This window comes from Streptomyces sp. NPDC050508 (genome assembly GCF_040655155.1).
GTDB lineage: Bacteria > Actinomycetota > Actinomycetes > Streptomycetales > Streptomycetaceae > Streptomyces.
Genome location: NZ_JBFAJJ010000013.1, coordinates 111,610 through 332,283, shown reverse-complemented (window position 1 = coordinate 332,283; position 220,674 = coordinate 111,610). Strand labels below are relative to the sequence as shown.

General features: G+C 69.8%; 166 protein-coding genes and 14 pseudogenes (1 of these 180 only partly in view). 104 read left to right on the top strand and 76 right to left on the bottom strand.

Features of this window, described 5'->3' with window-relative positions; genetic code table 11:
* Both AB0I69_RS33425 and AB0I69_RS33420 read right to left on the bottom strand, forming a co-directional pair.
* Positions 1-98, bottom strand: a pseudogene (locus tag AB0I69_RS33425) (flavodoxin family protein); the annotation flags it as partial.
* Between the two features lie 153 nt (positions 99-251).
* The gene (locus AB0I69_RS33420) at positions 252-1,217 is read right to left on the bottom strand and encodes a helix-turn-helix domain-containing protein (RefSeq protein ID WP_363099481.1); all 966 of its coding nucleotides are present in this window, start codon (positions 1,215-1,217) and stop codon (positions 252-254) included.
* A 79-nt stretch (positions 1,218-1,296) separates the two neighbouring features.
* On the opposite strand from AB0I69_RS33420, the gene AB0I69_RS33415 reads away from it, so the two are divergent.
* From AB0I69_RS33415 to AB0I69_RS33405, 3 genes are all read left to right on the top strand, one after another.
* Complete coding sequence (locus AB0I69_RS33415; protein WP_363099480.1) at positions 1,297-1,644, top strand: DUF6616 family protein; 348 nt, start codon at positions 1,297-1,299, stop codon at positions 1,642-1,644.
* A complete protein-coding gene (locus tag AB0I69_RS33410; protein ID WP_363099479.1) occupies positions 1,641-2,303 on the top strand; it encodes an HD domain-containing protein in 663 nt (220 codons plus the stop codon). Before AB0I69_RS33415 ends, AB0I69_RS33410 begins: the two co-directional genes overlap by 4 nt.
* A gap of 118 nt (positions 2,304-2,421) precedes the next feature.
* The gene (locus AB0I69_RS33405) at positions 2,422-2,721 is read left to right on the top strand and encodes a hypothetical protein (RefSeq protein ID WP_363099478.1); all 300 of its coding nucleotides are present in this window, start codon (positions 2,422-2,424) and stop codon (positions 2,719-2,721) included.
* Between the two features lie 275 nt (positions 2,722-2,996).
* On the opposite strand, the gene AB0I69_RS33400 is transcribed toward AB0I69_RS33405, so the two are convergent.
* The 3 genes from AB0I69_RS33400 to AB0I69_RS33390 form a co-directional block, all read right to left on the bottom strand.
* Complete coding sequence (locus AB0I69_RS33400) at positions 2,997-3,149, bottom strand: hypothetical protein (protein ID WP_363099477.1); 153 nt, start codon at positions 3,147-3,149, stop codon at positions 2,997-2,999.
* A gap of 71 nt (positions 3,150-3,220) precedes the next feature.
* Positions 3,221-3,391 (bottom strand): DJ-1/PfpI family protein, encoded by a 171-nt coding sequence (locus tag AB0I69_RS33395; protein WP_363099476.1) that lies wholly within the window; start codon positions 3,389-3,391, stop codon positions 3,221-3,223.
* Positions 3,391-3,630 carry a hypothetical protein gene (locus tag AB0I69_RS33390; RefSeq protein ID WP_363099475.1) on the bottom strand — a complete coding sequence of 80 codons (240 nt, stop codon included), beginning with the start codon at positions 3,628-3,630 and terminating at the stop codon, positions 3,391-3,393. Before AB0I69_RS33390 ends, AB0I69_RS33395 begins: the two co-directional genes overlap by 1 nt.
* 71 nt (positions 3,631-3,701) lie before the next feature.
* On the opposite strand from AB0I69_RS33390, the gene AB0I69_RS33385 reads away from it, so the two are divergent.
* The 6 genes from AB0I69_RS33385 to AB0I69_RS33360 all read left to right on the top strand — a co-directional run bounded on the left by AB0I69_RS33385 (position 3,702) and on the right by AB0I69_RS33360 (position 10,794).
* The gene (locus AB0I69_RS33385; RefSeq protein WP_363099474.1) at positions 3,702-4,283 is read left to right on the top strand and encodes an HD domain-containing protein; all 582 of its coding nucleotides are present in this window, start codon (positions 3,702-3,704) and stop codon (positions 4,281-4,283) included.
* A gap of 158 nt (positions 4,284-4,441) precedes the next feature.
* Positions 4,442-5,011: a hypothetical protein gene (locus tag AB0I69_RS33380; protein WP_363099473.1), complete on the top strand. Its 570-nt coding sequence runs from the start codon at positions 4,442-4,444 to the stop codon at positions 5,009-5,011.
* Between the two features lie 215 nt (positions 5,012-5,226).
* Entirely contained in the window at positions 5,227-5,994 is a 768-nt protein-coding gene (locus AB0I69_RS33375; RefSeq protein ID WP_363099472.1) for an SDR family oxidoreductase, read from the top strand.
* Between the two features lie 14 nt (positions 5,995-6,008).
* On the top strand, positions 6,009-6,857 hold the full coding sequence (locus tag AB0I69_RS33370) for an enoyl-CoA hydratase/isomerase family protein (RefSeq protein ID WP_363099471.1): 849 nt from the start codon (positions 6,009-6,011) through the stop codon (positions 6,855-6,857).
* Positions 6,858-7,049: 192 nt separating this feature from the next.
* Positions 7,050-7,691, top strand: a complete 642-nt coding sequence (locus tag AB0I69_RS33365) for an SDR family oxidoreductase (RefSeq protein WP_363099470.1) — start codon at positions 7,050-7,052, stop codon at positions 7,689-7,691.
* Between the two features lie 307 nt (positions 7,692-7,998).
* The gene (locus AB0I69_RS33360; RefSeq protein ID WP_363099469.1) at positions 7,999-10,794 is read left to right on the top strand and encodes an AAA family ATPase; all 2,796 of its coding nucleotides are present in this window, start codon (positions 7,999-8,001) and stop codon (positions 10,792-10,794) included.
* A gap of 875 nt (positions 10,795-11,669) precedes the next feature.
* Here AB0I69_RS33360 and AB0I69_RS33355 read toward each other — a convergent pair.
* Together AB0I69_RS33355 and AB0I69_RS33350 are read right to left on the bottom strand one after the other, a co-directional pair.
* A complete protein-coding gene (locus AB0I69_RS33355) occupies positions 11,670-11,894 on the bottom strand; it encodes a hypothetical protein (protein ID WP_363099468.1) in 225 nt (74 codons plus the stop codon).
* A gap of 63 nt (positions 11,895-11,957) precedes the next feature.
* Complete coding sequence (locus tag AB0I69_RS33350) at positions 11,958-12,092, bottom strand: hypothetical protein (protein ID WP_363099467.1); 135 nt, start codon at positions 12,090-12,092, stop codon at positions 11,958-11,960.
* Between the two features lie 555 nt (positions 12,093-12,647).
* On the opposite strand from AB0I69_RS33350, the gene AB0I69_RS33345 reads away from it, so the two are divergent.
* On the top strand, positions 12,648-12,986 hold the full coding sequence (locus AB0I69_RS33345; protein WP_363099466.1) for a phosphopantetheine-binding protein: 339 nt from the start codon (positions 12,648-12,650) through the stop codon (positions 12,984-12,986).
* A gap of 18 nt (positions 12,987-13,004) precedes the next feature.
* On the opposite strand, the gene AB0I69_RS33340 is transcribed toward AB0I69_RS33345, so the two are convergent.
* Together AB0I69_RS33340 and AB0I69_RS33335 are read right to left on the bottom strand one after the other, a co-directional pair.
* On the bottom strand, positions 13,005-13,343 hold the full coding sequence (locus AB0I69_RS33340; protein ID WP_363099465.1) for a thioredoxin domain-containing protein: 339 nt from the start codon (positions 13,341-13,343) through the stop codon (positions 13,005-13,007).
* 559 nt (positions 13,344-13,902) lie between these two features.
* Positions 13,903-15,042 (bottom strand): helix-turn-helix domain-containing protein, encoded by a 1,140-nt coding sequence (locus AB0I69_RS33335; protein WP_363099464.1) that lies wholly within the window; start codon positions 15,040-15,042, stop codon positions 13,903-13,905.
* A gap of 87 nt (positions 15,043-15,129) precedes the next feature.
* On the opposite strand from AB0I69_RS33335, the gene AB0I69_RS33330 reads away from it, so the two are divergent.
* The 5 genes from AB0I69_RS33330 to AB0I69_RS33310 all read left to right on the top strand — a co-directional run bounded on the left by AB0I69_RS33330 (position 15,130) and on the right by AB0I69_RS33310 (position 21,208).
* Entirely contained in the window at positions 15,130-16,185 is a 1,056-nt protein-coding gene (locus AB0I69_RS33330) for a ferredoxin reductase (protein ID WP_363099463.1), read from the top strand.
* 7 nt (positions 16,186-16,192) lie between these two features.
* A complete protein-coding gene (locus AB0I69_RS33325) occupies positions 16,193-17,311 on the top strand; it encodes an acyl-CoA desaturase (protein ID WP_363099462.1) in 1,119 nt (372 codons plus the stop codon).
* Positions 17,312-17,368: 57 nt separating this feature from the next.
* A complete protein-coding gene (locus tag AB0I69_RS33320) occupies positions 17,369-17,515 on the top strand; it encodes a DUF6207 family protein (RefSeq protein WP_363099493.1) in 147 nt (48 codons plus the stop codon).
* Positions 17,516-18,160: 645 nt separating this feature from the next.
* A complete protein-coding gene (locus AB0I69_RS33315; protein ID WP_363099461.1) occupies positions 18,161-19,966 on the top strand; it encodes a RecQ family ATP-dependent DNA helicase in 1,806 nt (601 codons plus the stop codon).
* A 387-nt stretch (positions 19,967-20,353) separates the two neighbouring features.
* Positions 20,354-21,208, top strand: a complete 855-nt coding sequence (locus tag AB0I69_RS33310; RefSeq protein WP_363099460.1) for an IS5 family transposase — start codon at positions 20,354-20,356, stop codon at positions 21,206-21,208.
* A 111-nt stretch (positions 21,209-21,319) separates the two neighbouring features.
* Here AB0I69_RS33310 and AB0I69_RS33305 read toward each other — a convergent pair whose 3' ends face one another.
* The 3 genes and pseudogenes from AB0I69_RS33305 to AB0I69_RS33295 all read right to left on the bottom strand — a co-directional run bounded on the left by AB0I69_RS33305 (position 21,320) and on the right by AB0I69_RS33295 (position 25,794).
* A complete protein-coding gene (locus tag AB0I69_RS33305) occupies positions 21,320-24,175 on the bottom strand; it encodes a BTAD domain-containing putative transcriptional regulator (protein ID WP_363099459.1) in 2,856 nt (951 codons plus the stop codon).
* 158 nt (positions 24,176-24,333) lie between these two features.
* Positions 24,334-24,588: pseudogene (locus AB0I69_RS33300) on the bottom strand (transposase family protein); the annotation flags it as partial.
* Between the two features lie 174 nt (positions 24,589-24,762).
* Positions 24,763-25,794, bottom strand: coding sequence for a serine hydrolase domain-containing protein (locus tag AB0I69_RS33295; RefSeq protein WP_363099458.1), 1,032 nt, complete (start codon positions 25,792-25,794; stop codon positions 24,763-24,765).
* Between the two features lie 436 nt (positions 25,795-26,230).
* Here AB0I69_RS33295 and AB0I69_RS33290 point away from each other — a divergent pair.
* Together AB0I69_RS33290 and AB0I69_RS33285 are read left to right on the top strand one after the other, a co-directional pair.
* Positions 26,231-26,524: pseudogene (locus tag AB0I69_RS33290) on the top strand (transposase family protein); the annotation flags it as partial.
* A 487-nt stretch (positions 26,525-27,011) separates the two neighbouring features.
* Positions 27,012-30,677, top strand: a complete 3,666-nt coding sequence (locus tag AB0I69_RS33285; protein WP_363099457.1) for an ABC transporter ATP-binding protein/permease — start codon at positions 27,012-27,014, stop codon at positions 30,675-30,677.
* Between the two features lie 287 nt (positions 30,678-30,964).
* Here AB0I69_RS33285 and AB0I69_RS33280 read toward each other — a convergent pair whose 3' ends face one another.
* Entirely contained in the window at positions 30,965-31,573 is a 609-nt protein-coding gene (locus tag AB0I69_RS33280) for a hypothetical protein (RefSeq protein WP_363099456.1), read from the bottom strand.
* Positions 31,574-31,586: 13 nt separating this feature from the next.
* The gene (locus tag AB0I69_RS33275) at positions 31,587-32,222 is read right to left on the bottom strand and encodes a hypothetical protein (protein WP_363099455.1); all 636 of its coding nucleotides are present in this window, start codon (positions 32,220-32,222) and stop codon (positions 31,587-31,589) included.
* Between the two features lie 526 nt (positions 32,223-32,748).
* Between AB0I69_RS33275 and AB0I69_RS33270 the strand changes: the two genes are divergently transcribed.
* From AB0I69_RS33270 to AB0I69_RS33260, 3 genes are all read left to right on the top strand, one after another.
* Positions 32,749-34,110, top strand: coding sequence for an NB-ARC domain-containing protein (locus AB0I69_RS33270; RefSeq protein WP_363099454.1), 1,362 nt, complete (start codon positions 32,749-32,751; stop codon positions 34,108-34,110).
* A gap of 278 nt (positions 34,111-34,388) precedes the next feature.
* The gene (locus AB0I69_RS33265; RefSeq protein ID WP_363099453.1) at positions 34,389-35,321 is read left to right on the top strand and encodes a zinc-binding dehydrogenase; all 933 of its coding nucleotides are present in this window, start codon (positions 34,389-34,391) and stop codon (positions 35,319-35,321) included.
* A 313-nt stretch (positions 35,322-35,634) separates the two neighbouring features.
* Positions 35,635-35,817, top strand: a complete 183-nt coding sequence (locus AB0I69_RS33260) for a glutamate-cysteine ligase family protein (protein WP_363099452.1) — start codon at positions 35,635-35,637, stop codon at positions 35,815-35,817.
* Positions 35,818-36,574: 757 nt separating this feature from the next.
* On the opposite strand, the gene AB0I69_RS33255 is transcribed toward AB0I69_RS33260, so the two are convergent.
* Complete coding sequence (locus AB0I69_RS33255) at positions 36,575-37,219, bottom strand: helix-turn-helix domain-containing protein (protein WP_363099451.1); 645 nt, start codon at positions 37,217-37,219, stop codon at positions 36,575-36,577.
* Between the two features lie 100 nt (positions 37,220-37,319).
* Here AB0I69_RS33255 and AB0I69_RS33250 point away from each other — a divergent pair.
* The 3 genes and pseudogenes from AB0I69_RS33250 to AB0I69_RS33240 form a co-directional block, all read left to right on the top strand.
* Positions 37,320-38,003, top strand: a pseudogene (locus tag AB0I69_RS33250) (zinc-binding dehydrogenase); the annotation flags it as partial.
* A 631-nt stretch (positions 38,004-38,634) separates the two neighbouring features.
* On the top strand, positions 38,635-40,065 hold the full coding sequence (ltrA, locus tag AB0I69_RS33245) for a group II intron reverse transcriptase/maturase (protein ID WP_363099450.1): 1,431 nt from the start codon (positions 38,635-38,637) through the stop codon (positions 40,063-40,065).
* Between the two features lie 133 nt (positions 40,066-40,198).
* A pseudogene (locus AB0I69_RS33240) lies at positions 40,199-40,477 on the top strand (zinc-binding dehydrogenase); the annotation flags it as partial.
* A gap of 27 nt (positions 40,478-40,504) precedes the next feature.
* Here the strand turns inward: AB0I69_RS33240 and AB0I69_RS33235 are convergent.
* Both AB0I69_RS33235 and AB0I69_RS33230 read right to left on the bottom strand, forming a co-directional pair.
* Complete coding sequence (locus tag AB0I69_RS33235) at positions 40,505-41,740, bottom strand: MFS transporter (RefSeq protein WP_363099449.1); 1,236 nt, start codon at positions 41,738-41,740, stop codon at positions 40,505-40,507.
* 243 nt (positions 41,741-41,983) lie between these two features.
* On the bottom strand, positions 41,984-42,865 hold the full coding sequence (locus AB0I69_RS33230) for an AraC family transcriptional regulator (protein WP_363099448.1): 882 nt from the start codon (positions 42,863-42,865) through the stop codon (positions 41,984-41,986).
* Positions 42,866-43,059: 194 nt separating this feature from the next.
* Between AB0I69_RS33230 and AB0I69_RS33225 the strand changes: the two genes are divergently transcribed.
* The 3 genes from AB0I69_RS33225 (at position 43,060) to AB0I69_RS33215 (ending at position 48,247) form a co-directional block, all read left to right on the top strand.
* Positions 43,060-44,175: a serine hydrolase domain-containing protein gene (locus AB0I69_RS33225; RefSeq protein WP_363099447.1), complete on the top strand. Its 1,116-nt coding sequence runs from the start codon at positions 43,060-43,062 to the stop codon at positions 44,173-44,175.
* A gap of 424 nt (positions 44,176-44,599) precedes the next feature.
* A complete protein-coding gene (locus AB0I69_RS33220) occupies positions 44,600-46,222 on the top strand; it encodes a cellulose binding domain-containing protein (RefSeq protein ID WP_363099446.1) in 1,623 nt (540 codons plus the stop codon).
* A 705-nt stretch (positions 46,223-46,927) separates the two neighbouring features.
* Positions 46,928-48,247 (top strand): glycoside hydrolase family 16 protein, encoded by a 1,320-nt coding sequence (locus AB0I69_RS33215; RefSeq protein WP_363099445.1) that lies wholly within the window; start codon positions 46,928-46,930, stop codon positions 48,245-48,247.
* A gap of 219 nt (positions 48,248-48,466) precedes the next feature.
* On the opposite strand, the gene AB0I69_RS33210 is transcribed toward AB0I69_RS33215, so the two are convergent.
* Positions 48,467-49,480: a LacI family DNA-binding transcriptional regulator gene (locus AB0I69_RS33210; protein WP_363099444.1), complete on the bottom strand. Its 1,014-nt coding sequence runs from the start codon at positions 49,478-49,480 to the stop codon at positions 48,467-48,469.
* A gap of 149 nt (positions 49,481-49,629) precedes the next feature.
* On the opposite strand from AB0I69_RS33210, the gene AB0I69_RS33205 reads away from it, so the two are divergent.
* The 10 genes from AB0I69_RS33205 to AB0I69_RS33160 all read left to right on the top strand — a co-directional run bounded on the left by AB0I69_RS33205 (position 49,630) and on the right by AB0I69_RS33160 (position 58,637).
* Positions 49,630-50,874 carry an amino acid ABC transporter substrate-binding protein gene (locus AB0I69_RS33205; RefSeq protein WP_363099443.1) on the top strand — a complete coding sequence of 415 codons (1,245 nt, stop codon included), beginning with the start codon at positions 49,630-49,632 and terminating at the stop codon, positions 50,872-50,874.
* A 3-nt stretch (positions 50,875-50,877) separates the two neighbouring features.
* Positions 50,878-51,756, top strand: a complete 879-nt coding sequence (locus tag AB0I69_RS33200) for a branched-chain amino acid ABC transporter permease (RefSeq protein WP_363099442.1) — start codon at positions 50,878-50,880, stop codon at positions 51,754-51,756.
* The gene (locus AB0I69_RS33195) at positions 51,753-52,736 is read left to right on the top strand and encodes a branched-chain amino acid ABC transporter permease (RefSeq protein ID WP_363099441.1); all 984 of its coding nucleotides are present in this window, start codon (positions 51,753-51,755) and stop codon (positions 52,734-52,736) included. The genes AB0I69_RS33200 and AB0I69_RS33195 overlap by 4 nt, the downstream gene beginning before the upstream one ends.
* A complete protein-coding gene (locus AB0I69_RS33190; protein WP_363099439.1) occupies positions 52,733-53,470 on the top strand; it encodes an ABC transporter ATP-binding protein in 738 nt (245 codons plus the stop codon). The genes AB0I69_RS33195 and AB0I69_RS33190 overlap by 4 nt, the downstream gene beginning before the upstream one ends.
* A gap of 5 nt (positions 53,471-53,475) precedes the next feature.
* On the top strand, positions 53,476-54,213 hold the full coding sequence (locus AB0I69_RS33185) for an ABC transporter ATP-binding protein (RefSeq protein ID WP_363099438.1): 738 nt from the start codon (positions 53,476-53,478) through the stop codon (positions 54,211-54,213).
* Positions 54,213-54,353, top strand: a complete 141-nt coding sequence (locus tag AB0I69_RS33180; protein ID WP_363099437.1) for a hypothetical protein — start codon at positions 54,213-54,215, stop codon at positions 54,351-54,353. Before AB0I69_RS33185 ends, AB0I69_RS33180 begins: the two co-directional genes overlap by 1 nt.
* 133 nt (positions 54,354-54,486) lie before the next feature.
* Positions 54,487-55,437, top strand: coding sequence for an NAD(P)-dependent oxidoreductase (locus AB0I69_RS33175; protein ID WP_363099436.1), 951 nt, complete (start codon positions 54,487-54,489; stop codon positions 55,435-55,437).
* Complete coding sequence (locus tag AB0I69_RS33170) at positions 55,434-56,681, top strand: Xaa-Pro peptidase family protein (RefSeq protein WP_363099435.1); 1,248 nt, start codon at positions 55,434-55,436, stop codon at positions 56,679-56,681. Before AB0I69_RS33175 ends, AB0I69_RS33170 begins: the two co-directional genes overlap by 4 nt.
* A 10-nt stretch (positions 56,682-56,691) precedes the next feature.
* Positions 56,692-57,672 (top strand): thiamine pyrophosphate-dependent dehydrogenase E1 component subunit alpha, encoded by a 981-nt coding sequence (locus tag AB0I69_RS33165; RefSeq protein ID WP_363099434.1) that lies wholly within the window; start codon positions 56,692-56,694, stop codon positions 57,670-57,672.
* Positions 57,660-58,637 (top strand): alpha-ketoacid dehydrogenase subunit beta, encoded by a 978-nt coding sequence (locus tag AB0I69_RS33160; RefSeq protein WP_363099433.1) that lies wholly within the window; start codon positions 57,660-57,662, stop codon positions 58,635-58,637. Before AB0I69_RS33165 ends, AB0I69_RS33160 begins: the two co-directional genes overlap by 13 nt.
* A gap of 7 nt (positions 58,638-58,644) precedes the next feature.
* On the opposite strand, the gene AB0I69_RS33155 is transcribed toward AB0I69_RS33160, so the two are convergent.
* The 6 genes from AB0I69_RS33155 to AB0I69_RS33130 form a co-directional block, all read right to left on the bottom strand.
* Entirely contained in the window at positions 58,645-62,814 is a 4,170-nt protein-coding gene (locus AB0I69_RS33155; protein WP_363099432.1) for a beta-galactosidase, read from the bottom strand.
* A gap of 176 nt (positions 62,815-62,990) precedes the next feature.
* Positions 62,991-66,323: a lectin gene (locus tag AB0I69_RS33150; RefSeq protein WP_363099492.1), complete on the bottom strand. Its 3,333-nt coding sequence runs from the start codon at positions 66,321-66,323 to the stop codon at positions 62,991-62,993.
* A gap of 506 nt (positions 66,324-66,829) precedes the next feature.
* Positions 66,830-67,159, bottom strand: coding sequence for a hypothetical protein (locus AB0I69_RS33145; protein ID WP_363099431.1), 330 nt, complete (start codon positions 67,157-67,159; stop codon positions 66,830-66,832).
* A gap of 175 nt (positions 67,160-67,334) precedes the next feature.
* Positions 67,335-68,798 carry a hypothetical protein gene (locus tag AB0I69_RS33140; RefSeq protein WP_363099430.1) on the bottom strand — a complete coding sequence of 488 codons (1,464 nt, stop codon included), beginning with the start codon at positions 68,796-68,798 and terminating at the stop codon, positions 67,335-67,337.
* Between the two features lie 213 nt (positions 68,799-69,011).
* Positions 69,012-69,644 carry an HAD family phosphatase gene (locus AB0I69_RS33135; protein WP_363099429.1) on the bottom strand — a complete coding sequence of 211 codons (633 nt, stop codon included), beginning with the start codon at positions 69,642-69,644 and terminating at the stop codon, positions 69,012-69,014.
* A gap of 82 nt (positions 69,645-69,726) precedes the next feature.
* Positions 69,727-70,929 carry an MFS transporter gene (locus tag AB0I69_RS33130; protein WP_363099428.1) on the bottom strand — a complete coding sequence of 401 codons (1,203 nt, stop codon included), beginning with the start codon at positions 70,927-70,929 and terminating at the stop codon, positions 69,727-69,729.
* A gap of 89 nt (positions 70,930-71,018) precedes the next feature.
* On the opposite strand from AB0I69_RS33130, the gene AB0I69_RS33125 reads away from it, so the two are divergent.
* From AB0I69_RS33125 to AB0I69_RS33115, 3 genes and pseudogenes are all read left to right on the top strand, one after another.
* Complete coding sequence (locus AB0I69_RS33125; protein WP_363099427.1) at positions 71,019-71,780, top strand: DeoR/GlpR family DNA-binding transcription regulator; 762 nt, start codon at positions 71,019-71,021, stop codon at positions 71,778-71,780.
* A gap of 339 nt (positions 71,781-72,119) precedes the next feature.
* Positions 72,120-72,632 (top strand): ATP-binding protein, encoded by a 513-nt coding sequence (locus AB0I69_RS33120; protein WP_363099426.1) that lies wholly within the window; start codon positions 72,120-72,122, stop codon positions 72,630-72,632.
* Positions 72,607-73,347 (top strand): annotated as a pseudogene (locus AB0I69_RS33115) (response regulator transcription factor). The gene AB0I69_RS33120 and the pseudogene AB0I69_RS33115 overlap by 26 nt, the downstream one beginning before the upstream one ends.
* A 339-nt stretch (positions 73,348-73,686) precedes the next feature.
* On the opposite strand, the gene AB0I69_RS33110 reads toward AB0I69_RS33115, so the two are convergent.
* On the bottom strand, positions 73,687-74,559 hold the full coding sequence (locus tag AB0I69_RS33110; protein ID WP_363099425.1) for a serine hydrolase: 873 nt from the start codon (positions 74,557-74,559) through the stop codon (positions 73,687-73,689).
* Positions 74,560-75,072: 513 nt separating this feature from the next.
* Here AB0I69_RS33110 and AB0I69_RS33105 point away from each other — a divergent pair.
* The gene (locus tag AB0I69_RS33105; protein WP_363099424.1) at positions 75,073-75,546 is read left to right on the top strand and encodes a transposase; all 474 of its coding nucleotides are present in this window, start codon (positions 75,073-75,075) and stop codon (positions 75,544-75,546) included.
* On the opposite strand, the gene AB0I69_RS33100 is transcribed toward AB0I69_RS33105, so the two are convergent.
* The 11 genes from AB0I69_RS33100 to AB0I69_RS33050 all read right to left on the bottom strand — a co-directional run bounded on the left by AB0I69_RS33100 (position 75,485) and on the right by AB0I69_RS33050 (position 88,210).
* Positions 75,485-75,982 (bottom strand): GNAT family N-acetyltransferase, encoded by a 498-nt coding sequence (locus AB0I69_RS33100; protein WP_363099423.1) that lies wholly within the window; start codon positions 75,980-75,982, stop codon positions 75,485-75,487. The two genes, AB0I69_RS33105 and AB0I69_RS33100, sit on opposite strands and share 62 nt — an antisense overlap.
* A gap of 67 nt (positions 75,983-76,049) precedes the next feature.
* Entirely contained in the window at positions 76,050-77,384 is a 1,335-nt protein-coding gene (locus tag AB0I69_RS33095; protein WP_363099422.1) for a patatin-like phospholipase family protein, read from the bottom strand.
* Positions 77,381-77,815, bottom strand: a complete 435-nt coding sequence (locus AB0I69_RS33090) for a hypothetical protein (RefSeq protein ID WP_363099421.1) — start codon at positions 77,813-77,815, stop codon at positions 77,381-77,383. The genes AB0I69_RS33095 and AB0I69_RS33090 overlap by 4 nt, the downstream gene beginning before the upstream one ends.
* Positions 77,812-78,297, bottom strand: a complete 486-nt coding sequence (locus AB0I69_RS33085) for a hypothetical protein (protein ID WP_363099420.1) — start codon at positions 78,295-78,297, stop codon at positions 77,812-77,814. The genes AB0I69_RS33090 and AB0I69_RS33085 overlap by 4 nt, the downstream gene beginning before the upstream one ends.
* Positions 78,294-79,223: an acetoacetate decarboxylase family protein gene (locus AB0I69_RS33080; RefSeq protein WP_363099419.1), complete on the bottom strand. Its 930-nt coding sequence runs from the start codon at positions 79,221-79,223 to the stop codon at positions 78,294-78,296. The genes AB0I69_RS33085 and AB0I69_RS33080 overlap by 4 nt, the downstream gene beginning before the upstream one ends.
* A complete protein-coding gene (locus AB0I69_RS33075; RefSeq protein WP_363099418.1) occupies positions 79,220-80,290 on the bottom strand; it encodes an alpha/beta fold hydrolase in 1,071 nt (356 codons plus the stop codon). Before AB0I69_RS33075 ends, AB0I69_RS33080 begins: the two co-directional genes overlap by 4 nt.
* The gene (locus AB0I69_RS33070) at positions 80,287-82,125 is read right to left on the bottom strand and encodes a metallophosphoesterase (protein ID WP_363099417.1); all 1,839 of its coding nucleotides are present in this window, start codon (positions 82,123-82,125) and stop codon (positions 80,287-80,289) included. The genes AB0I69_RS33075 and AB0I69_RS33070 overlap by 4 nt, the downstream gene beginning before the upstream one ends.
* The gene (locus AB0I69_RS33065) at positions 82,122-84,584 is read right to left on the bottom strand and encodes a GMC family oxidoreductase (protein WP_363099416.1); all 2,463 of its coding nucleotides are present in this window, start codon (positions 84,582-84,584) and stop codon (positions 82,122-82,124) included. Before AB0I69_RS33065 ends, AB0I69_RS33070 begins: the two co-directional genes overlap by 4 nt.
* Before the next feature lie 138 nt (positions 84,585-84,722).
* Complete coding sequence (locus AB0I69_RS33060; protein WP_363099415.1) at positions 84,723-86,006, bottom strand: GDSL-type esterase/lipase family protein; 1,284 nt, start codon at positions 86,004-86,006, stop codon at positions 84,723-84,725.
* 45 nt (positions 86,007-86,051) lie between these two features.
* Positions 86,052-87,368: an MFS transporter gene (locus AB0I69_RS33055; RefSeq protein WP_363099414.1), complete on the bottom strand. Its 1,317-nt coding sequence runs from the start codon at positions 87,366-87,368 to the stop codon at positions 86,052-86,054.
* 332 nt (positions 87,369-87,700) lie between these two features.
* Positions 87,701-88,210: an enoyl-CoA hydratase/isomerase family protein gene (locus AB0I69_RS33050; RefSeq protein ID WP_363099413.1), complete on the bottom strand. Its 510-nt coding sequence runs from the start codon at positions 88,208-88,210 to the stop codon at positions 87,701-87,703.
* A 322-nt stretch (positions 88,211-88,532) separates the two neighbouring features.
* On the opposite strand from AB0I69_RS33050, the gene AB0I69_RS33045 reads away from it, so the two are divergent.
* The 11 genes and pseudogenes from AB0I69_RS33045 to AB0I69_RS32995 all read left to right on the top strand — a co-directional run.
* Complete coding sequence (locus tag AB0I69_RS33045; RefSeq protein ID WP_363099412.1) at positions 88,533-89,240, top strand: FadR/GntR family transcriptional regulator; 708 nt, start codon at positions 88,533-88,535, stop codon at positions 89,238-89,240.
* Between the two features lie 1,108 nt (positions 89,241-90,348).
* On the top strand, positions 90,349-92,970 hold the full coding sequence (locus AB0I69_RS33040; protein ID WP_363099411.1) for a DUF5127 domain-containing protein: 2,622 nt from the start codon (positions 90,349-90,351) through the stop codon (positions 92,968-92,970).
* A 104-nt stretch (positions 92,971-93,074) separates the two neighbouring features.
* Complete coding sequence (locus AB0I69_RS33035; protein WP_363099410.1) at positions 93,075-94,247, top strand: S1 family peptidase; 1,173 nt, start codon at positions 93,075-93,077, stop codon at positions 94,245-94,247.
* A gap of 211 nt (positions 94,248-94,458) precedes the next feature.
* Complete coding sequence (locus tag AB0I69_RS33030) at positions 94,459-95,484, top strand: LacI family DNA-binding transcriptional regulator (RefSeq protein ID WP_363099409.1); 1,026 nt, start codon at positions 94,459-94,461, stop codon at positions 95,482-95,484.
* A 107-nt stretch (positions 95,485-95,591) separates the two neighbouring features.
* The gene (locus AB0I69_RS33025; protein ID WP_363099408.1) at positions 95,592-96,821 is read left to right on the top strand and encodes a sugar ABC transporter substrate-binding protein; all 1,230 of its coding nucleotides are present in this window, start codon (positions 95,592-95,594) and stop codon (positions 96,819-96,821) included.
* The gene (locus tag AB0I69_RS33020) at positions 96,814-97,794 is read left to right on the top strand and encodes a sugar ABC transporter permease (RefSeq protein WP_363099407.1); all 981 of its coding nucleotides are present in this window, start codon (positions 96,814-96,816) and stop codon (positions 97,792-97,794) included. The genes AB0I69_RS33025 and AB0I69_RS33020 overlap by 8 nt, the downstream gene beginning before the upstream one ends.
* A gap of 7 nt (positions 97,795-97,801) precedes the next feature.
* Complete coding sequence (locus AB0I69_RS33015) at positions 97,802-98,671, top strand: carbohydrate ABC transporter permease (protein ID WP_363099406.1); 870 nt, start codon at positions 97,802-97,804, stop codon at positions 98,669-98,671.
* A complete protein-coding gene (locus AB0I69_RS33010; protein ID WP_363099405.1) occupies positions 98,668-99,507 on the top strand; it encodes a ThuA domain-containing protein in 840 nt (279 codons plus the stop codon). The genes AB0I69_RS33015 and AB0I69_RS33010 overlap by 4 nt, the downstream gene beginning before the upstream one ends.
* The gene (locus tag AB0I69_RS33005) at positions 99,504-100,658 is read left to right on the top strand and encodes a Gfo/Idh/MocA family oxidoreductase (protein WP_363099404.1); all 1,155 of its coding nucleotides are present in this window, start codon (positions 99,504-99,506) and stop codon (positions 100,656-100,658) included. Before AB0I69_RS33010 ends, AB0I69_RS33005 begins: the two co-directional genes overlap by 4 nt.
* Positions 100,659-100,735: 77 nt before the next feature.
* Positions 100,736-101,881 (top strand): Gfo/Idh/MocA family oxidoreductase, encoded by a 1,146-nt coding sequence (locus AB0I69_RS33000; protein WP_363099491.1) that lies wholly within the window; start codon positions 100,736-100,738, stop codon positions 101,879-101,881.
* A 358-nt stretch (positions 101,882-102,239) separates the two neighbouring features.
* Positions 102,240-102,530, top strand: a pseudogene (locus AB0I69_RS32995) (DUF4158 domain-containing protein); the annotation flags it as partial.
* 316 nt (positions 102,531-102,846) lie between these two features.
* Here AB0I69_RS32995 and AB0I69_RS32990 read toward each other — a convergent pair.
* Both AB0I69_RS32990 and AB0I69_RS32985 read right to left on the bottom strand, forming a co-directional pair.
* Entirely contained in the window at positions 102,847-103,710 is an 864-nt protein-coding gene (locus AB0I69_RS32990; RefSeq protein ID WP_363099403.1) for an SDR family NAD(P)-dependent oxidoreductase, read from the bottom strand.
* A gap of 464 nt (positions 103,711-104,174) precedes the next feature.
* Positions 104,175-105,572 (bottom strand): FAD-dependent monooxygenase, encoded by a 1,398-nt coding sequence (locus AB0I69_RS32985; protein WP_363099402.1) that lies wholly within the window; start codon positions 105,570-105,572, stop codon positions 104,175-104,177.
* Positions 105,573-105,783: 211 nt separating this feature from the next.
* Here AB0I69_RS32985 and AB0I69_RS32980 point away from each other — a divergent pair, with 211 nt between their 5' ends.
* Complete coding sequence (locus tag AB0I69_RS32980) at positions 105,784-106,746, top strand: AraC family transcriptional regulator (protein WP_363099401.1); 963 nt, start codon at positions 105,784-105,786, stop codon at positions 106,744-106,746.
* A gap of 209 nt (positions 106,747-106,955) precedes the next feature.
* On the opposite strand, the pseudogene AB0I69_RS32975 reads toward AB0I69_RS32980, so the two are convergent.
* Positions 106,956-107,336, bottom strand: a pseudogene (locus tag AB0I69_RS32975) (transposase family protein); the annotation flags it as partial.
* Positions 107,337-107,356: 20 nt separating this feature from the next.
* Between AB0I69_RS32975 and AB0I69_RS32970 the strand changes: the two are divergent.
* Positions 107,357-107,569 (top strand): annotated as a pseudogene (locus AB0I69_RS32970) (IS5/IS1182 family transposase); the annotation flags it as partial.
* Positions 107,570-107,608: 39 nt separating this feature from the next.
* On the opposite strand, the gene AB0I69_RS32965 reads toward AB0I69_RS32970, so the two are convergent.
* Positions 107,609-108,064 carry a hypothetical protein gene (locus AB0I69_RS32965; protein ID WP_363099490.1) on the bottom strand — a complete coding sequence of 152 codons (456 nt, stop codon included), beginning with the start codon at positions 108,062-108,064 and terminating at the stop codon, positions 107,609-107,611.
* A gap of 942 nt (positions 108,065-109,006) precedes the next feature.
* On the opposite strand from AB0I69_RS32965, the gene AB0I69_RS32960 reads away from it, so the two are divergent.
* Positions 109,007-109,501 (top strand): peptidylprolyl isomerase, encoded by a 495-nt coding sequence (locus tag AB0I69_RS32960; protein WP_201050892.1) that lies wholly within the window; start codon positions 109,007-109,009, stop codon positions 109,499-109,501.
* 596 nt (positions 109,502-110,097) lie between these two features.
* On the opposite strand, the gene AB0I69_RS32955 is transcribed toward AB0I69_RS32960, so the two are convergent.
* Positions 110,098-110,787, bottom strand: coding sequence for an HAD-IA family hydrolase (locus tag AB0I69_RS32955; RefSeq protein WP_363099400.1), 690 nt, complete (start codon positions 110,785-110,787; stop codon positions 110,098-110,100).
* A 1,693-nt stretch (positions 110,788-112,480) separates the two neighbouring features.
* Here AB0I69_RS32955 and AB0I69_RS32950 point away from each other — a divergent pair.
* Positions 112,481-114,499 carry an NB-ARC domain-containing protein gene (locus AB0I69_RS32950; RefSeq protein ID WP_363099399.1) on the top strand — a complete coding sequence of 673 codons (2,019 nt, stop codon included), beginning with the start codon at positions 112,481-112,483 and terminating at the stop codon, positions 114,497-114,499.
* 58 nt (positions 114,500-114,557) lie between these two features.
* Here the strand turns inward: AB0I69_RS32950 and AB0I69_RS32945 are convergent.
* From AB0I69_RS32945 to AB0I69_RS32925, 5 genes and pseudogenes are all read right to left on the bottom strand, one after another.
* Positions 114,558-115,014: pseudogene (locus AB0I69_RS32945) on the bottom strand (LysE family translocator).
* A gap of 64 nt (positions 115,015-115,078) precedes the next feature.
* On the bottom strand, positions 115,079-116,008 hold the full coding sequence (locus AB0I69_RS32940) for a hypothetical protein (protein WP_363099489.1): 930 nt from the start codon (positions 116,006-116,008) through the stop codon (positions 115,079-115,081).
* 187 nt (positions 116,009-116,195) lie between these two features.
* Entirely contained in the window at positions 116,196-116,636 is a 441-nt protein-coding gene (locus tag AB0I69_RS32935) for a VOC family protein (RefSeq protein ID WP_363099398.1), read from the bottom strand.
* Positions 116,637-116,791: 155 nt separating this feature from the next.
* Positions 116,792-118,123 carry an amidohydrolase family protein gene (locus AB0I69_RS32930; RefSeq protein ID WP_363099397.1) on the bottom strand — a complete coding sequence of 444 codons (1,332 nt, stop codon included), beginning with the start codon at positions 118,121-118,123 and terminating at the stop codon, positions 116,792-116,794.
* Positions 118,124-118,194: 71 nt separating this feature from the next.
* Positions 118,195-118,974 carry an SDR family NAD(P)-dependent oxidoreductase gene (locus AB0I69_RS32925; protein WP_363099396.1) on the bottom strand — a complete coding sequence of 260 codons (780 nt, stop codon included), beginning with the start codon at positions 118,972-118,974 and terminating at the stop codon, positions 118,195-118,197.
* A 325-nt stretch (positions 118,975-119,299) separates the two neighbouring features.
* Here AB0I69_RS32925 and AB0I69_RS32920 point away from each other — a divergent pair, with 325 nt between their 5' ends.
* From AB0I69_RS32920 to AB0I69_RS32910, 3 genes are all read left to right on the top strand, one after another.
* Positions 119,300-120,157 carry an NAD-dependent epimerase/dehydratase family protein gene (locus AB0I69_RS32920; RefSeq protein WP_363099395.1) on the top strand — a complete coding sequence of 286 codons (858 nt, stop codon included), beginning with the start codon at positions 119,300-119,302 and terminating at the stop codon, positions 120,155-120,157.
* A 17-nt stretch (positions 120,158-120,174) separates the two neighbouring features.
* A complete protein-coding gene (locus AB0I69_RS32915) occupies positions 120,175-121,068 on the top strand; it encodes a LysR substrate-binding domain-containing protein (RefSeq protein WP_363099394.1) in 894 nt (297 codons plus the stop codon).
* 236 nt (positions 121,069-121,304) lie between these two features.
* On the top strand, positions 121,305-121,679 hold the full coding sequence (locus tag AB0I69_RS32910) for a hypothetical protein (RefSeq protein ID WP_363099393.1): 375 nt from the start codon (positions 121,305-121,307) through the stop codon (positions 121,677-121,679).
* Between the two features lie 322 nt (positions 121,680-122,001).
* Here the strand turns inward: AB0I69_RS32910 and AB0I69_RS32905 are convergent, their stop codons facing one another.
* From AB0I69_RS32905 to rutA, 4 genes are all read right to left on the bottom strand, one after another.
* Positions 122,002-122,472: a hypothetical protein gene (locus AB0I69_RS32905; protein ID WP_363099488.1), complete on the bottom strand. Its 471-nt coding sequence runs from the start codon at positions 122,470-122,472 to the stop codon at positions 122,002-122,004.
* A 586-nt stretch (positions 122,473-123,058) separates the two neighbouring features.
* Positions 123,059-123,688, bottom strand: a complete 630-nt coding sequence (locus AB0I69_RS32900; protein WP_363099392.1) for an isochorismatase family protein — start codon at positions 123,686-123,688, stop codon at positions 123,059-123,061.
* Positions 123,685-125,205 (bottom strand): MFS transporter, encoded by a 1,521-nt coding sequence (locus tag AB0I69_RS32895; protein WP_363099391.1) that lies wholly within the window; start codon positions 125,203-125,205, stop codon positions 123,685-123,687. Before AB0I69_RS32895 ends, AB0I69_RS32900 begins: the two co-directional genes overlap by 4 nt.
* A 31-nt stretch (positions 125,206-125,236) precedes the next feature.
* The gene (gene rutA, locus AB0I69_RS32890) at positions 125,237-126,310 is read right to left on the bottom strand and encodes a pyrimidine utilization protein A (protein WP_363099390.1); all 1,074 of its coding nucleotides are present in this window, start codon (positions 126,308-126,310) and stop codon (positions 125,237-125,239) included.
* Positions 126,311-126,665: 355 nt separating this feature from the next.
* On the opposite strand from rutA, the gene AB0I69_RS32885 reads away from it, so the two are divergent.
* From AB0I69_RS32885 to AB0I69_RS32855, 7 genes are all read left to right on the top strand, one after another.
* Positions 126,666-129,611: a SpoIIE family protein phosphatase gene (locus AB0I69_RS32885; protein WP_363099389.1), complete on the top strand. Its 2,946-nt coding sequence runs from the start codon at positions 126,666-126,668 to the stop codon at positions 129,609-129,611.
* Positions 129,612-129,958: 347 nt separating this feature from the next.
* Positions 129,959-131,101 (top strand): LacI family DNA-binding transcriptional regulator, encoded by a 1,143-nt coding sequence (locus AB0I69_RS32880; RefSeq protein ID WP_363099388.1) that lies wholly within the window; start codon positions 129,959-129,961, stop codon positions 131,099-131,101.
* A 361-nt stretch (positions 131,102-131,462) separates the two neighbouring features.
* Positions 131,463-132,842 carry a sugar ABC transporter substrate-binding protein gene (locus tag AB0I69_RS32875; RefSeq protein ID WP_363099387.1) on the top strand — a complete coding sequence of 460 codons (1,380 nt, stop codon included), beginning with the start codon at positions 131,463-131,465 and terminating at the stop codon, positions 132,840-132,842.
* 2 nt (positions 132,843-132,844) lie between these two features.
* Positions 132,845-133,741, top strand: coding sequence for a sugar ABC transporter permease (locus AB0I69_RS32870; RefSeq protein WP_363099386.1), 897 nt, complete (start codon positions 132,845-132,847; stop codon positions 133,739-133,741).
* A complete protein-coding gene (locus AB0I69_RS32865; protein WP_363099385.1) occupies positions 133,738-134,673 on the top strand; it encodes a carbohydrate ABC transporter permease in 936 nt (311 codons plus the stop codon). Before AB0I69_RS32870 ends, AB0I69_RS32865 begins: the two co-directional genes overlap by 4 nt.
* 48 nt (positions 134,674-134,721) lie before the next feature.
* Positions 134,722-136,875 carry a beta-galactosidase gene (locus tag AB0I69_RS32860; RefSeq protein WP_363099384.1) on the top strand — a complete coding sequence of 718 codons (2,154 nt, stop codon included), beginning with the start codon at positions 134,722-134,724 and terminating at the stop codon, positions 136,873-136,875.
* A gap of 23 nt (positions 136,876-136,898) precedes the next feature.
* Positions 136,899-138,704, top strand: coding sequence for an RICIN domain-containing protein (locus tag AB0I69_RS32855; protein WP_363099383.1), 1,806 nt, complete (start codon positions 136,899-136,901; stop codon positions 138,702-138,704).
* 179 nt (positions 138,705-138,883) lie between these two features.
* Here AB0I69_RS32855 and AB0I69_RS32850 read toward each other — a convergent pair whose 3' ends face one another.
* The 3 genes from AB0I69_RS32850 to AB0I69_RS32840 all read right to left on the bottom strand — a co-directional run bounded on the left by AB0I69_RS32850 (position 138,884) and on the right by AB0I69_RS32840 (position 140,789).
* Complete coding sequence (locus AB0I69_RS32850; RefSeq protein WP_363099382.1) at positions 138,884-139,870, bottom strand: zinc-dependent alcohol dehydrogenase family protein; 987 nt, start codon at positions 139,868-139,870, stop codon at positions 138,884-138,886.
* 162 nt (positions 139,871-140,032) lie between these two features.
* Positions 140,033-140,323 carry a YciI family protein gene (locus AB0I69_RS32845; protein ID WP_363099381.1) on the bottom strand — a complete coding sequence of 97 codons (291 nt, stop codon included), beginning with the start codon at positions 140,321-140,323 and terminating at the stop codon, positions 140,033-140,035.
* Positions 140,324-140,381: 58 nt separating this feature from the next.
* A complete protein-coding gene (locus tag AB0I69_RS32840; protein WP_363099380.1) occupies positions 140,382-140,789 on the bottom strand; it encodes a nuclear transport factor 2 family protein in 408 nt (135 codons plus the stop codon).
* A gap of 354 nt (positions 140,790-141,143) precedes the next feature.
* On the opposite strand from AB0I69_RS32840, the gene AB0I69_RS32835 reads away from it, so the two are divergent.
* The 6 genes from AB0I69_RS32835 to AB0I69_RS32810 all read left to right on the top strand — a co-directional run bounded on the left by AB0I69_RS32835 (position 141,144) and on the right by AB0I69_RS32810 (position 147,757).
* Positions 141,144-141,446, top strand: coding sequence for a tautomerase family protein (locus AB0I69_RS32835; protein WP_363099379.1), 303 nt, complete (start codon positions 141,144-141,146; stop codon positions 141,444-141,446).
* Positions 141,447-141,490: 44 nt separating this feature from the next.
* Positions 141,491-141,925, top strand: coding sequence for a heme-binding protein (locus AB0I69_RS32830; protein WP_363099378.1), 435 nt, complete (start codon positions 141,491-141,493; stop codon positions 141,923-141,925).
* A 44-nt stretch (positions 141,926-141,969) separates the two neighbouring features.
* Positions 141,970-142,803: an alpha/beta hydrolase gene (locus tag AB0I69_RS32825; protein ID WP_363099377.1), complete on the top strand. Its 834-nt coding sequence runs from the start codon at positions 141,970-141,972 to the stop codon at positions 142,801-142,803.
* Between the two features lie 135 nt (positions 142,804-142,938).
* On the top strand, positions 142,939-143,808 hold the full coding sequence (locus tag AB0I69_RS32820; protein ID WP_363099376.1) for an aldo/keto reductase: 870 nt from the start codon (positions 142,939-142,941) through the stop codon (positions 143,806-143,808).
* Positions 143,809-144,019: 211 nt separating this feature from the next.
* A complete protein-coding gene (locus AB0I69_RS32815) occupies positions 144,020-144,847 on the top strand; it encodes an alpha/beta hydrolase (RefSeq protein WP_363099375.1) in 828 nt (275 codons plus the stop codon).
* An 87-nt stretch (positions 144,848-144,934) separates the two neighbouring features.
* Positions 144,935-147,757 carry an AAA family ATPase gene (locus AB0I69_RS32810; RefSeq protein WP_363099374.1) on the top strand — a complete coding sequence of 941 codons (2,823 nt, stop codon included), beginning with the start codon at positions 144,935-144,937 and terminating at the stop codon, positions 147,755-147,757.
* Between the two features lie 326 nt (positions 147,758-148,083).
* On the opposite strand, the gene AB0I69_RS32805 is transcribed toward AB0I69_RS32810, so the two are convergent.
* Genes AB0I69_RS32805 through AB0I69_RS32790 form a run of 4 tightly spaced genes read right to left on the bottom strand, consistent with a single transcriptional unit; the run spans position 148,084 to position 154,754 of the window.
* Positions 148,084-149,121 (bottom strand): D-2-hydroxyacid dehydrogenase, encoded by a 1,038-nt coding sequence (locus AB0I69_RS32805; protein WP_363099373.1) that lies wholly within the window; start codon positions 149,119-149,121, stop codon positions 148,084-148,086.
* Complete coding sequence (locus AB0I69_RS32800) at positions 149,114-150,622, bottom strand: NAD-dependent succinate-semialdehyde dehydrogenase (RefSeq protein WP_363099372.1); 1,509 nt, start codon at positions 150,620-150,622, stop codon at positions 149,114-149,116. Before AB0I69_RS32800 ends, AB0I69_RS32805 begins: the two co-directional genes overlap by 8 nt.
* On the bottom strand, positions 150,622-153,501 hold the full coding sequence (locus AB0I69_RS32795; protein ID WP_363099371.1) for an FAD-binding and (Fe-S)-binding domain-containing protein: 2,880 nt from the start codon (positions 153,499-153,501) through the stop codon (positions 150,622-150,624). Before AB0I69_RS32795 ends, AB0I69_RS32800 begins: the two co-directional genes overlap by 1 nt.
* Complete coding sequence (locus AB0I69_RS32790; RefSeq protein WP_363099370.1) at positions 153,498-154,754, bottom strand: aminotransferase class III-fold pyridoxal phosphate-dependent enzyme; 1,257 nt, start codon at positions 154,752-154,754, stop codon at positions 153,498-153,500. The genes AB0I69_RS32795 and AB0I69_RS32790 overlap by 4 nt, the downstream gene beginning before the upstream one ends.
* A gap of 351 nt (positions 154,755-155,105) precedes the next feature.
* On the opposite strand from AB0I69_RS32790, the gene AB0I69_RS32785 reads away from it, so the two are divergent.
* The 4 genes from AB0I69_RS32785 to AB0I69_RS32770 all read left to right on the top strand — a co-directional run bounded on the left by AB0I69_RS32785 (position 155,106) and on the right by AB0I69_RS32770 (position 160,453).
* Positions 155,106-156,479, top strand: coding sequence for an MFS transporter (locus AB0I69_RS32785; RefSeq protein WP_363099369.1), 1,374 nt, complete (start codon positions 155,106-155,108; stop codon positions 156,477-156,479).
* Positions 156,480-156,536: 57 nt separating this feature from the next.
* A complete protein-coding gene (locus AB0I69_RS32780; RefSeq protein WP_363099368.1) occupies positions 156,537-157,202 on the top strand; it encodes an HAD-IA family hydrolase in 666 nt (221 codons plus the stop codon).
* A 44-nt stretch (positions 157,203-157,246) separates the two neighbouring features.
* Positions 157,247-158,641: an FAD-dependent oxidoreductase gene (locus tag AB0I69_RS32775; RefSeq protein ID WP_363099367.1), complete on the top strand. Its 1,395-nt coding sequence runs from the start codon at positions 157,247-157,249 to the stop codon at positions 158,639-158,641.
* 216 nt (positions 158,642-158,857) lie between these two features.
* On the top strand, positions 158,858-160,453 hold the full coding sequence (locus tag AB0I69_RS32770; protein WP_363099366.1) for a PucR family transcriptional regulator ligand-binding domain-containing protein: 1,596 nt from the start codon (positions 158,858-158,860) through the stop codon (positions 160,451-160,453).
* Between the two features lie 109 nt (positions 160,454-160,562).
* On the opposite strand, the gene AB0I69_RS32765 is transcribed toward AB0I69_RS32770, so the two are convergent.
* Positions 160,563-161,105, bottom strand: a complete 543-nt coding sequence (locus AB0I69_RS32765) for a LysR family substrate-binding domain-containing protein (RefSeq protein WP_363099365.1) — start codon at positions 161,103-161,105, stop codon at positions 160,563-160,565.
* A 290-nt stretch (positions 161,106-161,395) separates the two neighbouring features.
* Between AB0I69_RS32765 and AB0I69_RS32760 the strand changes: the two genes are divergently transcribed.
* Positions 161,396-162,430 (top strand): alpha/beta hydrolase, encoded by a 1,035-nt coding sequence (locus tag AB0I69_RS32760; protein WP_363099364.1) that lies wholly within the window; start codon positions 161,396-161,398, stop codon positions 162,428-162,430.
* 59 nt (positions 162,431-162,489) lie between these two features.
* On the opposite strand, the gene AB0I69_RS32755 is transcribed toward AB0I69_RS32760, so the two are convergent.
* The 9 genes and pseudogenes from AB0I69_RS32755 to AB0I69_RS32715 form a co-directional block, all read right to left on the bottom strand.
* Positions 162,490-163,233 carry a hypothetical protein gene (locus AB0I69_RS32755; RefSeq protein ID WP_363099363.1) on the bottom strand — a complete coding sequence of 248 codons (744 nt, stop codon included), beginning with the start codon at positions 163,231-163,233 and terminating at the stop codon, positions 162,490-162,492.
* A 31-nt stretch (positions 163,234-163,264) separates the two neighbouring features.
* Entirely contained in the window at positions 163,265-164,143 is an 879-nt protein-coding gene (locus AB0I69_RS32750) for a TauD/TfdA family dioxygenase (protein WP_363099362.1), read from the bottom strand.
* Positions 164,144-164,211: 68 nt separating this feature from the next.
* Positions 164,212-164,907 (bottom strand): hypothetical protein, encoded by a 696-nt coding sequence (locus AB0I69_RS32745; RefSeq protein WP_363099361.1) that lies wholly within the window; start codon positions 164,905-164,907, stop codon positions 164,212-164,214.
* On the bottom strand, positions 164,852-165,907 hold the full coding sequence (locus AB0I69_RS32740; RefSeq protein ID WP_363099360.1) for a GSCFA domain-containing protein: 1,056 nt from the start codon (positions 165,905-165,907) through the stop codon (positions 164,852-164,854). Before AB0I69_RS32740 ends, AB0I69_RS32745 begins: the two co-directional genes overlap by 56 nt.
* A 10-nt stretch (positions 165,908-165,917) precedes the next feature.
* Positions 165,918-175,052 carry an amino acid adenylation domain-containing protein gene (locus tag AB0I69_RS32735; protein ID WP_363099359.1) on the bottom strand — a complete coding sequence of 3,045 codons (9,135 nt, stop codon included), beginning with the start codon at positions 175,050-175,052 and terminating at the stop codon, positions 165,918-165,920.
* The gene (locus AB0I69_RS32730) at positions 175,052-179,011 is read right to left on the bottom strand and encodes an amino acid adenylation domain-containing protein (protein WP_363099487.1); all 3,960 of its coding nucleotides are present in this window, start codon (positions 179,009-179,011) and stop codon (positions 175,052-175,054) included. The genes AB0I69_RS32735 and AB0I69_RS32730 overlap by 1 nt, the downstream gene beginning before the upstream one ends.
* 1,222 nt (positions 179,012-180,233) lie before the next feature.
* The gene (locus tag AB0I69_RS32725; RefSeq protein WP_363099486.1) at positions 180,234-181,520 is read right to left on the bottom strand and encodes an MFS transporter; all 1,287 of its coding nucleotides are present in this window, start codon (positions 181,518-181,520) and stop codon (positions 180,234-180,236) included.
* Between the two features lie 269 nt (positions 181,521-181,789).
* Positions 181,790-181,951 (bottom strand): annotated as a pseudogene (locus AB0I69_RS32720) (IS630 family transposase); the annotation flags it as partial.
* A 481-nt stretch (positions 181,952-182,432) separates the two neighbouring features.
* Positions 182,433-182,870, bottom strand: a complete 438-nt coding sequence (locus AB0I69_RS32715; RefSeq protein WP_363099358.1) for a RidA family protein — start codon at positions 182,868-182,870, stop codon at positions 182,433-182,435.
* A 155-nt stretch (positions 182,871-183,025) separates the two neighbouring features.
* Between AB0I69_RS32715 and AB0I69_RS32710 the strand changes: the two genes are divergently transcribed.
* The 7 genes from AB0I69_RS32710 (at position 183,026) to AB0I69_RS32680 (ending at position 190,693) form a co-directional block, all read left to right on the top strand.
* Positions 183,026-183,850 (top strand): fumarylacetoacetate hydrolase family protein, encoded by an 825-nt coding sequence (locus AB0I69_RS32710; protein ID WP_363099357.1) that lies wholly within the window; start codon positions 183,026-183,028, stop codon positions 183,848-183,850.
* A 2-nt stretch (positions 183,851-183,852) separates the two neighbouring features.
* Positions 183,853-184,338 (top strand): cupin domain-containing protein, encoded by a 486-nt coding sequence (locus AB0I69_RS32705; protein WP_363099356.1) that lies wholly within the window; start codon positions 183,853-183,855, stop codon positions 184,336-184,338.
* Entirely contained in the window at positions 184,335-185,300 is a 966-nt protein-coding gene (locus tag AB0I69_RS32700; protein ID WP_363099355.1) for an acyl-CoA thioesterase domain-containing protein, read from the top strand. The genes AB0I69_RS32705 and AB0I69_RS32700 overlap by 4 nt, the downstream gene beginning before the upstream one ends.
* 61 nt (positions 185,301-185,361) lie before the next feature.
* Positions 185,362-187,020, top strand: a complete 1,659-nt coding sequence (locus AB0I69_RS32695) for an AMP-binding protein (RefSeq protein ID WP_363099354.1) — start codon at positions 185,362-185,364, stop codon at positions 187,018-187,020.
* The gene (locus tag AB0I69_RS32690; RefSeq protein WP_363099353.1) at positions 187,017-189,386 is read left to right on the top strand and encodes a bifunctional salicylyl-CoA 5-hydroxylase/oxidoreductase; all 2,370 of its coding nucleotides are present in this window, start codon (positions 187,017-187,019) and stop codon (positions 189,384-189,386) included. The genes AB0I69_RS32695 and AB0I69_RS32690 overlap by 4 nt, the downstream gene beginning before the upstream one ends.
* Positions 189,387-189,415: 29 nt before the next feature.
* Positions 189,416-189,820 (top strand): hotdog domain-containing protein, encoded by a 405-nt coding sequence (locus AB0I69_RS32685; RefSeq protein WP_363099352.1) that lies wholly within the window; start codon positions 189,416-189,418, stop codon positions 189,818-189,820.
* A 12-nt stretch (positions 189,821-189,832) separates the two neighbouring features.
* Positions 189,833-190,693, top strand: a complete 861-nt coding sequence (locus AB0I69_RS32680; protein ID WP_363099351.1) for a PaaX family transcriptional regulator C-terminal domain-containing protein — start codon at positions 189,833-189,835, stop codon at positions 190,691-190,693.
* Between the two features lie 10 nt (positions 190,694-190,703).
* On the opposite strand, the gene AB0I69_RS32675 is transcribed toward AB0I69_RS32680, so the two are convergent.
* Complete coding sequence (locus tag AB0I69_RS32675; protein ID WP_363099350.1) at positions 190,704-191,237, bottom strand: hypothetical protein; 534 nt, start codon at positions 191,235-191,237, stop codon at positions 190,704-190,706.
* 87 nt (positions 191,238-191,324) lie between these two features.
* Between AB0I69_RS32675 and AB0I69_RS32670 the strand changes: the two are divergent.
* The 13 genes and pseudogenes from AB0I69_RS32670 to AB0I69_RS32610 form a co-directional block, all read left to right on the top strand.
* A pseudogene (locus AB0I69_RS32670) lies at positions 191,325-191,591 on the top strand (MFS transporter); the annotation flags it as partial.
* A 470-nt stretch (positions 191,592-192,061) separates the two neighbouring features.
* Entirely contained in the window at positions 192,062-193,093 is a 1,032-nt protein-coding gene (locus tag AB0I69_RS32665; protein ID WP_363099349.1) for a hypothetical protein, read from the top strand.
* 55 nt (positions 193,094-193,148) lie between these two features.
* Positions 193,149-194,417, top strand: coding sequence for an FAD-dependent oxidoreductase (locus tag AB0I69_RS32660; protein ID WP_363099348.1), 1,269 nt, complete (start codon positions 193,149-193,151; stop codon positions 194,415-194,417).
* Between the two features lie 124 nt (positions 194,418-194,541).
* Positions 194,542-195,939, top strand: coding sequence for an MFS transporter (locus AB0I69_RS32655; protein ID WP_363099347.1), 1,398 nt, complete (start codon positions 194,542-194,544; stop codon positions 195,937-195,939).
* A 41-nt stretch (positions 195,940-195,980) separates the two neighbouring features.
* Complete coding sequence (locus tag AB0I69_RS32650) at positions 195,981-196,829, top strand: xanthine dehydrogenase family protein subunit M (RefSeq protein WP_363099346.1); 849 nt, start codon at positions 195,981-195,983, stop codon at positions 196,827-196,829.
* Positions 196,826-199,204, top strand: coding sequence for a xanthine dehydrogenase family protein molybdopterin-binding subunit (locus tag AB0I69_RS32645; RefSeq protein WP_363099345.1), 2,379 nt, complete (start codon positions 196,826-196,828; stop codon positions 199,202-199,204). Before AB0I69_RS32650 ends, AB0I69_RS32645 begins: the two co-directional genes overlap by 4 nt.
* Positions 199,201-199,746, top strand: coding sequence for a (2Fe-2S)-binding protein (locus AB0I69_RS32640; protein ID WP_363099344.1), 546 nt, complete (start codon positions 199,201-199,203; stop codon positions 199,744-199,746). Before AB0I69_RS32645 ends, AB0I69_RS32640 begins: the two co-directional genes overlap by 4 nt.
* A gap of 3 nt (positions 199,747-199,749) precedes the next feature.
* On the top strand, positions 199,750-200,427 hold the full coding sequence (locus AB0I69_RS32635; protein ID WP_363099343.1) for an SRPBCC family protein: 678 nt from the start codon (positions 199,750-199,752) through the stop codon (positions 200,425-200,427).
* Complete coding sequence (locus tag AB0I69_RS32630; RefSeq protein WP_363099342.1) at positions 200,424-201,086, top strand: isochorismatase family protein; 663 nt, start codon at positions 200,424-200,426, stop codon at positions 201,084-201,086. Before AB0I69_RS32635 ends, AB0I69_RS32630 begins: the two co-directional genes overlap by 4 nt.
* Positions 201,087-201,116: 30 nt before the next feature.
* On the top strand, positions 201,117-201,965 hold the full coding sequence (locus tag AB0I69_RS32625) for an alpha/beta hydrolase (RefSeq protein WP_363099341.1): 849 nt from the start codon (positions 201,117-201,119) through the stop codon (positions 201,963-201,965).
* A gap of 74 nt (positions 201,966-202,039) precedes the next feature.
* Positions 202,040-202,522, top strand: a complete 483-nt coding sequence (locus tag AB0I69_RS32620) for a MarR family winged helix-turn-helix transcriptional regulator (protein ID WP_363099340.1) — start codon at positions 202,040-202,042, stop codon at positions 202,520-202,522.
* A 78-nt stretch (positions 202,523-202,600) separates the two neighbouring features.
* Positions 202,601-203,371, top strand: coding sequence for an Asp/Glu racemase (locus tag AB0I69_RS32615; RefSeq protein ID WP_363099339.1), 771 nt, complete (start codon positions 202,601-202,603; stop codon positions 203,369-203,371).
* A gap of 211 nt (positions 203,372-203,582) precedes the next feature.
* A complete protein-coding gene (locus AB0I69_RS32610; protein ID WP_363099338.1) occupies positions 203,583-204,251 on the top strand; it encodes a ScbR family autoregulator-binding transcription factor in 669 nt (222 codons plus the stop codon).
* A gap of 64 nt (positions 204,252-204,315) precedes the next feature.
* Here the strand turns inward: AB0I69_RS32610 and AB0I69_RS32605 are convergent.
* Positions 204,316-204,543 (bottom strand): annotated as a pseudogene (locus AB0I69_RS32605) (IS5/IS1182 family transposase); the annotation flags it as partial.
* 326 nt (positions 204,544-204,869) lie between these two features.
* Here AB0I69_RS32605 and AB0I69_RS32600 point away from each other — a divergent pair.
* Complete coding sequence (locus AB0I69_RS32600; RefSeq protein WP_363099337.1) at positions 204,870-205,373, top strand: hypothetical protein; 504 nt, start codon at positions 204,870-204,872, stop codon at positions 205,371-205,373.
* Between the two features lie 246 nt (positions 205,374-205,619).
* Positions 205,620-205,748 (top strand): annotated as a pseudogene (locus AB0I69_RS32595) (IS5/IS1182 family transposase); the annotation flags it as partial.
* A gap of 604 nt (positions 205,749-206,352) precedes the next feature.
* Here the strand turns inward: AB0I69_RS32595 and AB0I69_RS32590 are convergent.
* The gene (locus AB0I69_RS32590) at positions 206,353-207,615 is read right to left on the bottom strand and encodes an MFS transporter (protein ID WP_363099336.1); all 1,263 of its coding nucleotides are present in this window, start codon (positions 207,613-207,615) and stop codon (positions 206,353-206,355) included.
* A 204-nt stretch (positions 207,616-207,819) separates the two neighbouring features.
* The gene (locus tag AB0I69_RS32585) at positions 207,820-210,456 is read right to left on the bottom strand and encodes an alpha-L-rhamnosidase C-terminal domain-containing protein (protein ID WP_363099334.1); all 2,637 of its coding nucleotides are present in this window, start codon (positions 210,454-210,456) and stop codon (positions 207,820-207,822) included.
* Positions 210,457-210,777: 321 nt separating this feature from the next.
* Here AB0I69_RS32585 and AB0I69_RS32580 point away from each other — a divergent pair, with 321 nt between their 5' ends.
* From AB0I69_RS32580 to AB0I69_RS32555, 6 genes are all read left to right on the top strand, one after another.
* On the top strand, positions 210,778-211,323 hold the full coding sequence (locus tag AB0I69_RS32580) for a hypothetical protein (RefSeq protein WP_363099333.1): 546 nt from the start codon (positions 210,778-210,780) through the stop codon (positions 211,321-211,323).
* A 157-nt stretch (positions 211,324-211,480) separates the two neighbouring features.
* Positions 211,481-213,238 (top strand): histidine kinase, encoded by a 1,758-nt coding sequence (locus AB0I69_RS32575; RefSeq protein WP_363099332.1) that lies wholly within the window; start codon positions 211,481-211,483, stop codon positions 213,236-213,238.
* Positions 213,239-213,269: 31 nt separating this feature from the next.
* Positions 213,270-213,926 carry a response regulator transcription factor gene (locus tag AB0I69_RS32570; RefSeq protein ID WP_363099331.1) on the top strand — a complete coding sequence of 219 codons (657 nt, stop codon included), beginning with the start codon at positions 213,270-213,272 and terminating at the stop codon, positions 213,924-213,926.
* A gap of 170 nt (positions 213,927-214,096) precedes the next feature.
* Positions 214,097-214,705, top strand: a complete 609-nt coding sequence (locus AB0I69_RS32565) for a TetR/AcrR family transcriptional regulator (RefSeq protein WP_363099330.1) — start codon at positions 214,097-214,099, stop codon at positions 214,703-214,705.
* Positions 214,702-216,324 (top strand): CocE/NonD family hydrolase, encoded by a 1,623-nt coding sequence (locus AB0I69_RS32560; RefSeq protein ID WP_363099329.1) that lies wholly within the window; start codon positions 214,702-214,704, stop codon positions 216,322-216,324. The genes AB0I69_RS32565 and AB0I69_RS32560 overlap by 4 nt, the downstream gene beginning before the upstream one ends.
* 68 nt (positions 216,325-216,392) lie before the next feature.
* Positions 216,393-216,953, top strand: coding sequence for a GNAT family N-acetyltransferase (locus AB0I69_RS32555; RefSeq protein WP_363099328.1), 561 nt, complete (start codon positions 216,393-216,395; stop codon positions 216,951-216,953).
* On the opposite strand, the gene AB0I69_RS32550 is transcribed toward AB0I69_RS32555, so the two are convergent.
* From AB0I69_RS32550 to AB0I69_RS32530, 5 genes are all read right to left on the bottom strand, one after another.
* Positions 216,886-217,953, bottom strand: coding sequence for a P1 family peptidase (locus AB0I69_RS32550; RefSeq protein ID WP_363099327.1), 1,068 nt, complete (start codon positions 217,951-217,953; stop codon positions 216,886-216,888). The two genes, AB0I69_RS32555 and AB0I69_RS32550, sit on opposite strands and share 68 nt — an antisense overlap.
* A gap of 71 nt (positions 217,954-218,024) precedes the next feature.
* The gene (gene gap / locus AB0I69_RS32545) at positions 218,025-219,023 is read right to left on the bottom strand and encodes a type I glyceraldehyde-3-phosphate dehydrogenase (RefSeq protein ID WP_363099326.1); all 999 of its coding nucleotides are present in this window, start codon (positions 219,021-219,023) and stop codon (positions 218,025-218,027) included.
* Between the two features lie 117 nt (positions 219,024-219,140).
* Positions 219,141-220,097: a helix-turn-helix domain-containing protein gene (locus AB0I69_RS32540; RefSeq protein WP_363099325.1), complete on the bottom strand. Its 957-nt coding sequence runs from the start codon at positions 220,095-220,097 to the stop codon at positions 219,141-219,143.
* Between the two features lie 56 nt (positions 220,098-220,153).
* Positions 220,154-220,531, bottom strand: a complete 378-nt coding sequence (locus AB0I69_RS32535) for a toxin Doc (protein ID WP_363099324.1) — start codon at positions 220,529-220,531, stop codon at positions 220,154-220,156.
* Positions 220,531-220,674 carry the 3' portion of a hypothetical protein gene (locus AB0I69_RS32530; protein WP_363099323.1) on the bottom strand. The gene runs 93 nt beyond the window's last position, so 144 of the gene's 237 nt are visible here — the last part of the coding sequence; its start codon lies beyond the right edge, outside the window; the stop codon is at positions 220,531-220,533. Before AB0I69_RS32530 ends, AB0I69_RS32535 begins: the two co-directional genes overlap by 1 nt.

The following is a 220,674-nucleotide window of genomic DNA, read 5'->3' as shown; positions in this document are numbered from 1 at the left end:
AGGCTGTAGAGGATGTTCATCGCGCAGTGCTTCACGCCGTCCTCGTTGCCGGTGATCAGACAGCCGCCGACCCGCCCGTAATAGGCGTACTGGCCGGCCGGAGTTGCGGCGACCAGCTCATGATCAGGTATACAGCCCGGGGGCGGCCCAATGCCGCCGCAGCTAACCTCTCGGGCGCCAGCCGTATGCCTCCCCGCCGGCGGGCAGTGAGCGGCTGTGTCGGGTCTCTGGTTGGAGACGGAAGCCAGCAGTCAGGCGGCGAAGGTGCGGCGATATCTCGACGGGCTGGTCCTGGTCATCGCGGTGAAGTGGATGCGCAATGACTCCGCGGAGCCGAAGCCGCATCGGTGGGCGATGTCGTCGATGCCGAGGCGGGTGGTCTCGAGGAGTTCGCGCGCGCAGGCTACGCGTTGCATGGCCACCCAGTTCATGACGCTCGTTCCGGTCACGGCCCGGAATCTGCGCCGCAGGGTTCGTGTGCTCATGTGGCTGTACTGGCTGACCGACTCCAGAGTGAGCGGCTCGTCGAGGTGTTCCAGGATCCAGGTGATCACCTCGGTGATCTCGGAGTCGCCGCCGGGCGGGATGGGCTCGATGAACTGGGCCTGTCCCCCTTCGCGGTGGGGCGGGCTGACCAGGAAGCGGGCCATCGTGTTCGCGGCGGCCTGACCGTGGTCGAGCCGCAGGAGATGCAGGCACAGGTCGGTTCCGGCGAGGACACCCGCGGAGGTGAAGACGCCCTTGTCCTCGACGTAGAGCTCCGCTTCGCGGACCGTGACCGACGGGTGGCGGTCTCGCAGCAACCTGGCCCAGTGCCAGTGGGTGGTGGCGCTGCGGCCGTCCAGGATCCCGGCCGCCGCCAGGGCGAAGGCGCCCGTGCAGATCGACACCATACGGCTACCCCGGTTGTACGCGTCACGCAGCCGTTCGACCAGCTCGGCGTCCGGAGGCTCGGTGGGGTCCTGCACTCCGGCGACGATCACGGTGTCCGCCGTTTCCAGCCGGTCGAGCGGCTGGACCTCGCGGGGCACCAGCGGGTTTTCCGCGGGAACCGCACTCACCAAGGTCAGCGCGTAGGGGGCGTCGCCGGGCCAGCAGGCGGTCACGTAGTCCGGCCAGTGGCCGAACACCTGCTGGGGAACGGCCACGTCCAACAGGACATAGCCCGGCTGCACCACCACCACGACCTTGGCCGGATCCTTGGGATTCTTGTCCATCTGGCCATCGTACGACGGCCAGCGGCCTTCCTAGGCTGGTCATGCCACACCGATCATGACTAGTGAGGAGATGCGCAATATGCATGTAGTCGTCGAGACCTGGACACCGAAGCCCGCGTTCTTCGCCGCCACCGAGGAGGCGCGGAACGACCTGTTCACAGGGATCCAGGAAGCCATGAAGCAGCTCGCGGAGATCGGATTCGTGACGCTCGGCTGGGGCAGGGTGGAACCGGCCTCGCATTCCGCGTCCTACGAGTGGTTCGCGGTCTGGCAGGCCCCTTCGAGGGAAGTGGCCGACGTGTTCCTGAGCGGTGTCGAGAGCTCCGGCTGGTACACCTACTTCGAGCAGACCAACCTTGTGGGCGAGCTGCGGCCGGCCGAGACGGTCATCGCCGAGCACCTGACGCTGGGGGCTGAGGCCAAGTGAGCGCGCTCGACAATCTGCCGGAAAAGATCGGAGGATGGCCGCGCACGGCCGCTACGGAGGCCACTGTCGCCTTCACTGCCGAGCACTCCCCGGAATGGCTGCTCAACCACACTTTCCGCAGCTACTTCTATGCCCGGAGTATCTCCGCCGCCAGGAACCTCGTTGCTGGCGCGGACTACGACGACGAGACGCTCTTCCTCGCCACGGTGCTGCACGACATCGGTCTGACCGACGAGGGGCAGGGGCCGAACCGGTTCGAGGTGGACGGTGCGTTCCGGGCCGCTCGATTCGCGCGGGAACACGGCCTGTCCGATGCCGCCGCCGACCAGATCTGGGACGCGGTGGCGCTGCACACCTCCCCGGGCATCGCGCACCACAAGCACACGGTCGGCGCTCTCGCGCATTTCGGTATCGGCGCCGACATGTTCGCCTTCGGTATCGAGGAGGTGGACCGGGCGGTAGTGGACGCGGCGCACGAGGCGTTTCCCTATCTCGACCTGCGGAACAACATCCACGCGCAGTTGGTCCATCAGATCGACGAACAGCCCTCGAAGTGGGCGCCGCTGTCGTTCGTCGACATCGTGTACCGCAAGCACCGGCCGGACAATCCGTTCCCCGGACTGGACGAACTGGTCGCCGCCCTGGTGCGTCCGGAGTAGCGACGTCTCGCGGTGGCTGCGGTCCGGTGCCGTGACCGTTTGCGGCGGGCAGCTGCGACGAAGAAGACGCGGAGCCGCGCGTGCCTGGCTCCACGGTGCGACCTCGGCCGCTGCCGCGATGTCGGCCACCGTGGGCGGCGTGGCGGCCACGCTCGCCTCGCCCGCAACCCTTGCCGAGGCCGAGGCCGACCTCCTCGAAGCGCGCAGTCTGGGCATCCACGCCCACCCGGCACTGCTGCCACACACCGCCCACGGCACCGACCGCCTGGGCGGCCCGATCACCTCGGCCGACGACCTCACCCACGCCCTGGACCAGCACGCGGCCACCACCGCCGCCGCCTGGAGCCACCCCTCAGCACTCGCTGAACGAAAGCGCACCCGTGTCCGCCCTGATCCAGAACGTCCGCGCCGCCGGTGACACCGGTCTGGACAATGCGTCCGTCCTGATCACGAGCGAGCGCGAAGCACTCCTGATCGACGGCCAGTTCACGCTCGCCGGGCAGCACCGGGTCCTGGGGGACATCATCGACCCCGACACGTCTGTGGAAAGCGGCGCGCACGGACGCCGGGTTCCTGAGTCCGGTCAGTCGCGCGATCCGCTCGATCCGCCCGATGGGCTCCGCGGTGGCTTCCAGCAGTTCGCGCGCGGTCGATGCATGCGTCGGTCAGCCACGCCATGGGTGAGGTCCCGGTCTAATTGCGAAAGCGGCGGGCCAAGGTGCGCCGAGCCATGTGGGCACGTGCGACGAGATCGTCGACGGTGATCATCGCTGCCACGCCGTCGAGCATCCAGGCCCGGACGGTGGCGAGCTCCTGGCTGCTCGGCCGGCTGCGGAGCTGGCCCATGTATTGCGCCTGGCCGCTGGGGCGTTGGGGCGGCGCCACCAGGAGCCGCGCCCTTGCGTTCCGGCGGCCCCTCATGCCGACGTGAGGATGTCGCCGTCGTCGACGAACATGCGGTTCGGTTGGACCTCGAAGCTTGGACAGCGCCTTTGCAGCTGGTCGGACACCTGCCAATGGGTCGTGGCGGGCCTTCCGTCGAGGAGACCTGCCTCCGCCAGGGCGAATGCTCCGGAGCGGATGGACACTATCCGTGCGCCGCGCGGCCAGGGGCCACGCTCGGGACCTCGGCGTATTCCGGGACGATGACAGTGTCTGCTTTTTCGAGCGCGTCAAGGCCGGCTGCACCGGTGGCGGAGAACCCTGAGCGGGCCACGGGTACGACCTGCCCATACGTCGCAACCGTCAGCTCGTAGTCCGGGTCCATCGAGAAGATCTGCGCCGCGATGCCCAGCTCAAGCGGTAGCACGCCATCACTGGAGATCATGGCCCAATGGTAGCGGAGATAGGCCCTCGGGCCACTTTTTGCGGACGGCGACGGCAGCTTAGGTTCGGGCCATGAACGATCCTCTGGTTGTACCGACTGGCGACATCCCCGACGCAGCCCTCGCGATCCTGCACGAGACGGTGGATAGGCAGATTGCCGAACACAGCCTGCGCAGTTTCTACTTCGCACGACTGACTGCTCAGCAAGAAGACCTGCTGGACGATGCGGCATACGACGAGGGTCTGCTGTTCGCAGCCACGGTCATGCACGACCTCGGGCTGGGGATGCTTGCCGAGGGCAATGCCCGATTCGAGGTCGAAGGCGCGGACCTCGCCGCAAAGCTGCTGGCTGAGCACGGGGTCCCTGACGGCGACATCAGCCGGGTCTGGGAAGCCATCGCCCTACACAGCTCGCTCGGCCTCGCCGACCGCATGGGCCTGCTGACCTACCTGACCCACAAGGGCGTCTTCACCGACGGCGGTCGCTTCACCGAGCTTTCCCCCGAACTGCAGGAGCCCGTGCGTATCGCCTACCCCCGGTCGCCTGATGACCGCTCGCTCCAGGTGGCCATCGTCAAGCACGCCCGAAAGTCTCCGAATGCGGCGCCGCCCTTCTCGATCGCAGCTGAACTGCTCAGGCAAGCCGGAGGCTGACGAGAGCCGGAGGCAGGCCGCCGGTACACACGACGGGAGGAGGGCATCAGCCTGCAAGCCAACGCATCACCGGCGCCCGGCTGGCCCCGCACGGGGCGCATGAGGGGGGGCTATCACGTGTTTGGGTGAGTGAGCGGGAATGGCAGTGGACCCACACTATGGACAGCGCACTGAATGGACGGCTGTCCGGCTGGAAGATCGTGCTCTCCTGGCTCTGTGGCCAGCGGACCGACCGGAACCGGGTGGAGCAAGCCCTGTCCCGAGGATGTCTCTTCATCACGAATCCCCACTCACGAGAGGACATCGCCATGCCGATGATCGACGTGTACGCCCCGACCGGGACGTTCGACGACAAGCATGCGCTCGCCCAGGAACTCGCTCAGGCGATCATGCGATGGGAGAAGGTGCCGGCGATCCCCTTCTTCCTCGACAACACCGCCGCGTTCATCCACGAGCTGGACCCGGACTCCCTTTCGACCGCCGGCGGCAGCGCCGGTGTGCGCGTGAACGTGACCACCAATGCCGGCGCGCTGGACCGCGAGCAGCAGCTCGGGCTGGTCAAGGAATTCACCGCTCTGGTCGCCAAGGCCGCGGGTGACCCGACGTTGGAGGAGCGCACCTGGGTCGCCCTCACCGAGGCGGTCCCCGGAGGCTGGGGCATCGCCGGCCACTCCTACACCAACGAGGAGATCGTCCAGCACGTGCGCGAACTGCTCGGCAAGGCGTAGGCGTCTGCCGCCCGGTCGCTCGCTTGCACCCTGCAGGGCCCAAGGCAGCACCGTCCGTGCCTGCAGGGAACGCGATTCAACGGGCCTGGTGAGTCTGCGGGATCGTGCCGCGCCTCAGCCAGCCCCACATGTACTCCCCGGATCCGGCCGCCGTCTCGCGTTCTGCGGCCGGGTCCGGAGTCAATTTTCCACCCGCATTCCCTGAAAGGTGCGTCATGTCCTCTTCGGCACAACTGAGCGGCCGTGTCGCTGTGGTGACCGGAGCATCCAGCGGCATCGGCGAGCAGATCGCGCGGACGTTCGCTGCACGCGGTGCATCGGTCGCCCTGCTTGCCCGCCGTGAGGGCAGGCTTGAGGCGATCGTCAAGGACATCACGGCGTCGGGAGGCAGGGCGGCGTCCTATCCGGTCGACCTCACCGACGCGGCGGCCACGACGGCGGTGGCAGGCGAGATTGCCCGTGAGCTCGGCGATGCCGGGATCGTAGTGAGCAATGCGGGCATCATGCTGCCGACGCCGCTCGGTGACCTCAATCCACCGGACTGGAGCCGCCAGGTCGAGCTGAACATCAGTGCGGTGAACAACACGCTGATCGCGTTCACCGAGCAGCTCCTGCGCTCCGCGGCGGCCACCGGTGTAGCGGATCTTGTGAACACAGCTTCGTTTGCCGGCCGGGGTGTGTTTCCGACGTTCTCGGTCTACGCGGCGTCGAAGGCTTACGTGATCCACCTGGGCAACAACCTGCGTGCGGAACTGGGACCGAAGAACGTGCGGGTCACCACGATCCAACCGGGCATCGTCGGCACGGAGTTGCAGAGCCATATCGCTGACGAGAACGTACGCACACGGCTGGCCGCCACCCGGGACACGATCGAGTGGCTCACTCCTCAGGACGTCGCCGACGTGGTCGCCTATGCGGTGGGGCTGCCCGCCCGTGTGAACCTGCCCGAGATCACGGTCCTGCCCACCCGGCAGACGGTCTGACCTGGAAGGCCGCTATGACTGCCACGACGCCCCACCTGACGCAGTTCACGATCACGGTCCCCTTCCCGGGATACTGGAGGGTCACCTTCGACAACCCGCCAATCAACCTGATGAACGCTACGACGGCCGCGGAGTTGCAGGACATCGTCACTGCGATGGAGGACGCGGACGACTTGCGGGTAGTCGTGTTCGACAGCGCCAACCCGGACTTCTTCTTCGCCCGCTACGACTTCTCCGGCGGCGGCCTGCCGACCACACCGGGCCCGACGGGGCTGCCGCCGTTCCTGGACATGACGGTCCGGCTCTCCCGGGTACCGGTGATCTCCATCGCGGAGATCCGCGGCAGGGCCCGGGGCGGCGGAAACGAGTTCGCGCTCGCCTGCGACATGCGCTTCGCCGCCGTAGAGACAGCTCTGTTCGGGCAGCCTGAGATCGGCAGCAGTCTGATCCCCGGCGGCGGGGGTATCGAACGGCTCGCGGCCTTCGTGGGTCGGGGACGGGCATTGGAGATCGTTCTCAGCGCGGACGACTTCGACGCGGTGACTGCTGAGCAATACGGGTGGATCAACAGGGCTCTCCCGGGCGCGGACCTAACTGGCTACGTGGACGCACTGGCACGACGGATCGCCACCTTCGACTCCATGGCGCTCGGCACGGCAAAGAACATGATCAACCGTCATACTCTGCCGGCTTCCGAAGATCTGCTGGAATCCCAGAGGACCACGGTGGCACTGGTCCAGAACCCCGCGTTCCTGGACCGGTTCCAGCGGGTCCGCGCCTACGCCCGGGCCACCGGAGCAGACTTCGACATCCGGATGGGCCATCACATGGGCGCGGTCCCGGACGCGGAAGCAGCGCAGTAGACGTGCCGGTGACCGCACGCCGCGGACAAGCCCGAGGAGTGCTTGCCGAAGTGTGCGTCGCTGAACATCGGCGGCCGGTCGGCTCCCTGTACAGGCAGTCCAGCCGGTCGCCTCGGCCCGCCAGAGCCCTCGATCAGGAGCGGACATGGCCGTTCCTGATCCATCGCCACAGGTAATGAATGGGTTGAAGACATGAAGGTCGTCATCGTCGGTGGGCACAGCCGGATTGCACTGCTGCTGACAGCGCTTCTGAGCCGGCAGGGCCACACAGTGGTGGGCACGGTGCGCTCCGAACGGCAGGGGCACAATGTGATTGCGGCCGGGGGCACGCCACTGGTGCTCGATATCGAGACCATCAGTGTGCAGGCGCTTGCCGAGTCCTTGTCCGGTGCCGACGCGGTGGTGTTCGCGGCGGGTGCCGGCTGTGGCAGCACCACCCGGCAGAAGGAGGCCATCGACCGCGACGGTCCGATCCTGCTGGCCGACGCAGCCGAAAAGGCTGCGGTCAACCGCTACGTGCTCATCTCCTCGATGGGTGCCGACTACTTCGACAGGGGCTCGGCCGATCCGTTCCAGATCTATCTGCGTCTCAAGAGCGACGCGGATGCGAACCTTCGTGCGCGCTCGCTGGACTGGACCATTGTGCGTCCCTCCGGACTCGATGATCGACCGGGGTCCGGGCGGGTCCGGCTGGGAGAGGGGATCGGCGGCGGAAGCATTCCTCGTGCCGACGTAGCGGTACTGATCGCCCGGTTGCTGATCGAAGGCGTCGGTATTCGGCACCAGTTCGAGGTCACTTCCGGGTCCGAGCGCATCGAGGACCTCGTCTTCTGACCGCCCAACGCGCAGACGGCCGAAGCCGAAGGGGAGCTCTCAACAGGTCAGCAGGACAAGAGCCTTGCCGACCCGCGAGGTGCGGTCCCCCACGTGTTCAGGTGAGGGACCCCGCACGTCGGGCTGTGCCGGTCGGTGGAGCTTCAGGGCGGGGATGCGGAACGGGGCATGCACGCCTGGGAGGTGTGCACTGACTATGGTGGAGGCATGTACAAGGCGTGCCGTTGGTCCGACCCGGCCCCCGCCCCGATCATGAGCTACGGCCACTGCCGCCGGTATCGGCGCGCAGGCGCTGGAGGGGCCTGAAGTGGCCAGGACCGTATTGCGGGGACGTGCGACGGCGATGTCGTCGGCCCTCTCGGTGGTCCGGCGCACGGAGCAGGACGGACGCAGTGGCATTGTCGTCCTCACCGGCGAAGCCGGCATCGGCAAAACCGCGGTGCTTGAGGAGCTGATCGCTCAGGCCCGGACGCGAGGATTCGCCTCGGGGGCCGGCAAGGCCGATGAGTCCGGGCAGATCTCCCCCGGCGCACCGCTTCTGGTGGCGCTGCGCTCCGGTGCGTCTCCTCTGATCGCCTCCGACGCACTGGCCGAGCTCCAGCGCAGCGTCGACCAGCCTCTTCAGCTGCTTGAGCAGGTCAGCACTCACCTTGAGAAGCTCGCCTGCGTCTCCCCTGTGATCTTCGCCATCGACGACGCCCAGTGGGCGGACCGGTTGACCAGGTTCGTGGTGCGGGCCCTGCCCGCGCGTCTGGCCGGGTCACCCATCGTGTGGGTCGTCGCCGGGCGCGACGCCGCTGGTGGCCTGGTCTCGGATCTCTCGCGAACCGAGATCCCCTCGGTCCCCCTGGAGTTCATCCACCTGGGTCCGCTGGACGCCCACGATGTCGGCGCCCTCGCGCAGGACCTTCTCGGCAGCGCCCCCTCCGAGAAGGTCCGCGGCATGCTCAACGGAGTTGGCGGCAACCCCTTTCTGGTCACGCAGATCCTGGACGGCCTGGCGCAGGCCCGCACGCGGGGCGAGCCGGAGGACCAGGTCCCGGCCGAGTTCGTCTTCGCGACACGCCGAAAACTGCTGGGCCTGGGCGCGGGCGAACGCCAACTGGTGCAGACCGCGGCGGTGTTCGGCCAGCCGTTCGCGGTCGATGACGCCACTGCACTGCTGGCCGAGCATCCGGCCGCTCACGTGTGGGCATGGGCGGAGCTGGCCGTCGAGTCCGGTCTGCTCGCCGCCCGCGACCACCGCCTCAGCTTCCGGCACGACCTGGTTCGCGAGACGGTCTACGCCGACCTCACCGACAACGCCCGACGCGCCCTGCACAAGCGCTGCGCCGAACACCTGATGGCGACCGGGCACGGCCCGCTGAGCACCGCCCCGCACGCGCGGGCGAGCGCGACACCCGGGGACCTGGCCAGCGCGAGGATCCTCACCCAGGCCGCCGACGCCGCCGTAACGGCCATGCCCCACACCGCAGGCGATCTCGCCCTCCAGGCCTTCCAGCTCCTGCGTCCCGCCCAGCCCGCCTGGCTGACCGTCGGGGAACACTGCGTCGACATCCTCTCCCGGGTCCAGCGCTGCGCCGAGGCGGTCACGGTTGCCGACACACTGCTGGCCTGGTCCGACGATCCCGCAGCCACCGCACGCATTCAGGTCCTGGCCGTCCGCGCCCTGTGGCTGATGGGCCGGCTCGCGGACTCCCTGACCCGGATCGACGCGGCACTGTCCCAGCCCGGTCTGCCGCCCGCGCTGCGGTCCTGGCTCGCCTCCTCGCGCGCCTTGGCCCTCACCCGGACGGAACCCGCCGACATCGCCAGGCAGGCGGCGGAACCAGCCCTGGCCGAAGCCCGGCTCACAGGCGACCGTGAGGCGATCACCGTGGCGCTCCAGGCTCTCGGCGAGGCAGCCAAGAACTCCGGGCACCACGCCGAGGCCCTGGCCCACTTCCGCGCACTGCGCGCGACCGCAGGCCACACGCATTTGGCTCAGGAAATACTGGCCCTGCAACTGCTCGACCGCTTCGCCGAGGCCGAGACGATACTCAGCGCCGCCCACGCCGATGCGCGCAACCAGGTCGAGGCGATCCTGCCCTCCGTGCTGTACGCACAGCTGTGGCAGGAGTTCAGCCTCGGCCGCCTCGATGACGCCGACTCCACCGCCCGAACCCTGATCGCGCTGAGCGAGGAGCTCGGCAACCACACGCACGGTCTGCAGGCCGTCATGATCACAAGTTCCGTCGCGCTGCTGCGCGGCGACATCGCCGGAGCCCGCAACCGTCTGGCCCCGGCCCTGACGCATGCGGACGCCGACGACGAGGTCCGTCTGCCGGGCCTGCACCTTCTGCAGGGGTGGATCAGCGCGGCGGAAGGCCACCTGGACCAGGCCATGTCGGTCCTGTCCCCCGCGTTGTACCGGGCCAAGGAGACGCCGACGTACTGGCCCTGGTGGCCCGGCTGGTTGAGGGGATTCACCCGGTTCGGCCTGGCCGCCGGCGATCTGGGCTTCGCCGAGCACGCGGTGGCCCTTGCCGAGGAGGGAGCTGCCCGCAACCCCGGTGTGGCCAGTTTCGAGGGAATAGCGCTGCAACTGCGCGGCACTCTTCGCCAGGACCTCACTCTCCTGCGGCGGGCCACGGAGGTACTCGCACGCAGCCCGCGGCCCGCGCTGAGGGCCGGCGGCTACGAGGATTACGGCCGGGCGCTGCTGACCGCTGGGCAGCGAAAGGAAGGCGTGGCCAACCTCGACCTCGCCTGGGACATCAACCACCAAATGGGCGCGCGCGGATCCGTACTCGCCCTGCAGCACGTAATGCGCCGCGCCGGGATCCGCCGCTCCAAATGGATCAACGATCTAGAGCGGCCTCGTACCGGGTGGGCCGCGCTGAGCGAAGCAGAAAGGAAAGTCGCGCAACTGATCAGCGCAGGGCAGACCAATCAGGCCGCCGCCCGCACGCTGGGACTGTCGCCCAACACCGTGGGAACACACCTGCGTTCGATCTTCGCGAAGCTCGACGTGCACTCGCGCGTGCAACTGGCCAACGTCTGGAACGACCGCACCGCGACCGAGCGCGTGTCTGAACTCAGCGCAGCCCGCCGCCGCCCGTAGATCCGCTCTCGCGGCCCCGTTGCCAACCTTTGTCGGCATCGCGCAGGGCTTCCAGAGGCGTTGAGCCGAGATCATGGGCCAGGAGCCGCGTGAACACCGGCAGTTGATCTCAGCGTTCCGCGCGGCAGCTCGGCGTGCTCCTCAGCCAAGGAGGAGGGGGTACTGCTGGAGCTGTTGACTGTCACGCCCAGGCGCTCGGCCAACGGCTGCATCGATCTGTGCTTGCCGTCTCGACGATGCGGGACCGGGGAGAGGTTTGGCAGTCGCGGGGAAGGCCAGGCCGTCAGGCCGCTTGGTGCTGGAGGCGCGGCGATATGCCGTGGGGTGTCCGACAGTGTCACGGAAGCGGGCGCGCATGTTGGTGCCGCAGCTGAGGCTGCACCGGACGGCGATCTGCTCCACCTGGAGGTCGGTGGTCTCCAGGAGTTCTCGCGCACGGAATACCCTCGAGCTCGGTACAAGAAGCCGAGCCCAGACAGGCCGACTATGGCTTCTTTACGACACCCCACGATGCGAGCTTCGTCGGTCGTGTGGCTTCCGTGCAAAGTGGGTGGCTTCGATCGCCGAAGTAGGCGACGCCAGAGACGACGATCGCTGCGAGGTCGTACTCAACGGGGGCACTCCGTGTTCGACTGAACGAGCGCGCCGCAACCATCTTTGCTGAGATCCACGGAGACGCCCGGCGCCCAGTGATATTGGGGGCACGTCTTTTGCAGCGCGCCCAGCCCGGCCGTGGTAGGCGTGGCCGCGCGGCTGTTGAACGTGAAGCGGACGTTCGAGGCCCCCGCGACCGTAGCCGAAGGACCGACGAATGCGACGATCCCATGGGTCGTGATCGTGAAGAGCTTTGCGTTCTCGTCGCAGCCGGCACCACCCTAGAGGTCGTAGGTGATGGCGGCGACGTCATGCCTGCCGAACACGTAGGTGCGCCGCCGCGTCAGATCTTGACTCGCGGTTTCGCAGTCCTTGCTCCGCCAGGTGCCGATAATCGCATGCGCGATGTCTTTGCAGTTGGGGTTGTCGACGGTCTCCTCGCCCCCGGCGCCGACCGGCTTCCGCGGAACCGGCTTCACCTCAACCGGATTGAACGGCTTAACCATGATCGTGCCCGGAGCACAACCGACCTCTCCGAGAGTGACGCCCCCGCCGGTGGTGCGGGCCGCCTACTGGGGTGCCGGAGCAGACGCGGCGTTCGCCGCGGCTGCGCCGCCGAAGATCGCCAGGCTGACCGCGGCGGCACCGAGCCCGCGCGAGACCTTCCCCTTACGGCTCGCTGAGAGGGTGGCGAGTCTGTTCATGGTGTGACCCGCTTCGACTAGAAGTCGTCGTCCCCGGAACGCCGCCAACGGAGCGCGTCTGCGTATGAGTGGTCCTCCCCCAGCAGAGACGGGGGCGGCCGTGTCCAGGAGAGGGCATCACGGCTGCGCGGCCGGCACCACCACATGAACAGGTGACCTTCCGGACGCTCCCTCAAGGAGAAACGCTCCCGTATGCCCGGCACTGCGGGCAGACGACCCGCGCCGAACACAGCCGACCCCGGCGCAAGCTCACCCACGCCATCCCCGGGGTACTCATGGCGCGGCAGGCGCCACGCCGGGGATCGACAGCGAGTCCGTCCCGGCCACCGACGGGCGCGCCTTCGACGTCTCAGATCCCATCTCCAACACGCCCTGCGCACAAGCCGGTTACTCCACCGGCGGCCAGGACCACGAGACGTACTGCTGGAACGTCCACGACGGCCGCCGCGACTTCTGGGGCAACGCCGTCATCGAGTCCTGGTACAAGGAGGCCACTGCACTCCTCGACCGCGGCAGCCGCGGCCGGAGGCTGCCGAGCGTCTGCCTCGCTACATCATGCCCTCGGCGCTCGTCGCAATCGACGCCCTGCCACTGAGCGCAGCCGGGAAGGCCGGCCGCCATGCGGTCGAGGCGCTGCTGCGCGACCACATCGGCAGCGGCGCGGAGGACGACCCCTTGACGTACCTGCTCGCCACCGTCGCGCGCTGGCTCGGGAGGCCGGCCGACCCCGACAACGGTGGGCTGCTGGATCTGGGCGTCGGATCGCTCACCACCGCCCGCATCACTGCGGAGATCGCCTGCCGCTACGGGGTCCGTCTCGGCCTGTCCGAGGTGATTCGGGCATCGTCGCTGCGGAACCTGGCCGCCCTGATCGCGCACAGTCGCGGGTCATGAACGTGGCCCTGCTTCCGCTCAGAGGTGGCCGTCCAGGAACTTCCGTACCTCGGTGATGGTCATGGGCCCCGTGCCGTGCGCCACCGCCTCTCCCTCCTTCAGCAGGACGAAGGACGGGGCTCCGTTGATCCCGTATCGCTCGGTTGCGGCCGGACAACGGGTGATGTCGGCGCGGACGGCCGTCAGGCGGCCCGTGTAGTCGTCGGCGATGCCACCCACAACGAGGTCCATCACGCGGCAGGGTTCGATGGCCTTGGGCCATGTCCCGGTGAAGTATGCGAGGACCGGGACTCCGCTCATCCCGAGGATGAAATTGAACTCTGCGTCCTCACGGGGTCGGTGAACCCGCTTCGCCATGCAAGCTCCTGACCTCGCAGTCCGTCATTCCATCCCCATCATCCCTCGCGCGGTGTGCCAGGCCGGCCCAGTCGGTCGTCCGGCTGACCTGTCGGAAGGGAGACATGGGGCCGTCGCAGAACCACGGTGGTCCCCGGCGCGAGCGGCCCGGCCCTCCGTTCCTGGTGACCCGGCCTGGCCGCCCCGCCGGCCACTCGGCTGCAGCCCGCCGCGCGCCCGTGGGTCAGCTCGCGCCAGGACAGCGCCCTCCACGACGACATGAAAGCTGTTTTCCAGGGCAAAGCGGCCCAGATCGCTGACCAGATGCTCGACGGGCGCGTCGACGAGCGGGCCGGTACGCATCGTCCACCGGATCCAGCCGAACCGTATCTGCCACCGCGCTTCTCAGAGACAGCACCCCGACGGACTTCCCGAGGCCTTGGCCGGTCTTCACATCAACTCCCGGTCCAGCCAGCCAATACCGCTCTTCCCTGGGCCGCAAGAGCCAGCTGACGGCACAAGAACGAGGCACGATTCCCGGACCGCTCGCAGACGCGGTCGTGGACGGTCGAAGTACGCGTCACCTGACCCGAAGACCGACCGCCAGCGTCAGTTCAAGGACCCGGTCTGGCGATGCGAGATCCGGAAACAACTCCCGTAGCTGCGACATCCGGTACCGGACCGTCTGGGGATGGACGAACAACGCCGCCGCCACCTCGTCCCGCCTGCCCTGGTGCAGCAGCCACTCCCGCAGCGTCTCCTCCAGCCGCCGTGCGGTCGCGACAGGCAAGGTCCGCAACGGTGCGAGGGCTCGGGCACGCAGGTCTGCGAACGCGTCCGCGTCGGCGCTCAGCACCAGCTCGGGCAGGTGGTCCTCGGTGTCGCGGATGGCAGAGGAGAGGGAGCGCGCACGTGCGGCTCGTGCGTACGAGGCGGACGCACGAGTCCATGGGCGGGCCGGGCCGACCACGGCGGTGCGGTCGGTCAGCTGCCGCAGGAGATGTGATCGGTCGGCATCGGGGACGAGCAGCACACCGGTGGCGTCCGGCAGATCGTCGAGGACGAGGGTGCTCGGGTCGAGCACGCGGTACGCAGGCCTGGCCTGGGCGCCGGGCAGCAGGACCGCGGTCAGCGAAACCGGAGGCTGCCACCCGGCCCGTTGAGCAGAGGCCAGCAGCACGTCCGGGCTCGCGCCGGCGAGGAGGTCGCGGGCCAGGTGTTCCAGGTGGCGCTCGCGGTCCCTGCCCCGGGCGGCCAGTTCGTCGGCGTGGCCCGCGGCGCTCGCGGCGGAGAGCTCGTCGATGTAGGCGAAGGTCAGCTCGGCGAACTTGGCGACCTCGGCGGCGGGCAGACCTGCGGGTACGGCACCCGCTGCCAGGCATCGCCAGGCCACACGGGCGCCGACGCGGTAGGCGCTGAGCAGGGCGTCCATCGAACGGCCGTCGCGCACTTCGCCGCGGCCCAGCTCGTAGGCCGCGTCACCGGCGTCGCCGCCTGTGGCGTTCCCGCTCGCGAGGTCCAGGTAGTGCCCCAGGGCGGTGCGGACGGCTCGGCGGATGGTGGCACCCATGTGGCCCGAAAGGGCGTTGGCGTAGGGAGGGACCTCGTCGATGATCGCCTGGACGACCTCGTCGGCGGTGGTCTTCAGCGCGGCCCGAAGTGCGGTGACCGTCGTCTCATCCAGGGCCAGTTCGCTGACCCTCCGGACTGCTTGGCTCATGTTTCTATTCCCTGCGAACAATTCAGCCGACCAGATTCACGTCCTGCGGTCAGGACTTTACGCCTTGAGGCGCAGCAAGCTGGAGTCATGACGAGTACAGCCCTCCGCAGCAGGGCGTGGAAACTGCTGGAGATGGTCACGACGCCGCTGCTGCCGTCGGACTACCTCGACCTGGTCAGCCCGCTGCGTGCGGGAGCTGACCTGCGGGGGCGCATCGAGGCCGTGCACCCTGAGACGGGTGACGCCGCGACCATCGTGATCAGGCCGGGACGGGGCTGGCGCGGCCACACAGCCGGTCAGTACGTGCGGATCGGGGTCGACGTCGACGGGGTGCGCCTGTGGCGTGCCTACTCCCTCACCTCGCCGACAAACCGCCAGGACGGCCGCGTCACGATCACTGTGAAGGCGCTCCAGGACGGCAAGGTCAGCAACCACCTGGTCCGCAGAGCGAAACCGGGCACGCTGATCCAACTCGACCAGGCGACCGGTGACTTCGTGCTGCCGCAGGCCAAGGCCGCGAAGGTGCTCTACCTGACGGCCGGCAGCGGCATCACGCCCGTGATGGGCATGCTGCGCGACACCGAGTTCGACGACGTCGTCATGGTCCACTGCGCGCCACGGCCGCAGGACGTGATCTTCCGCAACGAACTGCACGACCTGGTCGCGGACAAGAAGCTGCGGCTCACCGAGGTGCACACCGACACAGACGGCCAGCTCGACATCGCCCGTCTCGACGAGCTCGTGCCCGACTGGGCCGAGCGCGAGACCTGGGCCTGCGGGCCCGCGGGCCTGCTCGACGCCGCCGAGGAGCACTGGACCGAGCACGGCGTACAGGAGCGCCTGCACACCGAACGCTTCCGCCCCAGCATCGTCGTCGCCGGCGACGGCGGCGAGGTCACGTTCAGCGCCACCGGCAAGACCGTCGACGCGGACGGCGCCACGCCGTTGCTGGACATCGGCGAAGAGGCCGGCGTGCTCATGCCCTCCGGGTGCCGCATGGGCATCTGCTTCGGCTGCGTCACGCCGCTCAAGGCAGGCGCCGTCCGCGACCTGCGTACCGGTGAGATCACCGAGGCCGAACCGGGCGTCCTCATCCAGACCTGCGTGTCCGCCGCGGCGGGCCCCTGCGACATCGAACGGTAGGAGCACCTTGACCGCCACCGACCCCACCGCCCACCTGACCGCGGAGCAGATCGATGAGCTCGGCCGCGAGCTGGACGCGATCCGCGACGAGGTGATCGCCGGCCGCGGCGAGAAAGACGCCGCCTACATCCGCAAGGTCATCTCAGCGCAGCGCAAGCTCGAACTGGCCAGCAGGGGCGTGCTGTTGTTCTCCCTCTTCCCGCCCGCGTGGCTGATCGGCACCGCCGGTCTGTCCGTAGCGAAGATCATGGACAACATGGAGATCGGCCACAACATCCTGCACGGACAGTGGGACTGGATGCGGGACCCGAAGATCCACTCCACCACCTGGGAGTGGGATCACGTCTCGCCGTCCGAGCAGTGGAAGCACTCGCACAACGAGCTGCACCACACGTACACCAACGTGATCGGCAAGGACAACGACCTCGGCTACGGCATCATGCGCGTCGACGAGGACCAGAGGTGGCACCCGTTCCACCTCGGCCAGCCGCTGTGGAACTTCATCAACGCCTGCTTCTTCGAGTACGGCATCGCGGCGTACGACCTGGAGCTCGGCAAGAACCTCAACAAGCGCCGCCGCAAGAACCCGGAGTTCCGCGCACGGGCCAGGGCCGTGGGCCGCAAGATCCGCAAGCAGGTGCTCAAGGACTACGTGATCCACCCGCTGCTGTCGGGCCCGTCGTTCCTCCCCACGCTCGCCGCCACGTTCACCGCGAACCTGGTCCGCAACATCTGGACCCACTCGGTGATCATGTGCGGGCACTTCCCCGAGGGCGTGCAGGTCTTCGAGCGCCGGTCGATCAAGGGCGAGACGCGCGGCCAGTGGTACCTGCGCCAGATGATGGGCTCGGCGAACATCAGCGGCAGCAAGGCCATGCACTTCATGACCGGCAACCTCTCCCACCAGATCGAACACCACCTGTTCCCGGACCTGCCGAGCAACCGGTACGCCGAGGTCGCGGTGAAGGTGCGCGCACTGTTCGAGAAGTACGAGCTGGAGTACGTCACCGGCCCGCTGCCCCAGCAGGTGTTCTCCGCGTGGCACAAGGTCTTCCGGCTCTCGCTGCCGAACAAGAAGCCCAAGGTCAACACACCGGATCGCGAACAGGAGCTCGTCGCGGCCTGATCCCGGTATCGGTTCAGATCTTTCGGCCGTACCGGCGGCACCGCAGGTTTCGGTGAGATCCGTTGCGGACGGTGGGCGACCGCGACGGCAGACCATACGACACGGGATCCGGGGCATCCCTGTGTACGACTGCGCTGCTACTACCCGCGGACGTGCGCCAGGAGCTCAGCACACAGCCCCCGGCGAGATGTTGCAGTGCGCTGACCTGCCGTGGTCGGGCCGGTGGTCGGGGGCGTACGCGCACTCGGTTTGCCGACGGGCGGGCTGGGTGGAAGGCATGGGCTGTGGCATGGACACTGCCGCAACCAATGCTCGCCGCCCCTGTGTCCGCCCCTGCGCTGCTGCGGGCGGGCACGGTGCCAGCGTGCGGGGTGGCGCCACCGGCCTGAGGTGTCGCGGGCGACGTCGACGCCGATTTCCACCACCAGTTCGGGTTCCACCAGCGTGACGACACGCCTTTCCTGGCTGCCCCACCCTGCGGAGAACGACCAGCCTGTCCACGGATGATCGCGTCGCCCGGCAGCGAGCAGACCGGCACTCATGCTCGTACGGGCGCGGATCTGCATGTTTTCTGAGGCGGCCGGCGGCCGGCTACATAGTCGTCACCCCGAATCGCTGGTCGACGAATGGGTACCACTGGGTGATCACAAAGCCGCGGCCTGTCCGGATTCTGCTCCGCGGGTCGCTCCTCCACCCAGGCGTCGGCCGCATCTCCCGCTCGCGCGTACGAGGGTTCACGGAAGCGCGTTCACAACCCTCGAAATGGCGGATCGGAGCGCTCTTGCGGGCGGCGAACCGGGGTAACCGCCAGACACACGGCGGCTGGACGCCCACCATTCAAGGAGAAGCATGTTCGCACTCACGTCCCGACGTCTGCGCGGCACCGCCCGTCGGGTCTTCGGCTGGCAGCACTTGCGTCCGGCCCAACTGAGCGCGATGAAGGCCGTGATGAAGGGGCGTGACGTACTCGCCGTCATGCCGACCGGCGCTGGCAAGTCCGCCGTGTACCAGGTGCCCGCGGTCCTGCTCGGCGGTCCGGTCGTGGTCGTCTCGCCGCTGATCGCGCTTCAGCGGGACCAGATGCAGAGCCTGCTCGGATCCGGCGCGCTTCGCACCGCCGCCATCAACTCCGCGCAGCGCCGAAGCGACAACGAGACGGCATGGGCCCACATCATCGCCTCCTCGGTCGACGTGGTCTTCCTCGCTCCTGAGCAGCTCGCCAAGCCGGACGTCACGGACCGGCTCGCTGCCGTCCGCCCCCGGCTGCTGGTGGTGGACGAGGCACACTGCGTGTCGTCCTGGGGGCACGACTTCCGGCCGGACTACCTGCGGCTGCGCCACGCCCGCGAGCGACTCGGCAACCCGCCGGTGCTCGCCCTGACCGCGAACGCGGCGGCCCCGGTACGGCGGGACATCGCCGAACGTCTCGGCATGAACGACCCGGTGGAGATAGTGGCCGGCTTCGACCGTCCCAACATCCACCTGGACGTGTCGACCTTTCAGGACGCAGCCGCCAAGGAGCGGTTCGTCGTGGAGCGGACGGCCGTCGAGGAGAAGCCGGGAATCCTGTACGCGGGAACGCGGAAGGCGGCGGACAGCTACGCCGAGCAGTTGAGCGACCTCGGACTGTCCGCCGCGAGCTACCACGCGGGCCTCTCCGCCGCCGAACGCCGCCAGACCCAGGACCGGTTCAGGTCCGGTCAACTCGACGTGGTCGTGGCCACTTCGGCGTTCGGGATGGGCATCGACAAGGCGAACGTACGGTTCGTACTGCACGCGTCCGTCCCCGGCTCGCTCGACGCCTACTACCAGGAGATCGGCCGGGCCGGCCGCGACGGCGCACCGGCCAGGGCTGTCCTCGCCTACCGCCCGCAGGATCTGGGCCTGCAACGCTTCTTCGCCACCGGCGCTCCCGACGCCGACGCACTGCGCCGCGTCGCCGAACTCCTGCGCGGCGAGGCGGCCGCCGTGAGCGCGACCCGGCTCCGGGCCGAGTGCGAACTCGGCGCGACGGCGCTGTCCGCCGTGCTGAACCTGCTGGAGGAGACCGGGGCCGTCCGTACCGGACGGGACGGCAGCCGCTTCATCGGCGCGCTCGGCGCGGTCGGCGCCTCCGCGGACGACGATGTCGACGCCGTGGTGCAGAGCGCCCTCGCCGTCCACGCCACGCACCTCAAGCTCGAACAGTCCCGGGTCGACATGATGCGCGGGTACTCCGAGACAACCGACTGCCGGCGGCGGTTCCTCCTTGGATACTTCGGCGACTCCGTCCCCGTCCCGTGCGGAGCGTGCGACAACTGCACGGGTCCGGTGACCGAGCCTGCGAGCGCGCTGAGGCGCAAGCGGTCCGGGGACGCCGGACGGCACAACAAGACGGCCGCACGTCAACGCCGGTGGCCCCAGGCCGGTGCGCGCGCGGACGCCACTGCGGGTGCCGTCCGCGCGGCCGAGACCGTCGCACGCCCAGCGACGGACGACCACGCCTACCTGCCGGGCGTCCGCGTCAGCCACGGCCAGTGGGGCCAGGGCGAGGTCATGAGCGAGGGCAACGGCAAGATCACCATCCTGTTCGAGTCGGTCGGCTATCGCACCCTGTCGCTAGCCGTGGTGACGGACAAGCAGTTGCTCGTCGCGCTCCCCGACTCATCGCGCTGATGCTGGACCCGCGAGTCCCGGGCGTCGGGAGGCGTCCCTGCCATTGAGACGACGTAGCGCTTCGACGGGCGGATGAACGGTCGAGTTGGCGGGCCTGAGGGCGCATGCGGCGCGCACACAAGCGGTGCAGTGGTTCCCGCCGACATGTGGGCGTTCTTCGAGACCGTCCACCACCGGGTGGAGAACCTCATTGCCGGGATACTCCTCCCGCACCAGAAGAAGATCCCCGACGACCCCTAGGTCCGCACTGTCATGGCGTAGATGGGTGCGATCGAATCCACCCTTCAGCTCCTGGCCAGCCTGGAGTGACCCCGAGCAGGACGAGAGGCAACGGGCCGCGACCGCCCCGTAGTTGGACCCGTCCACCGGTCGCGGCCCGGCGCCGTCATGCTGACCCGCTACCGCTATCCCTCCGACACCAGTGACCTCGAATGGGCCCTCCTGGAACGGTTGCTGCCCGACTCCCGCCTGCCAGACCCCGGAGGGCGGGGCCCGGAGAAGTGGCCCCGGCGCCGCGTTGTCGATGCCATCAGGTACATCACCGACAACGCGGCGAAGTGGAGCGCGCTGCCCGCCGACTTCGGCATCCCGTGGCGCACCGTGTTCGGATACTTCACCCGCTGGGCGAAGGCCGGCGTCCTCAAGCGGATCCTTGACCAGCTCCGCCGACGGCTGCGGTTGCGCCGCCGGCGCTGTGCCCGGCCGGTCCGGGTGATCGTGGACTCCCAGTCCGTCAAAGGTGCGGAGACGGTGTCGAGCGCGACGCGTGGATATGACGCAAACAAGCATATAAATGGGCGGAAGCGACATCTCCTCGTTGACCAGGACGGCCTGCTCGTCGACCTGTTAGTCACGCCTGCCGACGTCCAGGACCGCGATGCGGCCCGCGGCCTGCTGACCCGCCTCCACGCCGGACACCCCGAAGTCGTCCTGGTCTGGGCGGACAACGGCCATGGAGGCGAGGAGTTCAGCACCTGGGCCCAGGACACCCTGGGCATCACGAGCAAGGTCGTCCCCCGGCCCAAGGACGCCAAGGGCTTCGTTCTGCTGCCGAAGAGGTGGGTGGTGGAGCGGAGTAACTCGTGGACGATGCGGGCCCGGCGAAACGCGAGGGACTATGAGCGGCTGATGTCCCATGCCGAAGCCCATATCCAGTGGGCCTTCATCACCCTCATGTCCCGCCGTCCGGCTCGGCCTCGCCGCCAGGCCGAGGCGCTGCCGGCCGCCCTCGCAGCCGCCTGAAGACCAGCACGCTGCCGCTGCCGTTCGGAACAGCGACCATCGACGCCCAACCGGATCACTACCGACTTCCATATCCCCGTGACCTGCGAAAAGAGGATGTGATACAGATTCTCAACCACGTGGGGGCAACGCCGTGCCGGGCGGGTCCTGGCCGAGGTGGTGTTGGAGTCTGGCTCGCAGTGCCGCGGCGTCCGGGTGGTCGAGTTCCTCGAAGAGCGCCAGGGACAGGGTCCAGGCTTCGCGGGCGGCAACGGGATTTCGCGCCGCGTGGTGGGTGTCGCCGAGGTGGGCGAAAATGTCCGCCTCGTAGTAGCGGTCTCCTATGTCATGGAAGAGCGCCGCGGCTCTTTCGTAGCAGTCGGCGGCCTCACTGTGCTCGCCGAGGTGGTGATGGGCGTAACCGAGGGTGTCCCAGGTGTGGGCCTCACCGGAGACGTGGCCGGTGTCCCCTATCAGGGTCAGCGCCTGCTCGCAGCAGGCGATGGCATGTCGGTATTCACCCAGCTCCGCATGGTCCCAGCCGACGTTGTTGAGTGCCAGTGCCTGCCAGGCCCGGTCTCCGGCTGCGCGGAAGCCGTTCACGGCCTGCCGCGAGTGTTCCAGTCCCTCGGTGAGGCGGCTCTGCTGGGTCGAGACAATTCCGAGTGCGAGGTGGGTGTGCGCCGCGCCTGATTGGTCACCGAGTTGCTCATACAGGTCCGCGGCGCGTTCGAGGTGGACGCGGGCTTCTGCGGGACGGCCCAGGGTCGACTCCGCGTTGCCGATGTTGCGGTGAGCGCAGGCTTCCGCCGCGGGGGAGGCCAGTCGACGGGCAGCGGCCAGTCCGGTCGTGTGGGCCGCGATCCAGTCGGACCACAGGACTTGCCGCTGGTGGTAGGGCGTCAGGGCCGCCGCGAGCTGCCAGACGTGGGTGTCGAAGCCGTCCTGGGCTGCCTGGTGGAGGGCTGCGAGCAGCACCGGATGCTCCGCGGTGAACCAGGCCATGGCTTCTCCGCGGTCCGTTGGCTCCTCAGGGGTCACCTGAGGCAGGGCCGGAGAAGGGAGAATCCGGTCTGCGGGCGGCCCGAGGAGGCATTGCGCATGGAGCGCGGTGTGCAGGTAGTGGTCGAGCATGCGGTGCGTCGCCCGGTGGCGGTGGGTGTCGCTGTCCTCGGTGCGGGCGAGTTCGCCGGCGTAGGCGCGGACCAGGTCGTGCAAGGAGTATCGGCCCGGCAGGTGTTCGGTGAGCAGATGCGTACGTGTCAGTTCGGCGAGCAGGGCGCGAATCCGCGCGGGCGCCACACCGGCCAGACTCGCGGCGGCCCGGGCGGAGATGTCGGGTCCGGGATGCAGCCCGAGCAGTCGGTAGAGCTGTGCGGCACCGGGGTTGAGGGCGTCGTAGGACCAGGAGAACACTGCTCGCACCTGTGTGGTGGGATCACCTCCGTCGAGTGCGTCGAGGCGGCTGCCGGTTTCACGCAGTTCGTCGGCGAGTGTGGCGAGCGGGATGTGAGGATCCGCGGCGGCGCGGGCGGCGAGGACGGCAAGGGCCAGCGGCAGGCCCGCGCAACGGGAGACGATCTCCGCGACGGCAGCCGGTTCGGCGGCGACCCGGTCGGAGTCGAGACGGTCGGCCAGCAGGGACTCGGACTCTTCCGGGGACAGCACGTCGACCGCGAGCAGATGAGCGCCCTCGGCGGCGGCCAGGCTGGTGAGCCGGTTGCGGCTGGTGACCAGGACCAGGCAGCCGGGCGAACCGGGCAGCAGCGGCCGGACCTGATCGGCATCCCGTGCGTTGTCGAGCACGATCAGCATCTGCCGGTCGGCCAGCAGACTCCGGTAGAGGGCTGCCTGCGCCTCCAGCCCCGGAGGGATCCGGGCGGGGGGCACGGCGAAGGCGTCCAGGAATCCGCGCACCGCCTCCGCCGGGTCCCCGACCGATCCGCCGGGATCGAAGCCCCGGAGGTTGACATACAGCTGCCCGTCGGGAAAGTACCCTCGCACCCGGTGCGCCCAGTGCACTGCCAGCGTCGTCTTGCCCACTCCCCCGGTGCCGGACACGGCGGAGATCACCACGGGTGCCGGAGGCCGTGCGGGCGCGAGGAGCGCGTCCAACCGCGCGAGTTCCTCATGTCGGCCGGTGAACCCGCGTACTGCGACGGGCAGTTGTGCGGGCATGGCTCCCCGCTGCGGCCCGGTACGCGGAGGCGGCACCGGTCGCGGCGGCATGGTGGGGCCGGGCAGGTTCCCTCGGAGGATCGCCTGGTGGACCTCGCGCAGCGCCACACCGGGATCCGTACCCAGTTCCTCCGTCAGCCGCCGCTGCATGGAGGCGTAGCACAGCAGGGCCTCGGCATCTCGGCCCGTGGCGTGCAGCGCCCGCATCAGCGCCTCCGCCAGTGGCTCGACCAGCGGAAAATCGTCGAGGAGTGCGGACAGTGGGCCGATCGTCGCAGCGGGAGCACCGAGCCGTGCCTGGACACGGGCCCACTCGACGGTCGCGTCCACCCGCTCACGCCGCCATGCCTGGCGCATCTGCTCGGCCCACGAGCCGTCCAGCCCGCTCAGCGGCTCGCCGCGCCACAGACCGAGCGCCTCACCGAGGAGAGATGCCCGCTCGGTGTCCGGTACCCGGGCGTCCCGGGCGCTGCCGATCAGGTGTTGGAAGCGATACACATCGACCTGTTGCCGGTCGACCTCCAGAACGTAGCCGTCCGACCGGCGCGTCAGTCGCAGCCCTTCCCCGGAAGCATCACCGAACCGGTCACACACATGACGGATCCGGGTGATGTGCGCGTGAACCGAGCGCCGGGCTCCTTCCGGCGGGTTGGCTCCCCAGACGCGGCTGATCAGCACATCGGTCCCTACCGGCCGACCGGCGTCCACGGCCAACGCGGCGAGCACAGTACGTCGTTGCGGTGGACCGGCGTCCGCCGTTCCACCCGTCGTGGCCAGCTCGACGGGGCCAAGTAATCGAAGTTGAACCATGACACCCCCTCAAAACACACACCACTCCTCCAGATTTTTCTCACATTCGATCCTCCGGTACAGCCTCATAGGCAAAACATGACCGCCCGTCAGCGCCCGCCGGAACGCTGGTCACGATCCCTCCCGGCCCGCCGCCCACCTTCGCCGGCCCGAGCGACGGCGACCCGGTCGATGGGAGGAAGGGTGCCGTCGAGGATGACGAAGGCCTTGCGTGCGGTGGCGAGGGTGGCCGCGGCGAGGTCCGGGGCGACGGCTGCCAGGGCGTCGACCGCCTCGGCGATGTAGTGGTAGACGGTGGCGATTCCGACGCCGAACCCGGCTGCGAGCTGGGCATAGTTGTGGCCGCACCGCAGGTGGGCCAGGGCCGGCAGGGCCGAGCTGGACAGATCGATCCCCGATGGGGGGACGAGCACGTGAAGCTCCAGGCGGACAGGTCGACCTTGGTCGGCAACCCATCCACTAGGAGCTTCACCTACTTCCCGGACACCATCCCCACGCCAACTCGCCGCCCAATCACCCGAGTTGAAACCGCTAAGTCAAGCGTTTCCCATCGTGAGCCGGAGGCGGCTCCCACGGAAACGCGCTGGTCAGTCGAAGATGGCGCAGTTGACCGCGTCCATCAGGGCCGCGCCGGTCTGGTGTGCCTGCTTGGTGAGAGTGGACGTGGCAAAGAAGAAGGCGGCCGTGCGATGGCCGGTGGAATCGGTGACGTTGTAGGTCGCATAGCCGGGGACGATGCCGACGTGGTCCCAGACCGTGCCGCAGTCGGTCTTCGCCGTCTCGATGCCCAACCCGTAGCCGAGCTCCTCCGGGTCCCCCGGCCCGTCCTCCGGCACGGTGGTGCGCATCTCGGCCAGTTGGGCGGCGGGCAGCAGGCGGCCCGACATCAGCGCGCCGTAGAAACGGGACCAGTCACCGGCGGTGGACACGATCGCGGCATCCGCTCCGTCGGCCGTGACGTAGTCGCCGGTGACGTCCACGTGGTCGTCGTGCTGCGGTCCGGCGTAGTTCCTGAACTCGTCGGGGACGTCCGGCGGCATGTGGGCGGCGTCAGGTTCGTAGCCGTGCGCGTGCCGGTCGTGCCAGGCGGAGCCGGTGGCGTAGAAGGTGTGCCGGAGCCCCAGGGGTCCGGCGATCCGGTCCCGCACCAGCGTCGCGAGGTTCTTACCGGTGGCCTTCTCCAGGACGGCGCCGATCGCGATGTAGTTGGTGTTGCTGTACGACCACTCGGTGCCGGGCTCGAACAGTGCCGGGTGTCTGCTCACCAGGCTCAGGATTTCCGTCGACGTCCATACGTGGGTGTCCCGGCCGGTGAGGGCCGGTGCGAGGGCGGGGTCATCGGTGTAGTCGAACAACCCACTGGTGTGATTGAGCAGCATGCGCAGGGTGATCGCTCTGCCGTTGCGCACCTGGCCGGGCAGCCACTTGTCGACCGGGTCGGTGAGGGCGAGTCTGTGCTCAGCGACCAGTTGCAGGACGAGGGTGGCCATCACCGTCTTGGTGTTGGACGCTTCTCGTACCTCGTCGTCCGCCGTGAGCCGATGGTCCTTCTTCGTCCAGGCGGCCTGCTCGGAGATCTCGATGGGCCTGCCGTGACCGTCGTCCACCCGCACGATCACCCCAGGCACTCCTTCTTCCACCAACTTCCGCGCTAACTCCCGCAGGTGAGCGCGTGTCTCCGCAGTGCCGTCCGGTCGGACCGCCGAGAGCGTCCGAGGGCCGACGGCCGCACTCTCGCGGACCGTGTTCGCACTCGACGGGGTCGCAGCGAGGGGCACGACGAGGGCCGCGGACACCGCAACTGTTGCTACTGCGCGAAACCCCGTCAGTTGCGGGCGTCGTCGAACACGCACATTCACTCGCACTTCATGCTCCTTCGAGAACCCGGGAAGGCCGTCAAGCACGAACGGGGAACGGGGAGGAGAACACGGGACTCCGCCCGGCGAGTTGTCGCCCGGCCCTGGGGCGAAGGCAGCTCCGGCGGGCCCTGCACAGCCCTGGAGAATCCTTCGGAGGATAGCCGAAGGCGGGGTGAAAAAGATGAATATCGGTTACCGCACCCACGGCATCATCGACGCCCTGGCCGAGGCCGACGTGCGCTGCTGGGCCGATAAGTGATAGCAGGGTGCCGGCGGCATCGTGCGCGTCCCCTGCCGCGCCCGCTGGGAGAACATCTCCACAGGCCGGCAAGCCGTCAACGTCTCCCACGCCAGGACCCGCGCGGTCGGCGAGCAGACGATGGCCCCCCTGAAGTCCTGGCGCCCGCTGCGCACGCTCCGCTGCAGCACCACCCGCATCACCGACCTGGTCAAGGCCGTCCTCGCCCTGCATCTGGCGACGTCAACCTGAGGTGGGTGCGGTTCGTTTCGAATGAAGCCGCTGATCAAGCTGTGAGGGTGTAGTTCTGCTGGTCGGGGGCGGGGGCGCGCGTTTTCGCGGGCGGCGTGGAAACGCCAGTTGGTGTCAAGGTCGCCGTTGGAGACGAGGGCGCGGAGTCGCAAAACGGCTTCGGCTCCGGGAAGGCCCCAGCGGCCGGGCGACCCTGAACAAAGCGTCGCGCCGGGCGGTCAGGCATGCGTAGAAGGCACCACGGAAGCGTGACGCTTTACGAACGCTTCCAGGCGGAGTCGGGGCGCGGGCGGGGTGTCGGCCGGTACCGGGACGGCTGTCCGGTCCTGCCCGGCGACGGCCGGGAAACGGGGCGGGCCGGACGCGATTTCTGTGAGCATCGGCTCTGCCCGGCTACCAGCACCCGGCTCCGGAGGTCCGCGGTATGAGGAGGGGACAGGGGGGGCGGGGAACGGGCCCTGCGGGCGCGTGGTCCGCGCTCCGGCTCATGTGGACGGCGTCGCGGCGCCTCACACTCGCGCTCGCCGCTGTCGTCCTCGGCGGAGCCCTGGCCGCGTCGCTGCTTGTCGTGGCCACTGGCCTGCTTGTCGGCTCCCTGCCGGCAGCGGTGGACTCGGGTCCCGGCTCCGGCGCTGGGCGGCACATGCTGCTGGCGCTTTCCGTCTTCGGCGCCGCGGCGCTGTCCCAGACAGCACTGGGCTCGCTCGAATCCGGGCTTACAGCCGCGCTGCGGATGCGCGCCGTCCAGTTGGTTGATGACCGCGTGATGGCCGCCGGGCTGGCGCCCACCGGAATCGCGCATCTGGAGGATCCCGGCTACGCCGACACGCTGCGGCTGGTCACCGACCCCGAGACGCGCCCCGACGCGCTCGCATCGCTACTGCCGGCCGTGGTCCGTCCCCGGCTCCAAGCCGTCGGACTGATCTGCCTGCTGGTGCCGTTCGCATGGTGGGCACCCCTGGTGCTCTGCGTGGCCGCCGTCCTCACCCATCGCGCGTACCTCGGCGTCGCCAGCAGCGTGCACGGAAGCATGGTCGCGGCGAGCGGGGTGATCAGGCAGGCGGCGTACTTCCGAAGCCTCGCGGTCGACCCGGAACCCGCCAAGGAAGTACGGCTCTTCGGGCTCGGCGACTGGGTGACCGGGCGGATGACCGACACCTGGCGTACGGGCATGGCGGGAGTGTGGGCCACCCGGCGGTCGGCGACGGTACGCGCGTACGGCACGGTGCTCTTCGTAGTACTGGCCGAAGCGATGGTGCTCGGCTGGGCCGCGCTGGCCGCGTCGCGCGGGGATCTCGGGCTGACGCGGCTGGTGATCGTCGTCCAGGCATCGATCGGCCTCCCTGCGATGGGCTGGGTCGGGGACTCCGACTATCTGCTGCGCAATGGGCTGCTGGGGCTGCGGTCGCTCGTCGCGCTGGAGGGTCGCAGTCATCAGGGCGGTGTCGGCGGGGTGGACGGGGGTAGCGCCGGTCCGGTGTGCCGGGAGATCGCGGTCGAGTCGGTGTCCTTCGCCTATCCGGGCTCCGGGCACGAGGTCCTGAACGGGCTCAGTCTGCGCATCCCGGCCGGGTCCTCCGTCGCCGTTGTCGGCTCCAACGGTGCGGGCAAGACCACGCTCATCAAGCTGCTCACCCGGCTCCACGAGCCCGACCTCGGCCGGATCACCGTCGACGGCACCGACGTGCGATCGTACGAACCGTCCTCCTGGCGCGGCCAACTCGCGGTCGTCTTCCAGGACTTCGTGAAGTATCCGCTGACGTTGCGAGACAACGTCGGCTTCGGTGACCTGCGTATGGCGGGAGATCAGTCGGCGCTGGAACAGGCGCTGGCGCTGGCGGGCGGGGCCGCGTTGCCGGGGGAACTCGCAGCGGGATGGGACACGGTGCTGAGCCGGCAGTTCGAGGGCGGCGCCGACCTGTCCGGCGGGCAGTGGCAGAAGATCGCGCTGGCCCGGGCGCTGCTGGCGGCCCGGGACGGCGCGGTGCTGATCCTGGACGAGCCCACCGCGCACCTGGACGCCGGCGCGGAAGCCGAGTTCTTCGAGCGGTTCCTCGGCGCGACGCGGGGCAGCACGACCGTGCTGGTCTCGCACCGGTTCTCCGGCGTCCGCAAAGCGGATCTCATCTACGTCCTCGACAAGGGGCGCGTCGTCGAGGCGGGTTCGCACGACCGGCTGATGGCTGACGACGGACTGTACGCGCGGATGTACCGGTTGCAGGCCGCGCGCTTCCTCCATCAGGACGAGGACGAGGAGACAGAGCCGGACGAGAGCGGAGAAGGGCTCCCGGGCCCCGAGGAAGGCGGCGCTCCCGTTGAACGGGCTTCGGCGGCCGAGGAGTTGCCGCAGACCGAGCGTCGCAGGGCCGGCGACTCGCTTGCCGCGCTCGGCATCGTGCTTGCGGGATCCTTCCGCGAATCCAAGGGCCTGGCCGTCCTGGGGCTGCTGCTGGTTCCGGCCACGGCCGGTCTCGGCGCAGTGCAGGCGCTCTGGATACGGTCCATGGCTGACGGGGCCGCCCGGCACGCTCTCGGCACAACGCTCACTGCCGCGCTGCTGCTGGTGGCGACCCTCGGTGTGGGGCAGGCGGTCGAACTGGCCGGGGTCACCGCGCGGATCGGGCTCAGCGAACGGGTCGGCTTTGCCTTCGACCGAAGGCTGGCCCGCCTCACCGCCGGGATTCCGGGCCTCCAGCACCATGAGTCGCCCGCCTACCAGGACCGGCTGCATCTGTTCCGGGAGCGTGTGCTGGCCATGGGCGGCTTGCTGAACTGGCTGCTCAACCTGTTTGAAGACCTGGGCGGGTTCCTGGTGACGGCCGTTCTGCTTGCGCTGGTGCACCCCGCGCTGCTCGCGCTGCCCCTGGTCGGCCTGCTGGCGCTACGGCTCCAGGTGGCGTCCCGGAAGATCTCCGCCCGCGCACAGGACAAGACGGCGGCGGACTACCGGCTCGCGGCGCAGCTGACCCTGCTGGCGGCCGCCCCCGCCGCAGGCAAGGAATTGCGCGTCAGCGGCGTCGGGCCCGAGATCCGCCGCCGTCAGCGGGAAGCCCGAGGCCGGGCCGACGCCCTCATGGGCCGGGCGCAGTGGCAGGTGGCTGCCATGGGGGCCGCCGCCGGGCTGCTGAACACGCTGTGCCTGCTCGGCGCCGTCGGCTTTGTCACCTCGCTCGCCGCCCGGGGAGCGGCCAGTCTTGGTGCCGTGCTGCTCGCGGTGCTGCTGGCGGGCCGGTTCGTCGGGCATGTGGCGGGGCTTGTGGCGACGACCGGCATCGTCGTCGACCTGCTCCAAAGTGCCGAGCGCTTCCGCTGGCTGCGCTCGTACGCCCACCGCATGCGCCCGGCTGCCCCGACGGCCGAGGTCCCGGCCGCGCTGTGGCAAGGCATCAGCGTCGATGCGCTGACCTTCCGCTATCCCGGCACGCATACCCGCGTGCTGCGGGATGTCAGCCTGCGGCTGCCCGCGGGGGGCGTGGTAGCGCTGGTCGGTGAGAACGGCTCGGGCAAGTCCACACTGGTCAAGCTGCTGTGCCGAATGTACGAGCCGACGCAGGGGCGGATCCGGGCCGATGGAGTGGAACTGGCCGCGCTCGATCCGGAGCGCTGGCGGAACCGCCTCAGCGCGGGCTTCCAGGATTTCGTACGGTTCGAACTCCTGGCACGCCAGGCGGTCGGGGTGGGCGACGTGCCCCGAATCGAGGACCGGGAAGCAGTCGTGGACGCACTGGGCCGCGCGGGAGCGGCCGGGATTCCCGCCGAACTGCCGAACGGCCTGGATACCCGGTTGGGCCGGCAGTGGCCGGAGGGCGTCGATCTGTCCGGCGGCCAGTGGCAGAAGCTGGCCCTGGGGCGGGCCCTGATGCGGACCCGGCCGCTGCTGCTCGTGCTGGACGAGCCGACGGCTTCCCTCGACGCCGAGACGGAGCATGCCCTCTTCGAGCAGCTCATGGAGGCGGCCCGGGAGGCGAACGGCACTGGCGCGGGGACCATCACCTTGCTGGTGTCACACCGCTTCTCGACCGTACGTGCCGCCGACCTCATCGTCGTCCTCGACGGCGGCGCGGTGGCGGAGGTGGGCGACCACCGGCAGCTGATGGCGCGCGGCGGGCTCTACGCCGGGATGTACGGGATGCAGGCTCGCGCGTACCGATGACTGCCGCGGCGCCGGGGTGGGTGACCGCCACTGGCGCCGCCGGCTTCCCCTGCTTCCTCATGCCGCCGCCGGACTGCCACAACCGTCGGCCAAGCAGGTCGCGCCGCCGCCGGTACGGCCAAGCCACCGGAGCCGTCCCGGCAACAGCATGAAAGCCGCACCCGGCGCTCCTGGTTGCGCCAGACCTCCGAATGGCCCGCCAACCGGACAGGCCTGCGTACAGCATGACGAGAGCGCCGACCCTGTCGGCGCTCTCGCTGTTGGGCAGTTCCGGTCGGACAGGGCGCTTACGCGGCGCCGGTGGCGGCCGCCGGGCGCAGCCACTCTCCGTCGAGCGGCTCAAGATCGCTGACGTGGCCGACGAACCTGGCGAACGCCGACATGTCGGCGATGGCCATCGCCAACCGAACGACCCTGGTCTCGGAGCCGGCGTCACCCGCGCTTGCCAGCCAGTCGGTCATGAGGTCAGCGGTCTGCCCCAGCCGGGCACGGAAAGAATCCGTGACAGCGTACGGCCCTTCCTGCACCAGCAGTGTGGAAAACTCCGCCCAGATGTCCGCACTGAGCGGGAATACGCCCTCCGCTACGCCCGTGCGGTACAGCCGGTCGAAGTCGAGGTTCTGGTACCACGCGGTCATCTCCGTACGGAACGTCCCGGAGTCCAGCAGCGACACGACCTCCCCCATCAGGGCGCTCGCGTTCCGCAGCTTCGCCTCGGCCGAGCTGACATACACCGCTGCAGAGGCGGCGCCATCCTGGTGGTCGGCAAGCTCCATGGCCTTGTAGACGTCGCTGGCCGCGCCGAGCAGTGCGAGTCCGGCGCCTGCAGAGAGCCGCTTCTTGTCGCGCAGCGACTCAGCGCTCATCTTGAAGGCCTTATTGCAGTTGACGCTCATCCGTCCTTCCTCCTTATACGTTGACGGCGGCGGTTTCGCCCACCGTGCCCAAGACATTGATGATGGCGAGTGCCTGCCCGTAGATCCGGATGCGATCGAATCGCGTGATCGCTTTCCACGGGAATTGCTGCCACGCGAGCGGCTCCGCCGTTGCGGCCACGCGGTCGAAATTGTCGAGTTCCGTGGAGAACTCGCGCAGTTCGGAGATGAAGTGGCTGAACGCCAGCTCGTCCCCGCCCTCTTCGAACCGTCGGTCGATGGCGTTCAGAGATTCCCGATCGAGCGTGACAAGACCCAGGCCGCAGGCCTCATCGAGGATCTCCCGCACTCGGAAGGTACCGCCGCCGATCGACCTGAGCCGGTCGTCGTGGACGGCGTAGAAGCCCAGCTCCTGGGCGATGGTGTGAGAGTTGTCGTACTCCGCCAGGGCCGCCCTGATCGCGGCAGCGGCACAGGACACACGCACTGCGGCCTGGCGCAGGTCGTCCAGCTCCAGGTCGGAGAGAACGAGGTGGAGTTCGGCGCCGGCCCTCATGAGGTGGGCAGAACCAGTGGCGATCGGAGTGTCCACCCGATCGTAGAGGTCGATATTCTCCTGGCCCGGCAGCGCCATAGTGAAAGGTGGCTTGACGTTGCAGATGAGGCTCATTGTGGAATTTCTCCTTGGACGGTTTGCCTTACCCATGCCTGAGCCGACGGCATCGAGGATGCCGAATTGGGCAGGGGATGGAGGACCACCCGATGGATAAGGCTGTCAAGGTTCGATGCTTGCAGGAGAATTTTCGTGGTGCCTCACATACTGGCCGGAGCCGGACAGCTCCGGATCCGCCCGGACAGGTCCGGGGCCGTGCCGGCAGAATTTCCGACTGAGCTGGACGTACGACGGTTTGACGGACGGTACTGGCAATCACTCAGCGTCACATACCGGATGGCGGCGGCCATGCCAGAACACCGCCGATCCGGTCCGTTGAGCGGAACAGGGCGCGACAGTCGACTCCGCGCACGTCACGCTGCCTACAGGGACTCCGGCGGCAACGGCCGCGGAAACAACGATCCGGCAAGCCGCAGAATCGACCCGAGCCTCGGCTCCGAAACATCACCAGGCCGTCGGGCCGCGTATCCATCAGAACATTCGGCGATGCGGGTGGGACCTCTGGACAGGGGACGGGAGGGGCATGGATCGGTTGTCCGAGAAGGGCCTTGGCGGTGAGGTGCGAAACGGTGCGAACGGGATCGACAACTCGGAGAACATGGCCGCCGTGCTGCGCCAGCTGCGACGCCGGGCAGCCCGGCAACAGGGCGACTCGCAGCTCACCTACCGGGAGTTGGCCGCCAGGACAGGGTGGGCGCATGGGGTGATCGGGGACTACTTCACCGGCAAGACGCTGCCACCGGTCGACCGGTTCGACGTCCTGGTGCGGCTGCTCGGGGCCACCGCCTCCGAACAGGGCGCACTGGCCACGGCCCGCGACCGAGTGGAGGAACGACGACGGAGCCACGGCAGCGCCACGCCTCGTGACCCTGGGGAACGAGCGCCTCGGACGCCCGTACCGCACGATCTGCCGCCGGACATTCCCCATGTGGCCGGCCGGGCAGAGGAGTTGGCACACCTGGATCTGCTGCGGCCGCAGTCGCCGCCCGGCCCCTCCATGATCGTGGCACTGGACGGGCCGGCCGGTGTCGGCAAGTCGGCGCTGGCCGTGCATGCCGCCCATCTGCTGGCCCACCGCTTCCCCGACGGGCAGCTCTACGCGGATCTGCAAGAGACCACCGACGGCCGGCCGGCCGCGGTGCTGGCCCGATTCCTACGAGCTCTGGGCGGTCCTGTCGATCCGCCCGACGACGAGGTGGAGGCTGTTGCGATGTACCGCGCGCTGACGGCGAACCGTCAGCTGCTGGTCGTACTGGACAACGTCCAGGACGCCGCCCAAGTGCGGCCCCTGCTGCCGACTGCCCCGGGCTGCGCGGCTTTGGTCACCAGTCAGCGCATCCTCGCCACGGTAAACGGCGTCGTACAGCTGCATGTGGATGTACTCCCGGAGGAGGCGGCGCTGGCGTTCCTCGGCGCGTTCGCCGGTGAGGGCCGCCTGCGCGCGGACCGTTCGGCGGCCGAGCTCATCGTCCGGAGCTGCGGGTATCTCCCGCTGGCGTTGCGCATCGCAGGTGCCCGGCTGGCTGCTCGTCCGCACTGGCCGGCGCGCGCACTCGCCGACCGGCTGGCCAATACCCGGCACCGGCTAGACGAGCTGGAGTACGACGATTTACGGGTTCGAGTCAGCTTCCGCAAGAGCTACGAGGCACTCCTGCGCAGCAGCAGCTCCGAGGACCGCGCCGCCGCGGCCGCGCTTCCGCTGCTCACGACGCATGACGACGCGTGTCTGAACCTGCGAAGGGCGGCCCGCGCTCTGGGATGTACGCAGGCGGCAGTGGAGTCGGTGCTGGAACGGCTCGTGGATGCCCAGTTGCTGGAGTCGCCGGCGCCGGGCTGCTATCGCTTCCATGTCCTGTTCAGGCTGTTCGCTCTGGAACAGGCGTGAAAGCCGTGGTGAGAGGCCGGCCGCCCTCGCCCTGGCCCGCCGCCGCGTCAACGTCCTGTGGGCACTCCTACGCGACGGACGGACCTACGAGGCCGTGCCGCCCACCGCTCACGCGGCTTGACAGACGGCATTAGGAATCACTGGACGGTCAATGTCAGGCGGGTGCGGCAGGTGACCCGGCCGGAGATCGACAAAACGGCTGTGACGGAATGCCGGGATCGGCAACCAGGTTGCGTCGATGACGAGTTGAGCCTTGACGACGCGACGAACGGATGCGCATGCGTGGATTCATCACCGCCCCGGCCGGACACGCCGGGCTGCGGCTGGCCGACGATCTGCCCGAGCCGTTGCCGGCACCTCACGAAGCCGTCGTCGAGGTGCGGGCGTACGCCGTCAACCACGACGAGCTCAACCTCATCGCCCGCCGCCCCGACGGCTGGCGGCCGGGCCAGGACGTGGCGGGCGTAGTCGTCCAAGCGGCCGCCGACGGCAGCGGCCCGGCCCCGGGCACACGGGTCGTCTGCTATCTGGACTGGGAGGGCTGGGCCGAGCGGATCGCGGTGCCCACGCATCGCCTGGCCACCCTCGCCGACCGCGTCCCCTTCGAGCAGGCGGCGACGCTGCCCATCGCCGGGCTGACCGCACTGCGCGCCCTGCGTGTCGGCGGCGCGGTGCTCGGCCGTCAGGTACTGGTCACCGGCGCCACCGGCGGAGTGGGACAGTTCGCTGTGCAGCTCGCCGTCGCGGCCGGGGCTCACGTCACCGCCCAGGTCAGCAGCCCCGAACGGGAGGCGGAGGCCCGCGCGTTGGGCGCCCGGCAGGTCGTCACCTCCCTGGAAGACGACACCCTCGGCCCCTACCACCTGGTCCTGGACGGCATCGGCGGCCCGCAGACCGCGCAGGCCGTACGCCGGATCGCGCCCGGCGGCCACCTCGCCTGGTACGGCAACATCGGCGGCCCGGCCGAACTGCGCCTGGGCGACTTCTACGCCCAGGGCTGGAACGCCCACGTCGTCGGCTTCATCAGCCCGGTACCGGACGAGACCAAGGGCGAGGACCTGGCCATCCTCGCCGACCTCGTCGCCGACGGCCGTCTCACCCCCCGCGTCGGCCTCACCCTCGACTGGGAGAAGACCCCGGAAGCACTCGACGCCCTGGCCAGGCGAGAGGTACGAGGCAAGGCCGTACTGACCGTGGGAGGCGAACGGTAGGAACCCGCGCGCACGGGTGCGTAGCCTGTTCGCTCTCGTCCTGATACGCGGGGGGTCTCAGCCGATGGTCGGGACACGGTCAGTCAATGTCCGCGTTTCCCCACATCAATCCATGTCACTCCGGGCGCAGCCCCTGCCCAGGTTCGTGCCGCAGTGGGACGCGAGCCCGGGGTGCGGCGGGAGGACATCGACACCGAACTGCTGCAGGCACAGGCGGAGGTTGCCACGCCGGTGTGTTCCGACCTTGAGGAGGTCGCCGCGCACCTCAACCGGTTCCGGCGTGCGGTGGGTGGCGCCGGCCGGTGCGTCGACGGTGCCTGTCACCGCGGAGCAGCGCTACCGGAACATGCGGGCAGCGGCCGCGCGGCTGGTCGACGAGCAGTTGATCTGCGGCATGCACGTTCATGTCGCCGTGCCCGACTGTCAGGCCCATGCCGCGGCGCTCGGCCGGCTGAGACCCTGGCTGCGGTGCTGGTGCTGGTGCTGGTGGCCTTGAGCGTCAACCCCCTGTTCCGGGAAGAGCGGGACGCCGGTTCGCGAGCTGGCGCGGCGTGGTCTTCGGCCGCTGGCCGATCAATGGCTCGCCTTCGTTCTTCACCGGCGCCGCGCACTACGAAGAGCAGGTAGCGCTCTGCTGGCCACCGGCGTCGTATCCGACCGAGGCCAGTTGTACGGGCATGCCCGGCTGTCCGACGACTATCCGACGCCGGAGGTACGCGCGCCCGATGTCCAGTGGACGTCGAAAGTGCCGTCACCATCGCCGGGCTCACCCGCGCGCTGTGGTGACCGCGCCGCACGGGGGCCGTCGCGGTATTCACCCTCTGGACTCCTCGGCCGACATACTGCACGCCGCCGGATGGCACGCGGCGCGCCGCGGCCTGAGCGCGGATCTGGTCGACCCCCGTACCCGCCACGTCCTCCCCGGCAGCGGCGGTGGGCGCCCTGCTGGATCGCCTCACACCCGCGCTCAAGGAACTCGGGGACGTCGACCGGGTGACTTCCGGCGTGCAACGGCTGCTCGTTCAAGGGATGGGAGCCGCAAGGCAACTTGCCGCGGTTGCCGAAGGCGGCACGGAGGCGGCACGGAGACGCTTCTGGATCTCATAGCATCCCAACCCGCGCAACCTGCCGCCGCGGTGAGCGGCGGAAGTCAGCAATCGCCGCGCGCGATCTCGCGCACCCTCTCAAGCCGTCGCCCGACAGGCTTAGCCGGCGCCTCCAGCGGCGGAGTGTCCGTGGGAAGGGTGACGCGTTCAGGGCGTGTCGGGCGTGTGCGCGAGTTGGAGGCGTGGTGCCGGTGGCAGTGGCGTGAGTGCTCCCCTGTCCGGCGTGGCGTGGAACGCCTCCATCACGTAGGCGGCGTAGCGGCGGGAGGCTGCGAGCCGGGCGGCACGGGGTGTGTGCTGGATCCCCTGGTGGGCCATGAGCATGAGGACCAGGTCGTCGACGACGAAGTCGGAGCGGAGTCGGCCGGTCTCCTGCGCGCGGCGGGCCAGTTCGGCGACCGCGCGCAAGGTCCGCTCTCGGTCGGCGGCGAAGTCCATGGCCTCGGGAAACGCCGTCATGAAGGCGTCCGCGAATCCCCGGCTGTGCGCGTGGAGTTCACAGATGCGTTCTACCAGGCCACGGAATCCGTGCCCCGGATCCGGGTCCGCGAGGGCGTCGCGGACGGCGGCCCGGCAGCCTCGCCGCTGTTCGGCGAAGGTCTCCACTATCAGTGCGCGCTTGGTCGGGAAGTGGCGGTACAGCGTCGCGGGGCCGACGTCCGCCTGCCGGGCGACTTCGCGCATGGGCGCGCCCAGGCCCTCCTCGGCGAACACCATGCGGGCGGCGTCCAGGATGCGGGCCCGGTTGTCGCGGGCGTCGGAGCGCACGGGGTGAGGCAAACGGTCGGTCATGGTCTCTCACTTTAGCCAAGCGGACGGGGGCGTCCGTTACCTTCCCGATGTCGGTGGCACCGGCGACAACCCGCACGTCGACCGGACTTGAGGAGCAGAGATGAAAGCCGTTGTGGTCAGGGAGTTCGGAAACCCTGACGGTCTGGAGGTCGTCGACCTGCCCGTGCCCGTACCCGGTCCAGGACAGGTACGGATCACCACGGAGGCGATCGGGGTCGGCGGGGTGGACGCCGTCGTCCGCAGGGGAACGCTCGCCGCGTACGGCTTCAGGGAAGGCCATCTCCTGGGCAGTGAGGTGGCGGGCAGCGTCAACGCGGTGGGAGACGGCGTGGACGCCTCGTGGACGGGGCGCCGGGTGTGGGCGTTCACCGGTCTGGCCGGCGGGTACGCGGAGCAGGCCGTCGCCTCGGTCGACGACGTCCTTCCGCTGCCTGATGGTCTGACCGGCGCGGATGCGGTGACTCTCGGAGGCTCCGGTGTGGTCGCCCACTTCGCCTTGGACCGCGCCCGTTTCGCGCCCGGCGAGACGGTGCTCGTGCGCGGGGCGGCGGGCAGCATCGGGATCACGGCGGTTCAGCTCGCGGCCAGGAACGGTGCGGGCGCGGTGGCGGTCACCACCTCGTCCGTGCAACGTGGCGCGCGCCTACGGGCACTGGGCGCGACCCATGTCCTGGACCGCTCCGGAGGGGCCGACACGGATGTGCCGTCGGGCTTCGATGTGGTGATCGATGTCGTGGGCGGTTCCCAAGTCCCCGTCTTTCTGGACAGGTTGAACGACAACGGGGTGCGCCACGAAGTACCGCGTAATCGAGTGGAGGTGAAAGGCCGACACCTCCGGGCCGTCGCAGCGGCCTGGTGAAGCTGGGGGCAGCCTGATCCGGGGAACGCCGGGGAGGGTGGCAAGCGGCCCCGACAACGGCGGGACGTGCCGGGACTACCGGACGGCGCGGGTCCGTCTAGCGAGGTCAGAAGGTGTAGCGAGAGCGAACCAGTGGTTGAAGCTCCGTAAGCATTCAGCCGGCTCAAACCTGGTGGATATGGGCCGGTATGCAGCGCGTGACTCGGCCGTCCTTGGATGGGCGGGTCAACTCCGAAGCCGGGTTCCGTTTCCGGTGGGGAGGCCACGTTGAAAGCCTGCGGCGTAGGCGTGGCGATGTTGCCGGAGTAGAGCTGGGCGCCTCCCTGACCGATCGATTGTGTGGTGAACGTGGGAACCATCCGCGGTCGCCCGAGCTGCCGGACAGCCAGTTCGGTGGTGGGCAGGTCCGTTGCCGACTGATGGCCGTGGGTGGGGCGGAGGCCCCGTAGTAGTCGCGGGAGTAACGACCCGTCGTGGAGACCGGGAAAGCCGGTCGCAGGGCCAAGGGGGCCAGCAAGTCAGTGGCTGGCGTACTGGAATGTCGGGAGGGTCGCCGGTGAATACCGACGAGCTGGAGCGCGCCTTGTATGAGGCGGAGCGCCGGGTACTGAAGATCCAGACCAAGCTGCACCGTTGGGCTCGTGATGATCCTCATCGCAGGTTCGACGACCTGTTCAATCTCGTTGCCGATCCCGGCTTCCTGCTGGTGGCCTGGGATCGTGTGCAGGGTAACAAGGGTGCACGCACGGCCGGGGTGGACGGACGCACGGCGTCGTCCATCGCGCTGTGGGTTGGGGTCGAGGAGTTCCTCGACGTGCTGCGGTCGCAGATCAAGGACCGCAGTTTCCAGCCCATGCCGGTGCGGGAGCGGATGATCCCCAAGTCGGGTGGCAAGCTGCGCCGTCTGGGGATTGCGACGATCACCGACCGGGTGGTGCAGGCGTCCTTGAAGCTGGTGCTGGAGCCGATCTTTGAGGCGGATTTCCTCCCGTGTTCCTACGGGTTCCGCCCGAATCGCCGGGCTCACGACGCGGTGGCTGAGGTGCGTCTGCTCACGTCCATGAAGTACGAGTGGATCGTGGAAGGCGACATCAAAGCCTGCTTCGACGAGATCTCGCACCCCGCTCTCATGGAGCGCGTGCGGGTACGCGTCGGGGACAAACGCGTCCTGGCCCTGGTGAAGGCGTTCCTCAAGGCGGGCATCCTCAGCGAGGATGGCCTGCTGCGGGACAACGACACTGGCACCCCGCAGGGTTCGATCCTTTCGCCGTTGCTCAGCAACGTCGCTCTCTCGGTCCTGGACGAGCACATCGCCCAGGCGTCGGGAGGCCCTGGCCCTGATGCCAACGAGCGCCGGAGGCGTCGACGCCGCAGTCTGCCCAACTATCGGCTGGTCCGGTACGCGGACGACTGGTGCCTGATGGTGCATGGCACCAAGGCAGACGCCGAAACGCTTCGCGAAGAGATCGCGGAAGTTCTCTCCACGATGGGCCTGCGCCTGTCGCCGGAGAAGACTCTGATCACCCACATTGAGCAGGGCCTGGACTTCCTCGGCTGGCGCATCCAGCTCCACCGGAAACCAGGAACCAACCGGTACTACGTCTACACCTACCCCGCCAAGAAGGCCCTGCGGGCCATCATGGCCAAGGTCAAGACGCTGTGCCGGGAGGTCGGCACGAATCAGCCGCTTGACGCCCTGTTACTCCGGCTCAATCCGGCAGTACGGGGCTGGTGCGCCTACTTCCGGCCCGGAGTGTCTTACGCGACCTTCTCCTACCTGCGCCACTATCTGTGGCACACGGTGTGGCGGTGGGTGCAGCGCAAGCACCCCAAGACGGGCCTGAGGAAGATCTACCGGCAGTACTGCGGCCGCAGATCTTGGTGGACCAGTGAGAACAGGGAACTGCTCGACCCGATCACGGTAGGCACTACTCGCTACCGCTACCGGGGCACGGCGATTCCCACTCCCTGGGACACCACGGGATGAGGACAACCACCACGTAGCCCTCTGGGCTTGTGGAGAGCCGGGTGCGGTGCCAAGTCGCATGCCCGGTTCGGGAAGCGGCTCCGGGGAAACGGGCCGGTCGAAAGACCGGAACCGCGCCCCGGGCCGACTTCACCGGTACGTGGCTGTCGGCGTGGTCGGCGGACAGCCACCGGCGGACTTCGGCATGCGGCTGATGGACGCCTTCCGCCGGTCGCTGTCGTTCGCCACCTTCAGCTCCGACTCCGTGCCCGGTGCCGAGCGGCGGGCCGTGCGATCGTCCCAGTTCGACGACGCCGTGCAGGGGGACCTGCGCACGGTCGTCCACGAGGTGCTGCCGTTGCGTCAGGCGGCCCTGGCCCACCACGCGATGGACGCGGGCACGGTGTTCGGCAGGATCGTGCTGACGCCATGAACCGGCAGGAACGGTGTTCGAGGCCCTTTACGCGTCGCCACTGGTCCGCGCTTGAGACGTCGTCGACAGAGGTTCTGACGGGGTCTGGGCCGATGAGGAAGTGATCAGTGCGGAGCTGCCGGTATCGCGGTCCGTGAGGCCCGCGAGGAGGGCGAGGCCGAGGCCGGCTGCGGCGAGGGTCGCGCCGACCAGGGCCGGTGAGGCCCAGCCCCAGCCGGCGGAGATGGCGAGGCCGCCGAGCCAGGCGCCGCCGGCGTTGGCCAGGTTGAAGGCGGAGTGGTTGGAGGCCGCGGCCATCGTCGGGGCGTTCTTCGCCTTGGCCATGAGCAGCATCTGCACGGGGGTGGTGACCAGGGCTCCCATCGCGCCCATGACGGCGAGGGTCATCAGGGCGGGGACGGTGCTGTGGACGGTGAAGTAGAACGCCACGAGCGTCGCACCGAGCAGGAAGAGGCCGCCGTACAGCGTCGGGCGCAGGGCCCGGTCGGTGAGCGGACCCGCGATCAGTGTGCCCAGCGTCATTCCGATGCCGTAGAGCGCGAGGACCCAGGTCGTGGAGGAGTCGGAGAGGCCGGTCAGGTGGGTCAGGATCGGCACCAGGTAGCTGTAGACGGCGAAGAAGCCGCCGAATCCCACGACGGCGGTGGCCAGGCCGAGGGCGACCTGCCGGTTGCCCATCGCCCGTAGTTCGTGCCGGATGCCGGCCTGGTCGCTGCGGGGCTGGTGGGGGACGAAGGCGGCCAGCGCGGCCAGCGCGACAAGGCCGATGACGGCGACGGCGCAGTAGGCGTACCGCCAGCCGAGATGCTGTCCGAGGGCGGTGCCGGCCGGGACGCCGACGATGTTGGCGACGGTGAGTCCGAGGAACATCCTCGACACGGCCCGCCCGGCCCGTTCGGGGGCGACCAGCCGGGAGGCCACGACTGCGCCCACGCCGAACAGTGCTCCGTGGGGCAGGCCCGCCAGGAACCGTGCGGCGAACAGCAGGCCGAAGTTCGGAGCGAGAGCGGAGGCGACGTTGCCGACCACGAACAGCGCGGACAGCAGGAGCAGGAGCCGTTTGTGGGCGATGCGCGCGCCGATGCCGGTCAGGACGGGCGCCCCGACGACGACTCCGAGCGCGTAGGCGGAGACGAGGTTGCCGGCGTGCGGCACGGACACGCCGACGCCGTGGGCGATCTGGGGCAGCAGTCCCATCGTGGCGAACTCGGTCGTACCGATTCCGAAGGCGACGAGGGCAAGGGCCAGCAGGGCCAGTGGCATGGAGCGCAAGTACCTTTCACGGGCGGCGGTTCGGGTGCGGATGGGCGGGAAGAGGGCGGGACCGTGATGCGTCACGTTCGCTCTGTTTCTGTAGCCTGTCGCGCCGACCGCCGTTGCCCGATGCGCCCTTAAGGGCAGGGAAGGTCTACGAGCGCTACAGCCGCGGCGCGCACTCACGCATTCCAAGATCGGGCGACGAGAATCATGGCCTGCGTCACAGTCGGCCGGTCGGCGGACCGGTGTTCACGCGGTGACGTTCCCGCTGCTCCGCTCGACAGGGATCCACAACTGGGAGTGGGTCTCCTCGCCGATCTCCACCAGGTGCGTACGCAGGAGTTCCGGACCTGGCCGGCTCGTGTACGGGTTCGAGGGGAACCACTGGGTGAACACGTCCCGCCACAGTTCCTGGAGCGCGCTCGGATAGGGCCCGTCGTTGTCGAAGACCGCCCAGGTCCCGGCCGGTACGTCGAGGGCGTCGAGTTCCTCGACGGTCGTCTCCGGGCCGGTGGCCACGCCGATCCAGTAGTCCGCCTCGGCGCCCTCCTCCCGGCTGTCGGTCAGGTACACCGCTGCCGACAGGATCCCCTCCGGTTCCCGGTCGGCCAGCTCCTTCATCCGTACGATCGCCCGCTCGTCCAGGTTTTCCACGTGCGCCGCGGCGGCCGGGTTGACCCCCTCGTGCACCAGCGGGACCCGGGCCTTCCTGCCGACGATCCGGAACGCCTCCTTCTCCACGATCCGGTACCGCATGGTCGTACTGCCTTCGACGACGACGCGGAAGGACATGCGGGGCTGTGCCGTGAGCAGCGCGCCTCTGCGCCGGGCTTCGCCCGGGCCGATGCCGTGCACCGACCGGAACGCCCGGGCGAAGGCCTCGCCCGAGCCGTAGCCGTAGCGCACCGCGACATCGAGCAGTGTGCGTTCCCCGGCCAGCACCTCGGCCGCCGCGAGTGTCATCCTCCGGCGCCGCACGTAGACCGGGAGCGGTATCCCGGCGAGGGCGGAGAACAGCCGCCGGAAGTGGTACTCCGAGACCGCGGCGATCCGGGCCGCCTCGGCCACGTCGACTTCCCGGTCGAGGCAGGCCTCCAGGTGGTCCAGTGCCTGGTTCAGCCGGTCCAGCACGTGTATCCGTCCCTCTTCCTTGAGTCTTCCGTGTGGGAATGCGCACCTCGGCTGCGGCAGTTCCTACGGCCGGTCGGCGGGCCGTCTTCAGATGTGGAGGTGATTGTGGAGGTGATTCCCTCGCGCCCTGCCCGACTGAAGCCGTGCGGGAATTGTCGGGTGGGTGGCCTCGGCGTTGCCTGAGGCTTGCGCACATGACTGATATTAAGGGGCTGTGCGAGCCGCGGTTCGCCGCGGTCGGGGAGGCCCTCGCGGCTTCGCTCGGCAAGGACGACGTGGGTGCGTCGGTCGCCGTCCACCTCGACGGCGAGCCGGTGGTCGACATATGGGGCGGGTACGCCGACGCGGACCGCACGGTCGACTGGGAGCGCGACACCCTCACGGGCGTGAACTCGACGACCAAGAACATGACCGCCTTGTGCGCCCTCGTCCTGGCCGACCAGGGCCGGCTCGATCTGTCCGCGCCGGTCGCCGCCTACTGGCCCGAGTTCGCCGCGGCGGGCAAGGAGAGTCTGCTCGTACGCCATGTGCTGTCCCATACCGCAGGGTTGCCGGACCTGTCCGGACTGACGACGGTCGAGGACCTCTACGACTGGCAGACCGTGACGGAAGGGCTGGCCGCGCAGGTCCCCGAATGGGAACCGGGCACGGCCGCCGGGTACCACGCGCTCACCTTCGGGTTCCTCATCGGTGAGATCGTCCGCCGCATCACCGGCCGCAGCCTCGGCGACTTCTTCGCCGAGGAAGTGGCCGAGCCACTGGGCGCGGACTTCCACATCGGGCTCTCCGCCGACGACGACCACCGCGTCGCACCGCTCATCCCGCCGCCGTCGCTGACCGACGAGTTCGCCGCCGGCGCACCGCTCGGACCGGACGGCACACGTCGGGAGCACACCGGTGCCGCGGTCCGGGTCAGGGATGCCAACTCCGTGGCCTGGCGCCGTGCGCAGATCCCCGCGGTGAACGGCTTCGGCAACGCTCGGTCCGTCGCCCTCGTCCAGTCGGTCCTGGCGAACCGGGGTTCCGCCGGTGGCGTGCGGCTGCTGTCCCCCCAGGGCTGTGAGCCCGCGTGGCAGGAGGTGTTCCACGGCGAGGACCGGGTGCTGCGGACGTCGATGTCCTGGACCGTGGGCTTCGGCAAGTTCGGCAATACCTTCGGTTGGGGCGGATGGGGCGGCTCGCTGGTCGCGAGCGACCCTGATTCACGGATGACGGTGGCCTACGTGATGAACCAGATGATCGACCGGGAGCAGCAGGAGGACAACCGCGGCATGGAGATCATCATGGCCGCCTACAGCGGACTGCGCTGACAACCCGCGGGAGGGGGAAGTCGGTGTGCGCACGGACTTCCCCCTCCCGCGCTCCCGCGACGCCGGCGCTGTGATGTCGAGCCCCGACGATCGTGGCGGACGCCGAGAACATCGTCCGCGACCGGCTCCGGCGGCAACTCGCGCCCCCAGGCCCGAAATTGGTCTAGACGAATCTTTCCCGGATCTCTTGACGCCGGCCGACACGGCCAGCCACGCTTCGCTACGCAGGCAGATGTAAGGAAAGTTTCCCATTAACTTCACGACTCGCCGTTCGACGGTCTTCCCCTGCCTCACCCCGCCCTGATCACGTCGCACGGCTCCTCCCCACCCGCACCTCTCCACCGTGCGACGGGCGTACAGGGCACCGCAATCCGCGTACCGGCGCGACGCCGTGCGCGGCCTCGCCCCACGGAGGAGCATCCGCATGAGACGTGCGTCGCTGCGCGCCGCATTGACCGCCGCCCTGATGGTCGGCGGCATGGCCACGATCGCCACCCCGGCCGCCCACGCGGCCGACAACACCGGTCTGATCGCCTCCTTCGGCATCACCTCCACCTGGGGTGCCGGCTTCGAGGGCGGCTACACGGTGACCAACAAGTCCACACACACCGTCAGTTCATGGACCATCACCTTCACCCTGCCCGCCACCGAGGCCGTCACCAGCTCGTGGAACGGCACGCTCACCCACAGCGGGACGCAGTACACCATCACCTCCCCCACCTGGGAGGCCCCGCTCGCCCCCGGTGACTCCGCGCCCGTCGTCGGCATGGACTTCAGCTACAGCGGCTCGGTCATCCCGCCGAGCGCCTGTCTGATCAACAACGGCCCCTGCGCCGGCGTCCCCGCCGACACCGTCGCACCCTCGACCCCCTCCGGCCTCGCGGTCCGGGCCACCGGCCCCGGCAGCGTCACGCTGGGCTGGAACGCCTCGACCGACAACGTCGGCGTGGTCGGCTACCGGGTCTACGAGGGCAGCAACGTCATCGCCACCACCTCCGGCACCGGCACCACCTTCACGGTGATCGGCCTGCTCGCCGGCAGCAGTCACAGCTTCTCGGTGACCGCGCTCGACGACTCCAACAACCAGTCGGCGCACTCCGCGACGCTCACCGCGACCGCGGGCAGCGGCACGACGCCCGGCGTCGCGGCTCCCTTCATCGACCTCGGTGCCTACCCGACGCCGAACCTCACGCAGATCGCCACGAACACCGGGCTGCGGCAGTTCTCGCTCGGCTTCATCACCGCCGGGTCGACCGGCTGCAACGCGAGCTGGTTCAACTCCTTCGACCCGGGCGCGGCCTGGGACCGGGCGGACTTCGACTCGCTGCGCGCCATGGGCGGTGACGTGCGGCCGTCCTTCGGTGGCGAGGCGGGCACCGAACTGGCCCTCGCCTGCACCAGCACGACCGCGCTCCAGGCGCAGTACCAGAAGGTCGTGGACGCCTACGCCCTGGACCGCGTGGACTTCGACATCGAGGGTGCCGCTACGGTCGACCACGCCTCGATCGACCGGCGCTCGACGGCCGTCGCCGCCGTCCAGGCCGCGCAGCGCGCCAAGGGCCGCGACCTCAAGGTCACGCTCACTCTCCCTGTCCTGCCCAGCGGCCTGACCGCGGACGGCCTCTACATCCTCGACTCCGCCAAGTCGCACAACCTGAACATCGACACCGTCAACCTGATGGCCATGGACTACGGCGACAGCGCCGCACCCAACCCGTCCGGGAAGATGGGCACGTACGCCATCCAGGCCGCGACCTCGACCCGCGCCCAGATCGCCTCGGTGTGGCCGAACCTCACCACCGCCCAGACCTGGGCCATGGTCGGCCTCACTCCGATGCTCGGCCAGAACGACACCGCCAGCGAGGTGTTCACGGTCGCCGACGCACAGCAGGTGCTCACCTTCGCCCGCCAGAACCACCTGGGCGAGCTGGGCTTCTGGGACGTCACCCGCGACGGGAACGCCTGCACCGGTGGCCTGAGCGAGTGCACGAACATCCCGCAGACCCCGTACCAGTTCTCCACGTTGTTCGCGGCCTACGCGGGCTGAGCCCGTGAGGTCATCTGCGCCCCCGCAAAACAGCTTGTGGAGGCAGAGACTCAGCTCGGCCCGCACACGTTGAGAACACGTTCAGTGCATGGACGGACAGCACGACCTCAGCTGTCGCCCGCGTGCCTCGTCGGCAGCCCCCTCGCGGCGGCTGCCTTCGACTCCTGAAGCCGCCGTGCGAGACGCGCGAGCGGCTTCAAGGGGCGCCGGCTCGACGGCAGTACCTCCTTCCTGCCGCCGTCTTCGCAAAGCCGCAGTTCAACACGGCACGACTGCGCGCGACCGATCGCTGGAGGGCGGTCAACAGCTCGACGGGGCTTGGTTCGGACCTTTACCGAGACTCCATACAGCATCGCCAAGAGGCCTGCCTTTCAACCGATCACGTTGAAGCAGTTGACGCATGGAGGGCCGCGCCGGACACTCCTGCATTGGAACGGCGATCCCCGCCCGGCCCACACCCAACTCAGGCCTACGGCGCACGACATGACGGATCGTCCGGAATCAGGAGGACAACGAGAAACCGCAGACTCATGATCGTGCTGAGAGCGCTCTCAGAATCGTCAGCAGACCGTGCCGACAACCCGCTGAACCACACGTGCCGGGCAGTCGACCGGACGGCGGAAACGACCTGCTCCCAAGTCCCACCAGGAGCCAGGCCCCCTGCACCACTCCCATCCCGCCAGCTTGACAGGGAGAACCAAAACGATGAGAACCTCCCCACCACCTGCCGGTGCGCCCGCGGGCAGCCAGAGAACCGTCCCCCTCGTTCTGGGCAGCGCTCTGCTGCTGCTCATCGGCACGCTCGTAGGCCTGATCGGAACCGGCGGCAGCGCCTCGGCGGCTGTACCAGGCGCTCCCGCAGGCTGGACCACCCTCTTCTCGGACGACTTCAACGGTTCGTCCGGCAGCGCGCTGAACCGGACCAACTGGCTGTACGACCTGGGCACCAGTTACGCCGGAGGTGCTGCCAACTGGGGCACGGGCGAAGTCGAATCGGCCACCGACTCCACCAGCAACGTCTACCAGGACGGACAGGGACACCTGGTCATCAAGGCTCTCCGCGACGGCTCCGGCCACTGGACCTCGGGACGCATCGAGACCCAGCGCACGGACTTCGCCGCCCCGGCCGGCGGACAGCTGGAGATGAGCGCGTCCATCCTCCAGCCCAACCCGCAGAGTGGACTGGGTTATTGGCCCGCGTTCTGGGCGATGGGCGGCGCGGCCCGTCCGGTCGGCGCGACGAACTGGCCGAGCATCGGCGAGTTCGACATCATGGAGGACGTCAACGCGCTGAGCCAACACTCCACCACCTTCCACTGCGGGGTGTGGGCGGGCGAGTGCCACGATCCCGACGGCATCACCAGCAATCTTCAGCCGTGCGCGGGCTGCCAGACCGGCTACCACACGTACTCCGCGATCATCGACCGCACGAACACCGCCGCGGAGCAGCTCCGCTTCTATCTCGACGGCAATCTGACCTTCACCGTCAATGAGAACCAGGTTTCGGTCGCGACGTGGCAGGCGGCCGTCGATCACGGATTCATGGCCATCTTCGACCTGGCGATCGCCGGTTCCTACCCCGACAAGGTCTGCGGCTGCAGTTCGGCCGCGCAGGCGGGCAGCATCACATCGGGTGCCGCCATGAGCGTCGACTGGTTCGCGGTCTACCAGCAAAGCGCAGGCGGCAGTACCACGGGCGGTACGACGACCGGCGGTACCACAGGTGGCAGTACGACGGGCGGAAGCACCGGCGGGAGCACGACGACGCCGGACTACACCGCCGGGGTGACCCACGTGAGCGCCAGTCAGGCGCAGATCACGTTCGTTCCGACCACACCAGCGGCGTACGTCGATGTGCACTACCTCGTCAACGGCTCCGGCCAGCAGAACTTCCGGATGACCAACAGCGGCGGCACCTGGACACAGAACGTCACGCTCGCCGCCGGATCCACCCTGACCTACTGGTTCACCTACGAGAAGAACGGGCCTCAGTACGACAGCCCGCACTACACCTACACCCAGTGAGCCTCCCGGGCTGGTCCCGCAGGACCGGCCCGGGTACCAAACGGGGCTCCGGGGCCACGCCCGACGTCGGCACCGGGCCGGATTCCGGTTCCGGTGCCGTTTCCTCGTCCGAGAACGGATCCAGGAAGCCACCCGTCTCCGCTCCGCACACCGGGACGACTCCTGAGCCGGATCCACCGGCTTGATCCCGATCCAGGTGTTTTGGGCCCGACCCGCACATCACGTGGGACCTGGCCGACGGCGGGCGGTCGAACCGCGGACTACCAGCCGGGCGGGCAGCAGGATGCTCCAGGACGGCGCGGCGGCGCGCAGGTGGTCCAGGAGGAGTTGGGCGGCCTGGACGCCCATCAGGTGGTGCGGAACGTGGACCGTGGTCAGCGGCGGCCGGAAGCGGTCCGCGAACGGCATGTCGTTGAAGCCGACGACGGACACGTCCGCCGGGCAGCAGCGGCCCCGGTCCTCGATCGCGCGCAGGGTGCCCAGGGCGATGAGGTCGTTGCCCGCGAGGACCGCGGTGGTGTGCGGGTGCCGTTCGAAGAGCAGCCGGGCGGCGTCGTACCCGGCGGCCTCCGTGTAACTCGCGCACTCCACGACGGCGGCGCCAGGGGCGGCGGCGCGGAAAGCCCGCATCCGGACGTATCCGGTGGACAGGGTCTGGGGTCCGGCGAGGTGGGCGAACCGGGTGTGGTCGAGGGCGCGCAGGTGGGCCACCGCTTGTGCGACACCGTCCGCGTCGTCACCCAACACCGCGGGCACGGTGGGCAGTTCGGTGCTGCGGTTGACGGTGACGAAGGGGATCCGCTCCCGTACGGCGAGTTCGAGCAGGGGGTGGTGGCGGCGGGCGGTCGCGACGATGAATCCCTCGACCCGGCGGCTGCGCAGGGCGTTGAACTCGGCGCGCTCGCGGGCCTCGTCGCCGTCGGTGTTGACCAACAGGGCGGTGTAGCCGTGCTGTTCGAGGCGGTCCTGGATGCCGCGCACGATCGGCGGGAACAGTGGGTTGGTCAGGTCGGGGATGAGCACGCCGACGGCGGCGGTGCGGCTGGTACGCAGGCCCCGGGCCAGGGTGTTGGGCACATAGCCGAGCCGGGTGGCCTCCAGCGAGACGCGGCACGCGGTCCGGGCGCTGACCTGGTGCCGGGTGGCCGGGTTGAGCGCCCGGGACGCGGTCGCCTTGTGCACGCCGGCCGCACGGGCCACGTCGTCGAGCGTGGGCGGTCGGCCGCTGGTCATGCGGCGAGGCTAGGGCGCGCCGGGCGGGGCCGCAATCCATTGCGGTCGCTTTGCTCCTGAGGCCGTTGACACCTCGGCCCGGCAGCAGCAGAATCCCCCGCAATCGATCGCATGGGTGAGAAAGTCCCTTCCACGAAGGGTGTCTGATCATGCGTCATCCGTACCGTCACGCCTCCCTCTCCCGCGCGCTGTTCGCGGCCCTCGCCGCCACCGCCGTACTGGTCGCCTGCAGTTCCTCGGCGAAGCCCAGCTCCTCGGCGTCGTCCCACGCGCCGCTGAAGATCGGCATATCCCTGTCACTGACCGGCGACTTCTCCGACCCGGGCAAGAGCGCCGAGCGGGGCTACCGGCTGTGGGCCGACACGGTGAACGCCAAGGGCGGGATCCTCGGCCGCAAGGTGCAGCTCACCATCGTCGACGACACCTCCAGCCCCACCCAGGTGGTCGGCAACTACCAGAACCTGATCACCAAGGACCATGTCGACCTGACCTTCGGCCCGTTCTCCAGCCTGCTCACGATCCCCGCCTCCCAGGTGGCCAAGCGCTACGGCTACGCGTTCCTGGAGCCGGCGGGCGGCGGACCGAAGGTCTTCGCCCAGCATCTGCACAACCTCTTCTTCGTGCAGCCGGCGCCCGTCGTCAAGCAGGGTGACGTGTTCGCCGACTACATCCTCTCCCTCCCGACGGCCCAGCGTCCGAAGACCGCCGCGTATCCGGCGCTCGACGACCCCTTCGCCTCGCCGATCGCCGACGAGGTACGCACCCGGCTCGAAGCCGCCGGGATCAAGACGGTCTACCAGCAGATCTACCCCGCCGAGATCACCGACCTGACCCCCGTCGTGTCCGCGATGGCCGCGAAGAAGCCCGACCTGGTCGTCGGCGGCACCCAGGCGGACGACGCCTACCGCATGGTCAAGGCCATGGTGCAGCTCAAATGGGCGCCGAAGCTGCTGTATCTGTCCAACGGCGCGAACGACCCGCACAACTTCCCGGGCAACGTCGGCGCTTCGAACGTCGACGGGATCTTCTCCTCCGGCGACTGGTTCCCGAGCTCCAACACCTATGGCAACGCCGCCTTCCTCAGCGCGTACACCAAGAAGTACGGCGGCACCGCCGGCACGATCGACAGCACGTCCGCCGAGGCGTACTCCTGCGGCCAACTGCTGGAGGAAGTCGCCGCCAAGACCGGCAAGGTGGACAACGCGACCCTCATCTCCGCACTGCACAAGGGCAGTTGGCAGACCCTGGAGGGGAATCTGAGCTGGAACGCGGACGGGGCCGCCAACTCCTCGTACGTACTGGTGCAGTGGATCGGCGGGAAGATGCTGCCGGTCTACCCGGCCGGCCGGGCGCAGCACGCGCCGGTGACCGCCGCTCTGCCGTGGGGTGGCTGAGCGATGCACGAGGCGGTCCAGGCGGTCGTCCTCGGGGTCCTCACCGGGGGTGTGTACGCGCTGATGGCCAGCGGGCAGACGCTGATCTTCGGGGTGATGAAGGTGGTCAACCTCGCGCAGGGCGCGCTGGTGATCCTGGCGGCCTTCCTCAGCCACAGCCTGTTCACCGCGTGGGGCGTGGACCCCTTCCTGTCGGTGCTGATCATCGCGCCTCTGATGTTCGCGCTCGGCACGGCGGTGCAGTGGCTGCTGCTGCGCCCGCTGCACCAGGACGACGCGGCGCTGCTGTCGCTGCTGGTCACCTTCGCCGTCGCGCTGGGCATCGAGGGGGCGCTGACGCTGGCGTACCACACCGACTACCGCACCACCCGGCCCGCATACGTCGACCGGTCGTGGCGGATCGCCGGTTACCAGGTCGGCGAGGTGCGGCTGGCGGCCTTCGCCCTCTCGCTGGTCACGCTGGGCGGGCTGTGGCTGCTGCTGTCCCGGACCCGGTTCGGGCGGTCGGTGCGGGCGACCGTGCAGAACCCGGTCGCGGCCCGGCTGCTGGGCGTGGAGACGGCCCGGGTGGCGGCGCTCGGCTTCGGGCTGGGGTCTGCCACCGCGGCGGCGGCCGGGGCGGTGTACGGAATGGTGTACTCGTTCAACCCCAACAGCCACTACGACCTGATCTCGCGGCTGTTGTCGGTGGTGATCCTCGGCGGGCTCGGCAGCCTGGGCGGCACGGTGGTCGCCGCGCTGGTCATGGGCATCGCGTCGTCACTCGTCGGGGCACTGGTGTCGCCGGTGTGGTCGGACTTCAGCTTCTTCGTGGTGCTGCTGGCGGTGCTCCTGCTGCGCCCCCAGGGGCTGTTCGGCGCCCGGCTGCGGGGTGCGCTGTGAGGCGGCGGCTCGGGCGGTACGGGCGTTACGGGCCGGGGCCGGCGGCGCTGGTCGCGCTCGCGGTGCTGGTCGTGTTCCCGCTGGCCGTGTCGGCGCCCTGGCTGGTCACCATCGGGCTGTTCACCCTGATGTACGCGGCGCTGGCCAGCGCCTGGAACCTGGTCGGCGGCTACGCCGGGTATCCCTCGCTCGGGCACGCCGCCTTCTTCGGCATGGGCGCCTACGCGGAGGCGATCTGGTGGACGCACCGCACAGCGGGCTCGGGTTACGGGCCGTTCTGGACACTGCCGCCGATCGGGCTGGCGGTGGCGGCCGTCGCGGTGCCGGTGGCGTGGGTCGCGATGCGTACCCGTACGGATGTCTTCGCGATCGTCACCATCACCTTCCTCTTCGTCGTGCAGACCCTCGCCTTCAATCTGCGCGGGCTGACCGGCGGCGCCCAGGGCGTGGCAATGCCGGTCGCACCCTTCACTCCGGCGACCTTCGAACGCCCCTTCTACTACGCCATGCTGGCGCTGCTCGTGCTCGCTCTGGCCATGTCGTACGGGGTGCTGCACAGCAGGCTCGGGCTGGCGCTGACAGCGGTGCGCGGCGACGAGGACAAGGCGCGGAGCGTGGGGGTGCCGGTCGGCGCGGCGAAGCTGACGGCGTTCGCGCTGTCGGTGGTGGTGACCGCGATGGCCGGGGGCGTGTGGGCGTACTACCTGTCCTTCATCTACCCGCAGTTCGCGGTCGACCCGCTGCTGTCCATCGGCATGGTGCTGATGGTCTTCCTCGGCGGGCGGGGCACCCTGTGGGGCCCGGTGCTGGGGGCGTTCGTGGTGGCGCCCGCGCAGCAGTACCTCGCCTACCGGTTCGGGGCCAGCCAGTTGTACCTGCTGGCGTACGCGGCGCTCTTCGTGGTCGTCATGCTGGTCATGCCGCGTGGTGCGCTGCCCACCCTGCGGGACCGGATACGACGGGCCGAGGCACGGGCATGAGCGGGCCGCCGCTGCTCGAAGTCCGCGCTCTCACCAAGCGGTTCGGCGGGGTGACCGCGGTGGACGGCTGCTCGTTCGCCGTCCGGCGCGGCACGATCACCGGGCTGATCGGCCCCAACGGGTCGGGGAAGACCACCGTGTTCAACCTCGTCACCGGCCATCTGCCCGCCGACTCCGGGGAGTTGGTCTTCGACGGACGGCCGGTGACCCGGCCCGACCCCGGGCGGCTGTACCGGCGCGGGCTGTCCCGCACCTTCCAGCAGCCCCGGATCTTCGGGGAGTTGACCGTGCTGGAGAACATGTCCGCCGCAGCCGGGCACGACTGGCGGGCGCTGGCCGGACGGCGGCTGGGCGCCCGGGACACGGCCCGCGGCGACGCTCTGCTCGCGGAGTTCGGACTGAGCGGGCACCGGGACACGCCCGCCGCCGAACTGTCGTACGGGCAGCGGAAGTTGCTGGAGTTCGCGGCCCTGCTGATGAGCGAGCCCGCGCTGGTGCTGCTCGACGAGCCGACGGCCGGGGTCAGTCCGGCGATGGTCGCCACGATCGAACGGCATGTGCGCGCCCGGCACGCGTCCGGCACCACGTTCCTGGTCGTGGAGCACGACATGGGCCTCGTCATGCGGCTGTGCGACCCCGTCATCGTGCTGGACGGCGGCACGGTGATCGCCGAGGGCCCGCCGGACGACGTACGGTCCCTGCCGCGCGTCCTCGACGCCTACCTCGGGGGGTGAACGGCGTGCCGGACCTGCTCGTCCTCGATCATGTCACCGCGGGATACGGGCTGGGCGACGTGCTGCACGGCGTCGACCTCACTGTGGCCGAGGGCGAGGTCGTCTGTCTCATCGGGCCCAACGGCGCCGGGAAGTCGACGGTCCTGCGCACGGTCAGCGGGCTGCTGCGGCCGGGCGGCGGAGGGGTCCGGCTGCGCGGGGAGCCGGTCGACCACCTGTCGCCGCGCGAGCGACTGCTGTGCGGCATCGCCCACGTACCGCAGGAGCGCAGCCTCTTCCCGGCGATGAGCGTCTGGGACAACCTGCTGATGGGCGGCCACATCCTCGACCGCGGCCGGGCCGGGCGGGCGGCCGTGCGCGAGCGGGCGGACACCGTCGCCGAGCAGTTCCCGATCATCGCCGCCCGCCGCCACGAGGCCGCCGGATCGCTGTCCGGCGGCGAGCAGAAACAGGTCGAACTCGCTCGCGCCCTGATGCTCGACCCGGCGCTCATGCTGCTCGACGAGCCGTCCATCGGCCTCGAACCCCGGGCCCGCCAGGCGGTCTTCGCCACCGTCCGCGCCCTGGCCGACGCCGGCCGCTCGATCCTCCTCGTCGAACAGAACGCCCGCTCCGGCCTGGCCGTCGCCGACCGCGCCGCCGTCCTCGAATCCGGCCGCGTCCGGCTGACCGGCACCGGCCGGGCGCTGCTCGCCGACCGGCGGGTGGCCCGGCTGTATCTGGGCGCGAAGGAGGAGGTCTGATGGCCGGCCGCGTCCTGCTCGCCCGAGCGACGGCCCGCGCACGCGCCCGGCGACCGCAGGCCCGGGCCTGCCCCGCCCCGGCCACGCACACCGACCTGCGGGTAGGCCGGCTGTACCTGGGCGCCAAGGAGGAAGTCTGATGGCCGACCGCCTCCTGCCCGCCCGAGCGACCGCACGGGTCCGGCGACCGCCGGACCGGCCCCGTCCCGCCCCGGCCACGCACACCGACCCGCGGGCGGCTCGCCCGCACCCCGGCGCGAGGGAGGAAGCCCGATGCCCGACGACTTTCCGCTGATCGGCTGGACCGGCACCGGCCGGATGGGGTTCGCGCTCGCCGGGCGGCTGCTCGACGCGGGGACACCGCTGGCGGTGTACAACCGGACCCGGGCCAAGGCCGAGCCGCTGGCCGCGCGGGGCGCCGGGGCGGTGGTAGTGGACGACGTGCGGCAACTCGGGCCGTGTGACGTGGTGTTCACGATGGTGGCCGGGTCCGACGACTTCGCCGAGGTCACGCTGGGCGAACGTGGCCTGCTGACCGCCGATGCGACACCGGGCGTGATCGTGGACTGCTCGACCGTGGGCGCGGAGGTGTCCGCCGCCGTGCGGGCCGCCGCGGCCAAGACCGGCACCGCGCTGCTGGCCGCACCGATCAGCGGCAACCCCAAGGTGGTCGCCGTGGGCCGGGCGAGCCTGGTGGTGTCCGGTCCCGAGGACGCCTTCCGCCGGGTCCTGCCGCTGCTGGCGGCGCTGGGCGGCTCGGTCACCTATGTCGGGACCGGCGAGGCGGCCCGGCTGGTCAAGCTGGCCCACAACATGGTGCTGGCCGTCGTGGCGCAGGCACTCGCCGAGTCGGTCGTCCTCACGGAACGGCACGGCGTGTCCCGGGCGGCGTACCTGGAGTTCCTCAACTCCTCGGTGCTGGGCTCGGCGTTCAGCCGCTACAAGTCGCCGGCGCTGGTGGGACTCGACTTCACCCCGACCTTCACCACGGCGATGCTGCGCAAGGACCTCGACCTGGGGCTGGCCGCCGCCCGCACCGCCGAGGTACCGATGCCGCTCACAGCCGCCGTCCACCAGCTGGTCCAGGCGGCGGTCGGAGCCGGGCACGGCGGGTCGGACTTCGCCGCGCTGCTGCTGGAGCAGGCCCGCGCGGCGGGGCTGACACTCGCCCCCGAGGACGCCGACGTGGACGACGGGCTGTCCGGGGCCGGGGGCCAGCGATGACCACGGCACCGCGGCTCACCCCCGCGCCGGGCCACACCGCGGTCGACTTCGAGCAGCGCGTCGACTTCGACCGGCTGCGCGGCTACCGGCTGGGCCGGGCCCGCGCGGCGCTTGAGGCCAGCGAGCTGGGCGCGCTGCTGGTCTTCGACACCAACAACATCCGCTACCTCACCTCGACGGTGATCGGCGAGTGGGCCCGCGACAAGTTCACCCGCTACGCCCTGCTGACCCGTACCGGCGACCCGTACGTCTGGGACTTCGGCTCCGCCGCCCGCCACCACGAGCTCCACGCCCCCTGGCTGGCCCCCGGCCACAGCCGGGCCGGGCTCCTCGGGCTGCGCGGTGCGATCGCGCCCGAGGCCGGGCTGTTCGCCGCCGCCGTACGGGAGATCAAGGCGATCCTCGCCGAGGAAGGCGTCGTGGACCTGCCGGTCGGGGTGGACGCCGCCGAACCGCCGATGCTCTTCGAACTCGCCCGGCAGGGCGTGCTCGCCGCGGACGGCCAGCAGGTCATGCTGGACGCCCGGCAGCTCAAGTCCCCCGACGAGATCACCTTGTTGTCCATGGCCGCCGCGATGGTCGACGGCGTCTACCAGGACATCGCGGAGGCGTTGAAGCCCGGAGTACGCGAGAACGAGATCGTGGCCCTCGCCAACAAGCGGCTGTACGAGATGGGTTCGGACGACGTCGAGGCCATCAACGCGGTGTCCGGGGAGCGGTGCAACCCGCACCCGCACAACTTCTCCGACCGGCTGATCCGCCCCGGCGACCAGGCGTTCTTCGACGTCATCCAGTCCTTCAACGGCTACCGCACCTGCTACTACCGCACCTTCGCCGTGGGCAGCGCCACCCCGGCCCAGCGGGACGCGTACACCAGGGCACGCGAATGGATAGACGCCGCGATCGACCTGGTGAAGCCCGGCGTGAGCACCGACCGGATCGCCCGGGTCTGGCCCGCCGCCACCGCGTTCGGCTTCCGCGACGAAATGGCCGCCTTCGGCCTGCAGTTCGGCCACGGGCTCGGCCTCGGGCTGCACGAGCGGCCCATCATCAGCCGTCTCAACTCCCTTGAGAACCCGATGGAGATCACCGAGGGCATGGTCTTCGCCCTGGAGACCTACTGCCCGGCCGCCGACGGCTACTCGGCGGCCCGCATCGAGGAGGAGGTGCTGGTCACCGCCGACGGACCGCGCATCCTCACCCGCTTCCCGGCCCAGGAACTGTTCATCGCCAACGCGTACTAAGGATGCCCAGATGCCCACCGAGGACGAACAGCTCGCGCTGTACCGCGCCCAGACCCGCATCCGGCTCTTCGAGAAGCGCGCCTACGACCTCTTCCTGCGGAACCTGGTCAAGGGCACCAGCCACCTCTCGCTCGGCCAGGAGGCCATCGCGGCCGGGTTCGCCGTCGCCATGCGGCCCGACGACTACACCTTCGCCACCTACCGCGGGCACGCCCACGTCCTCGCCCGTGGCGCGCCGATGGCCGCCGTCATGGCCGAACTCCTGGGCCGGGACGCCGGGTTGATGGCCGGCAAGGGCGGTTCCATGCACCTGACCAGCGTCCCGCACGGCGCGATGGGCTCGTACGCGATCGTGGGCGCCCACCTGCCGATCGCCGTGGGTGCGGCGTGGAGCGCCCAGTACCGGGGCAGCGGCCAGGTGGCGGTGTGCTTCTTCGGCGACGGCGCGACCAACATCGGCGCCTTCCACGAGGCGCTCAACCTGGCGGCGGTGTGGGAGCTGCCGGTGGTGTTCGTCTGCGAGAACAACCTCTACATGGAGTACACGCCGATCGCCTCCGTCACGGCCGTGCCCCGCCCCGCCGCCGACCGGGCCGCCGCGTACGGGTTGGACCCCGTCGTGGTGGACGGCAACGACGCGGACGCCGTGCACGCGGCGGCCGCCGAGTCGCTCGCCCGGGCCCGCGACGGCGGCGGTCCGAGCCTGATCGAGGCACTGACCTACCGGCACGGCGGCCACTCCCGCGCCGACCCGGCCAAGTACCGGCCCGCGCAGGAGGTCGACACCTGGCTGGCCCGGGACCCGGTGCCCGCCTACCGGGAGCGGCTGCTGAAGCACGGCGTACCGCCCGAGGTGCTGGACGACCTCGACGCCGAGGCGCGGCGGGCGGTCGACGAGGCGACCGAGTCCGCCAAGGCAGCGCCCCCGCCGTCACCGGAGCGACTGCTCAGCCAGGTATGGGCCAACGGAGGTGCGTCATGGCGCAGTTGACCTACCGCGAGGCCGTACGGCGGGCGCTCGCCCAGGAGATGCGGCGGGACGAGCGCGTGGTCTTCCTCGGCGAGGACGTGGCGGCGGCCGGCGGGGTCTTCAAGGCGACGCCGGGCCTGCTGGAGGAGTTCGGGCCGCGCAGGGTGCGGGACACCCCGATCAGCGAACAGGCCATCCTGGGCGCGGCGATGGGCGCGGCGATGACCGGGCTGCGGCCGGTCGCCGAGATCATGTTCAGCGACTTCCTCGCCGTGTGCTGGGACATCGTCGCCAACCAGATCGCCAAGACCCGCTACATGACGGATGGTCAGATCTCGCTGCCGCTGGTGATCCGCGCCGCGAACGGAGGCGGACTGCGCTTCGGCGCCCAGCACTCGCAGAGCGTCGAGAACTGGGCGATGGCGGTGCCCGGCCTCAAGGTCGTGGCCCCCTCCTCCCCCGCCGACCTGATCGGCCTGTTCGCGGCTGCCGTACGGGATCCGGACCCGGTGCTCTTCTTCGAGCAGAAGTCCCTCTACCCGGTCCGGGGCGAGGTCCCGGACGGGGAACTGCTGGACACGCTCGGCACTGCCCGGGTCCTGCGCACCGGGGCCGACGCCACGCTCGTCGCCCTGGCCGCGATGGTCCCGCGGGCCCTGGCGGCGGCCGAACTGCTCGCGGCGGACGGCATCGACTGCACGGTCGTCGACCTGCGGTCCCTGGTACCGCTCGACGTGACGACGGTCCTGGACGCGGTGGCCGCCACGGGCCGGCTCTTCACCGTCGAGGAGAACCCCCGGCTGTGCGGCTGGGGCGCCGAGGTCGCGTCGCTGGCCGCCGAGGAGGCATACGACGCACTGACCGGGCCGATCGTCCGCATCACCACCCCGCACATCCCACTGCCCGCCGCCGACACCCTGGAGGACCTCGCGATGCCGTCCACATGGCGGATCGCCAACACCGTGCGCGAGTCGCTGGGCCAGTAGGACTCCGTCAGGCGCACGTCAGCGTCGGCACCCCCCAGTCACCGTGGTCGTTGCCGTTGCCGTCGCCCGCGTCACCGACCTTGAGGTCGATCACCTGGGCGCCGCTGACGTCGACGTCGATCGGCACCGCGGCCTGTTTTCCGTGGATCGTCGGCGTGGTGACCAGGGTCTTGCCGTCGGCGATCACGGAGAACGTCACCGTGCCCGCACCGGCCGTCTCGTCGTCGACGCCGACGTCCGCCGTCAACCGCGAGCACTGTCCGGCGAGGTAGAGCTCGACGTCGCTGACGGAGTTGGTGCCCAGGCCCTTGGCGTAGCCGACGCCGGCGACGGCGATCGGACGGCCGTCACCGGCCGCCTGTTCGCCGACGCTGGTGTCCCGTTCCACCGGGCCCCACCCGTTGGTGGAGGACAGGAACGGCAGGTCGCTCACCTCGTTCTTTCCGGCCGACGGCGCCGGCGGGATCCCGCGGACGATGCGTTCGTCAGCGCCGACGGCCTGTCGTCCGTTCTGCTCGTAGTGCACCGTGGTGGTGAGTGCCGAGGCGGACGGCAGTGTTCCGGTCGGCGGCTGGACCTGCCAGGTGAAGGTGGCCGATGTGCCGGGCCGTAGCCGCTTGACCGACGTGGGGCTCGGGGCACTCACGCTCCAGCCGTCGGGGGCGGCGAGCGACGCCGTCAGTCCGGAGGCGGATCGCCGGTTCTTCGGTACTTGCACCGTCGCCCGGGCGGTGAAGGCCTGTCCCGGCTGGGCGGTGTCCGGCACGTCCAGGGTGACATCCACTCCCGGACGCTTCGGCATGGCGTAGCTGCTGGGGTCGTAGGACGGGCTGTCGTTCTGTGCGACGCGCAGGGACGAGGCATAACTGCCGTAGTTGGTCAGTTCGACCTCGCCGAGGCCGCCGGTGGTGCCGTCGAGGTTCCACACGGCGATGGCGATGCTGTTGTGGCCGTTCGGGTTCAGGATGCCGTTGGGGACCGGGAAGGTGTGCTGCGGGCCGAGGTAGTTGACGTAGTTGCCGACCTGCCAGCCGTTCACGAAGATCGTGGCGCGGTACTTGCGTGAGGGGTCGTCGGTGAACGTCAGCCCGAGCGAGGTGTCCTGGCCGTGCGGCAGGTCCAGCTTGGCGTCGGTGCGGTACCAGGAGACCCCGGGTGTCGTGTCGGTTGTCGGGAGGGACACGCTGTTCCAGTTGGTGTCCGGGTAGCCCGGCAGGGACCAGCCGGCCCGCTCGCCGTAGAGACCGCCCGTGGACAGCGGGCCGCGGACCGTGTCCTGGAGGTCCTCGCCGCCCCGTACGCCCTGGAGGCGCCAGGTGACGGAGGTCAGTGGCGCGCCGACGAGGGAGGCGCTGGTCAGGCCGCGTGCGGTCTTGTTGCCGTTGGTGGAGTTGTAGTCCTCCTCGTGGCCCATGTTGACGGTGAGCACGGAGATGATGTTGTCGCCCGTGGACTTCACGGAACCTGCCGGGAAGGTGAAGTCACCGCTGCCCGTGGTGGAACTGCCCAGGAAGGTGCCGTTCAGCCAGGCGGAGAACGCCTGCGCACCTCCGCCGGAGTCCGAGACCAGGTGGATGCCGGTCTCCTTGCCGGTGGCACGGAATCGGCCCCGGTACCACGTGTTGCCGGTGTGGAAGCCGTAGTCGTCCGCGTAGAGCACCGGCAGTGAATTGACGCCGGAGACGCTGTTGGTGCTCGCCTTGTCGGCCACCTGCCAGCTCGTGTCGTCGAAACCGGGGGCCGCTTCCGGGGATTCCTCGGCGTGCTTCCAGTTGGTCAGCGTCGGCAGATGTATCGGGGCGGCCACCGGGATCTTCCCGGTGCGGCTCCCCGTGTCGGTGGCGTGGCTGCCCAATGTCCTGCCGTTCCAGGTGACTTGGGCGGCGGAGGTGAACACCTCGATGTTCTTGTCGTCGGCGTTGTCGCCGGTGAGCGCCAGAGTGTGGCCGCCCTGCAGGCTGGTCGCCGTTCGCAGCAGGTGGGTGCCGCGCACGAGCACCGGGCCGCTCGCCGTGTCCTGCCGCCAGAAGGTCTTCGCGGTGGCCTTGTCTCCGACGAGCAGCAGGAGCGGGCGCTTTCCGTCGCCGCTGATGCTGATGCGGATCAGGCCCTTGTGCGTGTAGTTCAGGCGGAGGTCGCCGGTGGCCGGGTCCCAGGTGGTCGTGACCGTACCGCCGGTGGCGGTCACGGTGGGCTCGGAGGTGTAGCGCAGGACGGTTTCGCCGTCACTGGCCTCGTCGCCGTAGAGCACGGCGACGTCCCGGTCCCCGATCGTCGCGTTGGTCATGATCTCGGAGGTGGAGTACTGCAACTGCGCATCGCCGAGGCGGTAGTTGGCCACGATCACGTGCGAGTCGCGTCCGTCGAGCGTGATCGCGGTGCCGGGCTGCTGGGGCACGACCGGGTAGGTCGGCTCCGTGGCGGAGTCGCTCGTCGGTACGTCGATGGCGTCGACGGCCACGTAGTTGTCCGTGGATCCCGAACTGTGGTTCCCCGCGACGACGATCTTCAAGGTGTGCGCGCCGGGTGCCAGTCCGGTCTTCTGGAAGAGCACCGCCTGGCTCTCGCTGCCGGAGTCGTCGACCGTGGCCGCCTTCGTGCCGTCGAGGTAGACGTCGGCGTTGCCGTGGTTGTTGGTCTTCGAGCCGATCCAGCGGATCGCGGTGCCGTCGAACGGGACGGTGAGCGAATCGCCGGCGTTCTTCGAGAACGACTCCGTGTGCTTGTAATCGCCGCCTGTGTAGCTCGTGTTGGCCACGTGCGACCACGAACCGGCGTACTGCAGTGCGGAGTCGGGGTCGTCCCAGGTGTAGGTGGTGTCCGCGGACGGCTGGGCGTTGAAGTCCAGCGAGATGTGGGTCTTGTCGACCGCGGTGGACGTGGAGCTGCCGTGCCGCAGGACGTGGAACTGCGTCTTGGTGTCGGGGTTCATCCGTGCGGTGTCCACGACCGCGGAGTCGTCCGGCGGTGTGGCCCTGATCGCCTCGGTCTTGGTCAGCGGGGCGACCGCCTGCGTGAAGTAGCCGATGAGTTTGTCCTCGTCGTACTTCGGATCGAGCTGGCGGGTCTCGCGGATCGCGGCCCCGTAGTCGTACGACGTGTAGTTCTCGGGCATGCCCAGCCAGCCCCAGTTGGTGCCGCCGTAGGTCATGTAGAAGCTCTGCGCGGTCGCGCCGACGGCGATGTTCTGCTTGTAGAAGACGTTGGCGAACTGGTCGTTGATGAGCTGGGCGCACTTGTCGTAGCCCGGTCCGCCCCAGGGGTCGAAGGCGCCGCCCTGGAACTCCGGTGAGTACAGCGGTTTTCCGGCCGGGTGGTCGTAGCTGATGTCGGGGACGCCGTTCCACTTCGCGGGGTTGGAGCAGTCGAAGCCCTGGGGGTAGGAGTCCGGGCCGTCGACATCAAGGGCGCCGGTGCCGGAGTTGAAGGTGCCGTTGTTGTTGCCGGTCAGCGGGACCGTGATGCCGTCGGCGCGGGCCTTGTCCTCCAGGTGCTGCATGTAGGAACGGCCTGCGGCCGAGCCGTTGTAGTACTCGTTCTCGACCTGATAGGCGATCACCGAGCCTGTGCCGTTGGTCAGTTGGTGGCGGGCGATGATCCGGTCGATCTGTGTCAGCCACTCGTCCGCGTACTTGAGGAACTGCGGGTCGTCGCTGCGGTTGTTGCCTGCCTTGGTGGTCAGCCAGCCGGGGAGGCCGCCGCTGTCGACCTCCGCGTTGATGTATGGCGCCGGGCGGGCGATGACGTAGAGACCGGCCTCCTGGGCCATGTCGAGGAGCTTGTCGACGTCCCGCACTCCGGTGAAGTCGTACACACCCGGCTTCGGTGAGTGGTAGCCCCAATCGAAGTACAGGGAGGTCGAGTTGAAGCCGGCGGCCTTCATCTTCTGGAAGATGTCGCGCCACAGGTCCTGGCTCGGGAGCCGGAAGTAGTGGAACTCGCCGGACCAGAGGTAGGTGCGTTTGCCGTCGACGAGGAAGGAGTAGCCGTCGAGAGTCACGGTGTGCGCCTGCGGACTGACGGCGGGCGTCTGCTCGCCGACGTCCTGCGCCGCCGCCGTGGCCGGTGCGGTCACGCCCGCTGCCAGGGCGATGGTCGCGGTCGCCGCGAGGACCGCCCTCCACCACCGACGTCGACCGGGTCTCGCACTCTCCGAACCGTTCCGACCATCCCGCACGGCGGCCTCCAGACCGACTGGGCGAACAGCATCAAACAGACTCAGGCAAAGTCGAACAGTAAGGGTGCGCAGGGCGCACCACAATGGGGCGGGATAAGACAGTTGAGGGGCCGGTTCCCGGGCTCGCGTCCGGGAACCGACCCGGCGTCATCAGGACCGCCGGTGCTTCAACTGCCTTACTGGCCGAAGCCGTACGCGAACAGGTGGTCGGCGCCCGACGAGCCCGTCACCGGCAGCGTGATCGACGCGACCTGCTTGGACGCGTCCAGCGGGACCCTCGTGGCGAAGACGTAGGCCTTGACGGTGTCCCGGCCCCCGCTCCCGGTGTTCCGGTAGGGCGTGGTGACGGCGGTCGTGTCCCCCGCGAGGGGCTGGCTGCCGCCGCCGTTGAGCGTCCAGTCCGAGAAGCCGATCGTCGCCTTCGCGGAGGTGCCGTCCGTGTAGGTGACGGTCACCGTGCCCGAGACCCCGCTGCCGTCGGTCGGCGCGTTGGTCGCCGTGCCCAGCAGACCCAGTGACGCGCCCGATGTCCCGGTCGGCATCGGGATGGTCTGGCCGGCCATCTCCAGGTTGTCCAACTGCCCGGACGTCACCGTCGGCCAGGTGTAGGAGATGCCGTCGGCGGTGACGGTGGAACCGCTCGTGACGCCGGCCGCCGACAGGGCGTTCTGCGAGAAGGCCCAGCCACCGTTGTCGAATCCGCCCGAGAACGTGGTGCCGTCGGGGTAGATGCCCTCGTTGGTGTCGTACGGCCACAGTGCACCGGCCTTGGCCACGGCCACGCGGAGGGTCGCCCCGCTCAGGGCCGCACCGGTGCCGTGGTCGGTCAGCGCGAAGGTGACCGGGTAGGTTCCCTCGCTCGCGCCCGCCGTCACCTTGACCTTCGCCTCGGCGCTGCCCGTGGCGGGTACCGTCAGCGAGCCGGAGGACGAGTCCAGCGTCACTCCGGAGGGCGCCGTCGCCTTCCAGTCCACCGTCACGGCCGTGCTGCCGAGGTTGGTCAGGTCGAGCGTGCCGTCACCGGACGCGCCCGGCTGGAGCACCAGGCCGTCGCTGGAGGGGCCGGTCGCGGCCAGCACCCGGCCGCCGCCCGTGGTGTCCGACGGCGGTGCCGCCGAGGGATCGGACGCCCAGGACTTGTTCGGCGCGGTGCCGAGCGTGTAGTCGAGCGTGCCCGCGCCCTGGAACTGCTGATAGCTCAGCCAGGAGCTGTTCCACGCCTTGCCCTTGACGGCGAGCGCCTGCACGTACGGCGCGTCGGGCGCGGCCTGCGGAGCGTTGATCCCCACGGTCTTGCCGTTGCCGAGGGTCACCTTGGCCTCCGGGAACGCCGGGCTGCCGAGCGCCAGGGTGTCCGTGCCCGGGGTCTCCGGGTACATGCCGAGCTCGGACCAGACGTACCAGGAGCTCATCGCGCCGAGGTCGTCGTTGCCGAACGAGCCGACCGGAGCGTTGAAGTACAGGTTCTGCTGGGCGTTGCGGACGGCCGCTTGCGTCTTCCACGGCTGGCCGGTGTAGTCGTACTCCCAGGGGATCTCCACACTGGGTTCGTTGCTCAGGTCGGCGTCGGTGTTGCCCGGCTGCGTGATGTTGTCGAGCAGGCTGTCCAGGTAGGACGAGTACGCCGTGTCGCCGCCGCGTGCCTGGATGAGCTGCCGCAGGTTGAAGGGGACCATCGGCGTGTACTGGGCGGAGGTGCCCTCCACGAAACCGTTGGAGGTGCCCGGGGTGAAACCGCCGGCGAACTGGCCGTCCTTGTTCTTGGCCTGCATGTAGCCGGTCTGCGCGTTGAAGACGTTCATCCAGTCCTGGGCGCGGGTGGCGAACTTCTCGTAGACGGCGGTCTTTCCGAGCGACTTCGCGAAGGCGGCGACGGCGTAGTCGGCGGAGTCGTACTCCAGTTGGGTGGAGACGGGGCCGTAGAAGTTGCAGCAGTTGTAGTCGTTCTCGTCGAGCGGGAGGTAGCCCTTCGCGTCCCGTACGGACTCGCCGGGGCGGTCGTTGTTCGGGACGGTGGCCTCGTGCTGGAGGGCTGCAAGTGCCTTGTCCGTGTCGAAGTTGGTCGCGCCGAAGGCGTACGCGTCGGCGATGATGCCGGCGGCCGGGTCACCGACCATCACGTAGCTCTCGCCGTTGTTCGAGGCCCACTTGGGCAACAGACCCGTCTGGTCGTACCCGTTGAGCATCGAGGTGACGACGTCGCCGGCGACCTTGGGCTCGACCATCGCCATCAACTGGGTCTGGGAACGGTAGGTGTCCCAGCCCGAGTAGTTGGCGTACTGGGCCTTCTGGCCCTTGGCCAGCTGGTGGACCTGGTTGTCCATGCCCATGTACTGGCCGTTGTCGTCGGAGAAGACGTTCGGGTGCAGCAGGGCGTGGTAGAGCGCGGTGTAGAACTGCGTCTGCCGGTCCGCGGTGCCGCCGCCGATCTGAAGCTTCGTCAGCACCGTGTTCCAGGCGTCGTGGTTGGCCTGTTCGACGGCGGCGACGTCCCACTTCTTGATCTCGGTGGAGAGGTTGTTCGCCGCTCCCGCGTCACTCGTGTAGGAGATGCCGACCTTCGCGTTCACCGTGGGGTTCGAGGTGGTGTCGAAGGTGAGGTACATGCCGTTCGCGCCGGTGGTGGGCGGCTGGGCGGCCTTGGACGTGACGGATGAGCTGGGTGCGGCGGTGGCGCTCGATGCCGGGGACGGCGTACCGGCGTGCTTGTTGCCGCTCGTGTGGATCGTCGGGGCGGGCTTCGCCGGGACGGTGAAGTGCTTCTCCTTCAGCGGCGCCGACTTCGAAGTCTGCGGGGCCAGTTGGACCTTGCCGGCCTTCAGCGAGGTCGCGTCGGGGTTGATGGTGCCGCCGACCCAGGTGCCGCTCGCAGTGAACGGCCGGTCGAACTTGATGTCGAAGTGCAGCGTGTACCTGTTGGCGGCGCCGCAGAAGTGACCGCTGTCGATCGCGCCGCTGATCTCCTGGTCGTTCACGACCTGGACGCGGGTCCCGTCGATCTGTGTGGCACCGCCGCTGAGCTTGAACAGCAGGTTCGCCTGCTGCCCTGCGGGGAAGGTGAAGCGGCCAAGACCGGCGCGGGTGGTGTCGGTCAACTCGGTCTGGACGCCGTTCGCGTCGGTGACCTTGTAGTAGCCGAGCCCCGCCTGCTCGTCGGCGTGGCTGAAGCCGGCGGACGTGTTGCCGAGGTCGCCCGACAGTGCGCCGGTCACCGGCAGGATGGGCAGGTCGCCCGCGACGGGACAGCCGGGTCCCGAAACGTGGGTGAGGCTGAAGCCGGAGATCTTCTTGTCGTTGTACTCGTAGCCGCCGCCGTCGGGGCGGTCGGGCGTCGTGTCCGGGCCCCACTGGACCATCCCGGCCGGCATGTCGGGGCCGGGGAAGGTGTCCACGGCACCGGATGTGCCGATGAGGGGGTTGACGAGGGCCGCGGGATCCTTCACCAAGGCCGGCCTCGCGGTGCTTGCCGCGGCGGCGCTTCCGATCGCCGGAAGCGGAAGGACGGCCATGCCCAGGACGCAGATCACGGCGAGGCGTTGGCGGATTCTTGCGCGGTCGGGTCGTACGGCTGAACGTCGGGGTCTCACCATCGGTTGCCTCCGCAGCAGTTCGTGCTTCGCAGATCAGGTGTCGGCGCGCCGAAAAACACCGGAATGCCGGCGACAGGCAACGGTTCCGGTCGCTCCCACGGCCGGGCTGACAACGTTGCCATGCACGAGTGTCGAGTGAAACGCGTGTGCTGATGGCGTGTCAACGAGGTCAACGAGACTTTTAGAAAGCGGAGTTCACGGGCAGGTGCGCAAGGCGGAACCGCCCTGGACCGTACGAGACTCACGCCTCACGCAAGACCAGCCGAACGCCGGGCCGAACCACCAGCGAACTTGGGGAAGTTGCGGCCCCTTCATGGCCGGTCCTTGAACCTTCCCGTTGATCGTGGACGCCTGGAGAAGTGACGACGGCCGAGCGTGAAGAGCTGCAGAGGAAAAGCGCCTTTGTGGATGTCGTCGCGTACCTCTCAGCGGATCCGTAGGCCGCAGAACCAGCGCAGCTGGGCCAAGGCACCTTCCACGCCCCGGAGTTGAGTGCCCGGGCCGGAGCCGCGTTCCGTGCCGCGCCGGGCGATCAGCGGATTTACGCCAAGGTCCCGGACCAGGCGGCGGTACTTGTCGTGGTCGTAGCTACGATCGGCAAGCACGAGGTCCGGGTGGCGGCGCCAGGGCCCGCTGCGCCTGCCCGGCACCGGCGCCACCCGTTCCAGCAGCGGCGTCAGCCGGGTGACGAATTGCGGTCGCCGTCGGCCGGCATGGCCGCACGGCGGCTGCCGATGACATCGGGGATCGGACATCCGACGCAGTCAAGGAGTCAAGGAGTCAAGCTGCAGCCGCGAGGACAGCGCTTCGTCCGGGCTTGGATCCCTCCCCCTTAACGCGCGGACGCGGACACCGTCGACGGCCGTCCGCGAGAAGTCCAGGGTGTTCACGCCGCGGAGCTCGGCGAGGAGGGCCTCGTTCGGCCGGGGGTCAGGGAGCGATACCTACGCCGTCGATCCGGCTCCACGACCGCTCCTGTGCCGCGGTCATGGCGGGCCAGGCGAGTCCGCCCGGCCGGGGCCGAATCCGCGAGGCGTACGGCGCGGGACGGAAGGTCGGGTCGTAGAAGCACCCGCTGCCGTACTTTCGGTCGAAGGCTTCGCAGGAAGCCGCGACCGAGTGTGGGGTCGGCTTGTGTCCGTGGCGCACCCAGGCGTCCAGCGCCGCAAGCGAGTTGGCGTACTCGGAGTCGCTCAGCGCGCTGTGCTCGGTCTCCTTCGTGAATGTCTGGACGAGGTTGCCGCCCCTGCCGGCGCCCTGGAGAGTGGCGCGGTAGGCCGCCTCGTGCTCGACGAAAGCCGTCGGATCGTCGATCGCGTGCAGGGTGAGGACAGGGATGGAGACCTTGCCCGTCAGGTCGCTGTCGTAGGAGAGGTCTCGGCGTGCGGTGGGGTCGGCCGAGAAGCGCTCGACACCCGCGTTGAGTGCCTTGTCGTCGTGCGAACCCGAGTACCACACACCGCGGTTGCTGAAGGGATTGCGGCCGCCGAGACGGCTCGACACGATGTCCCGGAACGTGAAGGTCGCGAACTGCAGATGGGACGCGAGCGCGCGCTCCGGGATGCGGGTGACGGCGAGGATGTCGTCGAGGTTGCGCTGTTGCAGCGCGGTCCGGTCCTTGGGATCGGATGCGTATCCGGTGCACTCCTGAAGACGGGCTCGGAGCCCGCTGCTCGTCATGGTGGAGTCCGCGCGCAGCCCCTGCCACAGCGGGTACTGCGGCTCTGTCGGGCGGGGGTGGTTGTGGCAGTAGTACTGGTAGACCACCCGTAGGTCGACTCGGTAGTCGTAGCCGCGCGAACCGCCGCCGAGGACGCCGCTCGTCAGCAGTGCGCCGTCGTAGGCGCCGGAGTGCCTGCCGTAGGTCTCCGCGACCTTGGCGGCGACGTCGCCGCCCCAGGACTGGCCGTGCACATAGGTCCGTGTCGGCTTGCCGAACTCCGAGACGAACAGTCTGCGTACGTTCTCGGTGTCGGCGGCGGCCATCCGAGTCCCGTAGCCACCGCGTCGGTAGGACGAGGCGGCCCAGGCGTACCCCTCGTCGACCATCACCGCCCAGCGCTCCAGATCATCGGTGCTGCGGGACGGGTCCGAGGAGTCGCCGAGATCGGGTCCGCCGTGCGCGTGCACGACGAGGGATCCGTTCCAGCGGGTCGGAACGGCCATCGTGTAGTAAGCCCCGTTGGTGTCCTGGCCGGTGTAACACGTCGCTTTTCCGGCCAGGTTGGGTGGGCAGGTGGCTACCGCAGGCTGCGTGGTCCGCGCCGGGGGCGCGGGGGCGTTGCCGAGGGTGCCGAGGAGTGCGGCGGCGAGGCCGGTGGCCAGTACTGCCCGACGGTGGCGAGGGGCCGACACTCGTCGGCGTACCGGATCGGGCGTGTCAAGTGCCTTCAAGGGAGCGGCTCCTATGGATTCGCTGTGCGAAGTTGCCCTGCGATCCGTGATGTTAGGAAGCGCCGCATGCGGGGACTACCCGTCGATCATTGCGTTCATAGTGTTCGCCCGCCCGGCCCGAGGTATCCCGCCTGATCGGCACAGTGCCGCTGTCCAGGGGGTGCGACGGCTGTCAGGTCCCGTGTCGTCCGTCGGCGCCGTGAGCTGGGGGTGTCATGTCCGCATGCGTCGTCGAGTCGGCAGCCAGGTGTCGATGACGGCTGTCAGCTCGTCGCGATCGGTGAAGACGTGTCCGTTCATGCCCACGGCCTGCGCGGCTCGTACGTTCTCCTCGCGGTCGTCGACGAAGAGGAAGGCGGTCGGGGCGGCCCGCAGGGCGGCGACGCAGTGCTGGAAGGCTGCCGGGTCCGGTTTCGCCGCTTTGATCTTCCCGGAGAAGGCGACGTGGTCCAGGTCGTAGAGCCAGGGCTGCGCGGCGAGGAAGGCGTCCGCGTGGTCCGAGGGGATGTTGGAGAGCAGGGCGACCTCGGTGACCTCGCGGAGGGACCGGACGTAGCCGACCATCGCGTCGTCGACGCGTGACCAGCTGTCGATGTCGGCGAGCCGCAGTTCCTCGATCGTGTCGGCGTCGGCGGGCAGGGACAGCCGTCGCAGTACGGCGGTCCAGTACTCGGGCGCGGACTGCCGGCCGGCGTCGTAGGGCGGGCGGCAGGCCCAGTACGCCGTGGTGAAGGCATCGGTCGATGCGTGGCAACGGGCGGCCATCTTCCGCAGGGCGCCCGGGCGTTGGTGGCGGGCGATGACCCCGAAGAGGTCGAAGAGCACGATGCTGCGGTCGGTGGGCATGGTGAGGGTTCCTCCGGGTTCTGGCGGTCGGGGCGTGAGGAGGAGCCTGTGCGGCACGGAGTGAGCCGTGCCGCACAGGCGGTCAGTGGCTGCTGTGTGCCATCTCGCGCGTGCGGTCGGTTCCGGTGCGCAGGATCCTGGCGGCCACCGCGGTGATCGCACACAGCAGGATCAGCAGGACGAAGGCGTGGTTGAGGGCGACGAGGTGGGTCAGCCAGCCGATGACGGCGGGGCCGGCGAGCATGCCGACGTAGCCGAGCCCGGCGACGCGGGAGACGTTGGCCCCCGCGGCGGCGGGATCGGCGTGCCCGGCCGCGCTGAACAGCTGCGGGACACATCCGGACAGCCCCAGACCGAACAGCGCCCACCCCGCGAACGCGGCCCATATCCACGGGGAGACGGTCACGATCGTGATGCCGACGCCGGCCGTCGCCGCGCCGTATCGCAGGATCGCCATGGACCCGAACCGGGCGGCGAGGCGGTCGGCGAGCAGTCGGCCGACGGTCATGGCCGCCGCGAAGGTGCCGTATGCGAAGGCGGCAGTGCTCGCGGGTGCGCCGAGGACGTCCTTCAGGTGCAGTGCGCTCCAGTCGTTGGCTGCTCCCTCGCACAGCATGACCATCAGGGCCAGGGCGGCGAGGATCCAGATGCGCCTGCTGGTGCTGCGGCGCCCGGCGGCCGGTGTGTGGTCGGCCTTCTCTACGGAGTCGGTGTCGGCGGTGGTGGGTGCGACGGGCAGCAGGGCGCGGGCCGACGCCAGGGCGATGACGACACCCAGGGCTCCCACGGCGGCCATGCCCGCGGCGGGGCTCAGGCCGGCGCTCGCCGTGGCCGCTCCGACGAGCGCGGCGAGGACGCCGCCGACGGAGAACGTGGCGTGGAAGGCCGACATGACGGGCCGGCCGTACGCCTTCTCCACGTGCACGGCGTGGGCGTTCATGCTCACGTCCAGGCAGCCGTTGCAGAACCCGAAGACCAGCAGGGCACCTGCCAGTGTCCACGGCTCCCGGGAAAGACCGGGCAGCACCAGGGCCGCGCTGCACAGCACGCCGGTCGCGGGGACGACGACGCGCGCCCCGAGAGAGTCGGTCAGACGCCCGGCCACCTGCATACCGATGAAGGCCCCCAGGCCCAGGAGCATCAGCAGTCCCCCGAGCGTCGCGTGAGTGATGCCCACGCGCTCCTCGATGGCGGGGATGTTCACCACCCAGGTGCCCATCACGGTGCCGCACAGGATGAAGTAGGCAAAGGTCGCTATGCGGGCGGCTCGAAGCGAATCATTCATGACAACCACGGTAACGAACATCGCAAGTGATTGAATACTGTCGCTTCGCACACATTGAATGTTCGTTTCGGGTGGTGTTCAATCGCGGCATGAGCAACGCAGACCGGCACGGGACGATCGCGCAGGCCGTCAGGGAGTCGGGAAGGGCCACGGTCCAGGAACTCGCCCACCTGACCGGCGCCTCCGAGATGACCATCCGGCGCGACCTCGACACACTGTCCGCCCAGGGCGTCCTCGAACGCGTCCGGGGCGGGGCACGCACCCTGCTGCTCAGGGGCGAGGAGCCGCCCTTCGCCCTGCGCGCCCACGAGGCCGTCGACGCCAAGCGCCGCATCGCCGCCGAAGTGTCCTCGCTCATCGCTGACGGCGAGACCGTCCTCCTCGACAGCGGCACCACCTGCCTGGAGATCGCCCACCTGCTGCGCCGACGGCCGGTCACCGTGATGGCCCTGTCCTTGCAGGCCATCCACGTACTAGGCGAGGGCCCGGGCCCGGCCACGCTGATCGTGCCCGGCGGGCAGCCCCGGGCCGCCGAGGGAGCCCTCACCGGCCCCCTCACCCTCGCGTCCCTGGCGGCACTGCGCTTCGACACCGCCGTCATCGGCTGCTGCGGTCTCAGCGCAGCTCAGGGCCTGACCGCCTACGACCTCGACGACGCCGCCGTGAAGAAGGCCGGCATCGCCGCCACCCGCCGCATCATCGTCGCCACCGACGGCAGCAAGCTCGGCCACACCGCCTACGCCTACGTCGGCCCCTCCACGCTCCTCCACACCCTGGTCACCGACACCACAGCACCGGTCGACGAGATCACCGCGCTCGAAGACACCGGCACTGTCGTCAAGACCGTCTGACAAGGCCGTCCGCAATCTGTTCGCACTCCCCCGGGCTGTGGCAGCGGCCTGGAACGAGCAGGTGCGGGGTGGTCGCCGGGAAGTGTCTCCATCTCAGCAGGCATCTGCCGCCGCTTTCGGCCAGGCAGGCCGGCGACAGCACGAACTCAGGAGTGACTCCTTGTGGCTGCCCTCTGCGGTCCGGCCGTATTGGCAGGTGACGCCCCCGCCCGGACGGCGTCCCGCCGCGGCCCCGAACGGCTCGACCGCGCGCTGCGAGGAATCGGACCAGCATCGTGGCACGTCCATCTCCTGCGTCCGCGCGGTCGAGCCGGATGGAACAGGTCGCGGCTCCGCCGCATGCTCGGGGCGCTCCACGACGCCGAGGCGGCGCACCCGGAGGCGCCGCTCGCCGGCCTCGACGACCTCGACCGACTCGTGGCCAACGCCCGGAGTGCAGGCGTCCGCGTCGATGTCGAACGGAGCGGCGAGCAGAGGCCGCTGCCGCCGCAGATCGACCTGTCCGTGTTCCGGATCATCCAGGAGTCGGTCACGAACGTCATCAAGCACTCCGGGACCCGGCAGTGCCGAGTGTCCGTGACCTTCCGCGAGGAGGACGTCACCCTCGCGGTCGTCGACAGCGGGACCGGGGACGGCGGCGGAGCGAGGAGCAGCGGCCTCGGGAGTAACGACGCCGGCACCGGGTACGGCATCACCGGCATGCGGGACAGGGTCGAGCTGCTGCACGGCGACTTCGCCGCCGGACCCCGTCCCGGGGGCGGATTCCGCGTCACCGCCCGCCTACCCGTCCCGATCCAGATCCGAGGAGGTCCGCGTGGCGGTCCGCGTGGCGGTCCGCGTCCTGCTCGCTGACGACCAGCCGCTGATCCGTGCGGCCCTGGTCATGGTGATCGCCGACATCCCGACATCGAGGTCGCCGGAGAGGCCGGGACCGGGCTGGAAGCCGTCCGGATGACCCGGGAGCTGCGCCCCGACGTGGTCGTCATGGACATCCGTATGCCCGGCATGGACGGCATCGAGGCCACCCAGATGATCATCGCGGACGGCGGCGACACCCGCATCGTCGTCCTGACGACCTTCGACGAGGACGAAAACGTCTACAGCGCTCTACGGGCCGGCGCCTCGGGATTCCTCGTCAAAGACATGGCCATCACCGACATCCTGGCAGCGATCCGGGTGGTCGCCGCCGGAGAGGCGCTGATCGCCCCGAAGGTCACCCGCCGACTGATCGAGGTCTTCACCGGCCGTTCGCGGCGCGCGCCGGCGCCACCGAAGAGGGAGATCGAGGGGATCACCGACCGGGAGCGCGAAACCCTGACGCTCATCGGCCAGGGGGCTCTCCAACACCGAGATCTCCGAGGCGATGGTCATCAGCACCGCGACCGTCAAGTCCTACGTGACTCGGCTGCTCGCCAAACTCGACGCCCGTGACCGCGCGCAACTCGTCATCGCCGCCTACGAGAACGGCCTGGTCACAGCACGCACCAGCCCCCCGACCGGCCGACTTGGCGGACCTGGCCGACTTGGCGGACCTGGCGGACCTGGCGGACCTGGCGGACCAGCGTGAAGACTCCTCACCCGCGACCTCACCGCCCTACGGACCTGGACCTGCCTGCTGGGCATGTGCAGCAGTCCGGTCGCTGTCGCCCGGGACGCGCTCGCGTTCAGCGGCGGGCTCGATCCCGGCGACCCGTGCGGAACGTTCGGCACCGACATCGATTTTGTACGGGTTGCCGTCCGTGTCTTTCCCCGTCGGACCGCTGTGTGTTGCGGCAGCACCCGTCGGTGTCCCCCGTACTGATCGTCTGCCTGGTGGCAACCGTGTTGAGGAAGTCGCCGTGATCCACAGCGCCCTACGCACCTGCCGCACGGTGCCAGACGCGGTACGTCGGGTACGTCTGTGCCGTCAGCCGGTCGCCCGCGCCGAGGAGACCGCTGTGCGGGCCGCGCGTTCTACCGCCGCGATGCCCCCCGTCATCGACGCGTTGCCGTCGGACAGGACCGCGACGAGGTAGTGGTGTGTCCCCGAGGTGACCCGTCCGACGCTGTTGATGTCCCACAGGCCGGTGGTGCTGCGTTGCAGCCAGCCGTTCTTGAGCGCCCATCCGGAGTCGGAGGCTGCCGAGACGCCCCAGGACTGTCCGGCCACGATGCGGGTCATCAGCGCGCTGATGTAGTTCCGGGACGTCGTGGTCAGTGCGGACTCGCCGCCGAACACCGCGCGCAGCAGGCGGATCTGGTCGGTCACCGTGGTGCGCGTGAGTCCCCACTTGCCGCCGGCTCCGCCCACGGTCGAGGACAGGCCGAGGCGCTTGTTCACCGCGTCCAGGCCGGGCGCCGCGCCGATCCGCCGCCAGAGCGCGTTCGCCGCGTCGTTGTCGCTGCGCTCGATCATCGCCTCGGCCTGGGTGCAGTCCTGCTGGGTGAGATCACGTCCGGCGTCCTGCGCCTGGAGGAGCAGCGCGGTGAGGATGTCGACCTTGATGATGCTGGCCGTGTCGTAGGGGACGTCCTTCCCGCGCACCTGCGGCTTGTCGGCGGGCTGGTCCAGGTCCAGCACGGCGGTCGTCACGCGCGCCTCGCTCGTCGCAGTCGCCTGCGTGGCGCCGGCCCCGGAGCGCTCCGACGTCCCGGTGACGGCTGTCGCGGTCGGACCGACCGCGAGGAGGGTGGCCACGGAGCCGGTGAGGAGCACCGCGCAGAGGCCGGCACGCCTGCCGCGTCGGCCGTGCGTCCTAGCGCTCCACGTGGTCGTTCGGGGAATCGGGCGGAACGGCATGAGGCCTCGGCGGTTCGGGGGCGGGGACACAGGCCTGCGAACGTAGACGAAACGACGGTTCCGCGCCGTGACCGGTGTCACGAAAAAAGCTCTGACCTCATGATTTGTGAGGACACGCACAGTTCCCAGATCGCCCGGGCTCGGCCTGGAGCCGACCGGGGTGACCGGAGCCATCGTCACTGGCTCCGAACACCGTCTGCCGGTGCCCTGTCTGAACTCAGCAGTCCTCAGGGGCCCCGGGAGATGTGGGCCCGCAGCGTCGGCACCGTGATGCCGACCAGCTCCGCCATCTCCGGGAGGCCGACAACTGATCGTCGGCAAGTCGCTGCCCGAACTGGCATGGGCGACGGTGTCGAGGGCTCCCGACTCCGCGTTGCCGATTGCCTGAGTGACCGCTGATGCGGCCTGCGCCCAGGAACACGGCTTCCGGCAGATGCTGGAGGAATCAGGTATGGGCCATGTCCTGGCGGCTCCCAAGTCGCGGCAGGTCAAGTCGCCTGCTGGCAGAAGCCGTTGTCGTTGCTGGTGACGGCGGGCCAACGGGACGACAGCCCGCAGTTCCAGCCGGTTCTGGAGGCCATTCGGGTGCCCCGCCTCGGCCTGGGCCGGCCGCGCGCCCGGCCGGAGAAGGTCCGCGCCGACAAGGCGTACGGGTCACGCGTGAACCGCGTCTACCTGCGCCGGCGGGGCATCCGCTGCACGGTCTCGGCGAAGGCCTACCAGGTGCGCAACCGTAAGGAGCGTGGCTCGCGCGGCGGTCGGCCGCCGAAGTTCGACAAGGCCGACTACAAGGAGCGCCACGCGGTGGCGTGCGGGATCAATCGCCGCAAGCATCATCGGGCTGTGGCTACGAGATACGACAAGCTCGCCGTCCGATACGAGGCAACGGTGCTGGTCGCAGCCATCGACGAGTGGCTGTGCCCCCTCACACGGCACGCTCCATGCACACGAGTTGATCCCGTTCCTCCCACGATTCGGCGACGGTGAAACCGAACCGCTCGTACAGGGCGACGGCCCCTGCCCGCCACTTCCATACCGACAGCCGTACCGTGCTGACGCCGCTTTCCGCGGAATGCTCAAGCGCGGCGCCGACCAGGGCGGACGCGATGCCCCGGCTCCGGAATGCCGGGTCTGTCCAGAGCCTCTTGACCTCTGATCGGCCGCTGATGGGGGCGGTCACCACCAGGCAGCCCACGGCTGTGTCGCCGTTCAGAGCCAGCAGCACGACATCGTCGGCGAACGCGGTCCGCGGGTCCGAGATTGCTGCCCGGTAGCGGTCCGGCAACCCGTCCACATCGACAACGGCCTCGCCCTTCTCTGCCTCCGTCCGCAGGTGGTAGGCCGCCAGCAACTCGGCCAACCGATCCACGGAAGGGTCCTGACCCGGCCAGCGGACGACGACAACCTCGCGTTGATCAGTCATTGCGCCAGCATCACACGACCCGTACCAGACACCGAACGAGCCCCTTGATCCACATTCACAACACGGCCTAGGTCGCCAGCGCCCGCCGCAAGCCGATCCTGGCCAGTTCGGCCACCGCTTCGGCGCGGCTTCGGAAGCCGTGCGCGCCGGTCGGCTCCACCGACGCCAGCGCCCGGGCCGCGTCGCGCAGCCCCAACTCCAGCTGACCCGAAGACCCGTCACCCGCGCGGAAGGCCACGGTGCGGGCATCCGACCACAGGTCCGGGCCCGGATCGTCGGTCAACTCGTGCCGGGCGGACACCTCCTGCCACTTCCCGTCCAGCCGGACCCGCGCGGTGTACACCAGCCCGGTGTCATCGGCCTCCGCCCGCCCACCGGCCAGCAGTACCCGGCCGCCCCACGGCTCGTGGTCGATGTGCCCCACCACCCGGACACCGGGCGACGCGGCACCACCGACGGGCAGCGGCAGCTCCACGGTCACATCCAGCACCAGGTCCGCGCCGCCGATCCGCCCACGCGTCCGCTCCCGGAACCGCACCCCTCGCGGCGGATCCTGCATCGCCGTACACGATGGGTCCTTGGCCACGCCCGAGGGATCGACGCCGTCGAGGTAGTCCCAAGTGTCCCGGTAACCCATCGCCACCAGGGTGTCCGCGGTGATCCGCCCGGTGAAGAACTCCGGATCGAGCGGCAGCGGGTACGTCGGCTTGACCACATGGAGCACGAACGGCCTTCCAGCTGACGCCAGTTCGGCGAACAGTGCCCCGTTGGCGCTCATCTCGATCATGTGCACGTACTGCTCCAGCGGGCCGTCGCCCCAGTACGGCGAGTTCCCGATGCACCACACCAGCCACACCTCGTCGGCGCCACGGCGCAGCGACTCGCCGACGTTCGCGTCCTGGACCCACACCGCGTCGGTCCACACGCGCCCGCCGCGCCGCAGCGGTGGCATGAACAGTGGCAGCGACATTCCCGCAGCCATCAGTTCCAGGTCGATTTCCGTGTTCGGGACGGCCACGCATGTTTTGGTGACGAAGTCGACCATGTTGAAGGTGCCCGGTACCGGCGAGGAGCGCACCGCCTCCACGTCGATTCCGAGTGCGGGGAACACCCGGCGCACCACCCCGTCGGCGTCACCGATGGCCGGCAGCGCCCACGGTCCCCGCAGATAGTCCTGCAGTGGCAGCGGTGAGCTGAAGTCGCGGACGTCGAGTTCGGACCACCGTCGGCCCATCTCCGCAGGATCCTGCCCCGACAGCAGCATGCCCGTGGTCATGATCCCGCCCGATGTGCCGTCGACGTGGTCGAAGGACAGGCCGTGCTCCCGCAGCGCCCGCACCACGCCGGTCTGCCAGGCGACGCGCATCCCTCCGCCGGCCAGCACCAGTGAACGCCTCGTCATACGCCCGCCCCGGCAGCTCGTGGTGCCCCGCCCCGGTGGACGAGCCGCCGCCACATCAGCCAGCACAGCACCGCGGTGGCCAGGTCGAACACCGCCACCAGCAGCGCTGAGGGCCCGAACAGGCCGCGGGCGACACCGACACCCACCAGGACGAACGCGCAGAACTTCTGTGCCCCCGCCCACTGCAGCAGGTACGGCGGTGGAGCCGCGGTCACCAGAGCGTGGGCGAGCAGACCGCCGACGACGGCCATGAACATCCCCACCGTCGCGAACAGATGCCTGGTGGTCGTCGTCGAGTCCGCCGACAGAAGCCCAAGGATCAGGCCCGGCGCGACCAGTTGGACCACACCGGACAGCACCGTCACCGCGGCGACGAGGACGAGGGTCAGGCGCAGCGGGTCGCTCGTGACACGGAGTGGCAGCACGCTCATGACAGCGCTCCCAGCAGGTCGCTCTTGGCGACGACGTACCAGACGACGGCGGCCCAGGTCACCGTCGAACCGACGAACCGGATGTCGTTGAGCCGCATCCAGCGCAGCAGCAACGAGGTGAGCCCGGCGGCGCCTTCGAACTCCCCGCCACGGACCTTCTTGTTCACCGGGATGATGATCAACTGCCCGACCCAGGTGAGGAGGGCGATGCCGGCCAGGCAGACCGCCGAGAGGGCGACGTACCAGGTGCCCCACTCGCTCCACACCAGCACGATCCCGGACACGAACATCGGCGGCACCACGACCGTGAAGAACCTGGTCGCCAGCGTGGTCGGCACACCGAAGTGGGCGCCGACGTTCTCCGGGGTCAGCGCCCGCCACGTGGGGTAGAGGAAGAACCGCAGCACCCACATGGTGCCCATGTACATCGTCGCGCCGAACAGGAAGTACAGGGCGTTCACCAGCAGCAGGGTCTCCCTCACGACTTCTCCCCGACGTCGATCCGCGGTGGCTCCAGCCACTGCTGGGACAGACCCAGGTCGACGACGCTCTTCAACGTGTCGCCGTACGTCCGCCCCGGGTCGTCGCCGGTGAGGAACCAGCTCTCGAAGTGGTCGTCGAGCACGCCTCGGGTGGACGGCAGGAAGCAGGTGAACACCGGGTCGGCGGCGATGTCCAGGTCGTGCAGGCCGGCGACCTGCGGCGCGTCGCCGAGGACGAGACGGGCGCGGGCCCGTTTGCCGAACGCGACGTCGGCGGCGCCCTCGAAGTAGATGAACGACTTCATCAACATGCCGCGGAACGCACAGTAGTTGGCCGCCCCCACGCGCAGTGGCAGGGCCGTCGCCGCGGGGCGCTCGATCTCGATGAACATCCCCAGGTGTCCCTCGGTCTCGTACTGGCTGGACACGACGGAGTCGGTGGCCTTGAAGTCGAGGTTGGCCTGATGCTTGGGCATCCCCCAGATGCCCTTGCCGCCCTTCACCGAGATCTCGCTGCTCACCGGCAGGTCCACGACGTACTGCCCGGTGCCGAACGTGCCGCGCAGCAGTCCCGGCAGCAGCGGCGGGGCCGCCCGGCGCCCGTGGGTGCAGGCGATGGCGATGGAGTACTCGATGTACCGGCCGATGTCGGTGCGCACGTAGTTGACCACGGTGATGACGAGCAGTCCCCGGCCACCGGGCAGGGCCACCGGGTGCAGTTCGTCGCCGGGCAGCAGCCGGGCGGCCGACGCTAGGTCGACGGTGAACGCCGCCATCAGGGCCGGGGTGTCGACCGAGTCGACCGGTAGTTCGAACGGGATGCCGTCGACCAGCGAGTGCCGTCCGGCAAGTCGGCGCTGGCGGCGCGGAACCGCCGAGGGGAGGGCCGAGAGGCCCAGCCGGACAAGCGGCAGCAGCAGCCTCATCGGGCCAGCTCCTTCAGGATCAGCGGATACGTGTCGGCCGCCGCGCGGCGGCCGAGGAAGACGTCCAGGTGGCCGTACCCGGGCAGGACGTGCAGGCTGTCGCGGCCGGGGCGGTGCTTCTGCAGGAAGTCGAAGGTGCGGCGCTGGCCCTCGGCCAGGAAACACCGGTTGTTCTCGCCGGCCAGCAGCGCGAACCGGGCGTCGGTCTGCGGGGCCTGCGCGACGAAGGACCGCGGCAGGCCTTCGATGCCGTCCGTCGACACCAGGTGGCCGGCCCTGACGCACCGGTTCATCTGCTCGAAGAACGTCATCGGGACCTCGGCGAACTCGCCGCGGATCCAGTCGTGCGTCGCCTCGTCGAGGTTCGCGTGGGACCACAGGGCCGGATGGCCTGCGCCGTATGTGAAGCTGACCATCCGGCAGACCGAGTTGCGGCACTCCCGATGCGTCGCGCGGACGAACCCGACCATCAGCCGGGTGAGCGGTCCTTCGGGCCGGTCGCCCCAGGCCGGTGACACGTACGGCAGGACGCGGCCGACGACGGGTGCGACGCGGCGGATCTTGAACGCCGACAGGCGGGGTACGACGGTGTGCAGCGACACGGCGTTGCTGACCACGGTGTCCACCTCGGGGAGCAGCCCGGCCACCATCGCCATCATGAACGACGTGGAGCCCTGGCAGTGCACGACCGCCTTGAGCCGGTCGGCGCCGGTGGCCGCCAGCACGTGCGCCACCGCGGCGGGATGGTCGTACGCCGCGGCCTGGTCCAGGGTCCAGGGCACCGGGTCGAGGTCGATCGACGCACGCCAGTTGAGCAGCCACACGTCCCATCCCTCGTCGATCAGGCTGTCGACGAAGGTGCGCGGCAGTGGCGGCCTGAAGAGTTCCGCCCGCACCCCGGCGCCGTGCACGACCAGGACAGGTCCCCGAATGGGCGCGTGCCGGCCCTGGACGTGCACCACCGTCAACGGTCTGCCGTCGAGTGCGGTCAGCGGCTGCACGTCCGTCACATGGTCGCCGTGGGTCGTCGGCCGGTCGGGTGGGTGCGTTCGGGGTATGTCGGTCATGGAGTCCTCGCCTCCCGGGCAATCACGAAAGGGTCCTCGATCAGCCGTACGGCAGGTGGCTCGGCCGGTACCGGGCGCTTCCCTCCGTCCGGGGCGTCCAGCAGGTTCCACTCCCGGCAGACGACGTCGATCAGCAACGGGTAGAGGGTGAGGTCGCCGTCCGGTGCGATACGCAGACGGACGAAGCCCTTGCAGTCCTCGACCGACTGGCCCGACATCTGCCAGTCGGCGACCGGGCCGCTTCGCGCCGCGACCATCCACAGTGCGAAGACCTCGGAGCCGGCGACCGCGCCCACCAGCGCGGCGACGGCCATGCCCACCACAAGCACGGACCATCCGGGCCAGGAGGCCGGGAACGGCAGCGCGACGGTGACTGCCAGGATCGCCAGTGCGACCGCGGCCTGGAGCAGAACGGCGGTTGTCGTGGCGGACGGTGCCGCGTGTCCCCGTCTGCGCACCAGCCGGTACACCAGGCCGAGCACGAGCAGCAACACCGCGACGGACAACACCACTTCGGCGAAGCGGCCCAGGTCACCCATGTCGGCGTCACGTACGGCGTCCAGGGGACGGCGCGCGCCGATGGACAACGCGAACAGGATGTTCACGACGGGGAACAGCCCCGCGTGCACCCCCGCGACCAGTTCGGCGAACCCCGGGTTACGGCGGGGCAGCCAGTGCGGTGACCACGGCAGCGCGATGCGTCGGGCGATACGCCGGGACTCGCCGATGGCGGGGCGGGTCTCCTCCGCGCGGACGAACACCGCCGGCGGTTGATCCTTGTCCCGCATCCGTGCGGCGCCGGGCGGCAACGCCACCACCGGTGGGAGCTGGTGTGTCGCCCCCAGGTAGGCGCCGCCGAGGCCGCAGGTCACCATCTGGCGTCGCCGCGGGTCCGGGGGCAGTTGAGCGGATCCGGGCGGGTCATCGGGCAGTTGTTCGGCGTACCGTGAGTAGAGGTGCTCGTCGCCCGTCAGCCACAGCCGGATCGTCGCGTTGGTCGGCTCCCGTAACCCGGTGGCGGGATCGACGCGGGTCCGGACGACGTTGCGGTCGAACCAGTGCAGCGAGTTGAAGGCGTCGGGGTGGTTCTCCGCGCTCTTCACCCAGGTGGGTGTGGCGGAGCAGACGATCACGCCGTCGCCGGGGCTCAGGTTCGCCGACAGATGGGTCTCGAAGTAGCGCAGCTGGGGGTCGTCGAAGTACGAGCCGAGCTGGCTGTCCAGGCCGACGAGCCACCAGTTCTGCGGCAGCCGTACACAGAAGTAGCTTCTCGTCTGCCGGGTCTGCCAGCCGCCGATGGCCCGCTGCTGGGCGAACATCCGCAGGAAGGCGCTGAGCCCGTCGTACCAGTCGTGGTTGCCCGGCAGCGCGACCATGAGCAGCGGGTCGGCCGCTGACGGCAGGGCCGCACGGTAGGGGCCCTTCATCCGGTCCTCGTACGCCGTCGCCGACGCCACCGGATACACCTCGTCGCCGCCCAGGACGAGCAGTGAGCCGCGGTCGAGACGGACCGGCCGCGTGCCGGGTCGGTCGACGGTGATCTCCTCCGCCGCCAGGACCGACGCCACCGAGGCTGTCGCGTCGAAGCCGTCACCGAGGTCGGCGACGAAGTCGAACCAGAGTTCCCGCGCGTCCGGATCGCCGAGCGGTGCCCGCAGCAGGTCCGCGCTCAACGCGCCCTGGATCTCCCGCTTGTCCGAGTAGTTGGCGAAGACCCCGGCAAGTACGACCTTGACCGCCGTACGGGCCAGCTCCCCCGGTGCCAGCCAGCGCACCGAGTCCTGCGGGGTGAAGCCGAGTTCGTCGGTGCGCTGTCGCAGTTCGCGGAGGTTCATCCGGGCTCCCCGGCCGCTATGAGCTGTGAGCCGTAGATGGCCCACAGCTCGCCGAGGAACAGCCGGCCGAAGCGCCCCAGCGCCCGTGCGGGGTGCGGGCCTTCGGCCCGGAACGTCGTCAACTGCTGGGCGAAGTCCCCGACATGGATGGTGATGATCCCCGCCCCGAGCACCGGCGCCGCGTCGTCACCGTCCGGCTCGACATGCCCGGCGAGCACGCGTAAGTACAGCGTCGAGGTGTCCCGCCATACGTCGACGCCTGGATCGTCGTGCACCTCCTTGTGCCCGACGAGCGTGAGCGTGCTGCCGCCCGGGGCACGCAGGTGCAGCCGGTACAGCATGCGGCGCCGGCTCAGGTCGTCACCGCGGATGAAGAGGTTGAACCAACCACGCTCCACAGGGAGTCGGCCTCCGAGGACGTCACAGTCGACGTGGCCGACGGCGGCAGCCGGGTGGTCCGGATCGGCGACGAAGCGGTCCACGTCGGCGGCGGTGATGGTGAGCCGGAACGCCAGTCGCTGCTGCAGCGTGCGGCCGAGCGCCCGCCCCTGCTCCGGGTCCTGGACGTCGAGCGCGATGTATCCCTTCATCTCCTCGGTGAAGGACAGGCTGGTCGACCGCTCGCCGTCCGCGACGGGCGAGGCGGCGTCGACGGCAGCGGCAGCGTCCTGCGTCGACGTGGACCCTGCTCCGGCGACCGGCCCGGCGGCTGACGCGGTGTCCGGCGCGGGCGTGGCGTCTGTGCCGCGCGGCTCGCGGGGGCCTGCGAGGATGCGGTCGCAGGCCCGGTCGGCGAAGGCGGCGATCGTCAGGGACGGGTTCGCGCCCACCGGCCCGGGCAGCGCCGCACCGTCGAGCACATACAGCCCCGGAAGGCCGAAGACCTCGCCGAACGAGTCGCAGACACCTTCACCCGGATCGCGGCCCATCGGAGCGCCGCCGAGCGGATGCACGGTGATCACCCGGCGCGCCCACCACAACGGGTTGTCGCGGAACTCGGCGCCGAGCGCGCCGGCCATGTCGCTCATCGTCGACCGGACGCGTTCGAAGTAGCGGCGCGACGTCCGGGTGGTCCAGTCGACGTCCAGGTAGCCCTTGCGCAGGTCCATCCGGCCGTCCGGCACATCGCGGCCCATGCCGAGCAGCGGCAGCGACGAGTCGGAGAACACACCGGGTCCGAGGAGCAGGGCGAGGTCGTGGCTGATGTTGGTCTGCGGGCTGGACCCCAGCCGTTCCCGCAGCAGCCGCAGTGCGAACGCGACGGTCCGGTGGGCGAGTCCGGGTACCCGTGCCGCCTCGGCGAGCCAGTCGACGAACACCGGGTAGCCCGCGTCCTCCACGTAGAAGCCGCGTCCCGACGAGCCGTCCCCGTCCAGCTCGTCGCCGACCCGGACCGCACTGGTGATCACCGGGCCGGTGCTGCTCCGCAGGCTGCGTGGCCCGCCGCCCTCGGCAGCACGGGTCGCGTTGACCACGAGCCCGAGCAGGTCGCCGTTGCCAGAGAAACGGGTGCCGAGCGCCCTGCTGATGCCGCGCAGCGCGGCGCGGTTGCGCAGCAATAGGTAGGTGGAGCCGAAGGTGCCCGCCGCCAGTACCAGTCGGGCGCAGCGGATCCGCCGCAGCGGCAGTTGGCCGGTGGCGGTGGGACTGCCCTCGTCCGCCGGGTCGTGGACGACGTAGCGGACCTCGTAACCGCCGCCGGGCAACGGCTCGAAGCCGCGTACCTCACAGTGTGTGCGGATGTCGGCGCCGTGGTGCCGCGCCGCCGACAGATAGGTGTGGTCCAGGGTGTTCTTGGCCCCGAAGTTGCAACCGAGGTCGCACTCCCCGCACTTCCGGCAGGTATCACGCGGTAAGCCGTGGAGGTTGCCGTAGGCGGGTTCGGGGACCGGGGCGCCCGGGACCGGTGCCGTGCCCGGCCGGGGCGCGAAGGTGACGGCGAGGGGCGGGCGTGACACCTGCAGGCCGAGCCGGTCCGCGGCCTCGTGCATCGCGACGGTCTTCGGCGTGTCGGCGTAGGGGTACGGGGTCGCGCCGAGCATCAGCTCGACCCGGTCGTAGTGCGGGTCGAGGTCGGCACGGCTGATCGGCCAGTGCTCGTAGCCGCCGCCGGGCAACGGCGACTCGTGTACGAACCAGTGCTCGTCCTTGCGCAGCAGGACATTGGCGTAGATCAACGACCCGCCGCCGAGGCCGCTGGAGACGACGCCTTCCAGGCCGCGGAACGACCAGATGTCGAACAGCCCGTGCATGCCCTCGCTGGGATCCCAGAAGTTACGGGCCATTCCGGCCGGCGTCCGGGGGAAGCTCCCCGGAGGGTAGGGCTTGCCACGCTCCAGAGTCACTACGGACCGGCCGCCCTCGGCGAGCCGGTAGGAGGCGACCGAGCCCCCGAATCCCGATCCGACGATGACCACATCCGCCTCGAACCGGTTTCCCGATCGCTTATTCGCCATCATCCCCCCAGATGATCGAATAAGCCTATATTAGATGGGAAACGGGGAATATAACCCGCCACGTAAGGGACTGTTTCCGACGTTTGTATCCGCGTCGGCCGATACCGGGTGTCAGATCGTCGCCAGGGCGGACCCGTAGTGTCAGTGTGTCGTTGAGGAGCCGAGCATCGGCAGCGAGATGAAGTCCGCGATGGCCTGCTGGCCGGCGATGTTCGCGTGGATGCCGTCGCCGTTGTCGTACGCGGGGTTGATGCTGTTCGGCTTGAGCGGGTCCTTGAGCACCTGGTCGAGGTCCGGTACGCCGTCGCAGGTGCCGGAGCAGGTGTTCCACTTCTTGACCCAGCTGCCGACGGTGAAGCGGTCGAGGTTGTTCTGGTCGGTATAGCCGGGGCGCGGGGTGATGGGCGTGACGTACACCTTGATACCGGCGGTGTGCAGGCGCTGGAAGACCGCGCGGTAACTGGCCAGGATCTGCGCCGCGTTGCAGCCGTCGGCGAGGTCGTTGGTTCCGTAGTAGTAGATGACCCCGGTGACCCCGTGCAGCGCGAGCACGTCCCGCTCCAGACGGGCTCCCGCGTCCAGGCCGACGGCGAAGTCGGGGATGTCGGGGCAGGCGGCCGAACTCGTGGTGCCGCTGATGCCCCCGTTCGCGACCGCGAGTTGCCCCTCCACCGGGATTTCGGAGGCGATGCGTCGGGCAAGGTCGTCCGGCCAGCGGCGGTTGGTTCCCGTTTCGGTGCAGCCCGGCCCGCAGTTGGTGCTGCCGACACCGTCGACGACCGAACTGCCGTACGTGACGATCGTGCCCTTCAGCGCCGCGTTGTGTACGTCGACGGCGCTGACGAGATAGGTGGACTGGACCGTCTGCGTGTACGCGTCGCCGTCGGCCTCCGCGGTGTGATCGCCCGACCCCGCCGGGGAGAGGTAGTTGGTGCGCAGACCCGTGGTGTGCTCCCCCGGCGTGGCCGTGCCGGCGACGGACAAGGACACCGCGATGTCGTCCTGGGGACGGGACGGGAGCCCGGCGGCGTCACTCCAGACCTCGCCGCCGGGCGGGACGACGACGTTGCGGCGGCCGCCGAAGGTGACAGCGCGGACGGACCCGCTGATCGCCGCACCGTGCCCGCTGCGGCCCACCGTGGCGGCGTCGATGGTCAGTGGGGTCGTACCGAAGGTGTTCTGGATACGGACGCGCAACGCGTCGCCGCCCTGGCTGAGATGGGTGATCATCCGTACGGACTGGTCGTGCAGCGGCGTGCCGGCGAGGTCCTGCTGGGACTGCGCCCAGGAGGTGAACCACGCCCGCCCGCCCGGGTGTTCGTCAGCCGAGACCGAGGTGGTACCGGCGAGCCCGGCTGCCGCGAGAGACAGGGCCAGTACGACGAGGGCGGTGCGGCGTGTTGCGGTTCTGCGGGCCGGGCGCATGCGGGTGCTGCCTCTCTGACATGGGACTGCCGGCGGGGGTCGGGATCAGTCGGGCAGCGCCTCGCCGCGGGTCTCGGGCGCCAGCGGTACCAGGGCCATGCCGATGACGAAGACCACCGCGGTGAGGCTGAGCGGGAGCGTCAGCGAACCAGTGGCGTGGATGCCGTAGCCGATGAGGAAGGTGCCGGCGGCGGCGAACCAGCGGGAGAACGTGGTGGTGAACGCGAAGGCGGTGGCCCGCATCCGGGTCGGGTACTGCTCGGGCAGCCAGATGGTGAATACCGCGAAGCTCGCCCCGCCGAGCCCGAGCACCGGCAGGAACGCGAAGGTCAGGCCGATGGAGTGCTGCGGGTAGGCCAGCCCGTACGCGCCCACCGTTCCGACGGCCATCAGGGCGAAGAGCGAGGCAAGTGTCCTGCGGCGGCCGAGACGCCCGGCCAGGCGGGGCACGATGAAGCAGCCCAGGATGGTGAAGGCGGCCACCGTCATGGTGGAGAGGCCGGCCAGGCGCACGGTGGTGGTGTGGCTGTAACCGGCGTCCTTGGACAGGTTGTTCATGGCGGTGGGGACGTAGGTTGATCCGGCCCACAGGCCGATGACGCACACCACCAGGAGAACCAGGTTGCCGATGGTCCGGGCGCGGTACTGCGTGCTGAGTACTTCCCTGACGGGCTGCCAGAAGGACCGGTGAGCGCGTTCGGCGGCCCTCTCTTTCCAGCGCTCGGGCTCCGGCGTGGTACGGCGGATGAGGAAGACGGCGAAGGCGGGTATGCCGCCGAGGAAGAACATGCCGCGCCAGCCGAGCGCGGAGCCGAAGAGGAGGTACACGGCGGCGACGAGGAGGACGCCGAAGTACGCGGCCGAGTGCATCAGGCCGCCGAAGCGTATCCGTACCCGTTCCGGCATGACTTCGGCCAGCAGCGTGCCGGCCATGGCCCATTCGCCGCCGACGCCGATGGCGGCCAGGAAGCGGAAGGCGTTCCACTCCCAGAGGTTGGTGGCGGTGCCGGCCAGGGCGGTGAACACCGCGTACATCAGGATCGAGACCATCATGGCCGGCTTGCGCCCGAACCGGTCGGCGATGGGGCCCCAGATGAAGGAGCAGCCCCAGCCGAGGAGGAACAGGGCGGCGCTGATCTGGCCGTACCAGCCGACGTTGTCGGTGGTGTCGGCGATGCCGGCGCGGGGCAGGAGGTCGGCCATGGTGGGGGCGAGGACCAGCCCGAAGATGGTCCAGTTGAAACCGTCCATGGCCCAGCCGCCGAACGAGCCCCAGAAGGCGTGCCGTTGGGCCTGGGTGAGACGGTCGGTGGCGGGGGGTGGGTGCGTGGTGCTTGTCGCGGGTTGTTCGTTGATCGTCACGGGGACCTCGATTCGACTCGAAAGGTGACGAGGAGTCCGGGCCGGTCTGCTTGCGTGGTCCGGTTGCAGGTCAGCCGGCGTGGGGGACGCGCGCGGGAAAGGTGCCGAGGTCGGCCGGCATGCTGTCGTGGTCGGCGGCCGGCCTGGTGGTGGGGGTGTGCGGGCGGTCCTTGACCGGGGCGGCTGCGCGTCTACGGATCGTTTCGCAGCGTGGATGGCCGCCGCGGGCTGGGCGGTGGTTGAGCCGAGGAGAGCGGTCGCTGCTTCGTCGAGTCCGGGTTCGACGACGCGGGCGGTGGCGAGGCCGAATCGCAGTGTCTCGGGGCCGTCGATCAGCCGTCCGGTGAAGAGCTGAAGAGCAGGTCGCGGGCGGTTGCGAGGCCGGTGAGCGGCGAAAGGCGGGCTGCGCAGGCGGGCGGCACCAGACTGCTCCAGCACGGGACGGGCATTCCGAGCCGGGCATCCTCGGTGACGACGCGCAGGTCGCAGGCGCAGGCAAGTGGGCAGCCCGTGCCCGGGGCGGTGCCGCGGAGGGACGCGACGACGGGGACGGGCAGGCCCTCGATGGCCGTCGGGGCGCTCTCCATGGCGGCGACGCTCGCGTCGGTCTCCTCCGGTGCCGCGGAGAGCCACTCGCGCGTGTCCGAGCCGGAGTTGAAGGATGCGCGGCCACAGCTGGAGACGACGGCACGCAGCGTGCGGTCCTGGGCCAGGTCTTCGAAGAGAGCGGCCGGCGCCTGCCGGTCGTGGGTGCCCAGAGCGTCGGCCCGGCGTCCGGCGCCCACGCATACGGTCGCGAGCACGCGGTCGCGCCGACTGCCGACCGCCGCCGAGCCAGTCACCGTACGGCCCCGCGAGACCGGCCGCGCTGTGGCCGGACTCGACCGATAACTCGCCGGTGTGCCGCACCGGCAGTGGAGGTGCGGTGCGGATGAGGGTGGGCGCGGTGCTGCGGGACCGGGCTGCTTCGGTCGGTGCCATACCTGCGCGGCGCCTTTCTGGAGCGGGCGTGATCCCGGTTCGGGCGGGCCTGACCAAGGTCCTGAAATTGGCTGGACCACTGGACCACTGGACCGATCGGCTAGAGTGTCAGACCCCTGCGAACTGCTGTCAAGGGGCTGCGTCGAAGTCCGAACACCTCTACTGGGAAAGGGACTTGAGCCTGTGTCCGATGCACTGCGTCCGCTGTCAAGGCCCCGCCTGTACGAGCAGGTGGTCGAGCGGCTGCGGGAGTACGTACAGAGCGAGGGCCTGCACGCAGGCGACCGACTGCCTCCCGAACGCGACCTCGCCGAACGGCTCGGCGTCAGCCGCACCTCCGTACGGCAGGCGCTCGTGGCCCTGGAGGTCCAGGGACTCGTCGACACGCGGCACGGCGGCGGCACCTACCTTCTGCGCGACCGGCTGGACGCGGAGCCGCTGGAGACGATGATCGACCGGCGGCGTCGGCTGCCGGACGTCCTGGACGCCCGGGACGCACTGGAAACCAAGCTCGCGGCGCTCGCGGCCACGCGCCGCACCGACAAGGACCTGGCGGAGATCGAGGCGGCGCTGACCGCGATGAGCGAGGCGGTCGAACGCGGCGAACTGGGAGTTCCCGAGGACCAGCGCTTCCACGCAGCCGTGACCGCGGCCGGCCACAGCGCCCTTCTCGGCGACTTCATGGCGGAGATCTCGCTGTCCATCGCGGAAAGCCGCACGGAGTCGCTGCGCCAGCCCGGCCGCCCGGCGCAGTCCCTCAGCCAGCACCGACTCATCGCCGACGCGGTACGTGCGGGCGACCCCGAGGCAGCCGCCCACGCCATGCACCATCACGTCGTCACCGTCGGCCACGTCAAACTGCTGGACTGGCAGGCCGACGACTCCGACTGAAACGCGCGGCCCGTCCTCGACCTGGCGGCAGGCGGTCGGCCGTAGGAGCCCACTCATGCCTTTGCGGCCCGGGTGATGAAATCACCGGGTTCAACGACAGCAGTCGCGATCGGCGGTCGGGGCGATGGCCGGCCATGAGCGCGGTGGCCGTGGCGGGCGACCCGCCGCCACTCGCCCCGGCGAGCCCGGTCCGGTCCGGGACGATCCTGTGCCCGGAGGCGTGCTCGGTGAGGCACCTCCCACAGCCGCGGACCGGCAGGATGATCCATACCTATTCCGGCAGTGAACTGCCATGCCAAGTCCCTGTCAACGCCTGCGGAAGCAATTCTTCCGAGCCTGAAACGTGACGCCGGCGATGGGTTGACACGCCATTTCCGCCCCCTCCATCATCGGTGCAACTTTGGCGCTCCGCCCTGCACCCTGAACCACCCCCTTCGAAGCTCTCCTCCGACAGGCAGCAGCGATCCTGGAGGTCCCGTGCATCGCCGCCACCCCACATGGCACAGACCGCACCGCACTCCTGACCGCCCTGTCGAGTACGGGCCTCGTCCCACAGGTCGGCACCGTCACGAACACGCAGCATGTGCTGGACAGACGCTCGACGCGGAACTCCGGCTCGCAGCCAGCCATCACGCTCAATTTCAGCCAGGGCGCGAGCAGTTGACAACGTTGTCTCTCGACCGTCGCAGCGACAGAAGCAGCGGCCGTGGCGAGCACGGGGTGCCGTACGGTTCAGCGCCCGCGACCAGCGCGCACACCGCGCCGAGCGGGTCCAAGGGGACCAAGTGCGCTTCCCGGAACGGCACTTGCCACGCCGCCGCGAAACAGCCGGTGATGCACGGCGCTTCCGGCGTGTTCACGACGATCACGGCCAGGAGCGACACCACGTGCACCGGAGACCTCTTCGGCGACCCCACCGACGGAACGTCGAAGGCCTGTTGAACCGCCACGGGCGGTACGTGCGGGTTCAGTTCAGCGCAACGCAGACGGTGGCGCATCGGGCCGCTTCGTCCACCGTCCTCCGGGCGTCACCGGAGCACCTCATGCGCGACACCAGCAGTCGGCACCGATCCACCGCCCCGGACATTCCCCCACCGAAGGAGCCTCGATGGCCCTCCCTGAAGACCACGAAGGCCGCCACCCCGGCACCGAACTGTCTCCACTGTCCAGACGCGACCTGCTGCACTGGAGCGGTGCGACCGCCGCCGGCCTCCTGGTCGGGCTCGGCGGTCCGTTCGCCCCCGCCGCGCACGCCGCCACTCCGGCCATGGCAGCGGCGGCAGGCGCAGCTTCCGCGTTCAGCCCTTTGCGCCCGCCGGCCACCCCGCTCGCCGTACGTTCCCCGTATCTGACCACCTGGCTCGCCGGGGACAGTCTGGCGGGCACCTGGCCCACCTTCTGGAACGGGCGCATCACCGCGCTGTGCGGCATCGCCCGGATCGACGGCACGCCGTACGTCTTCCTCGGCAATCCGGCGCTGCCGGGCGGCCCGGCGCTCAGCACGATGACGCAGACCTCGCTCCAACTGACCGCCACCCGCTCGATCTTCGCCCTCACGGGCGGCGGCGTCACCCTCACGGTCACCTTCTTCTCCCCCGTCGAGTTGGGCGACCTCAAGCGCCAGTGCGTGCCCCTGAGTTACGTCAGTGTCCAGGCCGCCAGCGCAGACGGCGGGAGCCACACCGTCGACGTGCATCTGGACGCCTCCGCCGAGTGGGTACACGGCAGCAACTCCACCCAGGTCACCTGGGCCGAGCAGCAGACCGCCGGGATGACCGCGCTGACCTGCCAACCAGCCGCCCCCGGGGTGCTGGCGGAGAACAACGACCAGGCGTCGTGGGGTTCGCTGGTGCTGGCGGCTCCCAGTGTGAGCGGACTGACCTGGCAGATCGGTCAGGACACCGTCGTACGGACGGCGTCCGCCTCGGGCGGAGTGCTCGCGGGCACCTCCGACACGGCGCAGCCGCGCGCCATCAACGACCGTTGGCCCGTGCTGGGCCTCAACCAGAATCTGGGCACCGTCGCGTCCGGCAGCCCGTCGTCGGTGTTCCAAGCCGTCGTCGGCCACATCCGCACACCTGCGGTGAGCTACCTGGGGAGCAACCTCAACCCCTGGTGGATGCACTACTGGAGCTCATGGACCGACATGCTCGACTGGTTCGACGGCGACCGTGCCGCCGCCCTGACCGCCGCCACCGTCCTCGACCAGCGGATCCATGACGACGCCGTGCGTGTCGCGGGCGGCGGGGACACCGGTGAGCACTACGCGGCCGTCTGTGCGCTGGCGCTGCGTCAGGCGGTCGCCGGTACGGAGCTGGTGGACCGGGGCGGCTCGCCGTGGGCGATGCTCAAGGAGATCTCCTCCGACGGCAACGTTTCCACCGTCGACGTGATGTACCCGGCGTCCCCTGCCTACCTCTACCTCTCGCCCGCATATCTGCGGCTGTTGCTCGAACCGCACTTCCACTACGCGGAGCAGGACGGCTGGCCCAAGGTGTACGCCCAGCACGACCTGGGCGCCGGCTACCCGAACGCGAGCGGCCACCTCGACGGCAACGAGGAGGCCATGCCCATCGAGGAGTCCGCCAACTTGCTGATCATGGCCGCGGCCGTGATCCAGCGCCTTCCGGCGGCCGACGCGGCCTCCTTCGCCAGCACCCACTACGCGATCCTTCGCCAGTGGGCCGAGTACCTGGTGGCCAACACCCTCGATCCGGAGAACCAGAACCAGACCGACGACTTCACCGGCTGGATCGCGCACAGCGCCAACCTCGCGCTCAAGGGCATCATCGGTGTCGGCGCGATGAGCGTGGTGGCCAAGGCGGCGTCCAACACCTCTGACGCGTCGCACTACTTGGCGGTCGCTCGCGGCTACATCAGCCAATGGATCACCCTGGCCCAGGACTCCTCCGGCACGCATCTCAAGCTCGCCTACGACCAGGACGGCACCTGGAGCCTCAAGTACAACGGCTACGCCGACCGGCTGCTGGGCCTGAACCTGGTGCCCGTCGGCGTCGCGGCCCAGGAGGCCGCCTGGTACCTGTCCAAGGCCGGCACGTACGGAGTGCTCCTCGACCCGCGCAACGACTACACCAAGACCGACTGGGAGTTGTGGACCGCGGCCTGGCTGGCCGACCACGCCGACGCCCGCTCCATGCTGGTCAACGGCGTCTACGGCTTCGCCAACGGCACGCCGTCGCGGGTGCCCTTCACCGACTGGTACGTCGTTGCCACCGGCGCCCAGCGGGGTTTCGCCAACCGGCCCGTCATCGGCGGCGCCTTCGCCCTGGTGAACACCCCGGCGGCCGACGCCGTCGCCTGGAAACGTATCCAGAACAAGAACTCCGGCAAGCTGCTCGCCGTCAGCAACATGTCCCTGGCCGACAGCGCCGAGGTCACCCAGTACGAGGACAACGGCACCGCCGACCACCTGTGGACCGTGGTGGACAACGGCGACGGCACCGTAAAGATCTACAACCGCAACTCCGGCAAGCTGCTCGCCGTCAACAACCAGAGCACCGCCGACGGCGCCCACGTCCAGCAGTACAACGACAACGGCACCCAGGACCACCTCTGGCGCTTCGTCGACAACGGCGACGGCTGGATGAAGATCGTCAACGTGCACAGCGGCAAGCTCATGGCCGTCGACGCCGCGTCCCAGGCCAACAGCGCCCAGGTGACCCAGTGGAACGACAACGGCACGTCCGACCATCTCTGGCGGCTCGTCTGACGACAAGGGTCGGCATGCGCACGTACGTCTCCCTACTCCGGCCCCAACGGCCCATACCTGTTCGGCAGTTACCCACGAATACCTGCGAGTGGAAGGAACGCGCCATGAGACACCACACCCCTCTTCGCTGGGGACTTGCAGTCGTCTTAGCCCTCGGCACCGGCGTCCTGGGACTGGCCCCCGTCGCCGCCGCACCGGCACAGCCGGCAGAAGCCCGCCCCCTCTCCCCCGGCCTGGTCACCGCCATGCAGCGGGACCTCGGACTCGGCGCACCCCAGGCCCGAACGCGACTGAAGCGGGAGGCCGCCGCCACGCAACTCGCCCCGCGAGCCGAGCAGTTGGCGGGCCCGGCCTTCGGCGGCTCCTGGTACGACGCGAAGCGCGGCACCCTCGTCGTCGGGCTCACCGACACCGGCACCGCCGCGGCCGACTCCGTCCGGTCCCTCGGCGGCAGGGTGGTGAGCGTCGCACACAGCGCGCGGACCCTCGACGCGGCAAAGGCCGTCCTGGACAAGGCCGCCAAGGCGGACGGCGCTCCTGCGGCCGTCCGCAGCTGGCATGTCGACCCGCGCACGAGCAGTGTGGTGGCCGAGGTCCGCAAGGGCGCGGAGCACAGTGCCGCCGTGACGGCGTTCCTGGCCCCCGCTCGCACGGCGGGCCTCCTCACGATCCGCAGTTCGGCCGCCAACGACGAACCGCGGACCTTCGCCGCGGGCACTGTCGGCGGTGACCCGTACTACATCAACGGCAACACCCGCTGCTCCATAGGCTTCTCTGTCGTGGGCGGCTTCGTCAGCGCCGGGCACTGTGGCACGCCCGGCAGCTCCGTGGTCGGCTGGGACGGCTCGGCGATGGGGACCTTCGTCGGTTCGTCCTTCCCGGGCAACGACTACTCCTACATCCGGATAGGCAACGGCTGGTGGACCGTCCCTGTCGTGCTCGGCTGGGGCACCGTCAGTGACGTCCTGGTCCGCGGCTCGGCAGTAGCGCCCGTCGGCTCGTCGATCTGCCGTTCCGGTTCGACGACGCACTGGCACTGCGGCACCGTGCTCACGCAGAACGAAACCGTCAACTACAGCCAGGGGTCCGTCTACCAACTGACCGGAACCAGCGTCTGCGCCGAACCCGGCGACTCCGGCGGCTCGTTCATCACCGGCGACCAGGCCCAGGGCGTGACCTCGGGCGGCTGGGGCGACTGCACCGGCGGCGGCCAGACCTGGTTCCAGCCCGTGAACGAAATCCTGAACACGTACGGCCTGACACTGGTCACCGCCTGACGGCGAGGCCGTCGCTCCGGTCTGTCCGGCCGCTTCGAAATCCGGCCGGACAGCTCCCGGCGCCTCGTCACGTTCGAGTCCTGGCCCGGCGGAACTTTTCCCTGCACGACTCTTGCCGTCGCTCGCGGTCCCTCCCTACAGTCTCGTCCCAGTCAGTCGATACGCATCGACACCCCGTATCGACACCGAGGGAACCGAGGGAGGTGCTCGCATGGTGACAAGCCGGGATGTGGCCCGGTTGGCGGGCGTCTCCCAGAGCACGGTCTCCTACGTCATGAGCGGGCGCCGCTCGATATCCCCCGAGACCCGGCGTCGGGTCGAGGAGGCGATCGAGACGTTGGGGTTCCAACCCAACGCCGGTGCGCGGGCGCTGGCGAGTCAGCGCAGCCAAGTCATCGGCCTGGTCGTGCCGTTCGCGCCAGGGGCCGACATGACGGGGGTGCTGCCCTTCATCGAGACGATCACCAAGTGCGCCCGGGAAGAGGACCACAACGTCATCCTGGCCACCGAGGACGAGGGCGCCGAGGGCCTCACCCGGCTCAGCGACCAGTCCCTGTGCGACGCGATCGTGTTGATGGAGGTCGGGTCAAAGGACCCGCGCATCCCCGTGGCGGCCGGCCTGAGCGTGCCCGTCATCCTGATCGGCGTGCCGGACGACCCGGAGGGGCTGTACTGCGTCGACCTGGACTACACCCTGGCCGGACGCATGGCGGTGGACGAACTGGCCGCCTCCGCGCACGACCGCGTCGTCCTGCTCGGCTACCCGCGTGACGTGATGGCCCGCGACGTCAACTTCGTCCGGCGCTTCCTGCGGGGAGCCGAGGAATCGGCCGCCGCACACGGCGTCGCCTACGCCGAGGTGAGCCCGCCGGACACCAGCCGGGCCGGGGCCGAGGCCGCCCTGGACGAGGCGCTTGGCGAACGAGGGCCCGGCGGCGGCAGGTTGGGGCTCGTCGTCCCCGATCCCCAGTTGATCCAGCCGACGTTGCAGAGCCTGCTGGACCGTGGTCTGGTTCCGGGCCGCGACCTGTCCGTCATCGGCCTGTGCACGGACCGGACGGCCGAGACCTCCACACCCCCCGTCACCAACCTCTCGCTGGAACCCAGGGACGTCTCGCGCCGCGCGATGAGAATCCTGTTCCGGCTGCTGAACCGCGAGAGCGTGCCCACCTCTTCGACCGTTGAACTGGTCACCCCACGTCTGACCCCGCGTCAGACCAGCCTGCCTGCCCGCTGATCCCCACTGTTTCGCGTTCAAGGGGGATGACGCGTCATTGCTGTCGATACGCATCGACACCCCCGCGCGGTCCGCCCGAGACAGCTCCGATCGAGGAGAGAACGAACATGGCTCAACGACGAGCAATCCTCAGCAGAACGACACTGACGGTGGCCCTCGCGCTCCTGGCGCCGCTCTCCCTGAGCGCCTGCGGTTCGAGCACCGGATCGTCCGGTGGCGCCGACACACTGCGGGTGATGGACTACTACGCCGATCAGCCCGACAAGGGGATCTACGCGAAGGTCCTGGACGCGTGCGGGCGGCAGAACGGCGTGAAGATCAAGCGGGAGGCCGTGGCCGGCCCGTCCCTGATACCCAAGGTGCTGCAACAGGCCTCGTCGCGGACCCTGCCCGACGTCCTGATGCTCGACAACCCGGACCTGCAGCAGATCGCCGCCAGCGGCGCCCTCGCCCCGCTCAGCGACTTCGGCCTGAAGGCGGACGGATACGCCAAGGGCGTGGTGGACGCCTCGACCTACCAGGGCAAGCTCTACGGCCTGCAACCGGTGACCAACACGCTCGGCCTCTTCTACAACAAGGACATGCTCGACAAGGCGGGGGTCAAGCCGCCCACCACCTGGGCCGAGCTCAAGTCGGCCGCCAAGAAGCTCACTTCGGGCAAGAGGTACGGCATCGCCTTCGCCGCACCGGCCACTTACGAGGGGACCTGGCAGTTCCTGCCCTTCATGTGGTCCAACGGCGGCGACGAGAAGGACATAGCAACTCCCCAGACCGCACAGGCACTTCAGCTCTGGGTGGACCTGGTCAAGGACGGATCGGCCTCGAAGTCGCTGGTCAGCTGGGCCCAGGCCGACGCCGACGACCAGTTCGCGGCGGGCAACGCGGCCATGATGATCAACGGCCCCTGGCAGTTCCCGATCCTCGACAAGAAGACGAGCCTGCACTACGGAGTCGTACAGATCCCCGCACCCAAGGCGGGCGGAACTCCCGTCGTCCCGTTGGGCGGTGAGACCTGGACCATCCCGCAGACCGGCAACGCACAGCGCCAGGCCAAGGCGGCCAAGGTCGTCGCATGCCTCAACTCCGACAAGAACCAGTTGTCGCTCGCCGAGCAGCGCCAGACCGTGCCGACGAAGACCGCGCTGATGGACAAGTTCGCCGCCGAGCAGCCCAGGATGAAGGCGTTCACCGAGCAGGTACGCAACGCACGTGCCCGCACAGGTGAGTTGGGCAAGGACTGGCCCAAGGCCGCCACCAAGATCTACACCGCGATACAGACCGCACTCACGCAGGGGGCGACTCCGGCGAAGGCACTGAAGCAGGCCCAGGATGGCTGACGTACTGCGCCGCGCGGTGCGGGCCAAGGGGCATACAGTGCAGGCCGCGGAGAGTGCCCCGGCGGGCCGGAGGCTCGGGAAGCTGGGGAAACACAACCGGCTGCGCCAGTCCCACGTACTGTTCCTGCTGCCCGCCCTGGCCTACATGGTGGCCTTCTTCGGTTACCCGGTCGTGAAGAACGTCGTGATGGGCTTCCAGCACTACACGACGACCACCTTCTACACCGGCCAGGCACCCTGGGTCGGTTTCGCCAACTACCGGGCCGTCATCTCGTCCTCCGTCTTCGACAAGGCACTCCTCAACACCGTGCTGTTCACGGTGGGTTCGATCGCGGGGCAGTTCCTCACGGGTCTGGCGATCGCCCTGTTCTTCCGCCGCCGGTTCCCGCTGAACGGCGTACTGCGCTCCCTGCTGCTGTTGCCGTGGCTGGTTCCGCTGATCGTCTCCAGCGCGGTGTGGCGGTGGATCCTCGACCAGGACAACGGCGTGCTCAACCGGTTCCTCGGCGCCCTGCACCTCGTACAGGACCGTCCCGGCTGGCTGACCAGCACCTCGCTGGCGCTGCTCGCGGTGATCGTGGTCAACATCTGGATCGGGATCCCGTTCAACGTCGCGATCCTCTACGGCGGACTGCAGGACATCCCCGAGGAGTTGTACGAGGCAGCCTCCCTGGACGGCGCCACGGGCTGGCGGGCGTTCCGGTACGTGACCTGGCCCCTGCTGCGGCCCGTGGTCAGTGTGGTGCTCGTCCTCGGCGTCGTCTACACGGTCAAGGTGCTGGACGTCATCCTCGGGCTCACCAACGGCGGACCGGCGAACGCGACCCAGACCATCGCCAGTCAGTCCTACCAACTCTCCTTCCAGCAGTTCGACTTCGGGCAGGGTGCCGCGCTCGGCAACATCCTCATCGTCATCTCGCTGGTCTTCGCCGTCCTCTACCTGCGCGCGAACCGCCGCGCCGTCGAGCAGTGAGGCCGTCATGGCAACCGTCACGCACACATCTGTCCCACCGGCCACGCACCCACCCGTCCACCGGCGACGTTCCCGTCAACGGCCATGGGGATACACCGCCATCGGCGCGCTGATCCTGGCCGTGATGCTGTTCCCGGTCTACTGGATGGTCAACGTCTCCCTCCAGCCGGCCAACACCGCTGTGAGCACGCCCTGGTTCCCGACCCACCTGAACTTCGACGGCTACGCCACCGCGCTGAGCCAGCAGGGGTCAAATCTCCTGACCAGCCTGGTCGTTGCGGTGGGGAGTGTGGTGTTCAGTCTGATCGTCGCGAGCCCGGCCGCGTACGCACTCGCCCACGTCAACGCACGCTGGGTCGGTCCGGTGCTGTTCGGGATCCTGATCAGCCAGATGGTCCCCGGCATCGTCGTCGCCAACGCGCTCTACAGCGCGTACAACGACCTCGGACTGCTCAACTCGATCCCCGGCCTGGTCCTGGCCGACTCCACCGCGGGCATCCCGTTCGCGATCCTGATCCTGCGGGCCTTCATGGGCAACATCCCCGCCTCGGTGATCGAGGCGGCCCGGGTGGACGGGGCGGGCAGGGTGCGGGCGTTCGTCTCGATCGTCCTGCCGATGAGCAGGAACGCCCTTATTACGGCGGGGCTGTTCACGTTCCTGTTCACCTGGAGCGACTTCCTCTTCGCCCTGACCCTGACGACGACCGAGGACGTCCGCCCCGTCACCCTCGGCCTCTACCAGTATCTCGGCGCCCACGTCAGCGACTGGAACGCGGTGATGGCCACCGCGACCCTCGCCTCGGTACCGGCTCTCGTACTGCTCCTGGTGGCACAGCGCTACATCGCCACCGGCGTGACCGGCGGAGCCGTCAAATGACCCGCCCCCAGGGCGACTTCGGAGAAAGGCAGAACACCCCTGTGACCACGTCTTCCACACCGCCCCTGGCCTCGGCCCCGATCCGCGTGACCGTGTGGGGAGAGAACCGCCACGAGAAGATCGAGGAGCACGTGGCCAAGATCTACCCGCAGGGCATGCACACCACGATCGCCGAGGGCATCAAGGAGAACCTCGGCGACGCCTGTACCGTACGCACCGCGACGCTGGACGATCCCGAACACGGCCTGACCGAAGAGGTGTTGGCCTCGACCGACGTCCTCACCTGGTGGGGCCACGCAGCCCACGCCGAGGTCTCCGACGAGGTCGTGGAACGGGTGCACCGGCACGTCCTGTCGGGCATGGGCCTCGTAGTCCTGCACTCCGGCCACTGGTCGAAGATCTTCGTCAAGCTCATGGGCACCAGCTGCACCCTGCGCTGGCGCAACGAGCACGACCGCGAACTGGTGTGGACGGTGAACCCAACGCACCCCATCGCCAAGGGAGTTCCGCATCCGCTCGTCGTCGAAGAGGACGAGATGTACGGGGAGTTCTTCGACATCCCCGTCCCGGACGAGCTGGTGTTCGTCAGCTCGTTCACGGGCGGCGAGGTGATACGCAGCGGCTGCACGTTCCGCCGCGGCCACGGCAGGATCTTCTACTTCAGCCCCGGCGACCAGGACTACCCCGTCTACCACAACAAGGACATCCGCCGGGTGATCGCCAACGGCGTCCAGTGGGCACGTACGGACCTGCCCGAACGTACCCACCCGGTGCTGCTGCGCTACGACACCGACGACTTCTTCAACGGCGTGGACTACTCGGGGCCGCTTCGATGACCGACCGAGCAACCCACCGGACCATCCCCTGCGGGCCCGACAACCCCCTGCGCGTGGTGGTGGTCGGCGCCGGCTCCATGGGCCAGCAGTGGCTGACCACCGTAACCGCCGCGCCCGAGGCCGAACTCGTCGGCATCGTCGACCTCGACCTGGACGCGGCCCGCCGATCCGCCATCGACCTGGGCCGGACGAACCTCCCGGTCGGCGCCGACGCGGTAGCGCTCGCGGCCGACACCGGCGCCCAGGCGATCATCAACGTGACGGTTCCGGTGGCCCACCACCCCGTCACCACCGCCGCGTTGTTCGCCGGGCTACCCGTACTCGGCGAGAAGCCGATCGCCGACACCCTGGCCCACGCCTTGTCCCTCGCCGCCGCGTCCGAGGCGAGCGGCGAGCTGTTCATGGTGAGCCAGTCCCGACGCTGGAATCCCCAACTCTTCGCTCTCCGCGGCATGTTGGAGGACCTGGGCGCGATCGGCACGCTCACGACCGAGTTCTTCAAGGCTCCGCACATGGGCGGTTTCCGCGAGGAGATGGCGTACCCGCTGCTGATCGACATGGCGATCCACGCCTTCGACTCGGCCCGTTTCCTGCTCGGCGCGGACCCGGTCTCCGCCTACTGCCAGGCATACAACCCGCCGTGGAGCTGGTACGACGGCGACGCCGCCGCGAGCGCCGTCTTCGAGATGGAGGGCGGTACGCGCTATGCGTACAACGGCAGTTGGTGCAGTCCGGGCGCCGAGACCTCGTGGAACGGAGTGTGGCGGGCGAGCGGCGAGAAGGGCTCGGCGCTGTGGGACGGCGACAACGAGCCCGTGCTCGTGGCCGACGTACAACCCGCCGAGCGGCCCCACTCCCCGTACTCCGACATCGCCGGAGCGCTGCGGGTCTTCGTCGAGTCACTGCGGACCGGCAGTGTGCCCATGGGTGAGGTGCACGAGAACACCATGAGCCTGGCGATGGTCGAGGCCGCGGTGGAGTCGGCCAGGAGCGGGCAACGCGTACTCGTCGACGACGTGCTCGACCAGGCGTACGCGGCGGCCGTGCGGGACGAGAAACGCACCGATGTACGTGCCGCGCTCGCCGGTTGGCCGTCGGTTCGCGGCGCCCTCACCCCGCACCGGACACCACCCGCCGCCGCTTCCGCCTGACGCCCTACCGATACGGAGACCCCGTGCCCCGCCCTTCCCCTGACCCCGTTCCCGGCCGCCCTCGCCTCGGGGTGGCGATGATCGGCCACTCGTTCATGGGAGCCGTGCACTCCCAGGCCTGGCGTACCGCGCCCCGAGTGTTCGACCTGCCCTTCGACGTCGACATGACCGTCGTCTGCGGCCGTGACCCGAAGGGCGCGGCACGGGCGGCCGAGCGGCTGGGGTGGGGCGGCTGGTCGGCCGACTGGCAGGAGGTGGTAGGCCGCGACGACGTGGACGTCGTCGACATCTGCACACCCGGCGACTCCCACGCCGACATCGCGATCGCCGCGCTGGCCGCCGGCAAACACGTGCTGTGCGAGAAGCCCCTGGCCAACACGGCCGAGGAGGCAGAGCGGATGGCCGACGCCGCGCAGGTCGCCGCAGTGGCCGGTGTCCGGTCGATGGTCGGCTTCAACTACCGGCGTGTGCCCGCGTTGGCACACGCCACGCGGCTGATCGCCGAGGGCCGGATCGGCGAGGTGCGGCACGTCAGGGCTCAGTACCTCCAGGACTGGATCGTCGACCCCGAGTTCCCGCTCGTGTGGCGGCTGCGCAAGGAGCGGGCCGGCTCCGGCGCGCTCGGGGACCTCGGGTCGCATGTCATCGACCTGCTCCAGCACATGACCGGAGAGTGGCTCACCGGAGTGTCGGCGACGCAGGCCACGTTCGTCACCGAGCGCCCCTTGCCGACGGAATCCGGCGGGCTCTCGGCCCGCGCCGGTGAACAGCGCGGCCAGGTGACCGTCGACGACGCGACCGCGTTCACCGGCCGGCTGGAAGGGGGCGCACTCGTCGTGGTCGAGGCGACCCGCTTCGCCACGGGACGCAAGAACGCGATGCGGATAGAGGTGAACGGCTCACGCGGGTCGATCGCCTTCGACTTCGAGTCGATGAACGAACTCCTGCTGTACGACGCCGACGCCCCCGAGACGGAGGCGGGATTCCGCCGGATCCTGGTCACCGAGCCCGCACACCCCTACCTCGGTGCCTGGTGGCCGCCCGGTCACGGCCTGGGCTACGAGCACGCGTTCGTCCACCAGGTCCACGACTTCGTGACAGCGGTGGCGGACGACGGGAGCGACCCGCGCCCGTCCTTCGCCGACGGCCTCCAGGTCCAGTACGTGATGCGGGCCGTCGAGCGCAGCGCCGCGGACTCCTCGCGCTGGACGAGCGTCGGCTGACCCCGTGGACGTCACCGGTTTCACGGCCACCCGCGCACCCGCAAGCTCACTACCAACAAAACAGGAAGCCAACCGGGTCCTGGCCGCCGGACGCGCACCCGTCGACACGGCTTCGCCCACCTCAAGAGCCGGCACACCCCGCCAAGCTGCACACCAGCCTTGTTGACCGGCGACTTTCAAGTGGTCTTGACATCGCCGGTTCGAACACAACAGGCTCGCGTTCCCGTTGCGAGATCGAGCCGTCGACAGGGGTGTGGAAGTGCAGGAGTTGGAGCGGATCACGGCTCGCCGGAGTGAACTGGACGCGCTCGCCGAGGAGTTGGGCAAGCAGTTGGCGGAGGTCCAGGCCGAGCGGGAGGAACTGGTGATCGCCGATCGGGTCCTGCGCCGGCTGGCCGAACAGGACCGGGCTGCGCGGGAGGCCGCCGCGGTCGTCGCACCGACAGCGGCCCGGGAGGCATACGGCTACCACCTCTACGAGGACCACGCCGCGGGCCGGAAGTTCCGGACGTTCCTGCACGGGCGGGCCTGGACGGCGCACGCCGAGGGCCCGAAAGCATTGTTCGATCACGCGGTGGGCTGGTTGCGTCGGCATCGGGTGCTGCTGCCCAGGGTGAGTGTGCTGGCCCGGCAGATCGCCGAGGTTCGGCGGATCGCGGACAAGAGGCTGCACACGACGGTCGCCAAGGCGGCCCGGCGGGCCGATCCGGCTCTGCCCGGGGACCTGGTGGGCGTATCCAGGACGGAATGGAGGACCAGATCGGATCGCTCGGCCTGCTTCTGAACGCCGTGGAGCTCTGGACGACGCGGTACATGGAACATGGACGCCGCCGTCGCCCAGCTCCGTGCTGAGGGCCACGAGATCCGCGACGAGGACGTCGCCCGCCTGTCCGCGCTCAAGCACTCCGCAAGCGGCCGGGCTCGACGACGAAGAGGACGGCGGACAGGACTGACCGGGCGGTGGGTCAGAGGGCGAACTCGACGGGTTCCTTGCCCTGCGTGACGAGGCACTTCCACAGGTCGCTGGGGTTGCCGGTGGAGGCGTTGCGGAACTCCTCCCAGTACCAGTCGGCGCCCAGGAGCTGCTTGACGCGGGGTACGGCGACTCCGTCGGGTCCGGTGTAGTAGCGGACCTTCTCGATCTTGCCGTCGGTGACCGCCTGATAGATGGCCTTCGCGGTCACGGCCGGGCTGGAGCCGGTGCCCTGCATGCTGAAGAAACGCTGCATGCCGGACTGGTAGTCCTCGGGAATGTCGCCCGCCTGGTCGATCTTTGTAAAGATCCGTGTGGCGTGGGCGCCCGGGAAGACCGCCTTGACCGAGACGCCGAAGTCGGCCATCTCGACGTTGAGGCCCTCGGAGAAGGCCGCGACCGCGGCCTTGGAGGCGGCGTAGACGGCGGTGTAGGGGTAGCCCTGGTCGGCGCTGATCGAGGAGATGTTGACGATCACGCCGGAACGCTGCTTGCGGAAGTGCGGCAGGAAGGCTTTGGTCAGGGCCATCAGGCCGAAGACGTTGGTCTGGAACTGGTCATGGATCTGCTCCATCGATGCGGCCTCGACAGGGCCCATGTGGTAGTAGCCGGCGTTGTTCACCAGTGCGTCGATGCCTCCGAACCGGGCGGCAGCCTGTTCGGCGAAGGCAGCATCGGCGCCCTCGTCGTTGACATCGAGCAGGAGGGTCTTCACGTTCGGCAGGTCGTTGTGGAGGGCGAGGTCCGTCTCCTTACGGACGGTCGCCACGACGTTCCAGCCCTGGGACGCGAACAGGCGGACGCTGTCGCGGCCGAAGCCGGAGGTGGTGCCGGTGATGACAACGGTGCGGTTCATGAGAGGGACTCCTTCGTGACTTTCTGTGCTGGATCGGTAGATGTGCGTCTGCGCTCGGCTTGAAAGGGAGAGCGCAGACGCTTCGCGTCGGCTCCGCAGGTCGCCGTTCGCAAAAGTCCTCTCGAAACCGGCGTGTTGTGCGAGGCACTTCTGAGAGGCCGCCGCCATGGATCTCAGTGCGTTGTGGCAAACCGGATCTTGTTCGAGACGTCGGGGCGGGGGACCGTCTGGACGGAGGTGGGGATGCGGCCGCGGGCATGAAAGAAGGGGCCCCTTGGTAGTGACGCGGTTACGACACCCAGCACAACCAAGGAAGCCCGTTGCCCGATCAGTTGGGCAGCATCTCTGTGCCTGCGTCCACCACGGTCATCCCTGCGTGTGCCCGTCCCCGCCCCTGCCGTTGCCCGGACGAGCCCGGTCCACGAACACTGCGGTGCCGCCTCCGACGACGGCACCGCAGCGGGCTATTCGAGGTTCTGGTTGGCGGCGACGGCGCGTTCGAGAAGCGCGGGGTCGGCGAGGGTGGCGGGGTGGCGGAGCATGTAGGAGACGTCGTTGAAGGAGCAAGCGACGCTGCCGTCGACGATGCTTGCGCCGATGACCTGCTGAAGTGCCCAGCGCTGCCGACGTACGTCCTCGGGGGGCTCGACGCCGGCCAGCGCGTCGAGGCGGGCGCTGTCGCCTCCGGCGGATACCGCCCATGCCGCGTCGACAACCAGTTGCTGCAGAGCGAAGAAGTCGGTGGCGGGCCGGGTGAGGTCGGGGTCGCCGGCGAGGTATGCCGACAGGCAGGAGCCGTGGAGCGCGGCTGAGGACATGCCCTGGCCGTAGACCGGGTTGAAGGAGGCCACCGCGTCGCCGACGACCACCAGGCGTGCGGGGAAGCGCCCCAGGCCGGTGAAGTGACGCCGCCTGGATTCGGCCTGGTGGTAGGTGACGATGTCGCGGGTGACGGCGCCGGCGGTGGCCTGGGCGAAGACCGGAAGCAGTGCGGCGCAGGCCGCGCGGAAGTCGTCGATGGTCCTGCCGGGCCGGTCGTCTCCGTAGCCCATCAGCATGACGAGCCACTGCTTGTCCTCGACAGCGTTGGCGGCGGCGACGGACACCCCGTCGGGCCCGGCTCCCGGGCTGCAGAGCGCCAGTGCGCAGGGCACGTCGAGGTCGGTGAACTGCACGTCGCGTTCGAACAGGGCGGTGGCGTAGTTGATGGGGCTTTCCAGCCGCTCAAGGGCGGGCTTGTCGTAGCCGTCCTGGCTGATCCACTCCGAGAGCCTGCTGCCGCGCCCCATCGCGTCCACGACGAAGTCGGCCGCCAGGGTGTGCTCGGCGGTGCCGTCGGTGTAGGAGACGGCGCTGACCGCGCCGTCTCGGTACGACAGGCCCGTCGCCCGGCCCCGCACCAGGGAGACTCCGGGCCGGGCGAGGACACGGGCACGGATGCGGGCTTCGAGGAAGGGCCGGCTGCAGGTGAGCAGGTGGTGATCGGCGTGGCTGGGCGCCTGCGGGTGACCGTCGAAGGCGGTGAGGACCCTGCCCGCGCCCGCGTCGGCCAGGACGGCGCCCATGTCGAGTGCTTCCTGGGTGAATCCGGGCAGCCACCGCTCGACCCATCGGTGGCCGGCCGGCAGCAGCGTGTGCACCTGGTGGTCCTGCGGCACACTGGGACGTGACTGGCCTGTGGCCGGCAGCTCGTCGCGCTCGATGATGACGACACGGCGTGCGTGGTCGGACAGTACGCGCGCTGCCAGCAGCCCGGCGATGCTGCCGCCGATGACGCAGGCGGTGTCGAGCTTCGGCGTGGAGGCAGCGGGTGGTGCTGCCGCAACGAGTCCGTCGAAGGCGGATATCACAGAGTCGGACATGGGCGAAGTTCCTTAGCGGTACGGGCCGTTGCGCGGCGTGCAGGGTGAACCAGGAACACGCTAGGGTCCCTCGCGTGCCGCGACATTGGACCTGCGTGCCGCTGGCGATGGACTTTCGTGCCATCGTGCGTGGACCGGCAGTGGCTCCGCGCACGGCCGACCGCAGGTGTCGGCATAGTGGGGTGAGCCAATCAGGAGGTGGTACGACGCCATGCAGCCCGATGACGGCCCCGGCCGGTTCGCCATCGACATCACCGTGCCCTACGCCGATCAGAGCAGGAACGACGTCCTGCTCAGCGAGTGGCAGCGGCAGGCCGGCGGCCTGGTACCCGCGCCTCCGCTGAGTCTGCCGCGGCGCAGCGAGGGGGCGTACTCGGTGCGTATCAGGCAACGTCCGATCGGGGGCCTGGTGGTGGAGGACCAGTACAGCGACGCTGTCACGGGCAGCACCGGAGGTCCCGACGGCCACTTGGAGGACCGGGTGGTGCTCCACGCGACGTTCCGGGGGAGCTGGCTGTTCGCCTCGGCGCGCCGGACGTCGACGGTCGGCGCGGGGCTGCTGTGCGTCCGGCGCAACGACGCGCCGTGGGACTTCGAGGTTCAGCGGGGCACGCGTGCGCTGATGCTGCACGTGCCGGCTCGGGACGTCGATCTGCGCGGTCCCGGCAGGCTCGCCACAGCCGCGCAGGACACGCTGGCTGCCCGGTTGCTCCTGGCCCACCTGCGCACGTGTGCCGACCTGCCGGGCGATCCGGGCCACGCGGCGCGCAACGCGACGGTGGAGTTGCTGAACGGCTTGCTGCGGGGTCAGTGCATCGACGACGAGGCATTCTCCCCTGCCCTGGTGGCCGCCGCGAAGGAGTGCATTGAGGCTCGGCTGCTCATCGACGCCGATCTGACTCCTCGGACGATCGCCGCCGCGCTGCACGTATCGGTGCGGACCCTGTACCGTGCCTTCACCCATGAGGGGACGTCCGTCATGGGCTACGTACGCCGGCGGCGTCTGGAGCGCGCCAGAGCGGAGCTGACCTCGACCTGCTGGACGCTGTCCGAACTCGCCGCACGCTGGCACTTCGGCGACAGCAGCCACTTCATCAGGGCCTATGCCAAGGAGTTCGCCGAGACTCCGTCGGCCACCCGCCGCCGAAGCCTGTCCAGCCGGGGAGGCGAGTGAACTCATTGCGCAGACCGATGATCAGACCGTCCGGACCGACCGTCGCGTGTTCAACTCCGGCTACGGTGATGACAGTGCCGTCTGTCAGGCGGGCCGCGCACACCCAGTGAGAGTGTGCAAGCTGAAGTTGCTGGTCACGGGTCTGGTGTGCGTGGGCATCGGGGTGTTCGTGCTGGTCGCTTGCAGATGACTTCGGTGGAGATCGTCGGTCACCGGGAGACTTCGCGGTTCGTGAGGACCAGCAAGGCTCGGACCAGGGCGGTCGCCCAGGCGGGGTCGGTGCGTACCTTGCCGAGCACGCGCCAGTTCTTGAGGTGGGCGAGGCCATGCTCCACCGGTGCCCGGACCGCTGCTAGCGCGGTGTTCGACAGCTTCTGGCCGCAGGTCAGGGGTCGGTTCCCGGCGGCCTCGCAGCCGGTGATCACTGCCGGGTCGGTGTCGGGACAGCTGTCGTCGAGGCCGACGAAGCCCAGGTCGGCGATGGCTCCGCGTCCGGTCCGCCCGCAGCTTGGCGGTGAGCTGGTCGTGTCGGCAGGCGGTGATCTCCGAAGTCCGTCCGGGCCGGCCGTCGAGGCCCACAGCAGTGCCCCCGGCGGGAGTTGAGTTTGGTGTGAAGAAAAACAACCATGCCGTCGAGGGCCCTGACGGCCTTGTCTGCACTGCCCGCCTGCCGCTGTCGAGTGCCACCCCGAACTGGCTCGCCGACCTGATACGCGGCCACCTGAAGAAGATCGGGTCACGGTGGCGGGCCCTGTCCGCGGGGAAGATCGCCACCATCGTGCTTGCGGTACTGCGCTGTGACCAGCGGCCGGGCGATCTGGCCGGCGCCATTTACGCGCCGTCGGCGCCCGCCTCCCCACACCTACGAGCGTGCGGTGCACCTGCCGTCGGGACGCTTGCGCAGCCAGCCGCGGTCGTCGAGCTTGGTCATCTTCGCCCGCAACGGTTCCAGCTTCCCGCGCACCGTCACCTCAAGGCCCAACTCCTCGCCGACCGCCCTGACCTGAACCGGGCCATCAGCGGCCCGCACTACCGCAAGGATCTTGCGGTAGTGGGCGGGCAACGCGGTCTCGTCGCTACTCTCGCCGCAGTGGGGGATCAGCAGCACCGCCCGCCCCGCCTCCCGGGCCGCTGTCGGTGCGACGACCGCGGCGGCCTCCCGCGCAGCCCGGTCCTGTTCGGCCAGCCGGCGCAGGACCCGATCGGCGATCACCAGTTCCTCCCGCTCGGCCTGGACCTCCGCCAACTGCTTGCCCAACTCCTCGGCGAGCGCGTCCAGTTCACTCCGGCGAGCCGTGATCCGCTCCAGCTCCTGCACCTCCACACCCTCCCCGCGCTCTCCTGGCGCACCGGCCCGGTCACGGATCGTGGGAGCGGCACGGCAGTCGGAGCAGCAGAACCCGGCAGCGGCCCCGGCCGACAGGTCGGACGATCTTCACCATCGACACCCGCCCACGACCAGCCCGAGCATCCCGAACCCCGCGCACACCAGACCCGTAACCAGCAACTTCACGATGCACAGTGCTCACTGCGGTCACCCCTCCGACCGCCGAAACCGCCCCGCTCCCACCAGCGCAGCATCGCGAGGCCATGAACACAGCCACGGTCAGCAGGCTTCATCCCACCGAGTGAAGATCACCAACAGTATCCGGAATCGCGGCCAGCACGAATTTCCTGACCGCCGACACGAGCGCGGTCGCGTCGTAGCTGGACCATCCCTTCAGATGCCCTGCACAGGGGAACCAACTGGCCGTCACCCGCACTCGCGTTGCCCAGGGTGCGTGCCAATTCTGCGTCCAACCCGACGCCGACCGACTTGCCGTACGCGCCACGCGCCGATGCCGATGAGGGGCCTGAACTCCCGCTCTTTGCCCACCAGATCCCGCACGTTGGCGGTCTCGCCCACGGCCTTCGCAGGGAGCCGGCGCGGATCTCTTTCATCACCGCGTCCGAGTGCCGGAACGTCGCGCCGCTCCTCCGCGCTCCCCACCCACCGGACGACCCACGGAGAACCGGCCCAAACTGGACACCAAGGCTTCCGCAGTCTTCTCCACCTGCCGGTCGCACTTCGCCGGCGCCATCGGCCATGTCCTTCCGGCGTGTGTCTCGGCGCCCCACTCCTGGAAGACCGCCGCCGATCGTGAGAGCTCTGGTTCTGTGGATAGAGTTCAGGCATCAGGGCTCTTTGAGGTAACGGTCCGGCGTTCGGCACACGGCTACGCCGGGCAGTGTGCAACACACTGAAAGTGAAGAATTGATCATGAGCAACGTCTACTTCGACATCACCATCGACGGCGCCCCCGCGGGCCGCATCGTCTTCAACCTCTTCGACGAGGTCGTCCCGAAGACCGCCCGGAACTTCCGCGAGCTGGCCACCGGGCAGAACGGCTTCGGTTACGCGGGTTCCGGCTTCCACCGTGTCATCCCGCAGTTCATGCTTCAGGGCGGCGACTTCACCAACCACAACGGCACCGGCGGCAAGAGCATCTACGGTGAGAAGTTCGCGGACGAGAACTTCGACCTGAAGCACGACCGCCCGTACCTGCTGTCGATGGCGAACGCCGGCCGTAACACCAACGGCTCGCAGTTCTTCATCACCACCGTCGTCACCTCGTGGCTCGACGGCAAGCACGTCGTCTTCGGCGAGGCTGTCGAGGGCCAGGAGATCATCGACAAGATCGAGTCCCTGGGCTCGCAGTCGGGCTCCACCAAGGCCAAGATCGAGATCGCCGCGTCCGGCGTCGTCGAGGGCTGAATCAGATCCGTGCCCGATCGTGACGGCACGGGATCGCGTCACGCAAGGCACGCACGCACGGCCTGAGGCGGTGAGCGGCGCCACCGCCCGTGTCCGGTTCAGACCGGTGACGGGCGAACAGCACGACTCCATACGTCGGGCCCCGGGGATCACCTCTGATCCCCGGGGCCCGCTTTGTTCCCGTGCCAGGGCAACTCGCCCCCTCGACCGCTGAGACCTCACCCGGTGGCGGTCGCCGGAAGCACGCCGCGGGCACCGGACGATGCAACCGCCGCTGGTGGGCGACTCGCCGCAGCCGCTCGCGCTGCCGTTGCCGTCTCCGACTGTTTGCAAGCACTTCTTTGGGCGCCGGCGCACCAGCGTTTCGGAACTCCACTGACGTACCAAGTTGATCTGGCTCCACCGGTATGACAACAGAGGTCAGGCCAGGGTCAAGAGGGCCTGCGCGTGACATCTTGCGGCGTGATCGGACAGGGGACGACTGCGCTCTGGACTGGTAAGCGGGTACGTATGCGCGGTATCGAGCCCGAGAACTGGACGGCCGTTCGGTAGCCGGGCCCTCAACATCGCGCCGAAAATCGCCCTGGTCGGGCACGTCAGAGGAACTGGAGCACCTCGGCCAGCGCGCCGGGACGCTGGTCAACCGGCACGGGATCGACCAGGTGGACCCGGCACCCCAGCATGGCAGCGCCGACGTCTGCAACAGGTTCGTCTCCCACCATGAGTGCATCGCCTGGCGCCACTCCGAGCCTGTCGCACGCCATCTGGAAGATCCGGGGATCGGGCTTCTTCACCCCGCACTCGAAGGAGAGGAAGTAGGCGTCCACGAGGTCATCGACACCGTGGTCGCGGAAGACAGGGCGCATGTCCCAGCCGATGTTGCTGACGACAGCGACCGGGATGCCCCGCCCGCGCAGGGCGCGGAGGGTTTCCTCGGTGTCGGGATAAGGCAGCCATGCCCCGGACACCTGGGAACGTTCATACAGGGCCTCGGCCAGGTCAGCCGCAGGCAGTTTCGCTTCCTGGGTAAGGGCTGTGAAGGCAGCCCGGTGTCGTTCGGCGGTCAGATCGCGCTCCCGCCACAGCGCCTCCAGATGGGGCGGCACTTTGCGCGGAGGAACCCCTCCGGGCTGAGCCCCGAACTCTTCCAGCCGGCTGACGCACGCGTCGAGTTCGCCCTCGGGCACGTCCAGACCGGTCTCCGTTGCCACCGCGCGCAGCCACTGAGCGGCCGATTCGATCCGGAAGAGGGTCCCGGAGAAGTCGAACATCACACCCTTGATCATGCAGTCGATCCTGGCGGCGCCGACGAGCCGGCCGCAAGCCCAAGACGATCAAGATCTGCAACCCGAGCAATCCACCAACGCCCTCAGACCCTTAACGTCCGAATCAACTAAGGAACAAGAACCACGCTGGTCGCTACGGCGGCTTACCGACGACGTGCTCTCTCTGGGGTAAGTGCGCTACTCCGTCCGCCCGGCGACGGCAGGGTTTGTGTGTCGATCACGGTCATGTCGGTAGGCCGGGATGGGTTTGTCGCGTACGGAGCTGTTCGCTGCGATCCGGAGGGGAGGGACAAGCGCCTTGATCCGGAACTGTCGCAGCAGGTTCTGGCGGAGAAGTACGGAGTGCATCGCCGGACAGTAAGGCAGGGCCTTCTATCTGCCGCTCCGCCGCCGCGGATGAAGCCAGCACCGCGGGCCACTGGCTTGGACCCGGCAAAGCCGTGGATCGACGCGATGCTGCGGGAAGACGCGAGTGCGCCGCGCAAGCAGAAGCACACGGCCCGCCGGATCCATCAGGGTCCTGCCCAGGGGTACGACTTCGACCTGGTGTCGAACTCCGCGGTCTGTAACTACGTGCTGGCCAGGCGCCCGCAGATCGAGGCCGAGGTGCCGGAGGGCCGCCGGCACCTGACGGGCATGGTCCCGCAGGTCCACCTGCCCGGTGAGGAAGCCGAGGTCGATCTCGCCGATGCCTGGGTCTGCCTGGCGGGCCAAGTCGTCAAGTGCCACCTGTTCACGCTGCGACTGTCGTCTTCCGGCAAGGCCGTCAGTTCGCTGCCCAGTCCGCCCTCTGCTGGAATGCGACTCGAACCTCGCCTCGCTGCCGGCCGTGCAGACCCACCGCACCAGCCTCACTCGCGAGGCCGCCATCAGCCTCTACGCCGCCGCCGGTGTGCCGCTCAAGCAGCGCATCGCCGCCCGCTCCCAGACCATCCACACGGTTGCCTTCAACCCCGGCGGATTTCACCGCAACGGAACCCGTCTGCTCACCGCAGGGGTCGCCGGGGTGCGGGTATGGGACGTCGCAGCCGCTCACCAGGAGAGTCGACGTTCGACAGCGGACAGCCGCTCGGAGGCCGTGGGTATCGTTCGTGGGCGGGCAACAGCGGTCAACAGCACAGGACGAGTGTGGGACGTGGCTGCCGGCCGCGTCACGACCACCCTCACTGCCCCCTCGGCAACCGAAATGCTGGTGGCCTTCTGCCCGGACGGCACCACTGTCGCCACCGGCGACGACGGCACCGTACGGCTCCGGGACACCTCCACCCGGTACGCCAGAACTACGTTCATCGGCCTCACCGGTGCGGCGGAAACCCTGGCATTCAGTTCCGCCGGCCGCACACCGCAACATCTGCAAGGCCGTTCGCCGCGACCTCACCGGACAGGAAGGATCCCTGTACCTGCCGGCCCGGATGACCGGCCCGGTGTGCCGGAACACCACATGCCCATGAACTGGGCAACACGTTCTCCTGCCGCTCTGCCCAGCTGCGGCGTGCCCCCGCATCCTCTGTTCGATTGCCTTGGGCGCACCCACGTCAGGAGGCGGAACGGTGCAGCCGTCGGCGGTGTCGGCGGAGGCACCGTCCGATCGAATAGTTGCCAACCTCGATCACCTGTGACCGTTTTCCGCGAGAGGGTTTGGAGCCGCGTTCGGGCCGTGCAGGATGGGACCGTGGTAGGCAACCTCCCTGTCGTGACGACCAGCTTCGTCGGGCGTGAAAGCGAACTCGACGCAGTCAAGAAGGCGTTGACCCGGCATCGCTCGGTCACCCTCACCGGTGGCGGTGGTGTGGGCAAGAGCCGCCTGGCACTGCGCGTCGCGGAGGAGGTGCGGGGCCGGTACGCCGACGGGGTCTGGTGGGTCGACCTGTCCCACCTCTACGACGATCGGCTGTTCACCGCCACGGTCTGCGACGCGGTCGATCTCCTGGATCACAATCCGCGCGCCCCGGTCGAGGCCCTGTGCGAGTGGCTGACCGGCCGGCAGGTTCTGCTCGTCTTCGACTGCTGCGAACGAGTGCTGCCTGCCTGCCTCCTCCTGGTGAGCGAACTCCTGGCCGCCGCACCCGGGTTGACCGTCATCGCCACCAGCAGACAGCCGATCGGCGTCCGGGACGAGCAACGCATCGAGGTGGCCCCGCTCTCCACGGACGAGGACGGCAACGGAGACGCGGTGCGCCTGTTCCACGAGCGCTGCGCCTCGGCCGCCCCTGCGCTGTCCCTCGACTCCCCCGACACCGCCGAAGCCGTCTCCGCCATCTGCCGTCGCCTGGAGGGAATCCCGCTCGCCCTCGAACTCGCCTGCGCGCGGCTGCGGGAGAACAGCCTCACCGAGATCGCCGAGCGCCTCGGCTCACGGCTCGACACGCTCGTGGACGACACGGTGTGGCCCCGGCGCCACCGAGCCCTTCGCACGGCGATCGGCTGGAGCCATGAACTGTGTTCTCCGCTGGAGCGTCTGCTGTGGGCCAGGCTCTCCGTCTTCCGCGGCCCTCTCGAAACAGCGGACGCGCGGTCCGTCTGCGCCGGCGGCCCTCTCAGCGCCGACGCCATCCCTCGGCTTCTGGAGCGGCTCGTCGACCAGTCCGTCCTCCAACAGGTGGGCACCCGCTACCGCATGCTCGACACGCTGTGCGAGTACGGAGCCATGTGGCTCGCGGAACTCGGCGAGGAGCATGCCCTCACCCGGCTCCATGCCGCGTACTTCGCCACCATGGTGGGTGAGGCCGAGGCCGGCTGGCTCAGCGACCGGCAGGTCGCCTGGTACGCGCGGATCTCGGCGAGCCACGCCGACATACGCGCCGCGCTCGACCACTTCATCGAGGCAGATCCCGACGCCGCTGTCGAAATGGCCGGCCGCACGGGCCTGTTCTGGCCCTGCTGCGGACATCTCCACGAATCCCGTGACTATCTCGAACGCGCCCTGGCTCTCGACTCGCCCAAGGGCCCGTCCCGTACCCGCGCGCTCTGGGCCCTGGGTATCACGCTCACCCTCCAGGGCGACCACCGAACCGCCCTGCGCATCGGGGAGGAGTGCGCCGTCGCGGCGCGCCAGGACGGTACCCCGCAGTCCGAGCTCTTCGCCGCCCACACCCTCGGCCTCACCCACCTCATGGCGGGCCGACCCCAGGCCGCGTACGACGTGTGCGACCACGCCCTGATCGCCCACGGCACGTCGCCACCGTCGGGCGCGCCGCAGCTCTGCTGCATGGTGATCCGGATCTTCGCCCACTCCGCACTGGGCCGACTGGCCGAGGCCTACGAGGCGGCCATCGCCCTGCGCCGGCTCAGCGTCCGGTACGGGGAACACTGGGCGAGGTCGTACGCGTTCCACCAACTCGCCTTCATAGACCTCGTCCAGGGTCGTGCGCACGACGCCGAACGTCATGCCCGGGCCATGCTCACCAGCAAGCACAACCTCAACGACAACCTCGGAATCGCCCTCGCCCTCGACCTCCTCACCGGAGCGAACGCGATGCAGGGCAACGGCATCGCGGCCGCCCGCACATCCGGCACCGGGAACACCTTCTGGCGCATGCTCGGCCACCCGAATCACGGCACACCCGAACTCTCCGCGGTCCGGGACGAATGGGAGCTGCAAGCCCGCAAGGCGGTCGGGGACAACGCCTACGACAAGGCCTTCCACAACGCGCTGAACGACGACGCGGAACTCGGCCTCGCCCTCGTGATGCAAGGCCCTCTCCCCTCCTGACCGTCGGCCTCACGGGGGCCGAATTCGAGGGGCGGGGTCATGGCTGGAGTCGCATCCCTCAGGCCGAGGCTCCCGGGTGCGACTGGTCGGTCGCCAGCAGCAGGGCCAGAACGCCGAGGGCGGATCCCGTGACGTAGCGCTGTACCCGCAGCCAGGTGGGGCGGGTGGCGAAGAACCGCGGAATCAGCGAGAGGTACAGCAGGGCGATCTTGGGGTTGAGGAGGTTCGTGACCAGCCCCATGGTGAAGAGCCGACGGGTGGAGGTGTCCGCGACCTCGCGCGGGGCGAAGGCGGACGCGCCGTCGGATCTGAAGGCCTGCCAGGCCAGCCGGCCCAGATAGGCGGCGCCCGCGATCTTGAATGACGTGTACAGCACGGGGACGGTTCTCAGCACGGCCATCAGGCCGAGGTTCGCCACCACCACGAAGACCAGGGCGCCGACCGCGACCCCCGCCCAGCGACACCACCCCGGCGCGGCGGCCCTGGGCGATGCTCCGCGAGACCATGTACATCATGTTCGGCCCGGGAGTGAATACGACGCCGAGCGATATCACGGCCACGCTGATCCCGTTGCCCGGTTCACCGTCGGTGCTCCCCGCCACCGCCGGAAGGCCGTGCCCCAAGACGGCGAACGGGCTTCCAGACAAGCTTCCCGGAGTCGGGCACGACGGCGTTGCCGGTGATGTGATCGGCCGTCGAGGGAAAGTCCTCGCGGTAGTGCGCCCCGCGTGACTCCTCGCGGAGCAGCGTGGACTCGACGATGAGCCGGGAGGCCAGAAGGAGGTTCTCCAGGTCCAGACACATCTGTACCTGGACCGCCGCCCGCGGTCCGGAGGCGATGTCGAGCTTCTCCCGGCGCTCGTCCAGCGCCGCGATCGTCTCCGTCATCGCCAGGAGGTCACAGGCCGTCCGGATCGGTCCGGCCTTCAAGTACATCTCCCGCCGCAGGAGTTGGAGCAGGACCTCGGGGCAGGCGCCGTCCGGGGAGACGTCCATGCGGTAGGGCCCGGTGACCCGGATGTGCTGTTCCCCCGGCGCTGTCGGCGAACCTGTACCGGCGTTGCGGGTCGCCGCAGCCCACAGCGCGGTGGCGGTGTAGACGGTGAACGCCGCCACGTCAGGGGGGTCCGCAGCGATGGCGGCGCGTACCTCGTCCCATGGGACATGGCTCAAGTCGAGGTATTTCCAGGCGAGTTCGGGGACGTACCGCTCCTGGTAGGTGATCATCTCGACCAGGCCGGAGTGCGGGTAGACCGTCCCCTCGTTCCGGTACCGCTCCTGGCCGTCCACCCCGTCCACGAGGGCACCGCCGCCGGAGTGGCCGCCGCGGTGGGCCGAGGTGAGCGGCAGGGCGAAATACCAGACGGAGGGGACGGCGGAGGCGGGACGAGGGCCGGAACCCGTACCCGAGCCCATACGCGAACCGGCGCCGGTGCCGCCGGGCGGAGGGAACTCCCACTGGAACCGACCATCGATGCCGACGACTTCCTCCACCGGCTCCAAGCCCATGTCCACGACGTCTCCATCCACAGTCGGCATCAGGAGCGCCCCAGCGTCTTCGCCCCCCTCTCGGGCCTGTCACGGGCCGTTCCACTGAGCGGACTGGTCACCTACTGGTGCCGTCGTTTCGGGAGCCTGTGTGCGAGGGTGGCCACGGGAGAGAGCTCGTTCGGCTGCGTGGTTCGGTTCCTCCTTCTCAGCTCAGTTGCTCGGCCAGACCGACGATGATGCCCTCCGGGCCGCGGACGTAGCAGAGCAGATAGCTGTCCTCGAACCGGGCGATCTCACCGACGAGTTCGGCACCGTGAGGGCGCAGGCGGGCAACGGTGTCCTCGATGTCGTCGACGGCGAACATGACACGGTGCGTGCCCAGAATGTTGTGCGGCCGGTTGCGCGGCCCGGCGCTGATCGCCTCGGGGCTGCGGTACTTCGCCAGTTCGAGCCGGCTGTGACCGTCCGGGGTCCGGACCATCGCGATGTCGCAGCGGACGCCGTCGAGTCCGGTGCACTGGTCGGCGACGAGGCCCTCGATCTGCGCCCTGCCCTCCAGTTCCATACCGAGTTCCACGAAGAACGCGATGGCGGCATCCATGTCCTCGACGACGATGCCGACGTTGTCCATCCGTTGAATCGCCATGCCGGTTTCTCCTTCTTCCCTGTACTTCCTCGTGCGGCCGGTGGTGGCCGCTGATGTCCCTGGGACGGAGCCGGTGACACGTTCTCGACATTCTCAGACAGCCGAGTTCTGAAAAATCTGGCTCCCGCGGAGGCTGCCGTTGCGTTGTGTGCGGTTCAGCGGATTGCGGTGCGCAGCCGGTGCTGTGTCTCGTGCATCAGGTCTCGTGCCTTGGCTGCGTGGGTCCCGACCAGGGTGCCGTCACGTTTGGCGAATTTCCCGCCGACCAGGACCGTCTCGACGTCGGCCGGGCCGGCGCCGAGCCCGAGCATCGCGACCGGGTCGCCGAAGCCGTCCAGGTGGGGCGAACGCAGGTCGATGATGGTGATGTCGGCCTGCTTGCCGGGGGTGAGCGACCCGGTCCGGTCGGCGAGCCCGAGTACCCGGGCACCGCCGAGCGTGGCCAGCCGCAGCATGTCCCGCTGGTGCAGTGCGACCTCCTGCACGAGCTCGTTGCGGGCGAGGGACTCGGCGTTGGCACGCGAGCGTTCCGCGGCCAGCGCGAGCCGCATCTCGGAGAACAGGTCGGTCCCGGCGCTGCAGACGGTGTCGACCCCGAGTCCGGAGACGATGTCACGTTCCAGAGCTCGCCCGGTGGCCGGGTAGGTGCCGAACTGCATCAGCATGTCCGTGCTCGGGGTGATGGTCACGGTCCCGCCCGAGGCGGCGATCAAGTCCATCTCCTCGTCGGTCAGTTGGTTGGCGTGGATGTAGTTGACGTCCGGGCCGAGCAGCCCGTCCCGGTGTAGCGAGGTGACCGCGTCCGCGGTGCCGGCCATCCCGACGTGGATCGAGATCGGCAGGCCGAGTTCGCGGGCGAAGGCGAAGTCCTGGCGGTTGCGCTCCGGGGAGGTGAAGCACGGCCCGCGCAGCGCCATACCCATCCGCAGCCGTCCGCTGCCGCTGTTGCCGGGGAAATGCTCGTCGCGCATGCGCCGGGCGTCGAGCGGGTGCGGTGGGTTCGGGTCGTCGCCGGCCGGACCGGGACCGCCGTAGAAGAACAGGCCGCGGATTCCGGATTCGCGCAGGCCGCGCAGGTTGGCGTCGGCGTGGTCGGCCGACTGCAGTGCGTGGGCCCAGTCGCCGATCGTGGTGATTCCCGCGTCCAGCGCCTGCAGCGCTCCCCACAGCGTGCCGGCATGGATGTCAGCCGCAGTGTGTTTGAGCGAGATCCCGGTCAGGACAGCCGGTCCGTAGCCGTATCCGGTCATCTGCGGGGTGAACCCGGCGATCGCGCCCTGCCAGACGTGTCGGTGCGTGTCGATCAGGCCCGGGATCACCAGCCGACCCTGCGCGTCGACGACCTCGGTGTCCGGCCCGGGGCGCAGGCCGACACCGATCTGCGTGATGACACCGTCCTGGACTCGCACGTCACCACCGGGCACATCGCCGAGCGCGTCGTCGAACGTCACGACGTGGCCACCGGTGATCAGGATTTCTTCGGACATCGTTGGATAGCTCCGTTTCAGTTGACTCGACGTTGAGATGACAGGGCCGGCCGTATCGGGACCGGGCAGGGTCATCGCGACGCGCGGATCGAGGCGCCGGTGAGTTCGGCGCAGTAGTCGAGCAGGGCGTCCTGAACCGTCGCCTCGTGGGCCTCGGCGGGTACGGAGCGTTGCTCCTGGTGGTAGAAGTGCCGGCCGGTGACGTTCGCGGTCTCGTCGTCGCTGACGGCGAGCCACGCCTGGGTCACCGGGGCCCGGCCCAGGTCGTCGGGTGCGCCGGGGCCGCCCATCTTGGTCGCGACCCAGCCGGGTTCCACGGAGTTCGACAGCACGTTGGGCCATCGCCGCGCGACACCGAGCGCGAGCAGGACATCGAACAGCTTGCTGTCGCTGTACGCCTGCGCCCCGTTCCAGCGCCGGTCGGTCCACTGCGGATCGGACAGATCCGCGTGCCCACCGCGAGCCATGCCCGAACTGAGGTAGACCAGCCGATCCGGTCGCGTCATCAACGCGGTCAGGAGGTAGGGCGCGAGCACATTGACCGTGAACAGCTGGGACAGGCCGTCGACGGTCTCGACACGACGCGGCTCGCGGTAGCCGAGGCCCGCGTTGTGGATGACGGCGTCGAACCGGCCCGCCGCGTTCGCTTGGCTGGCCACCGACCGGATCCCGTCGAGGGATCCCAGATCGCCCACCAGTACGTTCGCGGCAGCGGGCAGAATCGCACGGGTATGTGCGGCTCGCGCGGTGTCGCGAGCGTGCAGTGTCGCCGTGTGGCCTTGGCCGATCAGCAGGCGACCGGCCATCAGGCCGAGGCCGTCGGCGGATCCGGTGATCAGGACGTGAGGCATCGTCGCACCTCCCTGAGGGCGTTCGAAATGTGTCTCGGGTCGTCGATCAGAACGCCGGCGACAGGTGGGAACCGGGATCCCGGCCCGCTGTCCCGGCACGTCCACTGTCGATCTACCGGGGTCGCGCTGTCCAAGACCCTTTGCGTCCCCTGCGATGCCCGCAGGGCATCAACGCGGCTCAGCTCGATTCACCGGCGGATCCCGACGCGTAATGCTCCGCGGGCATCACAGAGCACGAAACAGGTCTTGGACGGGACCGGCGATCAGGCCGCACGGTGGAGTCGAACCTGATCAACAGCGAACCTGATCAACAGCGAGGGACGGCATGAGAATTTTCCTGACGGGTGGTTCCGGCTACATCGGCCGGGCCACGATTGCCGAACTGGTGCGACGAGGCCACTCCGTGGAGGCGCTGGCGCGCAGCGAGCAGTCGGCACACGCCGTGACAGGCGCCGGGGCGGTCGAGGTGCGCGGTGGACTCGCCGACCTGGACGTGCTCAACCACGCGGCCGCACGCGCCGAGGCGGTGATCCACCTCGCGCAGGCCAGCTCCGCGGGCATGGATCTCGCCGCGGCCACGGCCATGCAGGACGGCGTCGGGGCCGGACCCTACGTGCACACCGGTGGCACCTGGGTCTACGGCGACACCGACGGCGTACAGGACGAAAGCGCACCGTGGAATCCACCCAGCGTGGTGGCATGGCGCAGGCCGGTCGAGGACGCGGTCTCGGCACGCGCCGCCGAAGGCGGTCGCCCCGTCGTCGTGCAGCCCGGGCTGCTCTACGGGGGCGACAACCGGCTGATCGAACATTTCTTCATCGCGCCGGGTAAAATCAGGGGTGCCATTCCGTACATCGGTGACGGCGCCAACCGGTGGGGGCTCGTACACATCGACGACATGGCCACGCTCTACGTCGCCGCACTCTCGGCGAAGGCGGGATCGGTCTACATCGGGGTCGGCGAGGGCCACCCGACGATGAAGCAGGTCGCCGAAGCGGCGGCGCGCGGTGCCGGGCTCGACGGCAAGACGGCATCGATCACGCTGGAGCAGGCCCGCGCCGAGATGGGGCCCGTCGCGGACGCGTTCGCGCTGGACCAGCGCCTCACCTCGGCGAAGGCCCGCCGCGAGCTGGGCTGGGCACCGACGCACGGTGACCCGCTCGCCACCTTCGAGCGCGGCTGATCACCCGGAGGAACCGTATGGACGTCGATCTGCGCAAGCTTCGCTACTTCCTCGCGGTCGCCGAGGAACTCCACTTCGGACGGGCCGCGGAGCGCCTGCACATCACCCAACCCGTGCTCTCCCGCCAGATCCGGGTGCTCGAAAGCGAGCTGGGCGTGGACGTGTTCATGCGCGACCGCCGCAGCACCGTGCTCACACCGGCAGGCGAACAACTCGTCCACGACGCCGGGCCCCTGCTGGCGAGCGCGGACGCACTGCTGCGGCGGGTACGCGCCGCGGGCGAGAGCGTCACCCGCTTCACGATCGGGTTCATGCCGGGAATCACGCTGACTCCCGTCGTTCGCCTGCTGCGCGAGCGCCACCCCGGGCTGGACGTGCGGATGTTGCGCACCGGCTGGCACGACCAGGTGGAGGTGCTCCACGACGCCCGTGCGGATGTCGGCATTGTCCGGTTGCCCATCGACCCGGCAGGCCTGGAGATCAGGCCGCTCTACACCGAACCGCGCCTCGTCATGGTGGCCTCGTCCCATCGCCTCGCCGGCAAGGAAACCGTACGAGTCGCCGACCTGGCGGCCGATCACCTCCTGCAGGACCCCGACGCCGTCCCCGAATGGCGCGATATCGCGGTGGAACTGCGAACCGGTGAGCGCCGCCCGGTGCCGGCGATCCACAGCGTCGAGGAGAAACTCGAACTCGTCGCCGGCGGACAAGGGATCGCCGTGATCCCGGCGTCCACCGCGAACTTCTACACCAGACCCGGCATCGAGGCGATCCCGGTCGAAGACCTCGGCCCCAACCATGTCGCGGCGGCCTGGCCCACGGGGCGAACCACCGGCCTGGTCCAGGAGTTCATCGACGCCGCCACCGCCCTGCTGCCCGAACAAGAGGCCCGCGCGAGCCGCCTCGCCTGATTGAAGCTTGGCGCTATTTCTCCGAGGCCTGGCTGCATCATCAGCTCACGGCATTTCACTGAGCTGGATCCCTGCCTTGTGGCCAGTGCGGGCGGTTCCGGGACGGCCTGTCGGCGTTCGGCCTGAGCTCCCCAGCCGTGTACAGATAACAGATGAATGTCCCAGCGAGGTCGCGGGCAAGAGCACGGCCACGCATTCTGGTTGAGATCGTCGGGCTGGCCAGAGACACTCGCACGATGAGTGGTGGCGCGTTGCCTGGATGGGCCGAACGACGTTGGGATGGGCCGTGGTACCGGGTTCGCGCGGACGCCTTCGAGGCATCGTTCCTACCCGGTCCGGACGAGGACCTGGGTGCGGTGTGCAACGTCGATGTCTTCGTGCACCTCGATGACGGCTCCCGGTGGAGCGCGACTGTCTTCACGGTCGCCGAGGTCGAACGCTTGATGGCAACGTGGGCGGGAAGCGATGAGGCTCTGGGTGGCCGTTACTTCTGGGTCTCGGACGGCCTGATCGTCCGGGAGCCCGGCATCGACGCCATGACTCAGGTGATTGCCGGGCTAATCGGTAACGGCGAGTTTCCCGAAGTCTTCAAGCGAGTTGACGGCGACTGACCGGGCCCTCGGTCGCCGTCACGAGGTGGCCGGTCAGGTCACTTCGCCACTACCGCGGTCATCGCGATCAGCACCACACTCATGAACGGATGACGTGCTCCCCGCCTACTGCGCGAGTCCGGCAATCTGATGTCTCATGAGACGTCAGGAAGTCCGGAGAACGACGGATGGAGCGGGCGTCCTGCCGGTACGGCGGCACCGAGAAGTGTTCCTGGAGCGCACGGCGACTCGCCAACGACTTGGATTCCGGTGTCGCCGTCGGATACCGGTCGCTGCGCGCACCTGAAAAGTACTCAGGCGACATGGGCGAACCGCAGTGCCCTCAACCGTTCTCGCAGGCCTTCGCCTTGAACTCCGCTACGGACACGGTGACTTCGGATTCGTCGCCGTTGCCCGAGACGTGGTCGTAGCGGACCGTTCCCGGGGTGAGCCGGTCTCGGTCGGCCAGAGTGAAGGAGACGCTGCTCGATGACCACGAACTGTCCTCGGTCCAGCCGTAGAGGGCATAGGTGGCCTTGGCGGTGAGCGGTTCGAGGGAGTGGGTCGCGGTCCATCCAGCGGAAGGAGAATCGAGGGTCCAGGTGGCGAGACCGGCGGTGAGGGAGGGGTCGGCGCTCCATGAACCGACCGTCACCTCGCTGTCGGCGTCGCTGCTGTCCACGTAGAGGGTCGCGCCATCGATCCGGTGCCCGCAGACCATCATGACGCCGAGCAGCTGGCCGTCGCCGGTCACGGAGATACCGGCGACGGCATCGACCGGCACCGTGCACCCGGAGACTGCGGCCAGGGCCACGCCGGTGGCGAAAGCGGCGGCCGTGCGCCGGACTACCCGCCATGAAACGGTCGACTGCACTGTGCCCCCCACTGGCCGGGGCACTATTCGTGCCCCTGTGCACCGGATGTTAGGGACGACCCACGTCGAGCGGCAGCACCGCCCACCCACTTGTTGCGCTCTCGTTGTGGTCTCCAGCATCGTCACGAGCGCCGGCCATCCGTCATCGTGGACGGACTTGGCCAGGCGCGTACGGGCGAGTCCCCTGACCGCCAGGTCCTCAACGGCACGCGAGGTGGGACAGGCCAAGGTCGATACCGGCCTGAGCATCCGTCACGGGCAGGGCTTCGTCCGGGCCAGTCCCCCTGACCCGCACGGGTGCCGATGCGCCGCACCGGTCACGTCGGCCGCGCTGATCCTGTTCTTCGCCTTCTTCACCTGCTTCGCCTTCGACCCACTGGCCGCCGCCCCGGCCACCGGCATCAACGTCCTTGCCACCTATTTGGGCCGGCCACGGTCCCGATGTTCGGCCCGTACAACAGATGGCTTCCTGCCGAGTTCGCCGGGCCGCCGCCGCGTATCGAACGCTCGCCGCTGCCCCCGACCCTCAGTCGAGAGACGCGAGGTACTCCTGAACGCGCCCGAGCAGCCAGACCTCGCCGATCTTGTGCTTGATGTCGAAGAGATTCGCCGCGTGGATGTCCGGATCCCGGTCGCCCACCGCCTCCTCGACCACGATCGGCACGAATCCGTGCTGCATGGCGTCCAGCGCGGTGGCACGGACGCAGCCGCTCGTCGAGAGTCCGCCGATGAGGAGGGTGTCGATGCCGTTGGCGGTGAGGTGGGCGGCCAGTGCGGTGTCGAAGAAGGCGCTCGGGTACTGCTTCGTCACGGTCAGGTCGTGCGGCGCCGGGGCGAGGCCGTCGATGAACTCGCTGAAGGGGCTGCCTTCGGCGAATGCCCGTAGGACGGGCACCTTGCGGAGGAAGAGGCCGCCGTCACTGCCGTCCGCCCGCAACAGCACCCGTGTGATGATCACCGGGATCCCGGCCTGGCGCGCGTCGGCCAGGAGGGTCCTCATCGCATCGACCGACGGTTCGACGCCTGCGTAGAGCGGGCAGTCCGGGTCGACGTAGGCGCGGGCGGGGTCCACCAGGATCAGTGCCGGGGAAGTGCCGGGGGTGAGCTGCCCGTCGAACCCGGCTCGCTCGTAGTCCTCCTGCTGGGATCCGGTCATGGCGATGTCTTTCGTGAGGTGGCGGGCTCCGGACAGGTGTTTGTGACGGCGTCGGCGGTACGGGGTGCGCGCAGCGACGTGGGAAACGCGAGGCAGACGACTCCTCCGACCACGGCGATGCCGGTGAGGACGAAGCCTGTGGCGCGGATGTTGGCGACGAAGCGGTTCAACTCCCCCGACGCGAGCACGTTCAGGGTGTTGAGTGTTCCGTCGTAGGCGGCCTGGCGGGCCTGTTCGTTCAGTCCTGTCGTCGTGAACGCGAGCGCGAGGGCCGTACTCAGCAGGTAGCCCACGTTCTGGGTGGTCGAGCGGAGGCCGTTGGCCGTCCCGCGTCGGTCCGGCGGCACACTGAGCATGAGCGCGCTCGTGCTGGGCGTCATGAACAGCCCGGTGCCGGCCCCGACGAGGAAGAGGAACGGGGCCACCGCCCGGAACGGCACAGTCGTCGTCGAGAGTGTCAGCGAGAAGCCCAGCAGCCCGCACGCCGTCATGGCCATGCCTGCCGTGGTCAACGCTCGCGGAGTGAAGCGGTCGAACAGCGAACCGGCGGCGGCCGAGGTGATCAGCGTGCCTGCCGCGACCGGTGTCACCAGCACCCCCGCTTCCAGGGACGTGGCGCCGCCGACCGCCTGCTCGTGCAACGACGCAAGGAGTACGACGGCGTAGGTGCCGACCGCGTTGGCGAGCACGGCCGCGAGGACGAGGGCGATGGCGCGGTTGCGCAGCAGCGCCACGTCGACCAGGGGGTGGGACCGCCGTGTCTGGACGACGACGAAGGCCGTGCACAGCGCGACGGTCGCACCGCCGCAGGCCCACGGCAGCCAGTCGGCGACGGTGGCCGTGACGCCGGGTGTCAGGGTGAGGACCAGCGCGGTCAGCATCGCCGTGGACAGCAGCGCGCCGGGCAGGTCGAACGGTTCACGGACCCCGCCGGTCCGCGGGGCGATGCTGCCCGCGCTCGCCGGAACGGCCAGTGCCGATGCGCCAATGGCGATCAGTCCGATCGGCACGCAGACGACGAACAGCCCACGCCAGCCGAGCAGTTCGGTCGCCGCGCCACCGACGACCGGCCCGGCGACCTGTGCCGTCGCGGCCACCGTGACGTTCCAGCCGAGGGCCCGGCCCAATGTCCGCGCGGGAAACACGTCGGTCAGCAGGGCCGTGTTGTTGGTGATCACGGCGGCGGCGCCGACGGCCTGCACGACCCGCGCCGCGATCAGGAATCCCGCCGACGGGGAAAGGGCCGCGAGCCCGGTCCCGGTGGTGAGGACGACGAGCCCGGCGAGATACAGGCTGCGGCGGCCGACGATGTCGGCGATCCGGCCGAAGACGAGGATCAGTGCGGTCGTGACCAGCATGTAGCCGAGCAGGATCCAGTCGGCCTGCCCGGGGGCCGCCCCCAACTCCCGGGTGATCGTGGGCAGCGCGACGGCGAGGCCGCTCATGTTCAGGAACACGGCGACCACGCCGACCGCCGTGGCGGCGAACACCCGCCACGGACTGCGACCGACGGTCACGACCGCACGCCCGGACCGTCCAGTGCGACGGTCACCCGGCCAGCGACCGCGACTTCATCAGCGGCTGGATACGCGTACCGAAGTTCTCCAGGCCTTCGAGGAAGTCGTCGAAGACGAGCATGATGCCCTTGGTGCCGTCGACCTCGGCGACCTCGTCGAGCAGTTTCGCGACGGTCTCGTACGACCCGACCAGCGTGCCCATGTTGAAGTTGACCGCGCCCTCGGGCAGCGCGATGGTCCGGGCGGTCGAGGTGCCGTCGGAGGTCGTGTCCGTGGCGGTCTCCCCCGCCATGTACGCCAGCGCCGCGTGGTCCGCGTTGTCGTGGTAGTCCTGCCACTTGGCGTGGGCGGCTTCGTCGGTCTCGTCGGCGATGACCATGAAGAGCGAGAGTGCGCCGACGTCACGGCCGGTCTTCCGCGCCTCGTCGACGAGGGTGGCCGTGGTGTCCGAGAGCGCGAGCGGGGTGTTGACTCCGCTGCCGAGGATGAAGTTGAACTGGGCGTGCTCGGCGGCGAACTTCATGCCGGTGTTGCTCTGGCCGGCGGCGACGATGTCGATGTGCCCGTCCGTCGGGCGCGGTGACAGCACGCAGTCGTCCATCTCGTAGAACTGGCCCTTGAAGTTGCTGACGCCCTCGCTCCACAGCTCCTTCATCACGGTGACGTACTCGGCGGCGCGGGCATAGCGGTTGCCGAAGTGTTCGTCGCCGGGCCACAGGCCCATCTGGGAGTACTCGCCGGGTGCCCAGCCGGTGACGATGTTGATGCCGAAGCGGCCGGGGGCGATCGAGTCGATCGTCGAGGCCATGCGCGCGACGATGGCGGGCTCCAGCGCGAGGATGGGTGTGGAGGCGTACAGCTTGATCCGCTCGGTCACCGCGGCCAGGCCTGCCATCAGCGTGAACGACTCCAGGTTGTGGTCCCAGAACTCGGTCTCGCCGCCGAATCCCTTGAGCTTGATCATCGACAGCGCGAAGTCGAGCCCGTGCTCCTCGGCCTTCTGCACGATGGCCTTGTTCAGCTCGAAGCTCGGCAGGTACTGGGGCGCGCTCTTCGATATGAGCCAGCCGTTGTTGCCGATGGGGATGAATACGCCGATGTCCATGCCGCTCCTCGTTGGCGGGTGGGGTGGATCTGACGGGGTGACAACGCGCGTACGTGATCAGAGAGTTCCAGGAGTTCCGGGCTGACTTCGAATGTATTCGTCGATCATTGCCGACCCCCTCCCGATCTGTGAACGCCGCGCTACACGGCGGCACGGTCCTCGGGCAGCAAGCTCCAGTACTCGTGCCGGGCGAACTCGCGACGCCACGCAGTGTCACCGATCATGATCCCACTGTGACCGACCGGTAACTCGGCTTGGATTTACGCCAGTTGAGCATGTGTCGGCTGCCGAAGTCACTGGTGAGAATCATGCGAAGCAATACGTGACGCGAGGCTGGAACGGTAAAGTCCACTACATGAACGCGCGTCTGGCTCTCCTCCGCACTGTGGACCCCGGCGTGGCGGAGAGCGAGGTCTTCCGGCTGGCGCTCCAGCACGCCGTGGGCGAGCTGGGTGCCCTCGGGGGAACGATTCACCTTCGCGGCCCCATGTCCGCGCTGCGGCTGGTGTCGTCGACCGGTCTGCCTCCCGCGCTCGCCCGTTCCTGGGAGATCATCGACCAGGTGGGCCCGTCGGCCCAGGCCCAGGCCCTGCACGAGGGGCGCGGCGTGTGGGTGCCGCTGACGCCCCCATCCACCGACGCGTCGGACTCGGAAGTCGTCTGGCCCGGCACCGGCCTGGCCGCCCTGCCTCTGTTCGGCGGCGACCGCAGCATCGGCGCGCTCACGGTCCTGGCGGGCGACCAGGGCGAACCCACCTCGCGGCAGTGGGACTTCCTCCAGGAGCTGATCACCTGGACCGAGGAACGCATGAGCCAGGCCTCGCCGCCCTCCACACCCTCCCGGACAGAGCTCAGCAACGACCGCGACCGCCTGCGGCAGGCCTTGAAGGAGGTCAGCGTCGGCTCCTGGGACTGGGACATCCAGGGCGGCGAGCTGCTGTGGGACGAGGCGGCCATGGAGCTGTACGGCTTCAGGCCGGAGGACTACACCGCCCGGGTCGAGAACTGGATGGTGTGCGTCCACCCCGACGACCTGGCGCCGACGCTGGACGCGGTGGACCGGGCGATCCGCGACCACGACGTGTTCGAGGCCGAGTACCGGGTACGACGCCTGGACGGCACGTACGGCTGGACGCAGGCGCGCGGCCGGGCGACGTATCACGAGAACGGCGAGCCCAACCGGATGATCGGTCTGGGCTGGGAGAGCAACGAGTCCCGTTCCGCCCGGGACGCGCTCGGCCGCGCCCTGCGCCACATGAGCGACGGGTTCCTGGCGGTGGACGACGAGTGGCGGATCACCTTCGCCAACCTGGAGGCGGAACGCACACTGGGCTTCTCCGAGGAGGAGCTGTTCGGACGTCTGCTGTGGGAGCTGCCCGCCACCCGGGAGGCGCCCGGCATGGAGAGCCGCTGCCGGGAGGCCGCGGCCGAGGAGAAGTCCGTCGGTTTCGACGTGCGGATGGGGGACACCGGCCGTCGCCACCACGTGCGACTGGTGCCGGGCCCCGACGGCCGCACCCTCTACTTCACCGACGTCACCGAGAAGCGGCAGCACGAGGAGGAGCGCCGGGCGTCCGAGCTGGCGGCGGCCCGACGCGCGGTCCGGATGGGCGAGTTGACGGCCGCGCTCGCCAAGGCGACGACCTCGCAGGATGTGGTGGCCGCGGTGGCCCGCCGGGTGCTGCCGCCGTTCGCCGCCACCGGACTCCTGGTACAGGCCGTCGAGAGCGACCGGCTGCACACCGTGGGAGCGGACGGCTACCCGGACGACTTCCTGACCACGGTCAACGGCCGTGCCCGAACGCCCGGTGAGCCGTCCTGGGACGTGATCGAGTCCGGTCTGCCGATGTTCCTCTCCTCGGCCGAGGAGTACACGGACCACTATCCCGAGCTGGCCGGCAGACCGGCCCGGGCCGGCAAACAGGCGTGGGCGTTCCTTCCGCTGACCGCGTCCGGCCACACCTTCGGCGTCTGCGTCGTGGCCTTCGACCGCCCCCGTCGGCTCTCCGACGAGGAACGCACCCTGCTGACCACCATCAGCGCCCTCGTCGCCCAGGCACTGGAGCGGGCCCGGCTCTACGACGCCGAGCACACCCGGTCCCGCGAACTCCAGCGCAGTCTGCTCCCCCGGGCCCTGCCCGACCTGCCGGCGTGCACCGCGGCGGCCCGCTACCTTCCCGCGGGCCAGGGCATGGACGTGGGCGGCGACTGGTACGACATCATCCCGCTCTCGGGCGGCCAGGTGGCCCTGGTGGTGGGAGACGTCATGGGTCACGGTCTGCCGGAGGCGGCGACGATGGGCCGGCTGCGCACCGCGCTCCACACGCTCGCCGACCTGGAGCTGCCGCCCGACGAGATCATGAGCCACCTGAACGACCTCGTCGCCGGCATGGGCGAGGAGTCGTACGTGACGTGTCTGTACGCGCTCTACGACTCCACGACCCAGATCTGTTCCATCGCCGGGGCCGGTCATCCGCCACCGGCCGTGGTCCACCCGGACGGCTCGGTGCACTTCCCGGAACTGTCGGCCGACCCGCCCCTCGGCGCGGCGGAACCGCCGTTCGAGACGGTCGAGTTGAAGGTGCCGGAGGGAAGTCTGCTGGTGCTGTACACCGACGGCCTGGTGGAGTCGTCGAAGCGTGAGATGGACGAGGGCATGGCGGACCTGGCCCGCCTCCTGAGTGCGGCGCACAGGACCGAGTCCGGCGCTGAAGCGGACCTGGAGCAGCTCTGCGACACCCTCACCGCGGGCCTGCTCCCCGCCGAACACCCGACGGCCGACGACGCCGCCCTCCTCGTCGCCCGGCTCCACGCCCTGACCAGCGACAGAATGGCCTCCTGGCCGCTGCCGAAGGATCCACGAGCGGCCGGCCAGGCCCGCCGCCACGTCCGGGAGCAGTTGCGCACCTGGGGTCTGGAGGACCTGACCTCGACCACGGAACTCCTGGCCAGCGAGCTGGTCGGCAACGTCGTACGCCATGCAAAGGGCCCTGTCAGCCTGCGCCTCCTGCACGGCGCCGAGCTGATCTGCGAGGTCTTCGACGGCAGCCTGACGATGCCGCGTATCCGCCGCGCGACGGACATGGACGAAGGCGGGCGCGGCCTGCAACTGGTCACCGCCCTGTCCCAGCGCTGGGGCACGCGCTATACGCCGACGGGCAAATGCATCTGGACGGAGCAGGCACTCCTCACCCCCGGGAGCCAGCAGGAACTGCCCTCCGACTCCTTGGAGTTGATGTTCCCGACCGCGGTGGACTTCACCGGGGACCTCGACCTGCTGCCGTTCGGGGACGAGGACTGACGCAACGCCGGGGACAGTGGCTGGACTACCGAAGACAGCCTCTGACTGGAGGAGCGGGCGGCGACCTCTGTTGATCACTTTGCGTGCGGGAGACCGGGTGACGTCACGCGAAGAAGGCATGCAGGTCGGGCGACGGCAAGTGAGGAGTGCGACGCTCCCGAAGATCACGCCGTTGCCGGCGCCGCCCCGGTGACCCGGCCCTGCTGACGATCCACCTCGGTCCGAACGTTACGGATACGTTCCGGGCTCTTGACGACTGTCGTATGACTGCGTAGACATGACAGCGCAGTCAGACAAACGGCGTCTGACAGTATTGGTGCTCGATCGTGCGGCCACCGGGAGACGTCATGGCGCGAGGGACAGGACGGGACGGGAGTTCCGGCGCGCCGCGCAGTGTGGACGTGGCCCGGTTGGCCGGGGTCTCGCAGAAAACGGTGTCGCGGGTCTTCAACGACGAGCCGTATGTCTCCACCGAGGTGCGCGGACGTGTCCTCGAAGCCGCCGAACAGCTCGGCTACCGGCGCAACAACGCCGCCCGGGCGCTGGCTTCCGGACGAACCCGGTCGATCGGCGTGGTGACGCTGGGAACGGCCCTGTACGGTCCCGCCTCGCTGCTCATGGGCGTGGAGCGGGTCGTCCGGGACACGGGCTACGCGCTCCGGGTGGTCAACACGATGGAAGGCGACCCCGCGGGGGTCGCCGGCGCCGTCGGCTCACTCCTCGACCAGGGCGTGGACGGCATCGTCATCTCCGAGCCGATCGAGGAGGAAGGGAGCGAAGGAGACCTGTCCATCCATATCGGCGTGCCGGTCCTGGTCCTCGGCGCGCCACCGCCCTTCAGCGCCTCCACCGTACTGACGGGGGCGGGCGGAGCCGACCTGATGGCCCGGGCGGCCGTCGACCATCTGCTGGACCTCGGGCATCCGACGGTCCATCACCTCGCAGGTCCTCAGCGGTGGCACGCCGCCAAGGACCGTCTTGAGGGATGGCGGGCAGCCCTGGCCGCACGCCGCAGGGACGAACCGCCGGTCGTCGAAGGCGACTGGTCGGCCGCCTCCGGCTACGCCGCGGGCCGGGAACTGGCCGCCGACCCCGACGTGACGGCGGTGTTCGCCGCCAACGACGACATGGCCATCGGCCTGATCCGGGCTCTGACGGAAGCCGGCCGGCGGGTGCCCGAGGACATCAGCGTCGTCGGATTCGACGACATCCCCGTCGCCGCCTACGTGACTCCTCCGCTGACCACGGTGCGGCAGCCGTTCGACACCGTGGCGCAGGAGGGCCTCAAGCGACTCGTGCACGCCATCGAGAACCCCAAGGCGGAGGCTCTGCCGGCGAGCGACCCACCGGTCGACCTCGTCGTCCGCGCCTCGACCCAGCCTCCACCGCCCCGGACACCCCCGGGCAGTCGGCTACGTACCGCCTCCCGATCCCGTGAAGGCACACAGAGCGCCCCGCTTCCGAAGGGAGGCCCGTCCACTCGCCGTTGATACAGCGCCGACCAGCCCGTCCGCCGAGCCGGACCCGGTGTGTGATCCCAGGGACGAGTAGCCGTACCGACACCCTGTCCGGCTTCGTCGATCCCGACCGGCCCCTCCGCCGCGGATGATCCCGCGGTACCGGCAGAACGCGAACTCCGTTTCACCCAGCGGCTCTTGAGCCGCTCCGACTCCGCACGCTCCGGCTGTCCCCGCACACACGTGTGTGCCGCACACCGGCCGCGCAGCCGCACTCCCCGAACCCGTCGGCTTCGACGTCCAGATCGTCGCGCCCACACCTTCCCTTCGTCATCCCCTTTCCGCACGCCCTCCCCCGGCGTGCCGGCCCCTTCGCCATCGGCGGGAGTTCACCATGCCCATATCCGGCTCCTCCTCCATGAACCGTCGCCTCTTCCTCACCACGACGGGAGCGCTGTCGCTGAGTGCCACGCTGTCCGCCTGCGGCGGCGGCAGCGGCGGCACCGGCGGATCCTCCGCCAAGCCGGTCAGCCAGGCCGACATCGACAAGGCGATGAAGACGCCGACCCAACTGACGTTCTGGACCTGGGTCCCGAACATCGACAAGGAGGTCGCGCTCTTCGAGAAGAAGTACCCGGCCGTCAAGGTGAAGGTCGTCAACGCCGGTCAGGGCACGCCCCAGTACACCAAGCTGCGCACCGCGCTCAAGGCCAACAGCGGCGCCCCGGACATGGTGCAGATCGAGTTCCAGGCGATCCCGACGTTCACCATCACCGACAGCCTGCTCGACCTCCGCCCCTACGGCGCATCCGCGCTCAAGTCGACGTTCGTGGACTGGACTTGGGGCCAGGTCAGCGGCAGCGGCGGTGAGATCTGGGCGATCCCGCAGGACACCGGCCCGATGGGCATGCTGTACCGCAAGGACATCTTCGACCGGCACGGCATCCAGGTCCCCACCACCTGGGACGAGTTCGCAGCCGCCGCCCGGAAGCTGCACAAGGCCGACCCGGACGTCTACCTCACCAACCTCGCCGCCAACCAAGTCGCCGCCTGGCACGGCCTGTTGTGGCAGGCGGGCGCCAAGCCGTACGTCACCTCCGGCAAGAGCGACATCACCGTCAGCGTCGACGACGCGGTCTCCCAGAAGCTCGGCGAGTACTGGGGCACCCTCGCCAAGGACGGTGTGATCGGCGTGGAACCCGACTTCACCGACGCCTGGTACGCGGCCCTGAACAAGGGCAAGTACGCGACTTGGCTGACCGGCGCCTGGGGTCCGGCCTTCCTCTCCGGCTCGGCAAAGGCCACCTCCGGCAAGTGGCGCGCGGCCCCGCTCCCGCAGTGGGACGCCGCCAAGCCCAGCTCGGGAAACTGGGGCGGCTCCACCACCGCGGTCATCCGCTCCACCAAGAACCCCATCCAGGCAGCGGTGTTCGCCCAGTTCCTCAACAGCGACCCCACCAGCGCCAAGATGTTCGCCACCGAGCAGTTCTTCTTCCCGGCGACCAAGACCCTGCTCTCCGAGGCGAGTTTCCTCGCCGACGCCCCCGCCTTCTACGGCGGCCAGAAGGTCAACCAGGTCTTCGCCGACATCAGCGCCCAGGTCGACCCCGCCTTCCAATGGCCGCCGTTCCTCGACCGGGTGGCCACGGACTGGACCGAGACGGTCGGCAAGTCCCTCGCGGACAAGACCGACACCGTCCGCGCGCTCGGCTCCTGGCAGTCGCGCATCACGACCTTCGCCAAGAGCCAGGGCTTCACGGTCAAGGGGGGCTGATCATGGCCACCACCACTACGGCCGTAGCTCGCAGGCGGCACGGCACGGCAGGCGTCCTGTTCATCGCCCCGTTCATGGCGTTGTTCCTGCTGCTCTTCCTGGCTCCGCTCGGTTACGCCGCCTATCTGAGCCTCTTCCAGGAACGCCTCATCGGCGGCTCGACGTTCGTCGGCCTCGACAACTACGTGACCGCCCTGAAGGATCCCCAACTCCTCAAGGGCATAGGCCGGGTGGCCCTGTTCTTCGTCATCCAGGTCCCCGTGATGCTGCTGCTCGCCCTGGCCTTCGCACTCGCCCTGGACAGCGGCCTGCTGCGCCTGACCCGGGTGATCCGCCTCGGCATCTTCGTGCCGTACGCCGTCCCCAGCGTGATCGCCACCCTGATGTGGGGCTACCTCTACGGCCCCGACTTCGGCCCCTTCGCCCAGATCAGCCACGACCTCCACCTGCCGGCCCCGCACTTCCTCACCGACAGCTGGATGCTCGGCAGTCTCGCGAACATCGTCACCTGGGAGTTCGTCGGCTACAACATGATCATCCTGTACGCCGCGCTGCGCACCATCCCCGGCGAGCTGTACGAGGCCGCGGCCGTGGACGGGGCCGGTGCCTGGCGGATCGCCCGGTCCATCAAACTCCCCGCGCTGCGCCCGGCGTTGACCCTCACCCTGCTGTTCTCGGTGATCGGCAGCTTCCAGCTCTTCAACGAGCCGAGCCTGTTGATGAAGGTCGCCCCGGACGTCATCAGCAGTTCCTACACCGCCAACCTCTACGCCTACTCCGTCGCCTTCATCAGCCAGCAGACCAACTACGCGGCCACGGTGTCCTTCATCCTCGGGCTGGTCATCGTGATCGTGTCGTACGCCTTCCTGCTCACCGCGAACCGCAGGAGGACCGCATGACCACCGTGACACCCGCTGTCTCAAGTGCCGCTACAGGAAAGCGAGTTGCCGCCGAGGTGCGCCCGCCGCGCCGTTCGTCGGCGCACCGCCGCAGCACTCCGCTGACCATCGCGATGCTGGCCGTCCTCGCCTACTTCCTGCTGCCCCTGTTCTGGCTGCTGGTCGCCTCCACCAAGAGCACCCAGGACCTGTTCAACAGCTTCGGCCTGTGGTTCTCGCACGCCCCGCAACTCCTGTCGAACGTCAAGGCCACGTTCACCCAGGACGACGGCGTCTTCGGCCGCTGGCTGCTCAACACGGTCCTGTACGCGGGTGTCAGCGCGGTCGGCGCCGCGTTGCTTGCGGCAGCCGCCGGGTACGGATTCGCCAAGTACCGCTTCCGCGGCCACGGCGCGGCCTTCAACCTCGTCCTCGGCGCCATCATGATCCCGACCACCGCGCTGGCGATCCCCACCTACCTGCTCTTCGCCAAGGCGGGCCTGGTCAACACCCCTTGGGCCGTCATCCTGCCGTCCCTCATCAGCCCCTTCGGCCTCTACCTCATGCGGATCTACGCCGAGGACGCCGTCCCCGACAGCCTCATCGAGGCCGCCCGCATGGACGGCGCCGGAGAACTCCGGATCTTCACCACCATCGCGCTACGGCTCCTCGCCCCCGGCCTGGTGACGGTCATCCTGTTCACGCTCGTCGCCACCTGGAACAACTACTTCCTGCCGCTGATCATGCTCAACGACCCGGATCTGTACCCCATCACGGTCGGGCTCTCCTCCTGGGCCGCCCAGGCGCAGAACGGCGGCGCCGGAGCCAGCAGCGACATGCTCGCCCTCGTCGTGACCGGCTCCCTGATCTCGATCATCCCGCTCGTCCTGGCCTTCCTCCTGCTCCAGCGGTACTGGCAGAGCGGCCTGGCCACCGGCGGCGTCAAGCAGTAACACCCTCGCCCCCTTGCTCAACTTCCCCTGCTCTCCGGAGGTTTGTCCATGGCGGACCTGCCCGCCCGCGTCCTCTTCGGTGCCGCGTACTACCACGAGTACCGGCCGCCCTACGGCACCGAACGCCCCGACGAGCGCCTCAAGACCGACCTCGACCTCATGGCCGACGCGCACTTCAGCGTCATTCGCGTCGGCGAGTCCGTCTGGTCGACCTGGGAACCCGAGAACGGCCGCTTCGAACTCGACTGGCTCCAGCCGGTGTTGGACGGCGCCCACGAACGCGGCATCTCCGTCGTCCTCGGCACCCCCACCTACGCCGTACCACCCTGGCTGGCCCGCCAGTACCCGGAGATCACCGGAGAGCGGCGCACCGGTGAGCGCATCGGCTGGGGCGCCCGCCAGGAGGTCGACTTCACCCACCCGGCCTTCCGGTTCCACGCTGAGCGGGTCATCCGCAAGATCGTCGCCCGGTACGCCGGCCATCCCGCGGTGATCGGATTCCAGGTCGACAACGAGCCCGGCAACGAACTCCTGCACAACCACGGGGTGTTCCAGCGCTTCGTCGATCACCTGCGCGAGAAGTACGGCGACGTCGAGACCCTCAACCGCGAGTGGGGCCTCGTGTATTGGTCGCACAAGCTGTCGACATGGGCCGACCTGTGGACCCCGGACGGCAACGTGCAGCCCCAATACGACGTCGCCTGGCGGGAGTTCCAGGCCCGCCAGTGCACCGAGTTCATCGGCTGGCAGGCCGACATCGTCCGCGAGTACGCCCGCCCCGAGCAGTTCGTCACCACCTGCATCTCCTACAAGCGGCCCGCGGTGGAGGACGACGAGCTGACCGACCGCCTCGACATCGCCACCGGCAACGCGTACTACGACATGCAGGACGGCCTGCTCCTGCCCGACCCCACGCCCGACGACCACCAGCAGCTCTGGAAGACCACCGGCGTCTGGGCGCTGTACCAGACCGCCGACTGGATGTTCTCCTCCCGCCAGGAGCCCTTCCTCGTCACCGAGACCAATGCCGGCTCCATAGGTATGCCGTGGGACAACCGTCCCGCCTACGACGGCCAGTGGCGGCAGGCCGCCTGGGCGCTCGTCGGCCGCGGGGCCCGCATGATCGAGTACTGGCACTGGCACACACTGCACTTCGGCGCCGAGACCTACTGGGGCGGCATCCTGCCCCACACCGGCCGGCCCGGCCGCACGTACGGCGAACTCGCCCGCCTGGGTACCGAGTTCGAAACCGCGGGCCCACTCGTCGCCGGACTCGAACCGGACGCCGACATCACGATGGTGTACTCGACGCCGAGCAAGTGGCTCATGCAGAAGTACCCACCACTCGCGACACCCCACGGCGAACCCGACCCCACCGCCTACCACCGCATCTTCGACCCGTTCTACCGGGGCGCCTTCGACGCCGGCCGCCAAGTGCGCATCGTCCACGCCCGCCAACTGCTCGACCCGCGCGGTGAACGGGACGGTCTGACACCCGAGGATGCCGTACGCCGTCACCCCGTTCTCGTCGTCCCCGCGTTGTACATCGCCGCCGACTCGCAACTCGACTGGCTCGCGGCGTACGCGGAAGCGGGCGGGCATCTGGTCCTCGGCCCGCGCACCGGCTACGCCGACCACGAGGCCAGGGCCCGGCACGAACCGGCCCCCGGGCGACTGGTGGAGGCGGCGGGTGTGCAGTACGACGAGTTCAGCAACGTCGCCGGCGACATCCCCGTGCGCACCTCGCCGGACAGCCCGTTGACGCTGTCGCCGGACGCGACGGCGACTCACTGGGTCGACGGCCTGACCGTCGTCGACGCCGAGGTGCTCGCCGCGTACGACCACCCGCACTTCGGCCGCTGGCCCGCGGTCACCACCCGCCGCCACGGCGCGGGCCGCGTCACCACCGTCGGCACCGTACCCGGCCGCGACCTCGCCCAGGCACTGGCCGCCTGGATGACACCGGCCTCCCGCAGCGCGTGGCGGGACCTCCCGGACTCCGTCACCGCGACGACCGGCACCTCCGCCGACGGCCGTCGCGTCCACATCGTCCACAACTGGAGCTGGGAGCCCGCAAGCGTCCCCGCCCCAGTGGACCTGTCCGACGCCCTGACGGGCGCCCCCGTCCTCGCGGGCAAGGTGCTGGAGCTCGGCGCCTGGGACGTACGCGTCCTTGTCGCCACCGACGCCAACCGATCGTGATCCATCTCCCCTGAGGAGGGGCCATGCAGAGAAGACGGCTTGGACGAGCCTTCACAACCTTTGCCGCTACATCCGCGATCCTCGCGATACCCATGGTCAGTGCCCAGGCCTACAACCCGACCGGCGGGACTCTCTACCAGCTCGGCAGCGAGGCGTGCCTGAAGGGGCGGGGCAACTGCGCGATCTACCCCAAGTCGGCGGAGCTGCCGAGCGGCCGGCTCGTCGCGTCCTTCGAGAAGTCGACGGTCGTGACGGCGTCGGGCAGCGCCGACGGACAGACACTGCCTGTCTACAAGAGCGACGACCACGGGACGACCTGGCAGGCGCTGTCGGAGGTCAAGGCTCCGGCGTATCTGTCCAGCGACCCCCAGTACGCGAAGTACACGAGCAACTGGACCAACCCGTATCTCTACACGCTCCCCCAGGACGTGGGGAACCTGAAGCAGGGCACGCTCCTCCTCGCCAGTGTCGTGTCGGGTGACGACGCCTACTACAAGGAGCACAAGGCGGCCGATCCGAGCTGGACGCCGACCAACGACGGCGACCGCAAGGACCTGGCGATCGCGCTGTACTCCAGTACCGACGACGGTGCGACGTGGAAGGTCGTCAACGTCATCGCGACCGGCGGCTGGCAGGGCGGCAGCGCCGGCGCGATCGGCCAGAACATCGCGGCCGCGAACACGAACCACCAGGTGGACCCCGTCTGGGAGCCGTACCTGATGGTCTACAAGGGCCAACTCGTCTGCTACTACTCCGACGAGAACGACTACACCGGCTTCGACGCGACCACCGGCGTCGCCACAACGGACCCCGCCAACGACACCGCCACAGACTCGCACGGCCAGATCCTGGCCCACCGGACCTGGGACGGCACGAGTGCCTCGTGGAGCTCCACCGTCGTCGACATCGCCGGGCTGAACCAGGACATGGGCGGCGGCAAGACGGAGATCGGCGGCGGCCGGCCCGGCATGGCGAACGTCGTCCGCACGGCGGACGGCAAGTGGATGCTGACCTTCGAATACTGGGGCGGAGGTGCCAACACCCGGTACGTGATCGCCGACAACCCGCTGAAGTTCTTCCTCAGCTCCGCCACCGGCACGGCCGTCACCTCACTGCCGGTCGACACCGGCTCGCACGCTCTCGCCACAGGCGGCAGCCCGGTCCTCATCAGGGAACCCGGCGGGCGCCTGGTCTACAACTCGGCGAGCAGCGGCGACGTCTGGGTCAACGACACCGGGCGCAGCGACGGTACGTGGAAGGAGTACCAGACGACCTCGGCGGCCGGCTACAGCCGCAACCTCCAGTACGTCACGAGTACCGGCCGCATCGTGATCCTCAACAACCAGGGCACGTCCACCCTCAAGTTCGCCGAGGTCGACCTCGGCCACTCCGACGGCGCCTACTACCAGTTGGTGAACCGCAAGACCGACCAGGTGATCGGGACCGGCAACAAGACCAACGACGCGAACATCGGCAACGCGGACGTGCCCGACGTCCGGCTGGAGGTCCCGGGTTCGGCGGCGAACGCCGACACCCAGTACTGGCACACGACGACCGAGCCGAACGGCGGCGTAAGCCTGCTGAACGAGTCGGGCGGCCGGGCGGCGGCCATCTGGACCGGCAGCGCGACCGCCGGCCAGAAGATCGGCCAGTGGGTCGACAACAGCAACACCGGCAGCTGGAACCTCGTCAAGACCAGCGACGGGTTCTACAGACTCCAGTCCGTCAAGAACACCAGCCTGTACCTGACCGGCGCGACCGCCGGAGCACAGCTGACCCTGCAGACCGCGCTCACGGACGGCTCACAGGACTGGGAACTCGTTCAGTAGGCGCTCCGGCCCGCGTTGTCGGCGGCACCCCGTACGAGGGCTCCCGGCGGCTTGGCTCCTCGTACGGGGTGGTCTCAGGTCGACGTGACCATGGCCGTGGGTCAGGCCAGGAGTTGACCATGCAGCCGACGCCGACCCGGTCGCCGACGGCGTGCCGGGTGACCTCGGAACCCGTCGGGTCAGGCGTCGATGTCGACGACGATCTTGGCGTGGGCCGAGCCGTCCTCGACGGCCGCGTGGGCCTGGGCGACCGTGTCCAGGGTGTAGCGGCGGGGGTCCAGCAGCGGCTTGAGCAGGCCCGCGTCGGCCAGGGCGGCGGCTTCGCGCAGGATCTCGCCGTGGTGTTCGCGGCCCTTGCCGGTGAGCATGGGCAGCAGGGTGAAGACCCCGGAGTAGGTGGCGCCGCGGAAGGAGAGCGGGGCCAGGCTGTGGCTGCCCCAGCCCAGGGCGCTCAGGACGTGGCCGGTGTAAGTGCGCACCGCGGCGAAGGAGTTGTCCAGGACGGTGCCTCCGACGGTGTCGAAGACGATGTCGAAGCCTTCGCCGCCGGTGTGGGCGGCGACGTACTCCTCCACCTCGGTGGTGGCGTAGTCGATCGCGGTGGCGCCGAGCCGGCGGACGGTCTCGGCGTCGGCGGCCGAGGCGGTGGCGAAGACCTCGGCGCCGCGGGCCCGGGCGATCTGCACCGCGACGTGGCCGATGCCGCCCGCGCCGCCGTGCACCAGGACCTTGTGCCCGGCGCCGACCTGGGCCCGGTCCACGAGTCCCTCCCATGCGGTGACGACCGACAGCGGCAGCGCCGCAGCCTGCCGCATGGTCAGCGCGGCGGGCTTGTGGGCGAGCAGGCGGGCGTCGGCGGCGGCGTACTGCGCCAGTGATCCCTGCAGGTCACCGACGCCACCGCTCAGCCCGTACACCTCGTCGCCGACGGCGAAGCCGGTCACCTGCGGTCCGACCTCCTCGACCGTGCCGGCCAGGTCCAGGCCCAGCACCGCGGGCAGGACAGCGCGGGCGTGTGCGGCCAGACCTGCGCGGATCTTGGTGTCCAAGGGGTTCACGCCGCTGGCGGCGATCCTGACCAGGACCTGGCCGGCGCCGGGCACCGGTGTGGGGATGTCGGCCAGTTCCAGTGGGGTGGCGAATTGTCTGAGCACGGCTGCGCGCATGGTCACTGTCTTTCGGTGGGTGGGGGTGGTGGCCGCCGTGATGAGGGGCGGTGGAGCTGGGGTTGGGTTCTCGTGGGGAGGTTGTGCCCTGCGTGGGCACCCGGCGGTAGGTGAGCGGGGTGCCGAGCCCGGCGGATCCCGCGCACGTCGCCGCCGCGGGCATCACTGCTGGAGCAGCCACTGGGCCTCGGTGCTCGCGCGTGAGGGGCGCCAGTCGATGACCCTGTGCGTGGCCACCTCGGCGATGCCGAACGGGTCCAGGGCCAGGATTCGGCCCAGTGCCTGGCGGTCGGCCGCCCGTGCCAGGACGATGCCGCCTGTCCTGGGGTCCTGGCGGCCCGAGGCGACGAAGTGGCCGGCCGCGTAGTTCTCCTCCAGCCAGGCGTTGTGGGCTTCCAGGTGGCGGTCGATCTCTGCGAGCGGCGCGGTGTAGTTCAGGATCACGATGAACATGGCGGGCACTTCCGATCTTCGGACGGGGAGGTCAAGGGGGTGGGTGCGGAGGCAGGGGTCAGGCGGGCTGGACCCGGGCCCAGAAGTCGTTGAACTCGACGCTGTCGAAGAACGCGACAGCGCTCACGATCCGCTGGTCACGCATCGTCAGGAACCAGGCGTAGGTGTTGTCGTAGCGCGAGCCGTCCCGCACCGTGGCGCTCGCGTCGAACAGGGCGACCACGGTGTCCCCGTCGGCGTACAGCGCCCGCACGGACGGCACCAGCGGGCTGCTCATCCGGGCGTTGAACGGGGCGATGACCGTGCTGATGAACGCCTCACGGGTGGGGTAGGTGCCGGAGGCGACGCTGTTGCCGACGATGGTCCAGTCGGCGTCCTCGGCCAGCAGGTCGAACACCCCGCCGGTGCCGGCTGCCCAGGCGTCGAACGCCTCCGCGACCAGCTGCTTGTTGGATTTCTCGGACATGGGGTTTCTCGTTTCATCGGTGAGGGATGGTGAGGGAATCGGCGGCTGCGCCGTCCCTACCCATGGTCGTCGCCGCCCCACGGCCGGGCATGAGTCATCCGACCCGGGTTTCACCGACCCGGGCCCACCTGGACGGATACGGGGGTCGGCCCGGTGCGCTCGTCACCGGCGCACGGCACACCCGGTGCGGTGGTGTCGCCGCGGGCCGCACGGCTCCGGTGCGAGGGCGGCGCCGCACAAGGACCCCGCGGAGTCAGGTCGGATGACTGGTGCGGTCCGGATGCCCCCGGGGCGACGCTTCAGTTGTCCCCGCCGCTCGGCAAGGACACCGCATCCCGACCCAAGGAGCACCCCATGCCGTTCGTCAACGTCAAGCTCGTCGACGGAGTGTTCACCACCCGGGAGAAGCACGACATGGCCGCCGCCCTCACCGAGGTCATGGTCAGGTTCGAGGGATCCGAGGCCTTCCGCGAGATCGTCTGGGTCCTCATCGAGGAACTCCACACCGACGGCTGGCACATCGGCGGCAAGCCCTTCGCCGGCCCCGCCACCCTCCTCGACACCCTCGGCCGCTCCGCCGCCACCTACCAGACCATCGACGGCCACCCCGTCACCCGCCCCGACCTCGCCAAGGCCGCCCCCTACCAGGAGAAGTGACACCGCCCGGCACGACCTCCGGCACGACCCGAAGAGGAACGGCCATGCCCATCACGCAGATCTCGCCCGTCATCCTCACCCTGGACGACGCGGCCACGGCCACCGCCGCAGGCGTCCACAAGGCCACTGAGCTCGGGGTGCCGTACACCTTCACGGTCCTCGACGGCGGCGGCAACACCGTGCTGGTGACCCGGATGGACGGCGCGGCGCTCGCCTCCATCGACACCTCCCTGGCCAAGGCCCGTACCTCCGTGTACTTCGGCGCCGCGACCGCGGACCTGGCCCCCGCCGTGCAGTCCGGCGCCCCGCTCTCCTCGATCCAGACCGCCACCACGCTCCGGCTGGCGTTCGTCGCCGGCGGCGTCCCGATCACCGATGCCCGCGGGGTCGTCGTCGGGGCGCTGGGAGCCGGCGGCGGATCACCCGCGCAGGACCACGAGGTCGCCGCCTTCGCGGTCCAGGCCCTGCGCCGCCGCTGAACCGGCACCCCTCCCCTTTCCCCACCCACTCAGGAAGCGAAGCCATGCCCTACATCACCGTCGCCAAGGAAAACACCACCGACGTCGACCTGTACTACGAGGACCACGGCGAGGGCTCGCCCGTCGTGCTGATCCACGGCTACCCGCTGGACGGCAAGTCCTGGGAGCTGCAGATCCCGGCCCTCCTCAAGGCCGGACACCGCGTCATCACCTACGACCGCCGGGGCTTCGGCCAGTCCAGCCAGCCCACCACCGGCTACGACTTCGACACCTTCGCCAACGACCTCGCCGTACTGCTCGACGTACTGCGTCTCCAGGACGTCGCCCTGGTCGGCTTCTCGATGGGTACCGGCGAGATCGGCCGCTACATCGGCACTCACGGCACCGACAACCTGCGCAAGGTCGCGTTCCTGGCACCCATCGAACCGTTTCTGTTGCAGACTCCCGACAACCCCACCGGCCTGCCCGCCGACGTGTTCGACGGGATCATCTCGGCCGCGGAGTCGGACCGGTACGCCTGGTTCACCAGCTTCTTCGACGACTTCTACAACCTCGACGTGAACCTGGGCACCCGCATCAGCGAGGAGGCGGTGCGCGGCAGTTGGGTCACCGCCACGCGCATGTCCCCGTTCGCGTCCTCGGCCGTGGTGCCCAGCTGGCACACCGACATGCGCGCCGACATCGCGAAGATCGACGTGCCGGCGCTCATCCTCCAGGGAACCGCCGACCGGATCCTGCCGATCGACGCCACCGGGCGACAGTTCACCAAGGCGGTGCCCGACGCGCAGTACGTCGAGATCGACGACGCCCCTCACGGGCTGCTGTGGACCCACGCGGACCAGGTCAACACCGCGCTCGTCGACTTCCTCGCCTCCTAGTCGTCACGCGGGCGGGCCGGAGCCCGGCCACTGCCACCTCCTGCCCGCCCGCGTACCACCCGCCCGCTCCTCCTCTTTCTTCTCGCCTCCCGGCGAACTTTCAGACGAACACTTATCCGATAAGGAAGGCAGACCATGTCACAGGAAACCGCACGCCCCGCCGACTCCTCCGGCGTCTACCGCCTCGGCGGCGACTTGTCTGTCAACCGGCTCGGCTACGGCGCGATGCAGTTGACGGGCACCGGGGTGTGGGGCGACCCCAAGGACCCCGAGGAGGCCGTGCGCGTGCTGCGCCGGGCCGCCGAGCTGGGCGTGAACTTCATCGACACCGCCGACTCCTACGGCCCGTTCGTCAGCGAGCAGCTCATCCGCAAGGCCCTGCACCCGTACTCCCAGCACCTGGTGATCGCCACCAAGGGCGGGCTCTCCCGCTCGGGCCCGGGCGACTGGCGTGCGCTCGGCCGCCCGGAGTACCTGCGGCAGCAGACCGAGCTGAGCCTGCGCCACCTGGGCGTGGAGCGGATCGACCTCTACCAGCTGCACCGCGTCGACCCCAAGGTCCCGCTGGCCGACCAGGTCGGTGAGCTGCTCCTGCTGCAGCAGGAGGGCAAGATCCGCCACATCGGCCTGTCGCAGGTGACCGTGGAGCAGATCGAGGAAGCCCGGAGGATCGCGGACATCGTCTCCGTGCAGAACCTGTACAACCTGGCCGATCGCGGTGCCGAGGACGTCCTGGAGTACGCCGAGCGGGAAAACCTGGCCTTCATCCCGTGGTTCCCGATGGCCACCGGCCGGCTCGCGCGCCCGGGCGGCCCGCTGGACACGCTCGCCAAGGAGCACGGCGCGAGCCCCTCCCAGCTGGCCCTGGCCTGGCTGCTGCGGCGCTCCCCGGTAATGCTGCCCATCCCCGGCACCTCCCGCGTGGCCCACCTGGAGGAGAACACCCGGGCCGCGCAGATCACCTTGACCGACGCCCAGTTCCAGGCACTCGGCCAGTCCGTCTGACCAGCGCTCCGCCCCTGACGGGCCCTGCGCACTCCCCTCCCAGCAGCCCCCCTGGGCCGGTTCGCACGAGCCTCCGGCCCAGGGGGTTCCACACGCGGGCGACTGCATGGCACGACCGACCTGCTGGACCTCGTCCTGACAGCCCATGGAGCACCGCCTGCCCCGGCTTCCCCTCACCCGCTCACCCCCACCCCTCCCAAGGAGATCCACCATGTCCATCCCCCGCCCCCGGCTGCGCCCCCTTCTCATCACCGCCGCCGTGACCGCTTCGGCCAGCCTGTCCCTGATCCCGTTGGCCTCCGCCCACACCAGCCGCGCCGCCCCCAAGCCCACGGTGGTACTGGTGCACGGCGCCTTCGCGGACGCTTCGAGCTGGAACGGCGTGGTCGAGCGCCTGCAGCGCGACGGCTACCCGGTGATCGCTCCGGCCAACCCGTTGCGCGGCCTGGCCGAGGACTCCACGTACGTCGCCAGCGTCCTGGCCAGTGTCAAGGGGCCGGTCATCCTGGTGGGCCACTCCTACGGCGGCGCCGTCATCTCCCAGGCCGCCGCCGGCGACTCCCAGGTCAAGGCCCTGGTCTACGTCGCCGCGCTCGTCCCGGACAAGGGCGAGAAACTGAGCACGCTGTCGAACAAGTTCCCCGGCACCAACGAACTTGCGCCCGCCCTACGCCAGGTGCCCTTCAGCAACTCCGACGGCACCGGCGGCTCGGATCTGTACGTCGACCCCACCCGATTCCGCGCCGTGTTCGCAGCCGACCTGCCCGCTTCCCAGACCGTCGTGATGGGCGCCGAACAGCGCCCCGTCGCCGCCGCCGCGTTCGCCTCCTCGGCCACGGCCGCCGCCTGGCGCACCATCCCCTCCTGGGCCCTGGTCGCCAGGCAGGACGAGGCGCTGGGCGCACCGCTGGAGCGGTTCGAGGCCCGGCGTGCCCACGCGCACACCGTCGAGATCAACAGCTCCCACGTCGCGATGATCTCCCACCCCGGCACCGTCACCCATCTCATCGAGGACGCCGCCACGACCACAGCCCCGTAGAGAATCGGTCCCCAGGAGAAGAGGACGACGCAGTGCGGTGCGGCGTCGAATAGAGTCGGGACGGACAGGGGAAAGAGGCGCCTCCTCATGAGCGCAGAGCACCTGGACACCGAAGGTCAGGGCGTCGGTACCGGTCTGACCGGCCGGTCCAGCGAACTGGACCTCATCCGAGCAGTGATCGACGACACCGCCCGGCTCGGCGGCTCGCTGACCCTGTTCGGTGATCCCGGTGTGGGAAAGTCCGCCCTGCTCGACGCCGCCGCCGATCTCGCCGACGCCCGGGGTATGAGGACGTTGCGGGCGGCCGGCGCCCAGTTCGAGGCCAATATCGCGTTCGCCGGCCTCAACCAGCTGCTGGTGCCGCTGTTCCCGCTGTTCGCGGAACTCGGCCCGGATCACGAGAGCGCTCTGCGGGTGGCACTGGGCTTCGGCGAGGGCGCGACGCCCTCGCGCATCCTGATCTCGACCGCCGCTCTGTCACTGCTCCTGCTCGCCGCACGGGAGCAGCCGCTGGTCGCCATCGTCGACGACGCCCAGTGGCTGGACGACGCCAGCGCCGACGTCCTGTCCTTCGTGGCCCGACGGGTCGCCGGAACGCCTGTGCGCGTGCTCTCGACAGTCCGTACGACCGGGGAGCCGCTGCGTATGCGCGGCGACGTCAACAGCCTCACCATGCGTTCCCTGGACGACTCGGAGTCCGAGGCCCTCCTGCTCGCCCGCTACCCGGACCTGGCCGAACACGTACGTCGGCGCATCGTCTCCGAGGCTCAGGGGAACCCGCTCGCCCTCGTCGAACTGCCCGCGACGCTGGCCTCGGACCGGTACCCCACGGCGGACATGCTGCCCACTGTGCTGCCGCTGACCGAACGGCTCACCCGGATCTTCACCGCCCGGATCGCCGCGCTCGCACCGGAGACCCGCGATCTGCTCCTGCTGCTCGCCCTGGACGGTTCGGGCCAGGCGCTGTCCGCCGAGAGCGTGGTGGGACCCGATGCCGCCGACCACCTCGACATCGCCGAACGCGAGCGCATCATCGTCGTCGACAGCCGTCACTCCGTCGTCTTCCGCCACCCGCTGGTGCGCTCCGCCGTCGTGGAACTGGCCCGGCCCGAGCAGCGGCGCAGGGCCCACCGGGCACTCGCCGGCTGCCGGCGCGCCGATCCGGGACGCCGCGCCTGGCACCTCGCCGACGCGTCCTACGGACCCGACGAGGAGGTGGCCACGCTCCTTCAGCACGAGTCGATCCAGGCGCTCAAACGCGGGGACCCGTCCGCGGCGGTGGCGGCGATGACACGGTCGGCCGATCTGAGCCCGGATCCCGAGCACCGGTCACAACGCCTGGCCGGGGCCGCGTACTTCGCGGCCGAGGTGATGGGCGATCTCCAGTCGGTCTCCCAACTCCTCGCCGACGCGCGCCGCCTGGACGCCGACGTCGGCTCGCTGGCGACCGCCTCGGCCGCGGCCTCGCTCATGCTGTACTCCGACGCGGACGTCGTCTCGGCGTTCCGGGTGCTCACCGCCGCCCTGCGGGCTCCCGGAACGGAGCCGACCGCGGAGGAGATCAACGCCGCGATCTGGGTCCTTTCGGTGATCGCCTCGCTCAACGGGCGCAAGGAGATGTGGGACCCGTACCTCGAACTGGTCGACAAATACCGCGACTTGCTGCCCGAGGGCCTGCTCGTCCGCTCCGAGGTCGTGTCCAACCCGGCCCTCGTCTCCCCGGAGGCACTGCGCACCCTGGACCAGGAGATCGCGACGCTGACGACCGAGCTCGACCCCGGGCAGATCATCCGCGTCGGCTATGTCGCCAACGACGTCGACCGCCTCGGCGACCTGCGCGAACCGTTGCTGCGCGTCTGGCAGGACGCCGCCCGCACGGGGGCCGTCGCCTCCGTCACCAACGCCCTCATGCTGCTGTGCGCGGAGAGCTACCTCGCCGGCCGATGGGACGACACCCAGCGCTTCGCAGAGGAGGGACTGGAGCGCGCCCAGTCCTACGGGTACGTCAACTTCATCTGGTTCCTGCACTACAGCAAAGCTCTCGCCGCAGCCGCGCTCGGGCAGCAGGACGAGGCGGAGGAACCGCTGGAGGAAATGCTGGCCTGGTCGATCCCGCGCCAGGCCTTCATCGTGCCCCAGCACGTGTACCGGGTACGGACCCTCGCGGCGATCGGCCGCGGCGACTTCGAGACGGCGTACACCGAGGCGACCAAGATCAGCCCACACGGACTGGAACCAGGCACCGCCCGACAACTCCAACTCTTCGTCGCCTACGACCTCGTCGAGGCAGCCGTCCGGACCGGCCGGTCGGACCAGGCGCGGGATTACGTCGAGGCGATGCTGCGGATGGACATCACCAAGATCTCCTCCCGTTGGGCAATGCTCGTGGCCGCGGCGCAGGGGCTGGTGTCCGAGGGAGAGGCGGCGAGCACCCATTTCGAGCGGGCCCTCGCAGCGGCGCCCGAGAATCTGTGGCCCTTCGAACGCGGGCGCGTCCTGCTGGCCTACGGAGAGCACCTGCGCAGGGAGCGGGCCACCGTGGAGTCACGCATCCGCATCAACGCCGCGCTGACGATCTTCGATCGGCTGCGGGCCGCCCCGTGGGCCGAGCGCGCCAGGAACGAACTTGGAGCGACCGGTGTATCCCGCAGGCAGACTGGTTCGACCGACATCCTGCTCACGCCGCAGGAGTTGCAGATCGCCACGCTCGCGGCCTCGGGTCTGACGAACAAGGCGATCGGCGAACGGCTGCACCTGTCCGCCCGCACGGTCAGCGGACACCTCTACAACGTGTTCCCGAAACTCGGCGTCACCGCCCGCGCCGGCCTGCGCGACGCACTCACCGCCCTCACGGTGGAGCAGGACCTGCCGCCGGGTGCGGTGGTGCGCCAGCCCCCCGACGGCCGGTGAGTTGTCGGGGGGCTGGCGTCGCGTTGGTCCAGCCCGTGCCGGATCACACGCCCGCGCGCGTCGGCGGGGAGCACTGACACGGAGTCCGTGACGTTCCGGATTACGGCGAGAGTCTGGGCGCGCTGTGGCTGTGAGGGCGAGGCTGACAGCCCGGCGCGCTGGTGACGTGGTCTCGCCGAAGACTGCGTCTGCGGGCACGGGCGGCCGGGCCGTCAGCGTGCGCGGATGCCTCGGGACCCCTGTGCTTCGCCGTGCGGCTGCGCCCGCCGGACCTCAAGCAGGACCAGGCCGAGAGCCTTCATCGGCCGCGCAGGTCTGGTGGACGGTCACGCATGCCTGTCCACCGGTTGTCCACCGCGCACCACGCGTGCACACTCCGGCGAGAACTCCTCCGTTCCGTCCCTGACGTAGCCCTTCCCCTTGTCGACCATGTTCCGCAGCGGCCGGCCCTCCGTCCTGCGGGTGAGGTTCTCCAGGAACAGGTCCGCCAAGTCGGCGCGCCAGCCGGTTACTTCGCCCGCCGTGTGGGGGGAGACGATCACGCCGGGCATGTCCCACAGCGGTGAGGTGGCGGGCAGCGGCTCCTGGGCGAAGACGTCGAGGGCCGCTCCGGCCAGGCGGCCGTCCGCGAGGTGACGGGCGAGCGCCTCTTCGTCCACGAGGCCGCCCCGGCCGACGTTGACGAGCCGTGCTCCGGGTTTCATCGCGGCGAGGACGGAGGCGTCGACCATGCAACGGGTGGCGGGGGTGAGCGGGGCCGCGAGGACCACGTAGTCCGCCTCGGCCAGCGCTGCCCGCAGGCTCGCGCCCTCGTGCACCGTCCCGAAGTCCGGGTCGTCGGCGCGTGCGGTGCGTCCGGCGCCGCAGACCCGCATGCCGACGGCGCGCAGCATGCGGGCGACGGCGCAGCCGATGGGTCCTGTCCCCCACACCAGTGCCGTACGGCCGCCGATGCGCTCGCTGTCGCGGGGCCGCCACTCGCGGCGCCGCTGGTGCTCCCAGCTGCCGGGGAAGTCCTTGGCGAGGGCGAGGATCAGGCCGAGTACGTATTCGGCGATGGCCCGGTCGTAGACGCCCCGCGAGTTGGTCAGCAGTACGTCCGGGTCGTCGACCAGGGCAGGGAAGAGCAGTGGGTCCACTCCGGCGGCGGCCACGTGGACCCAGTCGGGGGCCAGGGCCGGGTCCTTCGGCCAGGCCGCCGTGACCGCCGTCGTGAGGGAGTGCCAGCACAGCAGGATGTCCGCGCCGGGCAGGAGGAGCGGGAGTTCCTCCTCGGTGGCGTACACCGTGTCCGCGAGGCGTTCGATGTGCTCGGCGTTCGGGGGCAGGGTGCCCTGGTGCAGGACGACGAGCCGGTCAGCCACGGCCGTCCGCCGCGGGGACGACGGGGATGGCGAGGTACTTGTACTCCAGGAACTCGTCGATGCCGACCCGTCCGCCCTCGCGGCCGAGACCGGACTGCTTGACGCCGCCGAAGGGGGCGGCGGGGTTGGAGACGAGGCCGGTGTTGATGCCGACCATGCCGGTCTCCAGCCGCTCCCCCACCCGCAGGGCGCGGTCGAGGTCGCGGGTGAACAGGTAGCCGACCAGGCCCCATTCGGTGTCGTTGGCGGCGCGCACGACCTCGTCCTCGGTGTCGAAGGTGAGGATCGCGGCGACCGGGCCGAAGATCTCCGCGCGCATCAACTCCGAGTCCGCGCGGACCTCGGTGATGACCGTCGGCGGGTAGAAGTGGCCCGGCCCGTCCGGGATTTCGCCGCCGGTCAGCACCTTGGCGCCGCGTGTCACGGCGTCCTGGACGAGACCGTCGGCCTTGGCGCGTCCGGCGGCGTCGATCAACGGGCCCACCTGGGAGGCGGGTTCGGTGCCGGGACCGACGGCGAGTGCGGCCATGCGTTCGGCGAGCCGTGCGGCGAACGCGTCCGCGACCGCGCGGTGTACGAAGAAGCGGTTGGCGGCGGTGCACGCCTCGCCCATGTTCCGCATCTTCGCGACCATGGCGCCGTCGACCGCCCGGTCGAGGTCGGCGTCCTCGAAGACGATGAAGGGCGCGTTGCCGCCCAGCTCCATGGAGGTGCGGACGACAGTGTCGGCGCACTGGGCAAGGAGCAGTCGCCCGACCTGAGTTGAGCCGGTGAAGGACAGTTTGCGCACGCCTCCGCCGCGCAGCAGGGGCTCGATCACTCCGGCGGCGTCCGTCGTGGTCACGACGTTGAGGACGCCTTCGGGCAGTCCCGCCTCGGTGAGGATTCCGGCGAGGGCCAGGCTGGAGAGCGGGGTCTGCGGGGCGGGCTTCAGGACCATGGTGCAGCCCGCCGCGATCGCGGGACCGATCTTGCGGGTGCCCATCGCAAGGGGGAAGTTCCACGGGGTGATGAGGAGGCAGGGGCCCACCGGCTGGCGCATGACCAGAACGCGGTTGGCTCCGTCGGGGGTCCGGGTGAACCCGCCGTCGATCCGTACCGCCTCCTCGGAGAACCAGCGGAAGAACTCCGCCGCGTAGCCGACCTCGCCGCGTGCCTCGGCGAGGGGCTTGCCCATCTCCAGGGTCATCAACAGGGCGAGTTCTTCATGCCGTTCGAGGATGATCTCGTAGGCGCGGCGCAGGATCTCACTGCGGGCGCGGGGTGCGGTCGCCGCCCAGGGCTCCTGCGCCGCCACCGCCGCATCGAGGGCGCGTCGCCCGTCGGCCGGTGTGGCGTCGGCCACCTCGCACAGCCGCTCACCGGTCGCCGGGTCGTCCACGGCGAAACGGCCGCCGCCGGCCGCGTCCTGCCAACTCCCGCCGATGAACAGCTGCTTGGGAACCGTGTCGACGAGAGACACGGTGTCGACGACGGACGTGGACGTCGTGGTGGTGGTCATCAGCGGGTCCCTCCGGACGGGTTCGGGTCGAGCAGTTGGGCCAGGTGCCGGGCCTGCGGGCCGTCCGGGCCGGTCAGATGGGCCGCCTGGGTACGGCAACTGAAGCCGTCGGCAAGGACGGTGGCGTCGGGGTCGAGTGCGGCGAGCTTCGGGGCGAGGGAGAGGGCACCGACGGCCATCGAGGTGTCGTAGTGCTCCGTCTCGAAGCCGAAGTTGCCGGCGAGGCCGCAGCAGCCGTTCGCCTCGTCGACCTGTCCTACACCGAGGCGGCGCAGCAGTGCGCTCTGTGTGGTCTCGCCGAAGACGGCGTACTCGTGACAGTGGGTCTGGAGCGTGACGTGATCGGGGACGGCCGCGGGTTTCCAGTCGGGGTCGGCTAGTTCGGTCAGCGCGCCGGAGAGGGTGTGCACGCGTGCGGCGACCCGGCGTGCGGTGTCGGTGCCGAGGAGGGCGGGTGCGTCGTGGCGGAGTGCGGCGGCGCAACTCGGCTCGGGCACGACGATCGGCAACTCGCCCTCGGCGTCGAGCCGTTCGACGGTACGGGTCAACACGCGCCGGGCGATGCCCAGTTGGCCGGTGCTGATCCAGGTGAGGCCGCAGCACAGCCCGTCGCGCACGGTCGCGGGGACACCGGCGTCGGCCAGGACGCGGGCGGCGGCTCCGGCGACGTCGGGGCGGAAGGCGCGGGTGAAGGAGTCGACGAGCAGGACGGCGGCCGGAGTTGACGGCTGTGGGGGCTGGTGTGCACGCAGGGCTCGGCGCGGGGCGAATTGGGGCAGGGTGCGCTCGGTCGTCACTCCCCCGAGCCGTGCGACCAGTCGGCCCAACGGTCCACCAAGCAGGGCGTTCACAGGGCGGGCGAACCAGCGGGCCAACGCCGCCCACCAGGGCAGCCAGCCCAGGCTGTAGTGACTGCGCGGGCGCAGCCGACGCCGGTAGTGCCGGTGCAGGAACTCCGACTTGTACGTCGCCATGTCGACGCCCACCGGACAGTCGGCGGCGCAGGCCTTGCAGGACAGGCACAGGTCGAGGGCGTCCCGCACCTCCGTCGAGCGGCTGCCGTCGGTGATGACGGTGCCGGGGCCGTCGCGCAGCATCTCCTGCAACAGCCGGGCGCGGCCACGCGTGGAGTCGCGTTCGTCGTGGGTGGCGCGGTAGCTCGGGCACATGGCTCCGCCCGTGTCGCTGCGACAACGGCCCACGCCGATGCACCGACTCGCCGCTTCGGCCAGGCCGCCCGGGTCGTCGGGGAAGGTGAAACCTCCTTGCTGCACAGGGGAGTTGATCGGTGCACGGGAGTTGATCGGGTACAGCGCGAGGTCTGCGTCGACGGCCGCCGGATCGACGATCACTCCCGGATTGAGGATGCCGTCGGGGTCGTACAACCGCTTGTAGGAGGCGAACGCGGCACGTATGCGCGGGCTGTACATGGTGGCGAGGAGTTCACTGCGGGCGCGGCCGTCGCCGTGTTCACCGGACAGGGTGCCGCCGTGCGCGACGACCAGCTCGGCGGCTTCCGTCAGGAAGGTGCGCATGGCTGCGGCGCCCTCGGCCGTCGCGGGGTCGAAGTCGATGCGGACGTGGACGCAGCCCGCGCCGAAGTGGCCGTACAGGACGCCGGTGAAGTCGTGCTTGGTGAGGAGGGTGCGGAAGTCCCGCAGGTAGTCGGCCAGTTGGTCCGGGTCTACGGCTGCGTCCTCCCAGCCGGGCCAGGATGTGCCGCCGTCGACGAGGCGGGCGGCGAGTCCGGCGCCGGCCTCGCGTACGCGCCACAGGGAGCGGCGTTCGGCCGGGTCGTCGATGACGCGGCCCGCCACCATCCGCTCCCCCGCCCGGAGTTCGGCGAGTACGTCGGCGGCCCGTGCGTCGGCGGCGGTCTGGTCGGTGCCGTCTAGTTCGACGTACAGCCAGGCGGCGCCCTCGGGCAGACCCGTGACGGCCTGCGGGCCGCGTCGGTGGCGGAGGGTCGCGACGATGGCCTCGTCCATGCCCTCGACCGCGGTGGGCCGATGGCGCAGGATCGCCGGGACGTCCTGGGCGGCGTCCACGACGTCCCGGTAGCCGAGCGCGAGCAGCGTGGTGGCCGCCGGTACGGGGTGCAGTCGTACGGTCGCGCGGGTGACGATCGCGCAAGTGCCCTCGGTGCCGACCAGGGCGCGGGCGGTGTGCCGGCCGTGTTCCGGCAGGAGGTGGTGGAGCTGGTAGCCGGAGACCTGGCGGGGGATGCGGCCGAGTTCGGTGCGCAGCGCGGCGAGGTTGGCGTCGACGAGCCGGGTCAACTCGGCTTCCAGGGCGGCGATTTCAGCCGCGTCCTTGCTCTCGACGGCGCGCAGTCCGCCGACTCCTGCCACCGCGCGCACGCCCGTCGCCGTCACGATCTCCAGTTCCTCGACGTGCTCGACCGTTCGGCCGTAGCGCACCGAGTGGTTGCCGCACGCGTCGTTCCCGATCATGCCGCCGAGGGTGCAGCGGCTGTGGGAGGACGGGTCGGGGCCGAAGAACAGGCCGTGCGGTGCGGCGGCGCGCTGGAGGTCGTCGAGGACGACGCCGGGTTCGACGACGGCGGTGCGGGTGTCGGGGTCGATGGCGACGACCTTGTTGAGGTGGCGGGAGAGGTCGAGGACCACACCCGGCCCGATCGCGTTGCCGGCCATGCTGGTGCCCGCCCCGCGCGCGGTGAGCGGGATGCGCAGGTCGCGGCAGGCCCGTACGAGTGCCGCCACGTCCTCGGCGGAGCGCGGGAAGGCGACGGCGAGGGGTGGCACCCGGTAGTTGGACGCGTCGTACGCGTACTGGGCGCGCCGCCCCTCCCCCGTGTCGACCTCCAGGCCGGGAGCCGTCCGGGCCAGCAGCTCGACCAGGGAGTGGGCGTCGGTCATCCGGCCGTGCCCACCGCGACGGCGGCCGACCAGGCGCGCAGGCCCTCGTCGATCGCAGCCGCGTCGACGATCAGCGGCGGGATCATGCGGACGACGTTGCCCCACGGGCCGCACGGCAGCAGGAGCAGCCCTTCCTCAACGGCCGCCCGCATCACGCGAGTTGCCGTCCCGGGATCGGGCTCGCCCGTCTCTGTCACGAACTCGCTCGCCAGCATGAGGCCGAGACCGCGTACGTCGCCGATCGCGGGATTCTTCGCGGCGACCTCGTCGAGGCCCGCGCGCAGCCGGGCGCCCATGGCGGCGGCGTTGGCGACCAGGTTCTCGTCCTCGACGACGTCGAGCGTGGCGACGGCCGCGGCACAGGCGACGGCGTTCCCGCCGTACGTTCCGCCCTGCGAACCGGGCCGGGCTTTCCGCATCAGCTCATCCGGGGCGGCGATGCCCGACAGCGGGAAGCCGCTGGCCAGGCCCTTGGCCGTGATGAGGATGTCGGGGCGGACGCCGAAGTGGTCGTGGCCCCAGAAGCGGCCGGTGCGGCCGACGCCGGTCTGGATCTCGTCGAGGACGAGCAGGATGCCGTGACGGTCGGCGCGTTCCCGAAGGCCTTGCAGGAAGGCGGAGTTGGCGGGGACGTAGCCGCCCTCCCCGAGGACCGGCTCGACGAAGATCGCGGCGGTGTCGTCGGGATCGGAGACGGTCTGGAGGAGCTGGTCGAACTCGCGCAGCGCGAACCGGGTCGCCGTCTCCTCGTCCCACCCGTAGTGGAACGCGTGCGGGAACGGCGTGATGACGACCCCGCCCATGAGCGGGCCGAACCCGGTGCGCACCTTCGTACCGGAGGTCGTCATCGACGCGGCGGCGACCGTACGACCGTGGAAACCGCCCTGGCAGACAACGACGTTGGGGCGGCCGGTGGCCTGGCGGGCGAGCCGTAGCGCGGCCTCCACGGCCTCGCTGCCGGAGTTGGCGAAGAAGAGGCTGTCGAGGCCGTCCGGCAGGACCTGGCCGAGCCGTTCGACGAGGCGCTGCAACGGCCGGTGCATGACTGTCGTGTACTGGCCGTGGATCAGCGTGGCCACCTGCTCCTGCGCGGCGGCGACCACCCTGGGGTGGCAGTGGCCTGTGCTGGTGACGCCGATGCCCGCGGTGAAGTCCAGGTAGCGGCGGCCGTCGGTGCCGAAGAGGTGGACTCCCTCGCCGCGTTCGGCGACGACGGGTGTGGCCTGGCGCAGGTGCTCTGACAGGTGGCTCATACGGCGGCTCTCCCACGACGTGAGGAGGTGCGGGGGGACATCTCTCACCCTGTGGGCTGTGCGACGGGAGGGGCAACGGTCAACGTGTTCCCCCGGCCCGCCCGGTGTGGACGGTCTGTCAACCGGACGCCGCCCACGGAACACACTGTCCACCCACCGGTGGCGAAGCGAACACGGTGTTCATTGACGGTGGCCGCGCACTGAACCAGGGTGTTGCCAACCCCGGACCGCCTCACCGTCTCCTCCCCCCTCACCTCGGTGACCTGTCGGTCCCTCCGGCGTACAGCGGCGTACGCATTCGAATGCTTGACGCACGACCTCCTCCGCCCCGCGTCCCCAGGAGCCTCAAGCATGTCCGTGACCTCGTCCTCCACCACCGAAGGGGGCTCGTCGCTCGACGACGCTCCCGTCAGCTCCTTCCATCGCCGGATCATGGCCGTCGCCATGGGCGGCCCCTTCTGTGACGGCTATCTGCTCGGCGTGATGGGTGTCGCCCTCGGCCTCATCACCCCGGCACTCGCCCTCGACACCCTGTGGACCGGCCTCGTCGCCGCGTCGGTCCTGATCGGCGTGTTCATCGGCGGTGCGGTCTTCGGCCCGATCACCGACCGGGTCGGCCGGCATCTGATGTACGTCCTCAACCTGGCCGCGTTCGTGGTGTTCTCGGCGCTGCAGTTCTTCGTCGCCGAGGCCTGGCAGCTCGTGGTGCTGCGGCTGCTCATCGGCGTCGCGATCGGCGCCGACTACCCCATCGCCTCCGCCCTCACCACCGAGCTGGTCCCCCGCCGGCTGCGCGGTCCGGCGCTGTCCGGCCTGGTGCTGGCCTGGTGGGTCGGCTACGGCGTGAGCTACTGGGTGGGCTGGGCGCTGACCGGTCTCGGGGACGACGCCTGGCGCTGGATGCTGGTCTCCGGCGCGGTCCCGGCGCTGGTCTTCCTCGTCTTCCGGGCCGGTATCCCCGAGTCCCCGCGCTGGCTCGCCTCGCGCGGCCGGATCGACGAGGCGCGGGCCGTCGTACGCAAACATCTCGGCCCCGACATCGACGCCGACGAGCTCGTCGCCGAACCCCGCCGCGAGCAGCGTGGCGGTTCCGGGCTCGGCAACCTCGTCGAGATCTTCAAACGCGGCTACACGGTTCCGGTCGTCTTCTGTTCCGTCTTCTGGATCTGTCAGGTCGCTCCGGCGTTCGCGGTGCGCTCCTTCCAGCCGCAGATGCTGTCGGCCTTCGGTGTGGAGAGTACGTACGGGGCCAGCGCGCTGATCACCACCCTGGCGGTTGCGGGCATCGCCCTCGGGCTTGTGGTCGTCAACCGGATCGGCCGCCGGCCGCTGCTGATCAGCACGTTCGCGTGCATCACCGTCTCGCTGCTCGCGCTGGCCGTGTTGCCGCTGCACTGGGCGTTCCTGGTGGTGACCCTGTTCGCCGCGTTCCAGTTCTTCGAGGCGGCGGGCAGCGGGCTGCAGTTCGTCTACCCGAGCGAGCTGTTCCCGACCGATCTGCGGGCCACGGGAGTTGGTATCGCGACCGCGATGAGCCGGGTCGGGTCGGCCACGTCCACCTTCCTCCTCCCCATCGCCGCCGACGACTTGGGCGTGCGCGGCACGCTGGGCATCGCGGTCGTGATCACGCTCGCGGGACTCGTCGTGTCGTACTTCCTCGCCCCCGAGACCAAGGACCTGGCCCTGAAGGACGTGGGTCTGGCCAAGGCCGTCAGCCGTTCCTGAAGTCACCGAAGTCATCGACGTCTCTGAACACCCCTTCCCCATCAAGGAGTTCACTCCATGCGCAAGGTCGTCAGCTTCGACTGCTACCGCACCCTCATCAACTTCGACACCCGCGCCGCCACGCACGAGATCGTCAAGGACCGGCTCGCTGAACTCGACGTCGACCCCGACCAGTTCCACCACGACGCGTACGTCATGCGTTTCCAGGGCGTCGTCGACGCGTACCGCCCCTACCGCGAGATCGTCCGCAGCACCCTGCGCAACGTCATGCTGCTGCACGGCCTGGAGTACCGGGACGAGGACGGCGAGGCACTGATCGAGGCCATCAAGAAGTTCAAGCCGTTCCGTGAAGTCCCGGACGCACTGCGTCGGTTGAAGGGCGAGTACGACATCGCCATCCTCTCCAACAGCGAGGACGACCTCATCTCGTACGCCGTCGACGAGTTGGGCGTCGAGTGGGACTACGTGCTGACCGCCGAGCAGGCCGGGGCGTACAAGCCGCTGCCGCAGGCCTTCGAGTACCTGATGAAGGCGACAGGCCGCGGCCCGGAGGACATCGTCCACACGGCCCAGGGCTGGGAGTACGACATCATGCCGACCAAGCGGTACCCGGGCATGCGGCGGATCTGGGTGAACCGGTACGGCTTCCCGGGCTCGGCCGCGTTCCAGCCGTACGAGGAGATCAAGGACCTGTCCGAGCTGCCCGGCCTGCTCGGCGTCTGACCCTCCCGGCACCCGCACACCCGCCGCTTCGAAAGGAACACCCCGTGAGCGCGACCACGCTCGGCCGGCCCGGTCCGGTCAACGGCCGGATCTCCCACTGGTTCAGTGAACTCCCCACTCCACGACCGGCGTTGCCCGGCGACCGCGACGCCGATGTGTGCATCGTGGGCGCGGGTCTCACCGGGTTGTGGACCGCGTACTACCTGAAACTGGCCGACCCGACGCTGCGGATCACCATTCTGGAGGCCGAGTTCGCCGGTTTCGGCGCGTCCGGACGCAACGGCGGCTGGGCGTCGGGGCTGGTGCCCGGGGCCCGTGACCGGCTCGCCCAGCAGTACGGGCGGGACGCGGTGCTCGACTACCAGCGCGCGATGAACGAGGCCGTCGACGAGATCATCGCCGTCGCGGAACGGGAGGGTATCGACGCCGACATCGTCAAGGGCGGCACCCTGCGGGTGGCCCGGACACCGGCCCAGGCCGACCGGCTGCGGCACAAGACCGAGGCCGACCACGAGTGGGGTGTCACGGACTCCGTGATGCTCACGCCGGAGGAGGCCTCGGACCGTATCCGCATCGAGGGGATGACCGCGGCGGCCTGGACACCGCACTGCGCCCGGTTGCAGCCCGCCGCCCTGGTGCGTGGGCTCGCCGACGTGGTCGTACGACTCGGTGTGACTCTCTACGAGAAGTCCCCTGTCACCGTCGTCGAGCCCGGGCGCGCAGTCACCGCGCACGGCACCGTGTCCGCGCCGGTCGTCCTGCGCGCCACCGAGGGGTTCACCTCTTCGTTGAAGGGGCTGCGGCGGGCCTGGCTGCCCATGAACAGCTCGATGATCGTCACCGAGCCGCTGGCGGAGGGGGTGTGGGAGGAGATCGGCTGGGCCGGCCGCGAGACCCTCGGCGACACCGCGCACGGTCATCTGTACGCTCAGCGCACGCCGGACGACCGGATCGCGATCGGCGGGCGTGGGGTGCCGTATCGGTTCGGGTCGCGGACCGACTCCGACGGGCGGGTGGCCGACCGCACTATCGGCGAGCTGACCGAAACCCTGCACAAGGTGCTGCCGCAGACCGCGGGCGCCCGTGTCGACCATGCGTGGTGCGGGGTACTTGCGGTGCCTCGGGACTGGTCGGCGACGGTGGGGCTCGACCGGGTGACCGGGCTCGGCTGGGCCGGGGGGTATGTGGGGCATGGAGTGACCTCGACGAACCTTGCCGCCCGGACGCTCACCGATCTGGTGTTGGGGCGTAAGTCCCGGTTGACCCGGTTGCCGTGGACCGGGCATCGGCCCGGTACGTGGGAGCCGGAGCCGTTGCGGTGGCTCGGTGTGCGGGGGCTTTACGTGGCTTATCGGCTGGCGGATCTGCATGAGGCGGGTGGGCGTGTGCGGACGTCGCCGATCGCCACGGTTGCGGATCTTGTCGCTCGGCGGCCCTGAGGCGGGCGCCGGGTGCGTTCGCCTTTTCGCCTTGGGGCTACTGGTGTGTTGGCGGGTGACGGTTCGATGTGGTTGCTCACGCCGTTCCCCGCGCCCCTTTCGCGGCGCTGATGTGAACCGGGTCTGAGCAGCGCCGTTCGCCCTTGCGCTGCACGCGCCCCACCCCCCAGAGTGTTCCGGAACCACACCGCCGCACCTCCGGAGGAGCACGCGCCCATGCCGTTCCTCACGGTCGCCGACGTACTGCGCCTTCCCGTCATCGCCGCCGGACTGCCCCGAGTGGCCGCCGGTGAAGGGCAGTTGGGGCGCACGGTCCGGTGGGTCCACGTCACCGAGCTGCTCGACCCCGCCTCGTTCCTGGAGGGCGGCGAGCTGGTCCTCACCACGGGCATGCCCCATCCGTCGGATCCGACCCAACTGCGCGGTTACGTCGACCAGTTGGCGGACGTGGGGGTGGCGGGGCTGGTCGTGGAACTCGGGCGCCGGTATCAGCAGGCGCCCCCGGATCTCGTCGCCGCGTGCCGGGAGCGTGATCTGCCGTTGATCGTGCTGGCGCGCGGGGTGCGGTTCATCGAAGTGACGCAGACCGTGCATGCTCTGATCCTGGACGCGCAGGGCGAGTTGCTGCGGCGCGCGCAGCACGTGCACGAGCTGTTCACGTCGCTCACTCTGCGCGGTGCCGAACCGGAGGAGTTCGTGCAGACCGCCGCGGATCTCGCGGGGTGTCCGGTCGTGCTGGAGAACCTGATCCATCACGCCGTGGGTTGGGCCGTCGCCGGTCGCGCGGACGGGCAGGTCCTGGACGCCTGGCCGCGCCGCTCACGTGCCGCGGAGACACCGGACCGGGCGGCGGTCAGCGGGCCCGAGGGGTGGCTCGTGGCCCCGGTCGAGGAGCGGAGTAGTCGGTGGGGGCGGCTGATCATGCTGCCCCTCGCGGCCGGGCCGCCCTTCGGTCCGGAGCACACGATGATCCTGGAGCAGGCAGCGACCGCGCTCACCCTGGCCCGGCTCACCGGTTCCCCGGAATGGGACCGGCGTGCGCACAGTTCCGTCCTGCTCGATCTGCTGCACTGGCGTTATCGCAGCCGCACCGAGGCCCGGCTGCGGGCCGAGGCGCTGGGACTCCCCACGACCGGCCACCGCCTCCTCCCGGTCGTCGTCGACCACTCGGGGGCGCGGGCCGGCGACACCTCGGTGAGCGCTCACCTCGCCGAAGGGCTCCTCACGTCCGGTGTGAAGGCGCTGGTGGGGGATCTGTCCGCGCGTCGCACCGGGCTGCTCATGGCGCTGGCCCGCGCGAGCGCGTGGCAGCCCGTCGTGGAACGCATCGCGCGTGACCTGCGGGCCACGTTCGGGGAGGACACCGTCGTCGCCGTCGGGCCGGGTGTCACCGAACTCGGCCAGGTCACACGGTCGTTCCGCGAGGCCGAGCAGGTCGCCGACGCCATCGGCCCCACCTCCCGCGGGCGCCCCTTCCATGTCGCCTCCGACGTGGGCCTGCCGGAACTGCTCTACTCCCTGCGCGACGACGTCCGGGTCCAGAAGTACGTCGAACAACGGCTCGGGCGCCTTGTCCAGCACGACGCGCGGCACGGCAGCGACCTGCTCACCACCCTGCGCGAGTACCTCGACGCCGCCGGCAACAAGTCGATCGCGGCCAAGCGCGTGGGGCTCTCCAGGCAGGCCTTCTACCAGCGTCTGCACACCATCGAGCGGCTCCTGGGCGCCGATCTGGAAGCCGGCGCCGAGCGCACCCAGCTGCATGTGGCCGTGACCGCGCTGGAGGTCCTGCACGGGCCGCCGACGGACTGATCGCCGACGCGTCGCGGTGCGAGCGCCGGCCGACCGTGCGCATGCCCGGCGTCCGGGCCGTGCACGGTGGGCGTTGCCGTGGCCGCGCCCGCGGCAGGGATGAACGGCCTCACGCTCCGTCGGTCGACCGATCGGGCAGTGCGTCCACGAGGCGCAGCAGCTCGCGCAGGGCCGGCGCGGTGCGGTGCGGCTGGTGGGCCAGCGCGAGATCCACGGTGGGCGTGGGTGCGGTGACGCGCTTGAGCCGCACGCCGGGTATGCGCAGCGCATGGGCGCGTCCGGCGGGCACCGGCGCGATTCCGGTGCCCGCGGCGACGCTGAGGAGGAGTTGCTCGTCGTCGGGTTCCTCCCGCACGATGCGCGGGCCGCCGTCGGGCCACAGCTGGCGGGTGATCACGTCGTGCATTCCGGGGGCGTTCTCCCGGGGCCACAGGATCACGGGTTCGTCGGCGATGCTCCGGCGAGCGATCCTGCGTTCGCGGGCGAGCGGGTGGGCCGCGGGGACGGCCACAAGGAGTTCCTCGCGGGCGATGTGTCGGCACTCCAGGTCCGCGCTGTCCAGCGGCGGGCGTACGAAGGCGGCGTCCAGCCTCCCAGCGATCAGCTCGGTGACGTTGTGCGCCGTCCACCCTGTCCGTACGACGAGATCCACGTCCGGATGGACCGACCCGCACCCGTGCGGCCCGGTGCGGCGACTCGTGCACGACTACGCCACGGCAGCGCCGGAGTCACCTTGGCGTGGGGCTGCTCGGACGCCGCGACGGCGCTCGTCGACGGAGCCGTCCGACCTGGATGAGCCGCTGCTCAGCCATACGCCGTCATCTCCTTCTCCTTGGCATGCGGGGAAGTCCGCCGCCCTCGCCCGGGGTGTGCGTGGGTACACCCTCCGCCGGGTGCGTAGGGCCATGGTGAGGCGTCGAGCGTCTTCGTAGCGTCATGGGCATGGCTAACGACAAGAACATCAGTGACATGAACGCCGCGGAGAACGCGGACACTTCGGGCCCGACCAGACCCTCCCGACGGCACGCGCTGCGGGTCGCGACGGGGGTCGGCGGTGCCGCGCTCGCCGCGGGCATCGGCGCTCCGGCCGCCATGGCATCCGATGCCGGGAGGCGGGGACGGTCCCACACCGGTGTGCGCACGTACGTCCTGGTCCACGGTACGCACAGCGCCGGTGCGTTCTGGACGGCGATCGGCCGGGAGTTGGCGCTCCGCGGTCACCGTGTCGTCGCGGTGGACCAACCGCTGCACGGCACCGACCGGTTCGTGCCGAAGGCGTACCAGACGCAGGACCTGCGTGCACTCGCCACGGAACCCTCGCCCGTGGCCGCGCTCACCCTCGACGACTACGAACGGCGCGTCACCGACGTCGTACGCCGAGCCGCCCGTCTCGGCGGTCCCGTGGTGCTGGTCGGGCACAGCATGGGGGGCGTCTCGGTCAGCAGGGTCGGCAACGCGGTACCCGAACTCCTCGCGCGTATCTGCTACATGGCCGCCTTCTGCCCGAGCCGCAGCATGCCGTCCCTGAACGCCTGCGCCGCCTCGCCCGAAGGACAGCACTCCATCACTCCCATGGATCAACTCGTCGGAGACCCCGGAGCGTTGGGTGTACTGCGCCTCAACTGGCGTACTGCGGACCGCCGGGACCTCGCGGTGTTCAAGGAGATGATCTGCGCGGACTACTCGGACGTCGCGTTCCTGCGGGTGCTGGAGGGCATGCAGACGGACGAGTCGATGACCGCGTACGACGGCCGGGCCGTCGGCCGCGCCGACACATGGGGGCGGATTCCCCGCACCTACCTGCGGTTCGGGAAGGACAGGACCGTGGCCACGGAACTCCAGGACCGCATGATCGCGGAGGCCGACGCCCTCACCCCGGACAACCGCTTCAGCGTCCACAACGTCCCCGACGCCGGACACCTCGGCCCCGAGGACCCCACTCTGGTGACGGACATCCTGCACAACCTGTCCGTGTAGCCGGTGGACCTCAAGAGCAACAACATCGGCCCGGTGGAGACCCCGCTCCTCGCCGGAAGTCAGGGCTTCGGCCCGCAGTCCAGCGCCGAGAGAAGCCCCTCCGCCAGGCGCGGGGCAGAGAGCGAGTCACCCCGCTCGGTCGTCGCCCGGACCACGGCCCTGAGCTGGGCGTCCGGATACGTGTCGGCGTACGCCTCGCACCCGTCGGTCGCGTACGCCCACCCCAGCGCCGGGCCGAGTGCCTCCGCGTGGGCCTCGGCGCTGGACCGCGCGTTCGCGTCGCTGCTCAGCCGTGCGTACTCGTGGCCGTATCCGTCGGCCTCGGTCGCGGAGAAGCCGTTGGCCAGTGCGTAGTCGCGGGCGCCCGTGTGGGCTTCGGCGTACGCGCTCGTCCGGTCGTACGCGGCGTCGTAGAGGCGTAGGAGCACCGGGGTGAGCGTCGACCTCCAGGTGTCCTGGTCCGCCGTCCTGCCCCGTGCTGCTGCACGGTGCAGGTCTGTCAGAGCGGCGAACGCGGAGGAGTCCCCGTCGTGCGCCGCCTCGGCGAGGAGCGGCAGGACGGTGTCGGAGTGCCAGGCGTGGGCGGCGTACAGGGTGCTCGTCTCCGGCCCTTCGCCTAGCAGGGCGTACAGGCGGGTCGCCCAGTCCTCCCGGGTGTCCGTGGGCAGCTGCTCGTGGAGGGCCGTGGCGACGCGCCACAACCAGGTGGCCGGCGGCGCTCCGGCCAGGGCCGCCGTTGGAGGTTCGGGCGCGGGATTCCGTAGGGCGGTGAGGAACGCCTCAGGGGCAGCGGTCGTGGGCATGGGGAACCGTCGCTTCCGTCGGGGAACCCGGTCAGGCCTGCAGGCTGGTGCCGTTGACGGCGACTCGACGGCCCTCCCGGGTGTGCGGGAAGTAGTCCCAGACGGCGTGGTGTTGGACGCTGCGGTTGTCCCAGAGGACGAGGGTGCGCTCCTGCCAGCGGACCCGGCAGTGCAGCAGCGGAGTGCGGGCGATGTGCGCGTACAGCATGTCGAGCAGTGCGTCGCTCTCGGTGCGGGACAGCTGCGTGATGTGCGAGGTGTAGGGGGCGTTGACGAACAGCAGCTTGCGGTCGGTCTCCGGGTGCCGGACGACGACGGGCTGTTCGGTGCGCGGCACCTCGTACTCGGGCGGCGGGGTCTGTCCGGCGGCGACCCAGGGCAGGGCTCCGTCGTGGAGGGCGGTGAGACTTTCGAGGAAGCTCCGCAGCGCCGGTGAGAGCAGCTCGTAGGCGAGATGCATGTTGGCGAAGACGGTGTCGCCGCCGCTGCCGCCCTCGGGGATGGTGGTGATGTACAGCAGCGAACCGAGGGAGGGTTCGGCGTCGGCGGTGCCGTCGGAGTGCCAGCCATTGCCGGCCACGGCCTTGGACTCCTTGGTCGCCTTGATCTCCAGGATGTACGGGTCGGATCCCTCGGGCGCGAGGGCGACGGGGTGCAGTTCGCCGAAGACGCCCGCGAACCGCTTGTGTTCCTCGGGGGTGATGTCCTGCTCGCGGAAGACGAGGACGTGGTGGGTGTGGAACGCGTGCTTGAGTTCCTTCTCCTGCTGGGGCGTCAGTTCCTGGGACAGGTCGAGACCGGTGACCTCGGCGCCCAGCAGGGGGGTGATCGGGGCGACGGACAGGGTGTCGTAGGGCTCGGCGGGGCGGGTGGTGAGCCGCTCGACGGCCTTGAGTGCGTAGTCCTCCATGAGGGACCTCCGTGACATGAGTGGGGTGAGCGGGAGTGGGGGGGTGAGCGGGAGTCGGGGTATCGGGCTTACAGGCCTCGGTCGAGGAGTTCGGACACGACGAGACGCCCGAAGGCGAGGTTGCCGTGGATCGTGTCGTCCGCCTGGCAGAAGGCGGGGCGTTGCAGGCCGGTGCCGTCGGTGACGCGGGCCCGGAGGTCCACCAACTCGACGTCACGGGCGGTGAGTTCGTCGACGAGGACGTGCTGTGCGGCGAAGAAGACGTTCGGGTCGGACATGCCGGGGACCCGCTGGGGCGGCAGTGGCGCCAGTACCCGTAGGCCGAGCGCGGCGATGTGGTCGTAGAAGGCGAGCGCGCCTCGGACGGTCGCGCGGACCAGGTCGGCGAAGAGGCGGCTGTGCAGGAAGGTGTCCGGGACGGTGCCGTGCCGGTCGCGGTAGAGGTCCCAGTTCTGTCGGGTGGCCACTGTGTGGGCGCTGAGCCCGAAGGTGCACACCAGCGGTACCGGTAGTCCGGCGAGTGCGCTCACGTCGAGGGTGTGGAGGTGCTGGCGGTACAGCCGCTGCGTGTCGGCCTGCCGGAAGGTGAGGTCGGTGGTGCCGGTGTCGAAGAAGGGGCCCAGGAAGTCGCGCCCGGAGCCCAACGGGCCGCCCACGAAGGGCAGTTCGGCGGCCTGGGCGGCGCGGCCGACACAACCGGCGTGCGAGTCACCGAGCAGGAGGAAGCGGGCGGGGGTTGTAGTAGTCGAGCACTGCGTCGTCACACCAGTGGTCCTCTCCGCCGTCGACGGCAGTGGGGGTGATGGGCGTGGTCCGGCCCTGGAGGGCCTGGAAGAAGTGCCGCATCACGAAGGCCACTCCGTCGGGGGTGACCGTGCGGAGGTTGGGTTCGTAGAAGGCCGCCCGGTAGGGGAAGCCGGTGATGATCTCGTACGACGGGAAGTAGTCGACGTCGTCCCTCTCGTCCGCGAGTTGTCCGGCCGCCGCGCGCAGTACGGACTTGGAGTGGGTGGTGGCGACGAGGGCGTGGCGGCCGGTGGCGGTGGCCGTCAGCGGTACCGGGGAGACGGTGAGGACCATGCGCAGCCGGGAGTTGATCCCGTGGGCCAGGGCGAGCACGGACGTCAGGTCGCTGTGCACCTGGGCCACCGTGTGGTTGCGCAGGACGTGCCGGGCGGGGTCGAAGGTGCCGCGCACGGTCCCGGGGCACATCGGCAGCACCGTGCCGGTCAGGGTGTCGTGCCAGGCCTCGGTCAGGCCGAGGGTGAAGACGAGGACGTCGGCCTTGGTGAGGGCGGCGCGGACGGCGGCGAGGGTGATGTCATGGGAGCGCAGCACGTCGTCTGGCGAGGCGAAGCCGTCCGGTTCGACGGTGGGCCGGTAGGGGTCGTGGAAGGTTCCGTCCTCCTCCCAGACCTCCTCGGGCGGCTTCTCCTCGTCGAGCGCCCAGGCGACCCATTGGCGCAGGGCGGCGGCGGTGTAGATGTTCCCGGTCCGGAAGGAGAAGCGGCGATAGCCGCGTGCCGACCGTTCCGCGCGGGTGAGGCCCGGTGGTGGGAGTTCGGCGTCGTACCAGTGCATGCCCTCCTCCAGGAGGGCTCGTCCGATGTGGGCGGCGAAGCAGGATCCGGCGGTGACGACCGGGGCGTCCTGGCCGATCGTGAACTTCGGCGTCCACAGGTCGGTGATGTCGAGCGCGTCGGGTTCGGCGACCGCGGTGCGCCAGAAGGACCGCTCGGGCAGGCGGGTGTAGGGGTGCTGCACGGTGACCTCCTCAGGATCGTCCGACGGGGTGGGGCAGGGCGGCGGCATGCGTCTCCGGCCGGGCCGCCGCGAGAGCTGCGGCTATCGCCTGTACGTGGGGTTCCGCGACGAGTTCGTAGTGGGTGGCGTCGACGTGGTGGAGGCGGAGGGGCCGGAGCAGATGGGCGTCCCACGCGTCGGGCGCGGTCGGTTCCGGGGCCAACATGCCTTCCTCTACGGGGCGTTCGGCGAGCCACACCTCGGCGGGCGTCCGCTCCAACCGCGGCAGCCGGTGCTCGGCCATGGCCGCGAGGTTGGTCCGGCAGCAGTGCGCGAGGCGTTCCGCGTAGGCGCGGCCGGACTCCGTCAGCCGTCCGCCGCCATTGCCTTTGCCGTTGCCGCTCAGCTCGCGGGCGAACACGGCGTCCACCTGCCGTTCGTCGTAGGCGGCAAGCCGTTGTCCGGCGCCGGGTGGTGGCGGGTCGAGGAGGTGGACGGCTTCGACGGGTCGGCCGTCCGTCTCGGCGAGTGCCGCCATGGACAGGGCGGTCCAGGCGCCGAACGACCAACCCGCCAGACTCAGGCGGGCGTTGGGGTCCGGGAACGCGTTGCGGACGGCTTCCAGATAGTGCGCGGCACGGTCGGCGATCGAGCGGGCGGGCTGCGCCGGGTCGCGCAGCTTCGGGTCGGCGATGAGGCAGACCGTCAGTTCGTCGGGCAGGGCCGCCACCAGCGGCCGGTAGGCCTGGATGTCGCCGCCCACCGGATGCACCAGGCACAGCACGTCCGGGCCCGGCCCGCGTTGCCACACCTCGACGTCCACCGCGGCGGACGCACGCGTGCCGGTGTCGAGGTGGCCGAGGATCTCGGCGAGGCTCACCCGGTGGCTGAGCCGGGACAGGTCGATGTCGGTGCCGTAGCGGCGTTTCACCTCGTCGATGAGTTCCAGCAGGGTGAGCGAGTCGGCGCCCAGGTCGTACAGCGCCGCCTCCGGGTCGACGGTGTCCACGCCGAGGAGGTCGAGCACGATCTCGGTGAGTCCGGCCGTGGGGTCGCCGGGTGCGGGGTGCGCGGAGGGCACGGGGCGGGCGTCGGGGAGCGGCTCGTAGAAGAAACGGGCTTCCGGCAAGGGGGTGGTGTTGACCATCAGGTGCGGCAACTGCAGGTGCAGGGCCCGCTCGAAGACAGCCGCGCCGTCCTCGGGGGTGAGTGCCGCCTTCAGGTGTTCCTGGTGGCGGGGGTCGGTGGTCAGGGCGTGCTGTGCCATGCCGACGTCCCGCCAGGCGTCCCAGCCGATGCTCATGCGGACGGTGGCGTCGTCGCCGCCGGGGGGCGTGTGGTGGGCGTAGGCGTCCAGGCAGGCGTTGGCCGCCGCGTAGTCGAACTGCCCAACTCCCCCGAACTGGGCTGCCATTGACGAGCAGTAGGCGGCGTAGTCGGGGTCGTGCTCGGCGATGAGCCGCTCGACGAGCAGGGCGCCGCGCAGTTTTGCGGCCGTGGCACCGCGGGCAGTGAAGGGGTCGCGGCGGGCGAGGAGCCCGCCGGCTGCCGTGCCCGCGGCGTGGACGATGCCGGCGAGGCCGTCGAGGTGCGGGGCGAGGCGGTCTTCGACCGTGCTCAGGTCGTCCGTGGCGAGATCGGCCGGGACCAGCGTGACGCGGTCCTCGTACGGTCGTAGCGCGGGCGGTGTCTCGGTCCCTCGGGCGACGAGGACCACGTGGTTGCCGGGGTGTTCCAGGAGGCGTGCGGCCAGGGTGGTGCCGATGCCGCCGGTGCCGCCGAGCACCAGGTGGATGCCGGGAACTGCCGTGCGGACGGCGGCCGTTGGGGACTCGGGGGCGTGGACCGGCTGGAGGGTGCGCTGCCACCAGAAGCCGTCGCGCAGGCCGGTCGCCGGTTCGGCGATCGTGTCGTCCAGGAGCAGGTCGGGCAGGTGTCGCGCCCAGTCGGCCGGGCGGGATCCTGGCAGGTCGGTCCAGCGCAGGGTCACGCCCAGTTCCTGCCGGGGCACTTCGAGGGCGGCGGCGAGCAGGCCCGCCTCGGGGGTGCGGACGGGGCCGGTGACCGGCTGCGCTCCGTGGGACAGCAACCAGGCGCGGGGCCGTTCGGTGTCCGGGACGTCGGCGAGGGCGCGGGCGAGCGCCGCGACGGTGTCGAGGCAGGCCCACTGGGCCACCTCCAGGGTGTGTTCGTCGAGGCTGCCGTCGAGGGCGAGCGGCAGTGCGTGCAGCCAGTCGACCCCGGGTCCGGTACGCCGACTGACCTGCTCCAGCAGGGCGGTGAGCTGCCCGGAGTCGGTGGGATCGGCCTCGTAGTGGTTGTCGTCGAGGCGGGTGAAGGTGTCCCCGGCGCGCACGGTCACCACACGGGCGTAGTGCCGCTCCAGGAACCGCCACGCTGCACCGTCCGCGTCCGGTGCGGTGACTACAACGGCGGTGCGCCGCGGTTCGTGGGCGCCGGTGCGGGCTCGGCGCAGACGTGTCCAGAGCGGCTGGTGCAGCCACTGGTCGGCGGGCAGCCGCCGCGGTACGGCCGGCTGCGCGGAGTCGGGCACGGCGGTCCGGACTGCCTCCGATGTGCGCGGGAAGTCGTACTCCGCCGTGTCGAAGGCGGGCGGTGGGAAGTCCCAGGGTGCGGGCGCGGGGCCCTCGGGCCAGACGAGGGTGTGTCCGGCGTTCCATGCCTCGACGAGGGCACGGGCGTCCCGGTCCTGGGTCGGGATGCCGGTCCGCGGGTGCGGTGCCGTGACGTCGGTGAGCGATTCGAGCCAGGCGACGGCGGAGGCGGCGTCCGGGCAGACCGCCGCGGCCCGGTGGCCGAGCGCGGGCCGACCGGCCTGGAGGTGGCGGATGACCTGTGGATAGGTGTCGGGGTGCGCGCGCAGGTAGGCGGCGATACGGCGTCCGTCCGCGCGTACGGCGGACGCGGAACTGCCGGACAGCGTCAGGCACGGCACGGCTTCGTCCACGGTGCGTCGGTCGAGCGGGGTGTCGGGCTGTTCCAGCAGCAGATGGGCATTGGTCCCGCCGATGCCGAAGCTGCTGACGGCGGCCACCCTCGGTCCGGCCTGCGGCCAGGGTTCGGCCGCGACCGGGATGCGGAACGGCCCTTCGTCTATCTCGGGGTTGAATCGGTCGAAGTCCGCCGTGGGCGGGACGATCCCGTGGTGCACGGCGAGGACGGCCCGCACCATTCCGACGACACCCGCGGCGGCGCCCAGGTGCCCGATCTGGCTCTTCACGGAGGACAGCGCCACGCGCGCGTCGTCCGCCAGGCCGTACGCCTGGCGCAGCGCGGCGGCCTCCACCGGGTCCCCGAGACGGGTGCCGGTGCCGTGGGCCTCCACGTAACCGAGGTCGGCACCGGTACGGCCGCTGCGGTGCAGGGCGGTGCGGATCGCGGCGCGTTGCCCGGCCAGGGCGGGAGCGCTGTAACTCAGCTTGTCCGAACCGTCGTTGTTGATGCCGGAGCCCGTGACGACGGCGTAGACGGTGTCCCCGTCACGGTGGGCGGCGGAGAGGGTCTTGAGGACGACCACGCCGGTGCCGCTGGCCCCGACGGTGCCGGCGGCGTCCGCGCTGAAGGGCCGGCAGCGGCCGTCCGGCGAGAAGATGTGCTGCGGCCGGTACGTGTAGCCGTCGGTCAGGTCGGCGTCGACGAGGACACCGCCGACGAGCATCACGTCCGCGTCGCCCTGCCGGAGCAGCCCGGTGGCGACGTGCACGCCGACGAGCGAGCTGGAGCACGCCGACTGCACGGTGAACGCGGGGCCTGTCAGGCCGAGGTGGTAGGCGGCTTTGGTGGCCAGGAAGTCCTTCTCGTGGTGCAGCGCGAGCCGGAAGGTGTCGGGCAGTTCGGCGGGGTCGGCCTCGCGCAGCATGTTCTGGAAGTAGGTGTTCTCCCCGCACGCGGCCAGGAGTCCGACCCGGTGGGCCGTCGGGTCTCCGATGCCGGCGTGGGCGAGTGCCTCGACGCAGTTCATCAGGAGGTGCCGCTGCTGGGGGTCCATCAGCCGGGCCTCGTGCGGGCTGATGGTGAAGCGGCCCGGGTCGAAGGCGAGCATCCCCGCGAGCTGGCTGCGGGCGCCGACCCGCCCGTCGGTGGTCGGGAAGTGCTCGATGCCTCGGCGGCCGGAGACGACCAGGTCCCAGAAGGCGGCCAGGTCAGGTGCGCCCGGCAGTCGTACGGCCATGCCAATGACGGCGATGGGTTCCTCGGCCCGCTCCCCCGACGGCCGTGGGGCGCCGGGGATGACGACAGTCGTGTCGGTGCTTTCCGATGCGCGTCCCTCGATGAGGCGGGCCAGTGCGCGGAGGTTTACGTGCTCGAACAACTCCGGCACGGTGAAGGCGAGTTCGTCCTCGCCGGCGCAGCGGAGCTGGAAGCGCATCAGGTCCAGACTGGTGGCTCCCGCGTCGAAGAACCGCTGTTGCACGCCGATCGCCTTGCCGGTCACCGTCTCGAACAGCTCCGCCAGCCGTCCTTCGCGTGGTGACAGGCTCGGGGTGGTCGCGTCCGCCGGGCGCAGCTCACGGCCCTGGACGGTGAGTGCCGCCCGGCGGTCCAGCTTGCCGCTGGGCGTGCGGGGCAGTTCGGTCAGGCGACGGAAACGCCCGATGCGTACGTACGCCGGCAGCAGCCCGGACAGATGCTCCGCGAGGTCCGCCGGGTCGGGGTCGCCGCCCCGGCATTGCAGGCATGCCACGAGCCGCCCGTCCGCCACCGCCGCGACCGCGTGGGTCACACCGGGATACTGCAGCAGCGCGGCCTCGACCTGCCCCAACTCCAGCCGGAACCCGCCGAGTTTGACCTGGTTGTCGTCGCGGCCGGCGTAGTGCAGCAGACCCTGCGCGTCGTACCGGGCCAGGTCGCCGGTGCGGTAGAAGGTCCCGAGGTCGGGGTCGTCGGTGAAGCGGTCGTGGTGTGCCGTGTCGTCGTCGAGGTAGCAGCGGTTCGCCATCGGACCGCCGATCAGCAACTCGCCGGTGACGCCCTGAGGGACGGCGTGGCCGCCTCCGTCGACGACGCGCAGGACGGCGTTCGCCACCGGGCGTCCGATCGCCGGGCGCAGCGGCCAGGCGGCGGAGTCACCGTCGAGGCACAGCCCGCTGACGACGTGGGTCTCGGTCGGGCCGTAGTGATTGAAGAGGCGGGCGTCCGGCAGGCCGGCGAACCAGCGGCGGATGGCGTCGGTGCACACCAACTGCTCCCCCGCCGTGACGACTTCGCGCAGTCGGGACGGGAACTGTCCGGTACGCACGCCGTGTTCGGCGAGCAGTTGCAGAGCGACGTACGGAAGGAAGATGCGCTCCGCTCGGCCGGTCTCCAACTCCCGCAGGAGGGACGGGACATCGTGCCGCCAGGCGGGTTCGACCAGGCGCAGCAGACCGCCGGAGCACAGGGTGGTGAAGATCTCCTGGAAGGAGACGTCGAAGGAGAGCATGGAGAACTGCTGGGTGACGGCGGGTTCACGCAGGCCGCCGTCGGTGCGCTGCCAGGTCAGCAGGTTGCACAGGGTCCGGTCGGGGACCTGGACGCCTTTGGGAGTGCCGGTGGAGCCGGACGTGAACAGGGTGTAGAGCGGGCGCAGCCCCTGGTGCGGGGGCAGTTGGGGCACCGCGGTGGGGGTGTCGGCGAGGGTGAGGACCTGCCGGGGCAGGGACGGTGGCGCGATGGCGGCGAGGACGTCTTCGTCCTCGGGTGCCACGAGCACGCACAGGGGGTCGGCCTGGTCGAGCACATGCCGCAGGAGGGGCGGCGGGTAGGCGGGGTCGAGCGGTACGACGGTGAGGTTGAGTCGGGCCGCCGCCAGGAGCGCCACGATGTGTGCGACGGAGGGCTGGAGGTAGAGCGCCACGGCTGCCGGGGCGGCGGGATCGGCCGGGAGGCGGGTGCGGAGTACGTTCGCCAACTCGGCTGCCTGTGCGTCGAGTTCGGCGTAGGTGAGGGTCGACTCGCCCTCGGTGACGGCCGGGGCGTACGGGGTGTGGGCCGCCTGCCGGGCGAAGCCGTCGGCGATGGTGGCGAAGTCCGGTTCCCGCGTGGGGCCTTGGCCGTGGTCGGGCAGGGAACTGCGGTAGTCGGCGACCAGTTCGTGCAGGGTCGGGTTGCTGTCGCCGGTCAGGTGGTCGAGTGCCTTGCGGAAGAGGCGGGCCGCGGCTTCGGCGCGTTCGGTGCCGATGTCGTCGCGGTACTCCCACAGGCAGTCGAACCCGCCCTCGTGCTCCACGACCGACAGGGTGAAGGCGCACTTGGCGCCCAGCGGCTCGGGCCACAGCGGCCGTACCTCGCAGCCGTCCAGGCGCAGTGCCGAGAAGTCGGTGTTCTCCAGGACGAAAAGGTAGTCGAACAACGGAGTTCGCTCACGGAAGGCGTGGTCCGCGAGGACGTCGGCGAGGGCGACCTCCTGGTCGTGCAGGACGGCGCGCACGGCTTCGGCGTGGGCCGAGAGCTGGGCGTCCAGTGAGTGGTGCGGCTCCATCGGCAGGTCCAGGAGCACGGTGTTGGCGAACATGCCGACCGTGTCCGCGAATTCGGGCCGGGGCCGGTTCGCCACGGGTGTGGCGACCAGTGGACGGTCCTGCCCGGTGACGCCGTAGACGCTCGCGGCGAACACGGACACCAGCAACTGGAAGCGGGTCAGGCCGAGTTGTGCGGCGCGTCGGTCCAGTGCGCCGCGGCGGACGACGTCGAGCGAGGTGCGCAGCAGGCGGGCCCGTGGCGCGTCGGGGGCCGACAGTGCGGGTGACGGTTCGCCGTCGCGATGGTAGTGGGAGCGCAGTCGCGCGCGACGGTCCTCGTAGGCGGGACTCGTGTGCCAGGCGCGCTGCCAGTGGGCGAGGTCCAGGGGCGTGAGGGCGGAGGACGGCCGGGCGCCGCCGGTAGTGCAGGCGTCGGTGAGGTCCTGGAGGAGGAGGTTGAGCGACCAGCCGTCCACGGCGACGTGGTGCAGGTGCAGCAGGAGCAGTCCGCCGTCGTCCTGTGCCACCCAGGCGGCCCGCATCATCCGGGCGTCGGCTAGGTCGAAGCGGCGGTCGAAGAACCGGTCGGCGGTGTCCTGCCACTCCTCCCCGGGACGGGCTTCGAGCGGTTGCCACGGGTCGTAGGGGGCGCCGGTCTGCTGGAGCAGTCCGTCGGGGGTGGGGACCAGCCGGGTGCGCAGGGCGACATGCTGTTCCACCAGGGTGCGCACCGCGCGGTGCAGGGCCGTCGTGTCGACGCGGCCCCGGACGCGGAAGGCCAACGGCACGTCGTAGGCGCGGTCTTCGGGCACTCGCTGGTGCAGGAGCCAGAGCCGTTCCTGCTCGCTGGTGGCCGGTGCGGTCGCCGCGCCGGAGGGGCCGGGTACCGGTGGGTGTTCTCCCGCGGCCGTGTCCGGGGCGTGCACGGCGTCCGCGAGGGCGGCGAAGTCGGCCCGCAGGACCAGGTCGTGCGGCAGGTCGACGGCGAAACGGTCGAGGATCTCGAAACGGAAGCGCAGCGCCTTCAGCGAGTCTCCCCCGCTGGCCGCCCAACGGTCGCCGGGGCGCAGGCCGTTGACGGCGAGGATGTCCTCGGCGATCTCCAGCACCCGCCGTTGCTCGGCGCTGACGGGCGCGTCGTCTTCGAGCGTGTCGCGCCACGGGGTGCGGGCGTCGCGCAGCAGGGCCGCCTGGTCGACCTTGCCGTTGGCGTTTCTCGGCAACTCGGCGACGAGATACGTGTGGTGGGGGCGCATGTAGGAGGGCAGGGCGGCGGCGAGGTGACGGTCGTAGGTGTCGTAGGAGAGTGTGTCGCCCAGGACGAGGAAGGCGAGCAGTTCGTTGCGGTCGGCGTCGTCGCGGCGGGTGCACACGTAGGCCTGGCGGACGGCGGGCCTGCCCAGGATCTGCCGCTCCACCTCGCCCGGTTCGATGCGGAAGCCGCGCACCTTGACCTGGCGGTCGGCCCGGCCGACGTAGGTGACCCGGCCTTCGGTGTCCTGGCGCACGAGGTCGCCGGTGCGATACCAACGCCGTTCCCCGTCCCCGGCGTTCGGCAGTCGTACGAAGCTGCGCCCGGTCTGCTCCGGGAGGTTGCGGTAGCCGCGGGCCAACGCCGGGCCGGACAGGAGGAGTTCGGCGACCTCGCCCGGTTCGGCGGTGCGGTCGTCCTCGGTGCGCAGCAGTATGCCGGTGCCGGGCAGCGGGGTGCCGATGGGGATCGTGTCGCCGTCGAAATCCCGTGGGATGGGGTGGCACAGGGCGAAGGTCGTCGCCTCCGTCGGCCCGTACACGTTGTGCAGGACGGTGCGGGCGGCGGGGTTGGTCTCGTACCAGCGGCGGATGATCCGTGCGTTGAGCTGCTCGCCGCCGACCAGTACGTGTGCGGTGGTGGCGAAGCAGTCGGGCACCTGCTCGACGACCGCGTTGAACAGGGCCGTCGTGATGAACAGCGTGTCGACGCGACGCTCGCTGAGCACCCCGGCCAGTCGGGGCGCGCTGTGCACCTGTGCGTCGTCGAGTACGACGCAGACGCCACCGGTCAGGAGCGGGACCCACACCTCGAAACTGAGCGCGTCGAAGGCGGGGTTGGCCAGGCAGGCGAAGCGGGCGCCGGGCCGTAGGTCGAGGTAGCCGGGCCGGGCCAGGCGCAGCACTCCGTCGTCGGTGACCTCGACGCCCTTGGGGTGCCCCGTACTGCCGGAGGTGTAGAAGACGAAGCCCGTGGCAGGGTCGCCTGGCTGCCCCGGTGCTACGGCTGGCAGGCCGGACCCGTCACCGGCGAGGAGTAGGCGGGCGTCCAACGCGGAGACGTGTTGCGGCAGTTGGGGCGGGTGCCCGCTGTCGTGGACGACGGCGACGGCGCCCGAGTCGTCGAGGATGTGGCGCTGCCGGTCGGACGGGCTGAGCCGGTCGAGGGGGACGACGGTGGCCCCGGCACGACGGATGCCGAGCATGACGCAGACCAGTTCCCAGGAACGGGGCAGGTGGACAGCGACCACGTGGCCGGGGCGCACTCCGGCAGCGTGCAGTCGTGCGGCGACCCTGCCACTGGCGCGTTCGAGTTCGGCGTAGTCGAGGACTCGGTTGCCGTCCTCGACGGCGACGGCGGAGGGGGTACGGCGAGCCTGGCCCAGCACCGCTTCGGCGAGGGAGACGGATCTCGCAGGGGCCGGGGACACGCTGCGGACGGTACGGAGGTCCATCACGCCTCCCATATCGGAAGCGCCAACTCAGCGGTGTGGTAGGCCAGTTCAGCACCGAGCAGGGCGCCGACCTGGGTCGCTCCGACGCCCTCCAGGATCTCCCAGTGGTCGCACTCCATCGTCTCGACGTGGTAGTCGCCCTCGGCGCGGCGCTGCCAGAAGGCACGGACCTCGGCGTGGAAGGGGGTGTCGATGCCGTCCGGCACGGCCTGGGCGAGGATCAGGCGCGCCGGGGAGGCTGCCGGGAGGTGTTCGCGGGCGGTGAGCCGGTTGTGGTTGTAGAGGTGGAAGTAGCGGTCGACCTGGGCGTCGTCGATGCCGGGGTACATCCCGTTGAACCTCACGAGTTTGTCGCGGAACTCGGCCGCGTCGACGGCGCCGATCTCCGCGCGGGCGGACACGTCGTCGGTGGCCTGGGTGTCGAGGAGAACGACGCTCACGGCCCGGTGGCCGGCACGGGCCAGGAGACGTCCCATCTCGTGGGCCACGAGGCCGCCGTAGGAGAGGCCGGTCAGGACCAGTGGGGTTTCGTCGTCGGGTTCGATCAGTCGCAGGTACTCCTCGGCCATGGCCTCCACGCTCGGCAGGAGGTCCTCACCAGGATTCACTCCCGGGGACTGGACGCCGTACAGCCCGATGTTCTCGGGCAGGAGTGCGGCCAGGGGCAGGTAGCAGAAGGCGGTGCCGCCTGCGGGATGGACGCAGACCACTCGTGGGCCGGTGCCGGGGCGGAACTCGATGAGGCTGCCCGGGGCGCGGGAGGTGGCGTCCTCGCGGAGCAGTTCGGCCAGTGCCTCGATGGTGGGCCGCGTCATCACCTCGCCCACGGCAAGTCGTCGGCCGAACATCTCGGTCACGGCGTGGGCCATCTTGATGGCCGAGAGCGAAGTCCCGCCGATTTCGAAGAAGTTGTCGCTGACACCGATGTCGGGGTGGAGCAGGATGTGCTGCCAGATCCGGTACAGGCCGTGTTCGACGTGGTCGCGCGGGCTGGCCGTGTTGACCTGGTGGGAGGTCGACTCCTGGGCCAGGCACAGCAGTTGGGGCCGGTCGAGTTTGCCGCTGCGGTTGAGCGGGAGGGCGTCGAGGTCGAGGAAGACGGCGGGGATCATGTAGTCGGGCAGTCGGCGGGCGAGGGCGGTGCGCCAGTCGTGGGTGGTGCGGGCCGGTGCCGTACCCCGGCCGACACCGGCGACCAGGCGGGGCTGGCCTGCCGCGTCGTGGTCGACGAGGACCGCGGCTTCGCGGACGCCGGGCAGCGCCATGAGCGCCGCCTCGACCTCCGCGGGCTCGATCCGGAAGCCGCGGAGTTTGACCTGGTCGTCGGCGCGCCCCAGGTAGAGGGCCTCGCCGTCCGGCAGGCGCCGGGCGAGGTCTCCGGTGCGGTAGATCCGCTCGCCGGGCACGAACGGATCGGGCAGGAAGCGTTCCTTGGTGAGGTCGGGGCGGCGCAGATAGCCGCGGGCCAGCGATGCTCCGCCGAGGTACACCTCTCCCACCACGCCGGGCGGGACCGGTTCCATGCGGCTGTCGAGCACGTACATACGGGTGCCGGGCAGCGGACGGCCGATGGGGCACGGTCGCTCCAACGGGCGGGGGTCGTAGTAGGCGGTGCTGTAGAGAGTCGCCTCGGTGGGCCCGTAGCCGAAACAGATCCGCAGGCCGGGGAGATGCCGCGTCATGCGGTGCAGGGCGGCCTCGGTGAGCGACTCGACTCCCGTCAGCAACGTGCGCAGTTGGAGCCCGCGCAGTCGTACGGCGGGGTCCTCGTCGATCCACTTGACGTAGGCGGGCGGCAGGAACGCCTGGGTCACCGCGTGTTCACGCATCCACGCCAGCAATGCCTCGGGGTCGCCGCGCAAGTCCTCGGGGACGATGTGCAGTTGGCCACCGGTGGTCAGGGGCAGCAGCAGTTCGTGGATCGAGGCGTCGAAGCCGATGCTGGACCAGGCGGAGCCGACCTCGCCGGGGGCGGTGCCCATGCGGGCATGCCAGGTGGCGAACAGGTTGAGGACGCTGCGGTGTTCCACTGCGACGCCCTTGGGCCTCCCCGTGGACCCGGAGGTGAAGATCACGTAGGCCAGTCGGTCCGGCGTATGAGCGATACCCGCGGGCGGCCCCTGCCGGGTCGCTCCCGCAGCTCCTCCTTCAGCTTCTCCCTCGGCCTCCCCCTCGGCCTCTACGGTCCTCAAGTCGAGCCATTCCGGGGCGCGTTCCGTGCTGTCGTGGTCGCTCAGCACGACCGGGCAGGCCGCGTCCTCGACCATGTTCGCGAGGCGTTCGGAGGGCTGTCCCGGGTCGAGCGGGAGGTAGGCGGCGCCCGCCTTGAGGATGCCCAGGATGCCTACGGCCAGGTCGCAGGATCGCTTCGCGTGGAGGCCCACCACGTCGCCGGGGCGGACGGACCGGGCGACGAGGGCGTGTGCGAGGTGGTTGGCGCGGCGGTCGAGTGTCGCGTAGTCCAGCGAGCGGTCCCGGTCGACGACCGCGGTCTGCCCGGGGCGCTCGCGTACCTGGGCCTCGAAGAGTTCGACGAGTCCGGACGCCGCGTGCGGAACCTGCCCGGGGGCTTCCGGCTGTGTGGCGTCTCCGTCGAGCAACATCCGCCGGCGTTCCTGAGGCTCCATCAACTGCAGGGCGCGGATGTCCCGTTCGGGGTGACGGGCCATGTCGGTGAGCAGGTGCCGCAGATGTCCGGCCCAGCGCTCGGCGGTGGCGTGGTCGAGGAGGGCCGTCGCGTAGTCCAGGTACCCGGTGATACGGCCGTCGGACTCGGTCGCCGACACGGCCAGGTCGAACTTGGCCGGGGCGTGGGCGATCGACAGCGGCAGGGCCTCGACTCCGGGCAGGTGCAACAGGTCCCGGCGTTCGGGCACCCAGGCCAGCATGGTCTGGAACAGCGGCGTACGGGACGCGCTGCGCGGCGGGTTGACCAGTTCGACGATGCGCTCGAAGGGCAGGTCCTGGTGAGCGAGTGCCTCGCGTACGACGGCGCGGGTGCGGGCGAGGGCCTCGGACGCGGTGAGGGAGCCGGACAGATCGATGCGCAACGGGAGGGAGTTGACGAGGAAACCGATAAGGCCGGCCGCACCCGGGCCGCGCCGGTTGGCGAACGGGCTGCCGACAACGATGTCCTCCTGCCCGGAAAGCCGCGACAGCAGAATCGCCCACCCGGTGAGCACTGCCACGAAGGGCGTGGCTCCATGCCGTCGGGCCAGACCGCGCAGCCCGGCCGTGACCTCGGCATCGAGGCTGAACTCGGCCCGCCCGCCCTCGTATTGCTGTTCCGTCGGCCGGGGTCGGTCGGTGGGCAGTTCCAGGACCGGCGGCGCGTCGTGCAGCGCGCGCTGCCAGTAGTCCTCCTGGGCGGCCAGCGCGCCGCCCAGGACGGCTTGGCGCTGGGCCCCGGCGTGGTCGGCATACTGCACCGCGAGCGGCGGCAGCGGATTGGGCGCGGCTGCCGCGAACGCCTCGTAGAGCTGCCCGAGTTCGTCCATCATGACGTTCATCGAGGCACCGTCGTAGATGCTGTGATGGAACGTCAGCAGGAGTACGTGGCGTTCGGGCCCTGTGACGAGCAGGCGGCCACGCCCGAGCGGGCCGGCTTCGAGGTCGAACGGCCGTTGTGCCTCGTCGAGTTGGCGGGCGGCCACTCGCGCGTCGGAGTCGGAGTCGGCGGTGAGGTCCTCAACGGCCAGGGCGAACCCCGCGCCCGGTGGGTCGATGTGCTGGCGTACATCCCCTTGCCCGGCCACCAGCCGTGTCCGCAGCGTCTCATGACGGTCGGTCAGGGCGTCGAAGGCACGGGAGAGCAGGTCGCGGTCGAGCGGGCCGGTCAGGGAGAAGGCGATCGTCTCGTTGTACGCGGCGTTCGCGCCCGGGAGTTGGGCCAGGAACCACAGTCGCTGCTGGGCGAAGGAGGCGGGCCGGATGCGGGGCGCCCGTTCGGCGCTGCCCATGGCCGTCTCGGTGGACGCGCGTGGAGTGGGGACGGGGTGGGGGGTGTGGTGCACCGGCGGTACCTGGCCTTCCCATCGGTGTGGGGCTGGGTGACATCGGGCGCGACAAGCCGGGTTCACCGGTCTGCCGACGGTCCGGAACGGGTGCGCTCGCCGTCGAGCGGGCGTCATGGTGGGGGTTGGGCGCGGGGCCGACGGCCGGGATGCGCAGGGCGCCGTCACCGCGGAACCGTCACCGCGGGACGAGGCACACGTCAGGTCGTTGATGGGGGGCGAGTCCACGGGGCGAGGAGGCCTAAAGCGGCCCGGTGATTCGATAATTCGATTCCCGAAATCGCTGGCCAATTACCTGGTCACATCATTTTCCTGCTCGCCCGGATTTCCTTCCGGAACTCCGTGACGCGGTCGTAATCATCAATCACACGCTCCGAGCATGTCAACACTTGACATTTCCCCGAGCGTCATAGAGTCGACACCCTTGATAAAGAATCCCGCGAAGCTCGCATACAGGAATAAACCCTGCACACCGTCACACAACTTCCCTGCGGGCGGGGCAGAACGAGAGCCCGAGTAAAGAAGGCCTCCTATTTCGACGGTCGGACTGGATTAAAGGTTTGGGAGCGGCGCCGATCGGCAGGGATGTCAGAATGGCCGCGCGTCGACCGGGGCCGGAGCCCACGCAAACGGGAGTCGCGAAATGCGGGTGTTGTTGTCGACGTACGGGTCGCGCGGGGACGTCGAACCGTTGGGGGCACTCGCAGTGCGTTTACAGGAACTCGACGCAGAGGTACGGATGCGCGTGCCGTTCGACAAGGAGTTCGCGGAGTTACTCGCAGGTATCGACGCAGGGCTGATACCGATGGGCCGACCGGTGCGTCCGGTGCGGTGCCTCCGATCCTGCACGGGGCGGCACCTCCGTGGGCGGCGGAACTGGCCCGGCACCGCGCCGAGTTACTGGCCGAGCAGTTCGACATGGTCGCCGCCGCGGCCGATGGTGGTGAGGCGCTGGTGGCCACGGGTTTGATGCAGGTCGCCGCGCGTTCGGTGACGAGAAGCCGGGCATCGGCTACGTGTACGCGAGCCAGTGCTCTGACCGCATAGGTTCGCCGGGTCGGTCGGTCCAACCTGCAGGGCCTCGGCGTAGTGGTGTGCTGTCTGGTTCGTGCCGATCCGCCAACTCGGGCCCGTGGGAAGCCGAACGCCCGACGAGGTCGCGGTGGCGTTACGGGTTTCGGGCGACGGGTGCGGGCTCGGGCTTTCCGAGTGGGATGTCGCGCATGCCACGCAATGGTGAGAAGAACAGCCACAGTCCCGCGCAGCAGCCGCCGGCGACGGCGATCCACAAGGTGGTCCGGACGCCGAGGGCGGTGGCGAGCGCGCCGCCGACCACGCCGCCCAGCGGCAGTGTGCCCCAGGTGATCCAGCGTGCGGCGGCACTGACCCGGCCGAGCATGTCCGGCGGGCAGGCGGCCTGGCGGTAAGTGGTCAGCGAGACACCCGCGACGGTGGAGGCGAAGGTCCACGAGATCCAGCCGAAGCCGAACAGCAGCACCCACCAACCCTGCCCGGCCAGCGGGATCAACAGGCCGGGCAGGGACAGCACGGTCATCGATATCCAGCTGATCCTCGCCGAGCCGACCTTCTGGGCGAGGTACCGTGCCGCCACGCCGCCGGCCACCCCGCCGACGGCCCCCAGCGCCAGCAGCAGCCCAACCAGGGCAGGACGCAGATGCAGCGTACGGATCAGGAACACCGGGCCGAGGGTCTCCACCATGATGACGAAGAAGTTGGCTGTGCCGTTGAAGGCCACCGAGTTCCGCAGGATGGGGTCGCTGGTGACATAGGCGAGCCCCGCACGGATCTGCGCCCACAGCCTGGGCCGCCGGTCGGCTTCGGCCGAGGGCCGGCGTCGCTCGCGGGTACGGATAGCTGTCAGCGAGCCCGCCGACAGCGCGAAGGAGAGGGCGTCGGCGGCCATCGCCCCCGCGGCGCCGATCAGCGCCACCAGCCCCGCGCCCAGACTGGGCCCGGCGATTTGCGCGACCGACTGGGAGACGGCGACCTTGCCGTTGCCGTCCATGAGCTGGTTACGGTCGAGCAGCACCGGCAGATAGCTCTGGTAGGCCACCGAGAAGAACACGGAGAAGACGCTGGAGACCAGCGCGACGGCGTAGAGCTGGGCGAGCGTCAGCGCCCCTACCGCGTGCGCCAGCGGCACCGAGCCGATCACCAGGAACAGCGCGAGGTTGCACCAGATCATCAACCGGAGCCTGGGGACCCGGTCCACTATGGCCCCGGCCGGTAGCGCCACCAGCAGATACGCACTCGTCTCCGCAGCCGACAGCAGGCCTACCTGGAAGGCGGAGGCCTCCAACAGCACGACGGCGACCAACGGCAGGGCGAGGACGGTGACTTGCGATCCCATCTCGCTGACCGTCTGCCCACCCCATAAGAGCCGGAAGTCGCGGTGATGCCAGATCGAGGGATGTTTTCTGTTGTCATCGGGCATCCGCCCGATGGTGGCATCAGCCATAACCCATGTCCATGCCAGGGCCCCGGCGTAGGTGTGTGATGTCTGGCTCGTTGCCGATCCGCCGGCTCGGGCCGCGGGAACGCAACAGGCACGGGCTTCCAAGAGCATGTAGTTCTCCACGCTCCATGCCCCCGGCGGAAGACCATGCCTGCCGGCGCGTCATCCCCGATCCCGCCTGCTCTTGACCAGCTCCGCCATCAGCCCCAGGTTGCATCGGAGGAGGTCCCGGACCTGCTGGAACGGCTGTGCCGCACCCCGTGAGTGCGGTGGAAGTTCGCCGGGTGCCGCTCGGCATGCCCCTGCTCGGCCCCGCACGACCCGGCGGTGGGCCGGATGCCGAGCGTTCCGAACTCGTCGAACACGAACACCCAGTCGGGGAACCGCTGCAGGACCTCCTCGATTCGGTCGCGTGGCCGCTGCCGTGCCTCACGGCAGCGCCGGCACCACGACGGATGCCACCCGAGCAGGCGCACCTCAGACGGCGGCACCCCGGATGGCGGACCAGCCGTACCGGGCGGGCCCAGCGGCCGAGTCGGACATCGCCATCGCACACCACGGCCCGACCTCGCCGGCGAGTCCCTGTCGGCCGCGCTGACGCCGGCACTGACCCCCGAGACCCACGCACCGGCGAGAGCGATGGCCGTCGCGATCACTACCGATGGGGCAACCGTGACCGCGACAATGTTGCTCGACGCGATCGGCCGGGACAAGCCGCCGACGCCGCTGTGAGCTGCACGGGTTCGTCATACCTGGGAGCGGGTCGTACCGCCCTTCCAGGAAGCGAATCACCGGCCACCTCCGCTGCGGCGCCCCAGCCCGACCGAAGCCACCCGCACCACCGCACTCGGCGATATCACCGAAGTTCGTCGCCGTCCCCACGGCAATCTGTCACACCGTGGGAACATCTCCCGACTCCGGCCGGATGAGCCGCTCGTCCGGGATCACCGCGACCCCGAGGATCTCGATCATCGCCTCCGGCTGCCAGAGCGCGGTCGTGCCGATGCCGGCCATGGCCGGGTAGACCGGGCCCGCGAGCTCGCGCCACGCCTTCCCGATCTCCTTGCCGCGCGCCTGGTAGTCGGGGATGTCCGTGAGGTAGAGCGTCAGGCTGACCAGGTCCTCGGGGATGCCACCGGCGGCCCGCAGCGTGGTGAGCACGTTGCCGAACGCCTGCCGGAACTGCTCGACGATGCCGCCCGGGACGATCCGCATGTCCGCGTCCAGGGCCGTCTGTCCGCCCAGGTAGAGCGTGTTTCCGCTCAGGGTGCCGTGCGAGTAGCCGCTCGGCGTGGGGAGCGAGGGCGGGTTCACCGGGATCGGAGTCATTGCGGGTTCCTCCTCGGACGGACCGGACGGGGTGATGCAGGCAGCCTAACTCATCTATTGACTGTTTTCGACGGTCGTGAAAATCTCGCTATAAAGCAGCCCGGCCACACCGGCCGTCGCCACCCCGGCCACCGTCACCCCCAGGGAGAACGCCCATGAAGCTCGCCACCGTGGCCCACGGAGACCGCACCACGGCCGCCGTGCTCGACGGCGACCGCTGGCGGGCGCTGCCGGCCGACGACCTCTCCGCACTGCTGACGACCACGGCGACCGACCGCATCGCGAGCCTCGCCGGGGCCGAACTGCCGGGCGCCACCCCCGTGTTGCCGTTGCCGGCGCCACGGAAGGTCGTCTGCTGCGGTCTCAATTACGCCGACCACATCACGGAGATGGGCCGTGCGCTGCCGACGCATCCCACGCTCTTCGCCAAGTACGCCGACACGCTGACCGGCCCCGAGGACGACCTCGTCCTGCCGCCCGGCCTCGACGTGGACTGGGAGGCGGAGCTCGCGGTCGTCGTCGGGGCCGAGCTCACCGGCGCGGACCGGCACACGGCCGGTCGGGCGATAGCCGGATACACGGTCGCCAACGACATCAGCGTGCGGGACTGGCAGAAGCGCACGCTCCAGTGGTTCCAGGGCAAGGCGTGGGACCGCACCACGCCGCTCGGGCCGGTGGTCGTCACCCCCGACGAGCTCGACCCGGTCGCGGGTGTCGAGGTGATCTGCCGGGTCAACGGCGTCGAGCGGCAGCGCGGAAACACGAGCACGCTGGTGTTCGACGCCGCCGATCTGCTCGCCTACATCTCCGCCTTCACGGTCCTGCGCCCCGGCGACATCGTGCTCACCGGCACCCCTGGTGGCGTGGGCTCGGGCATGAACCCGCCGGTCTTCCTCGCCGAGGGCGACCTCGTCGAGACCGAGATCCCCGGCATCGGCACCCTGCGCAACCGCTACCGCCTCACCGACACCAGGAGCTGATCATGGAACCCGATTTCTCCAAGTACGTCCTAGAGGGCGACAACTCGTTGTACGCCGACGAGTCCGGCCTGGTCGTACCGGTCGTGACGCGCGGTGGTCTGGAGGTCGGCGCCACCGGCCAATCCGACGGGGCTACCCGGATCTCCGGCGTCTCCATCCAGCACACTCCGGCCACCAAACTGTGGTTCGGGAAGGTGAGCAACGAGTCCGGCTATCGCTCGGTTCCGCACCACCACGGCGAGGCCGAGACCGGCGGCTACGTCCTGTCGGGGCGGGCGCGGATCTATTTCGGCAAGCGCTTCGAGGACTACCTCGACCTCACGGAGGGCGACTGGGTCTTCGTCCCGCCGTTCATGCCGCACGTGGAGTGCAACCTCGACCGCAACAACCCGCTGACCTGGATGACGACCCGTACCCCGGAGAACATCGTGGTCAACCTGGACGAGGTGGCCGACGCCGCCCTGCGCGACTGGCTGGACCGGCCGTGAACGACACCCAGAGCACCAGCTCCGACTCCCGAACCACCGACACCGACGTCCGCGCAGACGTCCGTTCCGTCCCGACCTCGGCGGCCTTCACCGCCGCGATCACCCTCGCCCCCGCCGAGCCCGAGCACTTCGACCTCGCGTTCACCGCGACCACCCAGCCCTGCCCGTGGCCGAAGGCGTACGGCGGCGACATGGTGGCCCAGGCCGCAGCCGCCGCCATGCGCTCGGTCGAGGGCAAGACGCTGCACTCGATGCACTCCTACTTCCTGCGGCCGGTCGACATCGGCGCCGAAGTCCGTTACGAGGTCGAGCTGTTGCGCGACGGGCGCGGATACGCCACCCGCCAGGTCCGCGGTTTCCAGAACGGCAAGCCCGTCTACACCTGCCTCGCCAACTTCGCCGCGGGCGAGCCGGGCGCGACCTTCGCCGCCGAGCCCCCCGTCGGCGTACCGGATCCCGCCGAACTGCCCAGCTCTGCCGCGTACTTGCGCGACACCGCCGCGCCCCGGGGGACGATGACCGACACCTCCGAGGAGTACTGGAGCGGCGGGCGCAGCTTCGACATGCGGCACGTGCCCGGCCCCGTCTACCTCACGGTCGAGGGCGAGCGCGTACCCCAACAGGCCGTGTGGGTAAGGCCGTTCGACGCTCTCCGTCCGGTGGACGGCCTGTCCGACGAGCAGCGCGACCTCGCCGCGCTCTCCTACGTCTGCGACTACACGATCCTCGAACCCGTCCTGCGCGTACTGGGCCTGCCGTGGGCCGGGCCGGGAGTCGTCACCGCCAGCCTCGACCACGCGATGTGGTTCCACCGGCCCGGCCCCGTGGACGGCTGGCTGCTCTACGCCCAGGAAGCCGTCGCCGCCGATTCCGGTCGCGGCGTCGCCGTCGGCCGCTTCTTCACCCCTTCCGGCACCCACCTGGCCACCGTCGTCCAGGAAGGCCTGATCCGCAGCTCCTGATTCCCACGCAGCTCCTGATCCCTGCACGGCCCGCCCCCGGCCTGCGGAAAGGACCCTCCCGATGGACCAGTTGGACCAGATGGGCCTCTCGCCCTCCGCCTATCCGGACACGTTCGCCCGCGACCATCTCCCGCCGCGCGCCCAGTGGCCGGTCCTGGAGTTCACCACCGACGAACTCCAATATCCCGAGCGCCTGAACGCCGGCGCCGAGCTCATCGACGTACCCACCGCTGCCTTCGGCCCCGACCGCCCGGCCCTGCGCACGCCGGAGGGCGAGGTGTGGACCTACGGCGAGCTGCTGCGCCGGGCCAACCAGGTCGCCCATGTCCTCACCGAGGACCTCGGCCTGGTGCCCGGCAACCGGGTGCTCCTCCGCTCCCCCAACAACCCGTGGATCGTGGCGTGTTGGCTCGGTGTCCTCAAGGCCGGCGGCATCGTCGTCACCACCATGGCGGCGCTGCGGGCCCGCGAGCTCACCCCCGTCGTGGAGAAGACCCGCCCGGCCGTCGCACTGGTCGACCACCGCTTCACGGCCGATGTCGAGACCGTACGCGACACCGTCCTGCCGGACCTCAAGATCGTGGCCTACGGCGGCGACGCGCCCGACGACCTGACGCGCCAAGTCGCCTCGAAACCGGCAGAGTTCACCGCGGTCGACACCGCCGCCGACGACGTGGCCCTCTTCGGACCGACCTCGGGCAGTACCGGCGTACCGAAGATCACCACCCACTTCCACCGCGACATCCTGTCGATCGACAACACCTTCGGCCGCCACACCCTCCGTCTACGGCCCGACGATCTGGTGTCGTGCACCGCCCCGCTCGCCTTCACCTTCGGGCTCGGCATCCTGGTCGTCTGCGCCCTGCGGGCCGGTGCGTGCGCTCTGCTGACTGAAGCCGTCGCACCGGAGCCGCTGGCCGAACTCGTCGCCGAGACCGGCGTCACCGTGCTGGCGACCGCGCCGACGGCGTACCGGCAGATCCTCAAGGCCGGAAAGGCGGACCGGCTGCACGGTCTGCGCAGTGCGGTCAGCGCCGGGGAGCACATACCGGAGGAGGTGTGGCAGCAACTGCACGAGGAGACCGGGCTCAAGGTCATCGACGGCATCGGCGCCACCGAGATGATCCACATCTTCATCTCCGCCGCCGGTGACGACATCCGGCCCGGCTCGACGGGACGGCCGGTCCCCGGCTACCGCGCGACCGTACTCGACCTGGACGGCGAGGAGGTCGGCCCGGGTGTCGAGGGGCGGCTGGCCGTGATCGGCCCGGTCGGCTGCCGCTATCTCGACGACCGACGGCAGGAGAACTACGTCGTGCGCGGCTGGAACGTCACGGGCGACACCTTTGTCCGCGACGAGGACGGCTACTTCTACTACCGCACCCGCACGGACAACATGATCGTGTCCTCCGGGTACAACATCGGCGGTCCCGAGGTCGAGTCCGCCATCAACACCCACCCGGACGTCGTCGAATCGGCCGTGGTCGCCAAGCCCGACCCCGAACGCGGCTCGGTCGTCTGCGCGTTCGTCGTCCTGGTCGAGGGAGTCGTCGGCGACGAGACCAAGGTCAAGGACATCCAGAACCATGTCAAGGCGCAGCTGGCGCCTTACAAGTACCCCCGCGCGGTGCGCTTCTGCGACGTACTGCCCCGCAACACCAGCGGAAAGCTCCAGCACTTCCTGCTGCGTCAGATCGTCGAGAAGGAGAACCAGGCATGAGGATCGCGATCGTGGGCGGCGGACCGGGCGGGCTGTACCTCTCCGCGCTGATGAAGCAACTAGACCCCGCCCACGAGATCACCGTCTGGGAGCGCAACGCCCCCGACGACACCTTCGGCTTCGGCGTGGTCTTCTCCGACGAGACCCTCGGCGGCATCGAGAACGCGGACACCGTCGTCCACGACGCGATGGAGAGCCGCTTCGCCCGCTGGACCGACATCGACATCGAGTTCGGCGGCCACCGCTTCACGGTCGGCGGCCAGGGCTTCGCGGCGATGGCCCGCAAGGACCTGCTGCACATCCTCCAGGAGCGGGCCGCCCAACTCGGCGTCACCGTGCACTACCGCACCCTCGCGGCGGAAGTGGACGAACTGCGCGGCTCCTACGACCTCGTGGTCGCGGCCGACGGCATCAACTCGGCCGTGCGGACCAAGTACGCCGACGCCTTCGTCCCCTCCCTGGACCAGCGGGCGAACAAGTACATGTGGCTGGGCACCGACCGGGTCTTCGAGGCGTTCCAATTCCTCGTCAAGCAAACCGAGTTCGGGACCATGCAGATCCACGGCTACCCGTTCTCCGACTCCGGCTCGACGTTCATCGTCGAGATGGCCGAGGACGTGTGGCGCAAGGCCGGCCTCGACGCGACGGAGGGCACGCAGTTCCCGCCCGGCGTCAGCGACGAGCAGTCCGTGGCCAGGATCCGCGAGATATTCGCCGGGGAACTCGCCGGACACAAGCTCCTGACGAACAACTCCCGTTGGCTGAACTTCACGACGGTCCGCAACGAGCACTGGCACCACCACAACGTGGTCCTCCTCGGCGACGCCGCCCACACCGCGCACTTCTCCATCGGCTCCGGCACCAAGCTCGCCATGGAGGACGCCCTCGCACTCGCCGCATGTCTGCACGAACACCGCACCGTGGACGCGGCGTTGACGGCATACGAGACCGAGCGCCGCCCGGTGGTGGAGTCCACCCAGCGCGCCGCCCAGGCCTCGCTGGAGTGGTTCGAGAACATCGGCCGGTACGCCGACCAGGACCCCGCGCAGTTCTGCTTCAACCTCCTCACCCGGTCCCGCCGGATCACCTTCGACAACCTCAAGGACCGCGACCCCGGCTTCGCCGACCTGATCGAGCGCGGCTTCGCCGAAGCCCAGGGCCTCACCGAGTCGGTCCCGGCGATGTTCCAGCCGTTCACCATCGGCGCCTTGGAACTGAAGAACCGGATCATCGTCTCGCCGATGGACATGTACTCCGCCGTCGACGGAGTACCGGACGACTTCCACGTCGTCCACCTCGGCTCCAAGGCGCTCGGCGGCGCCGGCCTGGTGATGACCGAGATGGTCTGCGTCTCCCCCGAGGCCCGCATCACCCCGGGCTGCACGGGCCTGTGGAACGACACGCAGCGCGACGCGTGGACCCGGGTCACCGACTTCGTCCACGGCCGTAGCACCGCGAAGATCGGTCTCCAGCTGGGCCATTCAGGTCGCAAGGGTTCAACTCGCCTCATGTGGGAGGGCATTGACGAGCCCCTCACCGAGGGCAACTGGGAGGTCGTAGGCCCCTCCTCACTCCCCTACGGCACGGGCTGCCACACACCGCGCGAGATGACGCGATCCGACATGGACGCGGTCGTGGCCGACTTCGTGGCCGCCGCCCGCCGGGGCGCCGAAGCAGGCTTCGACCTCCTGGAAGTCCACGCGGCTCACGGCTACTTGCTCTCCTCCTTCCTCTCGCCCATCGCCAACCACCGCACCGACGAGTACGGCGGCGACCTCACGAACCGGCTCCGCTTCCCGCTGGAGGTCTTCGACGCCGTACGGTCCGCCTTCCCCGCCGACCGCCCGGTGACGGTGCGGATCTCCGCCACCGACTGGACCCCCGACGGCAACACGGAACACGACGCGGTCGAGATCGCGCGGGCGTTCGTCGCGCACGGCGCGGCGGCCGTGGACGTGTCGTCCGGCCAGGTCACGAAGGACGAGAAGCCGGCGTACGGCCGCTCGTACCAGACCCCGTTCGCCGACCGCATCCGCCACGAGGTCGCCGCTCCGGCGGGGGCGGCCGTGATCGCCGTAGGAGCGATCTCGTCGTACGACGACGTCAACTCGATCCTGCTCGCCGGGCGTGCCGACCTGTGCGCGCTCGGCCGTACGCACCTCTACAACCCGCAGTGGACTTTGCAGGCGGCGGCCGAGCAAGAGTACCGCGGTCCGGGTGCCGACTGGCCGGCGCAGTTCGCGGCCGGTCGCCGCAAGCCGCCCACGTCACGGACCGACGCGGTCCGCCCGCGTCTCGCGCTGCTGCGCGACGCCCCGCGGGATGCCGTGCACCTGCGGTGGACTCCGGGCAGCGCAGCGGAATGAGCGGCCCCTACGGCGTTCACCGTGCCCGCGTGGAGTGGATCGACACCGATGCGGCCGGGATCTACCACAACACCAGCGTCGTCCGATTCGCCGAGGCGGCGGAGGCCGAACTCATGCGCACGCACGGCGTCCCGGGCTACTTCCCGGTGGCCCCGAGGGTGCGCTACGAGGTGGAGTTCGAGGCGTCGATCCGGTTCGGCCAGGAGGTCCAGACGCGGGTCGAGCTGATCCGCCTCGGCCGGTCCTCGATGACCTTCGGCTTCGAGGTGTGGCGGAACACCGAGGACGGCGAGCCGGACCGCCGTGCCGCTCGGGGCACCTATGTCACCGTGCACGTACCCGACAAGGAGACCGGTGGCAGCGCACCCTGGCCGACCGCCTGGCGTGTCGCACTGGGCAGCCGGGCGGAATCGGACGCCCGACATGCGCACTGAAATACTACGATCGTGACGGCAAGCGACCTCGTTGACGACAGCCCGGGCCAGCCCGCACCGCCGCGATCCCTGATCGTGACGGTGTACGGCCTCTACGCGCGCGAGGTCGGCGGCTGGATCAGCGTGAGCACCCTGATCCGGCTGCTCGCCGAACTCGACGTCGACGCCCCGGCGGTCCGCTCCTCGATCTCCCGGCTCAAGCGCCGCGAGATCCTGGTGGCCGAGCGCCGGGACGGCCGTGCCGGGTACGCGCTCTCGCCCTACGCCCGCTCCGTCCTGGAGACCGGTGACCGGCGTATCTTCGAACGCCACGCCGTCACCGACGACGGCTGGGTCATCGCCGTCTTCTCGGTGCCGGAGAGCGAGCGTCAGCACCGCCACCAACTCCGGTCACGACTGGCCTGGTTGGGTTTCGGCACGGTCTCCTCGGGGGTCTGGATCGCCCCGGCCCACGCGCTCGACGACACCCGAGACCACCTGCTCCGACACGGCCTGGACCAGTACGTCGACCTCTTCCGCGCCGACTACGTGTCCTTCGGAGACCCCGCCGAACAGGTCGGCCGCTGGTGGGACCTGGACGCGCTCCAGAAGCTCTACGACGATTTCGTCGCCGAGTTCACCCCGATGGCCGGGCGCTGGGCCGGGACCGGGACCGACAGGAACCTGCTGTCGGACCAGGACGCGTTCATCGACTACGTCCACGTCCTGACGGCCTGGCGCCGGTTGCCCTACCTCGACCCGGGCCTGCCCAGCACTCTCCTCCCCGCCACGTGGTCCGGCACGACGGCGGCGAACCTCTTCGCCACACTCCGGCACACCCTGGCGGACCCGGCGCACGAGTTCGCCCGAAGCCTGCTGGACGACCCCTCGTGAGCCGGCGGGGTCACTTCCCGAACGTCTGGCGGAACTCGGCGATGTCCTCGGGCGAAGCCTCGATCGCGGCGCACATCGGGACGAAGCCGTCCTCGGCGCCGACGATGTAGTGCCCGCCTTCCGCATACGTCAACGTCTCCGGGATCCTGGTGTCGCTGGTGAGTACGACCGTCTCCGCGTCGCCGCCCTTGAACCACCGGTCCACACGGAAAGTGGCCGTCGAGCCCTTGACGGAAGTGACCGTTCCTTCGAAGAGGGTCGGATACTCGCCGAGTGTGTCGACGCCGGGCACCGCGCACTTGCCGGAGCCCCCCTCAGCGGTGAGCCACAGCGCACCGGCGGAGGCCGGGGTCTTGGCCGAGGCCGAATTACCGTTCCCGTTACCGCTGTTGGCCATGATCCCTCCGGCGACGCCGCCTCCGAACACGAGAAGTCCGGCGGCCGCGGCGAGTCCGACGAGATGACGGCGTCCCCATCCCGCGGCAATGCGGGTCAGTGCCGGGTCCGCGGACTGCAGCCGGGCCGGCAACTCGTCGTCATTCACTGACCGCTCCTTCTTTCATCCCTCCTGTGTCCGGTCGGTTCGGCATCCTTTCGCCCCGGCTGTGCGCCGGGGGCGCCGAGCGCGGCGCACAGCTCGCTGGAGGTCGGGCACGTCCAACTCACCGCCGTGGTCGAGGAATTGGGCGCCGAAACAGAGGCGCACGACCAGGCCCGCGCGGCCGTGACCGCCCACCCCGACCGCCTCGCGGAGCAGGGCGTCCCGGCGACCGGCCAGATCCTCACCACCGCCCTCACCCACACGGCCACCTGCACCGTCGTCCTCGTCGATCCCGACAGGGCACCACGGCAACTGACGTCGGCCGGCCTGCCGGCGCTGCGCGACGGGGCGGCCTGATCGTCACAGCGCACCGACAACGACAGCGGCACGTGGCGGGCCCGACACCGACGGGCCCGCCACAGTCGTATGCCCTGCTGTACGGCCCTGCGTCCTCGCGACAAGCACCCGGGAGCGCTCGGTACGCGAAGCCGAGGTCAGGTCGCGCATTCGCGATTTCCCTGACGGCTCGTCATGAAATAACCGTGTTAACTCGGCGCGCGAACCCTTGCCAAGCGGAGATAGTACGTGCTCGGATTATCTCTGTCGGGCGGTACCCCACCGTCCCGAATCCGCTGCTCAACCATGCACCGCGGGGCCTGTTCACCCTGCCTCCGCTCCCCGTGTCCCGCGTCTCCCCACCTCTCACCTCCTCCCCTCTCCCTCTCTTCGCTCCCCCTTCCGTCACCGCGCCCGGAGCGTGTCCGCGGCATGTCCGCAGCCCGCTGAAGAGCGCGATCGGTACCCCCCAGCGATACCTGGAGAAGCCCGTGTTCGATCTTTCGTCCGTCGACCTGCTCGACGCCTTCACCCGCGAACTGCGGCTGTGCAAGCTGCGCAGCGGTGAGCACGTCGTGGTGCTGTCCGAGCCGGGCAGCCGTGGTGACTACGTCGCCGCCGCCTTCGGTGCCGCCAAGGCGTGCGGAGCGCATGTCATCTCCGCGACCGTGCCGGGCGGCAGCCCCGCGCCGATGCCGAGCACCCACACCGGTGCGGGTCCCGGCCTGGTCTCCGTGCTCAACGACAGCACCGCACAAGACCTGTTGAAGTCGGCCGACCTGGTCGTCGACCTGACCCGCGAGGGTTTCATCCACGCGCCGGTCCAGCAGGAGATCCTGCGCGCCGGGACCCGCATCATCTTCGTCTGCGACGCCCCCGACGTACTGATCCGCAACCTCCCCAAGGAGGGCGACAAAGCGGAGGTGTTGGAGGGCGTCGACCTACTCAAGCGGTCGTCCGTCATGCGGGTCACGTCGGACGCGGGAACCGACCTCACCGTCCAACTCGCCGGATCCAAGCCGGAGTTCCAGTGCGGCTTCGCCGACGACCCGGGCCGCTGGGACCACTGGCCGAGCACGATGGTGCTGTGCTGGCCGGAGATCTCCGACGGGCAGATCGTGCTCGCCGAGGGCGACATCCTGCTGCCCTTCAAGGAGTACGTCCGCTCCCCCGCCACCCTGCAGATCGCGGGCGGCCACATCGAGAAGGTGTCCGGCGGTGCCGAGGCCGAACTGCTGTCGACGTTCTTCGAGGACGCCCGGGACGAGTGGGCGCGCAGCCTCTCCCACATGGGCTGGGGTCTGATGCGCACGGCCGACTGGTTCGCCACGGCGATGTACGGCAAGGACGACCTGATGGGCATGGACGCCCGCGCCTTCGCCGGCAACTTCCTCTGGTCGACGGGCCCGCACCCGGTCCTCGGACGGGAGTCGTACGCCCACCTCGACATCGCGATGCGCGGCTGCACCGTCACGGTCGACGACGTCGAGGTCGTCACCGCCGGAAAGCTCACCGACGGCTGACCGCGTCGCCCCTCGTCTACGAAACACCCGTACCCGCACGCCAGTTGGAGGAAGTGTGGCGCCCAGCCAGTCGTACGAAGTCACCGTCGTCGGAGGAGGTCTCGGCGGGCTCACCACCGCGTTGGCACTGCGGCAGCGCGGTCTGCGGGTCACCGTCCTGGAGCAGGCGTCCGAGCTCGGCGAGGCCGGCGCGGGCATCCAGACGGCGCCCAACGCGAGCCGCGTCCTGATGGGGCTCGGGCTGCGCCCGCAGATGGAGGCCATCCACACCGAGCCCCTCGACCAGGTGCGACGGCGGTGGAAGGACGGCAGCATCGTCGGGCTGACCTCGCTGGGACAGCGCGTCAAGGACCAGTTCAACGCGCCCTACTGGCACTACCACCGCGCCGATCTGCACCGCGTCCTGCTGGACGCGTGCGTCGACCCCGCCGGTCCCGGCCCCGTCGTGGAGGTGCACACCGGGAGCAAGGTCGTCGACCTGGACCGTACCGATCCCGAGCGTCCCGTCGCGGTCACCGAGGACGGGCGCCGGTACGCCGGTGACGTGCTCGTCGGCGCCGACGGCATCCGCTCGCGGACCCGCGACCTGATGGGCGCCCCCGACACCCTGCAGTTCTCCGGCGAGATGGCCTACCGGGCTTTGATCCCAGGGGAGTTGATCGCCGCCGACCCGGCGACCCGCTGGCTCGTGGACCGCTTCCAAAGCACCATCTGGTACGGCCCCGACCGGCACCTCGTGCACTACATGATCCGCGGCGGCGAGTACCTCAACGTCGTGGCGTGCGTGCCCTGCACGGACGAGGTCGCCGAGAAGTGGAGCGTGTCCGCGACCGCGCAGGACCTCGTGGACGCGTTCCCCGGCTGGGACGACCGCGTACCGGCCATGCTGTCCAAGGCGAAGGAGGACGTCTCCGCCTTCGCGCTCCACCACCGGCGCCGCGACCCGGTGTGGACGGACGGCCGGGTCGCCCTCCTCGGCGACGCGTGCCACGCGATGCTCCCCTACCAGGCACAGGGCGCCTCGCAGGCCATGGAGGACGCCGCCGTACTGGCCGAGGAACTCGGCGCGGTCACGTCCACCAACGTCGAGGGAGCGCTGCGCCGCTACGTCGACCGGCGCGCCAAGCACGCCGGCATGGTCCAGGACGCGTCGCTGCGCAACAAGACCTTCTACCACCTGCCCGACGGCCCCGAACAGCGGGCCAGGGACGAGAAGTTGAGGAACTTCGACGGCGAGTCGGACCTCTCCTACGACTGGCTGTGGTCCGGCACGCCGCTCAACGACCCGGATCTCGGGGCGTTCTCGTACCAGTTCGCCCGCTGAACCCCCTCCTCGTCATCACTGCCACCCCCTGCACACACCATCCGGTCCGCACGCCGGAGCCCCGCGACAAAGCGCGCCCGCAATCGTGCGGCACGTACCAGACACGCAACACCGTGGAGCGAACGTGAAAACAGGCGATCAGATAGTTCAGGAACTCCCCTGGAAATGGCCCGTCCAGGGAAAGATCTTCATCATCGGCGGCCTCGGCTACTTGTTCGACGCGTACGACATCGCCCTGAACGGCTTCCTCATGCCGCTGGTGGGTGCGCACTTCGACCTCTCGCTGAGTGATCGCGGGTACGTCGCCACCGCCAACCTCGTCGGCATGGCCGTGGGCGCCATCGTCTGGGGCTCGGTCGCGGACCGGATCGGCCGGAAGAAGGCCTTCAGCGTCACGTTGCTGATCTTCGCGCTGTTCTCGGTCCTCGGTGCGCTCTCGCCCACGTACCCCGTCTTCCTCGCCCTGCGCTTCCTCGCGGGCATCGGCCTCGGCGGCTGTATCCCCGTGGACTACGCGCTGGTCAGCGAGTTCTCGCCGCGCAAGTACCGGGGCCGCGTGCTCACCGGGCTCGACGTGTGGTGGCCGGTGGGCGTGACGCTGTGCGGGTTCGTGTCGACGGCGCTCCTGTCGGTCGACGGGAACTGGCGGTGGATGCTGACGACGATGGTCCTGCCCGCGCTGCTGCTGTTCTGGGCCCGCCGAGGCATCCCGGAGTCGCCGATCTACCTGGCGAAGAAGGGCCGCGAGGCGGAGGCCAGGCAGGTCATCGACGACCTGGTCGCCCGCACCGGCGCGCCCGCCGTGCTCTACACGATCCCGGAGCCCGTCGCCGAGACCGGCCCGCGCGGAGTGGCCGCCGCGGCCGAACAACTGCGCCGGATATGGAAGTTCAGCCCGCGCATCACCTCCGCCGCCTGGCTGCTGTTCGCCACGATCATGCTGGTCTACTACGCGGCCCTGAGCTGGATGCCGACGATCCTCAAGGACGAGGGCCTCGGTGACACCGCGGCCTTCATGAAGACCACCCTGATGAGCGGGGTCGGCATCATCGGCGTGCTGGTGTCCACGGCACTCGTCGACATCGTCGGCCGCAAGTGGCTCATCGGGATCTCGGCGCCGGTCGCGTCCGTCGCGCTGGTCGTGTTCGCGCTGGTGATGGACATGCCGACCGGGTCCGTCGTGGCGATCGCCGTCTTCGGCTTCCTGATCCAGCTCACCATCCCCGTCCTGTACGCGTACGCCTCCGAGCTGTATCCCACCGAACTGCGGGCCAGCGGCTTCGGCTGGGCCTCGTCGGTCAGCCGGGCGCTCACCGGTTTCGCCCCGATGCTGTTCGGCTCGCTGATGTGGCCCGCGCTGGGGCTGGCGACGACCTTCGCGGTGCTGGGGTTCGCGGTCCTGCTGGCCGTCGTGTGGATGGCGTTCGCGGCACCGGAGACGAAGGGCCGGGTCCTCGACGCCGACGAGGAGGTGACGCCGGCCGTCACGCGACTGAGCGTCGCCGAGCAGCCGGCGCTCTGAGGCACAGCCCTCCCAAGCCGCCCGACTACTTACGGAGGACCATGAAGCCCGCCCCCTTCCAGTACCACCGGGCCCGCGACGTCGACGGAGCCGCGCGGCTCCTGGCCGAACTCGGCGACGACGCCAAGGTCATCGCCGGCGGACAGAGCCTCGTCGCGATGATGAACTACCGGCTGGCCCGGCCGCGCCACCTCGTCGACATAGGCGGACTGCGCGAACTGGACCGGATGCACCGGACCGCCGACGGCGGGCTGCGCATCGGGGCGCTCACCACCCACCACACGGTGGAGAGAGACCCGGCCGGAGTGCTGGGGGCGGGCTTCAAGGTCCTACGGCAGGCCATGACCTGGATCGGGCACCTCCCGATCCGCACCCGTGGCACGGTCGGCGGCAGCATGGCGCACGGCGACGCCACCGCCGAGTGGTGCCTGCTCGCGGTGACACTCGGCGCGGAGTTCGTGGCGCGCGGGCCGCAGGGTGAACGCACCGTCCCGGCCGGGGACTTCTTCCACGGCTACTACACAACGGCCCTCGACCCGGACGAGATCCTGGTCGAGATCGTCTTCCCCCGACCCGCGCCGCACGCCGCACTCACCGAATTCGCCGAACGGCGTGGGGACTTCGCCCTCGTGGCCGCCGCGGTCGACCTCGATGTGGAGGACGGCGAGGTGCGCGGGGGCCGGGTGGCACTCGGCGGAGTGGCGTCCGCCGCCGTCCGAGTGCCGGAGGCGGAGGCGGTGTTGGCGGACGGCCGCTCCTTCGAGGCGTGTGCGTCGGCTGCGGCGGAGGCCGTGGAACCGCCCGCAGACGCGTCGGGCAGTACGCACTACCGCAAGGAACTCGTACGGACCCTGGTCCGACGCGCCTGCGAGGAGGCGGTCTCCCGATGAGTGATGTCCTCATGAACGAGCGGAAGTTGGTGGGCAAGGCGGTTCGCCGCCGAGAGGATCCCCGTCTGCTCGCCGGGCGCGGCCGGTTCGTGGACGACATCGCACTGCCCGGCATGCTGCATGCCCAGTTTGTCCGCAGCACGGTCGCCCACGCCGAGCTGGCCTCGGTGGACGTATCCGCAGTACGCGAAGTCCCAGGTGTTGTAGCGGTGTTCACGGCCGAGGACCTGGAGCTGGGTGACATCGTCGCTCAACTGGGGCGCCCGCTCTCGGAGTTCGTGCCGACCGCGATGCCGGTCCTGGCCCGCGACAAGGTCCGCTACGTCGGTGAGCCGATCGCGATCGTCGTGGCGCGGGACGCATACGCCGCCGAGGACGGCCTGGAGGCGGCGAAGGTCTCGTACGCCACGTTGCCCCCGGTCATGTCCGAGGAGGCGGCATTCGCGGACGGTGCTCCGCTCGTCCATGCCGAGGCCGCGCACAACACCCTCGTGGACGTCTCGCTCTTCGCGACGGACGGCATCGACGGGATCTTCGACTCGGCACCCTGTGTCGTCGAGGTCGACGCGCGGACCGGGCGGCAGAACGCGCTGCCGCTGGAGACCCGGGGCGCCGTGGCCCACTGGGACGACCGCGAGGAACAGCTCGTCCTGCACACCTGCACCCAGATCCCGCACCAGGTAAGGACGGTGGCGTCCCGCTGCCTCCGTCTCGACGAGCGGGCTGTGCGGGTCGTGGTGCCCGACATGGGCGGCGGGTTCGGCCAGAAGTGCGTCGTCGGCCGCGAGGAGATCGCCTCAGCGGCAGCAGCCCTACGGCTACGGCGGCCGGTGAAGTGGATCGAGGACCGCAAGGACGCCCTGTCCGCGTCGTTCCTCGCACGTGAGCAGCACTACCGGGCGCGCGCGGCCTTCGACGCCGAGGGCAGGATCCTCGCGCTCGACACGGACGTGGTCTGCGACATGGGCGCCTACTCCTGCTATCCGTTCACGGCGGGCATCGAGCCGCTGATGGCGTCCGCCGAGATGCCCGGCGTCTACCAGCTGCCCGCGTACCGGGTGCGGGGCCGGGCGGTCACCACCAACAAGGCGCCCACCGGGCCGTATCGCGGGGTGAGCCGGCCGCAGTACGTCATGGTCATGGAGCGGCTCTTCGAGCGCGCCGCCCGCGAACTGGCCCTGGATGCGGTCGAGATCCGTCGCCGCAACGTCATCACCGACTTCCCGTACAAGGGCGTCAACAACATCACCTACGACCCCGGTTCCTATCTGGAGTCGCTGAACCTCTGCGAGCGCCTCGTCAAGGACGAGGGCTGGTACGAGAAGCAGGCAGCGGCGGCGGCCGAGGGCCGGTACATCGGCATCGGCTACTCGTGCTTCAGCGAGCGCACCGGCTACGGCTCCGCCGCCTTCGCACAGCGCAAGATGCAGGTGGTGCCCGGCTTCGACATCTCCGAAGTACGGATGGACACCAGCGGCGCGGTCACCTTCACCACCGGCACCATGAACCACGGCCAGAGCCACGAGACGACGATGGCGCAGATCGTGGCCGACCAACTCGCCCTGGACATCGCCAAGGTGAGGCTCCATCAGGGCGACACCGACCGCATCACCTACGGCTTCGGCACCTTCGCCAGCCGCTCCATCACCATCGGCGGCAGCGCCGTACGCCTGGCCGCCGCGAAGCTCGGCGACAAGCTGTGCGCAATCGCCGCGTCCCGTTGGGGAGTTGCCCCCGACGAGGTGGAGCTGTCGGACGGTGCCGCCCGCCGCCGTAACGCCCAAGACGTCCTCACCTACGAGGAGATCGCCGATATCGCCTATCTCCGGGCCCACTTGCTGCCGAAGGACATCGAGCCGGGTCTGTCGATCACCGCCACCTTCGACGTCTTCAACGACGGCACCTTCTCCAACGCCACCCACGCCTGTGTCGTCGAACTCCACGCGGGCACCGGGCAGGTGGAGATCCTGCGGTACGTGTGCGTCGAGGACTGCGGGGTCGCCATCAACCCGCAGGTCGTGGAGGGGCAGTGCCGGGGCGGCATCGCGCAGGGCATCGCGGGCGCGCTGTTCGAGCAGGTGACGTACGACGCCCAGGGCGAGCCGTCGGCCACCGGCTTCATGGACTACAAGGTGCCCACCGCGCACGAGATCCCCGACGTACTGATCCACCACCTGGAAACGCCCTGCGCGTTCACCGAGACCGGCGCGAAGGGGGCCGGCGAGGGCGGCACGATCGGGGCGCCCGCCGCCGTGCTCAACGCCGTCAACGACGCTCTGCGCCCGACCGGCGTCGAGCTGGACCACACCCCGATCACCCCCGAGACCGTGCACCGCGCGCTGAACGGCGCCCCGAGCCTGGAGCCGTCCTCATGAACACCGACCCCGTGGCAACGCATCCGGACCTCCAGCTCATCACCCTCGACGTCAACGGCGAGCGGTACGACGTGATCACCGAGCCCCGCCGCACCCTCGTCGACGTACTGCGCCACGAACTGCGCCTGACCGGTACGCACGTCGGATGCGAGCACGGCATCTGCGGTGCCTGCACCGTGCTGGTCGACGAACGGCCCGTCCGTGCCTGCCTGATGTTCGCGGCGCAGGCCGAAGGGGCGCGGATCCGCACGGTCGAGTCGTTGCCCGACGGTGCCGGCGGGTTGAACGATCTGCAACGGGCGTTCAGCGAACACCACGCGCTGCAGTGCGGGTTCTGCACTCCCGGATTCCTCATGCTCGCCGAGGGGTTCCTCGCCGAGCGGCCCGAGGCGACCAAGGAGGAGATCCGCGAGGTGGTCGCCGCCAATCTGTGCCGGTGCACCGGTTACCAGACCATCGTCGAGGCCATCGACGCCTGCGCCACGACTCGGCGCCGGACGTGCGCCAACCCCTGCAACAGCCCCGTCGGCAAGGAGCACTGAGGCATGCAGCTCACCAACACGGTGCCGATCAAGGCATCCCCCGACGACGTCTTCGCCCTGATGAACGACGTCGAACGGGTCGCGTCCTGCATGCCGGGCGCCGCGCTCGAAGGGCAGGACGGCGACACCTGGCGGGGCCGGGTGAAGATCCGGGTGGGGCCGATCAGCGCCTCGTACGCGGGCACCGTCCGGTTCCTGGAGATCGACGCCGAACGGCGGCGACTGCGCGTGCACGCGCGCGGTACGGACACCCACGGCAGCGGGGACGCGGAGGCGGAGGTCTCGCTCGAAATCCTCGCCGCGCCCGAGGGAGCGCTGCTCCAGCTCTCCACGGACCTGGTGATCCGCGGCAAGATCGTCCAGTTCGGCAAGGGCGCGATCGTCACGGTGTCGGACCGGATCCTCCAGCAGTTCGCACGGAACCTGGGGAGCCTCCTCGACCAGGACCGGACCGTCGCGACCGCTCCTGCCGCGTCCCCGATCACTCCTGTAGTGGCACAGCCGGCCGTCGCACAGGACTCCGACTCCGACCTCGACGGCCTGGCAATGCTGTTCGGTCCACGGGCCGCCAAGTACGGCCTGGTGGCAGGGGTGTTCGCCCTGGGTGTGTTGGAGGGCTGGCTGTTCGGCCGACTCGGCGCCCAGGCACGGGAGTTGCGGGCCCTTCGGAGGACGTCATGAGCGACGCTCGGTACGGTCAGGACACGGAACTCACCTACCGGCGGGCCGGGTTCGGCGCGCCCGTGCGGCGTGGCAGTCGCCCCGCACTCGTCGTGGTCGACCTCACGCGCGGCTTCACCGAGGCGGGCTTCCCCTCGGGGGCCGACCTCACCGAAGTCGTCGCGGCCACCGGCAAGTTGATCGCGGCGGCGCGACCGGCCGGCGTTCCGGTGGTGTTCACCGCGATCGCCTATACACCGGCGGAGGCGGCGGGCGACGCCGTCACCTGGCTGCAGAAGGCGCAGGGCATGCGGAGCCTGGTCGAGGGCAGCGAGGAGGTCGCGCTCGACCCGCGGTTGCCCCGGACTCCGCAGGATCATCTGATTGTGAAGAAGGGCGCGTCCGCGTTCTTCGGTACGTCCCTGGCCGCCCTGCTGACCGGACTCGGCTGCGACACGGTGGTGGTGTGCGGGGCGACGACGAGCGGCTGCGTGCGGGCCACTGCCGTGGACGCGGTGCAGTCCGGGTTCTCGGTGCTGGTGCCGCGGGAGTGTGTCGGCGACCGCGCGCCGGGTCCGCACGAGGCGAACCTCTTCGACATCCAGGCCAAGTACGGCGACGTGATCGACCTCAAGGACGCCGTCGGGTATCTCGACGGCCTGCCGAGGACAGCGCCGTAGCCCCTCTGTTCTGCACCATTGGAGAACCCCATGCCCCCATCCACCCGCCTGCTGGCGCAGTCCGCGCTGGCCGACCTCGCCGACGTTCCCGCCACGAGTCGCTGGGTCCGCTCCGGTGGCACGCGCCTGCACGTCCTGGACTACGGAGGTGACGGTGTCCCGCTGGTCGTGCTGCCCGGTATCACCAGCCCGGCCGTCGCGATGGACTTCGTCGCCCGTCAACTGACGTCTCTGGCACGGCCGTTGGTGGTCGATGTCCGTGGGCGCGGGCTGTCCGACGGCGGTGGTTCGTACGGGCTGGAGGAGTACGCCGAGGACACCGAGGCCGTCGTCGCGGGCCTCGGCCTGCACCGGCCGGTGCTCTTCGGGCACTCGATGGGTGCCCGAATCGCAGCCGTGACCGCTGTCCGGGCCAAGGTGGGACTACGGGGCACCGTGCTGGGCGATCCACCGATGAGCGGCCCCGGACGCGGGCCCTATCCGACGTCTCTGGACGCCTTCCTCGACCAGCTGGCGCAGGCGCGGCGCGGCACCGACGCGGACGAAGTGGCCCGGTCCTGGCCGCGCTGGCCGCGCCGTGAACAGGAGCTGCGGGCCCGCTGGCTGGCGAGCTGTGACACGGAGGCCGTCGCCGCCACGCACCGGGGCTTCGAGAACGAGGACTTCTTCGACTGGTGGCCCTCCGTTCCCGGCCCCACGGCGCTGTTGTACGGCGCGGACAGCCCAGTCGTCACCGCGGAGGGCGCGGCGGAGGCGGCCCGCCTGCTGCCGTCGGCCGCGTTGACCCAGATCCCCGACGCCGGCCACATGCTGTTCTGGGACAACCCGCCCGCCGCGCTCACGGCCCTGCGCCAGGCGCTGCGCCCGATGCTTGCGTGACGGCGCCGGGCGCGTTCGCGGCGATCGCCGGTCCGGCTGACGACTCGATCAAGTGCCGTGCTTAAGTGGGCTCCATGGGTGACGAAACCGCAACCCCGACGTCCACGCCTCCCGGACCTCCCCCGGCGCTCACCGCCGCGCCCGGCTACCAGGTCCGCCGCCTCTACCAGGCGTATCTCGCGGTCTGGATCCGTGCCGTCGACCCGACGCTCACGGGCCCGCAGTTCGCGGTGCTCCAGGCAGTGGAGGCGGCGCCCGGGAGCGACCAGCGGTCCATGGCGTCCGCGGTCTCCCTGGACACGTCGACGATGGCGGACGTCGCGCGGCGGCTGGAGAACCGAGGCCTGATCGTGCGCAGGACGGCCGCGGACGACGGCCGGCGCAAGCTGCTCCACCTGACGGAGGAGGGCGAGCGAACCCTCCACGACGCGAACCTCCGCGCCCGCCGGCTGGACGAACGGCTCCTCGCGCCGTTCGGACCGGAGCAACGCGAGGAAATCATGCATCTGTTCACGTCCCTCGCCGACCACTGGGAGGGACTGACCGAGGACTCCTGACTCCGCGGCGGCGGTCGGCGGATCCCCGGTCGCCGACCACCGTACGTACATCGCGTACGCGGACACCCGGAGGATCCCGTGACCGATCACCACATCGGCATGATCGTGCCCAGTTCGAACCTGACCATGGAGACGGAGCTGCCGCGCATGATGCGGCGGCGCGAGTCCGTGGTTCCGCAGGACCGGTTCGTCTTCCACAGCAGTCGTATGCGGATGCGGCACGTCACGCCCGAGCAGCTGCGCGCGATGAACGCGCAGACCAGGCGCGCGGCGCTGGAGCTGGCCGACGCCCGGCCCGACGTGGTCGTCACGGCCTGCCTCGTGGCGATCATGGCGCAGGGGCCGGGGCACCACTGCACCGCCGAGGACGAGATCACCGGTGTGCTGCGCGCCGAGGGCTGCCAGGCGCCCGTGGCGTCGAGCGCGGGTGCTCTGCTGGACGGCATCAGGGCCTTGGGAGCCGGGCGGGTCGCGATCGTCACGCCGTACATGAAGCCGCTCACACGGCTGGTGGCGCACTACATCGAGGACGCCGGCATCGAGGTGGTGGACGCGTTGAGCCTGGAGGTGCCGGACAACCTGGCCGTCGCCCGACTCGACCCCGCCGACCTGCGCGAGCACTGGAAGCGCCTGGACCTGTCACGGGCCGACGCACTCGTCCTGTCGGCCTGTGTGCAGATGCCTTCGCTGCCGTCGATCCAGCCGGTGGAGGAGGCGTCGGGGCTGCCGGTGCTCTCCGCGGCAACCGCCACGGCCTACCGCATCCTCGTCGAACTGGGCCTGCCGACGGTCGTACCCGGCGCGGGCAGCCTGCTCAGCGGCCAGATCCCCGGCCCGGCGGGCAACTGAGCCGACCAGGGTGCGAGCCTGAGCGACGTCGAATCCTCTGCAGAAGAAACGGCACGGACGGTTTAGTGCGCCGATCAATGCCAAGAGCCCGGCGATATATGCCTTGTTGACGCCTCCTCAACGAGATCTGCAGCGCCGTAGACTATACGAACTGGACGGTATTTTTAGCGAGCAGAGGGCGCAGCCCACACGCAACGAAAGGCGCCGGCACATGCCAGGACCCAAACAGGACCGGGCGATCCGCACCCGCCGCACCATCCTGATCGCCGCGGCCGGCGTCTTCGAGGAGCGGGGCTACCAAGCAGCCACCATCAGCGAGATCCTCACCACTGCCAACGTCACCAAGGGCGCCCTCTACTTCCACTTCAAGTCGAAGGAACAACTCGCTGAAGGCGTACTCGCCGGACAGAACCAGAGCCTCACCGTCCCCGACCGTCCTTGCAAGACCCAAGAACTAGTCGACACCACCATGCTCCACGCCTACCGCCTCCAGACCGACCCCATGGTCCGTGCCGGCACCCGCCTCGCCCTCGATCAACGTGCCGACGGCCTCGACCGCACCGGGCCCTTCCATCACTGGACCACCATCGTCACCGACCTCCTCGACAAGGCCCAGAAGCAGGGCGAACTCCTCCCCCACGTCACCCCCGTCGAGACCGCCGAAGTCCTCGTCGGCGCGTTCTCCGGTATCCAGGCCATGTCGCAGGCCACCACCGCGTACCAGAACCTCGCCCACACCACCTCCGCCCTCCTCCGCCACACCCTCCCTTCCATCGTCCACTCGTCCGTCCTCACGTCCCTCGACCTCACTCCCCAACGCGCCTGCGCCGTCCACACCGAAACACAGGGCCGGACGCCGACCACACCGGCCGTCGGCTAGTCGTCGAAGGCCGGGGCTCGTCGGACGAGCCCGACAGCGCACCACCATGGAGCTTCTTCCCACCTCACGTTGATGCGTGGTGAAGGACGACGACGGCTTTCACGACGTCGGTGATCCGGTTGGTGCTGCAGCGGAGTTTCCGGAGCACGCGCCAGCCCCGCGTCGGTGAGCGCGCCGACGATTCCGTGATGCCGTGCGGCGGTCAGATCGTGGGTCGATCCGGGCAGAGCCAGAAGTAGTACGGGGTATCGGCGGCGATGCGGTCCATCGCCAGCAGGGTGCCGTCGAGGATGTCGAGGACGCGTGGACGAGCACGCGAAGCTCCTGCCGGACACAGGTGATCTCGGTCGAGAACCCGTCCACCAGGAGCTTCGTCATTGCGCAGGAAGGTCCAACTCGCGGTCAGCACCGCGAGGTTGGAAAGGGCTCACTGCCCTGCACGGAACCATGACCAAGAGAATGTGCAATCACCCTGCGCAGCAAAGCTTGTCGAAAATGCGTCGACGGATTCCATTTTTGACTCATTCCTTGCGAACTCCGCGCTGCTCGGGCCCTGGTTGCGGCGGAATCGGGGCAGTACTGTCCGTATCCCAAGGAGGGGACCACATAAGGGGATTCATGTCTTTTCCGACCGACGAAACGCAGGACCCTCGCGAACGAGAATTGGTCGACGGTCATTCCGTTATGGCGAAGGAAGCGCTCCGCTCTCTGACCGCCAGGACCCTGGAGATCGCCCAGAAATCCGACCCGGAAAGCGTACCCGAGCAGGTCAGGGAGTCTCTCGCGGCGAAGGAGCAGTCCGAGTATCCCGTCTGGATAGCGATAGGCGGGGCCTTCGTGGTCACTCTTGACGCCTATTTCACGGACCTGCCCTATACCTTCCACGGAGTCTCCGGAGGTATCGCCCTGGGTGGCGGCATCACCTGGGGAACCGCATGGTTCAACTACCCGATCGACCGCATCATCGGGTGGGACGCGCGATTTCAGGCCAGTTTCATGACCGGGGTGACGACGATCAACTACTGGGGCATGAGCGGTGAAGTCATCGGCTCGATGATCGCCGGCGGACTCAACATCGGCGTCGGCTTCGTGGCCGGCCAGGGCACTTTCCGCCGGCGATAGGCGACAGCGATCCGCCACACGACCCGGGCGGCCGCGGCGTACGGCACCCCCGTCACCACGGCTGCCCTCGCGACTGCGGCACAGCACCCGTAGGGCCGCGCCGGCCGACCGGTGGGCCAATGAGCCCTTTCCGAGCCGGCGGTGCTGACCGCGAGTTGGACTGACAGCCCGGCGGCAGGAGATCGGGACACGATGGCGGCGACCTTCCGCCGCACTCTGGCCGAGGCCATGAAGATGATCCGGGCCAAATCATTCGTTATCCTCGACGGCACCCTGCTACCGATCGACCGCATCGCCGCCGATACCCCGTACTACTCCGGGAAACCAAAACGCCACGGCATGAACGTCCAGGTCCTCACCGATCCGTTCGGACGGCGGAATCACCGACGTGGTGAAGGCCGTTCTCGTCCTTCACCACACATCAGCATGAGGTTGGAAAGGGCTCCTGGTCGAACGTCGTCCGGAGAACGTCCGGACCCACGGGACCCAGCACCTCACTGTGCCCCCAGCATGGTGAATGAGCGATTGGTTTCCGGCATTTCCAGAACTCACTTCGCTGGGTCTGAGTCTTGATCAGCAATCAAATCACACCGACCTGGAGGCAATTCAGTCCCGGCTGACGACGCCGGTCCGTGAGGAACATGAGAATGTGTGTGATCCCCGTCTGTCTGGGCGGTTGTGGTCGTTCTACCGACGGCGCTGGCTACGGCCGATGCCGGCCCTGCTGGTGATGGGCCTCGGCGCTGGCCGCAGGTTCGGTGGTCAACCTCGTACGGGTTCTATCCGGCCTGGCCCCTCCTACTGCTGGTGCTGCTCCGGCGCGCTGCTGGGACTGATCGCCTGCCGGGTCCCGATCACGGAGACAAGTGGATGGAACCCCGTCTGGCACACGGTCGGCTTCCTGGCCGCCGCAGTTCTCACGGCCACACTCGCCGCGGCCCTCCCCTCGCACGCACCGTCGAAGGCGAACTCCCCGGGGCTACACCGGATCCGCCGCCGCAGCGCTCGGCGACTGCGTCCCCGTGCTGCCGAACCGGATCCCCTTGGCCTCCTTGCCTACAGCGCTCAACACAATCACCAGGACCAGGGCGGGAGTTACGGTCCACGCCATCGCCGCCGGATAGCCGTGCCGTTCGGCGAGGGCCTCCTGGATCGGCAGGTTGAGGGCGGCGATCAGGTTGCCGAGCTGGTAGGTGACGCCGGGGTAGAAGCCCCGGATCGTGTCCGGGCTCATCTCCGTCAGGTGCGCGGGGATGACACCCCAGGCCCCCTGTACGCACAGCTGCATCAGGAAGGAGGAGAGCATCAGCCAGCCCACCACGCTGGACATGACGAAGAAGGGCACCACGACCAGGCCGGCGGCCGCCGCGATCATGATCGTACGACGGCGTCCCAGCCTCTCGGAATAGGCGCCGAGCACCATGCCGCCGATGATGGCGCCGATGTTGTAGACCACGGCGATGGCGATCGAGGTGTCCGGGGACAGGCCCAGGCCCTTCTTGACGAACGTGGGGTAGATGTCCTGGGTGCCGTGCGACATCCAGTTGAAGGCGGTCATCAGCGCGACCAGGTACACGAACCGCCGTAGGACCGCGGGGTTCTTGAACACCTGGTAGGCGGGCGTGCGGTTGAGTTTGACGCTCTTCTCCCACACCTCGCTCTCCTCCACCCGGGTACGCACCCACAGCGCGACCAGGGCGGGTACGAGGCTGAAGGCGAACAACCCGCGCCAGCCGAAAGCGGGTTCGATGCCGAAGAACGCCACCGCGGCGAGCAGATAGCCCAGCGAGTAACCGCTCTGCAGCAGGCCCGACCAGAACCCGCGCCGCTCGGCCGGGATCTTCTCCATGGCGAGCGCCGCGCCCAGGCCCCACTCGCCGCCCATGCCGATGCCGTACAGCAGGCGCAGTACCAGCAGCACGGTGTAGTTCGGTGCGAAGGCGCAGGCGAATCCGATGACCGAGTAGAAGGCCACGTCGACCATGAGCGGGGTGCGGCGGCCCTTGCGGTCCGCCCACAGGCCGAAGAGGAGAGCGCCGACCGGCCGCATCACCAGGGTGGCCGTGGTGAGGAAGGCCATGTCGGTGAGGGAGACATGGAAGTCGTCGGCGATCTCGCTGTAGACGAGTACGACGAGGAAGTAGTCGAAGGCGTCCATCGCCCAGCCCAAGTAGGCGGCGACGAAGGCGTTGCGCTGATCCTTGGTGAGTCCCGCTGCCTGCTCCCGGACGGTCTTCAGCATCCTGGCCCTCCTCGGTCCGCAGGTCAGGCTAGGTGGGAGTGATGAGACGGGCAACGCATGGACCGGCAAAACACCAGCCACAATTAGCCAAAGCGAACGCCCAGTTCACCCGGTTCACGGTGAACCGCCCCGAGCCAGACGCACGTTGGTCTGTCCCGGAGCGGTTCGTCGCGATGCCGTGCGCCAACGAGCCACGCAATGGGGTCAGTTGCCGCGCAGTTCGCTCACGAAACCGTGGTCGCCAGAACCGAGGCCCGCGACCGTGACCGCGCCGTCGACCACACTCACGTCACGGCTCGACGCCCGCCGCCCGTCCCAGAGCGTCCGTCGGCCGACGCTCACGTGTTGGTGACGTGCGTCGCCGGGGAGAACGACCGAGCCCTGAGTGTGCTCGGGCACGTGGACGGTGAGTCGGAAGACGTGCGCGCCGTTCTCCCATTCGACGCCCAACGGCCCGTGCGGGGTGGGCAGTTGACCTGTCACCCAGTCGACGCCACCGGGTTGCGGGCGTACCTCCCAGGTGGCGTATCCGGGCGAGGTCGGCCGGGCGCCCAGCAGGTTGTTGGTCAGGGCCGGCAGGACACCGGTGGACCAGCCGTGGGCCATGCTGGTGTAGGCGTCCTCGTACAGGGACCCGTTGGGACCGATGCCTTCCCAGTGGGTGATGCCGGGGTCGTTCTTGTCCATCCAGCCGTACATGCGGCGGATCTGGTCGAGCGCGGAGTCCGCCCGACCGGTCAGGAAACGCGCTTCGATCTCCGGGTAGGAGGTGAAGGCGTACACCCGCTGGGAGGCCTGGTCGAAGAGGGTGTCGTTGTCCATGAAGGCGTTCCCGTACGGCCGTTTTGTCGTCGCGTCGAGATGGGCGAGGGCCGAGGTGGCGCGGGCCGCGTCGGCGATGCCGGTGACGACGGCCAGGGAGTTGCCGTCCTGGGCGTGCCGTATCGCGCCCGTCGAGGAGTCCAGGTAGGCGCCCGCATCGGCGTCCCACAGCAGGGAGTTCACGGCCTGGGCAACGTTGTCGGCCCGCGTGCTCCAGCGCGTGGCGTCGGCGTTCTGCCCCAGCAGGCGGGCCAACTGGGCCGCGTTCTGGAGGGCTTGGACGTAGAGGGCGTTGTAGTAGGTGACACGGCCCGTGCGACCCAGGAAGGCGTAGTCGCCGTATCCGCCGGTGCCGTTGAGGCCCTTGCTCAGCAGACCGGCGTCGTCCGTGACGCTCGGGTACCAGGTGTCCAGGACCTTCAGCAGGGTCGGGTAGTAGCGCGTCGCGTACTGGCGGTCGCCTGTGTAGAGGACGTAGTCCCAGCTGCAAGTGACCCAGTACAGCGGATAGTCGAAGAGCGGGAGGGTGTAGTTGCCGATGGAGGCGGGCGGGATCCAGCCGTCGGCGCGCTGGTGGTCGGCGAGGTCGGCCAGGACGTTGCGGGCCGCGGCGGCTGCGTCGTCGTGGGTCAGGTAGAGGGTGCGGGCGGAGACGGCGAGGTCGCCGACGTACGGGTCGCGGTCGCGCTTGGCACCGTCCTGCAGGACCAACTTCCCTTCCAGCGTGGCGCTCCACGCGTTACGGGGATCGACGTCGTCCTGGCGGAAGGTGTCGGTGACCAGTTCGTTGGTGTATGCGGCGCCGTACCAGTAACGATTCAACTCGTCGTCCGAGCACAGGAACCAGCCGCGGTAGGTGCTCGGTGTGCCCACGTACGCGGTGAACTGCAGTGCCACGGAGTCGATTTCGACCGTCCCCCAGGGCTGCGCGGCGGGGCTGTCCGAGGCGAGTGCGTCGAGGCTGATCTTGAGGTAGCGGAATCCGTGCAGGCCGTCCGCGAAGACCTTGTCACCGGCCTGGAAGCCTTTGTGGTCAACCCAGTTGGCGCCCTTCGCGGGTACGGCGAACTGGTCCGTGCCCTGTCCGGCGCCGCCGGCCTGGTCGGAGCGGGTGAAGTCCGAGCGGTCGGTGAGGAATTGGCGGGTCTCGGAGAACGCCACCCGCACGCCCGGGGAGTTGGCGGAGGCTGAAGTGAACCGGATCTGCGGGTATCCGACCACGACCTTGCCGAAGTCCACGGTGACGGTGGGTATCGGGATCGGCTCGACGGGCGCGGGCCAGACCTCGTTGATCCGGGTGAAGTTGCCGTGCGAGGTGTCCTGCGCGTGGGTCACCGTGATGCGGACGCGGTCGGTGCTGACCTTCTCCGCGAACGGAACGGCCTTCTGCACCGCGTCGTTGCCGGTGACCGTGGCAGCGGTGTGCCAGTCGCCGCCGCTCCATATGTCGACGGTGTAGTCGGTCGGCACGCCGTCGCTGTTGGAGATCACCGTGATGCCCTGCAGGGACGTGACCTGCGGCGCGGTGATGGTGAGGACGTCGGGGAACACCCCCAGCGTGTCGTCGTTCCAGAAGGTGTCCGGGTTTCCGTCGATCGCGTTGGTGGCGTCGTAGGTGCGTGGCTGCCCGTCGTTGCCGTTGTTCCCCGCGTGGGCCGACGAGGCCTCGGCCGTGGTGCCGGCGGGCCAGGTCGGTGCCGTCGTGGGCTGCGGACGCCGCAGGACGGATCTGGCGCCGCCGGGCTTGAGCAGCGCGTCGGGGTTCTTCACGTCGCCGCTCGACGAGGTGATCCGTACCGGGCGGACCGTGCGCGAGGACGGCCCCTGGACGTAGCGGTGCCAACTGCCGGAGCGGCGCGCCGAGTTGCCGGTCACGGAAGCGGAGGCTTCCTCGGCGGGAACTGCTTCCGCCGTGGGGAGTCCGGTGGAGAGGGACACCGCGGTGAGTCCGACGGTGCCGGCTGCCGCCAGAGCCACGCGACGGGAAATGCCTTTGTCCGGTGTGCTGTTCGACGCCATGCTGTCCCCTTGAGCGCAATGGATTGAATCGTTTCACTCGGCAGCTGCGTGGTGACGCTATCTCGAACACCGGATGCCCGTACAGCGTTGGGACAGAAGTAGTTGACGCTCCGGGCGTCGGCCCCCAAGTGCCGTACGGACGTGGGTGTGGTGCCGAGATGGGCACGCGATGAGGGTGCTGAGGACGATCGGGCGCGCGAGCGGTGCGGGGGTGTTTCGAAGAAGCGCTGTCCGGTCGGGGGGCCCGGACGGCCCGGCGATCACACGAGACGCTGATCAGTCGCTGACAGGATCTTCATACGGGGACGGCACGTTGGCGCCATGTCCTACATCGCCCATGCCGCGCGCCACGGCATCACCGGGCCCGTCCTGACCGTCGTCGCAGCGGGCGCAACCCTGGTGATGCTCAGCTCCTGCGGCGACGGTGGGAGCGGCACCCGCGATGAAGGGGTCGCCTCCCTCGTCACCCCCTCCACGACGGCCGGACGAACTGCCGATCCGGACGCCGGACATGTGCGGATCCGACTCGACGACAACCAGCAGGACATCAACAGGCTCTGGGATGCCTGGAGTCACTGTCTCCAGGAACACGGTGTACCGGCAGGCCGGAAGGCCCCGGCCGACAGCCCGGCGCTCAAGACGTGCGAGTCGAAGTACCCGCTGCAGCCGGCGGAGATGGATCCGGCGAGCAATCCGCGCTACGGCGACGGCGTCCGCGCCATGGTGAAGTGCATGAACGGTCACGGCATCAAGAGCGTTGTGGACGACGGGAATTGGGGACTGGTCAGCGGAGACAGCCTGAACCGGCCCGACTACGACAAGTACCGGGTCGAGTGCCAGGTCAAGTCCTTCGGCAACGGCGGCTGACGGACCCGGAAGCAGGGCGGGACCGGCCACGGGGACGCTCCCGTCCCGCCCGGCGTGGCGGAGGGGACGCGTGAGAATCGGACCGTACGACTTTCGTCGATCGCGCGTGCGACGAACGGATACTGTGCGCGCGGCCGGTGATGTCTACCGTTGGCGCGTGAACGTGAAGACGAAGGCCCTCGATCTCCGGAAACACCTGGGCGCGGCGCACCTGTGGTCCCGGCGGCGGATCGCCGGCGAGACGGTGCTGACTCTCGTACTGGCCCTGCTCGCGGCGCTGAGTCTCGTGGGCGAGGGCGTGCCGCAGATGGCCTTCGCCGCGGTGGCCGCCGCGGTGCTGTCCTTGCTGCGGCGGTCGTTCCCGGCGAGCGTGCTGGTTCTCACGGGCGCGGTCGCGGGTGCCCTCGGCAGTTTCGGCATCGTGCTGATCGTCGTGAGCTGGTCGGCGGGCTCCAGGATCGAGGCGCCGCGGCGGGCGCTCGCGATGTTCTCCGCCACGTACGTCCTCTATGTGGGGCTGTCCATCCACCAGGCGACACTCGATCTGTCGGCGGCCCAGACACTGCTGTTCACCACGCTGTCGTTCCTGGCGACGACGGTCGTACCCGGTCTCACGAGTCGCTATCGCGCCCAGCGACGGACACTCCTGCACGCGCTGCACGAGCACAACGCCCAGTTGCTGCGGGAACGCGAGATCATCGCGTCCCACGCCCGCCTGCGGGAGCGGCAGCGCATCGCGCAGGACATGCACGACAGCCTCGGCCACCAACTGGCGCTGATCGCCGTCCACACGGGCGCGCTGGAGGTGGACCGGGACCTGACGGACGGACAGCGTGAGGGGGTCGGCGTGCTGCGGGAGGCGTCCGTGGCCGCGATGCACGAACTGCGCGAGGCCGTCGGCATCCTGCGCGACGGCACGCCCGACCCGGCGCGGGAGCACGAGGGTGAGGTGGAACCCGCGTCCCGGGGTGTGGCGGGGATAGACAGCCTGGTGGACGCGTCGCGGGGGACGCGGGCGGTCGTGGCGCTGCAGCGCACGGGCCAGGCCCGGCCGCTGGCTCCGGCCGCGGACCACGCGGCGTACCGGATCGTACAGGAGGCGCTGACCAATGCCCTGAAGCACGCGCAGGGAGCCTCCATCAGCGTCGAGCTGCGCTACGAGCCGGATTCCCTGGTCGTCGAGGTCGCCAACGGTCCCGTCCCCGCGACGACCACGGGAGTACGGCGGCCCGTGGTCAGCGGCGGTCAGGGGCTGACCGGGCTTCAGGAACGGGCGCGACTGGTCGGCGGCATGGTGCATGCGGGGCCCGCGGCCGACGGCGGGTTCCGGGTCGCGGGCGTGCTGCCCTACGGCGCCCGGTCGACGCACGCGCCGGAGAGCGGCCGGTGGGGGACGGACTCGGGGCAGGACGTGTCGACGTTCGTCGATGCGGCGAACGACTTCCGGGGGCAGAGGGAAGGGGTGGTGCCCAGCGACGGTGATGCGGACATCGACTGGTCCGGTGCGCCGGACAGGCAGAAGGAGTTCGACATCGCCATGGGACGTAAGAAGAAGGGCATCGTGATCGGATGCAGCGCCGCAGTGGTGGCCTTCCTGGTTCTCGGGGTACTGGCCGTCGTGTTCATCGTCAACCTGGTGTACAAGGAGTCCGACAAGGTCATGATCAAGCCGTCCGTCTACAACTCGGTGAAGGTCGGGGACGCCGAGACGGCCGTGCGGGACACGCTGCCGCACGGCAAGTCGTTCATGGCCGGGGTCCTGGACGACGAGGGGCCCGCCGTGCCGCGGGGAGCGAAGTGCGCGTCCTACCTGTCGACGGAGGACTGGCCGAACGAGGGGGACAAGATGCCCGCCTACCGCTTCTGCTTCAAGGACGGCAAACTGATCGAGAAAAAGGCCTACTTGGTCAAGTAACAGCCATCACCGCACGCCTTGCAGGAGAGTTGTGATCAGAGTTCTCGTCGCGGATGACGAACCGCTCATCCGGGCGGGCATCAGGATGATCCTCACCTCCGCCGACGACATCGATGTCGTGGCGGAGGCGGCCAACGGCCGTGAGGCGGTCGACCTGGTCCGTGCTCACGCCGTAGACGTGGCCTTGCTCGACATCCGGATGCCCGTGCTGGACGGGTTGTCCGCACTGGCCGAACTGCGGCGAGCCGCACCGGCCGTACGTCCCCTGATCCTGACGACGTTCGGCGAGCGCGACAACGTGCTGCGTGCGCTGAGCCAGGGCGGCGCCGGGTTCCTGCTGAAGGACTCGGCGCCGGCCGAGCTGATCCAGGCGGTACGGGCGGCGGCGGCAGGGGACGCGTATCTGTCGCCCGGCGCCACCCGCCACGTGGTCGACTCGCTCGCCTCCGGCCGGACCGCGGCGCGCGGCGAGGAGGCACGGCGGCGTCTGGAGACGCTCAGCGCACGGGAGTTGGAGGTGCTCGCACTGCTCGGCGAGGGTCTGTCGAACGCCGACGCGGGCGAGCGGATCCATGTCAGCGAGGCGACGATGAAGTCGTACGTCAGCCGGATCCTGACGAAGCTGAGGTGCGAGAACCGGGTACAGGCGGCGCTGTTGGCGCGGGACGCGGGTATGGGACCGAGCTGACCCGACCGAGCTGATCCCCGACGGTCGGCCAGGGGCGGCCGCCCGGTGCGAGATCTCCAGCCAGTGACGAGCTCAATACCCTCACACTCGGAACCGGCGTCACGAGCGATCGATCCCGATCGAGAAGATGCACACTTGTGCACTTATTCTCAGATGTATAACTTAGCCGTATGCAGCTCGACCCGATCCAGGAATCCGCCGCCCAGGACAGAAGGGTGCGGCGCTCGCGCTCGGCCCTGATGGCGGCGGCGGTACGTCTCGTGTCCGAGCGCGGCACCACGGACATCGCGGTCACCGATCTCGCCGAGGCGGCCGATGTGAGCCGCCGTCTCGTCTACCTGCAGTTCGGCGACCGGGACACCCTCCTGACGGAAGCAGCGATCGACCTGGTGAGACGGGAGCTGCTCCCGCAGGCCGGGGGCGGTGGCGACGTGTCCGAGGGTGTGGCGGCGCTGGCACGTCACTTCGCGGAACACCGGGCCTTCTACCGCCCGATGCTGACCGGATCGTGCGCCTTCGCCATGACCGCGACGCTCAACAGACTCTTCGGCTCCCTCAACAGGTCCGCCGTCCGGAAGCTGTTCGGCGAGCTCGACGAGAAGACCGCGGACGACCTGTCGGAGTTCGTCGCGGGCGGCGCGGCCACCCTCGTCAACAACTGGGTGATCGACGGTACGGAGCCTCTCGACCCGGAGGAACTGACGAGCCGTCTGCTCCGCCTCGCATCCGCCATCACCTTCCGCCGCCCAGGCCCGACGGACGGCGACCACCTCCGATGAACCTCGGCAGTCGTCTCGTACAACGCCTCCTGCACCTGTCCCCGCCCACGACCAGGGATCTGGCCGTCGAGCACGATCTGCGGGTACCGATGCGCGACGGAGCCGTCCTGCTGGCCGACCGCTGGACCCCGAAGTCCGGCGCCGGGGGTCTGCCGACCGCGCTCGTCCGTATCCCGTACGGCAGGGCGGGCATGATCGCCACACAACTGGTCAGGCCACTGGCCGAACGTGGATTCCAGGTCCTGGTGCAGAGCACCCGCGGCACCTTCGGCTCGGGCGGTGCCTTCGACCCGCTGCGCCGCGAACGCGAGGACGGTCTGGACACCGTGGAGTGGCTCGTCGACCAGCCCTGGTGCGGCGAGGCGATCGTGCTGTACGGCGGCAGCTACCTGGGTTTCGCCCAGTGGTCGATGGCCGACCAACTGCCGCCGCAGGTCAAGGCGTTGATCCCGTCGGTCTCCGAGTCCGCCTTCACGCTGGAGTTCCTCCGCAAGGAGTCGTTCTCCCTGGAGGCGACCTTCGGCTGGGGCCTGCAGGTCGCGGGTCAGGAACGCCGGGGAGCCCTGCTGCGCCAGGCGCTGCGGATCCGGAAGGAACGGCGCGCCTGGTACACCTTGCCGCTGAAGGAGGCCGACGTCGCCGCCGTCGGACACCGCTCCGACTACTTCCAGAACGCCCTTGACCACGACGCCGACTCACCGTTCTGGTCCGTGCTCGACCACAGTTCCCGGGTCGCCGGCATCACCGTGCCGGTGAGCACGGTCGGCGGCTGGTACGACATCTTCCTGCCCGGCCAGCTGCGCGACTTCAAGGCGTTGCAGGGGGCAGGGCGAGAGGCCCGGCTCACCGTCGGCCCGTGGGCGCACATCTCCATGGGCGTAGGTACGACGGCGACGGCCGAGGCCCTCGACTTCGGTCTGGCCCACGCCCGCGGCGAGAAGCCGTCCGACCGCGCCCCGGTGCGCCTGTTCGTGATGGGCGAGGAGACCTGGCGCGACTTCCCGTCGTGGCCCCCGCCGGGCTACGACCCGCAGCGCCTCCATCTGCACCCCGCCGGCGCCCTCGCCGCCGACCCGCCACCGGAGTCCGCCCCGGACACCTACCGCTACGACCCGGCCGACCCCACGCCGGCCGTCGGCGGTGTCCGCATGGCCGTCGGCGTCAAGTCGGGCCGCGTCGACAACACCGCCCTGGAAGCCCGTCCCGATGTCCTCACCTACACCACGACCGCGCTGGAGCAGGACACCGAGGTCGTCGGCGAGGTCAGCGCGGACATCTGGTTCCGCTCCAGCCTGCCGTACGCCGATGTGTTCGTCCGGCTGTGCGACGTGGACGAGAAGGGCCGCTCGACCAATGTGTGCGACGGCCTGGTCAGCCTGACCGGCGCCGACGAGACGACGTGCGCGACGGTGCGGCTGTGGCCGACGGCCTATCGCTTCCGGCGCGGTCACCGCATCCGTGTCCAGGTCTCCAGCGGCGCCTTCCCCCGCTACAACCGCAACCTCGGCACCGGTGAACCAAGAGCGACCGCGACCACCCTCCGCGCCGCCGACCAGCAGGTACTCCACACCCCCGCACACCCTTCGGCGGTGACCCTGCCGCTCCGGCGCGCGAACTGACGCCTGGGCCGTCACGCATGACAGAAAATGACTGACCCTGTCCCGACCTGCCTGGGTAGAGTCGCGCAATGCCTGAACTGCAGCGGCTGCGCGCCGACCACGCCCCGGCGGTCCTGGCCTTCGAGTTGGCCAACCGCGCCTACTTCGCCGCCTCCGTCTCGGACCGCGGCGACGACTACTTCGACCACTTCACCGACGGGTACGACGCCCTGCTGGCCGAGCAGGAGGCCGGTGTCTGCGCCTTCTACGTGCTCGTGGCCGAAGACGGCTCGGTGCTCGGCAGGTTCAACCTGTACGACATCGTCGAGGGGGACACCGCGGACCTCGGCTACCGGGTGGCGCAGCACGTCGCCGGGCGGGGTGTCGCGACCGCGACCGTCGAGGAACTGTGCCGACTGGCGGCGACGCGGCACGGTCTGCGCACGCTCAGGGCGGCCACCTCACACACGAATGCCGGGTCCCGGAAGGTGCTGATCAAGGCCGGGTTCAGCCCGGTCGGACCGGCGCTCCCTGCCGACCTCGGTGGCAAGGCGGGCACTTGGTACGAGCGCGTCCTCCCGGTCACCCCAGCAGAGCGAGCAGCGGTGCCGCGGGCAGCGGACAACGGGTGTGGCCCCGCGGGCCCGTGACCTGCGTCGCGGTCAGCAGTGAGTTGAGGACCGCCTCTTCCACGGCGTCCAGCACGGCGCCGAAGAGGACGTCGAGCCCGGCATCGGGAACCACCGCGGGTCCGGCGGGCGTGCCCAGCGGACGGGTGCCGAGGGCGAGGCCGTAGTCGCCGCTGCCGTGCCCGTAGCCGGCGCCGACCCGGGCCAGCGCGTAGACGGCGCGGCGGGCGAGTCGGGTCAGTTGGCGGGCGTCCAGGGGTGCGTCAGTGGCGACCACGATCATGCAGGAGCCGGTTTCCGGGCCGGAACCGGAATCCTCGGTGAGGACGCCGACGTCGCCGGGGGTGATCGTACGGCCCCGGACCCGCAGTGTGCCGGCGAAGTTGGCCTGCACCAGCACCCCGAGCGTCACCTCCAGGCCTGCCAGCGGCACGCGCCGCGACGAGGTGCCGATGCCGGCCTTGAAGCCGAGGGCGGTCATCCCGGTGCCCGCGCCGACCGACCCCTCGGTGACCGGCCCGGTGGACGCGGTGTCGAGTGCGGCGCGGACGTGTTCCTCTCGGACCGGGCGCGACCGGATGTCGGACAGGAGTCCGTCGTTGCACTCCCCCACCACCGGATTCACACTCCGGGCGTCCACTCCCTCGGGCCGCTCCAGGATCCAGCCCACGAGAGCGTCCGCGACCCGGAAGGCGGACAGGGTCGAGGTGAGGAGCACCGGGGTTTCGAGCGCGCCGAGTTCGGCGATCTGCGTGGTGCCGAGCAGTTTGCCGTAGCCGTTGCCCGCGAACACCCCGGCGGGCAACGGCCTGCCGGGGCCGACACCTTCGGGCACGATCGCGGTGACGCCGCTGTGTACACGCGGCGGGCGGATCAGTGTGGTGTGCCCGACGCGGATGCCGGGCACGTCCGTGATCGCGTTGTGCGTCCCCGTGGGCAAATCACCTGCACCGAGCCCGAGTTCACGGGCTCGGCGGGGCACGGCGGGCGCGGCCGGAAGGGGGCGGGGCGACTCGGGCATGGCCAGACACTACGACAGCACCGGTCACACCGGCGGGCAGCGGTCACCCGGCTTCCGCCCCACGTTGTCGGTCAGCCGGCGGCGAGGAGTTCGAGGGTGTCGATCACCCGGTTGGAGAAGCCCCACTCGTTGTCGTACCAGGCGACCACCTTCACATGGCGGCCGTCGACGCGGGTGAGGGCGGAGTCGAAGATCGACGAGGCCGGGTTGCCGACGATGTCGGAGGAGACGAGCGCGTCGTCGGAGTACTCCAGGACGCCTGCGAGGGGTCCCTCGGCCGCCGTACGGTACGCGGCCAGCACGTCCTCGCGGGTCACGTCGCGGGAGACGGTGGTGTTGAGTTCGACGATCGAGCCCACCGGTACGGGCACGCGGATCGAGTCGCCCGACAGCTTGCCGTCCAGGTTCGGCAGGACGTGCCCGATCGCCTTCGCGGCACCCGTCGTGGTCGGCACGATGTTGACCGCGGCGGCCCTGGCACGGCGGGCATCGCGGTGCGGGCCGTCCTGCAGGTTCTGCTCCTGCGTGTAGGCGTGCACCGTCGTCATGAAGCCGTGCTCGATACCGGCGAGTTCGTCGAGCACCGCGGCCAGAGGTGCCAGCGCGTTGGTCGTGCACGAGGCGTTCGAGACGATCGTGTGCGTGGCCGGATCGTAGGCGTCGTTGTTCACCCCGAACGCGAGCGTGACATCGGCGCCGTCCGAGGGCGCGCTGACGAGCACCTTGCGCGCGCCCGCGTCGAGGTGGACGCGTGCGGCCTTGGCGGACGTGAAACGGCCTGTGGACTCAAGGACGAGGTCGACATTCAGCTCGGCCCAGGGCAGGTCCGCCGGTTCGCGCTCGGCGAGCACCTTGATGCGTCGGCCGTCGACCACGAGGGTGTCCCCGTCGACGGTCACCGGGCGACCGAGGCGACCGGACGTCGTGTCGAAGGCGAGCAGCCGTGCCAGGGTGGCGGGCTCCGTCAGGTCGTTGACGGCGACGACCTCCAGGTCGCTGTCGCGTTCGAGCAGGGCGCGCAGCACATTGCGTCCGATGCGGCCGAATCCGTTGATGGCAATGCGAGTCATGAGTGAAGTCCCTTCGGTTCACCACCAGGCTCGCGCGCGGCAGCCGTCGCGGACAGTGGCGTGATCGCCATGGTTCAAAAGGATCTCGCCACACCTGGCGCGAGCCAGGGCGGGGGGCTATTCCCCCTGGGCGAAGGTCCGCCGGTACTCGCTCGGTGTGGTGCCGAGAAGGCGATGGAAGTGCAGCCGGAGATTCGCGCCGGTGCCGAGACCGACGTCGGCGGCGATCTGCTCGACGCTGCGCTCGGAGCGTTCGAGCAGTTCGCGGGCCATGTCGATGCGGGCGCGCATGACCCACTGCATCGGCGTGTACCCGGTCTCGTCGACGAAGCGCCGCGAGAACGTGCGCGGCGACACCGCGGCCTGCCGGGCGAGCGTCTCCAGGGTGAGCGGCTCGCCGAGCCGGTGCAGCGCCCACTCGCGGGTGGCGGCGAACCGCTCACCGAGCGGCTCCGGCACACTGCGCGGCACGTACTGCGCCTGGCCGCCGCTCCGGTAGGGGGCCGCGACCAGCCGCCGGGCCGCGTGGTTGGACGCGGCCACCCCGAGGTCGCCGCGCAGGATGTGCAGGCACAGGTCGATGCCCGACGCGGCGCCTGCCGACGTCAGCACGCTGCCCTCGTCGACGAACAGGACGTTCTCGTCGACCTGGACGTGCGGGTACTTCGTCGCGAGCGCCCGTGTGTAGTGCCAGTGCGTCGTGGCGCGCCTGCCGTCGAGCAGGCCCGTAGCGGCGAGCGCGAAGGCACCCGTCGAGATGGCGGCGAGCCGCGCACCCCTGCCGTGGGCGGCGATCAGCGCGTCGAGGACACCTCGCGGCGGGTCCTCACGGTCCGGGAACCGATAGCCGGGAAGGAAGACGATGTCGGCCCAGGCCAGCGCGTCGAGGCCGTCGGCGACGTGGTACGACAGCCCGTCGCCCCCGGTCACCAGGCCGGGTGCCGCACCGCACAGCCGCACCTCGTACGGCATGCTCGCCCGCGTCGTGAACACCTGCGCGGGGATTCCGACATCGAGCGGCTTGGCGCCTTCGAGTACGAGGACGGCGACACGACGGAGGCGGGCGGCTGACACAAGAACAGCCTACGCAGAGGTACGCCCACCCCGATCGCGAGAGGACCCGGAGCAGGTCAGACCTTCCAGGAGCGCAGCTGGTCCGCGACGGCGAGGACACCGACCCGGGTGTCGCGGATCTTGCGGACGAGCTCGGAGAGGGCGCCGTAGGGCGGGTCGATGCCCTCCCCCGACTGACCCATGTACTGGGCGGCGACGAACGCGGCGTACAGGCTGTTGCGGTGCGGGAGCGGCTCCAGGCGCACGATGGTGTGCATGAGGGCAGCCGCCCGCCAGGCGGCGTCCGGGTCGGCCGCGGCGAGCGTGGGCAGCTTGGTCTTGTGGCGGGCTACGGCGGCCACGAGCGCGGAGTAGTCCGAGACCGACATGTCCTCGTCGGAGAGGGCTGCCTCCTGGACGTCGAGCAGCCAGGAGACGTCGATGTACAGGTGCATCAGGCGGCCGCGGCCCCACCGCGCTCGGAGGGCGGCACCTCGTCGGGGAAGGCGTCGTCGAACTCGCCGCGCAGCCGCTCGGCCCACACGGACGCGCCGGCGACGAACTGTCCGCGCTGCATCTCCCGGACGCCGAGGTCGTG

Coding starts and splice junctions, on each gene's coding strand:
- AB0I69_RS33420 (WP_363099481.1), bottom strand. CDS start 1,217: ATGGACAAGAATCCCAAGGATCCGGCCAAGGTCGTGGTGGTGGTGCAG.
- AB0I69_RS33415 (WP_363099480.1), top strand. CDS start 1,297: ATGCATGTAGTCGTCGAGACCTGGACACCGAAGCCCGCGTTCTTCGCC.
- AB0I69_RS33405 (WP_363099478.1), top strand. CDS start 2,422: ATGTCGGCCACCGTGGGCGGCGTGGCGGCCACGCTCGCCTCGCCCGCA.
- AB0I69_RS33400 (WP_363099477.1), bottom strand. CDS start 3,149: ATGGGCCAGCTCCGCAGCCGGCCGAGCAGCCAGGAGCTCGCCACCGTC.
- AB0I69_RS33390 (WP_363099475.1), bottom strand. CDS start 3,630: ATGATCTCCAGTGATGGCGTGCTACCGCTTGAGCTGGGCATCGCGGCG.
- AB0I69_RS33385 (WP_363099474.1), top strand. CDS start 3,702: ATGAACGATCCTCTGGTTGTACCGACTGGCGACATCCCCGACGCAGCC.
- AB0I69_RS33380 (WP_363099473.1), top strand. CDS start 4,442: ATGGACAGCGCACTGAATGGACGGCTGTCCGGCTGGAAGATCGTGCTC.
- AB0I69_RS33375 (WP_363099472.1), top strand. CDS start 5,227: ATGTCCTCTTCGGCACAACTGAGCGGCCGTGTCGCTGTGGTGACCGGA.
- AB0I69_RS33370 (WP_363099471.1), top strand. CDS start 6,009: ATGACTGCCACGACGCCCCACCTGACGCAGTTCACGATCACGGTCCCC.
- AB0I69_RS33365 (WP_363099470.1), top strand. CDS start 7,050: ATGAAGGTCGTCATCGTCGGTGGGCACAGCCGGATTGCACTGCTGCTG.
- AB0I69_RS33355 (WP_363099468.1), bottom strand. CDS start 11,894: ATGGTTAAGCCGTTCAATCCGGTTGAGGTGAAGCCGGTTCCGCGGAAG.
- AB0I69_RS33350 (WP_363099467.1), bottom strand. CDS start 12,092: ATGAACAGACTCGCCACCCTCTCAGCGAGCCGTAAGGGGAAGGTCTCG.
- AB0I69_RS33345 (WP_363099466.1), top strand. CDS start 12,648: ATGCCCTCGGCGCTCGTCGCAATCGACGCCCTGCCACTGAGCGCAGCC.
- AB0I69_RS33340 (WP_363099465.1), bottom strand. CDS start 13,343: ATGGCGAAGCGGGTTCACCGACCCCGTGAGGACGCAGAGTTCAATTTC.
- AB0I69_RS33335 (WP_363099464.1), bottom strand. CDS start 15,042: ATGAGCCAAGCAGTCCGGAGGGTCAGCGAACTGGCCCTGGATGAGACG.
- AB0I69_RS33330 (WP_363099463.1), top strand. CDS start 15,130: ATGACGAGTACAGCCCTCCGCAGCAGGGCGTGGAAACTGCTGGAGATG.
- AB0I69_RS33315 (WP_363099461.1), top strand. CDS start 18,161: ATGTTCGCACTCACGTCCCGACGTCTGCGCGGCACCGCCCGTCGGGTC.
- AB0I69_RS33310 (WP_363099460.1), top strand. CDS start 20,354: ATGCTGACCCGCTACCGCTATCCCTCCGACACCAGTGACCTCGAATGG.
- AB0I69_RS33305 (WP_363099459.1), bottom strand. CDS start 24,175: ATGGTTCAACTTCGATTACTTGGCCCCGTCGAGCTGGCCACGACGGGT.
- AB0I69_RS33285 (WP_363099457.1), top strand. CDS start 27,012: ATGTGGACGGCGTCGCGGCGCCTCACACTCGCGCTCGCCGCTGTCGTC.
- AB0I69_RS33280 (WP_363099456.1), bottom strand. CDS start 31,573: ATGAGCGTCAACTGCAATAAGGCCTTCAAGATGAGCGCTGAGTCGCTG.
- AB0I69_RS33275 (WP_363099455.1), bottom strand. CDS start 32,222: ATGAGCCTCATCTGCAACGTCAAGCCACCTTTCACTATGGCGCTGCCG.
- AB0I69_RS33270 (WP_363099454.1), top strand. CDS start 32,749: ATGGATCGGTTGTCCGAGAAGGGCCTTGGCGGTGAGGTGCGAAACGGT.
- AB0I69_RS33265 (WP_363099453.1), top strand. CDS start 34,389: ATGCGTGGATTCATCACCGCCCCGGCCGGACACGCCGGGCTGCGGCTG.
- AB0I69_RS33255 (WP_363099451.1), bottom strand. CDS start 37,219: ATGACCGACCGTTTGCCTCACCCCGTGCGCTCCGACGCCCGCGACAAC.
- AB0I69_RS33235 (WP_363099449.1), bottom strand. CDS start 41,740: ATGCCACTGGCCCTGCTGGCCCTTGCCCTCGTCGCCTTCGGAATCGGT.
- AB0I69_RS33225 (WP_363099447.1), top strand. CDS start 43,060: ATGACTGATATTAAGGGGCTGTGCGAGCCGCGGTTCGCCGCGGTCGGG.
- AB0I69_RS33220 (WP_363099446.1), top strand. CDS start 44,600: ATGAGACGTGCGTCGCTGCGCGCCGCATTGACCGCCGCCCTGATGGTC.
- AB0I69_RS33215 (WP_363099445.1), top strand. CDS start 46,928: ATGAGAACCTCCCCACCACCTGCCGGTGCGCCCGCGGGCAGCCAGAGA.
- AB0I69_RS33210 (WP_363099444.1), bottom strand. CDS start 49,480: ATGACCAGCGGCCGACCGCCCACGCTCGACGACGTGGCCCGTGCGGCC.
- AB0I69_RS33205 (WP_363099443.1), top strand. CDS start 49,630: ATGCGTCATCCGTACCGTCACGCCTCCCTCTCCCGCGCGCTGTTCGCG.
- AB0I69_RS33200 (WP_363099442.1), top strand. CDS start 50,878: ATGCACGAGGCGGTCCAGGCGGTCGTCCTCGGGGTCCTCACCGGGGGT.
- AB0I69_RS33190 (WP_363099439.1), top strand. CDS start 52,733: ATGAGCGGGCCGCCGCTGCTCGAAGTCCGCGCTCTCACCAAGCGGTTC.
- AB0I69_RS33180 (WP_363099437.1), top strand. CDS start 54,213: ATGGCCGGCCGCGTCCTGCTCGCCCGAGCGACGGCCCGCGCACGCGCC.
- AB0I69_RS33175 (WP_363099436.1), top strand. CDS start 54,487: ATGCCCGACGACTTTCCGCTGATCGGCTGGACCGGCACCGGCCGGATG.
- AB0I69_RS33170 (WP_363099435.1), top strand. CDS start 55,434: ATGACCACGGCACCGCGGCTCACCCCCGCGCCGGGCCACACCGCGGTC.
- AB0I69_RS33165 (WP_363099434.1), top strand. CDS start 56,692: ATGCCCACCGAGGACGAACAGCTCGCGCTGTACCGCGCCCAGACCCGC.
- AB0I69_RS33160 (WP_363099433.1), top strand. CDS start 57,660: ATGGCGCAGTTGACCTACCGCGAGGCCGTACGGCGGGCGCTCGCCCAG.
- AB0I69_RS33150 (WP_363099492.1), bottom strand. CDS start 66,323: ATGGCCGTCCTTCCGCTTCCGGCGATCGGAAGCGCCGCCGCGGCAAGC.
- AB0I69_RS33145 (WP_363099431.1), bottom strand. CDS start 67,159: ATGTCCGATCCCCGATGTCATCGGCAGCCGCCGTGCGGCCATGCCGGC.
- AB0I69_RS33135 (WP_363099429.1), bottom strand. CDS start 69,644: ATGCCCACCGACCGCAGCATCGTGCTCTTCGACCTCTTCGGGGTCATC.
- AB0I69_RS33130 (WP_363099428.1), bottom strand. CDS start 70,929: ATGAATGATTCGCTTCGAGCCGCCCGCATAGCGACCTTTGCCTACTTC.
- AB0I69_RS33125 (WP_363099427.1), top strand. CDS start 71,019: ATGAGCAACGCAGACCGGCACGGGACGATCGCGCAGGCCGTCAGGGAG.
- AB0I69_RS33120 (WP_363099426.1), top strand. CDS start 72,120: ATGCTCGGGGCGCTCCACGACGCCGAGGCGGCGCACCCGGAGGCGCCG.
- AB0I69_RS33110 (WP_363099425.1), bottom strand. CDS start 74,559: ATGCCGTTCCGCCCGATTCCCCGAACGACCACGTGGAGCGCTAGGACG.
- AB0I69_RS33100 (WP_363099423.1), bottom strand. CDS start 75,982: ATGACTGATCAACGCGAGGTTGTCGTCGTCCGCTGGCCGGGTCAGGAC.
- AB0I69_RS33095 (WP_363099422.1), bottom strand. CDS start 77,384: ATGACGAGGCGTTCACTGGTGCTGGCCGGCGGAGGGATGCGCGTCGCC.
- AB0I69_RS33090 (WP_363099421.1), bottom strand. CDS start 77,815: ATGAGCGTGCTGCCACTCCGTGTCACGAGCGACCCGCTGCGCCTGACC.
- AB0I69_RS33080 (WP_363099419.1), bottom strand. CDS start 79,223: ATGAGGCTGCTGCTGCCGCTTGTCCGGCTGGGCCTCTCGGCCCTCCCC.
- AB0I69_RS33075 (WP_363099418.1), bottom strand. CDS start 80,290: ATGACCGACATACCCCGAACGCACCCACCCGACCGGCCGACGACCCAC.
- AB0I69_RS33070 (WP_363099417.1), bottom strand. CDS start 82,125: ATGAACCTCCGCGAACTGCGACAGCGCACCGACGAACTCGGCTTCACC.
- AB0I69_RS33065 (WP_363099416.1), bottom strand. CDS start 84,584: ATGATGGCGAATAAGCGATCGGGAAACCGGTTCGAGGCGGATGTGGTC.
- AB0I69_RS33060 (WP_363099415.1), bottom strand. CDS start 86,006: ATGCGCCCGGCCCGCAGAACCGCAACACGCCGCACCGCCCTCGTCGTA.
- AB0I69_RS33040 (WP_363099411.1), top strand. CDS start 90,349: ATGGCCCTCCCTGAAGACCACGAAGGCCGCCACCCCGGCACCGAACTG.
- AB0I69_RS33035 (WP_363099410.1), top strand. CDS start 93,075: ATGAGACACCACACCCCTCTTCGCTGGGGACTTGCAGTCGTCTTAGCC.
- AB0I69_RS33030 (WP_363099409.1), top strand. CDS start 94,459: ATGGTGACAAGCCGGGATGTGGCCCGGTTGGCGGGCGTCTCCCAGAGC.
- AB0I69_RS33025 (WP_363099408.1), top strand. CDS start 95,592: ATGGCTCAACGACGAGCAATCCTCAGCAGAACGACACTGACGGTGGCC.
- AB0I69_RS33020 (WP_363099407.1), top strand. CDS start 96,814: ATGGCTGACGTACTGCGCCGCGCGGTGCGGGCCAAGGGGCATACAGTG.
- AB0I69_RS33015 (WP_363099406.1), top strand. CDS start 97,802: ATGGCAACCGTCACGCACACATCTGTCCCACCGGCCACGCACCCACCC.
- AB0I69_RS33010 (WP_363099405.1), top strand. CDS start 98,668: ATGACCCGCCCCCAGGGCGACTTCGGAGAAAGGCAGAACACCCCTGTG.
- AB0I69_RS33005 (WP_363099404.1), top strand. CDS start 99,504: ATGACCGACCGAGCAACCCACCGGACCATCCCCTGCGGGCCCGACAAC.
- AB0I69_RS33000 (WP_363099491.1), top strand. CDS start 100,736: ATGATCGGCCACTCGTTCATGGGAGCCGTGCACTCCCAGGCCTGGCGT.
- AB0I69_RS32990 (WP_363099403.1), bottom strand. CDS start 103,710: ATGAACCGCACCGTTGTCATCACCGGCACCACCTCCGGCTTCGGCCGC.
- AB0I69_RS32985 (WP_363099402.1), bottom strand. CDS start 105,572: ATGTCCGACTCTGTGATATCCGCCTTCGACGGACTCGTTGCGGCAGCA.
- AB0I69_RS32980 (WP_363099401.1), top strand. CDS start 105,784: ATGCAGCCCGATGACGGCCCCGGCCGGTTCGCCATCGACATCACCGTG.
- AB0I69_RS32960 (WP_201050892.1), top strand. CDS start 109,007: ATGAGCAACGTCTACTTCGACATCACCATCGACGGCGCCCCCGCGGGC.
- AB0I69_RS32955 (WP_363099400.1), bottom strand. CDS start 110,787: ATGATCAAGGGTGTGATGTTCGACTTCTCCGGGACCCTCTTCCGGATC.
- AB0I69_RS32940 (WP_363099489.1), bottom strand. CDS start 116,008: ATGGGCTTGGAGCCGGTGGAGGAAGTCGTCGGCATCGATGGTCGGTTC.
- AB0I69_RS32935 (WP_363099398.1), bottom strand. CDS start 116,636: ATGGCGATTCAACGGATGGACAACGTCGGCATCGTCGTCGAGGACATG.
- AB0I69_RS32930 (WP_363099397.1), bottom strand. CDS start 118,123: ATGTCCGAAGAAATCCTGATCACCGGTGGCCACGTCGTGACGTTCGAC.
- AB0I69_RS32925 (WP_363099396.1), bottom strand. CDS start 118,974: ATGCCTCACGTCCTGATCACCGGATCCGCCGACGGCCTCGGCCTGATG.
- AB0I69_RS32920 (WP_363099395.1), top strand. CDS start 119,300: ATGAGAATTTTCCTGACGGGTGGTTCCGGCTACATCGGCCGGGCCACG.
- AB0I69_RS32915 (WP_363099394.1), top strand. CDS start 120,175: ATGGACGTCGATCTGCGCAAGCTTCGCTACTTCCTCGCGGTCGCCGAG.
- AB0I69_RS32910 (WP_363099393.1), top strand. CDS start 121,305: ATGAGTGGTGGCGCGTTGCCTGGATGGGCCGAACGACGTTGGGATGGG.
- AB0I69_RS32900 (WP_363099392.1), bottom strand. CDS start 123,688: ATGACCGGATCCCAGCAGGAGGACTACGAGCGAGCCGGGTTCGACGGG.
- rutA (WP_363099390.1), bottom strand. CDS start 126,310: ATGGACATCGGCGTATTCATCCCCATCGGCAACAACGGCTGGCTCATA.
- AB0I69_RS32885 (WP_363099389.1), top strand. CDS start 126,666: ATGAACGCGCGTCTGGCTCTCCTCCGCACTGTGGACCCCGGCGTGGCG.
- AB0I69_RS32880 (WP_363099388.1), top strand. CDS start 129,959: ATGGCGCGAGGGACAGGACGGGACGGGAGTTCCGGCGCGCCGCGCAGT.
- AB0I69_RS32875 (WP_363099387.1), top strand. CDS start 131,463: ATGCCCATATCCGGCTCCTCCTCCATGAACCGTCGCCTCTTCCTCACC.
- AB0I69_RS32870 (WP_363099386.1), top strand. CDS start 132,845: ATGGCCACCACCACTACGGCCGTAGCTCGCAGGCGGCACGGCACGGCA.
- AB0I69_RS32865 (WP_363099385.1), top strand. CDS start 133,738: ATGACCACCGTGACACCCGCTGTCTCAAGTGCCGCTACAGGAAAGCGA.
- AB0I69_RS32860 (WP_363099384.1), top strand. CDS start 134,722: ATGGCGGACCTGCCCGCCCGCGTCCTCTTCGGTGCCGCGTACTACCAC.
- AB0I69_RS32855 (WP_363099383.1), top strand. CDS start 136,899: ATGCAGAGAAGACGGCTTGGACGAGCCTTCACAACCTTTGCCGCTACA.
- AB0I69_RS32850 (WP_363099382.1), bottom strand. CDS start 139,870: ATGCGCGCAGCCGTGCTCAGACAATTCGCCACCCCACTGGAACTGGCC.
- AB0I69_RS32845 (WP_363099381.1), bottom strand. CDS start 140,323: ATGTTCATCGTGATCCTGAACTACACCGCGCCGCTCGCAGAGATCGAC.
- AB0I69_RS32840 (WP_363099380.1), bottom strand. CDS start 140,789: ATGTCCGAGAAATCCAACAAGCAGCTGGTCGCGGAGGCGTTCGACGCC.
- AB0I69_RS32835 (WP_363099379.1), top strand. CDS start 141,144: ATGCCGTTCGTCAACGTCAAGCTCGTCGACGGAGTGTTCACCACCCGG.
- AB0I69_RS32830 (WP_363099378.1), top strand. CDS start 141,491: ATGCCCATCACGCAGATCTCGCCCGTCATCCTCACCCTGGACGACGCG.
- AB0I69_RS32825 (WP_363099377.1), top strand. CDS start 141,970: ATGCCCTACATCACCGTCGCCAAGGAAAACACCACCGACGTCGACCTG.
- AB0I69_RS32820 (WP_363099376.1), top strand. CDS start 142,939: ATGTCACAGGAAACCGCACGCCCCGCCGACTCCTCCGGCGTCTACCGC.
- AB0I69_RS32815 (WP_363099375.1), top strand. CDS start 144,020: ATGTCCATCCCCCGCCCCCGGCTGCGCCCCCTTCTCATCACCGCCGCC.
- AB0I69_RS32810 (WP_363099374.1), top strand. CDS start 144,935: ATGAGCGCAGAGCACCTGGACACCGAAGGTCAGGGCGTCGGTACCGGT.
- AB0I69_RS32800 (WP_363099372.1), bottom strand. CDS start 150,622: ATGACCACCACCACGACGTCCACGTCCGTCGTCGACACCGTGTCTCTC.
- AB0I69_RS32795 (WP_363099371.1), bottom strand. CDS start 153,501: ATGACCGACGCCCACTCCCTGGTCGAGCTGCTGGCCCGGACGGCTCCC.
- AB0I69_RS32790 (WP_363099370.1), bottom strand. CDS start 154,754: ATGAGCCACCTGTCAGAGCACCTGCGCCAGGCCACACCCGTCGTCGCC.
- AB0I69_RS32785 (WP_363099369.1), top strand. CDS start 155,106: ATGTCCGTGACCTCGTCCTCCACCACCGAAGGGGGCTCGTCGCTCGAC.
- AB0I69_RS32780 (WP_363099368.1), top strand. CDS start 156,537: ATGCGCAAGGTCGTCAGCTTCGACTGCTACCGCACCCTCATCAACTTC.
- AB0I69_RS32770 (WP_363099366.1), top strand. CDS start 158,858: ATGCCGTTCCTCACGGTCGCCGACGTACTGCGCCTTCCCGTCATCGCC.
- AB0I69_RS32760 (WP_363099364.1), top strand. CDS start 161,396: ATGGCTAACGACAAGAACATCAGTGACATGAACGCCGCGGAGAACGCG.
- AB0I69_RS32755 (WP_363099363.1), bottom strand. CDS start 163,233: ATGCCCACGACCGCTGCCCCTGAGGCGTTCCTCACCGCCCTACGGAAT.
- AB0I69_RS32750 (WP_363099362.1), bottom strand. CDS start 164,143: ATGGAGGACTACGCACTCAAGGCCGTCGAGCGGCTCACCACCCGCCCC.
- AB0I69_RS32735 (WP_363099359.1), bottom strand. CDS start 175,052: ATGGACCTCCGTACCGTCCGCAGCGTGTCCCCGGCCCCTGCGAGATCC.
- AB0I69_RS32730 (WP_363099487.1), bottom strand. CDS start 179,011: ATGGGCAGCGCCGAACGGGCGCCCCGCATCCGGCCCGCCTCCTTCGCC.
- AB0I69_RS32725 (WP_363099486.1), bottom strand. CDS start 181,520: ATGCCCGATGACAACAGAAAACATCCCTCGATCTGGCATCACCGCGAC.
- AB0I69_RS32715 (WP_363099358.1), bottom strand. CDS start 182,870: ATGACTCCGATCCCGGTGAACCCGCCCTCGCTCCCCACGCCGAGCGGC.
- AB0I69_RS32710 (WP_363099357.1), top strand. CDS start 183,026: ATGAAGCTCGCCACCGTGGCCCACGGAGACCGCACCACGGCCGCCGTG.
- AB0I69_RS32705 (WP_363099356.1), top strand. CDS start 183,853: ATGGAACCCGATTTCTCCAAGTACGTCCTAGAGGGCGACAACTCGTTG.
- AB0I69_RS32695 (WP_363099354.1), top strand. CDS start 185,362: ATGGACCAGTTGGACCAGATGGGCCTCTCGCCCTCCGCCTATCCGGAC.
- AB0I69_RS32690 (WP_363099353.1), top strand. CDS start 187,017: ATGAGGATCGCGATCGTGGGCGGCGGACCGGGCGGGCTGTACCTCTCC.
- AB0I69_RS32650 (WP_363099346.1), top strand. CDS start 195,981: ATGAAGCCCGCCCCCTTCCAGTACCACCGGGCCCGCGACGTCGACGGA.
- AB0I69_RS32645 (WP_363099345.1), top strand. CDS start 196,826: ATGAGTGATGTCCTCATGAACGAGCGGAAGTTGGTGGGCAAGGCGGTT.
- AB0I69_RS32640 (WP_363099344.1), top strand. CDS start 199,201: ATGAACACCGACCCCGTGGCAACGCATCCGGACCTCCAGCTCATCACC.
- AB0I69_RS32635 (WP_363099343.1), top strand. CDS start 199,750: ATGCAGCTCACCAACACGGTGCCGATCAAGGCATCCCCCGACGACGTC.
- AB0I69_RS32630 (WP_363099342.1), top strand. CDS start 200,424: ATGAGCGACGCTCGGTACGGTCAGGACACGGAACTCACCTACCGGCGG.
- AB0I69_RS32625 (WP_363099341.1), top strand. CDS start 201,117: ATGCCCCCATCCACCCGCCTGCTGGCGCAGTCCGCGCTGGCCGACCTC.
- AB0I69_RS32620 (WP_363099340.1), top strand. CDS start 202,040: ATGGGTGACGAAACCGCAACCCCGACGTCCACGCCTCCCGGACCTCCC.
- AB0I69_RS32610 (WP_363099338.1), top strand. CDS start 203,583: ATGCCAGGACCCAAACAGGACCGGGCGATCCGCACCCGCCGCACCATC.
- AB0I69_RS32600 (WP_363099337.1), top strand. CDS start 204,870: ATGTCTTTTCCGACCGACGAAACGCAGGACCCTCGCGAACGAGAATTG.
- AB0I69_RS32590 (WP_363099336.1), bottom strand. CDS start 207,615: ATGCTGAAGACCGTCCGGGAGCAGGCAGCGGGACTCACCAAGGATCAG.
- AB0I69_RS32585 (WP_363099334.1), bottom strand. CDS start 210,456: ATGGCGTCGAACAGCACACCGGACAAAGGCATTTCCCGTCGCGTGGCT.
- AB0I69_RS32580 (WP_363099333.1), top strand. CDS start 210,778: ATGTCCTACATCGCCCATGCCGCGCGCCACGGCATCACCGGGCCCGTC.
- AB0I69_RS32565 (WP_363099330.1), top strand. CDS start 214,097: ATGCAGCTCGACCCGATCCAGGAATCCGCCGCCCAGGACAGAAGGGTG.
- AB0I69_RS32560 (WP_363099329.1), top strand. CDS start 214,702: ATGAACCTCGGCAGTCGTCTCGTACAACGCCTCCTGCACCTGTCCCCG.
- AB0I69_RS32555 (WP_363099328.1), top strand. CDS start 216,393: ATGCCTGAACTGCAGCGGCTGCGCGCCGACCACGCCCCGGCGGTCCTG.
- AB0I69_RS32550 (WP_363099327.1), bottom strand. CDS start 217,953: ATGCCCGAGTCGCCCCGCCCCCTTCCGGCCGCGCCCGCCGTGCCCCGC.
- gap (WP_363099326.1), bottom strand. CDS start 219,023: ATGACTCGCATTGCCATCAACGGATTCGGCCGCATCGGACGCAATGTG.
- AB0I69_RS32535 (WP_363099324.1), bottom strand. CDS start 220,531: ATGCACCTGTACATCGACGTCTCCTGGCTGCTCGACGTCCAGGAGGCA.